The sequence below is a fragment of the Mesorhizobium sp. FG116 genome (assembly GCF_057809835.1).
Map to the genome: position 1 here is coordinate 170759 of NZ_JBMDKS010000001.1, position 223364 is coordinate 394122.

Annotated in this window: 215 protein-coding genes, 1 other RNA gene, 2 pseudogenes and 2 riboswitches (2 of these 220 running past the window's edge); of the genes and pseudogenes, 130 read left to right on the forward strand and 88 right to left on the reverse strand. The window is 62.2% G+C overall.

From position 1 onward, the window contains the following. Both thpR and ACODTY_RS00765 read right to left on the reverse strand, forming a co-directional pair. Positions 1–276, reverse strand: the 5' end (the start) of a protein-coding gene (gene thpR / locus ACODTY_RS00760; RefSeq protein ID WP_488992387.1) for an RNA 2',3'-cyclic phosphodiesterase. 321 nt of this gene lie to the left of the window's left edge; only the first 276 of its 597 coding nucleotides appear in the window; it begins with the start codon at positions 274–276; the stop codon falls past the left edge of the window. Between the two features lie 127 nt (positions 277–403). Then, positions 404–1048, reverse strand: a complete 645-nt coding sequence (locus ACODTY_RS00765; protein WP_488992388.1) for an arylesterase — start codon at positions 1046–1048, stop codon at positions 404–406. A gap of 63 nt (positions 1049–1111) precedes the next feature. Here ACODTY_RS00765 and ACODTY_RS00770 point away from each other — a divergent pair, with 63 nt between their 5' ends. The 4 genes from ACODTY_RS00770 (at position 1112) to ACODTY_RS00785 (ending at position 6045) form a co-directional block, all read left to right on the forward strand. Next, positions 1112–1807 (forward strand): ABC transporter ATP-binding protein, encoded by a 696-nt coding sequence (locus tag ACODTY_RS00770; RefSeq protein ID WP_488992389.1) that lies wholly within the window; start codon positions 1112–1114, stop codon positions 1805–1807. Next, positions 1807–4356, forward strand: coding sequence for an ABC transporter permease (locus ACODTY_RS00775; RefSeq protein WP_488992390.1), 2550 nt, complete (start codon positions 1807–1809; stop codon positions 4354–4356). The genes ACODTY_RS00770 and ACODTY_RS00775 overlap by 1 nt, the downstream gene beginning before the upstream one ends. A 232-nt stretch (positions 4357–4588) precedes the next feature. Further along, complete coding sequence (locus ACODTY_RS00780; RefSeq protein ID WP_488992391.1) at positions 4589–5368, forward strand: Bax inhibitor-1/YccA family protein; 780 nt, start codon at positions 4589–4591, stop codon at positions 5366–5368. A gap of 104 nt (positions 5369–5472) precedes the next feature. Continuing rightward, positions 5473–6045 (forward strand): GNAT family N-acetyltransferase, encoded by a 573-nt coding sequence (locus ACODTY_RS00785; protein ID WP_488992392.1) that lies wholly within the window; start codon positions 5473–5475, stop codon positions 6043–6045. Between the two features lie 84 nt (positions 6046–6129). Here the strand turns inward: ACODTY_RS00785 and ACODTY_RS00790 are convergent, their stop codons facing one another. From ACODTY_RS00790 to acnA, 3 genes are all read right to left on the reverse strand, one after another. Beyond that, positions 6130–6516 (reverse strand): DUF2794 domain-containing protein, encoded by a 387-nt coding sequence (locus ACODTY_RS00790; RefSeq protein ID WP_488992393.1) that lies wholly within the window; start codon positions 6514–6516, stop codon positions 6130–6132. A 353-nt stretch (positions 6517–6869) separates the two neighbouring features. Beyond that, positions 6870–7640 carry a DUF1223 domain-containing protein gene (locus ACODTY_RS00795; protein ID WP_488992394.1) on the reverse strand — a complete coding sequence of 257 codons (771 nt, stop codon included), beginning with the start codon at positions 7638–7640 and terminating at the stop codon, positions 6870–6872. Between the two features lie 171 nt (positions 7641–7811). Then, a complete protein-coding gene (acnA, locus tag ACODTY_RS00800) occupies positions 7812–10502 on the reverse strand; it encodes an aconitate hydratase AcnA (protein WP_488992395.1) in 2691 nt (896 codons plus the stop codon). Positions 10503–10789: 287 nt separating this feature from the next. On the opposite strand from acnA, the gene ccmA reads away from it, so the two are divergent. From ccmA to ACODTY_RS00820, 4 genes are all read left to right on the forward strand, one after another. Next, positions 10790–11401 (forward strand): heme ABC exporter ATP-binding protein CcmA, encoded by a 612-nt coding sequence (gene ccmA, locus ACODTY_RS00805; protein ID WP_488992396.1) that lies wholly within the window; start codon positions 10790–10792, stop codon positions 11399–11401. A 21-nt stretch (positions 11402–11422) separates the two neighbouring features. Next, positions 11423–12088: a heme exporter protein CcmB gene (ccmB, locus tag ACODTY_RS00810; protein WP_488992397.1), complete on the forward strand. Its 666-nt coding sequence runs from the start codon at positions 11423–11425 to the stop codon at positions 12086–12088. Between the two features lie 134 nt (positions 12089–12222). Continuing rightward, on the forward strand, positions 12223–12396 hold the full coding sequence (gene ccmD / locus ACODTY_RS00815) for a heme exporter protein CcmD (RefSeq protein ID WP_488992398.1): 174 nt from the start codon (positions 12223–12225) through the stop codon (positions 12394–12396). Next, positions 12393–12974, forward strand: a complete 582-nt coding sequence (locus ACODTY_RS00820; RefSeq protein WP_488992399.1) for a DsbE family thiol:disulfide interchange protein — start codon at positions 12393–12395, stop codon at positions 12972–12974. The genes ccmD and ACODTY_RS00820 overlap by 4 nt, the downstream gene beginning before the upstream one ends. A 10-nt stretch (positions 12975–12984) precedes the next feature. On the opposite strand, the gene ACODTY_RS00825 is transcribed toward ACODTY_RS00820, so the two are convergent. The 6 genes and pseudogenes from ACODTY_RS00825 to ACODTY_RS00850 all read right to left on the reverse strand — a co-directional run bounded on the left by ACODTY_RS00825 (position 12985) and on the right by ACODTY_RS00850 (position 18131). Next, positions 12985–13152: a DUF1127 domain-containing protein gene (locus ACODTY_RS00825; RefSeq protein WP_488992400.1), complete on the reverse strand. Its 168-nt coding sequence runs from the start codon at positions 13150–13152 to the stop codon at positions 12985–12987. Positions 13153–13308: 156 nt separating this feature from the next. After that, positions 13309–13968, reverse strand: a complete 660-nt coding sequence (locus ACODTY_RS00830; RefSeq protein ID WP_488992401.1) for a septation protein A — start codon at positions 13966–13968, stop codon at positions 13309–13311. 57 nt (positions 13969–14025) lie between these two features. Next, a pseudogene (gene ftsY, locus ACODTY_RS00835) lies at positions 14026–15102 on the reverse strand (signal recognition particle-docking protein FtsY); the annotation flags it as partial. A gap of 557 nt (positions 15103–15659) precedes the next feature. After that, positions 15660–16961: a tRNA (N(6)-L-threonylcarbamoyladenosine(37)-C(2))-methylthiotransferase MtaB gene (gene mtaB / locus ACODTY_RS00840; protein ID WP_488992402.1), complete on the reverse strand. Its 1302-nt coding sequence runs from the start codon at positions 16959–16961 to the stop codon at positions 15660–15662. Further along, positions 16961–17842, reverse strand: coding sequence for a diaminopimelate epimerase (dapF, locus tag ACODTY_RS00845; protein ID WP_488992628.1), 882 nt, complete (start codon positions 17840–17842; stop codon positions 16961–16963). Before dapF ends, mtaB begins: the two co-directional genes overlap by 1 nt. A 127-nt stretch (positions 17843–17969) precedes the next feature. Then, positions 17970–18131, reverse strand: a complete 162-nt coding sequence (locus tag ACODTY_RS00850; protein ID WP_488992403.1) for a DUF1328 domain-containing protein — start codon at positions 18129–18131, stop codon at positions 17970–17972. 223 nt (positions 18132–18354) lie between these two features. On the opposite strand from ACODTY_RS00850, the gene ACODTY_RS00855 reads away from it, so the two are divergent. The 9 genes from ACODTY_RS00855 (at position 18355) to lpdA (ending at position 29954) form a co-directional block, all read left to right on the forward strand. After that, positions 18355–18894 (forward strand): protease inhibitor Inh/omp19 family protein, encoded by a 540-nt coding sequence (locus tag ACODTY_RS00855; RefSeq protein ID WP_488992404.1) that lies wholly within the window; start codon positions 18355–18357, stop codon positions 18892–18894. A 31-nt stretch (positions 18895–18925) separates the two neighbouring features. Further along, the gene (gene zapE, locus ACODTY_RS00860) at positions 18926–20146 is read left to right on the forward strand and encodes a cell division protein ZapE (protein WP_488992405.1); all 1221 of its coding nucleotides are present in this window, start codon (positions 18926–18928) and stop codon (positions 20144–20146) included. Positions 20147–20405: 259 nt separating this feature from the next. After that, entirely contained in the window at positions 20406–21374 is a 969-nt protein-coding gene (gene mdh / locus ACODTY_RS00865; protein WP_488992406.1) for a malate dehydrogenase, read from the forward strand. A 15-nt stretch (positions 21375–21389) separates the two neighbouring features. Beyond that, a complete protein-coding gene (gene sucC, locus ACODTY_RS00870; protein WP_488992407.1) occupies positions 21390–22586 on the forward strand; it encodes an ADP-forming succinate--CoA ligase subunit beta in 1197 nt (398 codons plus the stop codon). A gap of 3 nt (positions 22587–22589) precedes the next feature. Continuing rightward, a complete protein-coding gene (gene sucD, locus ACODTY_RS00875) occupies positions 22590–23486 on the forward strand; it encodes a succinate--CoA ligase subunit alpha (RefSeq protein ID WP_488992408.1) in 897 nt (298 codons plus the stop codon). A gap of 139 nt (positions 23487–23625) precedes the next feature. Beyond that, on the forward strand, positions 23626–26619 hold the full coding sequence (locus tag ACODTY_RS00880) for a 2-oxoglutarate dehydrogenase E1 component (protein WP_488992409.1): 2994 nt from the start codon (positions 23626–23628) through the stop codon (positions 26617–26619). Between the two features lie 30 nt (positions 26620–26649). Next, complete coding sequence (odhB, locus tag ACODTY_RS00885; RefSeq protein WP_488992410.1) at positions 26650–27933, forward strand: 2-oxoglutarate dehydrogenase complex dihydrolipoyllysine-residue succinyltransferase; 1284 nt, start codon at positions 26650–26652, stop codon at positions 27931–27933. Positions 27934–27945: 12 nt separating this feature from the next. Next, positions 27946–28470, forward strand: coding sequence for a hypothetical protein (locus ACODTY_RS00890; RefSeq protein WP_488992411.1), 525 nt, complete (start codon positions 27946–27948; stop codon positions 28468–28470). 77 nt (positions 28471–28547) lie between these two features. After that, complete coding sequence (gene lpdA / locus ACODTY_RS00895) at positions 28548–29954, forward strand: dihydrolipoyl dehydrogenase (RefSeq protein ID WP_488992412.1); 1407 nt, start codon at positions 28548–28550, stop codon at positions 29952–29954. A gap of 577 nt (positions 29955–30531) precedes the next feature. On the opposite strand, the gene ACODTY_RS00900 is transcribed toward lpdA, so the two are convergent. Both ACODTY_RS00900 and ACODTY_RS00905 read right to left on the reverse strand, forming a co-directional pair. Beyond that, the gene (locus ACODTY_RS00900; protein ID WP_488992413.1) at positions 30532–30747 is read right to left on the reverse strand and encodes a hypothetical protein; all 216 of its coding nucleotides are present in this window, start codon (positions 30745–30747) and stop codon (positions 30532–30534) included. A gap of 321 nt (positions 30748–31068) precedes the next feature. Then, the gene (locus ACODTY_RS00905) at positions 31069–32010 is read right to left on the reverse strand and encodes a tyrosine recombinase XerC (protein WP_488992414.1); all 942 of its coding nucleotides are present in this window, start codon (positions 32008–32010) and stop codon (positions 31069–31071) included. Positions 32011–32165: 155 nt separating this feature from the next. On the opposite strand from ACODTY_RS00905, the gene rimM reads away from it, so the two are divergent. Both rimM and trmD read left to right on the forward strand, forming a co-directional pair. Further along, positions 32166–32786 (forward strand): ribosome maturation factor RimM, encoded by a 621-nt coding sequence (gene rimM / locus ACODTY_RS00910; RefSeq protein ID WP_488992415.1) that lies wholly within the window; start codon positions 32166–32168, stop codon positions 32784–32786. Continuing rightward, positions 32783–33469 (forward strand): tRNA (guanosine(37)-N1)-methyltransferase TrmD, encoded by a 687-nt coding sequence (trmD, locus tag ACODTY_RS00915; RefSeq protein ID WP_488992416.1) that lies wholly within the window; start codon positions 32783–32785, stop codon positions 33467–33469. Before rimM ends, trmD begins: the two co-directional genes overlap by 4 nt. Before the next feature lie 16 nt (positions 33470–33485). Here trmD and ACODTY_RS00920 read toward each other — a convergent pair whose 3' ends face one another. Next, positions 33486–34343, reverse strand: a complete 858-nt coding sequence (locus tag ACODTY_RS00920; RefSeq protein ID WP_488992417.1) for an RNA polymerase factor sigma-32 — start codon at positions 34341–34343, stop codon at positions 33486–33488. 290 nt (positions 34344–34633) lie between these two features. Here ACODTY_RS00920 and ACODTY_RS00925 point away from each other — a divergent pair, with 290 nt between their 5' ends. The 3 genes from ACODTY_RS00925 to ACODTY_RS00935 all read left to right on the forward strand — a co-directional run bounded on the left by ACODTY_RS00925 (position 34634) and on the right by ACODTY_RS00935 (position 36969). Further along, on the forward strand, positions 34634–35407 hold the full coding sequence (locus tag ACODTY_RS00925) for an amino acid ABC transporter substrate-binding protein (RefSeq protein ID WP_488992418.1): 774 nt from the start codon (positions 34634–34636) through the stop codon (positions 35405–35407). A 126-nt stretch (positions 35408–35533) separates the two neighbouring features. Next, positions 35534–36214 (forward strand): amino acid ABC transporter permease, encoded by a 681-nt coding sequence (locus ACODTY_RS00930; RefSeq protein WP_488992419.1) that lies wholly within the window; start codon positions 35534–35536, stop codon positions 36212–36214. Continuing rightward, complete coding sequence (locus tag ACODTY_RS00935; RefSeq protein ID WP_488992420.1) at positions 36211–36969, forward strand: amino acid ABC transporter ATP-binding protein; 759 nt, start codon at positions 36211–36213, stop codon at positions 36967–36969. The genes ACODTY_RS00930 and ACODTY_RS00935 overlap by 4 nt, the downstream gene beginning before the upstream one ends. 15 nt (positions 36970–36984) lie before the next feature. Here the strand turns inward: ACODTY_RS00935 and ACODTY_RS00940 are convergent, their stop codons facing one another. Continuing rightward, positions 36985–38403 (reverse strand): aminotransferase, encoded by a 1419-nt coding sequence (locus tag ACODTY_RS00940; protein ID WP_488992421.1) that lies wholly within the window; start codon positions 38401–38403, stop codon positions 36985–36987. A gap of 251 nt (positions 38404–38654) precedes the next feature. On the opposite strand from ACODTY_RS00940, the gene ACODTY_RS00945 reads away from it, so the two are divergent. From ACODTY_RS00945 to ACODTY_RS00955, 3 genes are read left to right on the forward strand one after another with little or no spacing between them, the layout of a single operon-like run. Further along, a complete protein-coding gene (locus ACODTY_RS00945; protein WP_488992422.1) occupies positions 38655–39572 on the forward strand; it encodes an ABC transporter permease in 918 nt (305 codons plus the stop codon). Then, positions 39569–40396 carry an ABC transporter permease gene (locus ACODTY_RS00950; RefSeq protein ID WP_488992423.1) on the forward strand — a complete coding sequence of 276 codons (828 nt, stop codon included), beginning with the start codon at positions 39569–39571 and terminating at the stop codon, positions 40394–40396. The genes ACODTY_RS00945 and ACODTY_RS00950 overlap by 4 nt, the downstream gene beginning before the upstream one ends. 22 nt (positions 40397–40418) lie before the next feature. Continuing rightward, a complete protein-coding gene (locus ACODTY_RS00955) occupies positions 40419–41492 on the forward strand; it encodes an ABC transporter ATP-binding protein (protein ID WP_488992629.1) in 1074 nt (357 codons plus the stop codon). Positions 41493–41554: 62 nt separating this feature from the next. Here the strand turns inward: ACODTY_RS00955 and ACODTY_RS00960 are convergent, their stop codons facing one another. From ACODTY_RS00960 to ACODTY_RS00970, 3 genes are read right to left on the reverse strand one after another with little or no spacing between them, the layout of a single operon-like run. After that, on the reverse strand, positions 41555–42631 hold the full coding sequence (locus ACODTY_RS00960) for an ABC transporter substrate-binding protein (protein WP_488992424.1): 1077 nt from the start codon (positions 42629–42631) through the stop codon (positions 41555–41557). Between the two features lie 21 nt (positions 42632–42652). Further along, positions 42653–43345 carry a transcriptional regulator BetI gene (gene betI / locus ACODTY_RS00965; RefSeq protein WP_488992425.1) on the reverse strand — a complete coding sequence of 231 codons (693 nt, stop codon included), beginning with the start codon at positions 43343–43345 and terminating at the stop codon, positions 42653–42655. 26 nt (positions 43346–43371) lie between these two features. After that, complete coding sequence (locus ACODTY_RS00970; RefSeq protein WP_488992426.1) at positions 43372–44172, reverse strand: methyltransferase domain-containing protein; 801 nt, start codon at positions 44170–44172, stop codon at positions 43372–43374. Positions 44173–44340: 168 nt separating this feature from the next. Here ACODTY_RS00970 and ACODTY_RS00975 point away from each other — a divergent pair, with 168 nt between their 5' ends. From ACODTY_RS00975 to ACODTY_RS00990, 4 genes are read left to right on the forward strand one after another with little or no spacing between them, the layout of a single operon-like run. Beyond that, a complete protein-coding gene (locus ACODTY_RS00975) occupies positions 44341–45960 on the forward strand; it encodes a phytoene desaturase family protein (RefSeq protein WP_488992427.1) in 1620 nt (539 codons plus the stop codon). Beyond that, a complete protein-coding gene (locus ACODTY_RS00980; protein ID WP_488992428.1) occupies positions 45947–47518 on the forward strand; it encodes a phytoene desaturase family protein in 1572 nt (523 codons plus the stop codon). The genes ACODTY_RS00975 and ACODTY_RS00980 overlap by 14 nt, the downstream gene beginning before the upstream one ends. Next, on the forward strand, positions 47518–48747 hold the full coding sequence (locus ACODTY_RS00985; protein ID WP_488992429.1) for an aminomethyl transferase family protein: 1230 nt from the start codon (positions 47518–47520) through the stop codon (positions 48745–48747). The genes ACODTY_RS00980 and ACODTY_RS00985 overlap by 1 nt, the downstream gene beginning before the upstream one ends. Position 48748: 1 nt before the next feature. Then, positions 48749–49009 carry a hypothetical protein gene (locus ACODTY_RS00990; RefSeq protein ID WP_488992430.1) on the forward strand — a complete coding sequence of 87 codons (261 nt, stop codon included), beginning with the start codon at positions 48749–48751 and terminating at the stop codon, positions 49007–49009. A gap of 2 nt (positions 49010–49011) precedes the next feature. Here the strand turns inward: ACODTY_RS00990 and ACODTY_RS00995 are convergent, their stop codons facing one another. Next, positions 49012–49908, reverse strand: coding sequence for a DMT family transporter (locus tag ACODTY_RS00995; RefSeq protein ID WP_488992431.1), 897 nt, complete (start codon positions 49906–49908; stop codon positions 49012–49014). Positions 49909–50109: 201 nt separating this feature from the next. Here ACODTY_RS00995 and ACODTY_RS01000 point away from each other — a divergent pair, with 201 nt between their 5' ends. The 3 genes from ACODTY_RS01000 to ACODTY_RS01010 all read left to right on the forward strand — a co-directional run bounded on the left by ACODTY_RS01000 (position 50110) and on the right by ACODTY_RS01010 (position 54113). After that, complete coding sequence (locus tag ACODTY_RS01000; RefSeq protein WP_488992432.1) at positions 50110–51408, forward strand: adenylosuccinate synthase; 1299 nt, start codon at positions 50110–50112, stop codon at positions 51406–51408. Positions 51409–51471: 63 nt separating this feature from the next. Further along, positions 51472–53001, forward strand: a complete 1530-nt coding sequence (locus ACODTY_RS01005) for a hypothetical protein (protein ID WP_488992433.1) — start codon at positions 51472–51474, stop codon at positions 52999–53001. A 173-nt stretch (positions 53002–53174) separates the two neighbouring features. Then, positions 53175–54113: a homocysteine S-methyltransferase family protein gene (locus tag ACODTY_RS01010; protein WP_488992434.1), complete on the forward strand. Its 939-nt coding sequence runs from the start codon at positions 53175–53177 to the stop codon at positions 54111–54113. A 109-nt stretch (positions 54114–54222) separates the two neighbouring features. On the opposite strand, the gene ACODTY_RS01015 is transcribed toward ACODTY_RS01010, so the two are convergent. Next, positions 54223–56043, reverse strand: coding sequence for an ABC-F family ATP-binding cassette domain-containing protein (locus ACODTY_RS01015; protein ID WP_488992435.1), 1821 nt, complete (start codon positions 56041–56043; stop codon positions 54223–54225). Between the two features lies 1 nt (position 56044). Further along, the gene (locus ACODTY_RS01020; RefSeq protein ID WP_488992436.1) at positions 56045–56689 is read right to left on the reverse strand and encodes a thiamine diphosphokinase; all 645 of its coding nucleotides are present in this window, start codon (positions 56687–56689) and stop codon (positions 56045–56047) included. 93 nt (positions 56690–56782) lie between these two features. Next, positions 56783–56893, forward strand: a riboswitch (TPP riboswitch). Between the two features lie 47 nt (positions 56894–56940). On the opposite strand from ACODTY_RS01020, the gene thiB reads away from it, so the two are divergent. The 4 genes from thiB to ACODTY_RS01040 all read left to right on the forward strand — a co-directional run bounded on the left by thiB (position 56941) and on the right by ACODTY_RS01040 (position 62017). Then, positions 56941–57939, forward strand: a complete 999-nt coding sequence (gene thiB, locus ACODTY_RS01025) for a thiamine ABC transporter substrate binding subunit (protein ID WP_488992437.1) — start codon at positions 56941–56943, stop codon at positions 57937–57939. A 76-nt stretch (positions 57940–58015) separates the two neighbouring features. Further along, positions 58016–59635 (forward strand): thiamine/thiamine pyrophosphate ABC transporter permease, encoded by a 1620-nt coding sequence (gene thiP / locus ACODTY_RS01030; protein WP_488992438.1) that lies wholly within the window; start codon positions 58016–58018, stop codon positions 59633–59635. Next, positions 59632–60393, forward strand: a complete 762-nt coding sequence (gene thiQ, locus ACODTY_RS01035; RefSeq protein ID WP_488992439.1) for a thiamine ABC transporter ATP-binding protein — start codon at positions 59632–59634, stop codon at positions 60391–60393. Before thiP ends, thiQ begins: the two co-directional genes overlap by 4 nt. A 157-nt stretch (positions 60394–60550) precedes the next feature. Next, positions 60551–62017 (forward strand): M48 family metalloprotease, encoded by a 1467-nt coding sequence (locus ACODTY_RS01040; RefSeq protein ID WP_488992630.1) that lies wholly within the window; start codon positions 60551–60553, stop codon positions 62015–62017. Positions 62018–62034: 17 nt separating this feature from the next. Here the strand turns inward: ACODTY_RS01040 and ACODTY_RS01045 are convergent, their stop codons facing one another. After that, positions 62035–62238 carry a YdcH family protein gene (locus ACODTY_RS01045; protein WP_056238157.1) on the reverse strand — a complete coding sequence of 68 codons (204 nt, stop codon included), beginning with the start codon at positions 62236–62238 and terminating at the stop codon, positions 62035–62037. Between the two features lie 318 nt (positions 62239–62556). Between ACODTY_RS01045 and ACODTY_RS01050 the strand changes: the two genes are divergently transcribed. From ACODTY_RS01050 to ACODTY_RS01060, 3 genes are all read left to right on the forward strand, one after another. Further along, positions 62557–62736 (forward strand): YdcH family protein, encoded by a 180-nt coding sequence (locus tag ACODTY_RS01050; RefSeq protein ID WP_488992440.1) that lies wholly within the window; start codon positions 62557–62559, stop codon positions 62734–62736. 335 nt (positions 62737–63071) lie between these two features. Further along, positions 63072–64328, forward strand: a complete 1257-nt coding sequence (gene ispG / locus ACODTY_RS01055; RefSeq protein WP_488992441.1) for a flavodoxin-dependent (E)-4-hydroxy-3-methylbut-2-enyl-diphosphate synthase — start codon at positions 63072–63074, stop codon at positions 64326–64328. Between the two features lie 3 nt (positions 64329–64331). Beyond that, a complete protein-coding gene (locus tag ACODTY_RS01060) occupies positions 64332–65192 on the forward strand; it encodes a transglycosylase SLT domain-containing protein (RefSeq protein WP_488992442.1) in 861 nt (286 codons plus the stop codon). 72 nt (positions 65193–65264) lie between these two features. Here the strand turns inward: ACODTY_RS01060 and ACODTY_RS01065 are convergent, their stop codons facing one another. Next, positions 65265–67601, reverse strand: coding sequence for a response regulator (locus ACODTY_RS01065; RefSeq protein WP_488992443.1), 2337 nt, complete (start codon positions 67599–67601; stop codon positions 65265–65267). A 101-nt stretch (positions 67602–67702) separates the two neighbouring features. Beyond that, positions 67703–68641, reverse strand: coding sequence for a polyprenyl synthetase family protein (locus ACODTY_RS01070; protein WP_488992444.1), 939 nt, complete (start codon positions 68639–68641; stop codon positions 67703–67705). An 85-nt stretch (positions 68642–68726) separates the two neighbouring features. Here ACODTY_RS01070 and ACODTY_RS01075 point away from each other — a divergent pair, with 85 nt between their 5' ends. The 3 genes from ACODTY_RS01075 (at position 68727) to ACODTY_RS01085 (ending at position 70522) form a co-directional block, all read left to right on the forward strand. After that, positions 68727–69500 (forward strand): biosynthetic peptidoglycan transglycosylase, encoded by a 774-nt coding sequence (locus ACODTY_RS01075; protein WP_488992445.1) that lies wholly within the window; start codon positions 68727–68729, stop codon positions 69498–69500. A gap of 230 nt (positions 69501–69730) precedes the next feature. Continuing rightward, positions 69731–69913 carry a 50S ribosomal protein L32 gene (gene rpmF / locus ACODTY_RS01080; RefSeq protein ID WP_008834724.1) on the forward strand — a complete coding sequence of 61 codons (183 nt, stop codon included), beginning with the start codon at positions 69731–69733 and terminating at the stop codon, positions 69911–69913. 201 nt (positions 69914–70114) lie between these two features. Then, positions 70115–70522, forward strand: coding sequence for a hypothetical protein (locus tag ACODTY_RS01085; protein ID WP_488992446.1), 408 nt, complete (start codon positions 70115–70117; stop codon positions 70520–70522). Between the two features lie 14 nt (positions 70523–70536). Here the strand turns inward: ACODTY_RS01085 and ACODTY_RS01090 are convergent, their stop codons facing one another. From ACODTY_RS01090 to ACODTY_RS01100, 3 genes are all read right to left on the reverse strand, one after another. After that, a complete protein-coding gene (locus ACODTY_RS01090) occupies positions 70537–70809 on the reverse strand; it encodes an ArsR/SmtB family transcription factor (RefSeq protein WP_056238180.1) in 273 nt (90 codons plus the stop codon). Between the two features lie 31 nt (positions 70810–70840). Continuing rightward, positions 70841–72088 (reverse strand): MFS transporter, encoded by a 1248-nt coding sequence (locus ACODTY_RS01095; RefSeq protein ID WP_488992447.1) that lies wholly within the window; start codon positions 72086–72088, stop codon positions 70841–70843. Positions 72089–72180: 92 nt separating this feature from the next. Then, on the reverse strand, positions 72181–72375 hold the full coding sequence (locus ACODTY_RS01100) for a DUF1192 domain-containing protein (RefSeq protein ID WP_488992448.1): 195 nt from the start codon (positions 72373–72375) through the stop codon (positions 72181–72183). Positions 72376–72532: 157 nt separating this feature from the next. On the opposite strand from ACODTY_RS01100, the gene ACODTY_RS01105 reads away from it, so the two are divergent. The 3 genes from ACODTY_RS01105 (at position 72533) to ACODTY_RS01115 (ending at position 74713) form a co-directional block, all read left to right on the forward strand. Then, entirely contained in the window at positions 72533–73513 is a 981-nt protein-coding gene (locus ACODTY_RS01105) for an NAD(P)H-quinone oxidoreductase (protein WP_488992631.1), read from the forward strand. Positions 73514–73662: 149 nt separating this feature from the next. Beyond that, entirely contained in the window at positions 73663–73803 is a 141-nt protein-coding gene (locus ACODTY_RS01110; RefSeq protein WP_082549530.1) for a DUF1127 domain-containing protein, read from the forward strand. A 217-nt stretch (positions 73804–74020) separates the two neighbouring features. Next, positions 74021–74713 carry a DUF1013 domain-containing protein gene (locus ACODTY_RS01115; protein ID WP_488992449.1) on the forward strand — a complete coding sequence of 231 codons (693 nt, stop codon included), beginning with the start codon at positions 74021–74023 and terminating at the stop codon, positions 74711–74713. 228 nt (positions 74714–74941) lie between these two features. On the opposite strand, the gene ACODTY_RS01120 is transcribed toward ACODTY_RS01115, so the two are convergent. Both ACODTY_RS01120 and phaR read right to left on the reverse strand, forming a co-directional pair. Then, on the reverse strand, positions 74942–76000 hold the full coding sequence (locus ACODTY_RS01120) for a dipeptidase (RefSeq protein WP_488992450.1): 1059 nt from the start codon (positions 75998–76000) through the stop codon (positions 74942–74944). 157 nt (positions 76001–76157) lie between these two features. Beyond that, positions 76158–76766, reverse strand: coding sequence for a polyhydroxyalkanoate synthesis repressor PhaR (gene phaR, locus ACODTY_RS01125; protein WP_488992451.1), 609 nt, complete (start codon positions 76764–76766; stop codon positions 76158–76160). Positions 76767–77051: 285 nt separating this feature from the next. Here phaR and ACODTY_RS01130 point away from each other — a divergent pair, with 285 nt between their 5' ends. The 3 genes and pseudogenes from ACODTY_RS01130 to ACODTY_RS01140 all read left to right on the forward strand — a co-directional run. Beyond that, positions 77052–78239, forward strand: a complete 1188-nt coding sequence (locus ACODTY_RS01130) for an acetyl-CoA C-acetyltransferase (RefSeq protein WP_488992452.1) — start codon at positions 77052–77054, stop codon at positions 78237–78239. Positions 78240–78356: 117 nt separating this feature from the next. Further along, positions 78357–79082 (forward strand): acetoacetyl-CoA reductase, encoded by a 726-nt coding sequence (gene phbB / locus ACODTY_RS01135; RefSeq protein WP_056238207.1) that lies wholly within the window; start codon positions 78357–78359, stop codon positions 79080–79082. A gap of 208 nt (positions 79083–79290) precedes the next feature. Further along, positions 79291–79557 (forward strand): annotated as a pseudogene (locus ACODTY_RS01140) (YMGG-like glycine zipper-containing protein); the annotation flags it as partial. Positions 79558–79720: 163 nt separating this feature from the next. Here ACODTY_RS01140 and rpsP read toward each other — a convergent pair. The 5 genes from rpsP to ACODTY_RS01165 all read right to left on the reverse strand — a co-directional run bounded on the left by rpsP (position 79721) and on the right by ACODTY_RS01165 (position 84034). Further along, a complete protein-coding gene (gene rpsP, locus ACODTY_RS01145) occupies positions 79721–80116 on the reverse strand; it encodes a 30S ribosomal protein S16 (protein ID WP_488992453.1) in 396 nt (131 codons plus the stop codon). A gap of 47 nt (positions 80117–80163) precedes the next feature. Further along, positions 80164–80493: a chorismate mutase gene (locus ACODTY_RS01150; protein ID WP_488992632.1), complete on the reverse strand. Its 330-nt coding sequence runs from the start codon at positions 80491–80493 to the stop codon at positions 80164–80166. Between the two features lie 7 nt (positions 80494–80500). Beyond that, entirely contained in the window at positions 80501–82081 is a 1581-nt protein-coding gene (gene ffh / locus ACODTY_RS01155) for a signal recognition particle protein (protein WP_488992454.1), read from the reverse strand. Between the two features lie 248 nt (positions 82082–82329). Beyond that, complete coding sequence (locus tag ACODTY_RS01160; RefSeq protein ID WP_488992455.1) at positions 82330–83313, reverse strand: CPBP family intramembrane glutamic endopeptidase; 984 nt, start codon at positions 83311–83313, stop codon at positions 82330–82332. Between the two features lie 121 nt (positions 83314–83434). Continuing rightward, entirely contained in the window at positions 83435–84034 is a 600-nt protein-coding gene (locus tag ACODTY_RS01165; protein ID WP_488992456.1) for a DUF1236 domain-containing protein, read from the reverse strand. A 251-nt stretch (positions 84035–84285) separates the two neighbouring features. On the opposite strand from ACODTY_RS01165, the gene ACODTY_RS01170 reads away from it, so the two are divergent. After that, positions 84286–85101 carry a lytic murein transglycosylase gene (locus ACODTY_RS01170; protein ID WP_488992457.1) on the forward strand — a complete coding sequence of 272 codons (816 nt, stop codon included), beginning with the start codon at positions 84286–84288 and terminating at the stop codon, positions 85099–85101. A gap of 25 nt (positions 85102–85126) precedes the next feature. On the opposite strand, the gene ACODTY_RS01175 is transcribed toward ACODTY_RS01170, so the two are convergent. The 5 genes from ACODTY_RS01175 to tlpA all read right to left on the reverse strand — a co-directional run bounded on the left by ACODTY_RS01175 (position 85127) and on the right by tlpA (position 90305). Next, the gene (locus tag ACODTY_RS01175; protein WP_488992458.1) at positions 85127–86182 is read right to left on the reverse strand and encodes a sn-glycerol-3-phosphate import ATP-binding protein UgpC; all 1056 of its coding nucleotides are present in this window, start codon (positions 86180–86182) and stop codon (positions 85127–85129) included. Between the two features lie 5 nt (positions 86183–86187). Continuing rightward, positions 86188–87036 carry a sn-glycerol-3-phosphate ABC transporter permease UgpE gene (gene ugpE / locus ACODTY_RS01180; RefSeq protein ID WP_488992459.1) on the reverse strand — a complete coding sequence of 283 codons (849 nt, stop codon included), beginning with the start codon at positions 87034–87036 and terminating at the stop codon, positions 86188–86190. A 9-nt stretch (positions 87037–87045) separates the two neighbouring features. Beyond that, entirely contained in the window at positions 87046–87930 is an 885-nt protein-coding gene (gene ugpA / locus ACODTY_RS01185; protein WP_488992460.1) for a sn-glycerol-3-phosphate ABC transporter permease UgpA, read from the reverse strand. 151 nt (positions 87931–88081) lie between these two features. Beyond that, positions 88082–89392 (reverse strand): sn-glycerol-3-phosphate ABC transporter substrate-binding protein UgpB, encoded by a 1311-nt coding sequence (gene ugpB / locus ACODTY_RS01190; RefSeq protein ID WP_488992461.1) that lies wholly within the window; start codon positions 89390–89392, stop codon positions 88082–88084. A gap of 232 nt (positions 89393–89624) precedes the next feature. Further along, positions 89625–90305 (reverse strand): thiol:disulfide interchange protein TlpA, encoded by a 681-nt coding sequence (tlpA, locus tag ACODTY_RS01195; RefSeq protein WP_488992462.1) that lies wholly within the window; start codon positions 90303–90305, stop codon positions 89625–89627. A 32-nt stretch (positions 90306–90337) separates the two neighbouring features. Here tlpA and argH point away from each other — a divergent pair, with 32 nt between their 5' ends. The 5 genes from argH to ACODTY_RS01220 all read left to right on the forward strand — a co-directional run bounded on the left by argH (position 90338) and on the right by ACODTY_RS01220 (position 96386). Further along, positions 90338–91738 (forward strand): argininosuccinate lyase, encoded by a 1401-nt coding sequence (argH, locus tag ACODTY_RS01200; protein ID WP_488992463.1) that lies wholly within the window; start codon positions 90338–90340, stop codon positions 91736–91738. Between the two features lie 67 nt (positions 91739–91805). After that, positions 91806–92012, forward strand: a complete 207-nt coding sequence (locus ACODTY_RS01205) for a hypothetical protein (protein WP_488992464.1) — start codon at positions 91806–91808, stop codon at positions 92010–92012. Positions 92013–92031: 19 nt separating this feature from the next. Continuing rightward, positions 92032–93297 carry a diaminopimelate decarboxylase gene (lysA, locus tag ACODTY_RS01210; RefSeq protein ID WP_488992465.1) on the forward strand — a complete coding sequence of 422 codons (1266 nt, stop codon included), beginning with the start codon at positions 92032–92034 and terminating at the stop codon, positions 93295–93297. Positions 93298–93399: 102 nt separating this feature from the next. Next, positions 93400–95976, forward strand: a complete 2577-nt coding sequence (locus ACODTY_RS01215; RefSeq protein WP_488992466.1) for a TIGR02302 family protein — start codon at positions 93400–93402, stop codon at positions 95974–95976. A 35-nt stretch (positions 95977–96011) separates the two neighbouring features. Then, on the forward strand, positions 96012–96386 hold the full coding sequence (locus ACODTY_RS01220) for a glyoxalase superfamily protein (protein ID WP_488992467.1): 375 nt from the start codon (positions 96012–96014) through the stop codon (positions 96384–96386). Here ACODTY_RS01220 and ACODTY_RS01225 read toward each other — a convergent pair. The 4 genes from ACODTY_RS01225 to ACODTY_RS01240 form a co-directional block, all read right to left on the reverse strand. Next, positions 96376–97233 (reverse strand): LysR family transcriptional regulator, encoded by an 858-nt coding sequence (locus ACODTY_RS01225; protein ID WP_488992633.1) that lies wholly within the window; start codon positions 97231–97233, stop codon positions 96376–96378. The two genes, ACODTY_RS01220 and ACODTY_RS01225, sit on opposite strands and share 11 nt — an antisense overlap. 198 nt (positions 97234–97431) lie before the next feature. Further along, positions 97432–97815: a response regulator gene (locus ACODTY_RS01230; protein WP_488992468.1), complete on the reverse strand. Its 384-nt coding sequence runs from the start codon at positions 97813–97815 to the stop codon at positions 97432–97434. A 65-nt stretch (positions 97816–97880) separates the two neighbouring features. Next, positions 97881–98423 carry a hypoxanthine phosphoribosyltransferase gene (gene hpt, locus ACODTY_RS01235; RefSeq protein WP_488992469.1) on the reverse strand — a complete coding sequence of 181 codons (543 nt, stop codon included), beginning with the start codon at positions 98421–98423 and terminating at the stop codon, positions 97881–97883. A gap of 27 nt (positions 98424–98450) precedes the next feature. Continuing rightward, entirely contained in the window at positions 98451–99107 is a 657-nt protein-coding gene (locus ACODTY_RS01240) for a hypothetical protein (RefSeq protein WP_488992470.1), read from the reverse strand. A 181-nt stretch (positions 99108–99288) separates the two neighbouring features. Between ACODTY_RS01240 and ftsE the strand changes: the two genes are divergently transcribed. The 4 genes from ftsE (at position 99289) to ACODTY_RS01260 (ending at position 102620) form a co-directional block, all read left to right on the forward strand. Next, complete coding sequence (gene ftsE, locus ACODTY_RS01245) at positions 99289–99948, forward strand: cell division ATP-binding protein FtsE (protein WP_056238266.1); 660 nt, start codon at positions 99289–99291, stop codon at positions 99946–99948. Further along, positions 99941–100933 (forward strand): cell division protein FtsX, encoded by a 993-nt coding sequence (locus ACODTY_RS01250; RefSeq protein ID WP_488992471.1) that lies wholly within the window; start codon positions 99941–99943, stop codon positions 100931–100933. The genes ftsE and ACODTY_RS01250 overlap by 8 nt, the downstream gene beginning before the upstream one ends. Positions 100934–101063: 130 nt before the next feature. Beyond that, entirely contained in the window at positions 101064–101744 is a 681-nt protein-coding gene (locus ACODTY_RS01255; RefSeq protein WP_488992472.1) for a YdcF family protein, read from the forward strand. A gap of 93 nt (positions 101745–101837) precedes the next feature. Further along, positions 101838–102620, forward strand: coding sequence for a lysophospholipid acyltransferase family protein (locus ACODTY_RS01260; protein ID WP_488992473.1), 783 nt, complete (start codon positions 101838–101840; stop codon positions 102618–102620). 53 nt (positions 102621–102673) lie between these two features. Here the strand turns inward: ACODTY_RS01260 and ACODTY_RS01265 are convergent, their stop codons facing one another. Both ACODTY_RS01265 and ACODTY_RS01270 read right to left on the reverse strand, forming a co-directional pair. Further along, positions 102674–103624 (reverse strand): aldo/keto reductase, encoded by a 951-nt coding sequence (locus tag ACODTY_RS01265; RefSeq protein ID WP_488992474.1) that lies wholly within the window; start codon positions 103622–103624, stop codon positions 102674–102676. 398 nt (positions 103625–104022) lie between these two features. After that, on the reverse strand, positions 104023–104544 hold the full coding sequence (locus tag ACODTY_RS01270; protein ID WP_488992475.1) for a gamma-glutamylcyclotransferase: 522 nt from the start codon (positions 104542–104544) through the stop codon (positions 104023–104025). A 98-nt stretch (positions 104545–104642) separates the two neighbouring features. Here ACODTY_RS01270 and ACODTY_RS01275 point away from each other — a divergent pair, with 98 nt between their 5' ends. Continuing rightward, positions 104643–105644 carry a DUF2125 domain-containing protein gene (locus tag ACODTY_RS01275; RefSeq protein WP_488992476.1) on the forward strand — a complete coding sequence of 334 codons (1002 nt, stop codon included), beginning with the start codon at positions 104643–104645 and terminating at the stop codon, positions 105642–105644. Between the two features lie 9 nt (positions 105645–105653). Here ACODTY_RS01275 and ACODTY_RS01280 read toward each other — a convergent pair whose 3' ends face one another. Together ACODTY_RS01280 and hisC are read right to left on the reverse strand one after the other, a co-directional pair. After that, positions 105654–106589: a prephenate/arogenate dehydrogenase family protein gene (locus ACODTY_RS01280; protein WP_488992477.1), complete on the reverse strand. Its 936-nt coding sequence runs from the start codon at positions 106587–106589 to the stop codon at positions 105654–105656. A 4-nt stretch (positions 106590–106593) separates the two neighbouring features. Beyond that, positions 106594–107703, reverse strand: a complete 1110-nt coding sequence (hisC, locus tag ACODTY_RS01285) for a histidinol-phosphate transaminase (protein WP_488992478.1) — start codon at positions 107701–107703, stop codon at positions 106594–106596. A gap of 134 nt (positions 107704–107837) precedes the next feature. Next, positions 107838–107916: riboswitch (SAM riboswitch) on the forward strand. A gap of 50 nt (positions 107917–107966) precedes the next feature. Here hisC and metA point away from each other — a divergent pair. Further along, positions 107967–108905: a homoserine O-acetyltransferase MetA gene (gene metA / locus ACODTY_RS01290; protein WP_488992479.1), complete on the forward strand. Its 939-nt coding sequence runs from the start codon at positions 107967–107969 to the stop codon at positions 108903–108905. A 1-nt stretch (position 108906) separates the two neighbouring features. Here metA and ACODTY_RS01295 read toward each other — a convergent pair whose 3' ends face one another. Then, a complete protein-coding gene (locus ACODTY_RS01295; RefSeq protein WP_488992480.1) occupies positions 108907–109659 on the reverse strand; it encodes a class I SAM-dependent methyltransferase in 753 nt (250 codons plus the stop codon). Between the two features lie 143 nt (positions 109660–109802). Between ACODTY_RS01295 and gloB the strand changes: the two genes are divergently transcribed. Both gloB and ACODTY_RS01305 read left to right on the forward strand, forming a co-directional pair. Continuing rightward, positions 109803–110570 carry a hydroxyacylglutathione hydrolase gene (gene gloB / locus ACODTY_RS01300; protein ID WP_488992481.1) on the forward strand — a complete coding sequence of 256 codons (768 nt, stop codon included), beginning with the start codon at positions 109803–109805 and terminating at the stop codon, positions 110568–110570. A gap of 16 nt (positions 110571–110586) precedes the next feature. Further along, a complete protein-coding gene (locus ACODTY_RS01305; RefSeq protein ID WP_488992482.1) occupies positions 110587–111003 on the forward strand; it encodes a cupin domain-containing protein in 417 nt (138 codons plus the stop codon). A 4-nt stretch (positions 111004–111007) separates the two neighbouring features. Here the strand turns inward: ACODTY_RS01305 and ACODTY_RS01310 are convergent, their stop codons facing one another. The 3 genes from ACODTY_RS01310 to ACODTY_RS01320 are packed head-to-tail and all read right to left on the reverse strand — an operon-like array spanning position 111008 to position 113388. Further along, positions 111008–111670 carry a lysoplasmalogenase family protein gene (locus ACODTY_RS01310; RefSeq protein WP_488992483.1) on the reverse strand — a complete coding sequence of 221 codons (663 nt, stop codon included), beginning with the start codon at positions 111668–111670 and terminating at the stop codon, positions 111008–111010. Continuing rightward, positions 111667–112557, reverse strand: coding sequence for an aromatic amino acid exporter YddG (yddG, locus tag ACODTY_RS01315; RefSeq protein WP_488992484.1), 891 nt, complete (start codon positions 112555–112557; stop codon positions 111667–111669). The genes ACODTY_RS01310 and yddG overlap by 4 nt, the downstream gene beginning before the upstream one ends. A 30-nt stretch (positions 112558–112587) precedes the next feature. Continuing rightward, positions 112588–113388, reverse strand: coding sequence for a DUF3108 domain-containing protein (locus ACODTY_RS01320; protein WP_488992485.1), 801 nt, complete (start codon positions 113386–113388; stop codon positions 112588–112590). A gap of 253 nt (positions 113389–113641) precedes the next feature. On the opposite strand from ACODTY_RS01320, the gene rpmB reads away from it, so the two are divergent. Both rpmB and ACODTY_RS01330 read left to right on the forward strand, forming a co-directional pair. Then, complete coding sequence (gene rpmB, locus ACODTY_RS01325) at positions 113642–113938, forward strand: 50S ribosomal protein L28 (RefSeq protein ID WP_056238316.1); 297 nt, start codon at positions 113642–113644, stop codon at positions 113936–113938. Positions 113939–114028: 90 nt separating this feature from the next. Next, complete coding sequence (locus ACODTY_RS01330; RefSeq protein ID WP_488992486.1) at positions 114029–114706, forward strand: queuosine precursor transporter; 678 nt, start codon at positions 114029–114031, stop codon at positions 114704–114706. 21 nt (positions 114707–114727) lie between these two features. Here ACODTY_RS01330 and ACODTY_RS01335 read toward each other — a convergent pair whose 3' ends face one another. Both ACODTY_RS01335 and ACODTY_RS01340 read right to left on the reverse strand, forming a co-directional pair. Then, positions 114728–115099, reverse strand: coding sequence for a VOC family protein (locus ACODTY_RS01335; protein WP_488992487.1), 372 nt, complete (start codon positions 115097–115099; stop codon positions 114728–114730). Between the two features lie 1051 nt (positions 115100–116150). Continuing rightward, a complete protein-coding gene (locus tag ACODTY_RS01340; RefSeq protein WP_488992488.1) occupies positions 116151–116990 on the reverse strand; it encodes an AAA family ATPase in 840 nt (279 codons plus the stop codon). A 170-nt stretch (positions 116991–117160) separates the two neighbouring features. Here ACODTY_RS01340 and ssrS point away from each other — a divergent pair. From ssrS to ACODTY_RS01355, 3 genes are all read left to right on the forward strand, one after another. Then, a non-coding RNA gene (gene ssrS / locus ACODTY_RS01345) (6S RNA) lies at positions 117161–117316 on the forward strand. Between the two features lie 163 nt (positions 117317–117479). Then, positions 117480–118055: a 5-formyltetrahydrofolate cyclo-ligase gene (locus ACODTY_RS01350; RefSeq protein WP_488992489.1), complete on the forward strand. Its 576-nt coding sequence runs from the start codon at positions 117480–117482 to the stop codon at positions 118053–118055. A 397-nt stretch (positions 118056–118452) separates the two neighbouring features. Continuing rightward, entirely contained in the window at positions 118453–119277 is an 825-nt protein-coding gene (locus ACODTY_RS01355) for a TIGR00282 family metallophosphoesterase (protein WP_488992490.1), read from the forward strand. Between the two features lie 157 nt (positions 119278–119434). Here the strand turns inward: ACODTY_RS01355 and ACODTY_RS01360 are convergent, their stop codons facing one another. Beyond that, the gene (locus ACODTY_RS01360; RefSeq protein ID WP_488992491.1) at positions 119435–120046 is read right to left on the reverse strand and encodes a tetratricopeptide repeat protein; all 612 of its coding nucleotides are present in this window, start codon (positions 120044–120046) and stop codon (positions 119435–119437) included. A gap of 150 nt (positions 120047–120196) precedes the next feature. On the opposite strand from ACODTY_RS01360, the gene ACODTY_RS01365 reads away from it, so the two are divergent. Next, positions 120197–120952: a TerC family protein gene (locus ACODTY_RS01365; RefSeq protein ID WP_488992492.1), complete on the forward strand. Its 756-nt coding sequence runs from the start codon at positions 120197–120199 to the stop codon at positions 120950–120952. A gap of 17 nt (positions 120953–120969) precedes the next feature. Here ACODTY_RS01365 and ACODTY_RS01370 read toward each other — a convergent pair whose 3' ends face one another. After that, positions 120970–121782, reverse strand: coding sequence for an MBL fold metallo-hydrolase (locus ACODTY_RS01370; protein WP_488992493.1), 813 nt, complete (start codon positions 121780–121782; stop codon positions 120970–120972). 260 nt (positions 121783–122042) lie between these two features. On the opposite strand from ACODTY_RS01370, the gene ACODTY_RS01375 reads away from it, so the two are divergent. Continuing rightward, on the forward strand, positions 122043–122792 hold the full coding sequence (locus ACODTY_RS01375; RefSeq protein WP_488992494.1) for a YebC/PmpR family DNA-binding transcriptional regulator: 750 nt from the start codon (positions 122043–122045) through the stop codon (positions 122790–122792). A 183-nt stretch (positions 122793–122975) separates the two neighbouring features. Then, positions 122976–123272, forward strand: a complete 297-nt coding sequence (locus ACODTY_RS01380; protein WP_488992495.1) for an Rdx family protein — start codon at positions 122976–122978, stop codon at positions 123270–123272. 196 nt (positions 123273–123468) lie between these two features. Here the strand turns inward: ACODTY_RS01380 and rpmE are convergent, their stop codons facing one another. Further along, a complete protein-coding gene (rpmE, locus tag ACODTY_RS01385; RefSeq protein WP_488992496.1) occupies positions 123469–123690 on the reverse strand; it encodes a 50S ribosomal protein L31 in 222 nt (73 codons plus the stop codon). Positions 123691–123893: 203 nt separating this feature from the next. On the opposite strand from rpmE, the gene ACODTY_RS01390 reads away from it, so the two are divergent. Further along, the gene (locus ACODTY_RS01390) at positions 123894–125705 is read left to right on the forward strand and encodes an ABC transporter transmembrane domain-containing protein (protein ID WP_488992497.1); all 1812 of its coding nucleotides are present in this window, start codon (positions 123894–123896) and stop codon (positions 125703–125705) included. Here ACODTY_RS01390 and ACODTY_RS01395 read toward each other — a convergent pair. Continuing rightward, the gene (locus ACODTY_RS01395; protein ID WP_488992498.1) at positions 125690–127177 is read right to left on the reverse strand and encodes a carboxypeptidase M32; all 1488 of its coding nucleotides are present in this window, start codon (positions 127175–127177) and stop codon (positions 125690–125692) included. The two genes, ACODTY_RS01390 and ACODTY_RS01395, sit on opposite strands and share 16 nt — an antisense overlap. A gap of 139 nt (positions 127178–127316) precedes the next feature. Between ACODTY_RS01395 and ACODTY_RS01400 the strand changes: the two genes are divergently transcribed. After that, positions 127317–127670, forward strand: coding sequence for a DUF1304 domain-containing protein (locus ACODTY_RS01400; RefSeq protein ID WP_488992499.1), 354 nt, complete (start codon positions 127317–127319; stop codon positions 127668–127670). A gap of 19 nt (positions 127671–127689) precedes the next feature. Here the strand turns inward: ACODTY_RS01400 and ACODTY_RS01405 are convergent, their stop codons facing one another. The 7 genes from ACODTY_RS01405 to ACODTY_RS01435 form a co-directional block, all read right to left on the reverse strand. Continuing rightward, on the reverse strand, positions 127690–128139 hold the full coding sequence (locus ACODTY_RS01405) for a hypothetical protein (protein ID WP_488992500.1): 450 nt from the start codon (positions 128137–128139) through the stop codon (positions 127690–127692). A 236-nt stretch (positions 128140–128375) separates the two neighbouring features. After that, complete coding sequence (locus ACODTY_RS01410) at positions 128376–129407, reverse strand: peptidoglycan -binding protein (RefSeq protein ID WP_488992501.1); 1032 nt, start codon at positions 129405–129407, stop codon at positions 128376–128378. Between the two features lie 161 nt (positions 129408–129568). Continuing rightward, a complete protein-coding gene (locus tag ACODTY_RS01415) occupies positions 129569–130591 on the reverse strand; it encodes a MotA/TolQ/ExbB proton channel family protein (RefSeq protein ID WP_488992502.1) in 1023 nt (340 codons plus the stop codon). A gap of 92 nt (positions 130592–130683) precedes the next feature. Further along, on the reverse strand, positions 130684–131487 hold the full coding sequence (locus ACODTY_RS01420; RefSeq protein WP_488992503.1) for an inositol monophosphatase family protein: 804 nt from the start codon (positions 131485–131487) through the stop codon (positions 130684–130686). 39 nt (positions 131488–131526) lie between these two features. Further along, positions 131527–132093 carry an elongation factor P gene (efp, locus tag ACODTY_RS01425; protein ID WP_488992504.1) on the reverse strand — a complete coding sequence of 189 codons (567 nt, stop codon included), beginning with the start codon at positions 132091–132093 and terminating at the stop codon, positions 131527–131529. A gap of 105 nt (positions 132094–132198) precedes the next feature. Further along, positions 132199–133347: a tetratricopeptide repeat protein gene (locus ACODTY_RS01430; protein ID WP_488992505.1), complete on the reverse strand. Its 1149-nt coding sequence runs from the start codon at positions 133345–133347 to the stop codon at positions 132199–132201. Continuing rightward, positions 133347–133994 carry a thiamine phosphate synthase gene (locus tag ACODTY_RS01435; RefSeq protein ID WP_488992506.1) on the reverse strand — a complete coding sequence of 216 codons (648 nt, stop codon included), beginning with the start codon at positions 133992–133994 and terminating at the stop codon, positions 133347–133349. Before ACODTY_RS01435 ends, ACODTY_RS01430 begins: the two co-directional genes overlap by 1 nt. A gap of 171 nt (positions 133995–134165) precedes the next feature. On the opposite strand from ACODTY_RS01435, the gene ACODTY_RS01440 reads away from it, so the two are divergent. From ACODTY_RS01440 to ruvB, 9 genes are all read left to right on the forward strand, one after another. Then, entirely contained in the window at positions 134166–134936 is a 771-nt protein-coding gene (locus ACODTY_RS01440) for a sulfite exporter TauE/SafE family protein (protein ID WP_488992507.1), read from the forward strand. 58 nt (positions 134937–134994) lie between these two features. Beyond that, on the forward strand, positions 134995–136635 hold the full coding sequence (locus ACODTY_RS01445; protein ID WP_488992508.1) for an acyl-CoA synthetase: 1641 nt from the start codon (positions 134995–134997) through the stop codon (positions 136633–136635). Positions 136636–136824: 189 nt separating this feature from the next. Next, positions 136825–137205, forward strand: a complete 381-nt coding sequence (locus ACODTY_RS01450; protein WP_056238388.1) for a hypothetical protein — start codon at positions 136825–136827, stop codon at positions 137203–137205. A gap of 377 nt (positions 137206–137582) precedes the next feature. Next, the gene (rcdA, locus tag ACODTY_RS01455) at positions 137583–138113 is read left to right on the forward strand and encodes a protease adaptor protein RcdA (protein ID WP_488992509.1); all 531 of its coding nucleotides are present in this window, start codon (positions 137583–137585) and stop codon (positions 138111–138113) included. A 108-nt stretch (positions 138114–138221) separates the two neighbouring features. Beyond that, the gene (gene ruvC / locus ACODTY_RS01460; protein WP_488992510.1) at positions 138222–138731 is read left to right on the forward strand and encodes a crossover junction endodeoxyribonuclease RuvC; all 510 of its coding nucleotides are present in this window, start codon (positions 138222–138224) and stop codon (positions 138729–138731) included. 174 nt (positions 138732–138905) lie between these two features. Then, entirely contained in the window at positions 138906–139157 is a 252-nt protein-coding gene (locus ACODTY_RS01465; protein WP_488992511.1) for an AbrB/MazE/SpoVT family DNA-binding domain-containing protein, read from the forward strand. 1 nt (position 139158) lies between these two features. Beyond that, the gene (locus ACODTY_RS01470) at positions 139159–139566 is read left to right on the forward strand and encodes a type II toxin-antitoxin system VapC family toxin (protein WP_488992512.1); all 408 of its coding nucleotides are present in this window, start codon (positions 139159–139161) and stop codon (positions 139564–139566) included. 10 nt (positions 139567–139576) lie between these two features. Beyond that, positions 139577–140197 carry a Holliday junction branch migration protein RuvA gene (ruvA, locus tag ACODTY_RS01475; protein ID WP_488992513.1) on the forward strand — a complete coding sequence of 207 codons (621 nt, stop codon included), beginning with the start codon at positions 139577–139579 and terminating at the stop codon, positions 140195–140197. 43 nt (positions 140198–140240) lie between these two features. Then, positions 140241–141278 carry a Holliday junction branch migration DNA helicase RuvB gene (ruvB, locus tag ACODTY_RS01480; RefSeq protein ID WP_488992514.1) on the forward strand — a complete coding sequence of 346 codons (1038 nt, stop codon included), beginning with the start codon at positions 140241–140243 and terminating at the stop codon, positions 141276–141278. 252 nt (positions 141279–141530) lie between these two features. Here the strand turns inward: ruvB and ACODTY_RS01485 are convergent, their stop codons facing one another. Continuing rightward, complete coding sequence (locus ACODTY_RS01485) at positions 141531–142784, reverse strand: glycoside hydrolase family 5 protein (protein ID WP_488992515.1); 1254 nt, start codon at positions 142782–142784, stop codon at positions 141531–141533. A 61-nt stretch (positions 142785–142845) separates the two neighbouring features. Between ACODTY_RS01485 and ybgC the strand changes: the two genes are divergently transcribed. The 14 genes from ybgC to serA all read left to right on the forward strand — a co-directional run bounded on the left by ybgC (position 142846) and on the right by serA (position 159487). Continuing rightward, a complete protein-coding gene (gene ybgC / locus ACODTY_RS01490) occupies positions 142846–143331 on the forward strand; it encodes a tol-pal system-associated acyl-CoA thioesterase (protein ID WP_488992516.1) in 486 nt (161 codons plus the stop codon). Positions 143332–143602: 271 nt separating this feature from the next. Continuing rightward, positions 143603–144313 (forward strand): protein TolQ, encoded by a 711-nt coding sequence (gene tolQ, locus ACODTY_RS01495; RefSeq protein WP_488992517.1) that lies wholly within the window; start codon positions 143603–143605, stop codon positions 144311–144313. A 9-nt stretch (positions 144314–144322) separates the two neighbouring features. Next, positions 144323–144772, forward strand: a complete 450-nt coding sequence (tolR, locus tag ACODTY_RS01500) for a protein TolR (RefSeq protein WP_488992518.1) — start codon at positions 144323–144325, stop codon at positions 144770–144772. 5 nt (positions 144773–144777) lie between these two features. Then, entirely contained in the window at positions 144778–145899 is a 1122-nt protein-coding gene (locus ACODTY_RS01505; RefSeq protein WP_488992519.1) for a cell envelope integrity TolA family protein, read from the forward strand. Between the two features lie 97 nt (positions 145900–145996). After that, on the forward strand, positions 145997–147286 hold the full coding sequence (gene tolB / locus ACODTY_RS01510; RefSeq protein ID WP_488992634.1) for a Tol-Pal system beta propeller repeat protein TolB: 1290 nt from the start codon (positions 145997–145999) through the stop codon (positions 147284–147286). 223 nt (positions 147287–147509) lie between these two features. After that, the gene (gene pal, locus ACODTY_RS01515; RefSeq protein ID WP_488992520.1) at positions 147510–148016 is read left to right on the forward strand and encodes a peptidoglycan-associated lipoprotein Pal; all 507 of its coding nucleotides are present in this window, start codon (positions 147510–147512) and stop codon (positions 148014–148016) included. 179 nt (positions 148017–148195) lie between these two features. After that, positions 148196–149284, forward strand: coding sequence for a tol-pal system protein YbgF (ybgF, locus tag ACODTY_RS01520; RefSeq protein WP_488992521.1), 1089 nt, complete (start codon positions 148196–148198; stop codon positions 149282–149284). A gap of 16 nt (positions 149285–149300) precedes the next feature. Beyond that, positions 149301–150683, forward strand: coding sequence for a tRNA lysidine(34) synthetase TilS (gene tilS / locus ACODTY_RS01525; protein WP_488992522.1), 1383 nt, complete (start codon positions 149301–149303; stop codon positions 150681–150683). Positions 150684–150799: 116 nt separating this feature from the next. Further along, on the forward strand, positions 150800–152737 hold the full coding sequence (gene ftsH / locus ACODTY_RS01530) for an ATP-dependent zinc metalloprotease FtsH (RefSeq protein WP_488992523.1): 1938 nt from the start codon (positions 150800–150802) through the stop codon (positions 152735–152737). A gap of 272 nt (positions 152738–153009) precedes the next feature. Then, positions 153010–154362: a phosphoglucosamine mutase gene (gene glmM / locus ACODTY_RS01535; RefSeq protein ID WP_488992524.1), complete on the forward strand. Its 1353-nt coding sequence runs from the start codon at positions 153010–153012 to the stop codon at positions 154360–154362. 211 nt (positions 154363–154573) lie between these two features. Then, on the forward strand, positions 154574–155425 hold the full coding sequence (locus ACODTY_RS01540) for an outer membrane protein (RefSeq protein ID WP_488992525.1): 852 nt from the start codon (positions 154574–154576) through the stop codon (positions 155423–155425). Between the two features lie 209 nt (positions 155426–155634). Further along, positions 155635–156384, forward strand: a complete 750-nt coding sequence (locus ACODTY_RS01545; protein WP_488992526.1) for an outer membrane protein — start codon at positions 155635–155637, stop codon at positions 156382–156384. A 207-nt stretch (positions 156385–156591) separates the two neighbouring features. Further along, the gene (locus tag ACODTY_RS01550; protein ID WP_488992527.1) at positions 156592–157767 is read left to right on the forward strand and encodes a phosphoserine transaminase; all 1176 of its coding nucleotides are present in this window, start codon (positions 156592–156594) and stop codon (positions 157765–157767) included. 124 nt (positions 157768–157891) lie between these two features. After that, positions 157892–159487 carry a phosphoglycerate dehydrogenase gene (serA, locus tag ACODTY_RS01555; protein ID WP_488992528.1) on the forward strand — a complete coding sequence of 532 codons (1596 nt, stop codon included), beginning with the start codon at positions 157892–157894 and terminating at the stop codon, positions 159485–159487. 31 nt (positions 159488–159518) lie between these two features. On the opposite strand, the gene kce is transcribed toward serA, so the two are convergent. The 7 genes from kce to ACODTY_RS01590 all read right to left on the reverse strand — a co-directional run bounded on the left by kce (position 159519) and on the right by ACODTY_RS01590 (position 163868). Further along, positions 159519–160463: a 3,5-dioxohexanoate:acetyl-CoA acetone transferase gene (kce, locus tag ACODTY_RS01560; protein ID WP_488992529.1), complete on the reverse strand. Its 945-nt coding sequence runs from the start codon at positions 160461–160463 to the stop codon at positions 159519–159521. A 99-nt stretch (positions 160464–160562) separates the two neighbouring features. Further along, positions 160563–161012, reverse strand: coding sequence for a DUF6691 family protein (locus tag ACODTY_RS01565; protein WP_488992530.1), 450 nt, complete (start codon positions 161010–161012; stop codon positions 160563–160565). Beyond that, positions 161012–161443, reverse strand: coding sequence for a YeeE/YedE family protein (locus ACODTY_RS01570; protein ID WP_488992635.1), 432 nt, complete (start codon positions 161441–161443; stop codon positions 161012–161014). The genes ACODTY_RS01565 and ACODTY_RS01570 overlap by 1 nt, the downstream gene beginning before the upstream one ends. 2 nt (positions 161444–161445) lie before the next feature. Next, entirely contained in the window at positions 161446–161661 is a 216-nt protein-coding gene (locus ACODTY_RS01575; protein ID WP_488992531.1) for a YgaP family membrane protein, read from the reverse strand. 24 nt (positions 161662–161685) lie between these two features. Beyond that, a complete protein-coding gene (locus ACODTY_RS01580; RefSeq protein WP_488992532.1) occupies positions 161686–162021 on the reverse strand; it encodes an ArsR/SmtB family transcription factor in 336 nt (111 codons plus the stop codon). Further along, positions 162018–162899 (reverse strand): MBL fold metallo-hydrolase, encoded by an 882-nt coding sequence (locus ACODTY_RS01585; protein WP_488992533.1) that lies wholly within the window; start codon positions 162897–162899, stop codon positions 162018–162020. Before ACODTY_RS01585 ends, ACODTY_RS01580 begins: the two co-directional genes overlap by 4 nt. A 120-nt stretch (positions 162900–163019) precedes the next feature. Next, on the reverse strand, positions 163020–163868 hold the full coding sequence (locus ACODTY_RS01590) for an alpha/beta hydrolase (protein ID WP_488992534.1): 849 nt from the start codon (positions 163866–163868) through the stop codon (positions 163020–163022). 196 nt (positions 163869–164064) lie between these two features. Between ACODTY_RS01590 and ACODTY_RS01595 the strand changes: the two genes are divergently transcribed. From ACODTY_RS01595 to ACODTY_RS01625, 7 genes are all read left to right on the forward strand, one after another. Next, positions 164065–165690, forward strand: coding sequence for an AMP-binding protein (locus ACODTY_RS01595; protein ID WP_488992535.1), 1626 nt, complete (start codon positions 164065–164067; stop codon positions 165688–165690). Then, complete coding sequence (gene kynA / locus ACODTY_RS01600) at positions 165687–166523, forward strand: tryptophan 2,3-dioxygenase (protein ID WP_488992536.1); 837 nt, start codon at positions 165687–165689, stop codon at positions 166521–166523. The genes ACODTY_RS01595 and kynA overlap by 4 nt, the downstream gene beginning before the upstream one ends. 39 nt (positions 166524–166562) lie before the next feature. Beyond that, on the forward strand, positions 166563–167699 hold the full coding sequence (locus ACODTY_RS01605) for an ABC transporter substrate-binding protein (RefSeq protein WP_488992537.1): 1137 nt from the start codon (positions 166563–166565) through the stop codon (positions 167697–167699). A gap of 139 nt (positions 167700–167838) precedes the next feature. Beyond that, a complete protein-coding gene (locus ACODTY_RS01610; protein ID WP_488992538.1) occupies positions 167839–168759 on the forward strand; it encodes a branched-chain amino acid ABC transporter permease in 921 nt (306 codons plus the stop codon). A gap of 5 nt (positions 168760–168764) precedes the next feature. Continuing rightward, a complete protein-coding gene (locus tag ACODTY_RS01615) occupies positions 168765–169736 on the forward strand; it encodes a branched-chain amino acid ABC transporter permease (RefSeq protein WP_488992636.1) in 972 nt (323 codons plus the stop codon). Further along, positions 169729–170478: an ABC transporter ATP-binding protein gene (locus tag ACODTY_RS01620; protein ID WP_488992539.1), complete on the forward strand. Its 750-nt coding sequence runs from the start codon at positions 169729–169731 to the stop codon at positions 170476–170478. Before ACODTY_RS01615 ends, ACODTY_RS01620 begins: the two co-directional genes overlap by 8 nt. Next, positions 170475–171161, forward strand: a complete 687-nt coding sequence (locus tag ACODTY_RS01625) for an ABC transporter ATP-binding protein (protein ID WP_488992540.1) — start codon at positions 170475–170477, stop codon at positions 171159–171161. The genes ACODTY_RS01620 and ACODTY_RS01625 overlap by 4 nt, the downstream gene beginning before the upstream one ends. Before the next feature lie 51 nt (positions 171162–171212). On the opposite strand, the gene kynU is transcribed toward ACODTY_RS01625, so the two are convergent. From kynU to ACODTY_RS01645, 4 genes are all read right to left on the reverse strand, one after another. Beyond that, complete coding sequence (gene kynU, locus ACODTY_RS01630; protein WP_488992541.1) at positions 171213–172460, reverse strand: kynureninase; 1248 nt, start codon at positions 172458–172460, stop codon at positions 171213–171215. 6 nt (positions 172461–172466) lie between these two features. Further along, entirely contained in the window at positions 172467–173390 is a 924-nt protein-coding gene (locus ACODTY_RS01635) for an ABC transporter permease (protein ID WP_488992542.1), read from the reverse strand. Between the two features lie 5 nt (positions 173391–173395). Then, positions 173396–174175: an ABC transporter ATP-binding protein gene (locus ACODTY_RS01640; RefSeq protein WP_488992543.1), complete on the reverse strand. Its 780-nt coding sequence runs from the start codon at positions 174173–174175 to the stop codon at positions 173396–173398. Positions 174176–174270: 95 nt separating this feature from the next. Beyond that, a complete protein-coding gene (locus ACODTY_RS01645) occupies positions 174271–175257 on the reverse strand; it encodes an ABC transporter substrate-binding protein (protein WP_488992544.1) in 987 nt (328 codons plus the stop codon). A 180-nt stretch (positions 175258–175437) separates the two neighbouring features. Here ACODTY_RS01645 and ACODTY_RS01650 point away from each other — a divergent pair, with 180 nt between their 5' ends. The 6 genes from ACODTY_RS01650 to ACODTY_RS01675 all read left to right on the forward strand — a co-directional run bounded on the left by ACODTY_RS01650 (position 175438) and on the right by ACODTY_RS01675 (position 181795). Next, positions 175438–176214 (forward strand): GntR family transcriptional regulator, encoded by a 777-nt coding sequence (locus tag ACODTY_RS01650; protein WP_488992545.1) that lies wholly within the window; start codon positions 175438–175440, stop codon positions 176212–176214. Next, the gene (locus ACODTY_RS01655; RefSeq protein ID WP_488992546.1) at positions 176211–177179 is read left to right on the forward strand and encodes a threonine ammonia-lyase; all 969 of its coding nucleotides are present in this window, start codon (positions 176211–176213) and stop codon (positions 177177–177179) included. The genes ACODTY_RS01650 and ACODTY_RS01655 overlap by 4 nt, the downstream gene beginning before the upstream one ends. Before the next feature lie 366 nt (positions 177180–177545). Continuing rightward, positions 177546–179090, forward strand: coding sequence for a phytoene desaturase family protein (locus ACODTY_RS01660; protein WP_488992547.1), 1545 nt, complete (start codon positions 177546–177548; stop codon positions 179088–179090). A 76-nt stretch (positions 179091–179166) separates the two neighbouring features. Further along, on the forward strand, positions 179167–180120 hold the full coding sequence (locus ACODTY_RS01665; protein ID WP_488992548.1) for an ABC transporter substrate-binding protein: 954 nt from the start codon (positions 179167–179169) through the stop codon (positions 180118–180120). Positions 180121–180123: 3 nt separating this feature from the next. Next, positions 180124–180957 (forward strand): ABC transporter ATP-binding protein, encoded by an 834-nt coding sequence (locus ACODTY_RS01670; RefSeq protein ID WP_488992549.1) that lies wholly within the window; start codon positions 180124–180126, stop codon positions 180955–180957. A gap of 13 nt (positions 180958–180970) precedes the next feature. Beyond that, a complete protein-coding gene (locus tag ACODTY_RS01675) occupies positions 180971–181795 on the forward strand; it encodes an ABC transporter permease (RefSeq protein WP_488992550.1) in 825 nt (274 codons plus the stop codon). A gap of 105 nt (positions 181796–181900) precedes the next feature. On the opposite strand, the gene ACODTY_RS01680 is transcribed toward ACODTY_RS01675, so the two are convergent. From ACODTY_RS01680 to ACODTY_RS01710, 7 genes are all read right to left on the reverse strand, one after another. After that, positions 181901–182500 (reverse strand): VOC family protein, encoded by a 600-nt coding sequence (locus ACODTY_RS01680; protein WP_488992551.1) that lies wholly within the window; start codon positions 182498–182500, stop codon positions 181901–181903. 66 nt (positions 182501–182566) lie between these two features. Further along, positions 182567–183418, reverse strand: a complete 852-nt coding sequence (locus tag ACODTY_RS01685; RefSeq protein ID WP_488992552.1) for an ATP-binding cassette domain-containing protein — start codon at positions 183416–183418, stop codon at positions 182567–182569. Continuing rightward, positions 183411–184307, reverse strand: a complete 897-nt coding sequence (locus tag ACODTY_RS01690; protein WP_488992553.1) for an ABC transporter ATP-binding protein — start codon at positions 184305–184307, stop codon at positions 183411–183413. The genes ACODTY_RS01685 and ACODTY_RS01690 overlap by 8 nt, the downstream gene beginning before the upstream one ends. After that, entirely contained in the window at positions 184304–185152 is an 849-nt protein-coding gene (locus ACODTY_RS01695) for an ABC transporter permease (RefSeq protein ID WP_488992554.1), read from the reverse strand. The genes ACODTY_RS01690 and ACODTY_RS01695 overlap by 4 nt, the downstream gene beginning before the upstream one ends. After that, positions 185145–186152 carry an ABC transporter permease gene (locus ACODTY_RS01700; protein WP_488992555.1) on the reverse strand — a complete coding sequence of 336 codons (1008 nt, stop codon included), beginning with the start codon at positions 186150–186152 and terminating at the stop codon, positions 185145–185147. The genes ACODTY_RS01695 and ACODTY_RS01700 overlap by 8 nt, the downstream gene beginning before the upstream one ends. Before the next feature lie 106 nt (positions 186153–186258). Beyond that, positions 186259–187797 (reverse strand): ABC transporter substrate-binding protein, encoded by a 1539-nt coding sequence (locus ACODTY_RS01705; RefSeq protein WP_488992556.1) that lies wholly within the window; start codon positions 187795–187797, stop codon positions 186259–186261. Positions 187798–187846: 49 nt separating this feature from the next. Then, complete coding sequence (locus ACODTY_RS01710; RefSeq protein WP_488992557.1) at positions 187847–189415, reverse strand: phytoene desaturase family protein; 1569 nt, start codon at positions 189413–189415, stop codon at positions 187847–187849. A gap of 143 nt (positions 189416–189558) precedes the next feature. On the opposite strand from ACODTY_RS01710, the gene ACODTY_RS01715 reads away from it, so the two are divergent. From ACODTY_RS01715 to pcaF, 14 genes are all read left to right on the forward strand, one after another. After that, a complete protein-coding gene (locus tag ACODTY_RS01715; RefSeq protein WP_488992558.1) occupies positions 189559–190350 on the forward strand; it encodes a cyclase family protein in 792 nt (263 codons plus the stop codon). Positions 190351–190367: 17 nt separating this feature from the next. Beyond that, positions 190368–191933 carry a phytoene desaturase family protein gene (locus ACODTY_RS01720; protein ID WP_488992559.1) on the forward strand — a complete coding sequence of 522 codons (1566 nt, stop codon included), beginning with the start codon at positions 190368–190370 and terminating at the stop codon, positions 191931–191933. After that, positions 191930–192415, forward strand: coding sequence for a MarR family winged helix-turn-helix transcriptional regulator (locus tag ACODTY_RS01725; protein ID WP_488992560.1), 486 nt, complete (start codon positions 191930–191932; stop codon positions 192413–192415). The genes ACODTY_RS01720 and ACODTY_RS01725 overlap by 4 nt, the downstream gene beginning before the upstream one ends. 31 nt (positions 192416–192446) lie before the next feature. After that, a complete protein-coding gene (locus tag ACODTY_RS01730) occupies positions 192447–194600 on the forward strand; it encodes a thiamine pyrophosphate-dependent enzyme (protein ID WP_488992561.1) in 2154 nt (717 codons plus the stop codon). Next, positions 194597–196171, forward strand: coding sequence for an indolepyruvate oxidoreductase subunit beta family protein (locus tag ACODTY_RS01735; RefSeq protein ID WP_488992562.1), 1575 nt, complete (start codon positions 194597–194599; stop codon positions 196169–196171). Before ACODTY_RS01730 ends, ACODTY_RS01735 begins: the two co-directional genes overlap by 4 nt. Before the next feature lie 282 nt (positions 196172–196453). Next, a complete protein-coding gene (locus tag ACODTY_RS01740) occupies positions 196454–196981 on the forward strand; it encodes a MarR family winged helix-turn-helix transcriptional regulator (protein WP_488992563.1) in 528 nt (175 codons plus the stop codon). A gap of 207 nt (positions 196982–197188) precedes the next feature. Continuing rightward, positions 197189–199513, forward strand: coding sequence for a bifunctional salicylyl-CoA 5-hydroxylase/oxidoreductase (locus ACODTY_RS01745; RefSeq protein WP_488992564.1), 2325 nt, complete (start codon positions 197189–197191; stop codon positions 199511–199513). After that, on the forward strand, positions 199510–200289 hold the full coding sequence (locus ACODTY_RS01750) for an SDR family NAD(P)-dependent oxidoreductase (protein WP_488992565.1): 780 nt from the start codon (positions 199510–199512) through the stop codon (positions 200287–200289). Before ACODTY_RS01745 ends, ACODTY_RS01750 begins: the two co-directional genes overlap by 4 nt. A gap of 4 nt (positions 200290–200293) precedes the next feature. Next, positions 200294–201136, forward strand: a complete 843-nt coding sequence (locus tag ACODTY_RS01755; protein ID WP_488992566.1) for an enoyl-CoA hydratase family protein — start codon at positions 200294–200296, stop codon at positions 201134–201136. A gap of 3 nt (positions 201137–201139) precedes the next feature. Continuing rightward, positions 201140–202327: an acyl-CoA dehydrogenase family protein gene (locus ACODTY_RS01760; protein ID WP_488992567.1), complete on the forward strand. Its 1188-nt coding sequence runs from the start codon at positions 201140–201142 to the stop codon at positions 202325–202327. A gap of 11 nt (positions 202328–202338) precedes the next feature. Continuing rightward, positions 202339–203526: an acyl-CoA dehydrogenase gene (locus ACODTY_RS01765; protein WP_488992568.1), complete on the forward strand. Its 1188-nt coding sequence runs from the start codon at positions 202339–202341 to the stop codon at positions 203524–203526. A gap of 11 nt (positions 203527–203537) precedes the next feature. Continuing rightward, complete coding sequence (locus tag ACODTY_RS01770) at positions 203538–203975, forward strand: RidA family protein (protein WP_488992569.1); 438 nt, start codon at positions 203538–203540, stop codon at positions 203973–203975. A 7-nt stretch (positions 203976–203982) separates the two neighbouring features. Beyond that, a complete protein-coding gene (locus tag ACODTY_RS01775; RefSeq protein WP_488992570.1) occupies positions 203983–205929 on the forward strand; it encodes a 3-hydroxyacyl-CoA dehydrogenase NAD-binding domain-containing protein in 1947 nt (648 codons plus the stop codon). Between the two features lie 2 nt (positions 205930–205931). Continuing rightward, a complete protein-coding gene (gene pcaF, locus ACODTY_RS01780) occupies positions 205932–207137 on the forward strand; it encodes a 3-oxoadipyl-CoA thiolase (RefSeq protein ID WP_488992571.1) in 1206 nt (401 codons plus the stop codon). 6 nt (positions 207138–207143) lie between these two features. On the opposite strand, the gene ACODTY_RS01785 is transcribed toward pcaF, so the two are convergent. The 5 genes from ACODTY_RS01785 to ACODTY_RS01805 form a co-directional block, all read right to left on the reverse strand. Next, complete coding sequence (locus ACODTY_RS01785; protein ID WP_488992572.1) at positions 207144–209597, reverse strand: GcvT family protein; 2454 nt, start codon at positions 209595–209597, stop codon at positions 207144–207146. After that, positions 209594–210499, reverse strand: a complete 906-nt coding sequence (locus ACODTY_RS01790) for a phosphotransferase (protein ID WP_488992573.1) — start codon at positions 210497–210499, stop codon at positions 209594–209596. The genes ACODTY_RS01785 and ACODTY_RS01790 overlap by 4 nt, the downstream gene beginning before the upstream one ends. Beyond that, positions 210496–212517, reverse strand: a complete 2022-nt coding sequence (locus ACODTY_RS01795; RefSeq protein ID WP_488992574.1) for an ABC transporter permease — start codon at positions 212515–212517, stop codon at positions 210496–210498. The genes ACODTY_RS01790 and ACODTY_RS01795 overlap by 4 nt, the downstream gene beginning before the upstream one ends. Before the next feature lie 6 nt (positions 212518–212523). Beyond that, positions 212524–213546: a quaternary amine ABC transporter ATP-binding protein gene (locus tag ACODTY_RS01800; RefSeq protein ID WP_488992575.1), complete on the reverse strand. Its 1023-nt coding sequence runs from the start codon at positions 213544–213546 to the stop codon at positions 212524–212526. 78 nt (positions 213547–213624) lie between these two features. Beyond that, on the reverse strand, positions 213625–214590 hold the full coding sequence (locus ACODTY_RS01805) for an ABC transporter substrate-binding protein (RefSeq protein WP_488992576.1): 966 nt from the start codon (positions 214588–214590) through the stop codon (positions 213625–213627). A 243-nt stretch (positions 214591–214833) separates the two neighbouring features. Here ACODTY_RS01805 and ACODTY_RS01810 point away from each other — a divergent pair, with 243 nt between their 5' ends. The 8 genes from ACODTY_RS01810 to ACODTY_RS01845 all read left to right on the forward strand — a co-directional run. Then, the gene (locus ACODTY_RS01810) at positions 214834–215628 is read left to right on the forward strand and encodes a DeoR/GlpR family DNA-binding transcription regulator (protein WP_488992577.1); all 795 of its coding nucleotides are present in this window, start codon (positions 214834–214836) and stop codon (positions 215626–215628) included. Positions 215629–215738: 110 nt separating this feature from the next. Beyond that, on the forward strand, positions 215739–216323 hold the full coding sequence (locus ACODTY_RS01815) for a cupin domain-containing protein (protein WP_488992578.1): 585 nt from the start codon (positions 215739–215741) through the stop codon (positions 216321–216323). A 153-nt stretch (positions 216324–216476) separates the two neighbouring features. After that, the gene (locus ACODTY_RS01820) at positions 216477–217688 is read left to right on the forward strand and encodes an acyl-CoA dehydrogenase (RefSeq protein ID WP_488992579.1); all 1212 of its coding nucleotides are present in this window, start codon (positions 216477–216479) and stop codon (positions 217686–217688) included. 63 nt (positions 217689–217751) lie between these two features. After that, complete coding sequence (locus ACODTY_RS01825; RefSeq protein ID WP_488992580.1) at positions 217752–219143, forward strand: aspartate aminotransferase family protein; 1392 nt, start codon at positions 217752–217754, stop codon at positions 219141–219143. A gap of 56 nt (positions 219144–219199) precedes the next feature. Then, positions 219200–220249 carry an ABC transporter substrate-binding protein gene (locus ACODTY_RS01830; protein WP_488992581.1) on the forward strand — a complete coding sequence of 350 codons (1050 nt, stop codon included), beginning with the start codon at positions 219200–219202 and terminating at the stop codon, positions 220247–220249. 178 nt (positions 220250–220427) lie between these two features. Then, entirely contained in the window at positions 220428–221495 is a 1068-nt protein-coding gene (locus ACODTY_RS01835; protein ID WP_488992582.1) for an ABC transporter ATP-binding protein, read from the forward strand. Continuing rightward, entirely contained in the window at positions 221492–222667 is a 1176-nt protein-coding gene (locus ACODTY_RS01840; RefSeq protein ID WP_488992583.1) for an ABC transporter permease, read from the forward strand. The genes ACODTY_RS01835 and ACODTY_RS01840 overlap by 4 nt, the downstream gene beginning before the upstream one ends. Continuing rightward, positions 222667–223364, forward strand: partial view of an ABC transporter permease gene (locus tag ACODTY_RS01845; protein ID WP_488992584.1) — the 5' portion only. The gene runs 97 nt beyond the window's last position; the window shows 698 of its 795 coding nt (coding positions 1–698); the start codon lies at positions 222667–222669; its stop codon lies beyond the right edge, outside the window. Before ACODTY_RS01840 ends, ACODTY_RS01845 begins: the two co-directional genes overlap by 1 nt.

Sequence of the window (223364 nt, forward strand, 5' to 3'; positions counted from 1 at the left end):
CGGAGAGGCGGTGACGCCTGCCCAGACTGCGTGCGGCTTCTTCTGGCCAAAGGCGCCGACACCCGATAGCGCCAACGTGAACGAGGGCCGCCGTACGCGGTCGAGTTCATTGGCGATGTCGTCGGCGACGTGGCCGGGTACGTCGCCGATGAAACGCAAGGTGATGTGGTAGTTTTCGACGTCTATCCAGCGTGCGCCGGGCAGACCTCCCCTGAGAAGCGAGAGAGAGAGGGCAGCGTCACGCGGAATTTCGAGGGCGGTGAAAAGACGTGGCATTGGCAGCCTCCTGTCCCCGAATCGAACTCTCTTGATCTAGCGAATCACCGATAGCAGGTCGGGGCAAGCGGTTTGTTGCCGGCGGGCGCGCCCACGGCTTACCCACACGGAAGCTGTGGCTATTGTGCTACTCGGTCGCCGGAAGCCCGGCGATGGCCTTTTCCATTGTCGGCAGGAAGCGCTCGACCATGCGCTCGACCCCCGCCGCGTTCGGATGCATGCCGTCTTCGAGCTGCATGGATTTGTCGCCGGCCACGCCATCGAGGAAGAACGGATAGAGCGTAGCGCCGTATTTCTCCGCCAGAGTGGGGTAGATCGCTCCGAATTGCTCGCCATAGGCGTGGCCGAGATTTGGGGCCGCGACCATGCCAGCCAACACCACCGGAATACCTCGCGTTTTCAGGCGCGAAAGCATGGCGTCGAGGTTCTGCTCGACCAGGGCAGGCTCGACACCGCGCAGCATGTCGTTGGCGCCGAGTTCGAGGATGACGAGCCTGGTTCCATCCGGAACCGACCAGTCGAGACGGGCGAGGCCGCCGCTGGTCGTGTCGCCGGAGACGCCTGCGTTGGCGACGGCGACATCATGGCCCCTGGCTTGAAGCGCGGCCTGCAACCTGTCGGTGAAACCTTCGCCGGGACCAAGGCCGAAGCCCGCCATCAGGCTGTCGCCGAAACCGACGACCTGCAACGGCTCGGCCCTGACGGAAGCTGCTGGCGCAATCGTGAATGCTGCGAGCGTGACAATCAGGGCAAGGATGTGTTTGAAAGCCATGCGGCAGGCCCCATATGACGAGGACAATTTCAGAATACTTTTCCCATATAGGATGAATCCGCTTTGACAGAAGCCGTCATCGAACTGAAAGACGTGTCGCTGACGCTTGGAGAGGGCGCTTCGTCGGTCCATGTGTTGAAGGGCGTCAGTCTCTCCATATCGGCGGGCGAGGCAACCGGCATCGTGGGCCCATCCGGTTCGGGCAAGTCGACGTTACTTATGGTTCTCGCCGGTTTGGAGCGGGTTGACCAAGGAACGATACGCATCGCCGGCGAGTTGCTGAACGACAAGACCGAAGATCAGATTGCGGCGTTTAGGGGCCGCAATATCGGCATCGTGTTTCAGTCGTTTCATCTGATCCCCAACATGACGGCGCTTGAGAACGTGGCCGTGCCGCTCGAACTTGCCGGGCATCCCGATCCCTTTGCGGTGGCGGAAAGGGAACTGGCGGCGGTGGGGCTGAGCGATCGCGTCACGCATTATCCGGGTGAACTATCCGGTGGTGAGCAGCAGCGCGTGGCCATTGCCCGGGCGTTGGCGCCGTCGCCGCCGATCCTGATCGCGGACGAGCCCACTGGCAATCTCGATCAGGCAACCGGCAAGCAAGTTGCCGATCTTCTCTTCACCAAGGCTGCCGAGCGCGGCATGACGCTGGTGCTGGTGACGCATGATCCCGCGTTGGCTGCACGTTGCGCGCGCCAGATCGCCATGCGCTCAGGCCGCATCGAACAGGCTCCCGCCGTCAAGGCGATTGCCTGATGACGCTGGCCAGAACGCTCGTCCTCGCCTTTCGGTTTTCCTTACGCGAGATGCGCGGCGGGCTGTCGGGCTTTGCCATATTCCTTGCCTGTATCGCGCTTGGCGTGGCGGCGATCGGGGGCGTCAATTCGGTTGCGCAATCGATTGCGGATGGCGTTGCCAACCAAGGTCAGCCGCTGCTGGGCGGCGATTTGCGCTTCCAGCTCAACCAGCGCGAGGCGAGCGCCGAGGAGCGTTCCTATCTCGAAGGATTGGGGACGTTGTCGCACAGCGCCAACATGCGCTCCATGGCGCGGCTGGAAGACGGTTCCGACCAGGCACTGGTCGAGGCCAAGGCGGTTGATGCCGCCTATCCGCTTTATGGGTCATTGGAGACGCAGCCCGCGCTTTCCAGAAGCGAGCTGTTTGACGAACGCTCGGGCGTGTTCGGAGCTGCCGCGCCGGAGCTTTTGTTCGAACGGCTTGGGCTGAAGCCCGGCGACAAGATCAGGCTGGGCGAAGCAACTTTTGAACTGCGCGCCGTTTTGACCACCGAGCCGGACGCCGTTTCGGACGGTTTCGGCTTTGCCCCCCGCCTGCTTGTCTCGATGGAAGGACTGAATGCTTCCGGCCTGATCCGGCCGGGCAGCCTGGTCGAGCATTCGTACAAGGTCAGGCTGCCTGCCGGAGCAGACGAAGCCGACGTCAAGAGACTGGGGGTCGAGGCGCGCGTGGCCTTTCCGCAGGCCGGCTGGTCGGTGCGCACGCGCACCAACGCCGCGCCGGGGCTGTCGTCGAACATCGAACGGTTCTCGCAGTTCCTGACGCTGGTTGGCCTGACGGCGCTGGTGGTTGGCGGGGTCGGCGTGGCCAATGCCGTGCGTGCCTATCTCGACGGCAAGCGCTCCGTTATCGCGACCTTCAAGAGCCTCGGCGCATCGGGCGGCTTTGTCTTCACCGTCTATCTGGTGCAGATCCTTGTGATTGCAGGGCTTGGCATTGTCGTCGGCCTTGTGCTTGGGGCGCTGATGCCGTTTGCTGCCAGCGCAGCGCTGCAATCGGTCATTCCGGTGCCGGCGCAGGCAAGCGTCTACCCCGGCGCGCTCGGTCTTGCCGCCGCTTTCGGCCTTCTGGTTACGCTGGCCTTTGCGCTTTTGCCGCTAGGGCGTGCGCGCGACGTGCCGGCGACTGCCCTTTTTCGTGAAATGGGATTTGCAAGCCAGGGCATGCCGCGCGCCATCTACGTGGTTGGTGCGCTTGTGATCGCGCTTGCGCTTGCAGGCCTTGCAATCTTCAGCGCGGATGATCGCCGTATTGGCTGGATTTTCGTCGGTGCGACGGTGATTTCCTTCCTCGTTTTGCGGATTGTCGGCTTGCTGGTGCAATGGCTGGCGCGGAAGGCGCCGCGCATCCGGTCGACGGTGCTGCGGCTTGCCGTCGGCAACATCCATCGTCCCGGTGCCTTAACGCCGTCAGTCGTGCTGTCGCTCGGCCTCGGGCTGACGCTTCTGGTGACGCTGGCGCTGATAGACGGCAATTTGCGCCGCCAGATTACCGGCAGCTTGCCGCAGATGGCTCCGAATTTCTTCTTCGTCGATATTCAGGCCAGCGATGTCGATGCGTTTTCCAAGCTGGTTGCCGCCGAGGCCCCAGATGGAGCTTTGGTGAAGGTGCCGATGCTGCGCGGCCGTATCATGGCGCTGAACGGCGTCGATGTGGCCAAGGCCAGTATTCCTGCTGCCGGGGCATGGGTGCTGCGCGGCGATCGCGGACTGACCTACGAGGCGAGCCTGCCAGCCAATTCCACGCTGAGCGAGGGGAAGTGGTGGCCGTCCGACTATTCCGGCGAGCCATTGGTGTCGTTTTCAGCGCAGGAAGCGCAGGAGCTTGGCCTCAAGCTGGGAGACACGGTGACGGTGAATGTGCTGGGCCGCAACATCAGCGCCCGGATCGCCAGCTTCCGGCAAGTGCAGTGGGAATCGATGGGCATCAATTTTGTCATGGTGTTTTCTCCCAACACCTTTGCCGGCGCGCCGCATAGCTGGCTGGCAACGCTGGCGGACAAGGAGGCGACCCCGGCGGAAGATGCGCGGGTGCTCAATGCCGTCACCCGCGCCTTTCCGGCGGTGACGACCGTGCGGGTCAAGGATGCCCTCGATGTAGTCAACCGGCTTATCGGAGAACTTGGCGTAGCGATCCGCGCTGCTGCCGCGGTCGCCCTGGTGTCGTCCGTGCTGGTGCTGGCCGGCGCCCTTGCCGCGGGCAACAGTGCCCGCCTCCACGATGCCGTGGTGCTGAAGACGCTTGGTGCGACGCGCTGGACGCTGATAGCAGCCTTTGCGTTGGAGTATATGCTGATCGGGCTTGCCACTGCTGTGTTCGCGCTTGCCGCAGGCGGGGTCGCGGCATGGTTCGTGGTGAGCGAGATCATGACGCTGCCTTCGCAATTTTCGCCAGAGGTCGCGCTGACGACGATCGTCCTTGCCCTGGTGCTTACGGTCGGGATCGGGCTTGCCGGAACATGGCGGGTGCTGGGGCACAAGGCCGCGCCGGTACTGCGCAACCTTTGATCTCGAGAGACCTTCGACCCTGAGAATTTCGTTAATTCTTGGTAATCTTTAGCCAAATTGCGCTCGAAATCTGCATTTTTATGCTTTCACGAAGCGTTGCCGGTGGTTACAGGCCTTGTTCTGGAGGGCAAGAACCCTCATATTTTGCCGTAGGCATGCTGGAGCCCCGCCAGCGGCGCCTGGGTTGGAAAGAACCCGACACCCGACGGGGCAGAAGCAACAGAGGAATTCCATGGCTGAACCCCTACGCAACTACCAGACGCGCACGGTTCCCTATGGCCGCACGGATGCGGCTATCGACGAGGGCCTGCGCGCATATATGATCCGCGTCTACAATCTGATGGGCATGGGCCTTTTGATCACCGGCCTTGCCGCCGTCGCCGCCATCATGATGGCGACGACCAATGATCCGTCGGCCGCCGTCGCCACGCTGCCGAGCGGCCAGATGCTGACCTCCTTCGGCTACGCGATCTTCGCTTCGCCGCTGAAATGGGTGGTCATTCTTGCCCCTCTCGCTGCCGTGTTCTTCCTGTCGTTCCGCGTTCAGTCGATGAGCGTTCCGGCCGCCCAGACCACTTTCTGGGTCTATGCCGGCCTCGTCGGCCTGTCGCTGTCGTCGATCTTCCTGATCTACACGACCGCTAGCGTGACGCAGACCTTCTTCGCAACGGCGGCCGCCTTCGGCGCACTGTCGCTCTATGGCTACACGACCAAGCGCGACCTGACCGCGATGGGCTCGTTCCTGATCATGGGCGTGTTCGGCCTGATCATCGCGATGGTCATCAACATCTTCCTGCAGTCGTCGGCTCTCTCGTTCGCCGTTTCGGCGATCGGCGTGCTGATCTTCGCCGGCCTGACCGCCTACGATACGCAGAAGATCAAGGAGATGTATTTCGAGGGTGACGACCAGGTCGTGGCCGGACGCAAGTCGATCATGGGTGCGCTTACCCTTTACCTCGACTTCATCAACCTGTTCATGTTCCTGCTGCAGTTCATGGGCGACCGCCGCTAAACACGGCTGGACCAGATAAATGCCAAGGGCGGCCCAACGGCCGCCCTTTTCATTTGCCGTGATGTTTGATGTAATAAAAGGCAGAAAATAAAACTGCCTATTTATTGAGCATTATGATGATACGGGAAGCAACGGAAGCGGATCTCGAACAGATCACAGAGATTTACTCGGATGCCGTTCTCAACGGCACTGCCAGCTACGAGCTTGAAGCGCCGTCACTTGCCGAAATGCGGGCTCGCCATGACACACTGCGCGCCGGCGGTTTCCCCTATCTGGTTGCAGTGGACGGATCCGGCAGCATTCTCGGCTATGCCTATGCCGGGCCATTCAGGACGCGGCCGGCCTATCGCTTCATCGTCGAGGATTCGGTCTATGTGGCGCCGGAAGCAAAGGGCCGAGGGGTCGGCGCGGAATTGATGCGCGCGTTGATCGAGGCGGCGCGGCAACTGGGCTTCCGGCAACTCGTCGCGGTGATCGGCGACGGCAGTGACGATAGCCCTTCCGTTCGCCTGCATGAGAAACTTGGCTTTCGCCATTGCGGCCGGCTGGAAGGCTCCGGCTACAAGCATGAACGCTGGCTGGATACGGTTTTCATGCAACTGGAACTGAATGGGGGCACTAGCCGCGCGCCGGATGCTGGTTCTTTGCCGGAGCGGAAATTCCGCCAGGAGGCTTGAGAGCCAGCCGGCTGCTCAAGATTTTTCCAGGCCAACATGTTGATTCGCTTGCGGAAAAGTGATGCAGAGGCCGGCCGCGCCGGTCTAGGCTTTCACCAGCCTGAGCGTGCTGTCGAAGACGCCGAGCACGCGCGCCAGTTCGTGGCCGCGCTTGAGGATGCGGCCGCCGGCGGCCACCACCGAGAATGCGCCTGGGCGCCTGGCCAGGCGCGGGTCCTTGACGATCTGGAACAACGGCACTTCGCTGGCGCGCCGAAACACCGAAAACACCGCGCGGTCGGACAAATGGTCGATTGCATAGTCGCGCCATTCGTTGGCGGCGACCATGCGACCGTAGAGCCTCAGGATCAGGTCAAGCTCGCGCCGGTCGAACGCGACCGGCATGTCGAGGCGCTCGCGGCGCGCCTCGTGAAGTGGGATCAATATTGCGGATGCGTCTGGGTCCCCCGTGCCTCCGCCGCCTTCGCTCATGCCTCAATCCTTCGAACAGGCTAGTGCCGATGTGAGAGGTTCGCGCTTTCATCGGCGAAATGCAAGGGCAAGGCGAGGGGCGGCAAGGTGTCGTGGCGCGCGCAGCCGTTGTCACGTTTATGAACGAGGTGTTGGAATTGGTGATGCGCCGCCACATTTTCGCCGTTTTTTATCCGCGCTAACGCCCCAATGTCCGACGAGTTTACCCATGTTGCCTGAGACGGTTCGGTCCGGCACTGGCTCGTAACCCCCAAGCCCCCCGCCCACGGGTCTGAGTCGGATCGAACCAACCTCGCCAAGAGCGAGGCAGCGGGCAGTTTTCCTCGCTTGATCGTCAGTTTGACCGGCCCGCTCTAACGGGCTTTTGGGCGCGTGACGAATGCTGCACCGATGATCGGGCCGGGCAGGCCGTCTTTTGCGACGGACTGGAGCAGAACGGCGCAGCCGCCCTTCTTGGCGACCTCGCTGGCGGGTAACTCGTAGCGCTGCGCCTTGCCGTGCCACATGCCGGCGGTCTGGATGCCTGAAACCGCGTTCCAGTAGGTCATCTTGCGGCCGCCATTCTCGCCCTTGCCGATCTCGATTGACTGCGGCGGGTCGAAATAGACGATCACGACATGGGCCATGGGCGCTTCGGAGGTGCTGGTAGCGGTGGCGTCGCCGGCCTCGATGACGATACCGTCGCCATCGCGCTTGACCTTGATGGCGACCTGCATGCCGTCGCCCGATTTCCGAAGTTTCGCCAACGTGCCGTCGACCGCCGTGCGGCTGGCGCCATTGACGTGGGTTCGGCCATTGATCACGGCTTGCGGCGTATAGACCGATCGGCCGCCGAATGCCCGCATGTAGTCATACTGGCGTTCGGTGTTTTCCTTGCGGCTCAACGTATCGCGCCAGCCGAGATAGTCCCAGTAGTCGACATGGTAGGCCAGCGCCACGATGTCGTCCTTGCCGGCGAGTTCGGTGAAAAACTGGTCGGCGGGCGGGCAGGAATTGCAACCCTGGCTGGTGAATAATTCCACCACGCCCAAAGGCTTCTCGATTTCCGCAGCGGACGAGGCTCCGGCACATGCCGACAATGCGAGCGCAAGGGCCGCCAGTCGCAATGGTTTTCCAGATGCCATGGCACTTCCGAATCCGCCGGCTTGCCCGACTTCTTTCTCGTTGGCGACCTGTTTGGCAGATGCCGCAGTCAACGGGAAGTCACGTTGCGGTGAAATTTGTGTGCCATAGGTAACAAAACCGCCGGGGTTTCCCCCGGCGGTTTTGGCTTTCCAGCAGCGATGCGGCGATCGTCAGGCGACGAGGTCGCGCAGCACGTATTGCAGGATGCCGCCGTTCTTGAAGTAGTCGAGTTCATCGAGGGTATCGATGCGGCACAGGACCGGGATGGACTTCACGGTGCCGTCGCCATAGGTCACTTTGGCAGCCATCTTCTGGCGCGGCTTGATGGTTTCAAGCCCGTCGATCTCGACGAGTTCGTCGCCCTTGAGGTTGAGCGAGGCCCATGATGTGCCTTCCTCGAAGACGAAGGGAATGACGCCCATGCCGACCAGGTTCGAGCGATGGATGCGCTCGAAGGACTGGGCGATGACGGCGCGTACGCCCAGCAGGTTGGTGCCCTTGGCAGCCCAATCGCGCGACGAGCCGTTGCCGTATTCGACGCCTGCGAAGATGACCAGCGGCACGCCTTCCTTCCGGTATTCCATGGCGGCGTCGTAGATCGACATCTCCTCCTTGGACGGATAGTGGATGGTGTAGCCGCCCTCGCGCCCGTTTTCGCCCAGCATGTGGTTGCGAATGCGGATGTTGGCGAAGGTGCCGCGCATCATCACTTCATGGTTGCCGCGACGGGTGCCGTACTGGTTGAAGTCGGCGACCGCCACGCCATTTTCGGTCAGGTACTTGCCGGCAGGCGAAGCAGCCTTGATCGAACCGGCCGGGGAGATGTGGTCGGTGGTGATCTTGTCGCCGAACAGGCCGAGCACGCGTGCTCCCTTGATGTCGCCGATCTTGCCGGTGCCGCTCTTCATGCCGACGAAGTATGGCGGGTTCTGCACATAGGTCGACTTGTTGTCCCAGGCGTAGGTCTGGCCTTCCGGAACCTTGACCTTCTGCCAGTTCTCGTCGCCCTTGAAGACGTCGGCATATTTGCGGGCGAAGAGTTCGCGCGTCACGTTCTTTTCGATGAACTCCTGGATTTCCGCCGAAGTCGGCCAGATCTCCTTGAGATAGACCGGCTTGCCGTCGCAGTCCTCGCCAAGCGGCTCGGTGGTCAGGTCAAGCGTCACGGTGCCGGCAAGTGCATGGGCGACGACCAGCGGCGGCGAGGCGAGATAGTTCGCCTGCACATCCGGCGAGACGCGGCCTTCGAAGTTGCGGTTGCCGGAGAGAACGGCTGCGGCGATCAGGCCCTTGTCGTTGATGGTCTTGGAAATCGGCGCCGGCAGCGGGCCGGAGTTGCCGATGCAGGTGGTGCAGCCGAAGCCGACCAGGTTGAAGCCGATCTGGTCCAGTTCCTTCTGCAGGCCGGACTTTTCCAGATATTCGGCGACGACCTGCGATCCGGGGGCGAGCGAGGTCTTGACCCACGGCTTCTGCTTGAGGCCGCGGCGGTTGGCGTTGCGCGCCAGCAGGCCGGCGCCGATCAGCACGCTCGGGTTGGAGGTGTTGGTGCAAGACGTGATCGCCGCAATCACCACGTCGCCGTGGCCGAGGTCATGCGAGGTGCCCTCGACTGCGTAGCGCTTGTGGATTTCGGCTGCCTTCTTGTACTCGGTATCCATCGCCTTGACGAAACCGGCGGGGATATCCTGCAGCGACTGCCGTCCTTCGGGACGCTTGGGACCTGCCATGGACGGCACCACATCGCCGAGATCGAGTTCGAGCGTGTCCGTGAAAACGGGGTCGGCGGAGCCGTCGTGGCGCCACATGCCCTGCGCCTTGGAGTAGGCCTCGACCAGCTCGATGCGGCTTTCGGCGCGGCCGGACATGTTGAGGTATCGCAGCGTTTCGCTATCGACCGGGAAGAAGCCGCAGGTTGCGCCGTATTCGGGGCCCATATTGCCGATGGTGGCGCGGTCGGCCAACGTCATGTTGGAGAGGCCGGGGCCGAAGAACTCGACGAACTTGCCGACGACGCCCTTCTTGCGCAGCATCTGGGTGACGGTGAGCACGAGGTCGGTGGCGGTGACGCCTTCCTTGACCTTGCCGGTGAGGCGGAAGCCGATCACTTCAGGCAAAAGCATCGACACCGGCTGGCCCAGCATCGCAGCCTCCGCCTCGATGCCGCCGACACCCCAGCCGAGAACGCCAAGACCGTTGATCATGGTGGTGTGGGAATCGGTGCCGACGCAGGTGTCGGGATAGGCGACGGTTTCGCCGTCGTCGGAATTGGTCCAGACGACCTGTCCGAGGTATTCGAGGTTGACCTGGTGGCAGATGCCGGTTCCTGGCGGCACGACGCGGAAGTTGCGGAATGCCTGCTGGCCCCATTTCAGGAACTTGTAGCGCTCCTCGTTGCGCTGGTACTCCAACTCGACGTTGCGCGAAAACGCCATCGGCGTGCCGAACTCGTCGACGATGACCGAATGGTCGATGACCAGATCCACCGGCACCAGCGGGTTGATTTTCTGCGGGTCACCGCCGAGCGCGGCGATGCCATCGCGCATCGCGGCCAGATCGACGACGGCTGGGACGCCGGTGAAGTCCTGCATCAGGACGCGCGCCGGGCGATAGGCGATCTCGACGCCGGCGGTGCCCTTGTCTGTCAGCCATCCGGCGACCGCCTGGATGCTCTCCTTGGTAACGGAACGGCCGTCTTCGTTACGCAGGAGATTTTCCAGCAGCACCTTCATGGAGTAGGGAAGCTGGGAGATGCCGGTCAGGCCGTTCTTTTCGGCCTCGACCAGATCATAGTAGACATATTCGGCGCCGCCGGCAGTCAGAGTGCGGCGGCAATTGAAACTATCGAGAGATTTGGACACGTGCGATCCCATCCTAAAGTCGGTTCAGCCTGAATGGGAACGGACTCCGATGGCATGCTCATCACGCGCAAAGGTGCGGGTACGGCCATTTCCGCTGTCCACCCCCAAGCGTCCGGGCCGTTAAAGGCGGCTCGCGCGCTGGTTCGGCGCAAATTGGGTTCCCGAGCCGACCGCTGGCTCGGTTGCCACGCATATAGAGAATTTTCTGGAATAGTTCTAGACACGGAATCGCCATTTTTGCCGCAGCCCAAAGCCGCAGCACTCAGACTTTGGACGGAGGGACACCCATGCGGCTGATCGCCGAAAATCTTGGCGGCGAGCGCGGCGGCGAGATCGTGTTTTCCGGCGTCGGTTTTGAACTCCATGCCGGGCAGGCGTTGATCGTCACCGGCGCAAACGGCTCCGGAAAATCGACGCTTTTGCGCATCGTGGCCGGGCTTTTGCCGGCAGCAGAAGGCAGCGTGCGTCTTGTGGATGCCGGCGAGGCTTATCCGTCGCCCGCGTCTGCCTGTCACTATCTCGGCCACCAGAATGCAATGAAGACGGCTCTGACCGTGACGGAGAATCTCGATTTCTGGCAGCGCTTCACGGGTGAGCCGCGCCTGCCCATTGCCGAGGCGCTCGATGTCGTGGGGCTCGGCGGCATCGGACATTTGCCATACGGCTATCTCTCGACCGGCCAGAAGCGCCGCATCTCGATCGCCAAGCTCCTGATCAACCATCGGCCGATCTGGCTGCTGGACGAGCCCACCGCCGGCCTCGACAAGGCGTCGGAGGAACGCTTTGCGGCGTTGATGACGGCGCATTGCGCCGCCAGCGGCATCGTGGTTGCGGCAACGCATTTGCCGCTCGGCATCGAGGCGCAGGAATTGCGCATGGGAGAAAGCGCACATGGCTGATCGCCTGGGAGGCAGACCGCAGTGCTAGCCCTGTTTACACGCGACCTGCGGCTTGGTGTGCGCGCCGGCGGCGGTGCGCTGACCGGCGTCATCTTCTTCCTGGCCGTCATCGCAACGATTCCGTTTGGCGTCGGGCCCGATCTCAACCTGCTCGCCCGCATCGGCCCTGCGATCTTGTGGATCGGGGCATTGCTGGCATCGCTACTTGGTCTCGACCGATTGTTCCAGGCCGACCGAGAGGACGGCTCGCTCGATCTGATGGTGCTTGCCGATGATCGCCACTTCCTCGGGCTGACGGTGCTGGTCAAATGTGCGGCGCATTGGGTTGGCTGCGTGCTGCCATTGGTGATTGCCGCGCCATTGCTCGGGCTGTTCATGAACATGGAGCCGCTGGCGATCGGCGCTACGGCGTTGACGCTGCTTGTCGGCACGCCTGCCATCACCTTTATCGGTGCTGCGGGGGCGGCCGTAGCGGTTGTCTTGCCGCGTGGCGGGCTGTTGATTTCGGTCCTGGTGCTGCCCTTGACCATACCCGTGCTGATCTTCGGCGTTTCGGCAAGCTATGGCGCTGTCGCGGAACCCGATCCGTTTCTCCAGCCTTTTCTCATCTTGAGCGCGCTGACGCTTTTCCTTGCCGTTATCGGACCGCTTGCGGCGGGTCTCGCCTTGCGCCATGGCAGCGATTGATCACGTTTGGTTCATGCCTAGCTCTGCGGCGTGGTGGCCAATTGCGTGGCCCTCAGGCGAAGGCTAAGGGTAGGCATGATGGCGCAAGATAGCGTGGTTCAAGCAGTTGCAAGACGTTCGGCGAGGATCAGCGCATGAGCACGCATGATCTCTATGTGGCCGCCGCTTACGCCGCTACGGTGATCGTGCTGGCTGGGCTGGTGGGCTGGATATTGCTTGACCGGCGAGCGCGCCAAAAGGAACTCTCCGAACTCGAGGCATCGGGCATTCGCCGCCGGTCGGACCGGACGGGAGCCGCCAAATCGTGAGCAGCGAAATAGAAAAGCCAGCCGGGCGCAGGTTCCTGCCGCTGCTGCCATTGCTGGTTTTTCTTGGGCTGGCGGGCCTGTTCCTGTCGCAATTGATGTCTGGCCGCGACATTTCGGAAGTCCCATCGGTGCTGATCGGACATGTCGCACCAAATACCGACCTTCCGCCCCTCGAGGGCAGCGGGCTTGCCGGGCTCAAATCCCAGGACTTCATTGGCAAGGTAACGCTGGTCAACGTCTTTGCGTCGTGGTGCGCGCCGTGCCGGGAGGAGCATCCCTTGCTGGTTGAACTGGCCAAGGATGAGCGTTTCGTGCTGGCGGGAATGAACTACAAGGACAAGGGCGAGAATGCGCTCAAGTTCCTTGCGGAACTTGGCAATCCCTACAAGGCGATAGGCGCCGACGAGAGCGGCCGCACCGGCATCGACTGGGGCGTTTATGGCGTGCCGGAAACCTTCGTCGTCGGCAAGGATGGCAAGATCGCCTACAAACATGTCGGTCCGCTGACGCCGGACTCGGTTCGGACCAAACTCATGCCGGAAGTCGAGAAGACGCTGGCCGCTCAAGCCTCTTCCTAAGGCTAGACGCCTAGCCGAAGAATTGCTGGCGGACCTGGTAGAGCATTTCCGAGCGGCTGGCGCGCATATCGGCAAGGTCGCGGTCGGTCAAGTTGTTGATCTCGTTGACGATCCGATTGTAGTCGTTGCGCCTGGCGATGCCGTTGCGGGCACGGGCGATGAGGTTGTCCAGGAACATGGTGTTCTCCATTGGCGCCTCGCAGGCGAGATGCGTTGTTCCTCCCCCAATTACGGAGTGTGACATGGTGATGCTGCGCTGCAAAAGCTAGATATTGCAGGGCAGCAATGCGCTGCATGCATACGGGCCGGCTTTGCGCCAAGGCCGTAGCCGGCGCTATTTCTTTTCTGTTTGCCCGTCGAGGGAATGGCGCATGATCAACGGCATCTGGCTTGCCGTGAACAGGATGGTTATCGGGATGTTTGCCCAAACCTTGAAGGCTATCCAGAAATCTGTCGAGAAGTTGCGCCACACAACTTCGTTGACGACAGCCATGACAAAGAAGAACACGCCCCAGCGGAAAGTGAGCTTGCGCCAACCTTCCGCATCCAGCCTGAAGGCTGAATCGAACACATAGCCCAGCAGCGATTTGCCGAAGAACAAGCCACCGAGCAGGATGCCGCCGAACAGGGCGTTGACGATGGTCGGCTTCATCTTGATGAAGACATCGTCTTGTAGGTAAAGCGTCAGCGTGCCGAAGATGAGAACGACGATGCCCGAAACCAGCGGCATGATCGGCAAGGTGCGGGTGAGCAGCCATGACACGATGAGCGCAAGCGCCGTCGCGATCATGAAAAGACCGGTGGCGATGAAGATCGGCCCCCCAAATTCCGTCAGAGCCGGGAATTTTTCGGCCAGCCAGGCCGCGCGAGCATTGGAGAAAAAGAACACCAGCAGCGGGCCCAGTTCCAACACGAACTTGAGCCCTGGATTGATAGCTTGCTTCTTCGCCTTTTTAGGGTCGGAAGGGTCGCTTTCGAGGATTGGGGCGTTCATGTTGGCTCGCTACCGATGGAAGTGATGGCTGGCGCCGAATGGGATGAAGGGGACGTTCTATCCTACGCCTGCGATCGCCTTGGCGAAATCGTTGGCTGAAAATGGTTCGAGATCGTCAACTTGTTCGCCGACGCCGATAAAGTAAACCGGCAGCTTGTGCTTGGCGGCAATGGCGACAAGGATGCCACCACGCGCGGTGCCGTCGAGCTTGGTCATGACGAGGCCGTTTACGCCGGCAATGTTGCGGAAGATCTCGACCTGGTTGAGCGCGTTCTGGCCGGTGGTGGCGTCGACTGTCTGCAAGACGGTGTGCGGTGCTTCCGGATCGAGTTTGCCGAGCACGCGCACGATCTTTTCCAGCTCGGCCATCAGTTCGGCCTTGTTCTGGAGCCGGCCCGCCGTGTCGATGATGAGTACGTCCGAGCCTGCCGCCTTGGCTTTTTCGAAGGCGTCATAGGCGAGGCCGGCGGCATCCGCGCCAAGCTTGGTGGCGATAACAGGGGAACCGGTGCGTTCGCCCCAGATCTTGAGCTGTTCGATGGCAGCGGCGCGGAAGGTGTCGCCGGCTGCGAGCATTACCGAGAGGCCGCCTTCGGTCAGCTTGGCGGCAAGCTTGCCGATGGTGGTGGTCTTGCCGGTGCCGTTGACGCCGACGACCAGCACGACATGCGGTTTGTGCGACAGGTCGAGTTCCAGCGGTTTGGCGACGGGCGCCAGGACCTTTTCCACTTCCGCCGCCATGACGGCACGGACTTCGGCGTCGGACACATCCTTGCCGTAGCGGCTGGCGGCAAGCGAATCGGTGACGCGCAGTGCCGTCTCGACGCCAAGATCGGCACGGATCAGCACGTCTTCCAGATCCTGAAGCGTTTCCTCGTCCAGCTTGCGCTTGGTGAACACGCCGGCGATGTTGCCGGAAAGCTCGCGCGACGAACGCGCCAGCCCATCCTTCATGCGCTGGAACCAGGAGAGTTTCGGCGCAGGCGCGGCGGGTGCTGCCGGCTCGGCCTTCTTCTCGACCGTCTTTGCGACGGTTACCTTGCCCTCTGGGACCTTGCCTTCGGGCTCGCGCGGTGGGGCAGGCGCCGGCGCGGCAGCCGTCCTAGCAGCGATACGCTCCGCCTCTGCGGCGCGTTCAGCCTCCGCTAGACGTTCGGCGTCGCGCTCGGCAGCGGCCAGTCGCTCCTGCTCGGCCTTTTCCGCGGCCTCTCGCGCAACCTGTGCAGCAGCTTCCTGCTCTGCGCGTTGGCGTGCGTCCTGTTCGGCGCGTTCTCGGCCAAGGCGTTCGTCCTCCGCGGCCCGGTGGGCCTGCGCCTCGCGTTCGGCAGCCTGCCTCTCTCGCTCGGCGTTTTCTTGGGCCAACTTGCGTTCGGTCTCGGCGGCAAGGCGCGCGGCCTCCTCTTCAGCAAGCCTTCTGGCATCCTCCTGCGCCAGCAGTTCGGCCTCCTCGACTTCGCGGCGGCGCTCCTCAAGCCATTCGGCCTCGATGCGATCGGCTTCGGCGAGCAACCTCGCCTTCTCCTCGGCTTCCCGCGCTGCCTGTTCTGCCGCCAGCCGCTCGGCATCCGCCGGATCGGTGACTGGTGCGCCAAGCGGCTGGCCGGCCTCATCGGCAGGCGTTTCCTCGACCTTCTTTGACCCGAAGGAGAATACTTTCTTGATGAAGCCGAAGGCCATGCGGTCTCTCTACTTCAGGCTGCGTGCGCGGCGCAGGGTGCAGCGACTAGCCGGGTGTCGTCATGGCCGGTAATGACCGCATCGATGATCTCGCCCGGCACGCCGGCGTCGATGGCCGTCAGGGTAAAGCCTTCGGTGCGGCCAAGGCCCTTGCGCTCGACAAGGATCGACTGGCTGCTGCCCTGCAGGCGTTCAAGGTGGCGGCGGTAGGCGGCTTCGCCGGCAGCACGCAGCCGCCCGGCGCGTTGCTTGACGACGTCGCGCCGCACCTGCGGCATGCGCGCGGCGGGCGTGCCTTCGCGCGGCGAGAACGGGAAGACGTGCAGCTGCGTGAGGCCGCATTCATCGACGATTTTCAGCGAATTCTCGAACATCTCGTCGGTTTCGGTCGGGAAGCCGGCGATGATGTCGGCACCGAAGACGATGTCGGGGCGCAGCTTGCGGACCTCGGCGCAGAAGCGGATGGAATCGTCGCGCAGATGCCGGCGCTTCATGCGCTTGAGGATCATGTCATCGCCCGATTGCAGGGAAAGGTGCAAATGCGGCATCAGCCGCTTTTCGGTGGCGATGGCTTCAAGCAGTTCTTCGTCGGCTTCGATGGAATCGATCGACGACAGACGTAGCCGCTTTACGTCCGGCACCTGGCGCAGGATCGTCCTGACCAAACGCCCAAGCTTGGGGCTGCCGGGAAGATCGGCGCCGAAGCTGGTCATGTCGACGCCTGACAGAACGACTTCAGCATAACCGTTGCCTGCCAACCGCTTGATTTGCTCGACAACCGCGCCCATCGGTACGGAGCGTGAATTGCCGCGCCCGTAGGGAATGATGCAGAAGGTGCAGCGGTGGTCGCAGCCGTTCTGCACCTGAACGAAGGCGCGCGCGCGCCCTTCGATGGCATCGACCATATGCGAGGCGGTTTCGCGAACGGAAAAGATGTCGTTGACGCGGGCCTTTTCGAAGTCGTTGACGCCGAAATCCGGCAATGCCCGATAGGAATGCGCCGAAAGTTTCTCCTCGTTGCCGAGGACAAGATCGACCTCGTCCATGGCGACGAAGTCCTGCGGACCGGTCTGAGCAGCGCAACCGGTGACGATGATGCGGGCATCCGGATGCTCGCGGCGCGCCTTGCGCACCGCCTGCTTGGCCTGGCGCACGGCCTCGCCTGTCACCGCGCAGGTGTTGAAGATGATCGCGCCGCCCGCCAGTTGGCCGAGCCCGGCCTTTTCGGCCTCACGGCGCATGACTTCGGATTCATAGGTGTTGAGCCGGCAACCGAAGGTGACGACCTCGATGCCTTTCGTCTCTTCAGCGCTCATCAGGCTGCGCTTTCCGTGTCGCGCTGCCATGCGCCCGTGGCCGGGTCGAACGTGCCGGAAAATTCCCATTCAGCGGCACCGGTCAAGACCACGTGGTCGTCCTCGCGCCATTCGACGTGAAGCTGGCCGCCCGGAGCGGTCAGATTTACGCTTCGCCCGGTGCGGCGGGTGCGTGCGGCGGCTACGGCTGCCGCGCAGGCGGCAGAGCCGCAAGCTCGGGTGAGGCCGGCGCCACGTTCCCACGTCCTGATCGTCAACGCATCAGGCCCGGTCACCTGGGCTATGGTGATATTGGCGCGCTCGGGAAACAGCGGATGGTTTTCCAGCATGGGGCCGAAACGGTCGAGTTCATAAGACCAGACGTCGTTGTCGACCCAGAAAATCGCATGCGGGTTGCCCATGGAAACGGCGGAGGGCGAATGCAGCACCGGCGCATCGATCGGCCCGACCTGCAGTTCGATCATGCGGGTGTCACGGAATTCCTCGGCCAGCGGAATATCCTGCCAGCCGAAACGGGGCGTTCCCATATCCACGGAAATCTGGCCGTCGGCATGTTCGATAGCGTTGAGGATGCCGGCCAGTGTCTCGAAAGTGAAAGCCTTGCGGCCTGTCTCGGCGGCCAGTGCCTGCACGACGCAACGGGTGCCGTTGCCGCATGCCTGCGCAGGCGTGCCGTCGGAGTTGAGGATGGCGATGTAGTAGTCGGTGCCGGGCGTCCGCGCTTCATGGATCGCCATGATCTGGTCGAACTTGGTTGCCGCATCGGCATCGAGCGCCAATGCGGCTGCCGCGCTTACGCTATCCGCACGGCCGCGCATGTCGGCGACGATGATCTCGTTGCCGATGCCGTTCATCTTGGCGAAGGGGGCTGCGCCTGCCATCGATCCGTTCGTTTCCGCCACGGCAATTCCCGGAAAAGTGACTGGCGGTTTTCCGTGTGGAACTGCGAAGTTCAAATGCTTGGCGCTATATGGCGGAAACGGGCGGCAATTACCAGTGCAACCGGCTTCAGGTAACGGCGAAAAGGCCCAACACCACCAACAGGAATATGACCAGCACGATGGCGATCAGGATGCGCGCGCCTGTCGCTGCCGCCCCGGCAAGTGCCGGCATGCCGAGCAGGCTCGCCGCTGCGGCGACGATTAGAAGAATGAGAATCCATTTGATCATGGCGAGCCTCCGACACGGCAAGATGCGTGCCGGGGAAATGCTTGCCGTGGCGTTGAGTTCCCTCTACCGGCGCGCGAACCGGCTCACTGCTGCAGATTTGCAACAAATCCGAATGCAAAACCCTATTTTAACCATATCCGGTTGAAATTCTGCCACCTTCACCATCTTGGTGGGGGTACCTATTTTTCGAACGGCGCCCATGAGAGGTCCCGTGGAGGTTGCGATGGCACATTTGAGAACCGGCCTGATTGCTGCATTCGGAGCCGTGTTGCTGGCGAGCGGATGCTCAAGCACACGTTTTTCCTCCATGGATTCGGCACAGCCCGAGCCGTTGCAGGCTTCGCCTTCGGGCACCGTTTCATCCAGTCAGTTGCCGCCTCCGGCAACGCCTGCGCCGACCGATCCTTCGCAATTCCCGGCGGCTCCACAGGGTACGCAAGTGGCTGCGCTGCCTACCGATGGAACCGCGCCCGCGGGTGCAGCGGACCTGACGGCCTCAAGTGTTGCCGGTGTCTGGACGGCCAATGTCGCCGGCCAAAGCTGCAAGGTCGCGACTCCGCAGACCAAGTTCGGACAGGGCTATCGCGCCGGACCTTTGCGCTGCCCGGCACCTGTCGATGGCGTGAAGTCGTGGAACGTAGCGGGCAAGCAGCTCACCCTCTACGATCAGGACGGTGGCACGCTCGCTCGCCTTTATTCCTCGGGAGCCGGCAAATTCGACGGCCAGACTTCCAATGGGCAAGCCATTTCGCTAACACGCTAAGCCATACGGGGCTTATTCGGCGAAGAGACAAATGCACCTGCGTGACGGCCTCCAGACCCACGCGACCGTCAGGCAGCGCTACGACCATCTGGTCGAAAGCGGGGCCGTGGCGCGCGACGCCGAACAGTTGCGAATTGTCGGGCGGCTGGACAAGCTGATCGATACCATTTCGACAAAACGGGTCGCGCAGAAGTCGAGCGCGCTCGGCTGGCTGTTCGGGCGCAAGCGCGAGGCGCGCGAACTGGTCAAGGGCTTGTACATCCATGGTGGCGTCGGGCGCGGCAAGACCATGCTGATGGACATGTTTTTCGAGCTCGTTCCGGTCAAGCGCAAGCGCCGTGCCCATTTCAACGATTTCATGGCCGATGTGCACGACCGTATCCAGAAGCACCGTCAGGCGCGCAAGGAGGGTACGGTCAAGGAAGACGATCCTATTCCGCCCGTGGCCCGCGCGCTGGCCGAGGAAGCCTGGGTCCTGTGCTTCGACGAGTTCACGGTTACCGACATTGCCGACGCCATGGTGCTGTCGCGCCTGTTTTCGGCGCTGTTTGCCGATGGCGTCGTCCTTGTCGCAACGTCCAATGTCGCGCCGGTTGATCTTTACCGTGATGGGCTGAACCGGCAGCTTTTCATGCCGTTCATCGGTATTCTGGAACGGCATACGGAGGTTCTGGCGCTGGACAGCGACAAGGACTACCGGTTGGAAAAGCTGAACAGCCTGCCGGTTTATGTGACCCCGGCCGATGCGGCCGCCGATGCGGCGCTTGATGCTGCGTGGTCGGCAATGACCGAAAATCGGCCCGAGAAGGCTGTCGAGATCAGGATCAAGGGCCGCACCGTGGAGGTGCCGCGCGCGGTGGAACGCGCCGCGCGTTTCTCGTTTGCAGAGCTATGCGATGCGCCGCTCGGCGCGCGCGACTATCTGGCGATTGCGGAACGCTTCGACACGATCTTCATCGATCATGTTCCCGTTCTCGATCAGACCAGGCGCAATCCCACCAAGCGCTTCATTCTCTTGATCGACACGCTCTACGATACGCACAAGCGGCTTGTGGTCAGCGCCGAGGATCGACCGGAGAAGCTTTACGCCGGAAGGGCGGGCGTGACGGAGGCATTCGAGTTCGATCGCACGGCTTCCAGGCTGATCGAAATGCAGAGCCGCGATTGGCTGGACGCATGGGCACAACGGCATGAGACGAATGAGGGCGACATTATCTATGGGAACGAAATGACAGCGCGAGCCATCTATTGATCGCGGATGCGAGCGCTGCTGGTCGCGGGCCCTGTTTCCGAGACGTCAAAAAACCTGTCCATTGGGAAAGTTGTTTGACGTTTACGTAACTCAAACCGTTTATAACCGATTGAAATTTCAGGCGTGGAAATAACCGTTTGAATTTTTTGTAGGCCGGGTCTATGGGGTGCGGCGAATTCTCGCGGGTTCACCGCACCCTACCGGCCTCACCTTCGACGCCGTCGTGGCGCCGTCACAGAAAAAGGGAATTGATCCTGACATGGCACGCAACAAGATAGCGCTCATCGGCTCGGGCATGATCGGCGGCACGCTCGCCCATCTGATCGGTCTCAAGGAACTCGGCGATGTCGTGTTGTTCGACATTGCCGAAGGCATTCCGCAGGGCAAGGGCCTGGATCTGGCGGAATCGTCGCCGGTCGATGGCTTCGACACGCGCTATGTCGGCGTCAACGACTATGCGGGTATCGAAGGCGCGGATGTGTGCATTGTCACCGCCGGTGTGCCGCGCAAGCCCGGCATGAGCCGCGACGACCTGTTGGGCATCAACCTCAAGGTCATGGAACAGGTTGGCGCGGGCATCAAGAAATACGCGCCCAAGGCCTTCGTCATCTGCATCACCAATCCGCTCGACGCGATGGTGTGGGCGCTGCAGAAGTTTTCCGGCCTGCCCAAGAGCCACGTCATCGGCATGGCCGGCGTGCTGGACTCCTCGCGTTTCCGCTATTTCCTGGCCGAAGAATTCAAGGTGTCGGTTGAAGACGTCAGCGCCATGACGCTTGGCGGCCACGGCGACGACATGGTGCCGATGACACGCTATTCCACCGTTGCCGGCATTCCCCTCCCCGACCTGGTGAAGATGGGCTGGACTTCCAAGGACAAGCTCGACGCCATCGTCGAGCGTACCCGCAAGGGTGGCGGCGAGATCGTCGGCCTGTTGAAGACGGGTTCGGCCTATTATGCGCCGGCGGCCTCGGCGGTCGCCATGGCCGAGGCCTATCTCAAGGACAAGAAGCGGGTCCTGCCCTGCGCCGCGCATCTCAATGGCCAGTATGGCGTCAAGGACACCTATGTCGGTGTGCCGGTGGTGATCGGCGCCGGTGGCGTCGAGCGCATCATCGAACTCGATTTCAGCAAGGCTGAGCAGAAGATGTTCGAGAAGTCCGTCAGTGCAGTGCAGGCGCTCACCGAGGCTTGCGTCAAGATCGCCCCGCAACTCGCCAAGAAGTGACCGGAGGCATATCGAATGAACATTCATGAGTATCAGGGCAAGCAGCTCCTGAAAGGCTTTGGTGCGCCGGTCGCCGAGGGCGTGCCGGTGTTCAAGGCAAATGAGGCGGAAGCCGCCGCGAAGGCGCTGCCGGGTCCGCTTTATGTGGTGAAGAGCCAGATCCACGCCGGCGGACGCGGCAAGGGCAAGTTCAAGGAACTGCCGGCGGATGCCAAGGGCGGTGTCCGCCTTGCCAAGTCGGTGGCCGAGGTGGTTGCCAACGTCAATGAGATGCTGGGTGCGACGCTTGTCACCAAGCAGACCGGCCCTGCCGGCAAGCAGGTCAACCGCCTCTATATCGAGGACGGCGCGGACATTGACCGCGAGCTATACCTGTCGCTGCTGGTCGACCGTTCGGTCGGTCGTGTTGCCTTCGTCGTTTCGACCGAAGGCGGCATGGATATCGAGACGGTGGCACACGACACGCCTGAAAAGATCGTCACCGCTGCAATCGACCCCGAAAAGGGCGTCACTGCCGATGACGTGAAGAAGCTCAACGCCGCGCTGAAGCTTGCCGGCGAAGCGGCGAAGGACGGCGAGACGCTGTTTCCCCTGCTCTACAAAGCCTTTGTCGAGAAGGACATGAGCCTGCTCGAGGTCAACCCGCTGATCGTGATGAAGAACGGCAGGCTGCGCGTGCTCGACGCCAAGGTGTCGTTCGACAACAATGCGCTGTTCCGTCACCCGGACGTGGTCGAGCTGCGCGACACGACCGAAGAGGACGAGAAGGAAATCGAGGCGTCGAAGTACGATCTCGCTTATGTCGCGCTCGACGGCAATATCGGCTGCATGGTCAATGGCGCCGGCCTTGCCATGGCGACGATGGACATTATCAAGCTTTACGGCGCTGAGCCTGCGAACTTCCTCGACGTCGGCGGCGGCGCTTCCAAGGAGAAGGTGACTGCGGCCTTCAAGATCATCACCAAGGACCCGGCCGTCAAAGGCATACTGGTCAACATCTTCGGCGGCATCATGAAGTGCGATGTCATCGCCGAAGGCGTGGTCGCGGCGGTGAAAGAGGTCGGCCTCAAGGTCCCGCTGGTGGTCAGGCTCGAAGGCACCAATGTCGAGCTTGGCAAGAAGATCATCCGCGAAAGCGGGCTCAATGTGACGTCAGCCGACGACCTCGACGATGCCGCGCAGAAGATCGTCAAGGCCGTGAAGGGGAACTGAGCCGTGTCCATTCTCATCAACAAAGACACCAAGGTTCTCGTCCAGGGCCTGACCGGCAAGACCGGCTCGTTCCATACGGAACAGGCGCTGGCCTATCACGGTACCAAGATGGTTGGCGGCATTCACCCGAAGAAGGGTGGCGAAAAGTGGGACGGCTCGGTGCCGTTGCCGATCTTCGCGACCGTTGCCGAAGGCAGGGAAAAGACCGGCGCGACAGCGTCCGTTGTCTATGTGCCGCCGGCAGGCGCCGCCGCCGCTATCATCGAGGCGATCGATGCTGAAATGCCGCTGATCGTCTGCATCACGGAAGGCATTCCGGTGATGGACATGGTCAAGGTCAAGGCCCGGCTCGACAAGTCGAAGTCGCGGCTGATCGGGCCGAATTGCCCGGGCATCGTCACGCCCGACGAATGCAAGATCGGCATCATGCCCGGTAACATCTTCCGCAAAGGATCGGTCGGCGTTGTTTCCCGCTCGGGAACGCTTACCTATGAGGCTGTTTTCCAGACCACCAACGCCGGCCTCGGCCAGACCACTGCGGTCGGCATCGGCGGCGATCCGGTCAAGGGTACGGAGTTTATCGACGTGCTGGAGATGTTCCTGGCCGACGAGGCGACCAAGTCGATCATCATGATCGGCGAGATCGGCGGTTCGGCGGAAGAAGACGCTGCCCAGTTCCTCAAGGACGAGGCCAAGCGCGGGCGCAAGAAGCCGATGGCAGGCTTCATCGCCGGTCGTACTGCGCCGGCAGGCCGCACAATGGGCCATGCGGGCGCCGTCATCTCCGGCGGCAAGGGCGGTGCGGAAGACAAGATCGCTGCGATGGAAGCTGCCGGCGTCAAGGTTTCGCCGTCGCCGGCACGACTGGGAACGACACTGGTCGAAGCGATCAAAGGCTGATTGACGCGCCGGGCGGTTTTCTGCCCGGCGCGTATTACCAGGAAGGGTGGACGTTTTACACGGCGGCGACGGCCGCAGGACACGAAGCGGCGGAGAGCCGCAAACGCAAGGAGACGAAGCCCGAGGCTTCGAGCGCGACATGGCGAGACAAGATCAAACCAACGACCAATTCTCCCTCACATCTTTCCTCTATGGCGGCAATGCCGACTATATCGAAGCCCTTTATGAGGCTTACGAAGACGATCCTGCCTCGGTCGATCCGCAATGGCAGGATTTCTTTGCTGCGCTGAAGGACGATGCTGCCGACGTCAGGAAGAACGCCCAAGGCGCTTCCTGGGCAAAGCCCTCATGGCCGCTTCAGGCCAACGGCGAACTGGTGTCGGCCCTCGACGGCAATTGGGGGCTGGTCGAGAAGGTCATTGAGAAGAAGATCAAGGACAAGGCGGTCCCCAACGGGGTCGCACTGTCGGATGCCGATGTCCATCAGGCGACGCGCGATTCCGTGCGCGCCATCATGATGATCCGCGCGTTCCGCATGCGCGGTCACCTTCATGCCAAGCTTGATCCGCTCGGCATTGCCGGGGAACTGGAAGACTACAACGAATTGTCGCCGCAGAATTATGGCTTCACCGAAGCCGATTTCGACCGGTCGATCTTCCTCGACAATGTGCTTGGGCTTGAGTTCGGCACGGTCCGGCAGATGCTGGAGATTCTTACCCGCACCTATTGCTCGACGCTTGGCGTCGAATTCATGCACATCTCGGACCCCGAGGAAAAGGCATGGATACAGGAGCGTATCGAGGGCGCCGACAAGGAAATCTCGTTCACGGCAGAAGGCAAGAAGGCGATCCTGCAAAAGCTGATCGAGGCCGAAGGGTTCGAACAGTTTATCGACGTGAAGTACAAGGGCACCAAGCGGTTCGGTCTCGACGGCGGTGAATCCCTGATCCCGGCGCTGGAGCAGATCGTGAAGCGCGGTGGCCAGCTCGGCATGAAGGAGATCGTGCTCGGCATGGCGCACCGCGGGCGTCTCAATGTGCTCAGCCAGGTCATGGCCAAGCCGCACCGGGCGATTTTTCACGAATTCAAGGGCGGCTCCTACGCTCCCGACGATGTCGAGGGGTCCGGGGACGTGAAGTACCATCTTGGCGCTTCGTCGGACCGCGAATTCGACGGCAACAAGGTGCACCTGTCGCTGACCGCCAATCCTTCGCACCTTGAGATCGTCGATCCGGTGGTGATGGGCAAGGCGCGTGCCAAGCAGGACCATCTCTACGGAAGGGCTCGCGAGGAGATCGTGCCGTTGGAGGAGCGCGCCAAGGTGCTGCCGCTGCTTCTGCATGGCGACGCGGCCTTTGCCGGCCAAGGCGTGATCGCCGAAATACTCGGCCTTTCCGGCTTGCGCGGCCATCGCGTCGCCGGAACGTTGCATTTCATCATCAACAACCAGATCGGCTTTACGACCAATCCGCGCTTCTCGCGTTCGTCGCCCTATCCGTCCGATGTTGCGAAGATGATCGAAGCGCCGATTTTCCACGTCAACGGCGATGATCCGGAGGCGGTTGTCCATGCCGCCAAGGTGGCGACGGAATTCCGCATGAAGTTCCACAAGCCAGTGGTGGTGGACATGTTCTGCTATCGCCGGTTCGGCCACAATGAGGGCGACGAGCCTGCGTTCACGCAGCCGATCATGTATCGCTCCATTCGCGCGCACAAGACAGCGGTGCAGCTCTATGCGGAACGCCTGATCGCCGAAGGCCAGATCACCCAGGCCGATTTCGACAAGATGAAGTCTGATTGGCGCGCACATCTGGAAGCCGAGTTTGAAGCCGGGCAGGCCTACAGGCCCAACAAGGCGGACTGGCTGGATGGTGCCTGGTCGGGCCTCAGGACTGCGGACAATCAGGACGAGCAGCGGCGCGGCAAGACCGCCGTGCCGGTGAAGGTGCTGAAGGAAATCGGCAAGAAGTTGACCGAAGTGCCGAAGGGTTTCGAAGCCCACCGGACAATCCAGCGCTTTCTCGAGAACCGTCGCAACGCGATAGAGACGGGCGAGGGCATCGACTGGGCGACGGCCGAGGCACTGGCTTTCGGCGCCATCCTTTTGGACGGCAATCCGGTGCGCCTGTCCGGGCAGGACAGCGAACGCGGCACCTTCTCGCAGCGGCATTCGGTGCTTTACGACCAGAAGGACGAGACCCGCTATATTCCGCTGAACAACCTCTCGGCGGCGCAGGCAGGCTACGAAGTCATCAATTCGATGCTGTCGGAAGAGGCGGTGCTTGGGTTCGAATATGGCTATTCGCTGGCCGCGCCAAAGGCGATCACCTTGTGGGAAGCCCAGTTCGGCGATTTCGCCAACGGCGCGCAAGTCGTATTCGACCAGTTCATCTCGTCTGGTGAGCGCAAATGGTTGCGCATGTCGGGCCTCGTCTGCCTGCTTCCGCACGGCTATGAAGGGCAAGGCCCGGAGCACTCTTCGGCTCGCCTTGAGCGCTTCCTGCAGCTTTGCGCCGAAGACAATATGCAGGTTGCCTATTGCTCGACGCCGGCGAACTATTTCCACATACTGCGCCGGCAGTTGAAGCGCGACTTCCGCAAGCCGCTGATCCTGATGACGCCGAAATCGCTTCTGCGCCACAAGCGCGCGGTTTCGACAATTGCGGAAATGTCGGGCGAGAGCGCCTTCCACCGGCTGTTGTGGGATGATGCGCAGTCGGCTGGTGCGGGCAGCGACTTGGTGCGGCTGGTCAAGGATTCCAAGATCCGCCGCGTCGTGCTTTGTACCGGCAAGGTCTATTACGATCTGCTGGAAGAACGCGAGAAGCGCGGCATCAACGACATCTACCTGCTGCGCGTGGAACAGCTTTATCCATTCCCGGCCAAGGCGCTGATCACCGAGCTGTCGCGGTTCCGCGGCGCGCAGATGGTCTGGTGCCAGGAAGAGCCGAAAAACATGGGTGCGTGGTCGTTCATCGACCCCTATCTGGAATGGGTGTTGGCGCATATCGACGCCAAGCATCAGCGGGTGCGGTACACTGGCCGCCCTGCTGCAGCGTCGCCTGCAACCGGCCTGATGTCTAAGCATCTGGCGCAACTTGCTGCCCTGCTCGAAGACGCGCTCGGCGAATAGACACTGGAAGAGAAAGAACGGACAGGCACAATGGCTACCGAAATCCGCGTTCCCACTCTCGGCGAATCCGTCAGCGAAGCGACGATCGGCAAATGGTTCAAGAAGGCGGGCGATGCAATTGCCGCCGACGAGCCGATTGTCGAGCTTGAGACCGACAAGGTGACGATCGAAGTACCGGCACCGGCTGCCGGGACCCTGACCGAGATTGCCGCAAATGAGGGCGACACGGTTGGTGTTGGTGCGCTGCTCGGCACCATCGGTGCCGGTGCGGGCAAGGCCGCGGCACCCCAGCCCAAGCAGGAAACGGCGGTGGCACAGGCTTCTGCGCCCACGGCAGCCTCGACCACGAAGGAGGCTGCGGCCCAGCAGGCAAAGATCGCAGGCGAATCTCCGATCGAACCGCGTGCGATGCCTCCGGCACCGGCTGCGGCCAAACTGCTGGCGGAAGCAAACCTTTCGGCCGATCAGATTTCTGGCTCCGGCAAGCGCGGCCAGGTGCTGAAGGGCGATGTTCTGGATGCCATCGCAAAGGGCGCGCCGTCACAGCCGGCAGAAGCGCCTCGTGCTCCCGCCGCTCCCGCTGCCGTTCGCGCACCCTCTTCGGCGGACGATGCGGCTCGCGAAGAGCGCGTTCGCATGACCAAGCTTCGCCAGACCATCGCACGGCGTCTCAAGGAAGCGCAGTCGAACGCGGCCATGCTGACCACCTTCAACGAGGTGGACATGAAGGGCGTGATGGACCTGCGCGCCAAGTACAAGGACGTGTTCGAGAAGAAGCACGGCGTGAAGCTCGGCTTCATGGGCTTCTTCACCAAGGCGGTGACGCATGCGCTGAAGGAAATTCCGGCGGTCAACGCGGAGATCGACGGCACCGACGTCATCTACAAGAACTACGCCCATATCGGCGTGGCTGTCGGCACCGACAAGGGGCTTGTCGTGCCGGTGGTGCGCGATGCGGACGCCATGTCGATTGCCGAGATCGAGAAAGAGGTCGGCAGGCTGGGACTTGCGGCGCGCGACGGCAAGCTCTCCGTCGCCGACATGCAGGGCGGCACCTTCACCATTTCCAACGGTGGCGTTTACGGTTCGCTGATGTCGACGCCGATCCTCAATGCGCCGCAGTCGGGCATCCTTGGCATGCACAAGATCCAGGACAGGCCGGTGGTGGTCGGCGGTCAGATCGTGATCCGGCCGATGATGTATCTGGCGCTGTCCTACGATCACCGCATCGTCGACGGCAAGGAGGCGGTAACCTTCTTGGTGCGGGTCAAGGAAAGCCTGGAAGATCCGGAGCGGCTGGTGCTGGACCTCTAAAGGATCGGCACCATGGCAGCAGGCAGCACTCGCTTGCGAAGAAATCCGGTTCTGTGGACCGCTTTGGTGTCGGCAACATTGTTTGCCGCGCCGATGGCTGCCAACGCCGCTTGCCCGATGGAACTTGCCGTCTATGGCGACCGCGACGATGCTGCATGGATCGATTTCAGGCCGACCGGCGAGTCGGCCGTGGTTACCAACAGTTTCAAGATGGTGCTCGACAAGGGCGTCGTCCTCGACGGCATCGTGATGTGGAGCGAAGGGGTCAAGCGCCCCTATGCCTCGCTCATGTACCAGTGCCCGGAAGGCGACGTGACCGGCCAAGAGATTGCGGCCTGTACGCTGTGGGAGGGCGTCGTCTACACGGCAGATGCCAGCGGCAAGGTTGATTTGATTCCGGCCGAAGGCAAGGCTGCCCCGCCGACGCTGATTTTCCCTGACCTTGCTCCGACGCTGCGCATGTCTGCGGCTTTCGGAGAAAACGGGTTTTCGAAGTTGCCTTGGGACGTTTTTGCATTGAAGGGTTGCCAGGAATAGGTGGCTCGCGGGTGGCGAAGCCGTTTCGCCCTGCATAGATCGAAGATGCCGGCAGGCCGGCAAGAAGGATTGAAATCATGGCTTATGATGTCGTCGTCGTCGGGTCCGGTCCGGGCGGATATGTTTGCGCCATCAAGGCTGCGCAACTCGGGCTGAAAGTCGCGGTGGTGGAAAAGCGCGAAACATTCGGCGGTACCTGCCTCAATATCGGCTGCATCCCGTCAAAGGCATTGCTGCACGCGTCTGAGATGTTCGCCGAAGCCAGCCATTCCTTCGATACGCTTGGCGTCGAGATTGCCGCGCCGAAGCTGAATTTGAAGAAGATGATGGCGCACAAGGATGCGACCGTGGCTGCCAATGTCAGCGGCGTCGCGTTCCTGTTCAAGAAGAACAAGATCGACACCTATCGCGGCACCGGCAAGGTCGTCGCAACTGGCAAGGTCTCTGTGACCGGCGAGGACGGTAAGGCGCAGGACATCGAAGCAAAGAACATCGTCATCGCCACCGGTTCCGACGTAGCGGGCATTCCGGGCGTCAAGGTCGATATCGACGAGAAGGTGATCGTGTCTTCCACCGGTGCATTGTTGCTGGACAAGGTGCCGGGCCATCTGGTGGTGGTCGGCGGTGGCGTTATCGGCCTCGAGCTCGGCTCGGTGTGGGCGCGCCTCGGCGCCAAGGTCACGGTGGTCGAATTTCTCGATACCATCCTCGGCGGCATGGACGGCGAAGTGTCGAAGCAGTTCCAGCGCATGCTCGGCAAGCAGGGCTTTGAATTCAAGCTCGGCGCAAAAGTGACAGCCGTAACCAAGGCCAAGAAGGGCGCGACGGTAACCTTCGAGCCGGTGAAAGGCGGTGTGGCGGAGACCGTCGAGGCGGATGCCGTGCTGATCGCCACCGGTCGTAAGCCTTACACGGATGGGCTGGGGCTCAAGGAAGCCGGCGTCGAGATGGACGAACGCGGTCGCGTCAAGACGGACGGGCATCTGCGGACGAACGTCGCCGGCATCTATGCCATTGGTGACGTGGTTGCCGGACCGATGCTCGCTCACAAGGCCGAGGACGAGGGCGTCGCGGTGGCCGAGATCATCGCCGGGCAGGCCGGACATGTGAACTACGACGTCATTCCGGGCGTCGTCTACACCAGCCCGGAGGTGGCTTCGGTTGGCAAGACCGAGGAAGAACTGAAGAAGGCCGGCATTGAATACAAGTCGGGCAAATTCCCGTTCACGGCCAATGGCCGTGCCCGGGCCATGCTGCACACCGACGGCTTCGTCAAGATATTGGCAGACAAGGCAACCGACCGCGTGCTTGGGGTCCATATTGTCGGCTTCGGGGCCGGCGAGATGATCCATGAGGCGGCGGTTCTGATGGAGTTCGGTGGTTCGTCGGAGGATCTCGCCCGCACCTGCCACGCGCATCCGACGATGTCTGAAGCGGTCAAGGAAGCAGCGCTAGCCACGTTCTTCAAGCCGATCCATATCTGACCGCTCGAAGCGAGTGGTCATATGAAAACGGCCCGCCGATCGGCGGGCCGTTTTGCGTTCATGGCCGATGTCAGTTGGCCGGTGCCGGAGCGGGCTCTGCCGGCGCTGGCGCCGGGGCCGGTTCCGCCGGGGCTGGCGCGGGTGCAGGTTCTGTCGCTGCGGGTTGCTCGGCAGGAGGTGAGGCCGGCTCACCCCGCACGAAGATATAGTACGCTGCGATAGCCAAGACGATGACGATCAACGAGATCAGCCACGTACTGCCGCCGCTGCGTGCTTCCATCGGCGGCGGATTGCTAACGCGCGGATCTGATGTTGAAAGTGGCGGTACAGGGTTTAACGGATCCGTAAGCCGTGGATCGTTCGGGTCCGGCTTGTTTGGGTCGGCCATACTGTCCTCCTGGATGAAATGGATCAGCCAATGCCCATTAACGCGCGAGTGGCGAATGGGTTTCATCGACCGTCACATATCGTCTCCGCACCTTGAACAGATGAGGAGTTCACGAGTGGAAAAGCAGCAACTGCGCTCCGCGTCGATCGCAGCTAACCGCGCTACGCGTCGGGGCAGACGCCCCGCTGCCTATTGCGCGGGCTGTGCCGGCGTTGACTGCGATGGCAAAGGCAAGACAGTCTGGTCATCGGGCACCGACATCGGGGGTGGCTGATCTTGCGAAATACTGGCGACAACGGCCGTCTTGTCTACGGCAGCGTTGTCGGCCGATTTCATGAAATCGCAAGCATGGGCCGCCGATGCGGAAAGGCCAAAGGATGCCGCCAGGATAAGTGCCTTTGTCATGCTCTTCTCCTTCCATTTCACTTGGACAGAGAAAGGCTAGCAGAATTCGCCAAGATGGCCCAATCACGCTTTTGCGTACGTGGCTGCCTTGGCTAACATCGATGGCTTTGGGGGATGCGCCCGCTAGGCGGCAAACATGAAAACGGCCAGGAACGACAGGAAGAACAGCACATTGACTGCGGCGAGCAGCTTCATGCCGAAAAGGGCGGTGCGGTCTGCTATGGCGAAGGCGCGTTTCATAGCGTGAAGCCTAAGGTCAAATCGCCGCCAAACCGTTAACGAATGCATCAAAATTGTCGGAATGCTGCAGAAACCATGCGTTCAGGCGCGCGGGTGCGCCGACTGGTAGATTTCCAGCAGGCGTGCCGTGTCCACCCCGGTGTATATCTGCGTGGTCGAAAGGCTGGCGTGGCCGAGCAACTCCTGGATGGTGCGCAGATCGCCGCCACGCCCCAACAAATGGGTGGCGAAGGAGTGGCGCAAGGCATGCGGCGTTGCCGTGTCAGGTAAGTTCAAGGCGGAGCGCAGCTTGACCATTTCGCGCTGGATGATGGCGGGGTTGAGCGGGCCGCCACGCGCGCCGCGAAACAAGGGGCCATCCGCGCCAAGATGGCAAGGGCAGAGCCTTCGATATTCCATGACTGCCTGTTGCGCGACCGGCAGCACCGGTACGAGCCTGGTCTTGCCACCCTTGCCGGTCACCCTCAGCACCGTTTCATTCAGGCTGGCGAGATCGCTGCCGGTGAGCGCGAGTGCTTCCGAGATGCGAAGCCCGGAGCCGTAGAGAAGCGTCAGTAGGGCGGCGTTGCGCGCAGCGATCCAGGGTTCGTCGGCAAGCTGTTCGCTGGCCGAAACCACCTTCCTGGCATCTGCTGCGGTCAATGGCTTCGGCAGCGACTTGGGTTGCTTCGGTGCGCGCAGGGCTGCGGCACCCGCCGCATTGACGAGGCCCTGTCGCTCCAGAAACCGCAGCAGCGAGCGGATCCCGGCAAGGCCGCGGCCCAAGGTGCGGGCGCCGGCACCGCCGTTCCTGCGCGCAGCCAAAAAGCCACGCAGGTCTGCCGGCCGAAGGTTCGCGATTTCGGCGATGCCCGGCGGTCCGCCGCAGTGGCCGGTGAGGAATTGCAGGAACTGACGGCTGTCACGCTCATAAGCTTCGACGGTGAGTTCGGACAGGCGGCGCTCGCCCGCCAGCATGGACAGCCAGCGCTGCCTGGCGTCCTGGAGGTCTGGCTTTGCCGAAATCAGGAACTGTTCCTGCATGATCGTTTCCATCTTTGTCTCGCCATCTTGCTGAAGCGAGGTTAGGAAGCGGTGAAGGATGCTTGTAATCGGATGTCTCAAACCATCGCCGGCAGAATGGTTCCATCTAGCCATGAAACGCTCTAGGACATGGCAAAGCCCGCAGGATTCAATCAATGTCGAAGCTCAACAATCCCGTCCAGATGGCCGTCATCGGTGCTGCGCATGGCATCAAGGGCGAGTTGCGCGTCAAGACCTTTACCGGTGCGCCGGAGGCACTTGGCGACTACGGGCTGCTGTCGGCTCGGGACGGCCGCACATTTGAAGTTGTCAGCATCAGGCCGGCAGGCAATGTCGCCGTGGTGCGCTTCAAGGGAATCGACGGGCGCACCGCAGCAGAAGCGCTGACCGGGACCGAACTTTTCGTCGATCGATCGGCGCTGCCTGAATCCGTCGAGGAAGATGAATTCTACCAGGCAGACCTGATCGGTCTTGCCGTGAAGGACGATACCGGCGCAACCATCGGCAAGGTGCTGGCGGTGCAGAATTTTGGCGGCGGCGACATTCTCGACTTGATGCTGGGTAGCCGCAAGGGCGTGCTCATTCCCTTTACCCAGGCAGCGGTTCCGGAAGTGTCGATTGCAGGTGGCTTCGTGCGCATCGATCCGATTGCAGCCGGGCTGGTCGAAGATGAGGATGGCGACGGCGAACCGGATATCGAGACGGCCCCGGGCCGCGATGGGTTCGATGCCAAGCGCCGCCCGCGTGGACCGAAGGATGCCGGAGGCAACCGGTGAGCTTTGCCGCATCGGTTCTCACGCTTTATCCGGAAATGTTTCCGGGCGCGCTCGGCGTCTCGCTTGCCGGCCGTGCGCTGGAAGCCGGTACATGGTCGCTTGAGACGGTGCAGATCCGCGATTTCGCCACCGATCGCCATCGGACGGTGGACGATACGCCGGCTGGTGGTGGTGCAGGCATGGTGATGCGCGCAGACGTGTTGGCCCGTGCCATCGATAGTGCGGCACCAAAAGACGATCCGCGCCCGCGCCTGCTGATGAGCCCGCGTGGCAAGCCGTTGACGCAGGCGAAGGTGCGAGACCTGGCGTCAGGTCCGGGCGTCGTCATCTTGTGCGGGCGCTTCGAAGGCGTCGACCAGCGCTTGATAGAGGCGCGCGATCTCGAGGAAGTCTCTATCGGCGATTATATTCTCTCAGGCGGCGAGCCGGCTGCGCTGGTGTTGCTGGATGCCATCGTGCGTCTTTTGCCGGGGGTTATGGGCAACGATCAGTCGGGCGAAGAAGAGAGCTTCGAAAACGGGCTTCTTGAACATCCGCACTATACGCGGCCTCAGGAATTCGAGGGGCGGCCCATCCCTGAGGTTCTTATCTCCGGCAATCACGCCAAGATTGCCAAATGGCGTCATGATCAGGCGGAAAGCCTGACGCGTGAACGCCGCCCGGACCTGCTCGATAAGGCTTGAAAAGTCGCAGGCCCGCTCAGGCGGCTAGGAATTCGGGGTTTTGTTTTACCAACGCAACCTTGAGCTTTTCCAGGGCGCGCACCTCGATCTGGCGGACCCGCTCCTTGGAGATGCCAAGCTTGCCGCCGAGTTCTTCCAAAGTAGCGCCCTCATCTTTCAGCCGACGCTCCTCGATAATTCGCAACTCGCGCGCATTCAGCGCCCTGAGTGCGGCCTTGAGCCACCCGGAGCGTCTCTCGACATCGATGGTCGTGGATGCGATTTCGTCAGGCCAAGGATCGTCGCACACCAGGAAATCCATTCGCTCCGTGGAGTCGGAATCGCCGACCAACGGGGCATTCAGCGACCTGTCGGGCGTGGACAGACGCGCATCCATCGTTGCGACGTCCGAGGTGGAAACGCCAAGCGCGGCCGATATTTCCTCATAGAGTGCCGTGCTGGACAGCATTTCGTTGCCGTTGGCCAACCGCGCCCTCAGTCGCCGCAAGTTGAAGAACAGGGATTTCTGCGAAGAACTGGTTCCACCGCGAACGATCGACCAGTTGCGTAGAACGTAGTCCTGCATCGAAGCCCTGATCCACCACGTGGCATAGGTGGAAAAACGCACCTCGCGTTCAGGCTCGAAGCGCGAGGCCGCTTCCAGAAGCCCGACATGACCTTCCTGGATAAGGTCGCTGGCCGGCAGGCCGTAGTGGCGAAACTTTGCGGCCATCGAAATAACCAGTCGCATATGCGCAACGGTTATCCGGTTCAGCGCATCCTGATCATGGTCCTTGCGCCAGCTCAGAGCCAGTTCCTGCTCTTCCTCGCGACCGAGATAGGGCGCCGCCATGGCAATGCGGATGAAGTCGCGCGACGTACTGTCCTGCATCATGGCGGTACTCCGACCTTGAACATCCTGCATGTGCCGGCGCTTAAGCGAAAGGCACTGTGTGACGGTCAGGAACGCTCGAGATCGGAAGTTGGTTCCGGACGATTCCGCGGTTCGAAGAGGCGCTTTCGGCGCGGATAACAAAGCGCGACACCGATCAGCATTTGATAGAAATTCATTCCTGAGCGACGGCTATTTTGGGATTTTCCTTCCTTATTTTATGCCTAAAGTTCTGCGAGATTGCCGGCATCTACAAAAAGCGCCCGTTGCGGGCTCAACAGGATCACAGAAAAATGAACTGGGTTAAATCGCTTATCGTCGCCGGCACGCTGCAGGCGCTGGCTGTCACTGTCGCCGCTGCAGGCGCCAATCTCGACCAGATCAAGGCGGACGGCGTCCTCAAGATCGGCACCGAGGGAACCTACGCCCCCTTCACCTACCACGATGCGTCCAATGCGCTCGTCGGCTTCGATGTCGAGATCGGCAAGGCAGTCGCGGACAAGCTTGGCGTCAAGGCCGAATTCCTCGAAGGCAAGTGGGATGGGCTGATAGCGGGCCTCGACGCCAACCGCTACGACGCGGTCATCAACCAGGTCGGCATCACCGAAGAGCGCAAGGCGAAGTACGATTTCTCGGAGCCCTACATTGCGTCGAAGGCGGTGCTGATCGTCAAGGGTGACAACACCGACATCAAGGGCTTCGCTGACCTCAAAGGCAAGAAGTCCGCCCAGTCGCTGACGTCGAATTTCGGCAAGCTGGCCGAGAAGAACGGTGCGGAACTTGTCGGCACGGACGGCTTCGACCAGTCGATCCAGCTGCTTTTGACCGGCCGCGCGGACGCGACCATCAATGACAGCCTGTCCTTCCTCGACTTCAAGAAGCACAAGCCCGATGCCGATGTGAAGATCGCGGCACAGGAAGAAAATGCCGACTATTCGGGCGTCATCGTGCGCAAGGGCGATCCCGAACTGGTCGCGGCGATCAACAAGGCCCTGGCCGATATCAAGGCCGACGGCACCTACCAGAAGATCGCCGACACCTATTTCGGCCAAGACGTTTCGAAGTAACAACCGGGCTGGCGATCCAGCCAAACTGACCGAGCGGCGGCCGCAAATATCGGCCGCCGCTTTCCGCTTGACGGGTCGGCGCGCTATCTTGCGCTCGACGCAAGCGACGATTTCCGGAGGTTTTCCGTGCCGCACTGGCTGCAATTGATGCTGGAATCGCTTGGCCCGCTGTTGTGGGCCGCGCTGGTTTTCACCACACCGCTGACGCTTCTCTCGTTCACATTCGGCTTGATCGTCGGTCTGGTCGTGGCGCTGATCCGCCTGTTCGGGCCTAGGCCGCTGGCTGCGGTGGTGCGCTTCTATGTCTGGATCTTTCGTGGCACGCCGCTTCTCGTCCAGCTCTTCCTGATCTTTTATGGCCTGCCGTCCGTCGGCATCCTGCTCGACGCCTTTCCGGCAGCCCTGATCGGGTTCACCCTCAACATCGGCGCCTACAGCTCCGAAATCATCCGTGCCGTGATCGGCTCGGTGCCAAAGGGCCAATGGGAAGCGGCCTATTCGATCGGCATGACGTGGAGCCAGGCCATGCGCCGGACCATCCTGCCGCAAGCAGGGCGCGTCGCGGTGCCGCCGCTTTCCAACACCTTCATCTCGCTGGTAAAAGACACTTCGCTTGCGGCTGCCATCACCGTGCCGGAGATGTTCCAGGCCGCGCAGCGCATCGTCGCCGTCACCTACGAGCCGCTGATCCTCTATGTCGAGGCGGCGCTGCTCTATCTTGCCATGAGTTCGGTGCTATCCGCCTTGCAGGCCCGATTGGAGACAAGGCTCAACCGCTATGGCGGTTTCCTGGAGGCGCGGGCATGATCGGCCTCACCGATATCGAAAAGCGCTTCGGCGACAATGTCGTGCTGAAGGGTGTGTCAGTCGCCATCGCTGAAAGTAGCGTTACCGCTTTGGTCGGCCCATCCGGCGGCGGCAAGAGCACGCTCTTGCGGTGCATCAACCTGCTCGAGATCCCAACCTCCGGCACGCTGCGCATCGGGGAAGAGACGCTTGCCTTCCAGCCCGGCGAGAAGGTCGCGTCCAAGGATATTCAGCGTCTGCGCCGCCAGACCGGCATGGTGTTCCAGAACTTCCAGCTTTTCCCGCATCGCACTGCGATCGAGAATGTCATGGAAGGACTGACGACTGTGCTTAAATGGCCGGTTGAGCGGGCTCGCGAGCGGGCCCTTGCCTTGCTTGATAAAGTCGGCATGGCACACAAAGTCGATGCCTGGCCGGCAACGCTTTCCGGAGGCCAACAGCAACGCGTGGCGATTGCCCGCGCCTTGGCCCCTTCGCCGAAGGTTTTGCTGTGCGATGAACCGACCTCGGCGCTTGACCCTGAGCTGGCGCAGGAAGTGGTCGACGTGCTCGGACAGCTTGCAAGCGAAGGTACGACCATGGTGATGGCCACGCACGACCTGCGCCTTGCTTCCAAGATCGCCAACGAAGTGGTGTTCCTGGAGGCTGGCGTCGTGGTGGAAAGCGGGCAGGCGACAAGACTGTTCGCCAATCCGCAGCGCGAACGTACCAGACGCTTTATCGCCACCTTGCGCCATGAACAGGGAGGTGGCTGAGCCGACTAAAACGGTTCAGCCCTGCCAGACGCCTTCCTTGCGCAGGTCGTCCATGGTGCGCGAAATGCCTTCGCGCAGGATCGCCACCATGTCGTCGATCTGCTCGCGGGTGATGGTCAACGGCGGCGACATCACGCACATGTTGATCAGCGGCCGCACCAGCAGGCCGAGTTCGTGGCAATGCGCGTCGATGCGCGCTCCGACATTCTTGTCGAGTTGCAGCGCATTCTTGCTTTCGCGGTCGGCCACGCATTCGACACAACCCATCAGACCGAGACCGCGCACTTCGCCCACCAGCGGCAACTCTTCCAGCGTCTTCAACTGAGCCTGAAAGTACGGTGCGATGCTTCGGGTATGAGCGAGAACGCTCTCCTCGAGGATATCGAGGTTCTTGAGCGCCACCGCACAGCCAATGGGATGACTGGTATAGGTAAGGCCATGGCCGAATAGCGCATCGGGATGGTTGGAGCGGCGCAAATCCTGAAGCAGGCGTTCGGAAATCACCACGCCGCCGAGCGGGAAATAGCCGGAGGTGACGCCCTTGGCAAAAGTTATCATGTCGGGGTCGAGGCCGAATACATCTCCCGAAGCAAAGACGTGGCCGAGACGGCCAAAGGCGGTTACCACCTCGTCCGAGACATAGAGGATGTCGTTGGCGCGGCAGATCTCGCGGATGCGTTGCAGATAGTTGTCTGGCGGTATGATGACGCCGCCTGAGGCCTGAACTGGTTCGCCGACGAAAGCGCCGATGCGTTCGGCTCCAACGCGCGCTACCGTCGCCCTGAATTCGTCCACGAGGAAATCGCTGAACGCATCCGTCGTCATGCCCTTTGGCCGGCGGAACGGGTCGGGCGACGTCAGCTTGACGACCAGTTCGTCGGCGCCGTCCATCCAGTCCCAGTCACGCGGCCGTCCATTCAGCGAGGCCGAAAGGTAGGTGGAACCATGATAGGCGCCGCCACGGCTGAGGATCAGCTTCTTTTCCGGTCGCCCGCGCACGTTGTTATAGAATTGCATGAAGCGTAGTGCCGTCTCCACCGCCGACGAGCCGCCGGTGGTGTAGAAGACATGATTGAGGTCACCGGGTGCGTGGGACGCGATGCGCTCTGCAAGCTCGGCCGATGGCGCGTTCATCGTGTACCATGGCGTGTTGTAGCAAAGCTGCATGGCCTGGTCGTACATCACGCGGGCCAGTTCTTCGCGGCGATGGCCGATATTGATGCACCACATGCCGGCGGGGCCGTCGATCAGCTTCTTGCCGGTGCTATCGGTGATGTAGATGCCATCGCCTTCGCCGATCAGGGCGCGGGCTTCCTCGCCAACGGAACCGGCATACGGCCAAGGCTGGACAAGGTGGCGTTTCGCCTGCTCGACGGCCTCCGGTTCTTCGCTGCCACCGGCCTGATCCATCGATAAGTCGCGTAATGCCGCCATTGCTGCCTCGCTTTCGGTCCCGCCCGGCTTACCGCCGGTTTGGGCCTTACCATCACTTCATTTTGAATGTCCGTTCAATCAATATGGCAGAAATAGCGCTTGATTTCAATCGTCGGATGCGCTCATGATTGGATGACAGCGGGCAAGCTCACGCAGAACGGGCGACCGCATGACCAATGGGATGGCAGCATGTCAGGCAAGTCTAGGCCGGCGACTGCATACGCACCCGAAGCCCTTTGCGGGGTTTTGCCGTGACGGCGGCTGTGGAAGACAGCCCAAGGCTCGGATCGAAACGAGCCCGCCGCGATGCTCTTCTGCAATCGGAAGCAGTTCAAGGTCTTGGGCTGATCAGCCCGACCTTTCTCTACGCGGTGGTTTTTCTGCTGGCGCCGATCATCGTCGTCATCGCGCATTCGTTCTGGACGCAGCATTACCTCACGATCGACCGCACCTTTACGCTGGAGAATTACCGCATTGCGCTGACGGAGCCGATCTACCGCGACCTGTTGTGGCGATCGCTCTACATCTCGCTGACGGTGAGCTTCCTGACTGTGGTGTTTGCCTATCCCATTGCCTACTTCATCTCGTTCCATGGCGGCCGCCACAAGGGTTTGTGGCTGTTCCTCATCACCATCCCGTTCTGGACCAGCTACCTGTTGCGCGTGATGGCCTGGAAGGTGATCCTTGGCTACAATGGCGTGCTCAATTCCGGCCTGATGGGGCTTGGCATCATCGATGAACCGTCGACGGCGCTGCTCTACAATTCGAGCGCCGTCATCATCACGCTGACCCATGCATGGGCGGCCTTCGCCATCCTGCCGATTTTCGTTTCGCTGGAAAAGGTCGATCGTACGCTGGTCGAGGCCGCGACCGACCTCGGCGACGGTCCGCTGCGCTCGTTCCTGCGTGTTACGCTGCCTCTTTCCATTCCTGGCGTGATCGCGGCATTGCTCATCGTCATGATCCCGACCGTCGGCGACTATGTGACGCCGAAGCTGGTCGGCGGCAAGGATGGGGTGATGATCGCCAATGCCATCCAGGTTCAATTCGGCAAGGCCGCCAACTGGCCGCTAGGTGCCGCGCTCTCGGTCACTACGATGGTCATCGTCACGATGATGGCGCTGGCCAGCGTCTTCATCATCCGCTCGGCAGCGAGGATGGCGCGATGAGCGGGTTGAAGCGCTTTCTACCCGGCCGGTCCTGGCTTGGCGCTTACGCAGCCATCTATGTCGGGTTCCTTTATCTGCCGGTAATTTTCCTACCGATCTTTTCCGTCAACACCGCGGCGACACCAAAATTTCCCCTCTCCGGCTATACGCTGAAATGGTACGAGCAGTTGCCGCACACGCCGGCATTGCTAGATGCTGCGTGGAACAGTCTCATCGTCGGCATTTCTGCCTCTGTCCTCGCCACTACACTCGGCATCCTCGCCGCGCGCGCCATAACCCGTTACCGGTTTCCGGGCCGCCGCTCGATCAACGGGCTGATCATGGCGCCGCTGGTGCTGCCGGAGATCATCGTCGCCATTTCGATGCTTCTGGTCATGCTGCAACTGGGCCTCAGCCTTTCGCTGTTCACCGTCGTGCTCGGCCATGTATTGATCTGCATTCCCTATTCGATGACGGTGCTGATTTCCGGTTTCGAAGGGTTCGACCGCAGTCTCGAGGAAGCTTCCGCCGACCTGGGTGAAAGCGCCTTTGGAACGTTTCGCCGCGTGACATTGCCGATGGTGATGCCCGCCATCATCTCCAGCCTGCTGGTTTCCTTCACCATCTCGCTGGACGAGTTCATCATCGCCTTCTTCCTCACTGGAACAGAGGCAACGCTGCCGATCTATATCTGGGGACAGTTGCGGTTTGCTGCCAAGCTGCCCGGCGTGCTGGCGCTTGGCACGCTGCTCCTTGTTCTGTCCTTTGTCATGTTGTCGATCGCCGAGATCCTGCGCCGCCGCGCCGCGCGCCGGACCAGCAATGAGGGAGGCCTTTATGCCTGAACGCCCCGTAGCCGATCGGCCCATGATCGAGATCACCAATGTCACCCGCAGCTATGGAGCCTTCAAGGCGCTGGACGACGCCAATCTCGTCATCAGGGAAGGCGAATTCTTCTCGCTGCTCGGACCCTCCGGTTGCGGCAAGACCACGTTGCTTCGCATGATCGCGGGCTTCGACAACCCGACCACCGGAACCATCGCCGTCGATGGGCAGGCGATGGAGGGCATCCCGGCCAACCGGCGGCCGACCAACATGGTGTTCCAGAGCTACGCCATCTTCCCGCACCTCAATGTCGAGCAGAACGTCGCCTATGGGCTGAAGCGGTTTAGGCTGGATTCCGCGGAGGAAAAGCGGCGGGTAGAGGAAGCCCTGGGGCAGGTTTCGCTGAACGGTCTCGGCAAGCGCGGCGCAACCGAGCTTTCCGGGGGCCAGCGGCAGCGCGTGGCTTTGGCGCGCGCCCTCGTTATGCGTCCGAAGGTGCTTTTGCTGGACGAGCCGCTGTCGGCGCTGGACAAGAAGCTGCGCGAGCAGATGCAGGTTGAATTGAGGCGATTGCAGCAGGCGGTGGGCATCACCTTCGTCTTGGTGACGCACGACCAGTACGAGGCGCTGGCGATGTCGGACCGTATCGCCGTGATGTTCGGTGGGCGTATTGCGCAAGTCGCGTCGCCGAAGGAAATCTACCAACGCCCGGTCAATCGTCAGGTAGCAGACTTCCTCGGCGGCATGAATTTCGTCAAGGCCGAAATCGTCGAAGAGCAGAACGCATCCTTGCTGGTCGACACGCTCGGCTTCGGCCGGATCAAGACCGACAAGCCCAAGGCTTTTGTTCGCAACGGGAGCGGCGCGACGCTCGGCATCCGGCCTGAACGGCTGCGTGTGCTCTGGGATGACTCGAGCGCGAAATTCGAAGTTTCCGGCAAAGTGGTGGAGCGCCACTATTTTGGCGAGATCACGCACCTGATCGTCGAGATACCCGGCCTTGAAAAGCCGCTGTCGGTAACTGAAACCAACGATTTCGGTGCTGACGATATTCCGGTCGGTTCGTCGATCCGCTTGGCTTACGATCCAGAGGCTTTGGTGGCGCTGGCCGATTGAAACCAGTTTGAAAATGCCGGCCGGCAGTACGCCGGCCGGCTGGCAGTTCTAGCAGCTACTTCTTAGTAGCCGGCCTTGATCTTCTCGAACTCAGCAATCATTTTCAGCTTGAGGTCGGACGGAACAGGCGACTGGAAAAGCGTCTTGTCGACGAATTTTCCGACGTCGTCGTAACCCTTTTCCTTCAGTACCTGGGGATCGACAGCTTCCATACCCTTGGCGTTCGCCTGGCCGTAGCCCCAATCGCCGACCAGCACCTTTGCCACTTCGGGATCGTTGATTGCGTTGAGGTAGTCATAGGCCTTGTCGGTGTTGCCGGGCGCATCCTTGAACATGACGTAGCCGCAAACCCAGGTCGAAATGCCCTCGTCGGTGTCCTTCTTCGACTTGATCGGCGCGCCGGCCGCTATCGACTGGACCGCGGCATCATTCCACGCCCAGGCAAGGTCGACTTCACCGCCGGACAGCGCCTGGACGATATCGGTTGTATCCGTCCAGTACAGCCGCACGTTCTTGTGCACTTTGCGCAGGAATTCGGACGCCTGCTTGAACTGGTCGTCGGTCATCGTGGTCCAGTCCTTGATGCCGAGGACAAGGCTGGCGAGTGCATAGGCGTCGTCGACATTGTCGCCGATCGAGACGCGGCCTTCAAATTTCGGATCGGCAAAGGCCTTCAGCGACTGGACGTCCTTTTCGTCGACCTTTTCGGTGTTGTAGGTCACCAGCGTGTTGCCCCAGTCCCACGGCATGAACCAGGCCTTGCCATCCGCTGTCGTGGCAAGATCCTTCATCGCCATGATGCCCGGGTTCAGGCTGTTCCAGTCGGTGATCTTCGAGGTATCGAGCGGCTGCAGAAGACCGGCCTCGCGCCATTTCACGACGCTTTGCGAGCAGGGATGGCCAAGATCGGCCTTGAAGCCTGAACGGATCTTCTCGAAGGCTTCGTCTTCATCGCCGAAGAAAGCGAATGTCGGCGAATCGCCATTCTTGTCGAGATATTTCTGATGGAAGGAAGGGTCCTCATATCCTGACCAGTCGAAGACAATAAGCTCGTTGTCTGCGGCTATCGCCAGTGCGGCAACCGAGGCGGCCAAAGAGCCCGCCAGAGCCAGCGTCAAACGTCGGGAAATCGTCTTCATCGTTCCATCCTCTGTTTGGTGTTATGCCGTTTTCCGGTCTGCCGCCTCCCGCGGATAGTGATCCGGAAATACCGAAGCCAGGAAATCATAGGCCGAGGTAAGCGCGGTTTCGCGCGTGACACCTTCTGCGCCGATCATCAGCCTGAGCCACAGTCCTTCGAGCAGGGCGCTCAAAGTGAGCGCTGTCGCCTCCACATCGTAGCTGTAGCCGGCCCGCTGCTTGAGGCTCGCGCAAAGCTCGACGATAATGCCCTGGTAAGTCTGGTCGCGCGCGCCGCTCAGGGCCTGGTATGTGGGCCTCGACTTGGCTTCGCCCCAGAAGGCGCACCACGCGGCGAGCTTGCGCTTGTTGCAGATGGCGCGGTCGAAATCAGCGGTAACGAGTGCCTGCAGGCGACGCGCCGGATCGTCACCAGCCTTGGTGAGCGCGGCGCGCCAGTGAGCGCCATATTCGTCGTACATATGCTGCAAGGTCGCGATCAGCAGTTTTTCCTTGCTCTCGAAATGGAAGTTGACGATGCCGCGCGACAGGCCAGCACCGTCGGCAACATCCGCCATTGTTGTATCGGAGTAACCGCGCTTGGCGAGTGAATCGATGGTGGCTTCGATCAGCTGAAGGCGGCGCACTTCCTTGGACGCTTTACGGCCGCGTCTTTCAGGTTCGGCTTTCGCTGCCGGGCTTTCCAGATCTTCTTCCACTGCCGCTGTCTTCATCGGATGAGCCGCTTCCATATTTCCGGCTATCCTGTCCTGCCGGGCTTTCGCCCTCGCAGATGAGTGGGACGGTGCTCGCCGCTGTCAAGCACTACCTGCATGGCTTCCCATGTCTTGATGTTCTTATCAACATAGGCAGCGCCGACAGCCGATGCCGCGCGCGCATAGAGGGGACCCTTCAATCGCGCCAGTTCGGTTCTGGCCACCTCGCGATACCAGGGGTTTCGATCGCGCGTCTCGATGTCGGTGAAGCCGGCCAGCCGCATCGCCTCCGAATAGCGCGCGGGCGAGGCCATGGCGAAGGATAGCCCTTCGGCGGCGATATAGGCCTTCATCTCGGGCGACGGTTCGCCGTCATGCGAGATCATCCAGTTCGACGCGGCAAACACACCGCCCGGCTTCAAGACCCGGAAAATGTCGGCAAACAGTGCGTCCTTGTCAGGCACGTGCAGCAAGGCATCCTTGGAAAAGACGATGTCGAACGAATTGTCGGCAAAGGGTAGACGGCCGGGTGCGGCCTGCACGAAGCTGGCGCGGTCGGACAGGTTGCGTTCGACACTGTGACGGCGAGCGGCTTCTATGACCGGCAACTCGACATCGAAGCCGGTAGCTGCGGAAAGGCCATGCGCTTCAAGGAGATGCAAGGTGACGCCGCCGGCGCCGCACCCCACATCGAGAAGCGTCTTGCTTTTGAGGTCCAGGCCATCAACGACCCGGTCGACTTCGTCCGGCCCGCCGGGGGACAGGTATCCTTCACCCCACAGAGCCTCCAGAAAGCGGATGGCGCTGTCGTCATATTCTGGTTCTGCCGTTGCCGTCTCGATCATCGGATCACAGATTTTCAAGTCCCTGAGACGAAAAGAAAGCTAGCGCATTCCCGGCAAAACGCAACCTCATTTGTTGAACATTCATTCAATATGGCTGGACAAAAATGGGGTGATCGTGGCAAATTTGGGTAAATCAGGGCCAGATCACGCGAGCAGAAGGTCGCTGGAATGAAGAGTTGGGACGCGATTATCATTGGGGGCGGCCATAACGGGCTGGTCAATGCCTGCTATCTGCGGCGCGCCGGCCTTGACGTCCTCGTGGTCGAAAAGAATGGCTGGGTGGGTGGGGCCGCTACCAGCCGGGAACTGACGCCCGGCTTTGCCTATTCAAACTGTTCCTATGTCTGCTCGCTGTTTCGCCCGGAGATCATGCGCGACCTGGAGCTGCCGCGCTTCGGCCTGCAGGTCATTTCCTATGAAGGCGGGGCGGTGCTGACCCGCGACGGCGACTATCTCGCCAATTATCGCGACCATGATGCGCACAGGCGCGAATTCGCCCGTTTCTCCAAGCGCGATGCCGAGGCCTATGACCGCTATGCCCGCGACGTGACGCGGCAGTGCCGCTTCATCCAGCCGTTGCTGATGCGCACGGCGCCAGATCCGACCAGTCTCAAGCCGCGTGACCTTGGCGAACTTGTCTATCTCGCTAGGAAGTTCGGCGAACTTTCCGCCGCAGAAATATCGCTGATGCTGCGTTTCTGGACGATGTCGATCTCGGATTTCCTCGATGAATATTTCGAGACCGATGTCATCAAGGCGAACTTCGCCATATCCGGCATCATCGGGACCGCGCTCGGGCCGATGTCTCCCGGCACCGCCTATGTGCTTCTGCATCACTACATGGGCGAGGTAGACGGTTCTGTCGGCGCCTGGGGTTATGCGCGTGGCGGCATGGGCGCCGTAACAAAGGCGCTGGCCGCTTCCTTTGAGGCTTCGGGCGGCACGATCAGGACGGGCGCAGAGGTCGAGCGCGTGCTGGTCAAGGGCGGCAAGGCAAAGGGCATCGTTCTTGCTGGCGGCGAGGAGATCTACGGCAAGCTTGTCGTCTCCAATGCGGACGTAAAGCGGACCTTCCTGAAACTGGTCGAGGACAAGGACCTGCCGGATGTCTTCCTGCGGCGGGTGCGCAACTTCAAGATCCGCGGCTCGTCGGGCAAGGTCAACATCGCGCTGGATTCGTTGCCGGAATTTCCGGCATTGCCCAAGAATTCACCCTGCTACCGCGGCGATCTTCATTTCACCGATACGGTCGAGCGCATGGAACGCGCATATGACGATTGGAAGGCCGGGCGGTGGTCCGCCGATCCATTCCTCGACATGATGATCCCGACCACGCTCGACCCGACCATGACTGCGCCGGGCAAGCACTTCATGAGCTGCTTTGTGCAGTACGCGCCGCCAAAGATAGAGGGGCGCGATTGGACCGACGCCGACCGCGACGGCTTTGCCGAATCGGTGATTTCGCAGATCGCCGACTACTCGCCCGGTTTCCGCGACCGCATCGTTCACATGGAGGTGCGCACGCCGCGCGAACTGGAAGCGGAGGTCGGGCTTACGGAGGGCAACATCTTCCAGGGCGAACTCACCTTCGACCAGTTGCTGTTCAACCGTCCGGTGCCGGGCTATGCGCAATACCGTTCGCCCATCGACGGGCTCTATATCTGCGGTTCGTCCACCCACCCCGGCGGCGGCGTGATGGGCGCACCCGGCCGTAACGCTGCTGCCGAAATTCTTCGCGATCTCGCCAAGCCCCGCCTTCACATGAGCCCGGCCCATGACATCATTTGATTGCATCGTCGTTGGCGGTGGCCACAACGGCCTGGTTGCGGCAGCACTGCTTGGAAAGAGCGGTCGCAAGGTGCTGGTGCTGGAGGCTGCGGCCGAGGTTGGGGGCGCTGCCCGCACGGAAGAGTTCGCACCCGGCTTCCGGACGTCCTCGCTTGCGCATGTCTTGAACCGGCTTCATCCGGACGTGGTCAAGGAACTGGACCTTGAACGGCATGGCCTGCGCCTGAAGCGGGCCGCCTTCATTCCCTCAGTCGCGCTTGTGAAGGAAGGCTCGCCGCTTATCCTGCAAGGGGCGTATGGCGAGAGCCTGACGGGTGCCAGCGTTACGGAACAAGCTGCATGGCGTGGGATGCGAGCCCAGTTGCTTCGCTATGCGGACATTCTGAAGCCATTTCTGTCGCGCCGCCCACCCGATCTCGGCGGCCTGTCTCTTGGCGAAACCGCGGCGCTTGGCCAGATGGCATTGGCCTTGAAGCGTCTCGGCAAGGAAGACATGCGCGACTTCCTGCGCGTGCTTCTGATGAACGTGGCGGATCTGCTTGACGAGCAACTGACGGATGACCGGCTGAAAGGCCTGCTTGCCTTCGATGCCGTGCTCGGAGCGCATCTCGGTCCGCGCTCGCCGACGTCGCTGCTCGGCTTGTACTATCGCCTTGCGGGTGAGATTGCGGGCGAAGCCGGGGCGCAGCTTTTGCCTGAAGGCGGCATGGGCGCGGTGGTATCGGCGATCGGAGCGGCGGCTGCCAAGGCTGGCGTGACGCTGCGCGCAGGTGCCCCGGTTGGGCGCATCCTTGTCGAGAACAGCCGTACAACCGGCGTTGTGCTCAAGACAGGCGAGGAGATAGGTGCCGCCACCGTCATCTCGGCGACGGACCCGGCAACGACCTTCCTCGATCTGGTTGGACCGCGTGACCTCGACACCGGTTTCGTGCGCAAGGTGAGCAACATCCGCATGAAGGGCGATACGGCCAAGCTCCATCTCGCGCTTGACGCGCCGCCTGCCTTCGCAGGTCTGGATGCAGCCGGACACAAGGGCCGCCTTGTCATCGCGCCTTCCACGAACCATGTCGAACGCGCCTTCAATCCATCGAAGTATGGCGAGTTTTCGCCTGAACCGGTCATGGAGATCACCTTGCCGTCGCTTTCCGATGCGTCGCTTGCACCCGATGGCGCGTGCGTGCTTTCGGCGGTCGTCCAGTACGCGCCCTATGCGCTGAAGGAGGGTTGGCAGACCGGCAGGGCGAAGTTCCAGGCTGCTATCATGGCGCAGCTTGAGGCCTATGCTCCGGGTATCGGCAAGACGGTACGCGATGCCGAGCTTCTTACGCCGGCTGATATCGAAGCCCGGTATCACATGCGCGGTGGCCATTGGCATCATGGTGAGTTGCAGGCCGACCAGATGCTGGTTTCGCGGCCGGTCGCTGGCTGGTCGGGCTACGATACGCCGATCGCAGGCCTTTATCTTGCCTCTGCCGGTTCTCACCCCGGTGGCGGTGTCTCCGGGGCGCCGGGGCTGAATGCCGCCCGGCGGATATTGCAGAGGCGGAAGGAGGCGTGATGGATACGGTAGCTGACAAGGTTGCGCTTCGCCGCGCTGCGCAGGGCCAATTCAGCACCTGGCGGATCGATACGCCGTTCCAGCCAAGGCTTGCGGAACTGTCGAGGACCGACGACTGGTATAGCTGGGCAGGGTACCGGGCACCGCATTCGCTTTGGGATGAGGAGCTCGAATACTTCGCCATCCGCAGTCAGGCGGCGATGTTCGATATTTCGCCGATGACCAAATACCGGGTCGAGGGACCGGACGCCGAAGCGTTCCTCAACCGCTTGACGTTGCGCGACGTGTCGAAGCTGAAGCCGGGCAGGGTGCACTACACCGCATGGTGCGACGACGAAGGTTTTGTCCTGGACGACGGGACGCTGTTTCGCCTCTCCGCGGACAGGTTCCGCCTGTGTTGTCAGGAACGCCATCTGCCCTGGTTGCTCGACAGCGCGGTTGGATTTGAGGTTTCGGTCGACGAGGAGACGGAGCAGGTTGCAGGTCTGGCGCTGCAAGGACCGACATCCTTTGCCGTGCTTCGCGAGGCAGGTTTTGCCGGCGTCGAAAAGCTTAAGGTTTTCGATCTTGCCGAATTCGATCACGAAGGCGGCAAGGTGGTGATTTCGCGCACAGGATTTACCGGTGATCTCGGCTATGAGCTGTTCGTTGATAGGGATTTGGCGCTCAGCCTGTGGGATCGGCTGTTCAAGGCCGGGGAGCTTCGTGGTATCCGCGCCATTGGCTATACGGCACTGAACAGGGCCCGAACCGAAGCCGGGCTGATTGTCGCCAACGCCGATTTCGTGACCTCCGAGCACGCCATTCGCGCCAATCGGCTGCGCATGCCTGACGAAATAGGCCTTGGCTTCATGGTCGATGCGACAAAGGGCCATTTCAACGGCCGTCGGGCTATCCTCGAGGCGAGGGCGCGGGGCAAGTTGCGGCATGTGCTTGTCGGGCTGGAGATCGAGGGCAACGTGCCGGCCGAGCATGCCATCGTCTACCACAAGAAGCACAAGGAGGTTGGGCTCGTCAGTGCCGCGCTATGGTCGCCCATGGCCAAGAAAAACATCGCGCTGGCATCGCTCGAAAGACCTTTCGGGGATACGATAACCGACGATCTCTGGGTCGAAATCTACGCCATGCGCGAATTGCAGTATCAGAAGCTGATGAAGCGGGCGAAGGTCGTGCAGCGGCCCTTCATCAAGCTTGACCGTCGCACCGCCAACCCTCCGGCGGATTTTTGACATGGGCGACGAAGCCGGCAAGCCTCCGGATGATGAAGCAGATGAGCAGTGGGCGCTGGTCAACACCCCGCTTGGCGAGCCATGGTCGGGCCGCTCGCGCTATGCTGCGGCGATGTATTTTTTCAAGCGCGGTGAAATGGATGCGGAGACGCTTGAGGTCTACCGCATTTGCTCAAGGCTCGATGCGGAAGATCCGCTGCCGATCGTGCGCGACCGTGGTGCCGGCAAAGCCTGGCTGAAGCGCATGGGATTCGGCGCCTAGTTTCAAGTCAGAGCTGCGAACTTGCGGCCGCTATGTTCGGCGATCAGCACGCCGCCAAGCACCAGAACCAATGCTACCGCGTGGTAGAATTGAAATGCTTCGCCGAGAAGCAGGACCGCCAGCAGCGCGCCCCATAGCGGCAGGAAGTTGATGAACAGGCCGGCACGGTTGGCGCCGATCAGTTCGACGCCGCGAATGTACGTGGCTTGTGCGATCAGGGACGGAAACAGGACCACATAGGCGATGATTGCCCAGCCTTTGGCGTCGGGAAGGATCGTGGCGCCAATGGCAGCTTCGGCCGCCACGAAGGGCACCGAGCTCAGCGAAGCGCCAACGCATAGACCGACCATCAGCGTTATCCAGTGTACCTGTGGCTTGCGGCGCAAGACGACGGTGTAGATGCCCTGGGTGGTGATCGCGACAAGCATCAGTGCGTCGCCGAAGTTCATTTCAAGGTGAATGAGGCGCTCGACCTCGCCATGCGTGGCCGCAACGATGACGCCGAAGAAGGAAAGGGCGAAGCCGACTATCTGACCTTTTGTCGTTCGGGTCCTGAACAGAAGGAAGGACGTGACGAACACGACCAGCGGAATGCCGCCCTGTTCGATGCTGACATTGGTTGCGGAGGTGTAGAGCAATGCGCAGTACATCGCGACGCTGAACAGGGTGAAACCCAGCGTGCCGGCAATAAGAAGAAACCAGGAGCGATTGCGGATCACGACCCAGTCTGCAACGAGATGACGCCAGCCCACGAATGCCAGCAGAATGACCGTGAAGCTCCAGCGCGCCGCGGTCAGGATCATGGGCGAGACGTGCCCAACTGCCATCTTGCCGGCAACTGCATTCCCTGCCCAAAACAGCGTGGTCAAAAGCAGGAGAAAATAGGCATTTCGAAACATGGCAACATTCGGCATTTCACATTGATGCCGGGCCTAATGTCACTTGCTGGACAAGTAAATGATGCGAAGGGCGAAAATTGTTGTGTTCGGGATGCTTGCGAGCGGCAAAGAATGGTCGCATCGGCGTTTGCTTGACGTTATAGAGGCCTGTCATTTTGCGGGTCCTCTGTTCTGCTCGACCCGAACTGAAGGGAAGAAAATATGGCCAATGTGGTGGTCGTCGGCTCTCAGTGGGGCGACGAAGGCAAGGGCAAGATCGTCGACTGGCTGTCGGAGCGCGCCGATGTCGTGGTTCGTTTCCAGGGTGGCCACAATGCCGGCCATACGCTGGTTGTCGACGGCAATGTCTACAAGCTCTCGCTCTTGCCATCGGGCGTAGTGCGCAAGGGCAAGCTGTCGATCATCGGCAACGGCGTCGTCTTCGACCCGCATGCCTTCGTGGCCGAGGTGTCCAAACTCAAGGCCCAAGGCGTGGAGGTTGTGCCCGAGCGCCTGAAAATAGCCGAAAACACCGCGCTTATCCTCTCCCTGCACCGCGAGTTGGACGGATTTCGTGAAGATGCCGCGTCCAATTCCGGAACGAAGATTGGTACGACCCGGCGCGGTATCGGCCCTGCCTACGAGGACAAGGTTGGCCGCCGCGCGATCAGGGTGATGGATTTGGCGGATTTGGACACGCTTCCCGCGAAGGTCGACAGACTGTTGACGCACCACAATGCCTTGCGGCGCGGCCTCGGCCACGGCGAAGTGGCGCATGACGTGATCCTGCAGGAGCTTACCTCCGTCGCTGGAGAGATCCTGCCTTACATGGATCGGGTCTGGAAGATACTCGACGATCGCCGCCGCGGCGGCGAGCGCATCCTGTTCGAGGGAGCGCAAGGTACGCTGCTCGACATCGATCATGGCACCTATCCGTTCGTAACCTCATCCAATACGGTTGCCGGGCAAGCCTCGGCCGGTTCCGGCGTCGGACCTGGGGCGCTGAGCTATGTGTTGGGCATTACCAAGGCTTATACGACCAGAGTTGGCGAAGGGCCTTTTCCGACCGAGCAGAAGAACGAGATCGGGGAGTTCCTCGGCACCAAGGGGCACGAGTTCGGAGTGGTCACGGGGCGCAAGCGGCGCTGCGGCTGGTTCGATGCGGTGCTGGTGCGCCAGGCGGTTGCCGTCAACGGCATCAAGGGCATTGCACTGACCAAGCTGGACGTGCTCGACGGACTGCCCGAGATCAAGGTTTGTACCGGCTATATGCTGGACGGCGAATTGATCGACTACCTGCCTGCGAGCCAAGGCGCGCAGGCCCGGGTCGAGCCGGTGTACGAAACGCTCGAGGGCTGGCAGGAAACCACGGCTGGGGCCAGAAGCTGGGCGGATTTGCCGGCGCAGGCGGTCAAGTATGTGCGCCACATCGAGGAATTGATCGGCGCGCCGGTAGCGCTGCTTTCAACCAGCCCGGAGCGGGATGACACGATACTTGTGACCGATCCGTTTCAAGACTAACTATCCCGATCCGCCGACCAAGGACCCGATTGGGCGGCTGGCAAATAACAGGTCAACTGAAGCATGGCAGATTTCGTTGCGGTTCTGAAGAAGACGATCGACGGTCTCGGCGAAACCACGCCGCAGATGCGCGCGAAGGTCTATGACAAGGCGCGCTCGACAGTTGCGGCCAAGCTGGCGGCGATCCAGCCTGCACCACCTGCTGCGGTGGCCGAGCGTCAGAAGCGTGCACTTGAAGATGCCATTGCCACGGTGGAGAGCGGCTATGCGGCGCCTGTCGCCGCAGAGGTGGACCCGCTGGCCGAACTCGACGACATCTTCTCTTCGATCGACAAGAACAAGAACCAGTCCACTCACGTGCGGCCAACTGCCAAGGCCGAAACCTCGTCGCCCAATCTCGAAGCCAAGCCGGACCCCTCGTGGCGCAATGCGGACCAGGCGGTATGGACCGAGCCTGCGCCGCCCGAGTTCGCGCCCGCCGAAGGTGGGCCGGTCTATCCGGCAGGAGATGAGTTCGAAAGGGAGGCGGGCTGGCGTGGCGATGTATTTGCCAATGTCGATGAACCGGACAGCAAGCGCAGCTACAAGGGCTTGATCGCTGCGGCTATTGCCGCGCTGGTGGTCGCCGGCGGCGCTTATGGCGTTTGGCTGAACAAGGATGCCTTCCAGGGCATGTTCGCGTCCACCGACGAGCCGAAGCCGGTTGTGGTCAAGCCGGTGAAGGTCGCGCCGACTGCTGGCACTGAAACCGCCGCTACCGAGCCTGCCGCTGCGCCGGCACCGGCCGCAGCCCCGGCAAGCGGGGCCGACAGTGGCGACACGGCGAAGTTTACACAGCGCCTGATGCCGGATGGCAACGAGACCGATCCCGGACCGGCTGCCGGTGAAAGTGGTGTGGGTGAAGGCACCTCCGTCGTTGCTTTGACCACGCCTCCACCGGCCGTGGCGCCTACGCCCGCGCCCGCTGACAACACCGCAACGGCACCTGCCGCCAGCGAACAGACGCCGCCCGCTGCGCCCGAAACGCAGGCTGCGGTGCCGGTTGGGCAAAAGGCAATTTTCTATGAGGAGCGTACCAGCGTTGCGCAAGGTTCCGCGGAACCCGGCAACATCGTCTGGTCGCTGGTCCAGGAATCGCCTGGAGGCGATGCGCCGCCTGAGCCCGCAATCCGGGGCGAGGCCACCATTCCGGGCAAGGATGTGCAGCTACGCCTGACCATCCGCCGCAATGCTGATCAGACGTTGCCGGCCAGCCATATCGTGGAGATGATCTTCCTGACGCCTGATGGTTTCGAAGGCGGCGGCATCGAGAACGTGTTGCGTATCGCCTTGAAGACGGCGGAGCAGGATGCAGGCAGCCCGTTGATAGGTATTCCGGCCAAGATCGCCGACGGCTATTTCCTCGTCGCACTCAATGATACCGCAGCCGACGAAAACGCGAATATGACGCTGCTGCGGAACCAGGAATGGATTGACGTTCCGGTGATCTACAAGTCGGGACGCCGGGCACTGTTGACGATGGAAAAAGGCATTCCGGGCGACAAGGTGTTCGACGAAGCGCTGAAGGCTTGGCAGGCCAAATCGGCGGGTTGAAGCCGGCTCGCAGCATGCGCTGTGGCAGTTGCAACAGCATATGCTAATATCGCCCGGCGAACCGGGAGATTCACGAGTGGGGTTTCCTGTTCGCGTCTCGCTGTCTCGCATCGGCCGGTTTGAAATTTCCCCTGCTGCTGGTTCGATGCCTTTGAGCTGTCGGAGCACACTGCATGTGGGCCGCAAAGGTCGATCCAAGGGAATTGGGTGAAACCGTTCTGCTGATGGACGGCGGATTGGAGACCTCGCTGATTTTTCTCGACGGTGTCGAATTGCCAGGCTTTGCGGCATTCCCGTTGCTTGACGATGCATCCGGCCTGGCGCGGCTCGATGACTATTTCCGACAATATCTGGATATCGCCGAACGAAACGGCGTGGGCTTCGTACTGGATACGCCGACATGGCGAGCCAATCTCGATTGGGGTGAGAAGCTTGGCTATCCGCGCGAGGCGCTCGCGAGTATCAACGGCCGTGCCGTCGCAAACGCGCGGGCGCTCGCTGAACCCTATGTGGCGCGGGGCATGGCGGTTCTGGTGAACGGCGTCATTGGCCCCCGCGGCGATGGTTACCGTCCCGACGCGCTGATGACGATTTGCCAGGCGGAGGACTATCACCGCGATCAGGTCTCGGCCTTTCGTGCCGCAGGAGCCGACATGGTAAGCGCGGTCACCATGAACTACACCAACGAAGCTGTCGGCGTCGCCTGCGCGGCGATGAGCGTTGGCTTGCCTTCGGTAATTTCATTCACCGTCGAAACCGATGGCCGTCTTCCCTCGGGGGAGAGCCTGCAGGAGGCGATCGAACTGGTCGATGACGAGACCGACGGTGCGCCGGCCTATTTCATGATCAACTGCGCTCACCCGAGCCATTTCGAAGAGGTTCTGGGAGATAGCGCGCGCTGGATGAAACGCATTCGCGGGGTGCGGGCGAACGCCTCGACAAAGAGCCATGCGGAACTCGATGAGGCAACGGAGCTCGACCCCGGCGATCCGGCCGATCTTGGCCGTCGTTACCGTGCCATGCGCGACCGCTACAAACATATTTCTGTTCTGGGTGGCTGCTGCGGCACGGATTGCCGCCATATCAATGCAATCTGCGAGGCTTGCCTATAGGGATCCAAAGCAGCGGGCGTTCTGAGGAACGCACATCTCGCTGCTCAGGCTCAGTTCCTTTAGCCGCATTTGTGCAACATCAGACGATTCCTTCTGACTGCAAAATGCTCTAGCCTTCCAGTTCCTCGCGCAGCATTTCCAGCTCCAGCCATTCCTCCTCAAGGGCGGTAAGCGTGGCACGCTCCTTGTCGAGTGCGGCGATGGTCTTCTGGAAGCCCTTGGGGTCGCGTTCATAGAAGGCTGGATCGGCAATATTGTTTTCAAGTGTCGCGATCGATGACGAAACGGCCGCCATCTTCGTTGGCAGGTTCTCCAGCGCGAATTTCTGCTTGAACGATAGTTTGGTAGCAGGTGACTTGACTGTCGCCGGTGGGATTTTCTCGCCAGGGGGCGCGTCTTCGACGGCAGTGCGTGCGCGTAGTTTTCGGTCATCAAGCCTTGTGCCGCCCCGCTGCGCCAGCATGTCGGAATAGCCGCCGGCATATTCGATCCAGCGGCCGTTGCCTTCAGGGGCGATGGTGCTCGTTACTGTGCGGTCGAGGAAGTCGCGGTCGTGGCTGACCAGAATGACCGTGCCGGCGAAACCGGCGACCAGTTCCTGCAGCAACTCCAGTGTTTCCATGTCAAGGTCGTTGGTCGGTTCGTCGAGTACCAGCAGATTGGCCGGGCGGGCGAGAACGCGCGCCAACAGCAGCCTTGCCCGCTCCCCGCCGGAGAGTTCACGCACGGGAGTACGCGCCTGCTCCGGCTTGAAGAGAAAGTCTTTCATGTAGGAAACGACGTGGCGCTGTTCGCCGTTGATGACGAGGTTCTCGCCGCGACCGTCGGTCAGATAGTGGGTCAGCGTCTCATTCGGCTCGACCGCCTCGCGCTTCTGGTCAAGCGTGGCGATCTCGAGATTGACGCCGAGGCGGATGGTGCCGGTATCCGGTGCGAGTTCCCCGGTCAGCATTTTCAATAGCGTCGTCTTGCCCGCACCGTTGGGGCCGACGAGGCCGATGCGATCGCCTCTCTGGATACGGGTGGAGAAATCCTTGACGATGATGAGGTCGCCGAAGCTCTTGCCGATTCCCTTGGCTTCGACGACCAGCTTGCCGGATTCGGCCGCGTCGCTTGCCACCATGGTCGCGGTGCCCTCGGCACCCTTGTGGCCGCGAAAGCGCTGCCGCATGGTCTGGAGTTCGCCCAGCCTGCGCATGTTGCGCTTGCGGCGTGCGGTGACGCCGTAGCGCAGCCAATGCTCCTCGCGAACGATCTGGCGGCCAAGCTTGTGCTGCTCGCGCTCTTCTTCCTCCAGAACCTTGTCGCGCCATTCCTCGAAATGGCCAAAGCCCCTGTCCAGCCGGCGGGTCTGGCCGCGATCCAGCCAGACGGTGGCGCGGGAAACGCGTTCGAGGAAGCGGCGGTCGTGCGAGATGACGATCAAGGCCGAAGATGTGCGGGCAAGCTCGTCTTCCAGCCATTCGATGACTTGCAGGTCGAGGTGGTTGGTCGGTTCGTCGAGCAGGAGGATGTCGGGTTCCGGGGCCATGACGCGGGCAAGAGCCGCGCGGCGGGCTTCTCCGCCCGAAAGCTCGTCGGGTCTTTCGTCTCCGCTCAACCCAAGATGCTCCATCAGGTAGGTAGCGCGATGTGGATCGTCGGCGGGAGCAAGGCCCGCCTCGACATAGGCGCGCACGCTGGCGAAACCGTCCATATCCGGCACCTGGGGCAAGTAGCGGATCGTTGCCGAAGGCTGGCGGAATACTTCGCCGTCCTGCGCTTCGATCAGCCCGGCTGCGATCTTCAAGAGCGTGGACTTGCCGGAGCCGTTGCGGCCGACCAGGGCTATCTTGTCGCCTGCGGTGACGGTCAGCTCTGCCCCGTCGAGCAACGGCGTGCCGCCAAAGGTCAGCTTAATGCCAGTGAGATTGAGGAGCGGCGGGGCCATGTCAGGTTCCGGAAATCGGGAAAGGATGGGCAACGAGCAGTGCCCGACCGCTGGCGAGTTCGATACGCAATTTTCCGGCGACCACGTTGGAGATCGTAAGCGACGAGCCGAACGGCACCTTGACGTTCCGGAGCGGCCAGCTGGCGCCTTCGACCGTCAGCCCGTCCAGATCGGAAAAGCCGAGGATCGAGAACATGGTGCCTTCGGCATAGTCGAAATGCATCGACCGGTTGAGCAGTGGCACACCTTCCTGTGCGCCGCTGGTCAACAAGACCGAGACGCCGCCTTGCGCGAGGCGCACAGCCAGCGCCAAGTGCAGGAATGCATGGTCGGCACGCAGTCCGCCGAAGGCACCGGCAAGGATCAACTCGCTGGCACCTTTCTCTCTCGCAATGTCGATTGCCAACTCACCGTCGGTCTTGTCTTTTTCAGCGGGAAACTTCTGCTTCGGCACTGACCGCAGACGGTGCGGAAGGTCGTCAGGCACCGAATCGAAATCCCCGACCCAAAGCTCCGGCGTCAGTTCGAGCAACTCGGCATGCCGGATACCCGAATCGGCGGCGATGACGCGCGTTCCCGCGACCTGATCATCGAGCACTGGAGTTCGGACGAGGTCGCCGCCCAGCAGGATGGTGAATTTGCTCATGGGCGAGGCCCTTAGCAGCCCCCATTGCAGAACGGAAGTCCGACGCCGGCAAGCTCACTCTTGCAAGGCCGATCTTCCGGGACTATGTGTCGAAACGCTCTAACGGGGTGCCGGACGCGTCATGCGGACCGGCTGAGAGGCAAATGCCAACCCGCTGAACCTGATCCGGTTTGTACCGGCGGAGGGATTAGATGCTTTCGGGAACTCCCGGCGCCTCAATTCCCTTGTTTGTTTGAATGAAGGAGGCGCCGATGCGCACAGTGCTTTTATCTTTTCTCACAGCCACCACGCTTGGCCTGATTGTTCCTGCTTCGGCCAAGGACAAGCTGACGGTATACACCTATGAAAGCTTCACCGCGGAATGGGGCCCCGGCCCGCAGGTGAAGAAGAATTTCGAAGCCGAATGCGGCTGCGAAATTGATTTCGTTTCGGTCGCCGATGGCGTTGCTCTTCTCAACCGCGTCAAGCTGGAGGGGGCAGCGACCAAGGCCGACGTGGTTCTTGGACTCGACACCAATCTCACTGCCGAGGCCAAGGCCACGGGGTTGTTTGCGCCGCATGGCGTCGCTGGCGAAACCAACGTACCTGGCGGCTGGAGCGACGATACCTTTGTGCCTTACGACTATGGCTATTTCGCTGTCATCTACGACACCGAAAAACTGAAGACCCCGCCGAAGAGCTTGAAGGAACTGGTGGAAGGCGATCCCGAGCAGAAGATCGCCATTCAGGATCCACGCACATCGACGCCCGGCCTGGGCCTGCTTTTGTGGGTCAAGTCGGTCTATGGCGACAAGGCGGGCGAGGCTTGGGCCAAGCTCAAGGGCCGCGTGCTGACGGTGACGCCGGGCTGGAGCGAAGCCTATGGCCTGTTCACCAAGGGTGAAGCGCCGATGGTGCTGTCCTACACCACTTCGCCCGCTTACCACATGGTCGCCGAAAGCAGTGAACGCTATCAGGCGGCGGCGTTCGATGAGGGTCACTATCTGCAGATCGAGGTCGCCGGTATCACGACCAGCGGTGCCAAGAATCTGCTGTCGGAAAAGTTCATGGCCTTCATGACAGGCCCCGGTTTCCAGGACGTCATTCCCGAGACGAACTGGATGTTCCCGGCGGGCAAGACCGACAAGCCGCTCAACCCGGCTTTCGACAGACTGGTGAAGCCAACCAAGACCTTGCTTTTCAGCCCCGAAGAAGTGGCCCAGAACCGCAAGGCTTGGGTCGATGAGTGGCTTGGCGTGATGAGCAAATAGGGTTGGCAATCCTGCGCGAACACCTCTCCTCGCAAGCCGGGGAGAGGTGTTTCAGGACACTGGATATTCGGTACCGATGCGCCTGACCCGTAGATCAGACCCTCGCATAGCGGCCGGCGTCGTGGCGCTTGCCGCCATCGCGCTGCTCATCGGCGGTGCGTTTGTCGGGCTGGTTGCCGAAGGAGCGCGCGACCTGTCGGGCGCTTATGCAGCCATTGACGGCTACCTCTTGCGTGTTGCGCGTTTCACGCTGTGGCAAGCGATCCTGTCAACTTTGCTTTCCGTGTTGCCGGCGCTGTTTGTTGCCCGCGCATTGGCGCGACATCCACGCTTTTTCGGCCGCGACCTGGTCCTGCAGCTTTTCGCGGTGCCGCTGGCGTTGCCGGCAATCGTTGCCGCGCTTGGCCTTCTGGCGCTTTACGGGCGCGCCGGCTTTTTCGCCGATTTCCTCGGTGGTCTGGGCGGTGGCATATGGCCCGGCATCTATGGCCTGTCGGGAATTCTCGTGGCGCATGTGTTCTTCAATCTGCCCCTTGCGACACGGCTTTTTCTGGAAGCTTTGCAGACCGTACCCGCCGATCAATGGCGGCTGGCAAGCCAACTCGGCATGAGCGCGCGCCCTGCTTTTCGGCTGATCGAATGGCCGGTGCTGCGGCAGGCGTTGCCTGGTATCGCCGGGCTTGTCTTCATGCTCTGCATCACCTCTTTCACCATAGTTCTGACGCTTGGGGGAGGGCCACGGGCGACCACGCTCGAAGTGGCCATCTACCAGGCGCTGCGTTTCGATTTCGATCCCATCCGCGCCGTGGCGCTGACCCTGCTACAGATCGCATTGACGCTTGCCGTCGTGCTTGTGCTTACCCGTCTTGGCGCAAACACCGTTGGCGATGCAAACCTGTCAGTCACGCCCCGCCGCTATCTTTCGGTCACAAAAGGCGAGGCAGCCTTCAATGCAGTACTGATTGCGCTTTCTCTCTTGTTTGTCGCCGGGCCGATGGCGGCGACGGTTGCGGCAGGTGTTGAGGCCGATCTTTGGCGACTGGTCACGGAAAGTGCGGTGCGCAGCGCAGCGCTGACCAGTCTTGTGCTTGCCTTCATGTCTGCCGTTCTGTCTGCAGCATTGTCGCTTGCCTTGATCATGGCGCGCCGCGCATTGGCGGCGAAGCGTGTAGGGCAAGGCAATACGATACTTGAATACGCAACCGACACCGGTGCAGGTTTCGTGCTGGTCGTCCCGCCGATCGTCACAGGTGCGGGCTGGTTTATCCTGTTGCGCCATGCTGGAGACGTTTTCGCATTGGCGCCGGTGATGGTCGTGACCGTGAACGCGGTGATGGCGATGCCGTTTGCGATCCGCGCGCTGCGTCCTGCCTATGATGCCGCCAGCGAACGCCACGAGCGGTTATGCGCGTTGCTTGGCATTTCCGGCTGGAACCGCCTGAGGCTGATCGACTGGCCGCCGCTGCGGCGACCTTTGGCGACAGCCTTCGCCTTTGCCATGGCGCTGTCGTTGGGCGACCTTGGCGTGATTGCACTGTTCGGCAGCGACTCCGTGCAGACGCTGCCCTATCTTCTGCTGTCGCGGATGGGCAGTTACCGGACCGAGGACGCGGCCGGTCTGGCGCTGATCCTAGGTGTTGTCTGTCTTGCACTTATGTTTGTTGCAGCTCGTTTCGGAAAGGATGCTTCCGCATGAGTGACGGGAGGCAGCCGGGTGTAGCCGTAAAGTTGGGAGGTGTGGCGTTCAGCTATGGCGAAGCCAACTTCGATTTCGACGTGGCATTTGCGCCGGGAGAGATTTCCGCGGTGATGGGACCAAGCGGGTCGGGTAAGTCAACCTTGCTCAATCTCGTCGCCGGCTTCGAAACTCCTCAAGCCGGCAATGTGATGATCGGCAGTAAGGACGTGACATTGGATGAGCCTGCAAGCCGACCTGTTTCGATGGTGTTTCAAGAAAACAATCTGTTCGCGCACCTTTCGGTTGAAGACAATGTGGGATTGGGATGCTCGCCTTCGCTGAAGCTGAGCCCGTCCGACCGCGATGCAATTGGCGAGGCATTGGCGCGGACCGGGCTTGATGGCAAGCAGCGACGCTTGCCGCGCGAATTGTCCGGCGGCGAACGCCAAAGGGTAGCACTTGCACGGGTGTTAGTGCGCGATCGCCCCGTGTTGTTGCTTGACGAGCCTTTCGCATCGCTTGGACCGGCGTTGCGCGACGACATGCTGGACCTTGTGGCTGATCTGCAGGCCGAGCGACGCATGACGGTGTTGTTCGTGACCCATCAGCCGGAAGACGCCCGGCGGATAGCCAAGAACATGGTTTTTGTCGAAAATGGAACTGTCGCGGCGGTGGGACCAGCCGGGCATTTCTTCAGCAAGGATGGACCGGAGGCGTTCAGGCGCTATATCGGCTTCGAGAGTGAATCACATGATGTTGCCCGGAAGCGGACATAATTTACGGCCAAAGCGGCATCGGCAGTCGGGGCTTGTTCTTGCTATGCAAGGTTGAGTGTGGCTAGGTCCGCGCAAGGATGGTTGGATAGCCCCTGATTTGCCTATTGGAACGGGAAAGGACGCCGATCTGTCGACCGGCCTTCATCATTTCAGCAAATTGACGCTGCCACGCACGCTCGTGCTGGCGAGCGTGGCATTTGTGTTGGCCGCCTGCCAGGCGATTACGCCGCCGGATGTGCAGGAATCGGCATTCCGCCCTTCCGACAAGCCGGTCACGGTCGACAATGTCACCGCCAACAACAAGCTGGCGGAGCTTGCGCGCGCCCAGCATCCGCGCATTCTGGCCACTTACGGCGGGGAGTATTCCGATCCCAAGCTCGAACGCATGGTCGCCAAGGTCATCGGCAGCCTGACCACGGTTTCGGCCAACCCGACGCAGAATTACCGCATCACCATCCTCAACTCGCCGAACGTGAACGCCTTCGCGTTGCCGGGTGGCTATCTCTACATCACTCGCGGCCTGCTTGCGCTGGCCAACGATTCGTCAGAACTTGCGGCTGTCGTTGCGCACGAAATGGGTCACGTCACCGCCAATCATGGGTTGCAACGCCAGCAACTCGAGGCGGAAGAGGGCTTGGCCACCAAGGTGGTTTCCGATGTGCTGGGCGATAGCCCAACCGCTAAAGTGGCGCTGATACGGGGCAAGCTCAGGCTGGCTCAGTTTTCGCGCAATCAGGAACTTGAGGCCGACGCAATCGGCATCAAATCGGTGGGCGAGGCCGGCTATGATCCTTATGCTGCCAGCCGCTTCCTGCAGTCGATGTCCACCTACACCGATTTTCGCTCGGTCAGCGGTGCAACGGATGCCAGCCTCGATTTTCTGGCGACGCATCCAAATACGCCGCAGCGTATAGAACTGGCTCTGCGCCATGCGCGCCAGTTCGGCCCGCCCGGTGTTGGCACCCGCGACAGGGACAGCTTTCTCGCTGGCATAGACGGCCTGCTTTACGGCGACACGCCGGAAGAGGGTTATGTGCGGGGCAACACCTTCCTGCACCCGGGCCTCGGCGTCTCGTTCTCGGTGCCCGACGGCTTCATCATCGACAATTCGGCGACGGCGGTTACCGCCACGGGGCCGGGCGACATGGCGGTGCGCTTCGATGGCGTGTCGGTGGGCAAGGATCGTTCGCTGACGGACTATATCCGTAGCGGTTGGGTTGCAGGCCTCGATGACGCCAGCGTGCGCCAGGAGACCATCAATGGCAACGAGGCGGCCATCGCAAGCGCAAGCGCCGAAGGTTGGCGTTTTGACGTCACCGTGATCCGAGCAGGCGGGCAGGTCTACCGGCTGCTTACCGCAGCACCGGCAGCCAGCACGTCGCTCGACAGCGTTGCCCGGTCTGTCGGCGGCAGCTTCCGTATCCTGTCTCCGGCCGAGAAGGCAGCGCTGAAGCCGCTTCGTATCCGCATCGTTACGGTGAAGCCGGGCCAGACGATGGGAACGCTGTCCGCCCAGATGGTGGGCGTGGACCGCAAGCTGGACCTTTTCAGGGTGCTTAACGCGCTTGCACCTGGAGCCACCGTTTCCGCCGGCGACAAGGTCAAGATCATCACCGACAAATAGCCGGCGGCCCTGCGTTTTCAGGCGATGATGTCGGGAATGATGCGGTCTTCCAGCGACCTTAGCCGGTCCTTCAGGGCAAGCTTCTTTTTCTTCATGCGCTGGATCTGCAAAGGATCGCAGCCGGTTTCGAGCATTGCGTTGATGGCAGCGTCGAAGTCGGCATGATCCTGCTTCAAGCGCGCGAATTCTAGGCGGATATCGGCCTGTTCCTGTTCGGACATTATTTACCGTCTGCACTATTGCGGCGCCCACAGTGCGCCTTGGGTGGGAACCCTGATGGGCGAAAACAATGGCTCGTCGCCACTGACGCCATGCAGTTATCACATTTCAGCCTGTGGTGGAATGCGACGCTCTTATTCCGAAACCGAAATTCGTTCACGGCACTTGTTCCAAAAGTGACGAATGTGAAATTCCCCACATGAGTCCATTCGACATCCGCTTCGGTTGATGGCAGACTGTCATCGTGCCGTCACAGTGTGAACCTGCGGTGGACGTTGCGGCGGCCGCATTCGAGGAAACCATGAAAGGGAGAACCAATCATGTCTCTTGCGTCCCATCTTGACGAATTGCATAGGAAACACGGCGACATCGAGCGTGAGATTGACAATGCCATGCTGCATCCGTCGGTCGACGATCTCGAAATAGCCGCCCTTAAGCGACGCAAGCTGGCCATCAAGGACGAGATTGAGAAACTGAAGAGCCAACCCACCACCCATTAAGGCTGCTTCGAAAATACAATCGCAAATCAGTGGTTCTATTGTCTCGGCGGCTGCATGCCGCCGGGGAACGCTGTTTGGTTGAAGCGATTTAATACTGCAGTTTGGCGAACGACTCCGCTAATGCGGCTTGCCCATCGGACATGTGCGTTTGATCCGGATGCAATCGCCGCATTGACAAGTCGAACGCTCTCCTCCACCTCATGAGATGATTTCGCACGCCCGCCAAAAGGATTTCACATTCTTCACGGCATGGTATGCACGTTTGATGCAGTGGGGCGCCCTGACGTATCCGGCCGGATGCGCGACGTCTCGGGAAGGTTCTAGAGGCGGCCGGCATGACCGGGTATTATTCCTCACCATTTGAGCGCCGTGCTTCGGTCGGCGTCGATGTCGGCGGCGTAATGGTCGGCGGAACCGCACCCGTCGTCGTCCAGTCGATGACCAATACCGATACCGCGGATATCGACCAAACGGTTGCTCAGGTGGCGGCGCTGCACCGCGCCGGCTCCGAGATCGTTCGCATTACCGTCGATCGGGACGAGAGTGCAGCCGCTGTGCCGTTTATCCGCGACCGGCTGGCGCGGCTTGGCGTCAACGTGCCTCTGGTGGGGGATTTCCATTATATCGGGCACAAGCTGCTTGCCGACCATCCGGCCTGCGCCGAGGCGCTGGCGAAGTATCGCATCAATCCCGGCAATGTCGGCTTCAAGGACAAGAAGGACAAGCAGTTCGCCGCAATCGTCGAGATGGCGATCCGTCACGACAAGCCGGTGCGCATCGGCGTCAATTGGGGCTCTCTCGACCAGGAACTTCTGACCAGGCTGATGGACGAGAACCAGTCCAATGGTTCGCGGCTTACCGCGCAAGAAGTGACGCGCGAGGCAATCGTGCAATCGGCGATCTTGTCGGCCGAACTTGCCGAAGAGATCGGGCTCGGCCGCGACAAGATCATCCTGTCGGCCAAGGTCAGCGGCGTACAGGACCTGATTGCCGTCTACACCGAACTTGCGACGCGCTCCAACCATGCCTTGCACCTGGGCCTTACCGAGGCTGGAATGGGCTCGAAAGGGATCGTCGCCTCATCGGCCGCGATGGGCATACTGCTCCAGCAGGGCATTGGCGACACAATCCGCATCTCGCTGACGCCGGAACCAGGCGGCGATCGCACTCGCGAAGTGCAGGTTTCGCAGGAACTCCTGCAAACGATGGGGTTTCGTCAGTTCGTGCCGATCGTGGCGGCCTGCCCCGGTTGCGGACGCACGACATCCACGGTTTTTCAGGAACTGGCGCAGTCGATCCAAGACGATCTGCGCAAAAACATGCCGGTGTGGCGAACCAAGTATCCGGGCGTCGAGCAGCTCAAGGTTGCGGTGATGGGCTGTATCGTCAACGGTCCCGGCGAATCCAAGCACGCAGATATCGGTATTTCCTTGCCGGGTACGGGCGAGATGCCGACTGCGCCGGTATTTATCGACGGCAGGAAGGCCGCAACGTTGCGCGGACCAAACATCGCTTCCGATTTCGAAAAGATGGTTGCCGACTACATCGAACAGCGCTTCGGCGACAGTAGCAGAGCCAAGGCTGCGGAATAGCCGATGCGGGCGCGGGACGCGGCTCGGCTCATTGCAATCCCGATTGTTCTGCTTGTTGCCGGCGGAGCGACTCAAGCTGATCCACCAAAGCCGGCCAAGGAACGGCTTCTCGGCCGCGTATGTGAACTGATCGAGGTTCATGCGGAGCGCGCCGGTTTGCCCAAGGAGTTTTTCGCCCGGCTGATCTGGAAAGAGAGCCGTTTTGATCCTGGTGCCGTCAGTCCGGTCGGTGCCGAGGGCATCGCGCAGTTCATGCCCGGAACGGCCAAGATGCGCGGCCTTGCCGATTCTTTCGATATCGAGCAGGCCATTCCGGCTTCGGCCAGATATCTCGGCGAGCTGAAAACAAGTTTCGGCAATCTTGGTCTTGCGGCAGCGGCCTACAATGCCGGCGAGAATCGCGTATCGCGCTGGCTGCAATCGGGTGGTTTCTTGCCGTTGGAGACAGAGGACTACGTGCTCGACATCATGGGCGAGCCAGCTGACAGCTTCACCGACAAGACGCACGCCGGTTCGATTGCGCCACTGGATGAGAAATACAACTTCGCTGTTGCCTGCCGCAGGCTGCCCGCAATCATGTCGACGACGATTGCAATGGCAAGCGTGCATGTGAAGCCCTGGGGTGTGCAGGTCGCCGGTACTTTCCAGCGTAGTGCGGCAATCCGGCAATGGCAGCGGCTGAAAGCGCGGTTTCCGGCCGTGCTTGGCTTGCATGACCCGGTTGTAAGCCGGGTCCGGTCGCCACTTGGCTCAAGGGGTATCTATGCGGTGCGGATCGGTGCCGAAAGCCGAGGCGAGGCCAACGCAATTTGCCGGGACCTGAATAGTGTTGGCGGCGCCTGTGTTGTGGTCAGAAACCGTTAGGCTCGGTTTCAAAACGCCAGGGATGGGCGCACCGGTTGGCAGGTCGCGCCGATCTCTCGGGGCTTCCGATTTTCAGGCGATCTTCGCGGCTATGGTTTCGCTCAACCAACTGCCGATCTTGGTGCCAAGACGATCCGGAGAGATTGGTTTTGGCAAATAGTCGTCCATGCCTGAATCGAGGCACTTGTCGCGGTCGCCTTTCAAAGCATGGGCGGTGACGCCGATGATCGGAATATGCTCGCCCTTGCCTGTTTCATAGGCGCGGATAGCCCGTGTCGCCTCGTAACCGTTCATTTCCGGCATGGAGACGTCCATAAGGATCAGCTTGGGCTTTAAGGCGCGGTGCATTTCGACCGCCGTGCGGCCGTTGCCAGCGATACGGTAGCTGAGGCCCAATCCGTTGAGAATCTGGCCGAAAACCAGCTGATTTACCTCATTATCCTCGGCGATGAGGATGTCGATCGAGGTGTTGGTGGTAGTCGTCGCCTCCGCTGCGGTAGTCGTCGTGGAAGCAGGGTGGCGCAGGATCGTCGGGGCCGGGCGAACCGCTTGCGGGACCGATGCCGGTTCTCGCACGAATTGCGCCGTGCCGACCTGCGTGCGCGCCTTCTGGATGACGGATATGACGGTGCCGAGCAGGATCGCCGAGCGCGCCGGCTTGGTGAGGTGGGCGGCGATGCCGAAATCGATGACCAGCTTGCCGAAGTCGACCTGGTCGACGGAGGTCAGAAGGACGACCGGAATGCCGGCGAGACGGCTGTCCGCAGCGATCGCCTTGGCGACGTCGGCCCCGCTCATGCCGGGCATCTGGTAATCGAGGATGATGCAGTCGACCGAAGCGCCGAGCTGGAAGGCACGGTCGAGGAAGGCGAGGCCAACCGCACCGCTTTCAGCCGCCGCGCAATCGAAACGCCAGCTCTTGAGCTGTTCCAGCAGGATCTCGCGATTGACGGGGTTGTCGTCGATGACAAGCACGCGCGCGCCGGTGACGTCGCCGGGTATGATTTCGTCGCGCGGCTGTGCTTCATGCACCGGCAGCGGCACGGTAAACCAGAAGATCGAGCCGCGACCGATCTCGCTTTCCACGCCGATCTTGCCGCCCATCAGGTCGACAAGCCGTGCGCCGATGGCGAGACCGAGGCCAGTGCCTTCGTGGCGGCGGGTCGAGGATGAATCCACCTGCGCGAACTTCTCGAACACGCTTTGCAGCTTGTCGGCCGGGATACCGATGCCGGTGTCTTCGACGCCGACCTTCAAATGCACGGTGCCGTTCGAGATCTCACCGGAGACGTCGATCAGGACATGGCCTTTTTCAGTGAACTTGATGGCATTGCCGAGCAGGTTGGTGACGATCTGACGGAAACGCCCGGCATCGCCGACGACGAAGGCCGGCAGACGCGGATCGACGCGCACGATCAGTTCGAGGTTCTTTTCGGCTACCCGTGCCGAAACCAGCGTGGCAACGTCCTCGACAGCTTCCGTCAGCCGGAAGGGTGCCGGATCAAGTGTCAACTGGCCGGCGTTGATCTTCGAAAAGTCGAGGATGTCGTTGATGATGGTGAGCAACGCGTTGCCGGATTTGACGATCACGTCGGTGAACGTCTTCTGGCGCGGCGTAAGATCGGTCTTGGCCAGGAGTTCGGCCATGCCAAGCACGCCGTTCATCGGAGTGCGGATTTCGTGGCTCATATTGGCCAGGAATTCGGACTTTGCACGGTCCGCTGCCTCGGCCTTGAACAAGGAGGCTGAAGTCTCGGCGAACGCGCGGCGGATCGCCTTTTCCATCGGGCGGAATATCCAGAAGGCGACGGCAGCAAGCGCCGCGGCAAGCAGGAAGGTTCCCCACAGAAGCAGGCGGTCGGCGCGGGCATCGGCAAGCCGACGCTCGCTGTCGACGGCGTTACGTGCGCGAACCAGCATCGGCTGAGCGAACAGGTCGTTTTGGTTGCGGATTTCCCGATAGCTCCAGTCGTCGATCGACTTTGCTTCGGCCATCAGGTTGAGGTTGCGCACCATGTCGCGCGCCGACCACAAAAGATATCCGTTGATCGACGCCGACTTCAATTCGTCCACGGTGCGCGATGTCAGACGTGGCATGATGTCGGCAACTTCACCGGTAAGCGCCTCCATGCCCTGGGTGAGCTTTTGCGCATGGCCGTATGCGGCGGTAGCGAGCTCGTCGCGGGTGTCGGGACGCCACGCGGCAACTGCCGTTTCGGCGAAGCTCGCGGCATTGTTGAGATCGCGCGAAAAGGCGACGAACTGAGCGCTCAGCGTATCGACCTGATGGCGATATGAATTGGCATAGTTAAGCGTGGCAATGACGCCGCCGACGGACAATGCGAGAATCAGCAGGCCGGACAGGTAACGAATCCGGATTGACCGGAAGAAGGACATATACTCCGGCATGCGTAACCCCCAACACATACGCGCAATTGTAACGCCGGGGATCACACTGCATTAACATTAAGAATTCGTTGGTATTGCGGACCTTTACGCCCCGAGAGGGCCTATCTGTTGCGATTGGCGACGAATGTCGCGGCGGCTTTCAGCATCGCAGCCTGCTCGCCATAGGGTTCGAGCAGCGAATGTGCCTGTTCGACAAGGCCGTTCAACTGCCGGCGTGCCCAGTCGGCGCCGTGAAGCGCCGCTAGCGTGGCCTTGCCGGCCGCGGCATCCTTGCCGGTGGCCTTGCCGATCTGGCTGGCATCCGCCGTCATGTCGAGAAGGTCGTCGGCAAGCTGGAAGGCGAGCCCTATGGCGGAGCCGAATTCGGCTAGCCGTTCCCGGTCGGTCGCGGAGGCGTTGGCAAGGATTGGACCGGCCTCGCAGGCGAAGCGGATAAGGGCCCCGGTTTTCATTGCTTGCAGGCGGATGATGCCGGATTCGTCGGGGGAGGCATGCTCCGCCGCGAGGTCCAGCATCTGGCCACCGGTCATGCCGCCAAGGCCTGCTGCGCGCGCAAGACCCCTGACGAGGGCAAGGCGGGTCGCGGCGTTTATGGGCTGTTTGCCGCTGCGTGAAGGTTCATTGGCAAGGATATCGAAGGCAAGCGTGAGCAGGCTGTCGCCGGCAAGGATGGCAGTGGCTTCATCAAAGGCCTTGTGGACGGTCGGCTGACCACGCCGCAGATCGTCGTCGTCCATCGCCGGCAAATCGTCATGGATCAGGGAATAGCAATGAATGCATTCCAGCGCTGCAGCCACGTCGAGCGCTGCATCGGTTTCATCGTCCGGGGCAAACAGTGCGGCACTTTCCATGACCAGGAACGGGCGCAGCCTTTTGCCGCCATTGAGCACGCCGTGGCGCATGGCTGCCAGCAGGCGCTCCGGCCTTGCAATCTCGCCTGAAAGCGGGCGATCGTCGAGAAGACGCCGCAACTTTGCTTCTACGGCGCTTGCTTGCTCGGATAGCCGGGTTTCAAAGGCAATTTCGGCGTCTGTACTCATGGCGGCGAGCGGTAGCCGACACTCAGACATTGCGCAAGCAGTCTGGCGTCGTTATGCCGAAAGGCGATTGGCAGGGGCAAGGCAGGTGTCGGAACCGATCATCGAGCAAGAGACTGAGGGACTGGTTCACGGAACCGAGGGACATCTCATGTCGCGAGCAAAAAGGGGCGGTTTGACCCTTCTGCGCAAAGGCCGGCTGCGTGCCGTGTTGAAAGGCGTGGCAGCCCTTGCGCTGGTTCCCGTGGTTTTGACCTTCCTCTATCTGCCGTCCTTCGTGCATCCGGTTTCGACATTCATGTTGAAGGATTTGGCGACATTTTCCGGCTACGACCGTCAATGGGTCAGCATCGATGATGTTGCCCCGGTGCTCGCCCACTCCGTCATCATGTCGGAAGATGGCCAGTTCTGCTCGCATTACGGTATCGATCTGGGCGAACTGAAAGGGGTGGTGACCGACGCCATGGCGGGGGAGGCAACGCGTGGCGCATCGACCATCACCATGCAGACGGTGAAGAACCTCTATCTCTGGCAACGGCCGCTCACCACCTTGCGCAAGGTGGTGGAGCTGCCCCTGGCGGTCTATTTCGACCTTGTCGTGCCGAAACGGCGGATCATGGAAATCTACCTCAACATTGCCGAGTGGGGGCCGGGCATCTATGGCGTGGAGGCTGCGGCACGGCATCATTTCGGCATTTCCGCCAGCAAACTTTCACGTCGGCAAGCGGCGCTGCTTGCCGTGACCCTACCCAACCCGGCCGTCCGTAATCCCGGCAAGCCCGGCCGCGGGTTGAGGCAACTGGCAAGCATTATCGAGCGCAGGGCTGCGAAGGCCGGTGGCTATGTCGGTTGTCTCGACTAGGCGAGCTTGTCTTGACCGAATGTATGAAAGGTGAGCTTGGAACGCTTATCTCGGCCAGAATCGCTCAATAGTCCGAACGCTTAGGCGGATCGACGCAAAAAATCTCGCCATAGTGCTGGTCAAAGCGCCGTAGGCCGTGTATAGGCACGCCACTTTCTTCTAGAATTCGGCCCGCACGGCCCTTTCACGAGGGCATGGCGGGCTTTTGAACAGTTAAGTGGAGCATATCCATGGCCGTACCGAAACGAAAAACCTCTCCCTCGAAGCGCGGCATGCGCCGTTCGGCCGATGCGCTCAAGGCACCGACCTATGTCGAGGACAAGAATTCCGGCGAAATGCGCCGTCCGCACCATATCGATCTGAAGACCGGTATGTATCGCGGTCGCCAGGTGCTGACGCCCAAGGAAAGCTGAGTTCAGCTCTAGCCCTCGCAATGCATTGAGGCCGCCTTCGGGTGGCCTTTTGCTTTTCGGATATGTGCAACGCTCAAAATCCGACTGCGCATCTTCCGGGGCTTGACGGGCAAGGTGACCTGCATTCTACAACTGCAGGAGGTGTGGCGTTCGCGCCAGCCGCACCGAAATCGGCCTTGGTGCCTTGCCCGGAGAGATGTCATGCTGGCCAGCCTTCCGCTGCTGATCGTGCCCTTCATTATCTACAATCTGGGCCTTGCCGGGTTTTTCGGCTCCGGCGTCAATGGCGATCCATGGGCCGCCGAGATTTTTTCCATCGGCATGATGTCCGGCGGGGTCTTTTCCATGACGCTGGGCGACCTCATGGTCGTCATCGGGCTGATCTTCTTCTTTATCGAAATCCTGAAATCGACCCGCACCAGCAACGCCTCGGTGATCGATCACCTGTTGTCGACTTTTGTGTTCGTAGCTTTCCTGGTGGAGTTCCTGCTGGTCAGGGGCGCAGCGCACTCAGTGTTCTTCACGCTGATGATCATTACGCTGATCGACGTTCTGGCTGGATTCTCGGTGTCGATACGCGCGGCGGGACGCGACGTGAACCTGAACTGACAGCTTCTCGGATTTCAGGACGGCTGCGCGTCCCAGAACTGGTCGAGCCAGATGTTCAGCTTGAGGAAGCCCGAATTGGTGACCGTATAGACGCGCCGCGTACCGTCCGCCCTTGCGCTGACAAGACCGGCGTCGAGCAGGACCTTGAGGTGCTGGGATACTGCCGGACGTGAGACAGGCAGTCCGGCAGCCAGTTCATTGACGGTTTTCGGCCCCCGCCGAAGTTCTTCGAGCAGATGGCGCCGGTTTGGATCGGCGATAGCCGTGAACGCATCAATCAGCATCATGGCCTAGTTGTGCTGTAAAGTTGTCTAAATCTCAACCATCGGTTTCATTTTTTGTCCGCGGATCGAGCCGCAACGATTCCGGCGTTATCGAGCGTTCCACCGGCAAGGTCTTGAAAGCGTCGCGATCTTCAATCGGAACCGGCGCGCGACGCTTGATGCGCAACATGGTGTAGCCGGCAAGGCAGATGTGCGCGAGCGCGGTTGCAAGAAACAGGCTTTCAGGACGCATCCATTCCATCAGTGCTGCAGCTACCAGCGGGCCTATGATGGTGCCGAAGCCGTAGAGCAGCAAAAGTCCGCCCGAAACCTTGACGAAATCTTCCGCTCTGGCGTGGTCGTTGGCATGCGCCACCGCGATCGAATAAAGCGTATAGGCGAAGGCACCATAGGCCGCCGTGGCAGGCAGCACGAAGAGGCCGGAGCGCGGTTGCACCACGAAGACGATCAAGCCGAACAATGCCGCGCCAAACGCAGCGCCCGCCAGCACATAGCGCCGGTCCGTGCGGTCCGACAGCCTGCCTGCGGGAAGCTGCATGACCGCCCCGGCGACGACGACAAGGCTCATCATCAAGGCGATCTGCGCCGTCGAGATGCCGACGCGCGCGCCGTAGACCGCGCCCAGCGTGCCCCAGGCACCGTTGGCGATGCCGATCAAAAGGCAGGCGATCGCCGCGACCGGCGAGTTGGCATAAAGCCCTTTCAGGTCGAGTTTCACATCCTGCAATGGCTGCGGGGTGGACTGGGTCGAGACGGCTGTCGGGATGAGCGACAGGCAAAAGAAGATGCCGGTAATCATGAACAGCGAGGCGGACTGCACGTCGCCGGCAGCGACGATCATCTGGCCGCCCATGATGGAGGCGTAGGTGACCATCATATAAAGGCCGAAGACGGTGCCACGGTTTTCGTTGGTGGCCTTTTCGTTCAGCCAGCTCTCGATGATCATGAACGCGCCGGCCATGACGAAGCCGGTAAAGGCGCGCAGCGCAATCCAGGCATATTCGTCGATGATGAGCCCCGTGAGCAGGGCGATGATGGCGCCGGAGGCTGCAAACGTGCCGAAGGCCCGCACATGACCCGCGCGCCGAACGATGCGCGGGGCGAAATAGCAGCCGGTGACGAAGCCGGTTGCCCAGGCCGTTCCCATAAGGCCCAGTGAAGCGGTTGAAAACCCTTCCATCTGGCCACGCAATGGCAACAACAGGCCATGCAAGCCGGATGCCGCCAGCAAAAAGGCGGTGCCGCGCAAGAGAGACAGGATCGGTCTGTAGGTTGCAAACATCTACACTGTCCGGCGGAGGAATCGAATCTGGCGGAGTTTTCCTAGAACAGTTTGTTTCAGGCTTTTAAGGGGCAGATGCCGCTGTTCGCGACCTAGCCTCGTCGGAAAAGCGCTTCTGCCGCGGATTTGGTCGAGCCCTTGGCCTGCAGTTCGGCTTCGATGCGTTCGATCTCGGCACGCAGCATATCTATGCGTTCCTTAAGTTCTCCGACCGACAGCAGCGCCAGATCCTGGCCAATCTCATGCGGCTGAGGCTTTTTCCTGGGCTCATCGTCGAAGATCGCCATGGTTGCTCCCCGATAATCGGTTGGTAGCCTGAATCAGGCGGTTTGCCTCACTCGTCAGTCAGCATACATAGGGCAGGGGCTGCGATGCAAACAGCCGGCACCTGCCGCAAAAGAGGAGACGGGAAAAATGGCGAAGGAACACAGGATTCCCGAGAAGATGACGGCGGTTGCCATTTCGGAGCCGGGTGGTCCGTTGGTGCTGAAAACGGAAAAGCGCGATGTTCCCCAGCCGGGGTCGGGAGAGATCCTGATCCGGGTCCATGCCGCCGGCGTCAATCGGCCCGACATATTGCAGCGCAAAGGAGCCTATCCGGCTCCTGCCGGGGCATCCGACCTGCCCGGGCTGGAAGTGGCGGGCGATGTCGCGGCGCTTGGCGAAGGCGCGCAACGCTGGCGCATCGGCGATCAGGTCTGTGCGCTGACGCCGGGCGGCGGCTATGCGGAATATGTGGTGGTGCATGCCAGCCACGCGCTGCCGCTGCCGGCAGGCTTCACCTATACCGAAGCCGCAGCGGTTCCTGAGACCTATTTCACCGTTTGGCACAATGTGTTCGAGCGTGGCGCGCTGAAGGCGGGCGAGACGCTGCTGGTTCATGGTGGATCGTCGGGTATCGGTACGACGGCGATCCAGCTTGCCTCGGCGTTCGGTGCGCGCGTCATTGCAACCGCCGGCTCTAAGGAAAAATGCGATACCTGCCTCAAGCTCGGCGCTGATCGGGCGGTAAACTATCGCGAGGAAGATTTCGTGCAGGCGGTCAAGGAGGCGACCGATGGCACGGGCGCCAATGTCATCCTCGACATGGTCGGCGGCGACTATGTCGGCAGGAATTATTCGGCGGCCGCCGTCGAAGGCCGCATTGTCCAGATCGCCACCCAAGCAGGAGCTATCGCCAGCGCGGACTTTTCCAAGCTGATGGTCAAGCGACTGGTGCATACCGGCTCGACGCTGCGGCCGCGTAGCGTCGAGTTCAAGGGCGCGGTGGCGGCTGCGCTCGAGGTGCAGGTTTGGCCGTTGCTTGCCGTGCGCAAGGTCGCGCCGTTGATGGATATGATCTTTCCGCTCAAGGAAGCCTGGCGGGCGCACGAGCGCATGGAAGAAGGGGACCTCATCGGCAAGATCGTGCTCGACGTCGGCTAAGGCGGATCAGGCTCGCCTGGTTCTTTACCGGTCGTTCATGTTGCAATGCAGCAAATGCATCCCCGCTATGCAAAAGCGTCTGTTCAATGTTCGCGCGTGAAAGCCTATATCAGCGTCATCGAATTCAACCGAACTTGCTGGAGGCAAACATGAACCTGATCCGCTCTTACAAGAACTGGCGCCGCTACTCGGAAACCGTCCGTGAGCTGAACCGTCTCAACACCCGCGAACTCAACGATCTCGGCATCAACCGCGCCGACATCGCCAAGGTCGCCCGCGCCGCTCTCTAAGCGACGTTGGACTGAAAGCAGAACCGACGTCTGGCGCAACCATCGCGCCTCCGGTTCCGAGCCCGCTGGACCCCGTCCGGCGGGTTTTGTTTTTGGCGGCTGGAAATTCTTGCTCCAAACGGCGAACACGGCTATACAGACCTCGATTTTCCCATTTTGGTGGCTCTAGAAACCACCGCCCGCGCGGGAACGCGGGCGAACGAGAAGGGTTTTTTCGATGGCAAATACGCTTCTGATGCCGAAGGCGACCGCGGTTTGGCTGGTTGACAATACGGCGCTGTCATTCGACCAGATTGCGCAGTTCTGCGGATTGCATCCGCTTGAGGTCAAGGCGATTGCCGATGGCGAGTCGGCGCAAGGCATCAAGGGCATGGACCCTGTGATGACCGGCCAGTTGACGCGCGAAGAGATCGCGCGCGCCGAAAGGGACCAGAACCACCGGCTCAAACTGTCCGAGCCAAAGGTGCGGGTGCCGGAATCGAAGCGCAAGGGCCCGCGCTATACGCCGCTGTCCAAGCGCCAGGACCGGCCCAACGCCATTTTGTGGCTGGTTCGCAACCATCCGGAACTCAAGGACGCCCAGATATCGCGCCTGGTCGGCACCACCAAGTCGACCATCGAGCAGATCCGCGAGCGCAAGCACTGGAATGCCGCCAACCTCGTGCCGATGGATCCAGTGACGCTCGGCCTGACCTCGCAGATCGACCTCGACATCGAAGTGCAGCGCGCCTCGCGCGGTCGCGAACAGGCGCAGCCTGCGGGCGACACATTGTTGCCGGCGTCCTTGACCGAGCGGCTGACGCCCGAAGTCGAAAAGCCGAAGGATGAGGATGCTGAACTCGACGCCAACGCCGTGTTCGCCAAGCTCTCTGCGTTGAAGTCGACCGACCAGGATCAGGACGACGAATGAACTGACGTACCGGCTGCCGGCCCGCTCATGCGGGTCGGACCGGCCCTTGGTCAGAAGTAAGCTCTATCTCATTTTTGGCTGCATTTCCGGGCAGAACCGCTTCACACATTTGCCGGAAATGCTCCTAAAGCGTTTTGCGATCTTTCAGATTCGCTTAACACGCTTTAGCTCCTTGATTTTATGCATGTCTTTATCCGGAAACCGGCTCCCACTTTTGGGAGACATGCATTAGGCTCCCAGCGTTCGTTCGATCACGTTGACCCAGTTCTTCCAGGCAATTTTTTCGATCAGTTCGCGGCCGTAGCCGTGCTGCTCGAACGCGGCGATCAGCTTCGGCAATCCGGCAACGTCGCCGATCGGAGCCGGGATCATGGCGCCGTCGAAATCGGAACCCAGCCCGACGCCATCCTCTCCCAGCGCTTCCAGCAAGGCATCGACATGGCGAACCATGATTTCGAGTCCCGTATCTGAATTCATCCTGCCGTCTTCACGCAAAAAGCCGGTGGCATAATTCAGCCCGACCATGCCTTTGGTTTCGCGGATGGCGCCGAGCTGCCAGTCAATCAGGTTGCGTGCGTGCGGGCAAACGGAATGGGCGTTGGAATGGGTGGCAACCAGTGGTGCATCGCTTAACGCTGCCACATCGCGAAAGCCCTTTTCGTTGAGATGAGACAGGTCGATCATGACCTTGAGCTTGTTGCAGGCTTTGACCAGCGCCTTGCCGGCGTCGGTCAGGCCGGGGCCAATATCCGGCGACGACGGAAAGCGGAACGGAACGCCATGGCCGAAAGCGTTGGGGCGGCTCCAGACGATACCCAGCGAGCGCAGGCCGGCGGAATAAAGCACGTCAAGCATGGCAAGATCGGTGTCGATCGCTTCGGCGCCTTCGATGTGAAAAACCGCGGCAACCGAGCCTTTTGCCATGGCCGCCCGGATATCGGCAGCGCTGCGACAGACGGTCAACGCGCCGGCACGTTCCAGCCGGAACAGGATAGACGCCATGCCAAGGGTCGAAGTCCTGGCCTCCTCCATGGAAAGCTGGGGAGCCATCGGTTCGTTGGACCCCGACCCGGCTGCCTGGCGTTTTGCTTTTTCGACGGGTGGCGGGAAAATGGCAAACATACCCCCCGCGAAGCCGCCTTTCCTGGCTCGGGGCAGATCAATGTGCCAATCGGCGGGGCTGCCCTCGATGAACAGCTTTTCCTTGCCGGCATCCTGCGTGACGTAGAGCTTGAGCAGCGTATCGTTATGGCCGTCGAAAACCGGAACAAGGGTTTGGTCTGTCATGGGACACCATTTGGAATGATTGAACGCGGGCGCCGGGAATCGCTGTTGTCGGTCCGTGGGACGTCCTGTTTAGGCAAGAACCACGCTCACCGTAAATGCCAGCGTGAACGCCACGGCACTGCCCTCGTGCGATAGCGGACTTGGGGGGCGAGCCGCGCTAGGATAGGGTGTCCAGCTTGCGCTGCATGGCAGCAATCTGTTCCTTGAGGTCCTGAAGATCATCGCCCTTTTCGGCCGGCTCCTTGCGGGCCGGCGCTGGTTCGGGCGCAGGCGTGGGGGAGGCGCCTGCGGCGGGGAACGGCGTGAACATGCGCATGGCGTTCTGGAACATCTCCATATTGCGCCGCGTCTGTTCCTCGATTGCCTTCATCGGCGTCATCTTCATGACGTCTATCGGCGATTTGCCGATGGCACCCTTCATCTGCTCGCGAAAACGCTCCTGTTCCTTGGAAAAGGCCAGCATCGACTGCTCGAGAAAAGAGGGCACGATCATCTGCATCTGGTCGCCGTAGAAGGCGATTAATTGACGAAGGAAGGATATGGGCAGCATGTTCTGTCCATCCTTGTTTTCCAGCTCGAAAATGATCTGGGTCAAGACCGGGTGGGTTATGTCGTCGCCGGTCTTGGCGTCCTGGACAGTGAACTCCTCGCCCTTCTTGACCATTTCGGCCAAGTCTTCGAGCGTGACATAAGTACTCGTGCCAGTGTTGTAGAGGCGGCGGTTGGCGTATTTCTTGATTACCACCGGTTCGTCTTTCGCGGCCATCGGCATCCTCCCGTCAAGCCCCCGGTATGCTTGGTAAGCGTCCGGTTACGATTTAGCCCTTTCCTCAGGATATGCGCAAAACACGCGCAATTCCAAGTGGTTTGTGCAGTGCGGAAGGAACGCGGCCGCTTTCGGCGCTGCAAAATGCTGCGCAGCATGAGCGTGCCCGCTCTTGGCAAGAAGTCGAAGTCATAGATTTCCGGTTTGACTCGGGTTCTGGAAAGGGCAACAAAAGTCGCCACAACCTTATCGGGAACTTGTTTTCCGCAGAGTCTGGAGAAGAAAATGTCCGCTTCCAACGCCATCGTTGTCGCCAGTGCCGCACGTACGCCGGTCGGCTCGTTTAACGGGGCTTTTGCCAACACGCCGGCGCACGAGCTGGGTGCCGCCGCGATCAAGGAAGCGTTGGGCCGGGCTGGCGTCGACGCCAAGGAGGTCGATGAGGTTATTCTCGGACAGATCCTGACGGCCGGCCAGGGCCAGAATCCGGCCCGCCAGGCAGCGATGGCAGCCGGCATTCCGCAGGAGGCGACGGCATGGGGCCTCAACCAGCTTTGCGGTTCCGGCCTGCGTACCATCGCCATCGGCATGCAGCAGATTGCGCAGGGCGATGCCAAGGTGATCGTTGCCGGCGGTCAGGAATCGATGTCGATGGCCCCGCATGCCCAGCATCTGCGCGGCGGCACCAAGATGGGCGACCTGAAACTGATCGACACGATGATCAAGGACGGCTTGACGGACGCATTTTACGGCTACCACATGGGCAATACCGCCGAGAACGTTGCCCGCCAGTGGCAGTTGACCCGCGACGACCAAGACAAATTTGCGGTCGCATCACAAAACAAGGCCGAAGCCGCGCAGAAGGCCGGCAAGTTCAAGGACGAGATCGTTCCGTTCACGGTCAAGACCCGCAAGGGCGACATTGTCGTCGATCAGGACGAGTATATCCGCCACGGTGCGACGCTCGACGGGATGACCAAGCTGAAGCCGGCCTTCGACAAGGAAGGTACTGTAACGGCCGGCAACGCATCCGGCATCAATGATGGTGCGGCGGCCGTCGTGTTGATGACCGAGGCCGAGGCGGTGCGGCGCGGGATCACCCCGTTGGTGCGCATCGTTTCCTGGGCGACGGCAGGCGTCGATCCGCAGATCATGGGCACGGGCCCCATCCCTTCATCGCGCAGGGCGCTGCAGAAGGCCGGCTGGTCGGTTGGCGATCTCGACCTGGTAGAGGCGAACGAAGCCTTTGCCGCACAGGCCTGCGCCGTCAACAAGGACATGGGCTGGGATCCGGCGATCGTCAACGTCAATGGCGGCGCCATCGCCATCGGCCATCCGGTCGGCGCATCAGGTGCGCGTATCTTCAACACGCTGGTGTTTGAGATGAAGCGCCGTGGCGCGAAGAAGGGCCTCGCCACGCTGTGCATCGGCGGCGGCATGGGCGTTGCCATGTGCGTTGAGGCCATGAACTAGGCTGCTGCCGCGGCGGGCAGCGGCCACGGCAAGAATACAAGACTGAACTCAAGAACAGTCTGAATTGCCGCTGCTCCGGGCACTAGCTTCTCTGTCATTCATTGGAGGAGGACTGGAATGAGCAAAGTGGCAATCGTGACCGGCGGCTCGCGCGGCATAGGGGCGGCGATATCGATCGGCCTGAAGAATGCCGGCTATCAGGTTGCGGCCAACTATGCCGGCAATGATGAAGCCGCGCAAAAGTTCAAGGCCGAGACGGGCATTCCGGTCTATAAGTGGTCGGTCGCCGACTACGATGCCTGCGCTGCCGGTATCAAGCAGGTCGAGGCCGATCTCGGGCCGGTGAGCGTTTTGGTCAACAACGCCGGCATCACCCGGGACGCAATGTTCCACAAGATGACGCCCCAGCAATGGAACGAGGTTATCGGCACCAATCTCAGCGGCGTATTCAACATGACGCACCCGCTGTGGAGTGGCATGCGCGACCGCAAGTTTGGCCGCATCGTCACGATTTCATCGATCAACGGACAGAAGGGGCAGGCCGGACAGGTGAATTATTCTGCCTCGAAGGCCGGCGATATCGGCTTCACCAAAGCTCTGGCGCAGGAAGGCGCACGTGCCGGCATTACCGTCAACGTCATCTGCCCGGGCTATATTGCGACAGACATGGTCAAGGCCATCGATGAAAAGGTGCTCAACGAGCGCATCATTCCGCAAATTCCCGTCGGTCGCCTGGGCGAGCCTGAGGAAATTGCCCGCTGCGTCGTTTTCCTGGCCTCCGAGGAAGCCGGCTTCATCACGGGTTCGACGATTTCGGCCAATGGCGGCCAGTACTTCGCCTGATCCGCGTCCTTTCGCGTAATGAAGGCCCGGGAAACCGGGCCTTTTTTGTGAAGCTACAGCACCGCAGATGTCGGTCTGGCGAAGAGACCGAACCCTTGTCCACCAACTCACGTCTGTCTTCGATCTGCCTTGTTCGGATCGAATCCTCGTTTCATCCGTTATCGGCGTGGCGGCGAGGATTTGTGTTCCGCTTGCGAGAGGTAGGACGATGAAGAAGTTGGTTGTGTTGATGGCGTTGCTTTTGCCGCTCGGTGCCTGTTCCCAGACAGAGCAGGGTGCAGCAATTGGCGGCTTGGGCGGCGCGGCGATTGGCAGTGCGGTCGCTTCACCCGGTAACCGGGCTGAGGGCGCACTTGTCGGTGGCGCAGTCGGTGCGGTCGCTGGCGCTCTTATCGGCTCGGCAAATGAGCCCAACAGATGCCGGTACCGCGATGGCTATGGCCGCGTCTACATTGCGGCGTGCCCTCGCAGCTATGATGACGGGTATTACGCGCGCCGCTACGAAGATCGCCGCTATCCGCGTCGCTACTACAATCGTTACGACCCGTACTACTGAGCGATGGTCTCAGTTTGATATTGCAATAAAAAAGCTGCGCCGGTTTGAAGACCGGTGCAGCTTTTCTTGCTGAAAGTCGGGCTTATTCAGTCGCAGCAGCTTCAGCCGGTGCGGCTGCAGCAGCGGCCGCGGCTGCCGCTGCATCCTGCTGTGCCTTCTGCAGCAGGGCATTGCGTTCCTGCGCCTTCTTGCCCGGAAGCGCCTTGGTCGGGTTGCTGCGTGCCTCGCGGGTGGCGAGACCGGCTTCGCTCAGGAAGCGGGCGACGCGGTCGGTCGGCAGCGCGCCGTTGCCCAGCCAATGCTTGACGCGGTCGGCATCGATCTTGACGCGTTCGCCGTCCTTGGGCAGCAGCGGGTTCCAGGCGCCAACCGCTTCGATGAAGCGGCCATCGCGCGGCGAACGCACGTCGGCAACGACGATGTGGTAGTAGGGGCGCTTCTTCGAGCCCGCGCGGGCCAGTCTGATCTTCAGTGCCATGTTTTTCTCCTAAAAGCTCTGATTCTGGTGGTGGTTACGGCTGTTGCTCAACCGGATTTGGACGCGCCGCCATTCGCGGCAGCGATATTTTCGTGATGGCGGATAACCTCACGGATGACGAAGTTGAGAAATTTTTCCGCGAAATCGGGGTCGAGGTGGGCATCGTTGGCGAGCCGGCGCAGCCGCTCGATCTGCTGCGACTCGCGCGCGGGGTCGGCAGGCGGCAGCCCATGCGTCGCCTTCAATACTCCGACGGCCTTGGTGCAACGGAAACGTTCGGCCAGCATGTGAATGAGGGCCGCGTCGATGTTGTCGATCGAGGCGCGGTAGTCCGCGAGGGTCTTTTTCGCTTCCGCGATATCTTGTTCTTCGTTCATCGCGTCCTCACTTCTTCTTGCCGAGGCCCGGCAGTCCGCCGCCAAGACCCGGGAGCTTCATGCCGCCCGGCAGGCCTGGAAGCCCGCCGCCGCCCAGACCCGGCAGTCCGCCGGGCAGGCCTTTGCCTAGTCCAGCCGCTTCGGCCTGCTTCTTGAGCGCCTCAAGCTGCTTGGGATCCATCTTCGACAGGTCCGGCATGCCGCCGCCCATCATGCCGCCAAGGCCGCCCATGCCCATCTTCGAGGCGAGGCCGCCCATCAGGCCGCGCATCATGCCGCCGCCCTTACCCTTGCCGCCCATCGCCTTCATCATGTCGGCCATGCCGCGATGCATCTTCAAGAGCTTGTTGATCTCGGCCGCATCCGTTCCCGAGCCTGCGGCGATGCGCTTCTTGCGGGAATGCTTCAGGATGTCGGGATTGGCGCGCTCGGCCCGGGTCATCGACGAAATGATGGCAAGCTGACGCCCGAACATCTTGTCGTCGAGGCCGGCTGCCGCCATCTGGTCCTTCATCTTGCTCATGCCGGGCATCATGCCCATGATGCCGCCCATGCCGCCCATTTTCGACATCTGCTGCAATTGTGAGGCAAGGTCGTTGAGGTCGAACTTGCCCGACTGCATCTTCTTGGCCATCGCAGCCGCTTGTTCGGCGTCGATGTTTTCTGCGGCCTTCTCAACGAGCGAGACGATGTCGCCCATGCCGAGGATTCGGTCGGCGATGCGCTTTGGATAGAATTCCTCAAGCGCGTCCATCTTTTCACCGGTGCCGATCAACTTGATCGGCTTGCCGGTGACGGCGCGCATGGAAAGAGCCGCGCCGCCGCGACCGTCGCCATCCATGCGGGTCAGGACAAGGCCGGTGATGCCGACGCGTTCGTCGAAGCTCTTGGCAAGGTTGACCGCGTCCTGGCCGGTCAGTGAATCCGCAACCAGCAGGATTTCATGCGGCGCGGACATCTTCTTGATGTCCGCCATCTCGACCATCAGCGGCTCGTCGATATGGGTGCGGCCGGCGGTGTCGAGGATGACGACGTCGTGGCCGCCGAGCTTGGCGGCCTGGACGGCGCGCTTGGCGATGTCGACCGGCGTCTGGCCGGCAATGATCGGCAGTGTCGCTACGCTCACCTGTTCGCCCAACTGGCGCAACTGCTCCTGCGCGGCCGGGCGGCGCGTGTCGAGCGAGGCCATCAGAACCTTCTTGTTCTGGCGGTCCGTCAGACGCTTGGCAATCTTGGCAGAAGTAGTGGTCTTGCCCGAACCCTGCAGGCCGACCATCATGACGACGACCGGAGCCGGCGCGTTCAGATCGATGGCGACGCCCTCGGCGCCGAGCATCTCGACCAGTTCGTCGTGAACGATCTTGACGACCATCTGGCCGGGCTTGATCGACTTCAGGACTTCGGCGCCGACGGCCTTTTCCCGCACTTTGTCGGTAAACGAACGCACCACTTCCAGCGCGACGTCGGCTTCCAGCAAGGCGCGACGCACCTCGCGCAGCGCGGCCGAAACATCGGCCTCCGACAGCGCGCCGCGGCCGGTCAGGCCGTTCAGGATCGAGCCAAGGCGTTCCTGTAGCGATTCAAACATGCGTTTCCCTTTTCCCTGCCAACCCGATGATGGCCGAGAGGTAGTGCTTTTGCGGCAATCCTCCAAGCAAAGCCGTTGGGCATGGCCCAAAACCAGAAAGCACCCGGGGGCGCACAGCGCTGCCGGATGTTGGCCTCCGGGATCGATTTTACAGCTCTAGGCCAATATGGCCACGGCGTCCCGGTCAGCTTCGCGAAAGTGAACTTGTCGCGGAATTGCGGCGTGTAGACAGGAAAATGGTGCGAGAGTCAAGCTTGCGCCAATTGTTGGGCATGGCCGATGTCCTGCGCATTGTCGGGCCTGACCTTGAGGAAAGACCGTGGATGCACGAGCAAGAGCAAGGTCAGCGCGCTTGCGGCAATGCCAATTGCGGTGACGAGCAACGCATCGGTCGAATCCCATCCCGGCCCTTCCAGGGGAGCCGCCGTGAACAAGGCGAAAGCGTTGTAACTTTCCTGATGCGAGATCAGCAAAAAGCCGAACAGGTTGTTGCCGAGGTGGGCGCCGAACGCTGCACCGAGATTGCCGGTGACATAGACCAGGATCATCAGCACGATTGCGAAAGCACCGATAGCGCCGAGGCCGGCCAGGTTCATCGTTGGGCTTGTGGTCGGGCTCCAGTGAAGCGACGTAAACATGATGAGCGGGATGACGCCCCAGATTATCGGGCTGCGAAACAGCTTAGCCAGTCCGCGTGGCAGATAGCCCCGAAAAAGCAGTTCTTCCGACGATGTCTGGATAAACGTGAGAATGACGATCGGAACAAGGAAGAGCATCCATGAGCCGATGGAGATAGAGCCGCGCGCAATTTCGGGGCGCAGCAGATAGAGCAGGATCTCGGATACGAGCGAGGTGATGACAACCGCGACCAGGCCCTTGATGAATGCATCGCGGGAAATGCGGCGGCTGTTGCCGAACAAGGCGCCGATGCGCTCGCGGTGAATCCAGCGCATGACGATCCAGACGCCAATCCATATGCCGGCAAAGGACATCAGGGCGGTGAGAATGCCGGCTGGCGAACCCATGAAGGACGTCATGACGGTCGAATTCACGGCCTCGCCGGAATTGGCCAACTGCATAGCGTGAAAATAGGCGCCGGCCGAAACGGTAATCAGCGTCGCGCCCGTCCATGCGATCACGACGATGACCGACCCCAGGATGAGGCGCAGGAGCGTGGTCTTGTCGTTTGGCGAGTGCCGATACTGTTCGAAAGCCTGCGGATCGATCTGCACGCGTCCCCCTGACTTCTGCTGTCGGATGAATGACTAGCGCATGCGCCGCCAAAGTTGAATTCACTTCGGCGGCGCATTTGATGACAGGGTAAACGGTCCAGAGTGTGAACCGGGGCGTGAATTACCGGACCACGTAGACGATGCGGCGGGTCGCCGGGTCGATCAAGGCGGGTTGGCCGTTTATGTAGACGTAGCGGTAGTCGTAGTCGGGTATCTCCCCGAGCACGACATCGTCCGGCAATGAGGAGCCCGTCACGACTTCGCCGTCGAGATAGACAGGCTCCATCGAGTGCTCCGTTACATAGGTGCGCACGGCCTGTGGCGGCGCGTCGATCACTTCGACCGGCTCGCCCGGAACAATCGCGGACGTGTAGGTTGACGGATATTGGCCGACGTCGGCTGGCGGCGGTGCGACAGCGATGCCGGCATCGGCCGGCCTTTGGGTGACGATGACGCGGGTGCCGGCGAATTCAGCGGTTACATAGTCGGAATAGACCCATCCTTGTCCGCCTGCTTCGGCAATCGTGCACCATTTTGAGTTTTCGAGGCACCCTGTCAGCGTTGCCGGTTGCCCGGCCTTGAGCACGCCCGTGACCGGATACTGGGGACCGGGACCGGCGCGGACATTAAGGTCGGTCACTGCGGAAACCGAGGTGTCGGCGAGTGCTGCTCCTGAAAGCAGGGCAAGGGCGCCGGCAATCGGCAGCAAGAGCGGTTTCATATCTTCTCTCCGTTTTGAACTATCCCTCAGTGGGGCCAAACGGAGGTGGCAAGCATTAGTTCCGGCTAATCCAGCTTGGCGCATCTCACGAATTGTTAAGTGCTGCAGTGCGCGGGCTGCCACATTTAGAGCGTGTTCGTGAGACACAGAGCCGCCTTCGCGACGGGGGCGGGGCCAAAGAGCGATGACAAACACGAGTTTCGCTGGCAAATTCGCGTCCAGGATGTGATTCCGGCAATCAGGAGATGAATATGGCAGGTCTTGCCAAGGGCAGATTTTTTGTTGCTGCGGCGCTGGGGGCGCTGGTCATGACCACCGCGGCTCATGCCGCAGGCAAATGCGGCAATGATGGCAGCGGCTTCGGGGCCTGGGTCGAAGACTACAAGGCCGACGCGCAGGCGCGCGGCATCGATACCGGCCCTATGAAAGGCGTCAAATACGATACCGGGGTCATCAGGATAGATCGCAGCCAGCACAAGGCGTTCAAGGGCACGGTCGAGCAGTTCCTCGCCCGCCGCGCGCCTGCATCCTATGTCAGCAAGGCCAAGGGCTATATGAAATCCCAGGCAGGCCTGCTGCGGAAGATTGAGGCGAAGTTCGGAGTTCAGCCTGAAGTGCTGCTGGCGATCTGGGGCATGGAGACGGGCTTCGGCGCCAATTCCGGCAACAAGAGCGTGTTCGGTCCGTTGGCTACGCTGGCCTATGACTGCCGCCGCTCCGAGTTCTTCACCAACGAACTGGATTCGGCGCTCGAGATTGCCCAGAAGGGCTATATTTCAGCCGCCCAGATGCGGGGAGCCGGCTTCGGCGAACTCGGCCAGACGCAGTTTCTCCCCTCGAAATATCTGCAATATGCCGTCGATTTCGACGGCGACGGCCGCCGCGACCTGATCCATTCGCGCGCCGACGTGCTGGCCTCGACTGCCAATTTCCTCCGCGGCCATGGCTGGAGCGCAGGTGGCGGCTACGGTCCGGGCGAGGCCAACTATGGCGTCTGGAACGACTGGAACCGTGCAACGATCTACCAGAAGGCGCTGGCCGAGTTCGCGCGACGCATCGCAAACTAGAGCGTCGGGATAGGGGATGCGGGTTTCAGACCCGCTTTCCTGCCGCGTCGAACCAGTGAATCTTATCCAGGCTTGCCGTTATGCTGAGTTTGTCGCCGGGCTTTGCCGTGGCGCGACCTGAGACGCGCACCAGAACCCGGTCACCGGCCGCTGCACAATGCAGGAAGCTCTCGGCGCCCACAGGCTCCACCGCTTCGACAACCGCAGGCAAGACCAGAGCCCGTTTCCCTTCGACCTGTCCGACAATGGCATCTTCGGGACGGAAACCAAGTGTTGCGGCCGTGGCCGGGGGCTCGACACCGAGGGTAACGCCTTCCGCCAAGCGCGCGTGATCACCCTCGCGCTTCAAAGCCATCAGGTTCATGGGTGGCGCGCCGATAAAGGATGCCACGAAAGTCGAGGCAGGCTTTTCGTAGATGTCGAGCGGTGCACCCGTCTGCTCCACGAGGCCTGCGTTCATGACCACGAGTATGTCGGCAAGCGTCATCGCCTCGAGCTGGTCGTGGGTGACGTAGACGGACGTCACGCCCAGATTGCGCTGCAGGTTCTTGATTTCGACCCGCATTTGTCCGCGCAGCTTGGCATCGAGATTGCTCAGCGGCTCGTCGAACAAAAATACTTTCGGGTTTCGGACGATGGCGCGACCCATGGCGACGCGCTGGCGCTGGCCGCCTGAAAGTTCGCGCGGACGCCGTTCCAGCAAATGGGCAAGTTCTAGCACCTTGGCCGTCGAGCGGACACGGCTGTCGATTTCCGCTTTTGGCGTGCCGCGGTTGCGCAGACCGTAAGCCATGTTGTCGTAGACGTTCATGTGCGGATAGAGCGCGTAGTTCTGGAACACCATGGCGATGTCGCGGTCGGTCGGGCTGATCGCATTGACCACCTTGCCATCGATGGAGACGGTGCCGGACGAGATGGCTTCCAGCCCGGCAATCATGCGCAGCAAGGTGGATTTGCCGCAGCCGGAGGGGCCGACGAGGACGCACAATTGCTTGTCCGGAATGGCGATCGAGACGCCCTTCACGGCTTCGACGCCACCTGCGTAGACCTTTTTGACATCCTTCAGATCGACAGTTGCCATTGGGCCTACTTCTCCGACTCGACAAGTCCGCGAACGAACCACCGCTGCATGGCCACCACGACGAGGATTGGCGGCACGATGGCGAGCATGGCCGTGACCATGACGAGGTGCCATTGCGTGTCTGCATCGGCGAACGACACCATTTTGCGCAGCGCGATGACGATGGTGTTCATGTCGTTGTGGTTGGTGACCAGAAGCGGCCACAGATACTGGGTCCATCCGTAGATGAACAGGATGACGAAAAGGGCCGCGATGTTGGTGCGCGACAGCGGCAGCAGGATATCGAAGAAGAAACGCCACGGGCCCGCACCGTCGACGCGCGCCGCCTCGACCAGTTCACCCGGGATGGTCATGAAGAATTGCCGGAACAACAATGTCGCCGTGGCCGAAGCGATCAGAGGGACGATAAGCCCGGCATAGGTGTCGATGAGGTCGAGATCGACCATCACCTTGTAGGTGGGCAAGATGCGGACTTCGACCGGCAGCATGAGCGTAATGAAGATCAGCCAGAAGAACACCATCCTGAGCGGAAAGCGGAAAAAGACGATGGCGTAGGCCGAGAGGATCGAGATGCAGATCTTGCCGATGGCGATGCCGAGCGCCATCACCAGCGTGTTGAACAGCAACACGTCGACGCCAACACCGCCGATGCGGTTGACGCCTCCCAGCAGGGCTTCCGAGTAGTTGTTCCAGAACTCACCGCCGGGCAGGAGCGGCAGAGGAGGGCGCAGGATGGTCTGCAGCGTGTGGGTGGACGCGACGAAGGTGTAGTAGATCGGGAACGCGACAATCAGGATGCCGACAAGCAGGACCGCATGGGCAATATAGGTGCGGAAGCGGGAAGAGCCGATCATCGTGCGGCCTCATCCATAGTGCACCTTCCTTTCCACGTAGCGGAACTGGATGGCGGTGAGTGCAATGACGATGACCATGAGGATCACCGATTGGGCAGCAGAATCGCCGAGGATCAGATTGACGAAGCCGTCATTGTAGACCTTGTAGACCAGTGTTTCCGTAGCCTTGCCGGGCCCACCGCCGGTCACCGCGTGGATGATGCCGAACGTGTCGAAGAAGGCGTAGGTGGTGTTGATGACCAGCAGGAAGAACGTCGTCGGCGCAAGCAGCGGGAAGACGATTGTCCAGAAGCGCTTGGTCTCGCCGGCTCCGTCGATTGCCGCCGCCTCGATCAGGCTCTTGGGGATGGCTTGCAGCCCGGCGACGAAGAACAGGAAATTGTAGCTGATCTGCTTCCACGCCGCGGCGGTGACCACTAGCATCATGGCGTCGGTGCCATCCAGCAACGGGTCCCAGGCGATGCCAGCCTTGCGCAACAGCACGGCGAGCGTGCCGATGGAGGGGTTGAAGAGGAACAGGAACAGCATGCCGGCGATAGCGGGTGCGACCGCATAAGGCCAGATCATCAAGGTGCGGTAGAGGCCTTTGCCGCGAACCACCCGTTCCGCCATCACAGCAAGCAAAAGCGCGACGCTCATGGCGACGAGCGCAGTCGCAAGCGAGAAAACCGCCGTGACCTTGATCGAGTTGACGTAAGCGGGGTCGGCGAGAACTTTCTCGAAATTCGCGAACCAGACGAACTTCGATTTCAGGCCGAACGGATCTTCCTTCAGCATCGACTGGTAGAGCGCCTGGCCCGCCGGCCAGTAGAAGAACACGAGCGTGATGGCGAGTTGCGGCGCCACCAAGAGGTAGGGCAGGACCTTGTTGGGGAAGACGACACGGGGGGTCATGCGCAACCTGCCGTTTCGATAGGCGAGATGCCGGCGTTGTCTTCGCCCCTTGAACAGTAAGCGAGCGTGAACCCCGGCTCTCTCTTTTGCAAGCGAGAGCCGGGGAATGTGCGAACCGGAAGGGTTTTCACCTCAGGCACGATCAATGAGATCAGTTGCCCATGGCGTCCTTGATTGCCGCATTGCCGCGCTGGACCACGTTGTCGAGCGCCTGCTGCGCGGTCTGCTGGCCAGCCAGCATCTTCTCATATTCCTCGTTCATGATGTCGCGGACCTGCGGCAGGTTCGGCAGGCGGACACCCTTGGAGTTTTCCGTCGGGGCCTTGCCCATCATCTGCAGGATCGGCGTCTCCCGGCCGGGATTCTTGTCATAGAAGCCGGATGCCTTGGTGGCCTCGTAGGCGGCCAGCGTGACCGGCAGATAGCCGGACTTCTGGTGCAGATACTCCTGCACTTCCGTCTTCGACAGGTAGGTGAAGAATGCCGCTACGCCCTTATACTGCTCGTCAGACTTGCCGCCGAAGACCCAAAGGCTGGCGCCGCCCGGTGTGGTGTTTTGCGGTGCTCCCGGTGCGTCGCTGTCATAGGGAAGCTGGCCGATGCCGTAGTTCATGCCGGACTTGACGATGTCGCCGAGGCCGCCGGAGGATTCCGTGAAGATGCCGCATTCACCGGCAAGGAAGATCTGCTTTGCCTCCGATGTGCGACCGCCATATTTGAAGGTGCCATCCTTGGCGAGATCGGCGAGCGCCTGGAAGTGATTGACGTAGAGCGGTGCGTTGACTTTCAACTCGACCTCGCCGCCGGCCAGACCGTTTTCACCGGTTGCCCAGGAAATGTTGTTCCAGGCGGCGAAATTTTCAGTGTGAATCCAGGTCAGCCAGGTGGAGGTGTAACCGCAAGGGGCGGCACCGCTGGCCTTGATCTTCTTGGCCGCGTCCCACACCTCGTTCCAGGTCTTGGGCGGGTTGTTCACGTCGAGGCCGGCTTTCTGGAAGATGTCCTTGTTGTAGTAGAGGATCGGCGAGGACGAATTGTAAGGGAATGACAGCATGGTGCCGTCCGGCTTGGAATAGTAGCCGACGATGCCCGGCAGGTACTGGCTCTTGTCGAATTTGAGGCCTGCGCCTTCGAGCACTTCAGCCACCGGCTTGATCGCGCCCTCGGCAGCCATCATCACGCCGGTGCCAACGTCGAACACCTGCATGATGTCGGGGGACTGACCGGCGCGGAATGCGGCGATGCCGGCGTTCAGCGTTTCTGGATAGGTGCCCTTGAACACCGGAACGATCTCGTAGTCGCTCTGGCTGGCATTGAAATCCTTGGAAATCTTGTCGACGACCTCGGCATTGGCGCCGGTCATTGCGTGCCACCAGCTTATCTGGGTGGCAGCGAAGGCCGATGTCGTTGAAAACAAGGTCAATGTAGCGGCGACACCGGCCGCAAAGCCGTGGAATCTCATCTCTCTCTCCCGGTTTGTCATTGGCGAAACAGGTTCGCCGGGGGAGTATCGGTGCATTGTGACAGTAGCACAATAGTTTTGTTACGCGCTCATGAACCTTCAATCCAATTGCGAATTGCTTTCGTTTATGAGGGGATTCAAATATGCCCAGTCCAGATTCGGTGGAAACCGCACAACACAAGCATCCGCCGCCCGTCTGGACTTCGGTGCAGCTTTGCGTTTGTTGAAGTTGCTAGGGCTTGAGTGCCGTTTCGATCAAATTTTTGGCATCGGCGCCCGACCATTCGGCCGGGCCGTTCATGTGGGCGACAAGGCAGCCGTCGCCGTCGATCAGCATGGTTACCGGAAGGCCGAGCGCAAGGCCGCGCTCCTTGGCGTCGTTGAACAGCGCCAGTGAATGGTCGCTGTAGTAGTTCAGCGTCTCGACGCCGATTTCCTTGAGGAAGGCTTTCGGCTTGGTGTCGTCGCCGGTATCGACATTGACGGCGACCACTTCAAACCCGTCGCCGCCCAGTTCCTTTTGCAGCGTATCGAGTCCCGGCATTTCGGCGCGGCATGGCGCGCACCATGTTGCCCACAGATTGAGAAGTACTGTCTTGCCGGTGTGGCCGGCAATGCCGAATGGCTTGCCGTCGGGCCCATTGAAGGCAAGCGCCTTCAGCGATTGCGGCGGATCGGCAGGCATCAAAGCGGCGACCTCGCCCGTGGCGGCTGCGGCAATTGTCTTGGCGCGTTCGGTTTTTACAGCGCAAACGGTGTCGTCGCCCTGCTGGACCGCCGCCTCGATTGGCGCTGTGTTGTTGCCAGCAAGCCCGCCGCTGACATATACCGCGACCGCGCCGGTTATTGCTCCTGCGACGAGAGCCGCAAGAATCAGGCGCGTGGTGGGAAAGAGTTTTCTGCCGTCTGCCATTTTCAAACTGCTCCGGGACACGGGTTATAGCAATGAGCGACAAGAAGGCCAGCAACCAGATGTGGGGCGGACGATTTGCCTCGGGCCCTGCGGCGATCATGGAGGCGATCAACGCTTCCATCGGCTTCGACCGCAAGCTCTATGCGCAGGATATTCGCGGCTCCATCGCCCACAGCGAGATGCTGGCCAAAACGGGCATCATTTCGACGGCGGACCAGGAAAAGATCGTCGACGGCCTGAACACGATCCTGAAAGAGATTGAAGCCGGCAAGTTCGAATTCTCGACCCGGCTGGAAGACATCCACATGAATGTCGAGGCACGCCTGGCGGAGCTGATCGGCCCGGCTGCCGGTCGGTTGCACACCGCGCGGTCACGCAACGACCAGGTTGCCGTCGATTTCCGGCTGTGGGTGAAGGACGAGTTTCATCGGGTTGCCGAGGCGCTGAAGGGGCTGATGGCAGCATTCGTGGATCGTGCCGAGCAACATGCGGCAACGATCATGCCGGGCTTCACTCATTTGCAGACCGCGCAGCCGGTGACCTTCGGCCATCATTGCCTCGCCTATGTGGAGATGTTTGCACGCGACCTTTCGAGAGTTCGCGACGCAATCGACCGCATGGATGAAAGCCCGCTGGGCGCGGCGGCACTTGCCGGTACGGGGTTTCCGATCGACCGTCATATGACGGCCAAGGCGCTTGGCTTCCGCGAGCCGACGCGCAACTCGCTGGATAGCGTCTCGGACCGCGACTATGCACTGGAATTCCTGTCGGTCGCGTCGATTGCGGCCACGCATCTTTCCAGGCTGGCCGAAGAAATCGTCATCTGGTCGACGCCGCAATTCGGCTTCGTGCGCCTGTCCGACAGCTATTCGACGGGCTCGTCGATCATGCCGCAGAAGAAGAACCCGGATGCGGCCGAGTTGGTGCGCGCCAAGACGGGCCGTGTGAACGGTCATCTGATCGGCCTGTTGACGGTGATGAAGGGCCTGCCGCTGACCTATTCCAAGGACATGCAGGAAGACAAGGAAGCCGTCTTCGACGCGGCGGAGACGCTCGACCTGATGCTTGCGGCCATGACCGGCATGGTGCGCGACCTTACTGTCAATGAAGCCGCCATGAAGAAGGCTGCCGGCTCCGGCTATGCAACCGCGACCGATCTTGCCGACTGGCTCGTGCGCAGTCTCGGGCTGCCGTTCCGCGAGGCACACCATGTCACCGGCCGTGCCGTGGCGCTGGCCGAGCAGAAAAAGGTCGGCCTCGAGAAGCTCTCGCTTGAAGAATTACAGACGATCCATTCGGGCATAACTGGCGACATTTTCTCGGTGCTGTCGGTGCAGAATTCGGTCAAAAGCCGGGAGAGCTTCGGGGGCACCGCGCCTGCACAGGTGCGCCGGCAGGTGCGGTACTGGAAAAAGCGCCTTGCCAAGGCATGATGCCGGGGTGCAATGCGTGCAAAACTTGGCTAAAAGCTTCGTACGAAAAGTACAGACGGGTGAACCTATGACTGCGGGCAGGATTCTGGTTACGCTTACGCTTCTGACGGCAATGGCCACGGTTGCCGCGTGCGGGCGCAAGTCTGGCCTCGATACACCCTACGAAGCTGCAGTTCAGGCGCGCAAGGACGCCCAGAAGGCCAAGGAGCCGGTGCCGCCGGAGCCGGCCAAACCGGAAACGGACAAGCCGTTCATCCTCGACTCGTTGATTTGATCTTTCCGGACATATCCTCTTGAACCATTTCGATTATCGCGACGGCATGCTCCATGCCGAGGACGTGGCGATCCCCGAGATCGCAGCGCAGGTCGGCACGCCCTTCTATTGCTATTCGACCGCAACGCTGACTCGGCATTTCAAGGTGTTTTCGCAAGCGTTTGCCGGACTTGACGCGCTCGTCTGCTACGCCATGAAGGCGAACTCCAACCAGGCGGTGCTGAAGACGCTGGCCAAGCTCGGCGCCGGTGCCGATGTGGTATCTGAGGGCGAGTTACGCCGGGCATTGGCAGCGGGCATTCCGGCGGGCAAGATCCTGTTCTCAGGCGTCGGCAAGACGGCGCAGGAGATGGATTTTGCGCTTCACGCCGGCATCCTTTGCTTCAATGTCGAATCGGAGCCGGAACTAGAGCTGCTTTCCGCACGGGCAACGGCGCTCGGCAAGACTGCCCCGGTTTCGCTCCGCATCAATCCGGATGTGGACGCCAAGACGCACAGGAAGATTTCCACCGGCAAGGCAGAGAACAAGTTCGGCATCCCGTGGCAGCGGGCGCGTGAAGTTTATGCGCGCGCATCCAGATTGCCCGGGTTGAAGGTGAAGGGCATCGATACGCATATCGGCAGCCAGATCACGGAACTGCAGCCGTTCGACGACGCATTCGGGCTGCTGGTCGAACTGATCGGCACATTGCGGGCTGACGGGCACGACATCAGCCATGTCGATCTCGGCGGCGGCCTCGGCATTCCGTACCGCTTCGACAATGATCCGCCGCCTTTACCGGACGCCTATGCGGCCATCGTGCGCAAGCAGGTTACGGCGCTCGGCATCAAGGTAATGTTCGAGCCCGGCCGGCTGATCGTCGGCAATGCCGGCATCCTGGTGTCGCAGGTGATCTTCGTGAAGGAAGGCGACGCCAAGAACTTCCTCATCGTTGATGCTGCGATGAACGACCTGATCCGGCCGACGCTCTACGATGCCTTCCACGATATCCGTCCGGTGATGCAGCCGGCGGTCAATGCGCCGCGCATGAAGGTCGATGTGGTCGGGCAGGTCTGTGAGACCGGAGATTTCCTCGGGCTTGACCGTGATCTCCCGCAATTCAAGGTTGGCGACCTGATCGCTGTCGGCACTGCCGGAGCCTATGGCGCCGTGCAGGCCGGCACCTACAATACGCGCCTTCTGGTGCCTGAGGTATTGGTTGACGGCGATCGGTTCGCGGTGGTCAGGAAACGCCAGACCTTTGACGAATTGATAGGGCTCGATTCCATCCCTGAATGGCTTTGAGCGGGCGTTCACGTTTTCGGGAAGCTGCCTCGCCTTTGCCGTGTTTGCTGCTATTGTTTGGGAAGTGAGGCCAAGCCATAGCGGCCGGGCCCGGAAAGGCCGATGACAGAGCGACCTACCGCAAGCACAAGTAGCAAGCTGCCGAAAGGGTTGGCGCTAAGCCGCGCGGCCACGCGGCTTGCCATGATTGTCGAGCGCGGATGGCCGCTCGTCCTGCCGCTTGTCATCCTCGTCAGCCTTTTTGCGAGCGTGTCGTGGTTCGGCCTGTTCGGACGGCTGCCTGATCTGCCGCGCTTTATCGTGTTGGCGGTCTTTGGCGTCCTCGCCTTGATAACGCTCTACCCGTGGCGTCGTTTCCGACTGCCTTCTGCTGCCGAGGTCGATCGGCGCATTGAGAGCGCCAACAAGCTGCTGCACAGTCCGGTTCTGGCCCAGACCGACCGCCCGAGCGGAAACCCGACGGGTTTTGCCCAGGCACTGTGGCAAGAGCACCAGAAGCGAATGGCAGCAAAGCTCGGGCGGCTGGGTGCCGACCTGCCTTCCGCGCGTGTCTCTGATCGCGACCCGTGGGGCCTGCGCGCCTTGGCCGTTCTTGTGCTGGCTATTGCATTCGCTTTCTCCTTCGGTCCGCTGGGCGGAAGCCTGAGTGATGGCTTCAAGTCGCGAGCGAGCGCGGAAGCCATTCCGCCACGTATCGATGCATGGGTGACGCCGCCTGCGTATACCGGCAAGGCACCGGTATTCCTGACTGCTGATGCCAATCAGTCAACGGCCACCTTTACCGTTCCGCAAAACAGCGACCTGTCGCTGCGCGTGACCGGTGGGTCGGGCACCGAGACGCTGCTCTATCAACCTGCGGATGGCGAGGCGCTCAGTATCGAGCCTTCGGCAGGCCAAGCTGGCGCGACCGAGGCAAATCAGTCGTCCGGTTCTTCGGTCATGCAGTTTGCCAGCAAGCTGGTCGGCGACGGTCGATTGGTGCTCAAATCCGGCGAGCAGGAAATCGGGCAGTGGGCGTTTACGGTGACGCCCGACAAGCCGCCATCGATACGATTTGCCAGCGAACCGAAAAGGGCAGCCAACGGCGCGCTCGAACTGCAATACCAGATCGATGACGACTATGGCGCTGCCTCGGCAAAGAGCGAGTTTGAGCTGGCAGAAGCGCCGGCGCCCGGCGCGCGTCCACTCTATGGTGCGCCGGAGATGCCGTTGTCGCTTCCAAGGCGCGGATCGAAGGCGAATGCGGCCAAGACCACCAAGGATTTGACGGAACATGTCTGGGCGGGCGCACAGATCAAGCTGACACTCTCGGCAACGGACGGGGCTGACCAGATTGGCCGCAGCGCGACCAAGACAATGGTGATGCCGGAGCGCAGCTTTACCAACCCCCTTGCCCGCGCCGTGATCGAGCAGCGCCGCCTGCTTGGCCTTGATGCCAACGCCAAGGCACATGTGCTCGACCTCATGGATGCAATCACGCTGCGCCCCGAAGATACGTTCGACAACATGGCCCACTACCTGGCCATCATGAGCGCGCGCACCCGGCTCAAGATGGCAGGCAGCGACGACCAGCTTCGCGAGGTTGTGTCCTATCTTTGGGACGTTGCTCTCGGCATCGAGGAAGGGGATCTTTCTGCTGCCGAAAAGCGCATGAGGCAGGCGCAGCAAGCCCTGCAGGACGCGTTGAAGAACGGCGCCAGCGATGAGGAAATCGAAAAGCTGATGCAGGAACTGCGTCAGGCGATGAACGAGTTCCTGCGCGAGTTTGCCGAACGCAATCAGCAGAACCAGAATTCGGCGCAGATGCCGCAGAACAGTCAGGAACTGCGCCAAAGCGACCTCGACCGGATGATGGATCAGATCGAAAACCTGGCCAAATCCGGCAATCGCGACAGGGCGCAGGAATTGCTGTCGCAGTTGCAGGACATGATGAATAACCTGCAGGCAGGCCGACAAGGGCAGCAAGGCCAGCAGAACAGCGAGCTTCGTCAGCAAATGGACAAGCTCGGCGAGATCATGCGGCGCCAGCAGGAGATGATGAACGAGACCTTTCGCATGGACCAGATGCAGCGTGGCGATAACGGCGACGGGCAGATGGGCGAAGGCGAGCAGGAACAGCAACAGGGCCAAGGCCAGCAGGGCGAAGGCCAACAAGGGCAAGGCCAAGGTCGCCCGATGACGCCTGAGGAATTCGCGGAGGCCCTGAAGCAACTTCAGGAAGGGCAAGGGAAGCTGCAGGGCGACCTGCAGCAACTCGGCAAGGACCTGGAAGGCATGGGTATGGAACCCAACCAGGGCTTCGGCCAGGCAGGTCGTTCGATGGGCGATGCGCAACAGTCGCTCGGTCAGGGCGAAGGCGAGCGTGCGGTTGGCCATCAGGGGCGCGCGCTTGAAGCCTTGCGCCAGGGCGCCAAGGAGATGATGCAGCAATTGCAGGCAATGCAGGGCGATCAGGGCGGCAGCGAGCAGGGCGGACGCCAGCAGAATGCGGACCGCGACCCGCTTGGGCGTCCGCGCGCCACGCAAGGCCCAGATTTCGGCGATTCGGTGAAAGTCCCCGACGAGATCGATGTTCAGCGGGCGCGCCAGATTCTTGAAGCGATCCGCAAACGTCTTGGCAATGCGCTGTCGCCCGATGTGGAACGCAGCTACCTTGAGCGGTTGCTGGATCTCAAATGACCATCTTGCATTGCCAGCCATCCAAGTGAGCAGAGATGGCCAAGCTCGGTAGCGTCACGCCAATCCTGCGCATGTTCGACATCGTCAAGGCGCGAGAGTTTTATCTTGATTTCCTTGGCTTCCAGATCGAGTTCGAGCATCGTTTCGCGGAGAAAGCACCGCTTTACATGGGCATCGTTCGCGACGGTTGTGTCCTGCACTTGAGCGAACATCACGGTGACGGCAGTCCCGGTGCTGCGGCACGCATCGAGGTCAAGGACGTCGACGGGCTGCATCAGGAACTGATCGGCAGACGCTATGCTTATGCGAGGCCTGGCCTCGAGCACACACCTTGGAATACCAAGGAAGTCACGGTGACCGATCCCTTCGGCAATCGCCTGACCTTCTTCGAGGCAGTATCTAACGGTTGATGAAGGCTTCCCGGATGGCTTCTTCCATGCCGTCGATAGCCTCGCCGCGCGCCAAGGCATTGCGGCGAAGCACGACATTGGAGGAATCGACGTCGCCAAAACCGTCTGCTGCGGTCAGGGTGCGGCAGCCTTCCGGAATGTTGCTGCGGGAGATGGGTGCGATCGCCAAGCCTGATGTCACGGCCAGCTTGAGGCCGCCATTGGTGTCGCTGGTGTAGGCGATGCGGTAGGCAAGGCCGTTGCGCTCCAGCGACTTGATCGCGAAGTCACGGCACCAGCCTTCCCGGTTGTAGAGAGCGATCGGCACCGGTTGCTGTTCGTGGACCTTGTGGGAGGCAGACGTCACCCACACGGTCGGGTCATGCATGAGAACCTCACCGCCGGAAAAGTCCTGCCATTCGAAAACGACGGCCAAGTCCAGATGGCCGTCGGCGAGCGCCTGCTTCTGCGACCAGGAATGGGCGTAGCGAACCGTAACTTCGACCTTGGGGTGACGCTTGGCGAAGGCGCTGAGGGCGCGCGACAGGATCGAATGTCCATACTCTTCCGGAATGCCGATGCGTACCGGGCCGCCAAGGGGCGGTGCGCCCATCGCTGCGGCGGTTTCGTCGAGCAATGCGATGATGCGCCGGGCATTGCCGATGAGTTCGTCCCCGTGACGGCTTAGCGCCACTCCTCGCGAGCTGCGCTCGAAAAGCGAATGGCCGATCAGGCCTTCAAGCTTCTTGATCTGCATGGAGATGGCCGATTGCGTTCGTCCGGCGTGCTCTGCCGCCTTGGTAAAGTTGCCGGTTTCGACTACGGCTACAAAGGTTCGCAAGAGGTCGCTGTCGAGGGAAGGTCGCATGACGCCATAAGAAAATTTGATTGCCATCATAATTTCAATTCGTTTGCATCATGTCAAACGAAGGAAGATAGTTCTCGCACCCATTGGATATGCGGCCTTTGACGGCTGCGGACCAATAATTTGAGTCCTCACTCGCACCCGCATCCTGACAAAGGCTGCGGGTTCTTTTTCACCTGAAGAAGATGGCTGTCGTGAAGGTCAGGCGGCGGTCTTGACCGGGCAAGAGAGCGCCGCGTCAACCCGGCTGCGGATTTCCGCCAGCGTGAACGGCTTTTGCACGACGTCCAGAATGATGCCGTTCAATTCTTCCGCCCGCTCGCGCTGTTCGGCATAGCCGGTCATCAGCATGATTTTCATCGTTGGGAAACGGCCTGCTGCCGCTTTGGCCATTTCAATGCCGTCCATTTCCGGCATGCGGATATCCGAGACCACAAGATCGTAGCAGCCTCGTGCGGCGTCGATGAACTCCAGGCCCTGGGCACCGTCAGCGGCAACATCGATCTGGTGGCCGGCGCGCTCGAGCGCGCGGCTAACGAACATACGTACGGACTCGTCGTCCTCGACAATCAGAAGCTTGGCCATGGCGCCGATATTTGGCGATCAAACGTTGACGTTTGCTGAATTTGCCGAGCCTGATTTTACGGTGATCAGGCGTCGCCCCGCACGATGCCGACAAATGGCAACTCGCGGAAGGCGTGTGCGACGTCCATGCCGTAGCCGACGACGAAATAATCCGGGCAATCGAAGCCGACATAGTCGGCGTTCAAGGTCGTCTGGCGGCGCATGCGCTTGTCCAGAAGAACGGCGATGGAACAGCTTTTGGCGCCACGCGACATCATCAGTTCGCGCGTGAACTTCAGCGTCTTACCCGATTCCAATATGTCGTCGATCAAAAGTACATCGCGGCCCGCAACTTCATTGTCGATATCGCGCAATACACGGACTTCGCCGCTGGTCGTACCGGCGCCGTAGCTCGAGATGAAGATGAATTCGACTTCCGGAGACAGGCCGACATCATGCATGGCGCGGATCAGGTCGGCGGCGAAGACGAAGGAGCCCTTCAGAACGGAAACGACCAGCAGGTCGTGATATTCCTTGCCGGCGATTTCCTTGGCGAGTTCAAGATTGCGGCGGGCAATGGCCGATGCCGAAAACAGAACCTCGATCTCCTTGCCGCGCACGACTGGCATTCATTTTACTCCGGGAAATGACTTCGCTTATCCGGCGAAGGTGACCGATACGGTCTTAACACCGTTTCTAGGCACCTCTACGCGGCTGGAAAAGGCAAATCTTTCGCCCGGAGTCAGCGCCCGCTCGGATGTCCCCAACCTGTAGCGGGTGATACTGCCGTCATTGCCCGTAACGCTGATCTCAAGAGGCGGAAGTGGTGCCGCCGAAGTGCCGTTGTTGCCGGCTTCGCCATCCACGAAGAGTACTGGCCGCTCGCCAGATGCATCGACGCGCGAGGTGAAGGCAGAAATGACCAACGCCGACGAAGGGGCGTCGTGCGCTGCAAAAACCGTAGTGCTGACCAGCGCGTGACCGCCCGCGATCCAGAACGCTGCCGCCGCAAGACCCGTGCCAACCATCCAGAAGGCCGGCCCGCCGCGTTGTGCGAACAGACCTGCCGGCCCGGAATCCGTCCTGCGCAACATGTCCATGCCACCGATAGATGGCTGTGTGCTGATTGGTGCGCTTTGCAAAGGCTCCGTGTGTTCGACGGGTGAGTAACGGGGCAGGGTGACAAAGTCCGCATCGACAATGTCGCCTGATACCGGCGACTCCAGCCGGATAGCGGACCCTGCATCGGACCTGCCCTGTGGGCCGGCCATGATTTCGCCGGAAACCGGTCGTGCATTTAGCTGGTCAGCCATGCTGGCCCCTGTTCGCCTTCTGTTTCTTTCTGGTAAGCAAAATTGGTTAACGCTTCACCACTCACGCCGTTTTGACAGTCCAGAAAGTGCCAGTATTTAATCATTGGTTAACCATGCCGGATAATGGTCCTTCCCAGAAGAAGGGCACCTATTCGCCGTTTCAACCTTCAGGTCGTTTAACGTGATCCGCTTTGAAAATGTCGGTCTGCGCTATGGCATGGGTCCGGAGATCCTCCGTGACATCTCCTTGCACATCCCGCCTCGCTCGTTTCAATTCCTGAGCGGGCCGTCTGGTGCAGGCAAGACGACGCTGCTGCGCCTGCTGTTTATGTCGCTCAAGCCGACGCGCGGTCTCATAACCATGTTTGGGAAGGACCGGACCCGGATTTCGCGGACGGAACTGCCGCTCTTGCGCCGGCGCATAGGTGTCGTATTCCAGGATTTCCGCTTGCTCGACCACATGACAACCTATGAGAATGTCGCGCTGCCGCTGCGCGTCAGGGGACGTGAGGAATCCAGTTACCGCACCGACGTGGTGGAACTGCTGAAATGGGTCGGGCTTGGCGAGCGCATGCATGTTTTGCCGCCGGTGCTGTCAGGCGGTGAAAAGCAGCGCACGGCCATCGCGCGCGCCCTTATCGAACAGCCGGAAATCCTGCTGGCGGACGAGCCGACAGGCAATGTCGATCCGCAGCTTGCCCGCCGCCTTTTGCGGTTGTTCATCGAGTTGAACAGGCTCGGCACCGCGGTCGTCATCGCCACGCACGACCTTGCCTTGATGGAACAGGTCGATGCCCGCCGGCTGATTTTGACCAACGGGAGGCTGGACGTCTATGACTGATCAGTTCGACAGTCAGCATGACGATGCGGACATCCTGCAACAGGCAGCACCGCGCGAGCGCGCGTTGCGAAAGACTGCTCCGATCGTGCCGGCACAGAATGTGGTTGGCCGGGCGCTTATTGTCGTCATCGCCATCATGACATTCTTGTCCTGTGTCACCTTCGGCGCGGTGACCCTGGTGCGCGATACGGCCTCGGTCTGGGAAAACCAGATCTCGACGGAAGCCACGATCCAGATCAAGCCTGCCGACGGTCTCGACATGGAGGCCGCACTTGCCACGGCTGCCGGCATCGCCAGCGAATTTCCAGGAGTGAAGGCGACCCGGATCGTCGACCGCACGGCGACCGCGCGCCTGCTTGAACCCTGGCTTGGCTCCGGTCTCGACATCGACCAGCTGCCGGTGCCGCGTCTCATCGTGGTGACCATAGACGAGACCAATCCGCCCGATTTCGACGCGATCCGCGCGGCATTCGCGCCCAAGCTGCCGACGGCCTCGCTCGACGATCATCGTACTTGGGTCAACCGGCTGGTGGCGATGGCGCATACGACGGTGACCATCGGCGTCGCGATACTGGCGCTGATGCTGTCGGCGACCGTCATGACGGTGGTATTTGCTACCCGTGGCGCGATGGCCGGAAACGGCCACATCATCGAAGTGCTGCATTTCGTCGGCGCAGAGGCGCGATTCATCGCCCGCCAATTCCACAAGCAGTTCCTTCTGACCGGCATGAAGGGGGCTGCGATAGGCGGCGTTGCGGCAGTCGTCGTCTTCATCGTCTTTTCGTGGTGGTCCTCGCGCAATATGGCGACCCCGGAAGGCGACCAAGCCGCTGCTTTGTTTGGCAATTTCGCCATAGGTCTGGCGGGATACCTGGGGGTCGTCATGGTAGTCGTCGTCATCGGCGCGCTGACTGCTGCCACTTCACATGCGACGGTAATTTCCTATCTCAGTGAGATCGATGATCGGCAGAGCGACATTGCGTGAGATGCAAACGCAATTCGATCACGGACAAAGACGGTTCGTAATACAATGTGCTACGCCCGTTTATCCAACAATGTAAATCACGGTTTACCATGACATGATGGATGGGAAGGAATTGAACGGAACGGTGGATATGGCAGCAGCGCCCAGTGTGGCGATGCGCGCGCCCCATCGCGTCTGGTCCGTTCTGCGCATTTGCGCCTTCCTGATCATTGGCGTCGCCACGCTGTTTGTCGGGGGTTTCGGCTGGTTTTCCAACCATGTCAGCCGTCTTTCAACGCCTGCCGATCCGCAAAAGGCGGATGCCATCATCGTTTTGACGGGTGGCCAGTCGCGCCTCGATGCAGCGATGGAGCTGCTCGAATCCGGCAAGGGCGAGCGACTTTTGATCAGCGGCGTGCATCCGGCCGCCAGCCGGCGGCAGTTGCAACTGGCAACGGGCGGCGACACCAAACTGTTTTCCTGCTGCGTCGACATCGATCGCGCGGCGCTGGACACAATCGGCAATGCAGAAGAAAGCGCCAAGTGGGTCGAACGCCATGCCTATGGCAGCGTTATCCTCGTGACCAACAACTACCACATGCCGCGCAGCCTCTTGGAAATGAGCCGGCTGTTGCACAATGCCCGGCTTGAGCCTTACCCGGTTGTCAACTCAAAGCTCGATGACGGTAGCTGGCTGACCAAGCCGCAGGCGCTGCGCGTGCTGTTCACCGAATACAACAAGTACCTGCTGGCGCTGGTGCGCGGCGTGGTTCCTATGCGGGCCACGCATGAAGGTGTCTCGCTCGCTGAAGCGTCGGTAATCGAGAACTGACAAAAGCGCAGCGGCGACTGCCTCCACCCGTTTCCATTTTCCGTTGTCATGGTGTAACCAAGCGCGACCTTCGTCCTCGGGCTGTTCCTGCAAATGCTCTATATCCGTTCGCTGGCATTCAACTTCGTCTTCTATGTCAGCCTGATCGTCCAGATGATCTTCTGGGCGCCCTTTTACTTCCTGTCGTCGCGCCGCCTGGCTTGGTTCGTGCCGAAATTCTGGTCGCGCTCGAGCCTGTGGCTCTATGAGAAGATGGCGTTGACGAAGAGCGAGATCAGCGGACAGGAGAACTTGCCCGAAGGCTCGTTCATCCTCGCGCCCAAACATCAATCCTTCTGGGACGCGATTGCCTTTTTCCCCTTTCTCAAGGACCCGCTCTACATCCTCAAGCGGGAGCTGACGTGGATTCCGTTTTTCGGCTGGTATGTGCTGAAGATGCGGATGATCCCTGTCCACCGTGGCAGCCGGTCGAGGGCCTTGAAGGCCGTCGTGGCGGCTACGAAGGCGGAAATGGCGCGCAATCCGCGCCAGCTCATTATCTACCCGGAAGGCACGCGTCGTGCGCCTGGCGACGAGCCAAACTACAAATGGGGTATCGTCGAGCTTTATTCCGAGCTCGGCATTCCGGTGGTTCCGGTCGCTCACATGGCCGGTCTCTACTGGCCGCGCCGCAAGTTCCTGCGCTTTCCCGGCACGGTCAAGGCGCGGTTCCTTAAGCCGATCCCGGCCGGTCTCGGCAAGGAAGAATTCATGCAGCGGCTGATCTCGGAAACGGAAGCGGCCTGCGACCAGATATTGATCGATGCTGCGCAGGCACCGAACCCGCCGCCGCTGCCGCCGACTGCCGTCAAGCGGCTTAAGGAACTGGGCGTATAGAGCGTTTCATGGTTCTATCTAACGATGACACGCTCTAGCCATCACGCTGAGGTTCAAGGCGCGCTTGCCGTGTCGAGCTGATCCATATCCGCGCCGGTCAGTTGCAGTGAAACGGCCTTGATCAGGCTATCCACCTGCTTGACCGATGTTGCACTGGCAATCGGCGCGGTGATGCCGGGGCGGGCCATGATCCATGCGAGTGCAACCTCGGCCTGGGTGGCGGCATGGCGATGCGCGACACTATCCAGCGCGGCCAGTATGCGCAGGCCGCGTTTGTTCAGATAAGAACGGATACTGCCGCCGCGCGCGCTTTTGCCAAGGTCGGCTTCGCTGCGGTATTTGCCGCTCAGGAACCCTTTCGCCAGCCCGTAGTAGCTGATGACGCCGATCTGGTTGGCCATGCAAAGGTCGCGCAGGGGACCGTCAAGATCGCTGCGGTCATAGAGATTGTAGGCAGGCTGCAGCACCTCATAGCGTGGCAGGCCATGATGGCTGGCAGTATCCAGAGCCGCTTTCAGTTGCCCGGCATCCAGATTGCAGGCGCCGGCAAAGCGTATCTTGCCTTTCTCGATCAGGCGCTGGTAGGCGCCCAGCGTTTCGGCGTAGGGCACGGTCGGATCTGCCCAATGCGAAAGGTAGAGGTCGATCGCATCGGTTTGCAGCCGCTTTAGCGAAGCTTCGACTGCGCGCTCGATATAGACCGGGGAAAGATCGATACGGCCCTGTCCCATATCGGAGCCGACCTTGGTGACAAGAACAATCCGGGCGCGGTTGCCGCGCTTTTTCATCCATTTGCCAATGATGGTTTCCGATTCGCCGCCACTGTTTCCCGGTACCCAGCGCGAGTAGGAATCAGCCGTATCGACGGCATTCAGTCCTGCGTCGAAGAAGCGGTCCAGCAGATCGAAGGACGTCTTTTCGTCGGCGGTCCAGCCGAACACATTGCCGCCGAAAACCAGCGGAGCGATTTCAAGGTCGGTGCGACCGAGGCGGCGCTTTTGCAATGTCCAGTCTCCACGAATCAAAGCTGCGCTCAGCGGCATGAAGAATCAGCGCCGAACGAAGCAGTAGCTAGGTCGTGAACTCATAAATATGATCGAAATGGTGTGAGGCCATCTGTTCGGATACGCGGAAAAAGAGCGAAGGAAATGTCATTCATTTTCAAGCTCTTTTGACAAAGTAGCCGGGCAGATGGACCACATCCGAAGGACGCCGGAACGGCTGCAAGCTGCCGCGTCGAACCGCTCGGCCGATGGTCCGCATCGACCTTCGCGCTTCTCCTCGCATCTTTTTGCCGTTCCAGGCGCCATTTCGATCATATTTATGAGTCCACGACCTAATACAGCCTAAGGATTGGATTGGCAGGGTCAAACCTCGTTCCGGGATTTGACGCGGAACGCCTTCACGAATGCGCGACCTGTTTTGCCACGCCTTCGAGCCAATGGTCGCGAATGCCGAGCTTATGCAAGTGTTCGACGGTACTGGCCAGATATTCCTCGTTGCGTCCGGATTGGCCGACAGCGCCTTGCACCACGGTTGCAGCCTCGGTTTCGCTCAATGCGCCCGCATATTGCTCGTGGGCGCGGTCTGCCACATAGGCCACCGCTTCTACCGTTTCCCCGGTCTCGAGCCGCGCCGTTAGCGTCTTTTCCAGATAGACGCTTGTCACCTGCTCGCGCTCGCGCAGGTAGCCGATAACATCTTCGCGCGCCGCTCCATCGACCTTGAATGCCACGCCGACGCAGGAACCGCCCCGGTCCAGCCCAAGCACCAACCCTGGCCGCTCGCGCGTTCCGCGATGGACGAAGGAATAGACGCAAAGCGAACGCCGGTAGCCGAACAACCGGGCGCGGCGCGTTTCCAGATGCGCAAAACCGGGTCGCCAGATCAGTGAGCCGTAGCCAAAAACCCAAAAATCGCCCATATCGCCAAGCCAAGTTGGAAGGCGCGCGGCAGTGGCCGTGAGCCGGTCAGAAAGCGTCGGGACATCCGGCGCACCCACGGGTTAGCGAGAGCGGCAGCATGACGTCAAGTGAGCAAGTGGTATCAAAGCGGCGGCGCAGGCTGCTGCCGTGGCTCCTCGTTCTGCTGGTGCTGCTGTTCGGCCTCTACAGTGGCGGATGGTTTTATCTTGCCGACAAGATCAGGGGTGAATTCGGACAGACGATTGCGGAGTTGAGTGCGAGAGGCATCGAGGCCGATTGCGCGAACTTCCGCGTCAGCGGCTATCCGCTGCGGCTCGCTATCGATTGCGACGGCATGGCCTACGAGGACGATGCCGGCAATATTGCCGCCTCCGCTGGAGCGTTGGCCGCCGTGACCAGTCTCGCCCGACCGCTGGTGGCTGACGCCACTCTTCGCGGGCCGCTGCGCACCGTTGCGCCCGGCATGCCGCCGCTGTGGCTGGACTGGGACAACCTCAACGCCAGCGCAAAGCTGTTCTGGCCGCTGCCGCGAAAGGTTTCGCTGGCGGCGGATGGCTTCTCAGGACAGACGGACCCGTCTGACGAAAGCGACCCCGTGCAGTTGTTCAGCGCGACCAAGGCGCAAGTGGATCTGGAACCCAATGGCCAAGATATCGCCTATACGGGCCGGTTCGAGGATCTGGAGATTCCCCCCGAGGCGCTCAATGGACGCACGGTTCCGCCGCTTGACGGGACCGGTGCGGTTACGCTGAAGAACGGTGTTGCCCTTGTGCGGTCCCGCCCGAAGAGCTTGCGCGGGCAAGCGATAGAGATCGCCAATCTCGAACTGTCATCGGGCGAGGCGCATATCTCGGTCTCCGGCCCTGCGGCGGTCGATGCCGATGGCCTGGTCGATGCCGATCTGGTCATCAAGCTGCGCAATCCGCAAGCTGTGGCTGCAATCCTCGCCACCGCCATTCCCGAACAGGCCGGTAAGATCAATCAGGGTTTCGCCGCGCTTGCCATGCTCGGCAGCGAACCATCGCTGCCGCTCAAGGTGGTCAAGGGCAAAGCCGTGCTGGGCTTCATCCCGCTCGGCAATATCAAGCCGATCGACTGATCCCGAACGTCAGGCTTTCGCCGGATGTTCGACCGCCTGACGGCCGAAGTCGGGGGCATCGATGTCCTGTCCCGCTTCGATGATCGACCGGCGCACGGCGCGCGTGCGGGTGAACAGGTCGAAAAGCTTGTCACCGTCGCCCCAACGGATCGCCCGTTGCAGGGATGCAAGGTCTTCCGAGAAGCGCGCGAGCATTTCGAGGATCGCATCCTTGTTGTGCAGGCAGACGTCGCGCCACATGGTTGGATCGGAGGCGGCAAGACGCGTGAAGTCGCGGAAGCCGGACGCCGAATATTTGATCACTTCCGACTTGGTGACGGTTTCCAGATCATCCGCCGTGCCGACGATATTGTAGGCGATGATGTGCGGCAGGTGCGAGACGATGGCCAGCGTCATGTCGTGGTGGTTCGGGTCCATCGTGTCGATGTTGGCGCCACAGCGACGCCAGAAGTCCGACAGCTTCTCAAGCGCCGCAGGATCGGTATCGGGCAGCGGCGTGAAGATGCACCAACGGTTGTGGAACAGGTCGGCAAAGCCGGCGTCAGGTCCGGACTTTTCCGTGCCCGCCAGCGGATGGCCTGGAATGAAGTGCACGCCTTGGGGAATGTGCGGCTGCATCTGGGCGATGACGGAAGCCTTGGTCGAGCCGACGTCGGTAACGATGGCACCCTTCTTCAGCGCCGGCGCGATTTCCTTGGCCACTTGCTCCGAGGCGCCGACGGGCACCGAGACGATCACCAGATCGGCGTCGCGCACGGCATCAGCGGCATCGGTGGTGTAATTGTCGCCGAGGCCGAGTTGCTCGGCGCGGTTCAACGTTATGGCGCTGCGGGTGGAGATGGCGATATGGCTGGCAAGGTTTTCGCGACGGATGACGCGCGCCAATGACGAGCCGATCAGGCCGATGCCGATCAGCGCGATCTTTTCAAACATGGGTTTGGGCATAGATCTATCTTTTCAGGAATTCGGTGAGTGCGGCGACTACGCCGCGATTGGCCTCTTCGGTTCCGACCGTCATCCGCAGCGCGTTGGGAAAACCGTAGCCGGCAACGCGCCGCAGAATATAGCCGCGGGCCGTCAGATAGGCGTCTGCCTCCGCCGCCGAATGGGAAGCCTCGTTCGGGAAATGGACCAGGAGGAAATTGCCGACGCTGGGCGTTACGCGCAGGCCAAGGCTGGTGAACTGCTCGGTGAGCCACGGCAGCCAGGTTTCATTGTGGGCGATGGCGCGCTCGACATGGGCGCGGTCGCGCACCGCCGCCGTCCCGGCAGCGATCGCGGTTGCCGTGACATTGAAGGGATCGCGCACGCGCTCGACCGCATCGACGATATGAGCCGGAGCGTACATCCAGCCTATGCGGGCGCCGCCAAGGCCGTAAACCTTGGAGAAGGTGCGGGTCATGACCACGTTTTCGGCACCGGCAACCAGTTCGACGCCGGCTTCATAGTCGTTGCGGCGCACGAACTCGGCATAGGCGGCATCGAGGATAAGCAGCACGTTTTTGGGCAGGGCCGCATGGAGGCGACGCACCTCGTCGAACGGCACATAGGTGCCGGTCGGATTGTTGGGGTTGGCGAGGAAAACCATCTTGGTACGGGGCGTGACGGCGGCGAGGATCGCATCGACATCGACGCGCTCGTCCTTTTCCTTGGCGATGACGTATGACGCGCCGGCGGCCAGGATGCAGATCTTGTAGGCGAGGAAGCCGTGCTCGGTGTAGATCGCCTCGTCGCCCGGCTGGAGGTAGATGCGCGCCAACAATGTCAGCGCTTCATCCGAGCCGTTGAAGCAGACGATGTTTGTGGCATTCAGCCCATGCACCTCGGCAATGGCTTCGCGCAGCTTCAGCGATGATCCGTCAGGATAAAACTCCAGCATGCCGGCGACTTCACGTGCAGCCTCGACCGCCTTGAGGGAGGGCCCGAGGGGATTTTCGTTCGACGACAGCTTGTGCAGCTTCACGCCTGCGGGTGCCGCGCTCTTGCCCGGCACATAGGCCTCGATGTCCAGGATCCCGGAGCGGGGTTGCGGACGTGCTTGATCCTGCGCAGTGGTCATCGTGCCAATTCCATAGGGGACGGAAGGTCTGAAAAGATGGAGCCGAAATACAAGCCGCGACGGGCAATGTCGAGGGCCAAGCGCTGGCCCAGCCCCCGGAACCGTTGACGATTTGCACGGCCAGGACTAGATAGGGGCTGTTCCGTGGTGATTTGGCCGGTCGGCTTGCAGCCACGTTAAAGAAGTCGCTAAACAGGCCGAGGATGACAAGTCCATTCAGACCTGCTGCGGTTTCGTCGCCGTTTCTGTTTGGAGTTCGTCCAATGCCGATCAAGATCCCCGATCAGCTCCCTGCACGCGAAGTTCTCGTTCGCGAAGGCGTCTCCGTGATGGACGAGCGCACTGCGATGCGGCAGGACATCCGTCCATTGCAGATCGGCTTGCTCAATCTCATGCCAAACAAGATCCGCACCGAGACCCAGTTTGCGCGCCTGATGGGGGCGACGCCGCTTCAGGTGGAGCTGACGCTGGTGCGCATCGGCAACCACAAGGCGCGGAATACGTCTGAGGAGCATCTGATCTCGTTCTACCAGACCTGGGAGCAGGTCCGGCACCGCAAGTTCGACGGCTTCATCATCACCGGCGCGCCGATTGAATTGCTGCCGTTCGAAGAGGTCACCTACTGGAAGGAACTGGAGCGCATCCTCGACTGGACGGTGACCAATGTTCACTCTTCCTTCTTCATCTGCTGGGGGGCGATGGCCGCCGCCTGGCATTTCCATCGCATTCCGAAATACACGCTTGAGAACAAGGCCTTCGGCGTGTTCCGGCATCGCAATAATGCGCCTGCATCGCCGTATCTCGCCGGTTTCTCGGACGACTTCGCCATTCCGGTGTCTCGTTGGACGGAGGTGCGCAAGGCAGACATTTCTGAAGGCTCCGGCCTCGATGTCCTGATGGAGTCGGATGTGACTGGTCCCAGCCTGCTCGCCGGCGATGTCGGCAACCGGCTCTATATGTTCAACCACATCGAGTACGACTCCACGTCGCTTAAGGAAGAGTATGATCGCGATGTCGCCGCCGGCGTCGAGATCAAGGTGCCGCACGGCTATTATCCGGACGATGATCCGGCGCGACCGCCGCTCAACCGCTGGCGCTCACATGCGCACCTGCTGTTCGGCAACTGGATCAACCGGGTCTATCAGACGACGTCATATGAACTCGAAAATGTCGGCCAGGGTTCGAAAATCGAAGGATCGTGAGTCAGCTGCCGTCAAAACGCATTCCGAGACCGGTCACGCCCTGGGGAGATAGCGACGGCACGAAGACGCGGCGCGAAGTGCGCTGGGCAATTGGAACACCCTGGTAGAGCCGTTTTTGCGCTTCCACGACTATGACGCCCGAAAAGATCGGCCAGAGCTTGCGCCCGACACTTTCCATGACGTTGTGGAAGCGCATCATGAGCCTTCGCCTTGAAGGCGGAAAGAACAGGGCGTCCGACCATGCTGCCGGAGTGAAGTTGGTTTCCCTGAGCAACTCGGCAAGCTGGGAACGTGAATAGGGCCTGCCGGTGCCGAAAGGCGTGTGTTCGAAGCGTGCCCATACGCCGCGGCGGTTTGGCACCACGATCACGACCCGTCCAGCCGGGGAAAGCACGCGCCAGATCTCGTTCAGTGTTTCGCGCGGATTTTCCGCGTGTTCCAGCGAGTGGACCATGAGCATGCGATCGATCGAGGCATCGACAAGCGGCAGTTCCTCGTCGAACACCAATGCTGTGGCCGTAGGGGCGTTCGGAGGCCACACGACCGCACCCTGCGTGGCGGGCATGAAAGCGAACACGCGCTCGGCATCGGTTCCGAACCGTTCAAGCCAAGGCAAGGCATAGCCAAGGCCGACGAGCCGCTCGTTCGGTACATTTGCCCAGATCGATGAAAGCGCCATCGTGATCGAGCGCTCGGCAAGGCGACCAAGCGGCGAGGCGTAGAAGGAACGCAGGTCGACAATGTCGGTATGCATGGAAAACCGTATCATGATCCCAAGTCGGATTGGGGACGGTAGCGGCGATGCGGCGTGAGTTCAACCAAGCCCACCCAATCGAGGGGGTGACATAACCGGACGCGCACCCTATGTCTGCGGCGACATCGACAGGAGAAATCAAAATGGCCATCGAGATCGAACAGTTCATGTGCCGCGAGGACAATTTTGGTGTCCTGTTGCGCGACCGGGATAGTGGCGAGGCCGCTCTTATCGATGCGCCTGAGGAAGCTCCCATCCTTGAGGCGATAAAGCGCACCGGCTGGCAGCCGACGACCCTTTTCATCACCCATCATCACATCGACCATGTCGAAGCCAACCTTGCCTTGAAGGAACGCTTCAAGCTGCGGATTGTCGGACCGGAGGCGGAGAAGGCGAAGATCCCCGGTATCGACGACACGGTCGAGGGCGGCTCGGTCATTCCGTTCGGCGGCGAGAAGATCGAGGTGATCTTTACGCCGGGCCATACGGCGGGCCACATCACCTATCACCTGCCCAAGGCAAAGCAGCTTTTCGCAGCCGACACGCTGTTTGCCCTCGGTTGCGGCAGGCTGCTCGAATGCCCGCCGCCGGTCATGTTCGAATCGCTGAAGAAGCTTGCTGCGCTTCCTGCCGATACGGCTGTCTATTGCGGCCATGAATATACGCTTTCCAATGCCCGTTTTGCACTGACGATCGATCCCGGCAATACCGCCCTGCAGGCGCGGGCCAGGAAGATCGAGGCGCTGAGGGCGGAAGGGAAAGCCACGCTGCCGACTACGATCGGCGAGGAACTGGCGACAAACCCATTCCTGCGCTGGGCCGATCCGGCAATCCGCAAGAACCTCGGCATGGAAAATGCGGCGGATGTCGAGGTGTTCGCGGAGATCCGCAAGCGCAAGGATAATTTCTGAGCGAGGTCGGCTTGCGATGACGCCCGCCGAAATCATTGCCGCGCTCGGCATGAGGCCGCATCCGGAAGGCGGCTGGTATGTCGAGACATTTCGCGATGCGCCGAACGGCGGGAGGGGTCATTCGACCGCGATCTATTTTCTTCTCGAGAGCGGCCAGTCTTCGGCCTGGCATCGCGTCAAGGACGCCGCCGAGGTCTGGCATTTCTACGCCGGGGCGGCGCTTCTGGTATCGATGTGCGCCGACGGCGGCAAAGTCAGCGAGCATCGGCTGGGTACAGACATCCTTGCCGGCGAACGGCCGCAATTGCTGGTGCCGGCGGGTTGGTGGCAGACTGCGCGAAGCACGGGGGATTGGACCTTGGTCGGTTGCACAGTCGCGCCTGGATTCGACTTTGCCCAGTTCGAGATGGCCGAACCGGGCTGGAAGCCGTAAGCGATCAGAGCACCGCGCCAAGCGCTATTGCGAGATGGCCGACATAGCGTAGTGCCCATACTGCGTACGGCCACAATGCGTGTCGAGGCGAAGGCTCCGGAGCCGGGAGCCTCGCCGCAAGGCTGGCGGCGCCTGACCCCAGCAACAACAAGGTGCCGGCTATGATCGTTGGCGTGGTCATCAAGGCCGAGAACGCCATGACCAGCAGTGCGAGTGCATAGGCCAGGACGGGCAGACGCAGACGGCGGCCCATGCGCGTCCATGACCACATGAGGACCGCAAAGGTGAGGGCTGTCATGACGGCAGCGAGCGCCGGTCGCCAGGGCTCCGATGTCAGAAGACCAAATGCGCCATAGGTAAAAAACAGCAGGCCGAAGGCGAGGAAGGCACCGACGGCCGCCGTGAAACCGGCAACGGACATTCTGGCGTTGGGTTGCGAGGAAAACGCGTCGGATGCCGCGCTCAGCGCAAGCGCTCCGGCAAGCAGCAGCGGTGCGTCCTGTTCGAAAGCGAGCACGGCGAGCAGGCCGATGGCTAATGTCTTGATGGCCGAACGGCGCAGCGACGGCGGCATGGAAAGGCTGAAGGCATAGCCTATGGCCGCCAGCACCGAGAAGACGACAGTGGCGTTGGCAAATGTTTCGATGCCGCCGGAAAACGGCATCATGCTTTTACGCTCGCAGTGGCGGTTCGCTTTGCAAACAGCAGTGACTTTGCCGCCAGCACTGCGCCGCCGGTGATGAGCAGGCAGGCGGCGAGAATGCGCAGGCTGGGCTCGGCAAAGCCGGCAACGATCAACACCAGCGTCGACAGAAGCGGGGCTGCGTAACTGGCCGCGCCCAGCACCTGGATATTGCCACGCTTCACGCCGATGTCCCAGGCATAGAAGGCAGCGCCGACCGGCATCAGACCGAGGCCGAGCACCGCCAGCCATTGGCCGGCATTTGCCGGGAGCACGGTCTGTTCAAGCGCGAAGTGGCAGGCCAGCGAAAGGATCGCGGTTGCCGCGCAAAACCACGTAACGATTGTTGTGGGGACCGAGGGAAAGCGGCGCGACAAAAGCGAGTAGGATGACCATAACACGGCGCAGACGGCGGCCATGGCATAGCCGAAGGCATAGCGCGCATCGAAGGCAAGACCTGCACCCTTGGTGACGATCAGGAAGGTTCCGGCAAGGCCGAGCAGGGCGCCGACGATGTGGTTCCAGGCCAGCTTTTCGCCGGGCATCAGGGCGGAGCCCAGCACGATCAGCAGCGGCCACATATAGGCGATCAGGCTTGCCTCGACAGCCGGGGCGTTGCGCAGCGCGGTGAAGTAGAAAAAGTGATAGCCGAACAGGCCGGCGATGCCGATGACCCAGACCTGCAACGGTATTTTCACGGACGTGGCCGGCTTCGGCATTATGAGACGGGCGACAAGGCCGACAAAGGTGCCGATGGTGAAGGTGATTGCCGAGAGCAGGAACGGCGGCACCTGGCCGGAGGCGTCGGTCAAAAGCGCCAGCAGCGCCCACATGGCAACCGCCGAAAAGCCTATCAGTGTCGCCCGCCCCATGGTTTCGTCCCGGCGGCGCGCATCTCGCGCCTAGTTGGTTGTTTCGAAGCGGCGCGCGCGGACGGTGATGGTGCCGATTTCCGTTCCGACGGTCGCGTGGATCGGGGCATATACTCCAGTTTGGCCAAGCGGCGCAAACGTCACCATGATGCGGCTGCGGTTCTTCAGATAGTCCAGAGCGCGCTTGCCCTGGCGGTAACCGGAAACGGGCTGGAAACCCATGCGGCAGGTGATGGTTGGTCCCTCGTAGCCCTCGACCGAAATTTTGTCCTTTTTCACGAAGCTCAATTTCAGGTCGGCGCGCAACTCGCCGTCATACATTTTCACCGTGCGGCCGCAGACTTGATCGAGGCTTGGTGCGCGCACGACCGTTGCCGTGATCGGATCAAGGGCGCTCTTGAGATCGGCGGCGTCCAGTGCGACCCAGTCCTTGCCGCGCTTCTTCGGAGCAGGCACGACCTTGGTGGAGGCAACCGTGCCGTTGGCGAAGCGGATATCGACCAGCGAGGCCTTCCTGCCGGACGTGTAATCGGCGCGAAAGCTGCGCGGCTGGAGGCCATCCTCGGCTAGACTTCCCGAGGCAACGATGGTGCCCTTGGTATCGTCAAATATTTGGGCGAGCCCCGCGCTGGCGACCGAGCCGTCAATCCTGTAGGCAGCACCGTCATAGCGGCTCTGGAAGGCGGCGCGGGCAAGCGGCAGGCCGAGGAAGGAGACCGTGTATTCGCCGCGGAACGATTGCGGGGCGGCGGCCGAGCCGGGGCCGGGCAAGGCGGTGACGAGGGTGGCAAGGCAAAGGGCTGCCGAGCAAAGCGCTATGGGGCGAAACATTCTTGCGAATTCACCTTCATGCTGATCGTACCGGATCGCTCCGGACGTTCGATGTCCCTAGGCCCTTGCATATAGGCCGGATTCCGGCCTTTGTGTGAAGCTGCCGCGTTGCGCCGGGGCAAGCTTGCGCTTGACGCCTCGTCCAAATGACACTATGGAACGCCAACTTTTCCATGAGGCCGCTTGCTGCAAACCGCGCGCTATAGGGCGTGGGCAGCGAGATTTGGCCGGACCGAGAACCTGAAGGTGCATTATGTCCCGCGCTTGCGAACTTACCGGCAAAGCCGTCCTGACCGGCAATAACGTCAGCCACGCCAACAACAAGACCCGTCGCCGCTTCCTGCCCAATCTGGTCAATGTCACGCTGATCTCGGAAGCGCTGAACCAGAATGTGCGCCTGCGCATCTCCGCCAACGCGCTGCGTTCGGTCGAGCATCGCGGTGGCCTCGACGCTTTCCTCGCCAAGGCTGACACGGCTGAGCTTTCGCAGCGCGCGCGCCTGCTGAAGAAGCAGATCGCCAAGAAGCTCGCCGAACAGCCGGCAGCCTAAGCAGACTTCCAAGGCGGGGGACGACCGCCTCCCACGGAACATCGTCTTCTCGGCCGATGTTCCACTGGTTCCATAACCCAGGATAAAAAAATGAGTTTCCTTGCTCGTTACCTGCCCTTCGTGGCGGCCATGGCGCTTGTCGTGGTGGCGTCCAACATCCTCGTGCAGTTTCCGCTGCAAGGCGAGGTCGCCGGCCTTGCGCTCGCCGATGTGCTGACCTGGGGCGCGTTCACCTATCCGTTTTCTTTCCTGATCACCGACCTTGCCAACCGCCGCTACGGACCGGCGGTGGCGCGGCGCATCGTTTTGGTCGGCTTCATGACGGCGGTGATCTGTTCGATCGTCATCCCGCCCTTGCTGTTCAAGCTCGGCCTGATCGAGTTCGATACGGCGGTGGCACGTCTGGCGCGCATCGCCTGCGCTTCGGGCGCGGCATTTCTTTCGGCGCAACTGCTCGACGTCACCGTTTTCAACTGGCTGCGCCGGCAAAGCTGGTGGCGCGCGCCGATCTTCGGCACGCTGGCCGGCTCCATCGTCGATACGGCGGTGTTTTTCTCGGTCGCCTTTGCCGCCGCCTTCGCCTTTCTCGGTCCCGATGACGGCTTTGCCCTAGAGGCGGCACCGTTGATGGGCGTATTTTCGGCCGAAGCGGCACGCTGGGTGTCGTGGGCGCTCGGCGACCTCACGGTCAAGCTTGCCATTGCCGTGTTCGCACTGATCCCCTACCGGCTGATCGCCGCGCGCTGGAGCCAGCCGGCGGTAGCGTGACGTTTCGGGCCGGGCAGCAGGCTACATGTTGTTCAAGTGCAGGATGTTGCCGTCCGGGTCCTTGAACCACACCATTTTCATGTCGCCGCTGACGTGAATGTCGCCCTTCAGCTCCATCCCCTCATAGTGCTCGAAGCCGACGCCTCTGGCCGTCAAGGTTGCGGTGATGGTGTCGATTTCGTCGCCGACACCCCAGACCACTGCGTTGGCCTTGTTGGTGCCCGCGAAATCGGAGCGATAGACGACAAGGAATGTTGCGCCGGTACGCAGGACGATCACGTCGCCCATGCTATCGTCTTCCACTTCGAGGCCCAGCGTATCGACATAGAAGCTGCGCGCCCTGGCGATGTCGCTGACGGCGACGATGGCCGATGATGGCTTGTCCTTGAGCATGGCATTTCCCTTCCTGATTGGCCTCTGTCCTGAACGCGGCGGTGCGGCCGCGGTTGCCTGGTCCGTGCATAGGACGGTTTGGCGTGGGCCGATCCGACAAGTGGATGCGTGCTTGTTCATTGCCACGCCCCGCTTTTGTCGGGGCGTTTCTTGATCGCTTCGCACTGCCGCCCAGAATACTTCAGCAAAGTCACGGAATGGATCCCGGACAGCATCGCCTTCGCTTTGCTCGGCTCGCTTCCGGGATGACGGCTGAGAGATTATCTCGCGTCATCCCGGAATTCGCTTTCGAGCGAAGCGAGAAAGGAATGTCCGGGATCCATTCCCGAGCGGTGGCCGGTTACACTTATTCATCGCCACGCCCGCTTTCGCGTCTGAGGTTCTTTGCCCCGCCCTTAAGCTCACTCGCTACGCTCGTCGCTGGCGGGGGCCCCGAGGAATGGCCAGACGGCTGGCCAAGGTTCGTGCATTACCGTTGCCACGCCCGGCTAAAGCCGTCTGGCCATTGTCAAAGAACTGACCTCGCTTAAGAGGTCGGGAGGACGGGCGGCCGTTCGGTCGCTCGTTTAGTAGTTTAGTGCGGCCTTGCGGCCGCCCGTCCGGTGGTCTTGCCTTACCGGGGGCAGCATTTGCGCCGAAGGCCCCGATCAAGGCCCGGACTTGGGGGCTCATCACCCAGCCGCACACCGTCATGCGACCAATCCGGCACCGACGCCCTTCCCTGATACCCGGTGCGCACCAGGTCTCCCGCAAGGGCGATGGGGCGGATTATGGGGGAGATGGAGAGGGGGTGGATAAGTGGGGTGAAAGTTTTTTCGGGAAGTGAGCGAGATCAGTGGGTTGGGTTAACGTCAGCCTCTAACCGATCCACATTCTGAGATGCTTGAGCCCTGCCGCGCCGTCACGGAATGGATCCCGGACATTCCTTTCTCGCTCCGCTCGAAAGTGAATTCCGGGATGACGAAGCGGAGAGGTTGCACCTCCTTGCGGAGATGATGAAGCAGAGGGGTGGCGCTCCGGCGGGATGCCGCACAGGCAGGCCGCTGAGACCCTATCCGTTGCGGCGGGCCATGAAGGCGAGGCGCTCGAACAGGTGCACGTCCTGCTCGTTCTTCAGCAGCGCGCCGTGCAGGCGCGGCAGCGCGCTCTTGGCATCGCCGCGCAGGTCGGCGGGATCGATGTCGTCGGCAACCAGCAGCCTGATCCAGTCGAGCGCCTCCGATGTGGAAGGCTTCTTCTTCAGGCCGGGCACGTCGCGGATTTCGTAGAACTGGGTCAGCGCCGCGCGCACCAGCGCCTGCTTGATGCCGGGATAGTGGACCTCGACGATACGGTGCAGCGTGTCGGCATCGGGGAAGCGGATATAGTGGAAGAAGCAGCGGCGCAGGAAGGCGTCGGGCAGCTCCTTTTCGTTGTTGGAGGTGATGATGACGATGGGGCGCACATCGGCGCGGATGGTTTCGCCGGTCTCGTAGACGAAGAACTCCATCTTATCGAGTTCCTGCAACAGGTCGTTGGGGAACTCGATGTCGGCCTTATCGATCTCGTCGATGAGCAGCACCACTTTCCTGCCCGCCGCGAAGGCATCCCAAAGCTTTCCGCGCTTGATGTAGTTCTTGATGTCGTTGAAGCGCTCGTCGCCGAGCTGGCTGTCGCGCAGGCGCGAAACGGCGTCGTATTCGTAAAGGCCCTGCTGGGCGCGGGTGGTGGACTTGACGTGCCATTCCAGAAGGTCGAGGCCGAGCGCTGCGGCCACCTGCTTGGCGAGCTCGGTCTTGCCGGTGCCGGGCTCGCCCTTGACCAGCAGCGGCCGCTCAAGTGCAATCGCGGCATTGACCGCAACCATCAGATCCTTGTCGGCGACATAGGCCGCAGTGCCTTCGAAACGCATTTTCTTGTCCCTGATTTTTGCGACGAACCGTAGAAAGATGGTTCTGGACACGCAAGCAAAACCGTTGCGACACAAGCGCCATTTGGAAAGCGCCTGTGCGGGCGCGGCTTGAGGGCTGTTCCTGCTTGCCGGCGCTGGTGTTGGCGCGCGCTTCCACCTATATTGGTGGCGACGGTCTGCGCTTCGCGACAGGAGAGACATTTCCCCGGGGCCTTATTGATCCCTAGGGAGCTGTCCCTGGCCGGGCCCGTGGGCTCGGACATATGGCGCCCACCTACTTTGTAGGTTCCCGGGATCAACTTCTCCATCGGTCGTGTGGATCGTCGCTCTGCCATCTGTTCGGGGCGGATTTCGCCATCCGGCGGCCATTTCTTTCCCCGCAATAATGTTGATTTCCCCTCGTGCAGGGCGCGGCTTTTGACCTCGCCTCCTCCCCTTGACCTCAGCGCCAAGTTGCGATTTTTCTCCGTTTCAGGGGAAGGGAGCGGCATGACCTCACTGAAAGAGCAAAAGCAGAGCGTGCGGCAGGAAGCGCTCGGGCGGCGCGATGCGCTGGACCCTTTGTGGCGCATCGAGATTTCGCTGCGCATTGCCGAAGTGGGCGAGCCGGCGATCAGCTTCGGGCCGGGCACCGTGATCGCGGGTTTCCTGCCGATCCGTTCGGAAATCGACCTTCGGCCGCTGATGTTTGCGCTGGGCGAAAAAGGCGCGCGGCTTTGCCTGCCGGTGGTGCTGGACAAGGAGACCATCGTGTTTCGCGAACTGGTGCGCGGCACGCCGATGGTTTCGACCGGCTTCGGCACGACCGGGCCGGGACCCGATGCGAAGGTGTTCGATCCCGACATCATCCTGTTGCCGCTGGCTGCCTTCGATCTACGCGGCCACAGGCTTGGCTATGGCGCGGGACATTATGACCGGGCGATTGCGCGCATGCACGAGCGTGGGCTGAAGCCCCGGCTCATCGGCACGGCGTTTAACTGCCAGCAGGTGAAGCGCGTGCCGGACGAGCCGCACGACGTGATCCTGCCGGAGATCTTGACCGAGAGCGGGCTGCGGCGGTTTTAGTTTCAGGTGAGGGCGGCCTGCGAAAGGCGTTTTTCTGCGCTTCCGGTGCTCATGTACCTGAATGTACATTCCGCTCCGGTTCTCGAATGCTAAAGCGTGGCGCGATCTTTCAGATTCGCTTCACACGCTTTAGCTCCTTTGATTATGCATGTCTTTATCCCGAAACCGGCATCCACTTTCGGGAGACATGCACTACCATTCTCGGCTCGCCCTGACCTGAAACAAGAGCGGCACCGCATGGCTGAGTTCAGCCCACGAAAGTCGAATGGCTTTGACGGCGCGAACGTGCGGTGATTTACAGACCGGGCGGCGTGGCATGCTTAATGTGCCGCCGAAGATTTCAGCGATGCGTGACCTTCCCTAGAATGTCATGCGGCATTTTGGGGATTGGGTCTGCGTGAGACTGCTTTTTCTTGGTGACATGGTGGGCAAGACCGGGCGCACGGCGGTGCAGGAGCAATTGCCCGGACTGATTTCCGAACTCAAGCTGGATTTCGTCATCGTCAACGGCGAGAACGCGGCCGGCGGTTTCGGCATCACCGAGGAGATTTTCCAGGCGACGATCGCCGCCGGCGCCGATGTCGTGACCACCGGAAACCACGTCTGGGACAACCGCGATGCGCTGAATTTCGCGCCGCGCGAAGACAGGTTCCTGAGGCCCGCCAATTTCCCGAAAGGGACGCCCGGCAGGGGGTCTGGCGTTTATCTGGCCAAGAACGGCGCGCGCGTGATGGTGGCCAACATCATGGGCCGGGTGTTCATGCACCCCGAACTCGACGATCCGTTCCAGGCGGGCGAGCGCGAACTTGCCGCCTGCCCGCTCGGCGAACAGGCCGATGCGGTGGTGATCGATTTCCATGCCGAGGCGACCAGCGAGAAGATGTGTTTCGCGCATTTCGTCGATGGGCGGGCGAGCTTCGTCGTCGGCACCCATACCCACCAGCCGACCGCCGACCATCACATCCTCAACGGCGGCACGGCCTATATTTCGGATGCCGGCATGTGCGGCGACTATGATTCCTCGCTCGGCATGGACAAGGAGGAACCGCTCAACCGCTTCCTGTCCAAGGTGCCGAAGGGCCGCTTCGAAGCAGCGAGCGGGCCGGCGACGCTGTGCGGCGTCGGCGTCGAGATTTCCGACCGCACCGGCCTTGCCGAAAAGATCGCGCCGTTCCGGCGCGGGCCGCGGCTGGAGGAAACGGTGCCTTCCTTCTGGAAATAGGGAGGTTCAGGTGAGGGCGGCCTGCGAACGGCAGCCTTCCGCGCTCGCCGAGTGCTCACGTACCTGAATGTACGCTACGCTCCGGTTCTCGTACGCTACCGTTCTCGGCTCACCCTGACCTGAATCTCAGCACACCCTAGCAGCGCGCAACGGTGCGCTACAAATCCTGTTCGGTGCCCTTGATTGGCGGGCGCTCGGCGTTCGGGTCGGGCGGCAGCATCGTGCGCTCCTTCAGCCAGGGATGGATTCTGACCGCCTCGATCAGCGCGGCGTTGGCTGCCTCCGTGCGACCGCGGCGCGAAAGCACATGGAACAGGCCGGACAGCGCGCCGAAATGCTTCGGCTCCAGCTCCAGCGCGCGCAGGATGTCCTGCTCCGCGCCTTCGTCGTTTTCGCGCAGGAAGCGAATGAAGGCGCGCTGGTTCCACGCCTCGGCATAGTCGGGAGCCTGCTCGACGGCGCGGTCGAGCAGGGCCTCGGCAGCGGTGAGATCGAAGGACTGGCGGCGCTCCATCGCCTGATCGACCAGTTTGCGGACCTCCGGGCTTGGCGCAAGGTCGAGCCAGAAACGCCAGATCTCGTCTTCCAGCGCGCGCCCTTCAGCCTCTGTCGTGGCGGCGGCGAGATGCTGGAAAAGCCGTTCGCGCAGTTCGGCCTTTTGGTCCGGCAACGGTTGCACGGTCTCGGGCTGGCTTGTGGCAGCAAAGGCATTCGGCAGCGGCGGCAGCGTTGCCGCGAGCAGCACAGCGAGGACGATTGTCCGTTTCATGAAGCCATCATATCTTTTGCAGCACGGGCGGAAATGCACCATTGGTCGCGGATTCGACGGTGTTTGAGAAAAAATGTGGGGTGACATTGACGACAGGGTAGGCCGTACCTACCTCTGCACGACATTTTCAGACGGAGAGATTGCGAGCGCATGCTGGAGTTCCTTGCCCCCCATTTTGCGTTCATCCATGATCCTACCGCCTGGGTTGCCCTGTTAACGCTCGTCGTGCTCGAAGTCGTCCTGGGCATCGACAATCTTATCTTCATCTCGATCCTGACCAACAAGCTGCCGCCCGAGCACCGGGTGATGGCGCGGCGGCTCGGCATAGGTGCTGCGCTGATCATGCGGCTGCTGCTGCTGGCGACGATCTCCTTCATCGTGAAGCTGACAGCGCCGATCTTCACAGCCTTCGGCCATGGTTTCTCATGGCGCGACCTTATCCTGATCGCCGGCGGCCTTTTCCTGGTGTGGAAGGCGACCAAGGAAATCCACCACACGGTCGATCCGGTGGACCACAAGGACGAAATCGTCTCCAAGACCATCCAGGTGTCGCTGGTGGGCGCGATATTCCAGATATTGCTCCTCGACCTGGTGTTTTCCATCGACTCCATCATCACGGCTGTCGGCATGACCGACGAGATCGCCATCATGTACATCGCCGTCATCGTGGCGGTGACGGTGATGCTTCTGGCGGTCAATCCGCTATCGGCCTTCATCGAGAAGAACCCGACCATCGTCATGCTGGCGCTGGGCTTCCTGTTGATGATCGGCATGACGCTGATCGCCGACGGCTTCGGCTACCATGTGCCGAAGGGCTACATCTACGCGGCCATGGGCTTCTCGGCGCTGGTCGAGGGGCTGAACATGCTGGCGCGTCGCCGAAAGACCAAGGGCAGCGGACACTAGGGTTACCCGCTGACCGCTTAGACGCCTTGCAGGACGATGATGGTCGGGCGCTGCGGCAGGCTGCGCAGGGAAATGTCGAGCGTGCGGCTGTCGCGGAATTCGACGGCGAAGCCCGGACCCATCCTGCCGGTGAATTCCGTGATCCCGGTGGCATGGCGGTGCATGGGCAGGATCACCGACGAATAGAGCCTGCTTGCAATCTCGCTCATGGCGTCGAGCGATAGCGTCATGCCGCCATCTATAGGCACCATGACGACGTCGAGGCGGCCGATGGCGGCGTAGTGGGCGGCTTCGAGCCGGTGATGCAAATGGCCGAGATGGCCGATGCACAGGCCCGCCACCTCGAAGATGAAGATCGAATTGCCGTCGCGCTCCATGCCGCCGTCGAAGCCGCGTATGTCGGTCGGCACGTTGCGGATATAGATGTCGTCGATGGTGAGCGCGTGCTTGGCCGGGCCGCCAGCCGGGTTCCAGCCGCGCAGCACATGGGCGATGCCGGCATCGGGCAGGTCGGTGAAATGGGTGCGGTGCGCCTTGTTCATGGTGACGACGTCGGGCAGCGGATTTGAGCCGTAGACGCCGCTGTAGTCGGTGGCGACGCGCACGCCGGCAGGCGTTTCGATGACATAGGTCGAGTGGCCGGCATAGGTAATCGACACCTCGCCTTCGGCCTGTGTTTGCGCAGGCGTGAAATTCGCGTAAGTGACGCCCGGCAGCGCGTTGGCGATGGCCAGGCAGCGCGATGGCGGCGGGCTTTCCTGCGCCGATGCCGGCAGCGACATGGCGGCAAGCGACAGGAAGAAGGCGGCGAGCAGGCGCAGGAACGGCATATCGGCCTCCAGGCATACGGGCAGGCCGACTATGAATGACGCCGGGCGGACGCCCGAGTCACGTTTTCGCGAGCGACGGGGTGCGTGCGGCTGGACGAATTGAGCCGATTTCTCTATAAGCCCGCCATTCCGAGCATCGGCCCCCGTCGGCGAAATCCGGCTTTTCGGGCATCCGATGCCAACTCAACAGTCAGATCCGTTTTCTGGCGTCCGGTGGGCGCGGCGCGATCTGATCGCCGCGAACAGACGACAGGGGTCACATGGCCGGCCATTCACAGTTCAAGAACATCATGCACCGCAAGGGCCGCCAGGATGCGGTCCGCTCGAAAATGTTTTCCAAGCTGGCGCGCGAAATCACCGTCGCTGCCAAGCTCGGCGTACCCGACCCGGCCATGAACCCGCGCCTCAGGCTTGCAGTGCAGGCGGCCAAGGCCGAGTCGATGCCCAAGGACAACATCCAGCGCGCCATCAACAAGGCGTCCGGCGGCGACACGGAGAACTACGAGGAAGTGCGCTACGAGGGCTATGGCCCCGGCGGCGTGGCGCTGATCGTGGAAGCGCTGACCGACAACCGCAACCGTTCGGCCTCCAACGTGCGCGCAGCCTTCACCAAGGCAGGCGGCGCGCTCGGCGAAACCGGCTCGGTGTCGTTCATGTGGGACCGCGCCGGCGAAATCTATTATCCGGCCTCGGCAGGCGACGCCGACAAGGTGATGGAAGCGGCGATCGATGCAGGCGCCGACGATGTGGAAACCGATGAGGAAGGCCACACCATCTATTGCGCCTTCGAGAGCCTGAACGATGTTTCAAAGGCTCTGGAAGCAGCGCTCGGCGAAGCGGAAACGGCCAAGGTGATCTGGAAGCCGCAGAACAACGTGCCGGTGGACGAGGAACGCGCGCAATCGCTGATGAAGCTGGTGGCGACGCTCGAAGACGACGACGACGTGCAGAACGTCTACGCCAACTTCGAGGTGGATGAAGCGACATTGGCCAAGCTCAGCGCCGCCTGAATATCCGGGCGATATCCGGGTGATGGCGGACTGCGAATAGCAGGCTTCTGCGCTTCCGGTGCTCACGTACCTAATGTACGCTCCGCTCCGGTTCTCGAATCCTGCCATTCTCGCCTCGCCCTGACCCGGATCTGACCCTATTCTGCTCCGACTGTTCAGGCTCGTTCAGTTTTCAGGATTTCCGTGGCTACAACCGAGCGTCCAATCATCCGCATCACCTACTGCACCCAGTGCCAGTGGCTGTTGCGCGCCGGCTGGATGGCGCAGGAACTGCTGTCCACATTCGGCACCGAACTTGGCGAAGTGGTGCTGGTGCCCGGCACCGGCGGCGTGTTTTCCATCACCTGCAATGACGAGCTGATATGGGAACGAAAGCGCGACGGCGGCTTTCCCGAAGCCGCCAAGCTCAAGCAACTGGTGCGCGACGTGATCGATCCGGGCCGCGATCTCGGCCATGCGGACCGCAAGACGCCTTCCTAAAAGGTCTGGGCTTACCGGATCAGGAGGGACTGCCGGAGTGTTATCCTGCCCTGCCACGGAATGGATCCCGGCTCGCGGTCGCTGTCGCTCCCTTGGCCGGGATGACGTCGATGGTTTTGCTGAACCCGGCGATCCGGCACAAACAAAAAAAACCCGCCTCGAAGGCGGGTTTTTCTTTACCGGCTTTTCGCCGGTATCAGAGACCGAAGCCCTCGAAGCGCTTCTTGAACTTGGACAGACGGCCGCCGCGATCCAGCAGCGTCTGCTGGCCGCCGGTCCAGGCCGGGTGCGTGGTCGGGTCGATGTCGAGGTTCATCGTGTCGCCTTCCTTGCCCCAGGTCGAGCGCGTGTTGTACTCGGTGCCGTCGGTCATGACGATCTTGATGGTGTGGTAGTCGGGATGGATATCGGCCTTCATCGCACTTTTCCTGATCTGGTGGCGCAGCAGCGACCGGATGGCCTGCGTCGAAGCGCCTCTTTCTAAAACTCGAAGCCGCAGCTATTCAAAAGCCGCGGCCTCTAAAACGGTCGGCGTGCCTATACATCAACCGAAATTGAATCACAAGGTCGAGTAAAAGGCATATTGATGTCCTGTAACGGGCTTGGACAGGGAAACAGCACATGGCGCGAACAGAAAGCGCAGACGAGCGCAGCCGCTCTCTGAAGCCGCTGCGGCGCCTTTTCCCCTATATCGGCCGTTATCGCAAGCTGGTGATCGGGGCGATGATCTCGCTGGTGCTGGCTGCGGTGACGACGCTTGCCGTGCCGCTGGCCGTGCGGCGCATGATCGACCACGGGTTTTCCGGCGCCGATTCGACCTTCATTTCAGAATATTTTTCGATGCTCGTGCTGATGGCGGCATTGCTGGCCTTGGCTTCGGCCGGCCGCTACTATTTCGTCATCACGCTGGGCGAGCGCGTTGTCTCGGATATCCGCCGCGACGTGTTCTCGCACGTTACCACGCTGTCGCCGGCATTCTTCGACCAGGTGCAGTCTGGCGAAATCGTCTCGCGGCTGGCAGCCGATACGACCCAGATAAAATCCGCGGTCGGTGCGACGGCATCCGTTGCGCTCCGCAATGTCATCCTCGGCCTCGGCGCGCTGGCGATGATGGTGGTGACCAGCCCGAAGCTGTCCGGCCTCGTCATCGCTGCCATTCCCCTGATCGTGCTACCGCTGGTCGGCTTTGGCCGCTCGGTGCGGCGCAAGTCGCGTATTGCGCAGGATACGCTGGCGCACGCCACCGCCTATGCCAGCGAGCAGATTGGCGCGGTGCGCACCTTGCAGGCGTTCACCAATGAAGGGCTGGTGACGGGAAGGTTCGGCGCTGCGGTCGAAAGCGCGTTTGCAGCGGCGCGCTCATCGGTGCTGGCGCGGGCGTTTTTGACCTTCGTTGCGATCTTCACGATCTTCGCCTCTGTGGTGGCTGTCCTGTGGTTCGGTTCGCGCGACGTGCTGTCAGGCGTATTGTCGCCCGGCACGCTCGGCCAGTTCCTGCTTTATGCGGTGTTTGCCGCCGGGGCGCTCGGCGCACTGTCGGAAGTGTGGGGCGAGCTTTCGCAGGCGGCGGGCGCAGCAGAGCGTTTGACCGAGCTTCTGGACGAGGAGCCGCATGTCGAGGCGCCGGCAAACCCGAAGCCGCTGCCGACGGTGGCGCAAGGGACGATCAGCTTCGACAAGGTTTCCTTCTCCTATCCGGCGCGGCCGGACCGGGCTGCCGTGCACGAGTTGGATTTTTCGGTGAAGCCGGGCGAGACGGTTGCGATCGTCGGCCCTTCGGGTGCCGGCAAGAGCACGATCTTTTCGCTGATCCTGCGCTTTTACGATCCCGAGACGGGCTCGGTCAGGGTCGACGGTATTGATGTGCGCGATGCCGATCCAATACAGCTTCGCCAGCGCATGGCGATCGTGCCGCAGGACGTGACGATCTTTGCCGCCAGCGTGCGCGACAACATCGCCTTCGGCAGGCCGGGTGCATCGGATGCGGATATAGTGGCAGCGGCGAAAGCGGCGCTTGCCGACGAGTTCATCCTCAAGCTGGATAGGGGCTACGAAACCGAGGTGGGCGAACGCGGCGTGATGCTGTCGGGCGGCCAGCGGCAACGCATCGCCATTGCCCGCGCCATCCTGCGCGACGCGCCGATCCTCCTGCTCGACGAGGCCACCTCGGCGCTCGATGCGACTAGCGAGACGCTGGTGCAGGAAGCGCTTGAACACCTGATGCGGGGACGCACGACGCTGGTCATCGCGCACCGGCTGGCGACCGTGCTGAAGGCCGACCGCATTCTGGTGGTGGACGATGGCCGTATCGTCGAGGAAGGCACGCATTCCAGCCTCGTCGCCAAGGGCGGGCTTTATGCGCGGCTGGCCCGTCTGCAGTTCGACGCCGGGGCCGGAGCGTTCTCGGACCGCAAGATTCAGGCGGTTCCGTAACGCTGTTCGAGATGGTCGATGAAGTGGCGGGCTTCGAGCGCTTCGCCGGTGGCGCGTTCAAGCAGGCCGGGCGTCGACCAGCGCGAACCCTGTGACCAGATGCGCTCGCGCCGCCATTCGTTGACGCTCGAGAAATCGCCCTTGGCGATGTCGTCGTTTGTCTGGGGACGGTCGCGCAACAGCGCAGCCCATTGCTGCGCCGCCATCATCGCGCCCAGCGTATAGGACGGGAAATAGCCGAAGGCTCCGCCTGGCCAATGGACGTCCTGCATCGGGCCGTCGGCCGGACTGTCGATGGTGGAGAGGCCGAGATAGTCGCGCATGCCGGCATCCCAGGCTTCCGGCAGGTCGGCGACGTCGAGGCGGCCTGAAACGAGATCCTGCTCCAGTTCGTAGCGCAAGATGACGTGGAGCGGATAGGTGACCTCGTCGGCATCGACGCGGATCAGGCCGCGCTCGACATGGAGGATATGCGGCAGGATGTCGTCCATCGACCAGTCTTCGCCGAGATGCTTTTCGACGATAGGCAGCGCCCAGCGCCAGAAGGCGGGGTTGCGGCCGAGCTGCTTTTCCACGAACAGGCTCTGGCTTTCATGGATGGCCATGCCGCGCGCCTTGCCGAGCGGCCAGTGCGCCCAGGCCTGCGGCAGGTTCTGCTCGTAAAGCGCGTGGCCGGTCTCGTGCAGCACGCCCATCATCGCCGAAAGGAATTCGTCGGTCCTGTAGCGGGTGGTGATGCGCACGTCGCTCGGCACGCCGCCGCAGAAGGGATGATGTGACACAGACAGGCTGCCGTGGGTGAGATCGAAGCCGACGGCGGCCATCATGGCAAGGCCAAGCTCGCGCTGCCTGTCGATTGCGTAGGTGCCGGAGAGCGGCTTCAATGGCCGCTTGGCCAGCCGCTCTTGCTGTGCGGCCAAAGCCTTCGGCACGAACCCCTTCAGGAAGGTTTTCAATTCGGCAAAGACGGGCGTGATGCCGGCTGTGCGATTGCCGGGATCATATTGCTCCATCAGCGCGTCATACGGATCGAGGCCGAGCGCATCGGCGCGCATGGCAGCTTCCTCGCGCACCAGCGCGACGATGCCTTCCAGCGCCGGCTGGAACGAGGACCAGTCGCCCTTGGCGCGCAGGTCGCGCCACAATTGTTCTGAACGCATGCGCGCCGCCGTCTGGCGCTCGACGAATTCGGCCGGCAGGCAGGTGAGGTTGGTGTAGTGGCGTTCGAACTCACCAAGCGCTGCCTTTTGCTCGTCGTTCAGGCTTTCGCTCTTGGCGGCGTCGATCCAGTTGGCAATTTCGGGTGCCGCCGCCTGGCGATGGTACATGCCGGCAAGGGCGGCCATCGCTTCAGCGCGCTTTTCGCCGCCGCCGACGGCCATGTGGGTGGCCTCGTCGGCGCCGAGGATGGCTAGCGCGTGTTCGAGCGCTTCGAGCTTGTGGCCGAGGTCGTCGAGTTTGGCGAAGGACATGGTGCGATTCCGTCAATCTGATAGAGCGAAGAGACCCCGGCGCGGCGCGATTGGCAAGCCCCGAAAGCTTCCGCGGGCGCAGGCTTGCAATGGCCGGGCGGGCCGTGTTGAGATGAGCGAAGATTGAGGGAGAGACGCCATGCTTGGCAATATCGTGGTCGGACTGGTCGCTCTCATCCACCTCTACATCGTCTATCTGGAAATGGCGGCATGGGACACGCCGCGTGGCCACAAGGCGTTCAAACTGACGCCGGACTTCGCCAAGGCGTCGAAGGTGCTCGCGGCCAACCAGGGGCTCTACAACGGCTTCCTCGTCGCCGGGCTGATATGGGGGCTTTATCTTGGCACGGCGGGCTTTCAGGTAAAGGTGTTTTTCCTTTTGTGCGTGGCGATCGCCGGGCTCTACGGCGCGGCGACCGCATCGAGAAAAATCCTTTTCATACAGACCGTGCCGGCCGTGCTTGGCCTCGCCCTGTTGTGGGCCGGCTGGTAGCGGCAACGGTCAATCAGCGTCAGCCGTTCGGATAGGCCATGCCGCCGTCATGGTCGTTCATCGAAAAGCCGCTTCCGGTGTCGGTGAGGAGCGCCTGATCGAGATTGTCGATCTGGCCGATCAACTTGCGATATTGCGGATTGGGCACGCGGCCGTGGTCGGCGCGGGCAACGCGTTCAGCCGATGCGCCGATGGTCGAAGCCTCTACTTGCAGGCTGCGGGCGGTGGCGGGCGTGATCCGTTTCTCCTGCCGGGCGTCCGCAATGCCCTGGTCGATGCCTTGCAGGTCGTTGAGGATGTTGGTGAGGCGTGCGCCGTGAGCGGTGGGCGTCATCTGCTCGTCCAGCCTGGTGGTGTGGTCGTCGTTGCCGGCAGGCGATGCGCCATGGCCGGCGGCATAGGCGGCTGCAAGAGGTGTTGCCGCCAGAATTGAGGCAAGTGCGATTGTGGGTATCAGGAAAGAGCGCATCTTTGCGTCTCCTTTTTGAAGCAAGGCCTGGATAGCCATTGCTGCATGGACCGTCCGGTCCCGTCGGGTCGCGGTGTTGGGGGCACCGCCGGCGGTTCCCGGTCCGAGGCCAAGCTAGGAGCGGCGGGCGGCAAAGTGTAATTACAAAAAGATAATTATGGGCGGCCTTGCCGGCCTTATTTGAGACCCTAAACCGAATCTCGGCATGCTCTTTTCGCCAACCGGACGCCGCCCCGTCAGCGTTCGGTCAGCTTGAGCTCGATGCGGCGGTTCCTGGTGCGGGCCTCGTCGGTGTCGGCCTCGTCGAGCGGCTGGAACTCGCCGAAGCCGGCGGCGACAAGCCGGTTGGCGGGCACGCCGTTGGCGATGAGCAGCTTCACCACCGAGGTGGCGCGCGCGCTGGAAAGCTCCCAATTGTCCTTGTAGCGCCCGGTGCCGGACAAGGGCTTGGTGTCGGTATGGCCATCGACGCGCAGCACCCAGTTGATCTCGGGCGGGATTTCCTTCTGCAATTCGATGATGGCGTCGGCGAGCTTCTTCATCTCGACCTGGCCGGCATCGTTGATCTGGTCGGAGCCGGTCGGGAACAGCACTTCCGACTGGAAGACGAAGCGGTCGCCGACGATGCGGATATTTTCGCGGTCGGCGAGGATTTCGCGCAGTCGCCCGAAGAAGTCGGAGCGGTAGCGGTTCAGTTCCTGAACGCGCTGGGCGAGCGCGACGTTGAGGCGACGGCCGAGGTCGGCGATCTTGGTGTTGGATTCGCGGTCGCGCTGTTCGGAGACGTCGAGCGCCTGTTCAAGCGCCGCGATCTGCTTCCTCAACGCGGAAATCTGCTGGTTGAGCAATTCGACCTGCGACAGCGCGCGCTGGCTGATCTGGCGCTGGCTGTCGAGCTCGCCGGTAAGCTGGTCGGCGCGGGCATTGGCGGCGGTATCGGCGCCTGCGCCTTGCGAAAGCAGCTGTTCGAGCCGGCTCTTTTCTGCTTCTGCGGCGGACAGCGACGCCTGCAGGTTGGCCAGTGCGTCCTGCGCATCCTGGGTGTTGCCCTTTTCGAGCGCCAGCAACTGGGTGAGTTCGTTGATCTGCGAATTCAGCCGGTTGAGGACTTCGTCCTTGCCGGAAATCTCACGGCTCAAGAGGAACTGCGCCAGCACGAAGACCGAGAGCAGGAACATGATGGCAAGCAGGAGCGTCGACAGGGCGTCGACGAAGCCCGGCCAGTAATCGATGTGGCGGTCGCTGCGACGCCCGCGAGCCAAGGCCATCAGACCATGCTCCCGCCAGTTTGGACCATGCTACCGGCCCGGTTCGTGTCAAATCCTTCGGGCTTCGGCTCGGCCGTACTACCGGTACGACCTTCACCGAACCCCTCGACCTTGCCGCGAACCAACTCCGGCAAAATGGCCCAACCCGACAGCAGCATGGTCTAGTTGACCCCTTGCTTCTTCAGGGCGTCGGCGATCTTGTCCAGCGTTTCACGCATGGCGCGCTGCTCATCCGACTGGGCCTCGACCCAATCGCGCATGATCTGCTGCTCGGAGCGCATGTTCTTGACCAGGCCGGAAATGCCGTCGGCGAGGTTGGCCATGGCCGTTGCCACGCGCGGATTTGAACCACCGGTTTCCTGCATCGAGCGCAGGCGCTCAGAAAGCGCGCGGATTTCGTCGGAGGTTTCCGCCTTCAAGCCTTCGGGAACGGCGATGTCCGACGACAGGTCGGTGACCGAGGAGAGCCAGTTTTCAAGCTCGGTATAGAAGCGGTTCTGGGCACGGCCGGACTGCAGGTCGAGGAAGCCCAGCACCAGCGAGCCGGACAGGCCGAACAGCGATGACGAAAAGGCGGTGCCCATGCCGGACAGCGGCGCGGCAAGCCCCTGCTTCAAGGCTTCGAGAACCGAAGCGGAATCGCCGGTGCCGGGGTCGAGCGACTGGATGGTCTCACCGATGGAGCCGATGGTGTGGAGCAGGCCCCAGAAGGTGCCGAGCAGGCCGAGGAAGATCAGGAGCCCGACGAGATAGCGCGAGGTATCGCGGCTTTCGTCGAGACGGGTCGCGATCGAATCCAGCATGGTGCGCATGGAGCTGGTGGAAAAGGCCATCGAGGCCGAGCGGCCGAGCATCGCCTTCATCGGCGCCAGCAGCACCGGCTCGGTCGTTTCGGACCCGGCGCGGAAGGAGTTGACCCAGCGCACTTCGCGAAACAGGCGGCCCACCTGGGCGAACGCCAGCAGGATGCCGACGATGAGAACGCCAAGGATCAGGCCGTTGAGGCCGGGATTGGTGACGAAGGCGGCCTGGATCTGGCGCGTGAGGATAATGGCGATGAAGCCGACAATGGCCAGGAAGATGACCATGGTCAGCAGGAAGACCTGGGGGCTGGACAGCTTGTGCGGGTCGTAGTTCAGCACGTCCGAGCTTCCGCCAATTCCAAACGATCTTAGAAAAGACATGCGTGTTCCATCCGATTCCGCCGCGTCAGGACTCTAAACGGAATTCCGGCAAAATTGAAAGTGGTGCTTGCAGACGTTGAAAGCGCTCGCCGCTATGAACGCGGCGCAAGCGGCTTCTTGAGCGTCTTGAGAAGCGTGCGGTGGATTGCTTCGTTGCCGGCCACGACGGTTCCGTCGTCAAGCATGGCCTGCCCGCCATCCATGTCGGAGACGAAGCCGCCTGCTTCGCGCACCATCAACAGGCCGGCGGCGATGTCCCATGCCGAAAGATTGGCTTCCCAGAAGCCGTCCATGCGGCCGGCGGCGACATAGGCAAGGTCGAGGGCTGCCGAACCCATGCGGCGAATGCCCGCGACCTCGGCCATGACGTTGCGCAGCTCGATGAGGAAGTTGCCGTGATGGCCGCGGCCAAGATGGGGCACGCCGCAGCCGATGACGGCGTCGGTGAGCTTGTTGCGGGCCGCGACGCGCAAGCGGCGGTCATTGACGTAAGCGCCGCCGCCGCGCTCGGCGGTGTAAAGCTCGTCCAGGGCGGGATTGTAGATGACGCCGGCGACGATCTGGCCCTGGCGCTCCAGCGCGATGGAGATCGAGAACATCGGAATGCCGTGCAGGAAGTTGGTGGTGCCGTCGAGCGGATCGACGATCCAGCGATGCTGGTCGTCGTCGCCTGCGACCGCGCCGCGCTCTTCCATCAGGAAGCCATATCCGGGACGCGCCTTCGACAGTTCGGCGAAGATGATGTCCTCGGCCTTGCGGTCGGCCTGGCTGACGTAGTCGCCGGGGCCTTTCAGCGAAACCTGGAGGTTCTGCACCTCGCCGAAATCGCGCGAAAGCGAGCGGCCGGCTTTCATTGCGGCCTGGACCATGACGTTGAGGATCGCCGAGCGCGCCATTTCAGGAAAGTCTCCGGTTCTGTCTTGCGCTGCGCGAAACTAGTCGGCGCGGCGCAGGTAGGTGATCTCGTTGGTATCGACGAGGATGCGCTCGCCTGCCGCGATAAACGGCGGCACCAACACGCGGATGCCGTTTTCGAGCACGGCGGGCTTGTAGGACGAGGCCGCCGTCTGGCCCTTCACGACCGGATCGGCCTCGGTGATGGTGAGCACGACCTGATCGGGCAGGGACACGCCGATCGGCCTTTCGCCGTAGAGGCGCACCGTCACCATCATGCCGTCCTGCAGGAAGGCGGCGCGTTCGCCGACGAAATCCTTCTGCAGCTCGAGCTGTTCGTAGCTTTCGGTGTCCATGAAGACAAGCGCGTCGCCCTGCTCGTAGAGGAAGGAGAAATCCTTGTATTCGAGATCGACCTGCTCGACGGTTTCCGCCGAACGGAAACGCTCGTTGAGCTTGGTGCCGTTGATGAGGTTTTTCAGTTCGACCTGGTTGTAGGCGCCGCCCTTGCCGGGCTTTACCGTATTGGTCTTGACCGCCACCCACAGTCCGCCATCGTGTTCGACGACGCTGCCGGGGCGAATTTCGCTGCCGCTGATCTTGGCCATGATTTATCTGGGTCCGAAGTGGGGTGATCGCCGAAAGCGGCGATTTCGGCGCTTCCAAGACCACACTTCACCGAAAGAGGCAAGAGATGCGGCCCCGATGCACGGTCAGGGCAGGCGGTTTGCGCGTTGCAGGGCCTTTTTGGTTTCGTCGTCGGTCAAGCCGTGCATGAAGTCTTCCATCTCGGAATCGATCAGGCCGGCGCGGCGGGCGACAATGTACCATGCCCCGGCGAGGATGGCGTCCGGCTCGGTGCCGATGCCGCCCATATAGAGCTTGGCCAGACGGTTCTGGGCGGCAACGTTGCCGCCATTGGCGGCAGCCAGCATCCAGCCGAAGCCGGCCTTCAGGTCGCGCTTGCCGCCGCGCCCCTCGATCAGCCATTCACCGAGGTCGAGCTGGGCGGTGTCGTAGTTCTGGCGCGCGGCTCTCGCAAGGAACAGCAACGCCTGCGCGTCGTCCTTTTTCCGGCCGCCGGCACCGTTGGCGTAAATCTGCGACATCGCATATTGGGCGTCGGCAACGCCGGCATCGGCGGCGCGCTCGTAATAGGAGACGGCCCGCGCCAAGCCGGCATCGCCGGAATCTTCCTTGACCAGCAACTGGGCGAAATTGAACTGCGCCAGCGGATTTCCAGCCTCGGCAGCAGCCTGCATCAGCGCGTAGGCCTGCTTTTCGTCCTTCGTCACGAAGCGGCCGTCAAGCAGCATCAAGGCATATTGAAACTGCGCTTCCGGAATGCCGCGCTCGGCTGCGGCGGAGTACCATTTTGCCGCTTCGGCTGCGTTGACCGGCACGCCGAGACCGCGCGACAGGATTTCGGCGAGAAGGGTCTGCGCCGCCGGATCGCCGTTTTGGGCGCGCGGCAAAGCGAGGTTGTAGGCGGTCTTGTAGAGGCCGCGCTGATAAGCGCCGTAGGCTTCATCCGCCGGGCGTGCGCCGAAGCGGGCGGGGTCGAGGCCGTCAGCCGAGGGCAAAGGGCCGGGCGATACGGTCGTAGCGGGCTGCGGCAGGTTCGGCATGGCCGGCTTGTCGCTCTTTGCGGCGGGAGCCGGGGTTTGCGCCGCCGGAGTTTTTTTCGCTGGGGCCTCGGTTGCTGGAGCCTGAGTGGTGGGAGACTGCGTTGCAGGAGCCTGCGCCGCCGGGGCTTCCGGCGCGGGAGTTGACGCTGTCGTGGCGGGAACGGTTTCGGCGGCCGCACTTGCGAGGCAGGCGCAGACCAAAACCGAAGCCAGTGCCAAGCGACGCGCCATCATCAGTCCTCGAAGCGTGGGGCGGTTTCGTCGAGCAGCGCATTTGCCTTGGCAATAGCTGCGCGCGCATCGACGCCATCGGCAAAGACTGCGGCGGACAGCGCAACGAATTCTGCGCCGGTCTGAGCGACCTGTTCGACCGAAGCGACGTCATTGCCGCCGAGAACGATGCACGGCACGGCGATCATTTCCGCCCACCAGGCGCCGAGCGCCAGGTTGCGCTTGTGCGGCTCTGGCGTGGTGTCGAAGCCGAAGCGGCCGAAGAACATGTAGTCGGGCCGTTCTTCGCCGAGATCGAGCGCGTCGTCGCGGGTTTTGACGCCGCCGGTGCCGACCATCATCCTGTCTTGCAGGCGCTCGATGGCGTCGGCGAGGTCGGGCCTCGAGCCTTCGATGTGGATACCGTCGGCGTGGACGCGGCCGGCGATGCGGCTGTCGCCGGCAATGATGGCGGCGGCACCCGCCTTCTGGGCGAGCGGGACGAGTTTTTCGGCCATTGCCTGGAAGGCGGCTTCGTCCATCTCGCCTTGCGGCAGGATGAGCGAGGCGACGTCGCCGCCCTGCAAGGCTTCGGCGAGGCGGTCGGCCTTGAGGGCGGGCGGTGCGATCAGCACGATGCGGCAGCGATTGGGTGGCGTATCTGGGTTCATGGCAGTCGGTTCCGGCAATCGCCTATGCGGGGCGAAGTTGGTTGCATTGCGGCATAGAGCAAAGCGTCGTTGTTGAACAGGCGCATGGCCGGCGGGGGGCGCAAGTTTTGCGGTCGCGACGGGCCGGAATTTCGGCTAATGATTGCGTCCGACCTCAAACACAATCGCCCAATGACGGACCTTCTGCTCGATCCATGGTTCTACGCCACGGCCATTCCGGCCGTGCTTCTGGTCGGCCTGTCGAAGGGCGGCTTTGGCGGCGCGGTCGGCTTCGTCGGCGTGCCTTTGATGGCGCTGACCATGCCGCCGGTGCAGGCCGCCGCAATCCTGTTGCCGATCCTGTGCCTGATGGACGTTGCCGCGGTTTGGACGTGGCGGGGCGTCTATGACCGCAGGATGCTGATCGACATGTTGCCGGGCTCGATCGCCGGCATCGGCCTTGGCTGGCTGACAGCCGCGCTGGTGACGCAGGACATGGTGCGGCTGATCGTTGGGGCCGTCGCCATCGTCTTCGTGCTGCGCTGGCTTTATCTTTTGCTGCGGCACGGGGCCGACCATGCCGCCCAGCCGAACCGCATCGCCGCCGCCTTCTGGGGCGCGGTGGCCGGCTTCACCAGTTTCGTCGCCCATGTCGGCGGGCCGCCGTTCCAGGTCTATGCGCTGCCGATCCGGCTCGACCCGAAAGTGCTGTCGGGGACTTCTACGCTGTTTTTCGCGATCACCAATGCCATCAAGCTGGTGCCCTATTTCGCGCTCGGCCAGTTCGACACCACCAATTTGACAGCCTCGCTGGCGCTGGCGCCATTGGCTCCGCTGGCGACGCTTGCCGGGGCCTTTCTGGTGCGGCGCATGAAGCCGGAAGTGTTTTATCCCTTCACCTACGCCACGGTGGGACTGGTGGCGCTCAAGCTGTTGTGGGACGGGCTTGTTGATCTAATGTAGAAATGACGCAGGCCGTCTCGTGTGCTTAGAGCAGCGACTACCAGTTGGGGAGAATGGGATGGGAAGTTCCTTCGAGCGCGACCTCGACAAGAATCCGGCCAACTATCAGAACCTGACGCCGCTGACCTATCTCGAGCGGGCGGCGAAGGTGTTTCCCGCGCATATCGCCATCATCCACGGCAGCCAGCGCATCAGCTACCGCGATTTCTGGCGGCGCTCGCTCAAGCTTGCCTCGGCGCTGGCCGGGGAAGGCATCGGCAAGGGCGATACGGTGACGGTGATGCTGTCCAACACGCCGGCAATGCTGGAGGCGCATTTCGGCGTGCCGATGGTGAAGGCGGTGCTGCATTGCCTGAACACGCGGCTCGATGCGGCGATCATCGCCTTCCAACTCGACCATGCCGAGACGAAGGTTTTGATCGTCGACCGCGAGTTTTCCGGCGTGGTGAAGGAGGCGCTGGGGCTCGCCAAGGTCAAGCCGCTGGTCATCGACTATGACGATCCGGACTATCCGGCCGATGCGCCTTATCCGAAGGGCGCGCGGATCGGCAGCCGCGACTATGAAGAATTCGTGGCTGCGGGCGACGAGGATTTCGCCTGGTCGATGCCGGACGACGAATGGGACGCGATTTCGCTGAACTACACCTCCGGCACCACAGGCAACCCGAAGGGCGTCGTCTACCATCATCGCGGTGCCGCGCTGATGGCCTACACCAACACCATCCATGCCGGCATGGGCAAGCATTGCGTCTATCTGTGGACGCTGCCGATGTTCCACTGCAACGGCTGGTGCTTTCCGTGGACGCTGGCCGTGCAGGCTGGCACGCATGTGTGCCTGCGCTGGGTGCGGGCAAAACAGATGTATGCGGCAATCGCCGACCATGGCGTCACGCATCTGTGCGGTGCGCCGATCGTGATGTCGCTTTTGATCAATGCGCCGGAAGAGGACAAGCGCACGTTTGCGCAAACCGTGTCGTTCAACACGGCGGCCGCCCCGCCGCCGGAAGCGGTGCTTTCGGGCATGGCCGATGCCGGGTTCGAGGTCACCCATCTCTACGGGTTGACCGAGACCTATGGTCCGGCGGTGGTCAATGAATGGCACGAGGAGTGGGACGGGCTGGACAAGGGCGCGCGCACGGCGATGAAGGCGCGGCAGGGTGTGCGCTACGCGGCGCTGGAAGATCTGTCGGTGATCGATCCCGAGACGATGCAGGCGACGCCGGCCGATGGTACGACCATCGGCGAGGTGATGTTCCGCGGCAATATCGTCATGAAGGGCTATCTGAAGAACCGGGCGGCCAGCGATGAGGCATTTTTCGGCGGCTGGTTCCATTCCGGCGACCTCGGCGTCATGCATCCCGACGGCTACATCCAGATCAAGGACCGCTCGAAGGACATTATCATCTCGGGCGGCGAGAACATTTCCTCGATCGAGGTCGAGGATGTACTCTACAAGTATGCTGCCGTTGCCGCCTGCGGCGTGGTGGGCCGCGCCGACGACAAATGGGGCGAGGTGCCGGTGGCCTATGTCGAGCTGAAGCCGGGCAGGACGGCAAGCGAGGCCGACATCATCGAGCACTGCCGCAGCCTCCTGGCGCGCTTCAAGGTACCGAAGGCGATCATCTTCGCCGAGATTCCCAAGACCTCGACCGGCAAGATCCAGAAGTTCCGCCTGCGCGAGATGACGAAAGCCGGCTGAGTTTCCGCTTCGTTTACGTTGCGGAAATCACGGATTTTAGCTATCGTACATGTACGTGGGAGGGACGGAGCTTGCAGCAGCCTTGAGCAAAGGCGTGGTCTGCAAGCAGGGTTTCATCAATTCAAAACAATCGTTTCGCGCATCCGTCACCCATTCCCGCGGGGGAAAAGGCAATCGGGAGCAACTGTCATGCAAGGCGTATCACGCAATTTCTTTACACTGGCCATCATCTACGCGCTGTGCGGGATGGCGATCGGGCTTTCCATGTCGATCAGCCAGGACCATTCGCAAATGCCGACGCACGCGCACACCATGGTGGCGGGCTGGCTGATGTCGGCGGTCTTCGCGTTCTTCTACCACCTGTTTCCGGCGGTGGCGGCCAAGACGCTGGCCACCATTCATTTCTGGCTGACGGCGGTGAGCGGCATCCTGCTTCTCGTCGGTCTGTTCATTTTGCTTGGCGGCCATGAGAGCATCGAACCGCTGGTGGCGATCGCCTCGATGGGCTTCTACGCGGCGATGTTCCTGTTTGCCTTCATCGCGCTGCCGGCGCTGTGGGGCCGCAACTGACAGCAAGCGCAGGCGGAGCCGGAGACCAAAATCACCGGCATTTCAAACAAAAAATCTCGGTATCGTTAAGGCATCATTAAGCTTTACGGATGTTTACTATACCCATCCAGTTATCTGGATTCTTACCGAGTGGTTGGAGCCACTTTGTTTGACGCCTCCCTGTTAAACTCCTGAGAGCCGCCTCATCCGCGGCTCTTTTTTTGCCCTTTTTTCGGGGCGCTGACCTTGCCGCAAGGGTCAGCCTGTTCATATTAACCTTTTGTTAAACATGTGCTTGCCTTGGACGAAGACGCGGCGCATTTTCAAATTGTATAGCGGGGTGAGCGCGGCGGCGGCCATTTTTAGAGTCGGCCTGCTGCAGCGGACAGGGTGTACCGATGAACGAACTTTCGAAGGAAAGCATGAACACCGTGAAGCTGGCCGAGCGCCGGGTTTTCTCGCAATCCTTCCGTCCGCTCTACAATGAAGGCATGGGGCTGGTCGAAGAGGCTGCCGAGTATCTGGACGGCAAGGGCCGGGCCGAAGCCAAGAAACTTTCGCGCATAGCCGCGACGCTTTATGCGGCGGAATCGATGCGGCTGACGACGAGGCTAATGCAGATCGCCTCGTGGCTTTTGCTGCAACGCGCGGCAAATTCCGGCGAAATGACACGCGACCAGGTGGCTTCGGAGAAATCCAAGGTGCGCCTCGACACGGTTTCGGCGCATGAGGATGCCGCCGGCTGGAACGAATTGCCGGAAGACTTCGTCGATCTGGTTAAGCGCTCGCTGCGCCTGCAATCGCTGGTGCGGCGCATGGACGAAGAAATCTACGGCGGCGGCATCGCCAAGCTGCCGGTGGAAGGCCGGCGCGGCAATCCGGTTTCCGACCAGATTTCGCTCCTCAACCACGCCTTCGCGCGCGGCTGACGCCGCAAGGCCCATTCGGGCAAAAGCCGCCTCCGCTTTTCCCAAGCTTTGTTTCCGGTTTGTTCACAAATCGCTGGCAAGTCTGCCGGTGGCAGATAGAGTGGGCAAATGGCGGACGCGATTCGTATCATCGGCATTGATCCGGGGCTGAGACGCACCGGCTGGGGCATCGTCGAGAGCCTCGGCAATTCGCTGCATTTCGTGGCGGCGGGAACCGTGCGCTCGGACGAAAAACTCTCCCTGGCCTCGCGGCTTTGCCAGTTGCATGACGGGCTTTCGCAGGTGGTGCATTCGGCGATGCCGCACGAGGCGGCTGTGGAGCAGACCTTCGTCAACAAGGACGCGACGGCGACGCTAAAGCTTGGGCAGGCGCGCGGCATCGCCATGCTGGTGCCGGCGCAGGCCGGGCTGCCGGTGGCCGAATATGCGCCGAACGCGGTCAAGAAGACGGTCATCGGCGTCGGCCATGGCGACAAGAAGCAGATCCATATGATGGTCAAGGTGCTGTTGCCCAAGGCGGTCTTCGATTCGGAAGATGCCGCCGACGCGCTGGCGATTGCCATTTGCCACGCCCACCACCGGCAGAGTATGGCCTACCGGATGGCGCTGGCCGGGTAGAACCGGCGTCGATTGCACGCATCGGCACTTGATGTTCTTGACATGTTCCGTCAGTTGGAATATGTAGGAATAAGTTGTCCTACGGTGTGTTGCGACCTCTCAGATTCGTCCGGCGCGCTTTAGCTGTTTGATTTTATGCACGCACTTTCTGGAGACGTGCATTGGGAGTTGGCCATGCGCGTTTCCGAGAAGGGTCAGATCACCATTCCCAAATATTTGCGCGACCTTGCCGGCATCCGACCGAACGGAGATGTGTCGATACATCTGGAGGGTGGAAGGCTGGTGATTGAATCTGCGGAAAGGTCCGAGACCGCTGCCAACAAGGCAAGGCTTGAACGATTTCTTGTGGCGCTGAGGAAGCTGGAGAAAACAGGCGATCCGACAATCAGCGCAGAAGACGTGATGCGCGCCACGCGGGACCGGTAATATGCCGGTTCTGGTCGACACCAACGTCTTGATCGACATAGCCTATGACGATCCGGAATGGAGGGACTGGTCGCAAGGGCAGCTCGAGCAACATGCGGGCGAACTGGTGATCAATCCGATCATCTTCGCCGAATTCAGCTATCGCTACCGGGACATGGAAACCGTCGAGGCGGCTCTGGATCCGGACGAATTTGTGCGTGAACATCTGCCATGGGAAGCGGCCTTCGCCGCGGGGCAGGCTTTTCACCTCTATCGCTTGCGCGGAGGCGGGCGCGAGCAGGTTCTGCCGGATTTCCTCATCGGCGCACATGCGGCCGTGCGCGGTTATCCGATCGTGACACGCGATCCAGCCAGCTATCGTACCTATTTCCCGACCGTCGACGTGATCGCTCCCGATACCCACCCATGAAAGTTACACCATGATCGGCAAGCTCAAGGGGACGCTGGACGAGATCGACGAGGATCATTGCATCGTCGATGTCCACGGCGTCGGCTACGTCGCCTTCTGTTCGGCGCGAACGCTTGCCGCGCTGCCGGGGCCGGGCGAGGCCATCGTGCTGTTCATCGAGACCTATGTGCGCGAGGACATGATCCGCCTCTATGGCTTCCAGTCGGCGCTGGAGCGCGAGTGGTTCCGCCTCCTGATGAACAATGTGCAGGGCGTCGGGGCCAAGGTGGCGCTGGCGATCCTGTCCACGCTGGCACCTGCCGATCTCGCCAATGCGATTGCGCTGCGCGACATCGCCATGGTGAGCCGCGCGCCGGGCGTCGGCAAGAAGGTGGCCGAGCGCATCGTCACCGAGCTCAAGAACAAGGCACCGGCCTATGCCGGCTCCGCTTCCGGCACCATCGGTTTGAAACAGGAACTTGGCGAAGGGGTCGCTCCGGCTCCGATTGCGGATGCCGTGTCGGCGCTGGTCAATCTCGGCTACTCGCGCGACACCGCCGCCAATGCGGTTGCTGCGGCCATGAAGGCTGCCGGCGACGATGCCGATTCGGCCAAGCTGATCCGCCTCGGGCTGAAGGAACTGGCGCGGTGAGGCCTTGCTTGCCCCTAAGCGACAGGCGTGGCAGGACAGGTAAATGAGCCTTTCACCCCGTCTCATCACACCCGAAAAGCGCGGCGAGGACGCCGAGCAGACCTTGCGCCCGCAGGTTCTGGACGAGTTTGTCGGGCAGGCGGCGGCGCGCGCCAATCTCAAAGTGTTCATCGAGGCGGCCAAGGGGCGCGGCGAGGCGCTCGACCATGTGCTGTTCGTGGGACCACCGGGCCTCGGCAAGACGACGCTGGCGCAGATCATGGCACGCGAAATGGGCGTCAATTTCCGTTCGACTTCGGGGCCAGTGATTGCCAAGGCGGGCGATCTCGCGGCGCTTCTGACCAATCTCGAAGACCGCGACGTTCTGTTCATCGACGAAATCCACCGGCTGAACCCGGCGGTGGAGGAAATCCTCTATCCGGCGATGGAGGATTTCCAGCTCGACCTGATCATCGGCGAGGGGCCGGCTGCGCGGTCGGTGAAGATCGACCTCGCCCGCTTCACGCTTGTGGCGGCGACGACGCGGCTTGGCCTGCTCACCAATCCGCTGCGCGACCGCTTCGGCATTCCGGTGCGGCTCAATTTCTACACCGTCGAGGAGCTGGAACTGATCGTGCGGCGCGGCGCGCGCATCCTCGGCATGCCGCTCGGCGATGACGGCGCGGTGGAAATCGCCAGGCGCGCACGCGGCACGCCGCGCATTGCCGGACGCCTTTTGCGGCGGGTGCGCGATTTCGCGGCTGTGGCCGGAGACGGCCATGTCGATCGCAGGATTGCCGACGAGGCGCTGTCGAGGCTTGAGGTCGATGGGCTTGGCCTCGATGCGCTCGACCGACGGTATCTGTCGATGATCGCCAATAATTTCGGCGGCGGGCCGGTTGGCGTCGAGACCATCGCGGCGGGGCTTTCGGAGCCGCGCGATGCCATCGAGGACATCATTGAGCCGTATCTGATCCAGCAGGGGTTCATCCAGCGCACGCCGCGCGGCCGCGTGCTGACTGCCAATGCGTGGCGGCATCTGGGGCTCGATGCGCCGGCCGACCTCGCCCAGCAGCAGATCAGCCTGTTCCAGGAAGAGTGAAGTGGCTGCCATCCGCTAGCGGTGGCCATCGCGTATGGGGTTTACCCCCACCCCTAACCCCTCCCCGCAAGGGGGAGGGGGACTTTGTTGTTGCCGCTCCGGATCAATTCAATGGTGATTGGCTCAGGACGGACTGCGACGGGATTCCCCTCCCCCTTGCGGGGAGGGGTTAGGGGTGGGGGTAAGGACCGAGCCTACCTCAATTTTCAAAGTTGCGCCTTGGAGAACGGCGTACGCTGGAAAGCGGTGAGTTTATTTCGCCAGCTTTCTCACCATCTCCAGCACGTCCGGTTCGGCCTTCTTGCCTTCGAAAGCTTCGACGACACCGAAGGCGCCGCCATATCCCCATAGCGACCACGAGAAGCCGTGCGCTTCGGCGCGGGCGATCATGTCGCGGGCGTAAGCGGCGCGGTACCTGGCGGGCATGACATGGAGGTTGCCGTATTCCTGCCTGATCATGCCGAATTCCCCAAGCGTGATATTTTTCGGCTTGACGCCGTTGGCCTTGGCCCATGCCTCGGCCTTGCTGAACGGCGCGTCCAGGACATTGAGCAGCTTTTCGTCGCTATCGACCAGGGCAACCTGTTCGTCGAGATAGGCGAGCAGGCCGTTGCGGCGGGTCCACGGGGCTTCCGCCTTGATGCGGGCGCGGATGATGTCGAGCGTGGCATCGAGATCGGCGCGCGGCACGGCGGTCAAAGGGTAGGGCAGGCCGGTGACATAGGGAATGAAATCGCCGGCCCATGTCGCGCCCTGATGGGTGAGCAGGAACGGATCGTAGGAGTGAAACGTCCAGATGACGTTGTCGTCAGCGATGGCCGACGGATCGACTTTGGACAGAGCCTCGGCGCTGGCGTAGCAGCCGCCGGAAAGCACGAGCGTAAGCTTGGTCGCCGAGGCGCGCGCCGCCGCATAGAGGCGCTGCAGCCGGTCCGGCCAGGAATGGCTGTTGTCCGCATCGCAATCCACCACCGGCTCGTTCATCGGCTCGAAGGCAATCCTGGACGGATCTTCGCCGGCGAGCGCGGCCGCCATCTTTCGCACGAACTCGACATAGGCGTCGAACAAGGCGGGGTCGGCCATGACCTCGCCCATGCCCACGCGGCGGTTGCTGCCGGCTGGAATGAGATGCAGGTCGACCACGACCTTGAGGCCGGCGCGGTTCACCATGCGCGCCGATTCCAGCACGCTCGCGTAAAGATCGTCGCGCAACGCAACGGTCTTGGCGGACAGGAAGGGGGCCGGATCGACCGGCATGCGCAGAAAATCGAAGCCGGAGGCTTTCAGGGCTTCAAGATCGGCATCGGCGAGGAACTTGCGCCATTCGGGATAGGGCAGGATCGCGTCGCGGTCGGCCCATTTGTCTTCGCCGGGCCATGTCGTCCAGATATCGAGGTTGAGGCCGCGTTTCATGGTGAAGGTTGCAGCGTTGGCGGGCAGCGCAAGCGCCGCGAGCAGCAACAGAACTGCCCCCAAGCCCTTGATCATCACGCCCAACGGTGCCATCGCATCTCAGTCCGAAATCGCGAAGGACATCTGCCTTGGCGGGCATGAAAAGGAAAGCGCAATGGGCATTCATGGTGAATCGGGGGAAGACCTGACAGCCGGCATTTCCGGGGCGCTGACGCCGTTCGGCCACCGGCTGATGGCGCGCGTCTACTATGCCGACACCGATTTTTCCGGCGTTGTCTACCATGCCCGCTATCTCGAATTCTTCGAGCGCGGCCGTTCCGATTTCCTGCGGCTGGCGGGTGTCCACCATACCGAGCTTGCCGACGGCAAACATGGCGAGAAGATCGTCTGGGTGGTGCGGCGCATGGAGATCGATTTCCACGCGCCTGCCCGCATCGACGATATTCTGACCGTGGAAACGCGCACGCTGGAGGTATCTGGCGCGCGCATTTTCATGGCGCAGCAGTTGAAGCGCGGCGGGGATGTGCTAGTGGAAGCCAAGGTCGAGGCCGCGATCATCGGCGAAAATGGCCGGCCGCGCCGCTTTCCGAAGGAATGGATCGTGGCATTCATGCCGAAAGGCGGCGCTGAAGCCGGCTGACCGTGACCCCGAAGCGGCGAAGGCGTAGCGCAAATGCGCGATTGCATTCAGCGCCTTGGCCCTAACTCATCCTTAACCATAACGGTTCATGAACGGATTGATGAGAATTAACGGGAATCGTGCGCCTTCGTTTCACCAAGATTTGCCCTGAAAAGGCCGCTATCAGCGCTATTTGGGGCATTTCCGGCAGGTTCGCGCGTACGGGCCACAAGGGGTAATGCGCCGTGGGCTAGCAGAGAGCCACGCCCGGGAAGTTTTAAGGAACGTTAGGATGGAAAATATCGCTCTCGCCGAACCGGCAGCGCAACTGTCGATCTGGGCTCTGTTCATGCAGGCCAACTGGGTGGTCAAGCTTGTCATGATCGGCCTGCTCGGCGCCTCGATCTGGACCTGGGCCATCGTGGTCGACAAGGTGATCTCGTACAGCCGCATGAAACTGGCGCTCAACCGCTTCGAGCAGATTTTCTGGTCGGGGCAGTCGCTGGAGGAGCTTTACCGCACGCTGGCCGACCGCAAGACCTCGGGCATGAGCTCGATCTTCGTCGCCGCAATGCGCGAATGGAAGAAGAGCTTCGAGAAGGGCGCGAAGTCGCCGCTCGGCCTGCAGACCCGCATCGACAAGGCGATGGACCTTGCGCTGACGCGCGAGATGGAACGGCTGGAAGGCCGGCTGGGCTTCCTCGCCACCATTGGCTCGGCAGCCCCGTTCATCGGCCTGTTCGGCACCGTCGTCGGCATCATGACCTCGTTCCAGGCGATCGCTGGTTCGAAGTCGACCAGCCTCGCGGTTGTCGCACCCGGTATCGCGGAAGCGCTGCTCGCCACGGCAATCGGCCTGCTCGCGGCCATTCCGGCCGTTATCGCCTACAACAAGCTGTCATCGGATGCCGGCAAGCTGGCGGCGCGCATGGAGGGCTTCTCGGATGAGTTCTCCGCCATACTGTCGCGCCAAATCGATGAAAAAGTCGCCAAGGCAGCCTGAGGTTCGATCATGGGAATGTCAGTAGGTACGGGCGGTGGAGCCAGAGGCGGGCGCGGCAGGCGCGGCCGCCGCAACACGCTGATGTCGGAAATCAACGTGACGCCGTTTGTCGACGTCATGCTGGTGCTGCTCATCATTTTCATGGTGGCGGCGCCGCTGTTGACGGTGGGCGTGCCGATCGACCTGCCGGAGACGCAGGCCAAGCCGATGAATTCGGACACGCAGCCGATCACCGTCTCGGTCAACGAGACCGGCCAGATCTACCTGCAGGAAACGGAAATCCCGCTCGAAGAGGTGGTGCCGAAGCTCGAGGCGATTTCCAAGACAGGCTATGAGGAACGCATCTATGTGCGCGGCGACAAGACCGCCGACTACGGCACGGTGATGAAGGTCATGGCCCGCATCTCGGCCGCCGGCTACAAGAACCTCGGCCTCGTCACGCTTCAGGAACAGGAATAGCAATCTTGAAGGTCGGCCTCACGACATCGGTGGTCATGCATGCGGCGGTGCTCGTTGTCGGGCTGTTTTCGCTGTCGGCGCCGGCTGCCTTCGAGGTAACCGACGTCGAGGCGCTGCCTGTCGATATCGTGCCGCTCGAGGAAATCACCCAGATCCAGCAGGGTGACAAGAAGGCGACGATGAAGGAGAAGGCGGCGCCAGTGCCGACCAAGCGTCCGGATATCGTCGCGGACGCCCAGGATGTCGGCGAAAACAGCGTTGACACCAAGAAGCCGATCACGCCGGAAGCAAAGCCGAAGCCGGTCGATACCGCTGCCGCAACCCCGCCCGCGCCTGAGCCGAAGGAACAGCCCAAGCCGGAAGAGGTACAAAAGCCCAAGGAAGAGCCGAAGCCGGTTCCCGCCACCGATGTGACGCCGGTGCCGCAGCCCAAGCAAGAGGTGAAGCCCGACCCGGTCAAGGAGCCTGATCCGCCGCAGCAGCCGACCGAAGAAAAGACGGCTGCCGTGAAGCCGGATGCCGTTGCCGAGGCGATTGCCGCCGAACAGAAGCCGACCGAGGCCGCGCAACTGCCGGATTCCGCGCCGGTTCCCGAGATGAAGCCGCGGCCGAAGCCGGCTGAGGCCGAAACCGCCAAGGCGCCGGACCGCAAGGATTCGGAAAAGCCGGTCAAGGAAGCGGCATCGAAGCCGAAGTCGGAAGACAAGGAATTCAACGCCGACGAAGTGGCTGCGCTGCTCAACAAGCAAAAGCCGTCCGGCGGCGGCGCAAAGCGCTCGACCCAGGAAGCGTCGCTTGGCGGCGACAAGTCGACCGGCGGCAACCGGCTGTCGCAAAACGAGATGGACGCGCTGCGCCAGAAGCTTGGCGGCTGCTGGAGCATTCCGGCCGGCGTGGACGACGCGGCGATGCTCAAGGTTTCGGTGCGTTTCCATCTCGACCCCTCCGGCGTGCTGGAAGGCAGGCCGGAGATCATCGCGGGCGGCGCTGCGTCGGGCCCGGGCAGAACCGCAGCGGAATCCGCGGTCCGGGCGGTGCAGAAATGCGCGCCCTTCAACCTTCCGTCCGACAAGTACGATAGCTGGTCGGAAGTCGTGGTGAATTTCGATCCGAGCGACATGTTCTAGGTGGATTCAGAAGGCTGAATCCCAAGCCATCAACCAATACGCCTGGACAGGACAGAACGAGGCTGAATTTATGAAGAAACTCTTGAAAACGCTGATCATGGCTGCCGCGCTCGCCGGCGGCATCGGCGGATTTGCCGTCGTCCCCGCGAACGCGCTGGTGGAAATCGACGTCAACAAGGGCACGATCGAGCCGTTGCCGATCGCGATCACCGATTTCCTCGCCGGCGATGCGCTGGGCGCGGAGATTTCCGGCATCGTGACCGCCGATCTCAAGCGTTCAGGCCTGTTTGCGCCGATCGACAAGGGCGCGTTCATCGAAAAGATCTCCAATCCCGATGTCGCGCCGCGCTTCGATGACTGGAAGGTCATCAACGCCCAGGCGCTGGTAACGGGCCGCGTCAGCAAGGAAGCCGACGGCCGCGTGCGGGCGGAATACCGGTTGTGGGACACCTTCGCCGGCCAGCAGCTTTCCGGCGAGCAGTTCTTCGCCAACGATACCAACACCCGCCGCGTCGCCCACATCATTGCCGATGCCATCTATGAGCGGTTGACCGGCGAAAAGGGCTATTTCGATACGCGCGTCGTCTATATCGACGAGTCGGGCGCTAAGAATGCGCGCAAGAAGCGGCTCGCCATCATGGACCAGGATGGCGCCAACGCGCGCTTCCTCTCCGACGGCAAGTCGATCGTCTTGACGCCGCGCTTCTCGCCGAACCGGCAGGAAATCACCTACATGTCGTATGAAAGCGGCCAGCCGAAGGTTTATCTGCTGCAGATCGAGACCGGGCAGCGTGAACTGGTCGGCAACTTCCCCGGCATGACGTTTGCGCCGCGCTTTTCGCCCGATGGCCAGAAGGTCATCATGAGCCTGCTGCGCGACGACGGCAATTCCAACATCTTCGCCATGGACCTGAGAAGCCGCAACACCACGCGACTGACCAATTCGACCGCCATCGACACCTCGCCGTCCTATTCTCCGGACGGCAGCCAGGTCGTGTTCACATCTGATCGCGGCGGTCGTGCGCAGATTTACCTTATGGGCGCGGACGGTTCCGGCCAGAACCGCATTTCCTTCGGCGACGGCGTCTATTCGACGCCGGTCTGGTCGCCGCGCGGCGACCTCATCGCCTTCACCAAGCAATCCGGCGGCGAGTTCCAGATCGGCGTCATGCGCACGGACGGCTCGGGCGAGCGCATCCTGTCGTCCGGCTTCCAGCAGGAAGGCCCGACCTGGGCTCCGAACGGGCGCGTGCTGATGTTCTTCCGCGATTCACCCGGCGGTGGTGGCCCGAAGCTTTTTTCCATCGACCTGACTGGTCGCAACGAGCAGCCGATCCCGACGGCGAACTACGGCTCCGACCCGGCCTGGTCGCCGCTGCTGGAATAATCGCCGGCTAGATGGTTTATCCCGAAAAGGGGGCGCAATGCCCCTTTTTCAAGGCTTTGTCGCCTTTTGGCCGCATTTGGCCCTACAGCGGGAAGCAAGTGCTTGAAAAGGGCCGCGGACGGCGGCTGAAACTGAATTTTAACCGTGTTTCTTGAACGCCGGTTAACCCAAACGTGGTTACTGGCAGATCAACGAAATCACTCGAATGCGAAGGAGAGGCGGCATGCGCCGTATCGCAAAACTTGCAGCAAATCCGGTCATGATCGCACTGGTCGCCTCGCTGGCGATCGCAGGCTGTGCTTCGAAGAAATCGCCGAACAACGCAGGCGACCTCGGCCTTGGCGGCGCGGGCGCAGCGACGCCGGGTTCGGCACAGGACTTCACCGTCAATATCGGCGACCGCATCTTCTTCGACACCGATTCCACCTCCATCCGCGCCGACGCCCAGCAGACGCTGGCCCGCCAGGCACAGTGGCTGAACAAGTACTCGCAATATTCGATCGTGGTCGAAGGCCACGCAGATGAGCGCGGAACGCGCGAATACAACCTGGCGCTCGGCGCACGCCGCGCTGCCGCCACCCGCGATTACCTGGCTGGACAGGGCGTCAATGCCGGCCGCATCAAGACGATTTCCTACGGCAAGGAACGTCCGGTCGCGGTTTGCGACGACATCTCCTGCTGGTCGCAGAACCGCCGCGCGGTCACCACGCTGGGTGGCGCCGGTTCCTGATCGGCATAAATGCAACAGAATTTACCGGAAAGGCGGCCTTTGGGCCGCCTTTTTCGTTTCGTGAAGGTCGAAACAAAATTTGGCCGAAGTCTCGCGTCCTGTTAGAAGCGGGTCCCGCCTGCCCTTCAATGCTTGGACAGGCGTTCGATTGGGGTTTTTACCATCACGGCGAGAGGCTTATGCATTTAAGAACAATCCTGAGCGGCACACTGGCGGCGTTGCTCTTTTCCGGGGCGGCAGCCCTGGCGAGCGGCACTGCAACTTCGGCGCCTGCCAATAGCGGTTTCCATCTGCCCAGCATCGGTTTGCCGGGCGTGTTCGGCAACAAGGGTTCGAACAACCAGACGGAAAGCAATGTGCAGCTTGCCCAGTCGGCCGGCACGGCCGGGCTGGAAGAGCAGATCCGCGCCCTGACGGGCCGGGTCGAGGAGCTCAACTTCCAGATCCTGCAGATGCAGGAGCAGATCCGCAAGCAGCAGGAAGACAATGAGTTCCGTCTGCAGCAGCTTGAGGGCTCGGGCGGCGCTGCACCTGCCACCCAGAAGAAGTCCGATGCTGGCGAGGCGACCGATGGTTCGGTTGCCGGGGCCGCCACGGAAGAGCCTTCAACCTCCGGCGACCTCGCCGGGGGATCGTCCGTCGAGGATGTCATCATCGATTCGGGAACCGGCGATCCCGGCCAGGTCATTCCCGGCACAGGCACTGGCGCGCCGCCCAAGACCTTCGGCACCATCACCGTCGACAAGAACGGCAATGTGATCGATGCCGGCAGCAACACGCAATCGACGACCGCTACCGGGGACAGTTCCTCGCTTAACAGCCCTTCCGTGAACACGCAGGCGGGCACCAGCGGCGGTTCGATCGTGGCTGCGCTGCCGCAGACGGACAACGCCGACGAGCTTTACCGTAATTCCTACCAGTTTATCCTGTCTGGCGACTACGGCACCGCCGAGCAAGGGTTCCGCGACTACATCACGCGTTTCCCGAAGGACGCCAAGTCGGCGGATGCGCATTACTGGCTGGGTGAATCGCTGCTTGGACAGCAGAAGTACCGCGATGCGGCCGAGATTTTCCTCGCCGCGAGCAAGGACTACCCGAAGGCCAAGAAGGCTCCCGACATGATGCTGAAGCTCGGCGTCTCGCTGGTCGGCCTCAACCAGCGTGATGTTGCCTGCGCCACCTTCGGCGAGATCGGCAAACGCTACCCCAACGCTTCCGGCACGCTCAAGGAGCGCGTGAAACAGGAGCGGGCGCTCGCGTCCTGCTGATGCCGGGGCAAGTGCAATGCATGTTGCCCTAGCGGCTTCAGCGGAAGCCGAGACCTCCTTCTTTTCCAATATCGATTTTTCCAGCGGCGCGATTGCAGCCGTCTCCGGCGGCAGCGACTCCACTGCCCTGCTCATTCTTCTCAAAGACCATCTCGAACGCTTTGCACCCGCCGCCAGACTTGTCGCGGTGACGGTCGATCATGCGTTGCGGCCTGCGTCGGCGGGTGAAGCTCTTGCCGTGAAAGCGCTTTGCGGGCGTCTCGGCATCGCCCATCGCACCATGGTCTGGACCGGCGAAAAGCCCGACACGGGCATTCCGGCTGCGGCGCGCGAGGCGCGCTACCGGTTGCTGGCCGAGGCAGCCCGCGCCGAAGGCATCGGCATGGTTTTGACCGGCCATACCGCCGACGACCAGGCCGAGACGGTGGCGATGCGCCGTGAGCGCAGCTCAGCCGATGACGATCGCGGCCTTGCCGGCATGGCGCCTGCAACCCTTTACAAGGGCGCTGTCTGGATCGTGCGCCCGCTGCTCGGTGCAAGGCGCGAGATGCTGCGCGAAGTGCTGCGACAACGCGACGTGCGCTGGATCGACGATCCGACCAATACCGATCTTGCCTATGAGCGCCCGCGCGTGCGAGCTGCCATCGGCGATGGCGGCGAAGATTTTGCAGCGGCGCTTGATCTGGCGGCAGGTGCTGCGCTGCGGCGCATCGAGCTTGGCGAAAAGGCGACCCGCCTGATCGGTTCGTTGGCGAGCCAGCCGGTGCGGGGGCTCGTCAGGCTCGACCCGGAATTTGCCAGCGCGGAGAAACACGGCGCGGTCTATGCGCTGCGCATCATGTTGGCCAGCGTCGGCGGGGTGCCATTCCTGCCCGACGAGGAGCGCACGGCGGCCATGTTCGACCGGCTGAGCAGCGGAAAGCTTCGCGCCACATTGTCGCGGGTGACGGTGGACGCGCGGCGCAGCGGCATTTTTCTCCATCGGGAGGCGCGCGGCCTGCCGGAACCGCAATCTGCGGCGCAAGACATGGTGTGGGACGGCCGGCGGCTGATCACTTTCAACAACGACTGCAATGGCTTGGTGATCGCTGCCGCAGGCCCGGCCTGTGCTGCCAAGCTTGCCGAACAGGCCGGCGATGCCGTGCCGAAAAGCGTTGCGCGGGCAGCGCTTTCCGCTGAACCAGCGCTGTGGCGAGATGCCGAATGCCTTGGTTTTGCGGGAAATACGGGGCCTGTCGCAACCTTTGCGGCCAGCGCCGTCGTCGCGCCCTGGGCGCGCTTCCTGCCCTCGTTCGACCTGAGGGCTGCGCGTGCCATGTCCGATCTGCTCGGCGCGCCCGAGGTGCCGCAATCACCATTAAGTGACGCGCGCAACGATAGACCATGGTCGAAGACTTAACCGAGCCGCGCGGTTGCGCTTGGCAAGGGCATGTGGGCTGCCTATGTTAGGCATAAGCTGAGGCTAAAGCTTCTTTCAACACGCGCGGCAAACGCTCGCCGCCAACGGGACAATCGATGAATCCGAACTATCGCAACCTTGCGCTGTGGGCGATCATAGCCGTCCTGCTTATCGCTCTCTTCAATCTGTTCCAGACGCCGCAGACGCGCGGGGCTTCGACGGATGTTCCCTATTCGCAGTTCCTGCTGGACGTGAATTCGGGCCGGGTGAAGTCGGTGACGATTGCCGGCGACCGCATCAGCGGCAACTACACCGACAGCGCAGCCGGCTTCCAGACCTATTCGCCGGGCGACCCGTCGCTGGTTTCCAGGCTTGAGAGCAAGAACGTCACCATCAATGCGCGCCCTGAGACCGATGGTTCCAACACGCTGTTCGGCTATCTGATCTCGTGGCTGCCGATGATCCTGATCCTTGGCGTGTGGATATTCTTCATGCGCCAGATGCAGTCCGGTTCCGGTCGCGCCATGGGCTTCGGCAAGTCCAAGGCCAAGCTTTTGACCGAGGCGCATGGGCGCATAACCTTCCAGGACGTCGCCGGCGTGGATGAAGCGAAGGAAGACCTCGAGGAAATCGTGGAGTTCCTGCGCGATCCGCAGAAGTTCCAGCGCCTCGGCGGCAAGATTCCGCGCGGCGTATTGCTGGTCGGCCCTCCCGGCACCGGCAAGACCTTGCTCGCCCGCTCGGTCGCGGGTGAGGCCAACGTGCCGTTCTTCACCATTTCCGGTTCCGACTTTGTCGAGATGTTCGTCGGCGTTGGCGCAAGCCGTGTCCGCGACATGTTCGACCAGGCCAAGAAGAATGCGCCCTGTATCATCTTCATCGACGAAATCGACGCGGTCGGCCGCCATCGCGGTGCCGGTCTCGGCGGCGGCAACGACGAGCGCGAGCAGACCCTGAACCAATTGCTGGTCGAAATGGACGGCTTTGAATCGAATGAGTCGATCATCCTCATCGCCGCAACCAACCGGCCCGACGTGCTCGATCCCGCGCTGTTGCGCCCGGGCCGCTTCGACCGCCAGGTCGTGGTGCCGAACCCGGACATCGTCGGCCGCGAGAAGATCCTCAAGGTTCACGTCCGCAATGTGCCGCTCGCTCCGAATGTCGATCTGAAGACGGTCGCACGCGGCACGCCGGGCTTCTCCGGCGCCGATCTGATGAACCTCGTCAATGAGGCGGCGCTGATGGCGGCGCGGCGCAACAAGCGCCTTGTCACCATGGCCGAGTTCGAGGACGCCAAGGACAAGATCATGATGGGCGCCGAGCGGCGTTCGTCGGCGATGACGCAGGCGGAGAAGGAACTCACCGCCTACCACGAGTCCGGCCATGCCATCCTCGCGCTCAACGTGCCGTCGGCAGATCCGCTGCACAAGGCGACGATCATTCCGCGCGGCCGTGCGCTCGGCATGGTCATGCAGTTGCCGGAAGGCGACCGCTACTCGATGAGCTACAAGTACATGATCTCTCGCCTGGCGATCATGATGGGCGGCCGCGTTGCCGAGGAATTCAAGTTCGGCAAGGAAAACATCACCTCCGGTGCGTCGTCAGACATCGAGCAGGCGACCAAGCTGGCGCGCGCGATGGTGACGCGCTGGGGCTTCTCGGACAAGCTCGGCCATGTCGCTTATGGTGACAATCAGGAGGAAGTGTTCCTCGGCCATTCGGTTGCCCGCCAGCAGAACATCTCGGAAGAGACGGCGCAGATCATCGATGGCGAAGTGCGCCGGCTGATCGACGAAGCTTATTCGACCGCCAAGACCGTTCTGACCAAGAAGAAGAAGGACTGGGTGGCGCTTGCCGAAGGTCTGCTCGAATACGAGACGCTGTCCGGTGACGAGATCAAGGAACTGCTTGCCGGCAACAAGCCTTCGCGCGACCTCGGCGACGATACGCCGACCAGCCGCGGCTCGGCGGTGCCGAAGGCCGGTGGGGCAGCGCGCGGCAAGAAGAAGGGCTCGGAGCCCGAAGGCGGCATGGAGCCCCAGCCGCAAGGCTGAGCCATGTTCGATCAGACAGAAAACGCCGTGGCATTTGCTGCGGCGTTTTTTGGTTTAGAGCGTCCAGTCAAGGTGTGAGCGACGTGCGCTTCTGGTCTGCTACGGGCTGATGAAAGTGCGGAAATTTCGAAAATCCACCGCCAAAGTCCGGGAAATTTACGCCAAACGAACGATTTTCTAAGGAATCGTAACCTTAGATCACACAATGTGATAATCGATTTTTTGACGGCTATGGCATTAGATGCTGCTGTCGAAACCGCCAGGGAAAACAATTGATGGGACGTTATTTCGGTACCGACGGGATCCGGGGGCGGGCCAACAAGTTTCCAATGACAGCCGAAATCGCCATGCGCGTCGGCATGGCGGCGGGCCTTTCGTTTCATCGCGGCAGCCACCGTCACCGCGTCGTGCTGGGCAAGGATACGCGCCTTTCAGGCTATATGATCGAAAACGCGCTGGTGGCCGGACTGTGCGCCGCCGGCATGGACGTGTTCCTGCTCGGCCCCATTCCGACGCCTGCGGTTGCCATGCTGGTGCGCTCGCTGCGCGCCGACATCGGCGTGATGATCTCGGCCTCGCACAACCCCTATCACGACAACGGCATCAAGCTGTTCGGCCCTGACGGCTACAAGCTGTCAGACGAGATCGAGGAACGCATCGAGGCGATGCTCGATGAGGACATCGAGATGGCGCTGGCCGATTCCGACGGGCTTGGCCGGGCCAAGCGCGTCGATGGCGTGCACGACCGCTATATCGAGTTCGCCAAGCGCACGCTGCCGCGCTCGATGTCGCTGTCGGGCCTCAGGATCGTGGTCGACTGCGCAAATGGCGCTGCCTACAAGGTTGCGCCGGCTGCGCTTTGGGAACTCGGCGCGGAAGTCGTCGCCATCAACGATGATCCGAACGGCTTCAACATCAACAAGGAATGCGGCTCGACCCATCCGCTCGGCCTGCAGAAGAAGGTGCATGAGGTGCGTGCCGACATCGGCATCGCGCTCGACGGCGACGCCGACCGCGTCGTCATCGTCGATGAGAATGGCGAGATCGTCGATGGCGACCAGATTATGGCGCTGATTGCCGAATCCTGGCTGCAGAATGGACGCCTTGCCGGCGGCGGTGTGGTCTCGACGATCATGTCCAATCTCGGCCTCGAGCGCTTCCTCGAAGGGATCAAGCTGCAACTGCACCGCACCAAGGTTGGCGACCGTTATGTGGTCGAGCATATGCGCGCGCACGGCCTGAATGTCGGCGGTGAACAGTCCGGCCATATCGTGCTGTCCGATTTCTCCACCACCGGCGACGGGCTGGTTTCGGCGCTGCAGGTGCTGGCCTGCATCAAGCGGCAGAACAAGCCGGTCAGCGAAATCTCGAAGAAGTTCGAGCCGGTGCCGCAGCTTTTGAAGAATGTGCGGGTTTCCGGCGGCGCGCCGCTTGAGGACAAGCAGGTCAAGCAGGCGATCGACGAAGCGCGCGACAGGCTGGGCAAATCCGGCCGGCTCGTTATCCGTCCTTCCGGCACCGAGCCGCTGATCCGCGTGATGGCGGAAGGCGACGATCAGAAGCTGGTCGAGACGGTGGTGGACGATCTGGTCACGGTGATTTCACAGGCCAGAAACGCGGCCTGACCCCGCAGGAATTTCACTTTCCAAACGGCCCGCTTCGGCGGGCCTTTTTCATGGGCATGGAGAGCGCACGGTCCGGGCCGAAACCGCAATCGCAAAGATTCTTGGTTAATTATCAAGGTTAAACGGCCCTTAACCTTTGCAATTCATTATCCACGTCGAACTCAATCAGTTTCGGGCAGGTTGTGGGTCCCGACATTCAGGGGTGACGAGGATGTTCAGTTTCGCAAAGAAGGCGATGTTGGCTGCGGTTGCGATCGGTTTTGCCGGTCCGGTGTTTGCAGCGGACATCATGGAGCCGGTGGTAGAGCAGGCGCCGCCTGTCGTCTATCAGGAGGCTGCTGACTATGGCGGCTGGTACATTCGTGGCGATATCGACTATCACTGGTCGAAGTTCCGGGGTGCTGACTACATCGTCTACGGGCCACCGCCCGGCACCAACTCCTTCACGGAAGGCAGCCTCAAGAGCGCCTTTTCAGCTGGAGCCGGCGTCGGTTACCAGATCAACGAGCATCTGCGCACCGACGTGACGCTGGACTGGCTGGCCAAGTCCAAGTTCCGCGGCGCGACTGTGGGCGATTGCGGCGGCACGCCTTGCTCGTCCGTTGACACCACGGCCTATTCGGGGTGGCTGCTGCTCGCCAACGCCTATGTCGATCTCGGCACCTGGCACAAGGTTACGCCTTACATCGGCGGCGGCATCGGCGGCGCGCATGTGAAGTGGGACACGCTCAACAACCAGATTTGTACCGATCCGACCGACCCCACCACCTGCACCGTGACCGAGCATGGCGGCGGCAAGGGCTGGCGGTTCGCCTACTCGCTGTCAGCCGGTGCATCCTACTGCCTGACACGCAATCTCGACGTGGATGTCGGCTATCGCTTCAGCCATATCAATGGCGGCCGGATGTTCGAGCTTGATGCTGGCGGCGGTGCCGGCCCGGGCTTTGACCGGGGCCTCAATGTGCATGAAGTGCGCGGCGGCCTACGCTACTCCTTCAACGGAAACAGCAAGTGCGACGAACCACAGGTCGCCTACGAACCGGAGCCGGTCTACACCAAGTAACGTTCTTCTCAAGCCAAGTCGAAACACCGCCCGGCCCAGCGCCGGGCGGTTTTCATTTGCGTGCTGGAAATGATTTCCGAACTGCTGAAATTCATTTCGTAACTTCCTGTTATCCTTAACCGCCACTTAACCTGTATGGTTAACAATACCCTTGAAACGGCGGCTGGGCATTTCCGATTCTACCAGCGCCAACCTCGGGAGCTGGTGACATGAAGCTGAAATCTCGCATTGCGCTGGCATTGGCCGCAACGGTCGCGCTACCCTTCACGGCGGTGCTGGCGGCTGACTACGATCCTCCGATCTATGTCGATCAGGCGCCTGAATATACGCCGGTCGAGATCGGCTCGGGCTGGTATCTGCGCGGCGATGTCGCGTATCTTGCCAATGACAGCTACAGCAATGTCGACTTCGGTTCGCCAACCGTCGGTTACTCCGAACGCGAAAAGCCGATATTTGCCAGCGTCGGCTTCGGCTACCATTTCAACGACTATCTGCGCAGCGACATCAACTTCGGCGTCATGCCGGGCAATGAGGTCACGGCTTCGGAAGTCAATCCGGGCGTCGATATCGCAACGTCCCGTGTTGAAAACAGCGCCCGCACGGCAATCGTCAACGCCTATGTCGATCTCGGCACCTATGTCGGCTTAACGCCTTACATCGGTGCCGGTATCGGCCTCATGCAAAGCAAACGTGATGCAAGCCTGGCTTACACCGACCTCGTGACACCGGCCAACAGCACCAACATAACTGACAGCAAGACCCAGTATTCGTTGGCCTACACGCTTAACGCCGGCCTCGCCTATCAACTGTCGAAGAACGTCGTCGTCGATCTCGGCTACCAGTTCATGTCGGCCCCGGACGCCGAATATGCGCGCCTCGACAGTGCTTCGGCCTATTCGATCCAGAAGGGCGTCGACAACCACCAGATCAAGGTCGGCCTGCGTTACGACCTCTGGTAAATATCAGGCCAAGTTCGATCTGAAGCGGCGGGCCTTGGCTCGCCGTTTTCGTTGTTGCCTACTCTCATGGGGCAATTCGTGATGCTTTGGTAGTATCCCGGAAACGACAAAAACTTTTCTCTTGACGCCCGGCAAGTTGAGGCATATCGCCGTCCGTGGGCCACTCCTCCCCAACGAGGAGCTTACTATCTGGAAGGATAGACCACGATGACGACTTTCCCCAAGCCGGACGTGCGTCCGGCAAATCCCAATTTTTCTTCTGGTCCTTGCGCGAAACGCCCCGGCTGGTCGGTCGAGGCGCTGAACGATGCCGTGCTTGGCCGTTCGCACCGCGCCAAGATCGGCAAGGCCAAGCTCGAACAGGCGATCGATCTGACGCGCGAGGTGCTCGAAGTGCCTTCGACGCATCGCATCGGCATCGTGCCGGCATCGGACACCGGTGCTGTCGAGATGGCGCTGTGGTCGCTGCTCGGCGAACGCGGCGTCGACATGGTCGCCTGGGAATCCTTCGGTTCGGGCTGGATCACCGACGTGGTCAAGCAGTTGAAGCTTGGCGACGTGCGCCGCATCGAGGCGCCCTATGGCGTGCTGCCTGACCTGAAGCAGATCGATTTCGACCGCGACGTTGTCTTCACCTGGAACGGCACCACGTCCGGCGTGCGCGTGCCCAACGCCGATTTCATCCCGGCAGACCGCAAGGGGCTGACCATTTGCGACGCCACTTCGGCGGCGTTTGCGCAGAACCTCGATTTCTCCAAGCTCGATGTGGTGACTTTCTCCTGGCAAAAAGTGCTGGGTGGCGAGGGCGCGCACGGCATGCTGATCCTCAGCCCGCGCGCCGTCGAGCGTCTGGAAAGCTACAAGCCGGCATGGCCGCTGCCGAAGATTTTCCGCCTGACCTCGAACGGCAAGCTGATAGAAGGCATCTTCAAGGGCGAGACGATCAACACGCCGTCGATGCTGTGCGTCGAGGACTATCTCGACACGCTTGGCTGGGCCAAGGCCATTGGCGGGCTTACGGCGCTGAGGGCGCGCGTCGATGCCAATGCAGCCGCAATCGAGCGCTTCGTGGCGGACTCGCCGTGGCTTGGCCATCTGGCCGTCGATCCGGCGACGCGGTCGAATACCTCCGTTTGCCTGTCGATCGTCGATCCGGCGGTTGCGGCACTCGACGCTGATGGCCAGGCCGCTTTCGCCAAGGGGCTGGTGTCGTTGCTGGACAAGGAAGGCGTGGCCTATGACATCGGCCATTATCGCGATGCGCCTGCCGGCCTGCGCATCTGGTGCGGCGCGACGGTCGAAACCGCCGATGTCGAGGCGCTGATGCCGTGGCTGGACTGGGCTTTTGCCCAGCAGAAGACCGGCCTCAAGGCTGCCGCCTGACGAACAGGGCCTGAAAAGGCCAGGGTGGGGGCCGCTGCCTCCCAAGCCCCCCACCCATTCCACCTTTCACCGAACTTTGCGCTGCGCCTTTGATGAAGGCAGCGCCGACATGAGGACCAAGCCAATGCCCCGCGTTCTTGTTTCCGACAAGCTTTCCCCCACCGCCGTGCAGATCTTCAAGGATCGCGGCGTCGACGTCGACTATTTGCCCGAGGTCGGCAAGGACAAGGAGAAGCTGCTTGAGATCATCGGCCAGTATGACGGCCTCGCCATTCGCTCGGCCACCAAGGTCACCGAAAAGCTGCTCGGTGCGGCGACCAACCTGAAGGTGGTCGGCCGCGCCGGCATCGGCGTCGACAATGTCGATATCCCCGCTGCCTCGCGCCGAGGCATCATCGTCATGAACACGCCCTTCGGCAATTCGATCACCACCGCAGAGCACGCCGTTGCGCTGATGTTCGCGCTTGCCCGCCAGCTGCCCGAGGCCAATGCCTCGACGCAGGCCGGCAAGTGGGAGAAGAACCGCTTCATGGGCGTCGAGATCACCGGCAAGACGCTTGGCGTCATCGGTTGCGGCAATATCGGCTCCATCGTGGCGACGCGCGGCGTCGGCCTCAAGATGCACGTCGTTGCCTTCGATCCGTTCCTGTCCGACAGCCGGGCCGAAGAGCTTGGCGTGGACAAGGTGGAACTGGACGAACTGTTCGCCCGCTCCGATTTCATCACGCTGCACACGCCGATGACGGACAAGACGCGCGGCATCATCAATGCCGAAGCGATCGCGAAGATGAAGGACGGCGTGCGCATCATCAATTGCGCGCGCGGCGGGCTGATCGTCGAGGCCGATCTCGTGGCGGCGCTGAACAGCGGCAAGGTGGCGGGCGCCGGCATCGACGTGTTCGAGGTGGAGCCGGCAACGGAAAGCCCGCTGTTCGGCCTGGAAAATGTCGTCTGCACGCCGCATCTGGGTGCCTCTACCGAAGAGGCGCAGGAAAACGTGGCGCTGCAGGTGGCCGAGCAGATGTCGGATTACCTGATCAAGGGTGCGGTTTCCAACGCCATCAACATGCCGGCGATTACGCCCGAAGAAGCGCCGCGGCTGAAGCCGTTCGTCAAGCTGGCGGAAGTGCTGGGCGCGTTTGTCGGGCAGGTCACGGAAGACCCGATCAAGGAAGTAGAGATCTTGTTCGACGGACAGACGGCGACGATGAATACGCGCGCGCTGATCAGCGCCACGCTTGCCGGCCTGATCCGGCCGCAGGTCTCCGACGTCAACATGGTGTCCGCGCCGATCATGGTGAAGGAGCGCGGCATCATCGTAGCCGAAGTGAAGCGCGACAAGTCCGGTGTGTTCGACGGCTACATCAAGCTGACGGTGAAGACCGAGCACAGGACGCGCGCCATTGCCGGCACCTGCTTCTCGGACGGCAAGCCGCGCTTCATCCAGATCAAGGGCATCAACCTCGATGCCGAGGTCGGCCAGCACATGCTCTATACGACCAATGCCGATGCGCCGGGCATCATCGGCCTGCTCGGCACGTTGTGCGGCAAGAACGGCGTCAACATCGCCAACTTCCAGCTTGGCCGCAACCGTCCGGGCGGCGACGCCATCGCCCTGCTCTACCTGGATGCGCCGTTCCCCGAGAAGGTGCTGGCGGAATTGCGTGAAAATACGGCGATCGATTCAGCCAAGCCGCTGCAGTTCGACGTGGCGGGCTGAGGCAAGCATGCAGGCCTGGTTGCGGTGGCCGTCAGAAAGCCACCGCATCGCCGCCCTTGAGGTCGAGCAGCGCACGGGCTTCGTCGGGCGTTGCGACCTCGAGGCCCATGTTCTCGATGATGAGCCGGGCCTTCTCGACCTGCTCGGCATTCGAGCGGGCGAGCTTGCCGGGACCTGCCCATAGCGAATCCTCCAGCCCGACGCGGACGTGGCCGCCGAGCGCGACGGACATCGAGGCAACCGGCAGCTGGTTGCGTCCCGCACCAAGCACCGACCACTGGAAGTCCGAGCCGAACAGCCGGGTCGCGGTGCGGTGCATGTGGGCGACGTCTTCGTAGTGCGCGCTAATGCCACCCAGTATGCCGAACACGCTCTGGACGAAGAAGGGCGGCTTGACGATGCCGAGTTCGGCGAAATGGGCCAGCGTGTAGAGATGGCCGATGTCGTAACACTCGAATTCGAAGCGGGTGCCGTTGTCGGCGCAGGTCTTCAAGATGTACTCGATGTCGGCGAAGGTGTTCTTGAAGACGCGGTCCTTCGAACCTTCGAGATAGGGCCGCTCCCAGTCATGCTTGAACTCGGTGAAGCGGTTCAGCATCGGGTGGAGGCCGAAATTCATCGAACCCATGTTGAGCGAGGCAACCTCCGGCTTGAAGATCTTGGCTGGTTTGAGGCGGTCGTCGATGGTCATCGTTGCGGCACCGCCGGTGGTGATGTTGACGACGCAGTTCGAGCGCTGCTTGATGACCGACAGGAAGGGCGAGAAAAGGTCCGGGTTCTGGTCGGGTCGGCCGTCCACCGGATTGCGCGCATGAAGGTGGATGATGGCGGCGCCTGCTTCCGCCGCGCCGACCGCCGCATCGGCGATCTCGCTCGCCGTTACCGGCAGATGCGGCGACATCGACGGCGTATGGATCGAGCCGGTCACGGCACAGGTGATTATGACCTTGCGGTTGCTCTTGGCCGGTGCGTTCATCCCTGTTCCCCGTTCTGATCCGATGGTTGGCGCACTATAGCCGGATCAAGCGCGAGCGGTATGGCTCAGCACAGCGGCGCGGACGGTACCACGCGATGGTTAGCCGTTGGTGGTGGCGTCAATTGAGGCCGAAGCCTGCCGCACGTTGCCGGCGATGCGAGCAAGGGCGATGCCAACAACCATCGCCGCGATGAAGATCAGCGCCGAAGGCTCGGCCAGACCGAGCGCGGGGATTGAACCGCCGGGGCAAAAGCCGGTGATGCCCCAGCCGATGCCGAAAGTGGCCGCACCACCCAGCAAGGGCAGGTCGAGTTTGCTTTTCGAGGGCAGATGGAAGCTGGTGTCAAAGGTCGGATTGGGGCGCTTGAGCACCAATCGGTAGCCGACGAAGGTCACCAAAAGCGCGCCGCCCATGACGAAGGCGAGCGACGGGTCAAAGGTGCCGGCGAAATCGAAGAAGTTCTGCACCTTGGCCGGGTTGATCATGCCGGAGATGGCGATGCCGGTGCCGAAGATTGCGCCGATGAGCAGGGCGGCGAGATTGCGCATCACGCGAACCCTCCGAGCACGTGGCGGACGACGAATACCGTCACCGCGGTCGAGGCCATGAAGACGCAAGTTGCCGCAATCGAGCGCCGCGACAGGCGGGCGATGCCGCACACGCCGTGGCCGGACGGACAGCCCGCGCCGAAATGCACGCCGACGCCGACGATGAGCCCGCCGATGACGAGCCAAGGTGTCGGCACATCGCTCCGGAACGGGATGGCGAAGCCGCCAAGACCTACGATGAGGGCCGGCGCCGCGACCGCGCCGGCGAGGAACGCCAATCGCCAGTTCCAGTCAGGTACAGTGGGCGGTATGAGGCCGGAGAGGATGCCGGTCATGCCGGCGATGCGGCCATGCAGCGCCATCAACAGGACAGCGGCAAGGCCGATCAGCGTTCCGCCGAAGAACGAGGCTACCGGCGTGAACTCGGTCATCATCAGTCTTTCTTCGCTGTGGACATGTTGAGGATGCGATAGGCGGGGCAGAAACGAACGACGCCGGTGAAGATCAGCACCAAGCCGGCAATGACCGAAATCCAGACCCATACCGGGTTGTTGAACAGCGCCCAGTTGGTGACGAACGGGACGACGAGAAGCAGAAGGCCGAGGATGACACGCACGATGCGGTCAGGCGTACCGACATTGAAGCTCATGGCAGTCTCCTTGAGTTTGTGTTGTCAGGGGCGTTGGCAAAACAGTGCGTGCATGGTGCCGATAAACGTCTCGATGCGCGGGTCGGCCAATGTGTAGAACACCTGCTTGCCCTCCTTGCGGCCCGCGATCAGGCCTGCTTCGCGCAGTTCGGCAAGCTGTTGCGACAGGCCGGGCTGGCGGATGCCGAGCAGGTCTTCCAGTTCGCGCACCGAGCGTTCGCCATCGGCCAACGCGCAGCAGACCAGCAGGCGGTCGGGGTTGGACAGTTTCTTGAGGAAGGCCGATGCCTCCTCGACATTCGACTTGAGGTCGGCTGCCTCGCAGGAAAGCCGTTCGGCTCTGACGATGACCGGGTTCATCCCCACGGCGCTCCTTTCAAAAGGTCGAGCGGTATCTTCAGATAGCGCGTACCGTTGGCTTCCGGTTCGGGCAAGCGCCCGCCATTGGTGTTGATCTGCAGCGAATGCAGGATCAGCTTCGGCATCGGCAAGGTCTTGTCACGCCCTTCGCGCAGCGCGACGAATTCCGCCTCGGTCTTCACTTTCGACATATGCGAGTTCTTCGCCTTCTGTTCGGCCACGGTCGATTCCCACAAGGGTTCGCGGCCGCCGGGCTGATAGTCGTGGCCGGTGAAGATACGGGTGTCGTCGGGCAAGGCGAGGATCGCCTGGATCGAGCTCCACAGCGCCCTGGCGCTGCCGCCTGGAAAATCGGCGCGGGCGGTGCCGCTGTCGGGCATGAACAGCGTGTCGTGGACGAAGGCGGCGTCGCCGACGACATAGGTGATCGAGGCCAGCGTGTGACCGGGCGAGTGCATGACGCGGGCGTCGATATCGCCGACCCTGAAGGTGTCGCCGTCAGCGAACAGGTGGTCCCATTGCGAACCGTTGGCGGGGAAATCCGGCCAGTTGTAAAAACCCTTCCAGAGTTTTTGCACGTCCTTGATCTTCTCGCCGATGGCCGTCGGCGCGCCGGTCTTTCGCTTGAGATAGGGGGCAGCCGAGAAATGGTCGGCGTGCGGATGGGTGTCGAGTATCCACTCGACCGTGTAGCCCTTGGCGTCGACGAATTCGAGCAGACGGTCGGCATTGGTCGATGCGGTCTGTCCGGACTTTTCATCGAAATCATAAACCGGATCGATGATGGCGCATTTCTTTTGCGCCGCGTCGGCAACGACATATTGCACCGACCATGTTCTCGGATCGAAGAATGCCGTGACTTCGGGCTTTACTGCCATGATGCCGTCCCCCTCATTCGCAATTTTCAATTACGTATTATCGATTGCAAAAAAATGCAATTGAAAAAATGAAAGCGAGCTTGAATGGGAAACTGGGCCGGATGGCTGCGTCTTTGACTGCTATTCTGCCAGCAGGCAGCGGGTCAGGGCATGGGCCGGATCGGCAAGGCCGTCGATAACGCTGAAATGGTGCCGGTCGGGCTCGACCAACGTGGCCGTCTCGGCTTCGAGCCCAGTCCAGATGTTGGCCAGAAGTGCGTTCTGGCGCACAAATTCCGCCCGTTCGGCACCACCCACCCAGCAGGTGAGGCGGATGCCTTCAATCGGCCGCAACAGGACCGGGCTTTCGGCAAGCGCCTCGGCTTCGTCGATGCGCAAGGTCTCGTTCATGGCGGTGCGCATGAGCGGCCTGAGATCATGTACGCCGGAGATGGAGATGACGTGGCGGAGCCGGGCGCGGACATCGCCTGCAAGTGGCGAGGTGGCGGAGGCCATGCGGCTGACCAGATGGCCGCCGGCGGAATGACCGGTCAGCATGACCGGGCCTTCAACCATCGCGGCGGCCGCGGTGATCGCCGCGCCGATCTCCTTGACGATGCCGCTGATGCGGTTGTCGGGGCAAAGCGTGTAGGAGGGCATCGCAACGGCATATCCATGCGCCAGCGGGCCGGCGGCGAGGTTCGACCAGTAGCTCTTGTCCAGCGCCATCCAGTAGCCGCCGTGGACGAAAACGACGAGGCCCTTCGCCGTGCCCTGCGGCAGGAACAGGTCGAAGCGGTTGCGTTCCTTTTCGCCGTAAGCGAGGTCGAGCTTGGCCTTGTCCGCCCCCAGGCTTTCCCTGAAGCTGCGGGCAGGCTCCACCCAGGCGGCGGGCCAGCGCTCGCCGCCGGCAATATGCGCGCCGTTGGTATAGGCGTCGCTCCAGTTTTCGATGCGGCGGGTAAGCACGGGCGTCCTCCAGGCAGTCATTTTGCTCCTGACCCTAGCTGCGATGCTGCCGGGTGCGAAGTCAATATCGGTTCCCAAGAAACTTTAGGCTTGAAATAATTTCCGGCAAATGTCATGCTTTTCCGGTCGACAGATGCCATGCGAGACGGCCCGCCTTTTACAAGGCCTGGTTGCCGGGAGGCCGCGTGGCGTCTGCCGCAGGGAGGAAATCACTGCCATGCTTGGGCCTACGGCGCATATCGATACGTTCACGCGCGACAACCTTCCGCCGGCCGACCAATGGCCGGCCTTCCTGCTCGATGGCTTCCAATATCCAGACCACCTCAACGCGGCTGTCGAACTGACCGACCGCATGGTCGACAAGGGTTTCGGCGACCACACCGCGCTGATCGGCAACGGCCGCCGGCGCACCTATAAGGAACTGTCCGACTGGACGAACCGGCTGGCGCACGCGCTGGTCGAGGACTACGGGGTCAAGCCCGGCAACCGCATCCTGATCCGCTCCGCCAACAACCCGGCCATGGTGGCGTGCTGGTTGGCGGCGACCAAGGCGGGCGCCGTCGTGGTCAACACCATGCCGATGCTGCGCGCCGGCGAACTGGCCAAGATCGTCGACAAGGCCGAAATCGGGCTGGCGCTGTGCGACACCCGCCTGATGGACGAGATGGTGGCCTGCGCCAAGGACAGCGCCTTCCTGACCAAGGTGATCGGCTTCGACGGTACCGCCAATCACGATGCCGAACTGGACCGTATCGCGCTCTCCAAATCCGTTCGCTTCGAAGCTGTCAAAACCGGGCGCGACGACGTCGCCTTGCTTGGCTTCACCTCGGGCACAACGGGGGTGCCCAAGGCGACGATGCATTTTCATCGCGACCTGCTCATCATCGCCGACGGCTATGCCAGGGAAGTTCTCGGCGTGACGCCCGACGACGTGTTCGTCGGTTCGCCGCCGCTTGCCTTCACCTTCGGCCTTGGCGGGCTTGCGATCTTCCCGCTGCGTTTCGGCGCCACCGCGACGCTTCTGGAAAACGCCTCGCCGCCCAACATGATCGAGATCATCGAAACCTATAAGGCGACGATCAGCTTCACCGCTCCGACCGCCTACCGGGCGATGATGAAGGCGATGGACGAGGGTGCCGACCTGTCGTCGCTGCGCGTCGCGGTTTCGGCCGGCGAGACCTTGCCAGGGCCGGTATTCGAGGAATGGGTGGCGAAGACCGGCAAGCCGATCCTCGACGGCATCGGTGCGACCGAGATGCTGCACATCTTCATTTCCAACCGCTTCGAGGACATGAAGCCGGCTTCGACCGGCAAAGCTGTCAGCGGCTATGAGGCGCGCATTGTCGATGAAGACATGAACGAAGTACCGCGCGGCACCGTGGGCCGGCTCGCCGTGCGCGGGCCGACCGGCTGCCGCTACATGGCCGATGACCGCCAGCGCAACTATGTCCGCGACGGCTGGAACCTGACCGGCGATTCCTTCGTGCAGGACGAGGACGGCTTCTTCCATTTTGCCGCCCGCTCCGACGATATGATCGTCAGCGCCGGCTACAACATTGCCGGACCGGAGGTTGAGGCGGCGCTTCTTGCCCATGACGAAGTGGCCGAATGCGCGGTGATCGGCGCGCCGGACACCGACCGGGGCGAGATCGTCGAGGCCTATGTCGTGCTGGTCAAGGGCGTGGCCGGTGACGCGACCACGGTCAAGCGGCTGCAGGATCACGTCAAGGCGACGATTGCGCCTTACAAATACCCGCGCTCGGTCAGGTTCGTGGAAGCGCTGCCGAAGACGCAGACCGGCAAGATCCAGCGCTTCCGGCTGAGAACGGAGCGCCCACAATGAGCGAAGCCTACGATCCATCCGGCGAAGGCGCGCAGATGTCGTTCAAGGGACGCATGTCCTACAGCGACTATCTGCATCTGGAAAAAGTGCTCGACGCGCAGGAGCCGCTTTCGACCGCGCATGACGAGATGCTGTTCATCATCCAGCACCAGACCTCCGAATTGTGGATGAAGCTTGCCCTGCACGAACTGCGCTCGGCGATTGCCTGCGTGCGGGCCGACGACGTTCAGCCCTGCTTCAAGATGCTGTCGCGCGTGGCGCGTATCCTCGAACAGCTCAACAACGCCTGGGACGTGCTGCGCACGATGACGCCCAGCGAATACACGGAGTTTCGCAGCTCACTCGGGCAGTCCTCCGGCTTCCAATCGTGGCAATACCGGGCGATCGAGTTCCTTGCCGGCAACCGCAACCTTGCCATGCTGGGTCCGCACAAGCACCGTCCCGACCTGCTCGAAAAGCTGGAGGCAATCCTTGCAGAGCCGTCGCTCTACGATGAGGCGATCCTGCTGCTGGGCCGCAACGGTTTCGACATTGGCACGGATGGCAAGCGGACCGACTGGCGCGAAACACGCCCCGAAAGCGAGGAAGTGCTTGCGGCATGGCAGGCGATCTATCGTGAGCCGCACCGCTACTGGGTGCTTTACGAACTGGCCGAGAAGCTTGTCGATTTCGAAGACTATTTCCGCCGCTGGCGTTTCAACCATGTCACCACGGTCGAGCGCATCATCGGCCTCAAGCGCGGCACCGGCGGCACGGGAGGCGTTTCCTATCTTAAAAAGATGCTGGAGGTTGAACTGTTTCCGGAACTCTGGAAAGTTCGCACCAGGCTCTGACGTAAAGCCCAAAAACGACCACCCTAGGAGGAGAACAGTATGCGTGGAATTCTGGCGGCCAGCCTGCTTGGCCTTTCATTGACGGTATCGGGATTGGCCCAGGCCGAGCCGGTGAAGATCGGCGTGATCACCACGCTGTCTGGCGGCGGCGCTGGCCTTGGCGTCGATATGCGCGATGCCTTCACGCTGGCGATGAAGCAGTCCGGCAACAAGGACGTGGAACTCGTCGTGGAAGACGATGCCCAGAAGCCTGAACTGGCCGTGCAGATCGCGGAAAAGATGATCCAGAGCGACAAGGTCGACCTGATGACCGGCATCATCTGGTCGAACCTCGCCATGGCCGTCGTGCCGAACACTGTCGCGCAGGACGTGATCTATCTTTCGCCGAACGCAGGTCCTTCGGCGCTGGCCGGGGCCAACTGCAACAAGAACTATTTCAACGTCGCCTACCAGAACGACAATTTCCATGAGGCGATGGGCCAGTATGCCAACAAGGACTACAAGAAGACCTTCATCCTTGCGCCCAACTATCCGGCCGGCAAGGATTCGCTGACCGGCTTCAAGCGCTACTACAAGGGCGAACTGGCCGGCGAGCTCTATACGCAGGTCGGCCAGACCGACTATGCGGCCGAAATCGCACAGATCCGCGCTTCGGGTGCGGATTCGGTGTTCTTCTTCCTGCCCGGCGGCATGGGCATCGCCTTCATGAAGCAGTACGCCCAGTCGGGCGTCGGCATTCCGGTGCTGGGGCCAAGCTTCTCGTTCAGCCAGGACGTGTTGCCGGCGATCGGTGACGCCGCGCTCGGCGTCAAGAACTCGGCAAGCTGGTCGAAGGATCTCGATAACGAGGCCAACAAGGCCTTCGTGGAAGCCTTCCAGAAGGAATACAACCGCCTGCCTTCGATCTATGCGGCGCAGAGCTGGGATACCGCGAACCTGATCCTGTCGGCGCTTTCCAAGGCGAGCGTGAAGGACAAGGACGCCTTCCGCGCGGCGCTCAAGGCTGCCGACTTCAAGTCGGTGCGCGGCGAGTTCTCCTTCAACACCAACAACCATCCGATCCAGAACATCTATGTTCGCGAAGTGGTGAAGGAAGGCGATGTCCTGACCAACAAGATCATCGCGACCGCCTTTGAAAAGCACGGCGACGCCTACGCCGAACAGTGCAAGATGTAAGATCGACTGCTGCCCTCTCTCCGTTTTCGGGGGGAGGGCGCTTCGCAAATCTCGATGCGTCCCGCACCGCCGTATCCTTTGCACGGGATATCGGACCGTACGCGTCGATTGACCCCGCACCCAGCCATCGAAGGCCCTTGTGACCGCCGCCCTCATCATCGAACAGCTTCTGAACGGCTTGCAGCTCGGCGTCATGCTGTTTTTGATCGCGGCCGGCTTGACGCTGATCTTCGGCGTCATGGGCTTCATCAACCTTGCCCACGGCTCGCTCTACATGATCGGCGCTTTCGCCTGCGCGGCAATCGCGGCGGCGACCGGCTCGTTCTGGATCGGCCTTGCCGCAAGCCTTGTCGCCGCTGCCGCCGCGGGCGCGCTGATGGAGGTTACGATCGTTCGCCGGCTCTATGAGCGCGACCATCTCGACCAGGTGCTGGCGACGTTCGCGCTGATCCTCATCCTGTCGGAAGGCACGCGCTGGCTGTTCGGCTCGTTTCCGCTCTATCTCGACATTCCGCCGCTGCTGCAGGGCGCGGTGCCGCTGCCGGGCGGCGGCCAATACCAGCTCTACCGGCTGGCGATCATCGGCGTCGGCATCCTCGTCGCCGTCGGCCTCTATCTGCTGATTTCGCGCACGCGGCTCGGCATGCGCATCCGCGCCGGCGAGACCGACCGCGAGATGATAGCGGCGCTCGGCGTCGATATCCGCACGCTCTATACGGTGGTGTTTGCACTGGGCGCCGCGCTTGCCGGCCTGGCAGGCGCCATGGTCGGCGCGCTGCAATCGGTGCAGGTCGGCATGGGCGAGCCGGCGCTGATCCTTGCCTTCGTCGTCATCGTCATAGGCGGCATCGGCACGATCAAGGGCGCGCTTGTCGGCGCGATCCTTGTCGGGCTGGTCGATACGATGGGCCGTTTCCTCTTGCCCAAGCTGGTGGCGCTCGCGCTGCCCGCCTCGCAGGCCACCATGGTCGGGGCAGCGCTTGCCTCGATGCTGATCTATATCGTCATGGCGCTGATCCTGGCCTTCAAGCCGCGCGGCCTTTTCGCGGGGCAAGGCTGATGGCGGTGTCGCGCGAAACCATCGCCAACGGCGTGCTGGCGCTTTTGTTGCTCGTGGTGCCCTTGCTGGCAGCAGCGTCGGGCGAAACCTTCTACATCACGCTCGCCACCCGCATCGTCATTCTCGCGCTGGCAGCGCTTGGCCTCAACATCGCGCTCGGCCTCGGCGGGCTGGTGTCGTTCGGCCACGCCGCCTTCTTCGGCCTCGGCGGCTACGTCGCCGGCATCCTTGCAACGCACGCCTTCAATGGCGAGACGGTGCTGTTCGGCCTGCCGGCCACAACCTCGATGCCGGTGATCTGGCTGGTGGCGGTCCTGCTGTGCGGACTGGTTGCGCTGCCTATTGGAGCCATCAGCCTACGCACCTCCGGCGTCTATTTCATCATGATCACGCTCGCCTTCGCGCAGATGATCTACTACTTCGCCGTGTCGTGGCCCGACTATGGCGGCGAAGACGGGCTGTCGCTTTACGTGCGCAACACCTTTCCCGGCGTGAACACGGCGCAGCCATTACCCTATTTCCTCGTCTGCCTCGGCGTGCTGGCGGCGGCGGTGTGCCTGTTCTGGCTGTTACGCGGTTCGCGCTTCGGCGCAGCACTTGAGGCGGCACGGCAAAACACCACCCGCCTCTCCGCCGTCGGCATCGCGCCGTTTAGGATCAAGCTTGTCGCCTTCGTCATCTCCGCGATGGTGACCGGCCTTGCCGGGGCGCTGTTTGCCGACCTCAACCGCTTCGTCAGCCCGTCCATGCTGTCGTGGCAGATGTCGGGTGAACTGATCGTGCTGATCATTCTTGGCGGCAAGGGCCGGTTGTTCGGCCCGATTGCGGGCGCGATGGTCTATGTGCTGTTCGAATATGCGCTCGGCGGCATCACAGAACGATGGCAATTCTTCCTCGGCCTGGTGCTTCTCGGCGTCGTTCTGTTCGCGCGCGGCGGTCTGCTCGGCCTTGTGGCGGGGAGGGCGCGGCATGGCTGAAGCGATCCTCCAACTCACCGATCTCCGCAAGAATTTCGGCGCGCTGAAGGCGACCGATGGCGTCAGCCTCGATCTGCGCGCCGGCGAAATCCACGCGCTGATCGGCCCGAACGGGGCCGGCAAAAGCACACTGATCCACCAGATTTCCGGTTCCTTGACGCCGGACGGCGGTTCGATCCGTTTCCTCGGACAGGACATGGCCGGCCTCGACATGGCGGCGCGGGCGCGGCGCGGTCTTGGCCGCAGCTTCCAGATTTCATCGCTGGCGCCTGAGTTCACCGCGTTGCGCAATGTCATGCTGGCGGTGCAGGCACGGCAGGGCTCGAGCTTCCGCTTCCTGCGGCCGGTCGTGAGCGACAAGAGCCTGACCGAACCGGCGATGGCGATGCTGGAACGGGTGGGGCTGGAAAACAGGGCGAGTGTGCCGGCTGCCGAACTGTCGCATGGCGAACGCCGCCAGCTTGAAGTCGCGATCGCGCTGGCGCTTGGCCCGAAGGCCTTCCTGCTTGACGAGCCGATGGCGGGGCTTGGCCCCGACGGGTCGAAGCGGCTGACCGCTTTCCTCGACGCGCTTCGCCATGAAGCGCCGATCCTGCTGGTCGAACATGACATGGATGCCGTGTTCGCGCTGGCCGACCGCATCTCGGTGCTGGTCTATGGCCGGGTCATCGCCACCGGCACGGTCGACGAAATCCGCGCCAATCCGGAAGTGCGCCGCGCCTATCTGGGAGACACGGCATGAGCCTGTTGTCCCTCAAAGGCGTCGAGTCGTTCTACGGCGCTTCACAGGCGCTGTTCGGCGTCGACCTGTCGGTCGAGGACGGCGAGGTGGTGGCGCTCATGGGCCGCAACGGCATGGGCAAGACGACCACGATCAGCTCGATCCTCGGCATGGTCAAGCCGCGCGGCGGCTCGATCAATTTTGCCGGCCAGGAAATTGCCGGCCAGCAGCCGCATCGCATCGCCCAGCAAGGGCTCGGGCTGGTGCCGGAAGGCCGTCGCTGCTTCCCGAACCTGACGGTCGAGGAAAACCTTTTGGTCGCAGCGCGCGGCAGCGATTGGACGCTGGCGCGGGTGACGGAGCTTTTCCCTCGCCTCGGCGAACGGCTTGGCCAGTATGCCAACACGCTTTCGGGTGGCGAACAGCAGATGCTTGCCATCGGCCGCGCGCTGATGACCAATCCGCGCCTGCTGATCCTCGACGAGGCGACCGAAGGGCTGGCTCCGGTTATAAGGCACGACATCTGGGCTGCGCTGCGCAAGCTCAAGGCTGCGGGCCAGTCGATCCTTGTCGTCGACAAGACACTTTCGGAGCTCTTGCCGGTGGCCGATCGCTGCTTCGTGCTGGAAAAGGGCGTCACCGTATTCGAGGGCAAGCCCGAAGCGCTGACGCCGGAACTTCAGGACCGTTATCTCGGGGTGTGAAGCGCTATTGCGCTGCGCTCCCGCTCCGCTCCCCGCAGGGGGCGGGGAATTTCAGGTAACCGCCGACCTGACGGCAAAGCGCGGGTCTTTCCACGCACCGCTTGCGAAGATGTCCGCGAGGATTTCAACCGCATCCCACACATCGCGGTAGCTGGTGTAGAGCGGCGTGAAGCCGAAACGCATGATGGAGGGCGCGCGGAAATCGCCGATGACGCCGCGCTCGATCAGCGCCTGCATCACCTCATAGGCGTTGGCATGCGAGAAGGAGACCTGGCTGCCGCGAGCTTTGCCGTCGCGCGGGGTTTCCAGCACCACGCCGTGCTGGCCGCACCGTGCTTCGACCAGTTCGATGAACAGGTCGGTCAGCGCAATACTCTTTTGGCGCAGGGCCTGCATGTCGACGTCATCCCAGATGTCGAGCGCTCCCTTCAATGCCCTGAGCGACAGCATCGGCTGGGTGCCGCACTGGAAGCGGCGGATGCCTTCGCCGCCGGCGAAGCTATGTTCCATGGCAAAGGGGCGGGCATGGGCCCACCACCCGCTGAGCGGCTGCACGATGCCGGCATGGTGCTTGTGCGCGGCGTAGATGAAGGCCGGCGAACCCGGACCGCCGTTCAGATATTTGTAGGTGCAGCCGACGGCAAAGTCGGCCTTGGCGCCGTCGAGATCGACCGGCAAAGCGCCCGCGCTGTGGCACAGGTCCCAGATCACAAGCGCGCCGGCGGTATGGATTTTGCGGGTCAGTGCCGCCATGTCGCGCAACGCGCCGGTCTTGTAGTTGACCTCATTGACCAGCACGACCGCCGTCCTGTCGTCGATCAGGTCTTCGATGCTTGCCGCGTCAACGCCTTCCAGCTTGAGCAAGGTACCCGGACGGGTCGAGGCGACACCTTCGGCCATATAGAGGTCGGTCGGGAAACTGCCGCTTTCGGCGGCGATGACATTGCGGTCCGGGCGAAGCGCAAGCGCTGCGTGCAGCGCCTTGTAGATGTTGATCGAGGTGGTGTCGGCCACCACGGTCTGGCCCTTCGCCGCGCCGACCAGCCGGCCGATACGGTCGCCGAGTTCCAGCGGCAGGTTGAACCAGCCGGCGGTGTTCCAGCTTCGGATCAGGCCGTTGGCCCATTCCTCCTTCGCCGCCTTTTCCAGTTCGGCAAAGACGGCCGGCGACGCCGGCCCGAGCGAATTGCCGTCGAGATAGACGACGCCCTCGGGCAGGAGGAAACGGCTGCGGAAACCGCGCAGCGGGTCGGCTGCATCCATGTTTTCGATGGCTGCGAGGTCTTTGGACATGATCATCAGTGCCTATTCGCGGAACGTTTCCTTGGCGGCGGCGGGTCCGCGGCTGAGCTTCAGGCTGGGCAGGGCCAGCATGGTCAGCACGAACAGGCCGGTGGCAAGCTTGAGGTCGGGCGGCGGCATGCCGGCGGCAAGGCAGAGCGAGACGAGTTGGTAGTAGACGATCGCGCCGACGAAAGGCGCAGCCAGTTGGCGCAGCACCGTCTGCTTGCCGGTGATGGCTTCGCCGATCATCAGGGCGGCAAGGCCGTTGATGAGGATGCCGAGACCCATGTTGACGTCGGCAAAGCCCTGGCTCTGCACCATCAGCGCGCCGCTGCCGGCCGAGAATGCGCCGGCAAGCCCGATGCCGCCGATGGTGGCGGCCCAGACGTTAATGCCTTGGGCTTCAGCCATGTCCGGGTTCGAGCCCACGGCACGAACGGCGGTGCCCTTTTCGGTCTTGAAGAAGAAATAGAGCAGGGCCAGCACCAGCAGGCTGATCAGGCCGGCGACGACGATCTTGCTGGGCGGGAAGCCGGGTTGCATGCCGGGCACCCAGTCGAACACGGTCGGGTTGCCGAACACCGACAGGTTGGACCGGCCCATGATGCGCAGGTTGACGCTGTAGAGCATCGTCATGATGAGGATGCCGGCAAGCAGCGAATGGATGCGGAAGCGCAGATGGATGAAGGCAGTGCAGCAGCCGGCGAGGAAACCGGCCAGCAGCGCCACCGCAATGCCAATCAGCGGCGAAGCGCCGGCTGCCAGAAGCACGCCGCAGACGCAGCCGCCCAGCGGAAACGCGCCCTCGCTGGTCAGGTCCGGGAAGCTCAGCATGCGGAACGGGATCATGATGCCGAGCACCACGAAGCTCAGGATAAGGCTCTGCGCCAGCGTGACCGGGATCAGCGCAACGAAGCTTGCAAGCGTTGTTTCGAAGAAGCCCATTGTGGTCAGCTCGCCAGAAGCATGCGGTCGGTCTTGACCGAGAAGTGGCCGATCAGGTCGGTCACGGTGACGTTTGCCTTTTCCTCGCCGGCGATCTCGAGACGCATCTTGCCAGCGTCCAGCATGATGACGCGGTCGCCGAAATCGACCGCATGCTGCATGTTGTGCGTGACCATCAAAGTGGTCAGCTTGAGCGCCTCGACGGTGCGGATGGTCGCCTGCATGACGATGTCGGCAGTGCGCGGGTCGAGTGCGGCGGTATGCTCGTCGAGCAAAAGCAGTTCGGGCGAGCCGCCAACCGCCATGATCAGCGAGAGCGATTGGCGCTGGCCGCCGGACAGCAATTCCACCTTGGTGTTGAGGCGGTTTTCCAGGCCCAGGCCAAGCACCGCCAGCCGTTCCTTGTAGGAAGCCAGTCGGGTGGCGTTCAGTCCGGGCCGCAAGGTGCGCTTGCTGGCGCGCAGTTCGGCAAGCAGCATGTTTTCGGCCACCGTCATGGAGGCCGCCGTTCCGCGCATCGGGTCCTGGAAAACACGGGCGAGGCGTGCCGCACGCTTGTGGACCGGCATTGGCGTCACGTCGTCGCCGTTGATCAGCACCTTGCCGGAATCAAGCACCAGCGAGCCGGATATGGCGTTGAGCATGCTCGACTTGCCGGCGCCGTTGGAGCCGATGACGACGCCGAATTCGCCGGTCTTGAGTGAGAGGTTAAGGCCATCGAGCGCGATCTTCTCGTCCGCCTGACCCTTGTAGAAGACCTTGCGGGCCGACTGGATTTCCAGCATCCGCCTTCTCCACCGTTGTCGCAGCTTTGTGCAATTGCCTTTTTATGAAAAAGGCGGCGCATTGAACGCCGCCTCTTCAAACCGATCCTCGCGGCTTAGTCCGCGAAGCAGTTGCAGTTGTCGAAGGATGCCGGGATTTCGATGCCGAAATCCTTCGCGACCTTCTTCGAGATCAGCGGCGAATGGTCTTCATAAGCCGGCTTCGACGGAGCAAGCGTCTTGGGATCGGCGCCCTTGAGGATCTGGGCCGCGATCTTGCCGGCGTTCTCGCCAACCTGCTCGTAGTTGACGGCGAAGCTCGCCGGAACGACGCCGTTGCGGACCGCGCCGTCATCGGAGTTGACGATCGGGATGCCAGCCTGGCGCGCCGCTGCCGAAACGGCCGCGATGGCCGGCTGCAACAGGTTGGAGGCGGGCGTGTAGATCACGTCGGCCTTGCCGGCCAGGGAAGCGATGCGCTGCTGGATGTCGTTGACGTTGTCGACGCCCACGGGAACAACCTCGAAGCCGGCCGCAGGTGCAAGCGACTTGATGTTGTCGAGCAGGGCGACGTCGTTGGCTTCGCCCGGATTGTAGGGCACGCCGAGACGCTTGGCATTGGGCAAAAGCTCATGGGTGAACTTCAGCACCGCCGACATGTCCTGCAGGTCGCTGGAGCCGGTGATGCCGTCGCCGCCTTCAGTCCACGACAGAACCAGCTTGGCCGCGACCGGATCGGTGACGGCGGTGAAGACGATCGGAATGCCGGAGCCGGCGAGCGCCTTCTGCGCAATCTGCGAGACCGGCGTGGTGACGGTGTAGATCAGCTTCGGCTGTTCGGCCTGCAGCTTGGCGATCATCTGCGGCACAAGCGAAGCATCGAAATTGGTGTGGCTTTCCGAGTAGACGACATCGGTGCCCTCGACGAAGCCGTTTTCGGCCAGCGCCTTCTTGAAGCCGGCGATCGAGGCATTCAACTGCGGATGCTCGCCGAAATTTGCGATGCCGATCTTGATCGGGTCGGCGGCGGCGGTTGCAACGCTGGCGATGAAAGCGCCCGCAAGAACAATTCCAGACAGCCAGCCGGATTTCAGCATGTTCATAAGTATCCTCCCAAACGACAAGGTACGGCTCTCCAAGCCGCCTCTGGCAAAGATCATAACTGCTTCCGGCGGCTTGTCAAACGCATATATATACACTCGGCAATTTCGCCATATCATATATAATTTGGCAGATCGGTCGTTTCATATATAATCGGTTTATTGGAAATCGTGGGTGCGGCCATGCAGGACGAAGGCTCGGCGAGCAAGACGGAAGCAGCCTACCGGCTGTTGCGCCGCGACATCCTCGCAACCCGGCTGAAGCCGGGCGCACCGCTGAAACTTGGCGCGCTGCACGAAGCCTATGGGCTTGGCTGGACGCCCTTGCGCGAAGCGCTGTCGCGGCTCGAAGCGGAGAAGCTGGTCACGGCGATCAGCAATCGCGGCTTTGCCGTTGCGCCCGTTTCGCAAAAGGAACTGGAAGACCTCGCCCGCGCCCGCATGGTGGTGGAACTGCCGCTCCTCATCGAGTCCATCGGCAACGGCGATGCCGACTGGGAGTCCGCTGTCGTGACCAGCCACTACCGGCTGTCGCGCTGCAAGATCGCGCCGGACGATCCGTCCGATGCGGCCGTCGATGAATGGGACGAAAAGCACACCGCCTTCCATGCGGCGTTGATCAGCGCGGCGAAGTCGAGCTGGCTTTTGCGCTTTCAGTCGACCATTTCCGACCAGTTGCGGCGGCACCACCGTTTTCTTGGTCTGGCGCCTACGCTGAAGGCGGCGGCAGGCCAGCAGGACGGCTACGAAAAGGCCATGGCCGCGCTGCGCGAGGCGATGGCGATCGAGCATCACACCGCCTTGATGGAAGCCGCGCTCGACCGCGATATCGAACGCGCCAAGGCGCTGATGATCGAGCACATCGGCTATACGCTGCACGTCTACATCCACACCGAAGACCAGAATCCGGCACAGAAGACCATAGCCAGCAAGGGCGTCAGGAGAGCAGGGGCGGCATGAGCGGCCCTCATCGCCCTTCGCTTGGAGAAATCGAAGCGGCGCGCGCCCGCATCGGTGCGTATCTTCCGCGTACGCCTTTGGTGCCGCTTGCGCTCGACCTGCCGGACAGGCGCATCTTCCTCAAGCTGGAAACCTTCTCGCCAATCGGTGCTTTCAAGCTGAGGCCGGCACTCAACGCACTGCTGTCGCGCGACAGGCAGGCGCTCGCCAACGGAGTTGCGACGGCTAGCTCCGGCAACATGGCCTATGGCATGGCGTGGGCGGCAAAAGCGCTTGGCGTGCCGATGGCGGCCTATATGTATTCCGGCGCGCCTCAGACCAAGATCGACGGCGTGCGCCGTCTCGGCGGCGACGTGCGCTTCATCTCGATGGAGACATGGTGGCGCTACATCATTGACGCCGAGCGGCCCGACCTTGCCGAACTCATGATCAATCCGGTGACCGATCAGGCCGTGCTCGACGGCAACGGCTCGATCGGCATGGAAATCTTGGAAGACCTGCCTGACGTGGACGTGGTGCTGACGCCCTACGGCGGCGGCAGCATGACGACTGGCGTGGCGAGCGCGGTGAAGGCGCTGAAGCCGGCAGCGAAAGTCCTCGCCGTCGAGGACGAGAATGCCGCGCCGGTGACGGCGGCATTGGCTGCGGGCAGGATCGTCGAGATCGAAACCAGGCCTTCCTTCATCAAGAGCATCGGCGGGCCTTCGCTCTTGCCGCAGATCTGGCCGGTCGTCAGCGAATTGATCGACGGGGCGGTGACGGTCAGTCTCGACCAGGTCACGGATGCCATGCGCCTGTTGTTTGCCAAGGCCAAGGTCGTGGCCGAAGGTGCGGGCGCTGCGTCGCTGGCTGCGGCGCTTTCATCCGACCGCGCCAGGGGCAACGTGGTGTGCATCGTTTCCGGTGGCAACATCGATGCCGAGGCATACCGGACCGTTCTGGCCGGCGGCATCCCCAATCCCTGAAACCCGCCTGAACCGCCCGGCTTTACTCGGCATCTCTGGACGGGAAATGTGTATTCATTTTCACATATCCGGCCAGCATGTCATCCAGCTTCGTCGTCGCGAAAGCCGGCGCGCAAGGCTGGACTGTTGTGAAGTGCACAAACTCGACTGTGCCTGCGGACACACCGGCCACAAGGGTTAGCGGTTAATTTCCCCGATTTGCCGTCTTTAGTCGTGCGCACGCCGCGACGGGCATCAAGAGACACTTGACACTTGAAGCTTAAAATGATGTGTTTGCATGTAATACATGCGAATTCACCCCTTCGTATGTCAATGGCTCACTCGCAAAGCGATGAGTTGCAAAAGAATGTGGGTGGAGGCGGCCTGATGCAGGGATACGCTGAAGAGTTTGACGTTATCGTCGTTGGCTCAGGAATATCGGGCGGCCTTTCTGCGGCGGCGTATCTGCAAAAATCCGGCTGCTCCGTGGCTGTCATCGAAAGAGACAAAAGCGGAGCGCCTTTTTCCAGCTTTTATGAACGGTTCCCCGGTGTGCGGTTCGACGTTGCGCCGGTGAACTTCTCGGTGATGTCGCCGGCAATTGCCGATCTCGATCTGGCAAAGCACGGCTATCGTTTCAGCCGCTCCGAGGTGTTGTATTCGACACTCGACGGCGCCGGCCGATCGGTGACCTTCTACGCCAACCCGAACAGGATGAAGGAAGAGCTTGAGCGGTATTCGCCAGCCGATGCTTCGACCTTCCGGGATTTGCTCATCGGGCTGGATGGCGTGGCTCGCGAGGTTCTGTCGCTGGCCTTCTTCACGCCGACGCCGGACAAGGCGCGCGCGGTTGCGCTGACAGCAGGCGTCGTCGGCATAAGCCCGTCCGAGCTTGAAAGCATGGACGCGCCGACTCTGGTGGAGCGCCTGTTCGAATCCGATGTTGTTCGCATAGCCACCACGGCGCTGCCCGCGATCAATTTGTTCGGCGACCTGACGGTGCCGGGACAAGGCGCGCTTGCATGGCTTTGGACGTTCCTGATGCGCACATGCAATCTACCCAGCGATGGGGCGAGCCTCGCCCAAGCCGTCGAGAGGGCGTTTCTCGCGCATGGCGGAACCCTGCACAAGGCAACCACGGCGCTTCGCCTGATACGCGGCGAGGATGGCAGGTGCAGCAGCGTGGAAGTCGAGTGCAACGGCGTTCGCCGCGTGCTGCACGCCCGACATGGCGTCATCAGCGATCTTGGCGCCGACCTTACGTCCGAGTTGCTTCAGTACGAGTTGCGGCCCGACTGGAAATCTGCCGGGCGCACCGTCTTTACCGCCGACGTCGTTCTCGACCGGCCTCTGGCGTGGCCGTCAGAAGGGTTTCGTCGGTCGCCCCGCGTCTATCTTTTGTGGGACAGTTGGCCGGACTGCGTGCGCTGGCTGCGCGCGGCTGCGCAAGACCGGGAAGAGGTCTTCCTCGGCCATATCGAACTCACCCAGTTCTCGGTCCTCTATGGCTGCGGTGCCGATGGAAGTGCCGCGTTGCGCGTGCGTTTCGGTACCGGTCCGTTTGTCGATGCCAACTGGGAGGGGCGGCGGGCCGGTTATGAGCAGGCGGTGCGCGAGCGGATCAAGGCGCTGGACGCCGATGCCGTCATCCGGTCGATCGAACTGACGACGCCCGGCGACTACTGGCGCTGGAACCCAGCCGCGCGGTTCGGAAATCCGGTCGGGGGTGATTTTGTCGAAGGGCAGTGGCTGGGTCAGCGCCTGCCCTACAAGACGGAGATCCCGGGGCTTTATCTTTCGAACTCGGTTTGGCCGACATCGCTTTCGTGGATGGCGCCGGGCTGCAACGCAGCCAAGGTCGTTGCCGCCGATTTGGGTATTACGCTGCCGGCGTGGTGGTCGGCTCCGCCGCTTCCGCCATTTCCAAGCTGATCGCGCTCCTATGGTGATGGGTGTCGATGGGAACAAAAACAACAACGTTCAACAAACCGTCAAAAAGGGGGAACCTATGAAAAACAAACGGTTGATTGGCCTTACCGCAGCTTTCGCTTCGTGCCTGCTGGGCTTCGCGCCGGCAAACGCGGCCGGAACTGACGCGCCCATAACGGTTGCCGTGGGTGTCGACCCGGCATTCACGCCGTTTTTCGTGGCGGATGCGCAAGGCATGTTCGCGAAACACGGCCTGACTGTGCAGATCCAGCAATATGCCAATGGCGGCGAAGCGGCCGATGCGCTTGTCGCGCAAAGTGCCGATGTCGCCGGCGTTCCCGATTTCAACCTGCTCATCCGCGCACCGCGTGCGGACCTCGACGCCATCGGCGTCTATGTCGAGGATGTCGGCAATTACGTGAAGGTCGTGGCCCGCAACGAGGTGGCGAGCCCGAAGGACGTCAAGCGCATCGGCATTGTTCCGGGCACGTTCAGCCAATATGCCGCCGCCCGGTTCATGCAGGCATATAATCTCGATCCGGCATCGACGGAACTGGTCAATGCCGGGCCGCCTGAAATGCCGCAACTGCTGCAAAGCAGCGCCATGGATGCCTTCATTTTGTGGGAGCCGTGGCCGACGCGCGCAGCCCAGCAGGGCGGCAAGGTGCTGATGCCGATCAGCGAGTTCGGCCTGTCATACGTCCTTACCGTCTCGACCCGCCATGACTGGCTGCAAGAGCATCCCGATCAGGCCAAGGCGTTCATGCAGGCAATGTCCGACGCGACGACCTTCGTGAAGGAACACCCGGCAGAGGCTGCGGCAATCACCAAGAAGGCGGCCCAGACGCCGGAAGCCTTGACGGAACTGGCGGTGAAGCAGCTGCAGTTCGGCACGCGCGAAATCAGCGACCAGGATCGCGATCATTTCGAAAAAATGCTCGATTTCCTGACGGAGAAGAAGATTCTCGAAACCCGTCCGTCCCTGGACGACCTGATCGTGCATGGGTACGCGCCTGCTGCTTCGGGCCAGTAGCCGATGAGCGCCTTACAGGCTGTCACCGCTTCAGGCAGCGCTGCCGGGCATAGCATCGAGTTCCGGAACGTATCCATCCGGTTCAACTCGTTCGATGCCGTGTCCGGCGTCTCGCTTCGCATCCAGCCGGGTGAGTTCGTGTGCCTGATCGGGCCGAGCGGCTGCGGCAAGTCCACGCTGTTGAGCGCCGCCGCCGGCTTCCTGGGCGGGCGCGGCGATGCGCCGGGCGCGGTTGAAGGCGAGGTGCTCGTCAACGGAGAGCGCGTGCGCGGACCGGATATTTCGCGCGGCGTCGTGTTCCAGTCGAGCGAGGCGCTTTTTCCTTGGCGCACGGTGCGCGAGAACGTGGCCTTCGGGCCACGTATCCGCGGCATACGCGGCGGGGAACTCAGAGACCTGATCGACTACTACATCGCCCTTGTCGGCCTCGACCACGCCGCCGATCGATTTCCGTCGCAACTGTCGGGCGGGATGCGCCAGCGCGTCCAGCTGGCGCGCGTCCTCGCCAACCAGCCAAGGGTGATCCTGATGGACGAGCCGCTTGGCGCACTGGATGCGCAGACCCGCTCGGTGATGCAGCGCGAGATCGAGCGCCTCTGGCAGGAGACGCGGTGCACGATGGTGTTCGTCACGCACGACCTCGACGAGGCCATCAAGCTCGGCGACCGCGTCGTCACCATGACCGCCGGCCCGGCCGCCGGCATCAAGTCCGTCTACGACATCAATCTTGAGCGGCCGCGCGATGAAACGACACCTGCCGCAATCGAGCTTCACCGGACGCTGCGGGACGACGTGGCCGAGGAAGTCCTGAAGACGCTCAGAAGCCAACGTCGCTGAGAGGCGTGAACCGATGACCATGGAAGTCAACCGAACCTACCCGGCCAGCGGACCAAAGGCCTGGTACCAGAGATGGTGGGCTGTCCAGCCTGTCAGGTCCACCGTGATTTTCGCGCTGTCGCTCGCCATCGGGCTGGTGGTCTGGCAGCTCATCAGCATCAAGTACGGCGTCTACTTCTTTCCCTCGCCATCCGAGACATGGATTGCGTTCAAGGAATTGGCGGAAGACGGCAGCCTTGCCACGTCAACCATCGATTCCGCCCGCCGCATTCTTGTCGGCTGGGGCCTCGGGCTGGTTGTCGGCATTCCGATCGGGCTGGTGATGGGGCGGTTCGGCTTCGTTCGGCAGCTTCTCGACCCCTACATCGAGTTCTTTCGCTTCGTTCCGCCGATTTCATTCGTCACGCTGGCGATCATCTGGTTCGGCGTGGGCGAAGCCTCGAAGGTCGTGCTCATCTTCTACACAAGCGTGTTCATCGTCACCATCAGCACCATTGCAGGCGTACTGGCAGTCGATCCGCTCAAGGTCCGCGCCGCCGCCTCGCTGGGTGCAGGGCCGCTGCGCACGATGTTCCTCGTCATTATTCCGGCCAGCATACCCGAGATCGTGACAGGCGCGCGGCTCGCCATGGGCAATTCCTTCTTGACCATCGTTTCGGCTGAGATCGTCGCGGCTCAGCATGGCCTTGGCGCGCTGATCTGGAAGTCGCGCAATTACGGCCGAACGGAATGGGTGTTCGTCGGCATCATCACCTTGGGAATTCTCGGTTTCCTGTTCGACAGGATCATCAGGGTGGCGGTGCGCCGCGGCCTTGCGCGCTACGTCAACCACGGCTGACGTCCTACCCGTTTGTGGGCAGCCAAGGTTCGGTCCCGGATCGTCGGGAGGCCGGCCGCTGGTTGCTCCCAACGGCCGGCTCCGATCTTCACTTTGCCCCGGTATTTACTTGGCAGGATCCTTGGGGCTCCAAAGCACCGTCTTGGCGTCTTTTTCATAGGCCATGCCGTTCGGATAGCTGATCGCTTCCAGTTGCAGGCCCCACGGCGCCTGGAAATAGAGGATGGTCTGACCGGCGGCAGGCCCTTCGTTAACGGGGATCGGACCCATGCGGGTCTTGACGCCCTTGCCGTCGAGGTAGGTTTTCGCCGCCGCGACGTCGTCGACGTAAAGCGCGATGTGGAAGCCGCCGATGTCGCTGTTCTTCGGCGTAGCGTCCTTCTGGTCCGGTGCGGTGTATTTGAACAGTTCGATGTTCGAACCGCTGCCGCAACGGACCATGGTGATCTCTTCGATGACCGCCTTCGGATCGACGCCAAGCACGTCCTGCATGAACGTGCCCTTGTCGTCGGCGAACGGTCCAAACGACATCGCCTTTTCGCAACCCACGACATTGGTGAAGAAGTCGAGCGCCTGCTGCATGTCGGGAACGGTGATGCCCGTGTGGTCGTGGCCACGCATGCCGGGAATGGAATCCGCCAGTGCGACGTTTGCGCCGCCGGCAATGGCGGCCGCAAGAACAGTGTTTCGAATAAGGTTTCTCATCCCAGTCATCCTCCCGCGGGGCGTGATTTGAGACAGGCCGGGCCCCGCCTTCCGGCCAACTATTTCTCAGGCGCCCGAAGGCGCTTGAATTTCCCTTTCCTCCACCGGCGTCGAAGCCAGCCAGTCGGGGTCGATCTCGGGCAGCGGAATGGCCGCGATGAGTTCACGCGTGTAGGGGTGCTGCGGTGCCGCAAACAGCGTGTCGGTCGGGCCTGCCTCGACGATCTCGCCCATGCGCATGACGATCACCTGCTTGCACAGGCGGCGCACGACCGAGAGGTCGTGGCTGATGAAGGCGACGGTCAATTCCATTTCGTCCGCCAAGCGCTCGAGCAGCGTCAGGATTTGCGCCTGCGTCGACACGTCGAGGCCGGACACGATCTCGTCCGCAAGAACGAATTTCGGCGACAGAGCGAGCGCCCGCGCGATGCCCACGCGCTGGCGCTGACCGCCGGACAGTTCATGGCGGTAGCGGGTGGCGAAGGCCGGCGGCAGACCGACCCGCTCCAGCGCCTCGGCAACGCGTGCGCCGACATTGGAAAGGCCGTTGTGCTTCAACGGCGCCGCGATGATCGCGCCAATCGTCCGGCGCGGATTGAGCGAGGACATCGGGTCCTGAAAGATCATCTGCAAATCGTGGCGGAGCGGCGCCAGCCCCTGTTCGCCAAGATGGGTGATGTCGTTGCCGTCGAAGGTAATGGTGCCGTCCGTCGGCTCGATCAGCCGCACCAGCGACCGGCCAAGCGTCGATTTGCCGGAGCCGGATTCGCCGACGATGCCGGTGACCGAGCGGCGCGGCAGGTCGAAGTCGAGCCCTTTCAGGATCTCCACCAGCGTCGCGCGGCCAAAAGGCGGCTTGCGCGTCATGTCGGGCAGCGCAACCTTCAGCCCGCGCACCTTGAACAGCGGCTCAGTCATGGCCGGAACCCTTGGTGTTGGGCTTCCAGTTGCGGTCGGCGGTCGCGATCTCCGCGGACAGTCCGGCGAGCACGGCTTCGTCCACCGGGCGCAGCGATGCCATCGGATCGGTATAGCGCGGGGTCGCGGCCATCAGAGCGCGCGTGTAAGGGTGCTGCGGCGCGGCGAACAGCGCGGCCGTGTCGGCCTGCTCCACGACCTTGCCGGCATAAAGCACTGTCACCTTCTGGCTGATCTTGGCGACCACGCCGAGGTCATGGGTCACGAACAGGATCGCCGTCCCGTGTTCGCGTTGCAGCTCGACGATCAGCCGCAATATCTGCTTCTGCACGGTGACATCGAGCGCGGTCGTCGGCTCGTCGGCAACGATCAGGCGCGGCTCGGCGGCAAACGCTGCGGCAATCAGCACGCGCTGGCGCATGCCTCCCGACAGCTCATGCGGATAGCAGCGAAGCACGCGCTCCGGTTCGCGGATGCGCACATCGTCGAGCAGCTTGCGGATACGCTGGTCAGCTTTGGTGCTGTCCCAGCCGAGGATTTTCACCAGCCGGTCCGTCATCTGCGGGCCGATGCGCCGCGACGGGTTGAGCGCGGTCAGCGGGTCCTGCGGGATCAGCGCGGTGCGCGCGCCGATCAGCGCCCGGCTGGCGCGCGGTGCAAGCTTGCCCAGCTCCGTCCCTTCGAGCGCGATGCGACCCTCGACGATGCGGATGCTCGGCGGCAAAACGCCAAGCACCGCCTTGCCGATCATGCTCTTGCCGGCACCGCTTTCGCCGACCAGCGCGCGGACTTCGCCCGGCTCCACGGTGAGCGACACCGAGCGCAGCACGCGCACGCCATTGGCAAGGGTGGCGCTGAGGCCTTCGATCTCAAGGCAGGGCGCGCTCATCGCAGCACCGGGTCGAAACGCGTCTTCAGTCCTTCGCCGAACTGGCTGAAGGACAAAACGGTCAGGATCAGCATGATCAGCGGGAATACCAGCACCCACCAGGCTTGGTGGATCGACAACCGACCCTCGGCAATCATGCCGCCCCAGGTGGGATCGTCGGTGGAGATCGAAAGGTTGACGAAGGACAGGATCGCCTCGACGATCACGGCGATGCCCATCTCCAGCGACAGCAATGCGATGATCGTCGGCAGCACATTGGGCAACACTTCGCGCAGCATGATGTCGAGGCGGCCGAAGCCGGCGATGCGGGCGTTCTCGACATAGTCCATCCGCGCCTGGCTCATCGCCTCGGCGCGCACCACGCGGCAGAAGCGGGTCCAGTCGATGACGGCGATGGCGATGATGACGGAGCTTAAGCCGGTGCCCAGCACTGCAACCAGCAGGATGGCGAACAGCACGGGCGGAAAGGCCATCCAGATATCGACGATGCGTGAAACGATGCGGTCGGCCCATCCGCCGAAATAGCCGGCAACCAGCCCGAGTGCGGACCCGACCAGGCAGGCGGCTATTGCGGCTGCGAAGGCGACGGCGAAGGCGATGCGGCCGCCATAGATCAGGCGCGACAGCAGATCACGGCCAAGGCTGTCGGTGCCCAGCCAATAGCCGGGCTCGGCGCCCGTCACCCAGAACGGCGGCAGGCGCTCCAGCATCAGGTCCTGCGCCAGCGGGTCGTGCGGTGCGACCAGTGGGGCGAAGATCGCGGCCAGCAGAATTACAAGCAGCCAGCCTCCGGCCAGCCAGAGGCGCGGGTTGGTCCGCCGTGGCAGCGCGCGCGCCTCAACCATGGCGAAGCCTCGGGTTGAGCAAGGCATAAGCCATATCCACCACCAGATTGATCACCACGAACAAAAGCGCGAACACCAGAACAATGCCCTGGATCAGGGGCAGGTCGCGGTTGACGACAGCATCGATGGCCATGTTGCCAAGCCCCTCGTAGGAAAACAGCCGTTCGACGATGACCGTGCCGCCGATGAGAAAGGTGAACTGGACGCCGACAAGGGTCAGCGTCGGCAGCGCCGCGTTCTTCAGCCCTTCGCGCAGGATCACCTGCGTCTCGGAAAATCCCTTCACGCGGGCAAGCACCATGTAGTCGAGCGTCAAAAGCTCCTTCAGCGATTGCTTCAACAGTTGCGCGATGATGGCGGCCAGCGGCAGGGCCAACGCCAGCGCCGGCATGAACATGTGGCCGAGCAGGTTCGCCGTCAGGTCGAAGCGCAGCCGGACGATGCTCTCGAACAGATAGAAATTGGTGGTGAAGGGCAGATCGAGTTGCGGCGAGACGCGGCCCGATATTTCGAACACCGGCATAAGCACGCCGAACAGCAGGATCAGCACCAGCCCCCACAGGAAATCCGGGATGGATAGGGCGACGCCGTTGGCGACGTCGATGCCGGCCTCCACCGCCGTGCCGCGCTCGCGTGCGCCGAGCACGGCCAGAGGCAGGCCGACGGCGAGCGCGATGAGCAGCGCGAAGATGGACAGTTCCAGCGTGGCCGGCAGGCGGCCGAGCACCAGGCCCAGCACATTCTGGCGAAGCGAGATCGATGTGCCGAAGTCGCCATGGACGACGCCGGTCAGCCAGATGACGAATTGTTCGACCAGCGACTTATCGAGCCCGTAAAGCGCGCGCAGCCGGTCGACGTCGGCCTGGCTTGCGCCGGGCGGCAGCATCATCGATATGGGGTCGCCGGGCGCGACGCGGATCACCACGAAAACGACGACCGCCACCCCAAACAGGGTCGCGATCATGGTCAGGAGGCGCGTCAATGTGCGTTGCAGGATCATTCAGGCAATAGACCTGGCTATGCGGCTGGGCGGCGGCGAAAATGGATGACGAAAATGGCGCGCGCTGCCCGGTCGCACAGGGGCAGCGCGCGTTTCTGCTGTGCCGTCAGGCTGGCGTCATCAGCGCCGGCAACAATGCGCCGGATTTGTGCTGCACCACGTTGACGCCCTTGGCGTGCACGATCGGCTGGGCATATTGCAGCAGCGGCAGCACATAGGCGTTGTCGGCAACCAGCTTGGAGACGGCCTTCCAGCCGGCGATGCGCTTGGCTTCGTCGGCCTCGCCCCATAGCGGGTTGATGGCGTCGATCACGTCCTTGCTGTCCCAAACCGAGTGCGGGCTCGGCCCATACATGGCAAAGCCGGTCGAGGTGGTAGGGTCGCCGACGGCGTCGCCCCAGTTGTAGAATGCGGCCGGCGCCAGCTTGTCGGCGGCGCGCAGTTCGTAGTGCTTGGCGATCTCGTAGACCTCGATGGTCGCTTCGATGCCCACCTTGCGCCACATGCCGACGATCGCCTGGATCATCTCGTAGTCCTTGGGCTTGAAGCCCTTGGTGGTCTGGATGGTGAACTTGACCGGCTTGTCCGTGGAGTAGCCCGATGCGGCGAGCAGTTCCTTGGCCTTTTCGGGGTTGTATTCAACCTTGATGGACGGATCGTAGGCTGCGTATTCCGGTGTCTCCAGCGTATCGATCGGCAGTCCGTAGCCGCGCAGCAGGCGGTCGACCAGAAGCTTCTTGTCGACCGACATGACGGCGGCGTGGCGCACGTTTGGATCGAGCATGACGTCGATGTCGTTGAAGAAGATCATGCCGATGTCGGACACCGTCTCGCAGGAGCCCGCCATGCCGTCCTTGGCGATCAGCCGGTCATACTCCTCGTAAGGAATTTCCAGCGTCACCTGCGAGCTGCCGGATTCGATTTCGGCAACACGGCTTGCCGCGTCGGTGACGAACTTGATGGTGACGTTCTCGAAGGCAGGCTTGCCGCCCCACCAGTTCGGATTGGCCTTGAGGCGCAGGAAGGCATTCTGCTCGAACTTTTCGACCATGTAGGGGCCGGTGCCGATCGGGGCTTTCTCGAAGCCCTCGGCACCCACCTTCTCGTAATAGGCCTTCGGGAGCACGTAGCCGGTGAGGAAGGACATCCACTTGAAGATCGTCGGCTCGAATTCCAGCACGTCGGCCGTCACGCGGTTGCCTTCCGCCTTGATGTTGCCGATCTTGGCCCAGACGAACTGAATCGGGTTGCCGGTCTCGGCCTTGCCGGCGCGCTCCAGCGACCAGGCGATGTCCTCGGCGGTGAAGGGGCTGCCGTCATGCCACGTCACGCCGTCGCGCACGGTCATGTGGATCTGCTTCTTGTCGTCGCTCCAGCCCCATTCGGTCAAAAGGCCGGGCGCGAAGGAGAGGTCGGGCTTTTGCAGGATGAACTGGTCGAACACCGACTGGTAAAGGCCCTGGATGGTCGGGTTGACGGCCGAAGGTCCGGTCGTCGGGTCCCACGAAGGCAGGTTGACGTTGTAGGCAATGGTGAGTTCGCCCTTGTCTTGGGCAAAGAGCTTGCTGGGCAAGGAAAGGCTGGCGGCGGCTACGCCGGCGCCGGCCAGTTTCAAGAGCGTTCGTCTGTCGGTTTTCGTACTCATCGCTAGTTCCCCTTGGTTATTGTCGAGAGAAAATCGAAATGGATGGCAGTCATCCTCCGGCGAGCTGCCGGGCGAGCATGTAACCGGACCCCGCGCCGACGCCGGCGCCCGGCCATGTGGCCGCGCCCGCAAGGTGAAAGTTGCGTACGGGCGTGTTCCAGTCGGCGGCGCCTGTTACCGGCCGGAAAAGGAAGTTCTGCGCCAGGTGATGGCTGCCGCAGATCTGGTCGCCGCCAACCAGGTTGGCGTTGCCGCGCTCGAGGTCGAGCGGGCTCATGACCGTGCGTTCGATGATGGAAGCCGACAGGCCGGGCGCGTAGCGTTCGATGAGGGCAATGACCCTGTCGGCATAGGCTTCGCGCACCGTTTCCCAGTCGCGCGCATCGATCAGGCCGGCAGCATCGCCCTTGATCTCGGCCGGCACGACGCGGGCCTGCAGCCACAATATGTGTTTTCCGGCCGGCGCGCGGCTGGGGTCGATAGCGGTCGGCTGGCCGACGACAACGACCGGTTCCACCGGCAGCAGCCCGGCCTTCGCCTCCTGGTAGGCCTTTGCCATCACGTCGAGCGACGGCGCGACGTGCACATAGGCGAAGCGCCTGAGTTCGGGTGCGGTCCAGTCCGGCAAGTGGTTTACCGCCAGATGGATCATCATCGTGCCCGGAGCATGGCGGAAGTCGCGTATCCTCTTGTCGAAGCCGGCATCGCCGAAGCCCTGCGGCAAGAGCCCGGCCAGTGCGCGCGGTGCTACCGTGGCGATGACGGCGCGTCGCGCCTCGATGTTACGCCCGTCGGCCAGCACCACGCCCGTTGCCCGGCCGCCTTCGGTCAGCACGCGCTCGACGCTGGCGTTGCATTCCACCTTGCCGCCGTTCGCCTCGACCATGGCGACCAGCGCCTTGATCATCGTATCCGCGCCGCCCTTGCCCAGCACCATGCCGAAGCTCTGGTTGGCCATGCCTTCGAGATAGGGGAAGACGGCGCCGCCGGCGATGTCGGGGGCGAAATCGAGATGCATGCCCCACGCCCCGAGCAGGGCCTTGACCTCGTCGCTCTCGAACGTCTCGTCCAGCCAGGCGCGCGGCGAGGAAAGCAGGAAGCGGCCGAGTTCAAGCGTGCCGGAGAGCCCCGCCTTGCGCAGCAGCGAAAAGAAGATACGTGCAAGTGCACGCTTTTTCATGGGGCTGCCGAGGATGGAGAAGATGAGTTCGGCACGACCCGGAAACGCCTTGACCAGGTTCTCCCATGTCCGTGCATCTTGCTCGGAGAAAGCCCGGATGCGGGACACCGTGGTGGCGAGGTCGGTCGATACGCCGACCCAGCGCCCATCTTGGAAAACCGAGGCGAAACAATCCTGCACCGGTGCGAATTCCAGCCCGTGCTGCGCCAGTTCCGGCCCATAAGCCCTGTTAAACGCTGAGCCCGCGAACAGGCTGAGGTTCATGGCGGCAAGGTCATGGCGAAAGCCCGGTGCGGTCAATTCCAGCGTCTTGACGGCGCCGCCCGGACGGTCGGCTGTTTCGAACAAGCCAACCTTCCAGCCGCGCTTGGCGAGATGCGCAGCGCTGGCTAGCGCGTTGTGTCCCGCGCCAATGAAAACAGCATCGTATTGGGCCATGGAATTAGTTCATCCTTAAAATGATATTTGCATATGCATCTAAACTCGTCTAGCCTGATCTTGGAGGAAAACCGCAGGAGACGGACGCCGCCGAAAGGCCGGTCAAGAATCCGCGGGGTGCGCAAAACAGGAGGAAAAAGTCCATGACCGCAGCAAGCACGCTCGCCAGCCTGGCCGAGCTTTTGGCGAGTGGGAAAGTCGAGGTCGTCGATCTGTCGGCACCGCTCGGACCGGACACGCCACTGTTGAAGCTGCCGCCGGAACTGGCCAAGGATACGCCAAAGATCGAGATCCACTCGATCTCGGAATATGACAAGGACGGACCGTTCTGGGCCTGGAACTGGCTGAAGATCGGCGAGCATTCCGGCACGCATTTCGACGCGCCGCACCACTGGATCACCGGCAAGGACTATTCCGACGGCTATACCGATACGATCAGGCCCGGCAATTTCGTAGCGCCCGTCAACGTCATCGACTGCTCGAAGGAATCGGCAGCTGACAACGACTTCCTGCTCACGGCAGACGGCGTGAAGGCTTGGGAAGCCAAGCACGGCGCGATCGGCAAGGGCGAATGGGTCGTCATGCGCACCGACTGGGACAAGCGCAACGGTTCCGAAGAAGCGTTCCTGAACGCCGACGCCAACGGCCCGCATTCGCCGGGTCCGACGGTTGACTGCATCGAATACATCATTTCGCGCGGCGCAATCGGCTGGGGCACCCAGTGCATCGGCACCGATGCGGGCGCGGCGGGAGGCATGACGCCGCCCTTCCCGGCTCACAACCTGATGCACAAGGCCAACCGCTACGGCCTCGCCAGCCTGTGCCACCTCGACAAGTTGCCGGCCAAAGGCGCGATCCTGATCGCGGCGCCGCTGAAGATCGTTCACGGCACCGGCAGTCCGATCCGCGCGCTGGCGCTGGTGCCACGGGCCTGACGCAGGGGCCGGGGAAAGTGGCCCGCGATCACGTCATCATCGGCAGCGGCATCAACGGGCTGGTCGCGGCAGCAATGCTGTCGCGGCAGGGTGCGTCGGTTCTGCTTTTGGAGCGCGAGGAGCGTCTCGGCGGCTGCATGATGAGCAGCGAGGCGACGCTCCCCGGCTTCACACATGACGTGATGGCAGCCACTTTCGTGCTGTTCCTCACTGGCCCGGCTCACGCCGAGCTCGGTCAGGACCTGGCGCGGCACGGGCTGGAATTCTGTCACACGCCGCATCCGACTGCGGCGTTGCGGCCGGACGGCTCCAGCGTCGTCCTGAGCACGGATCGCGCGGCCAATGTGGCGACGTTCAACGCACTTGCAGCCGGCGACGGCGACCGGCACGCTGCGGATGTCGGCTCGATCGAGGCCAATGCGCAACTGTTGTTCGGCTTGCTCGGCGGGCAATTGTGGAGCTTCGCCACGGCCAAGCTTCTGGCGCGCGAAGCGTGGCGGCGCGGCCTGCGCGGCCTCGCCGAGTATTTCGGAGCAGCACTTGCGCCGGCGCGCGGCTGGCTGGAAACCGGCTACGCGTCGCCGCAAATCCAGGCGCTCTACGCACCATGGACGCTGCATTGCGGCCTTTCGCCCGAAGACACCTATTCCGCCCAGATGGGCAAGGTCGTCGCCTTTGCGCTGGAAGCGGCGGGTGCGCCCATCGTCAAGGGCGGAGCCGGCAAGGCCGTCGCCGCCTTCCGCGCGCTGATCGAGGAGAATGGCGGCGAGGTCAGAACGGGCGCCGATGTCGAACGCATCGTGGTTCGCGGCGGCAGGGCGGTGGGTGTGAGGCTCGCCGCCGGGCAGGAAATCGAGGCAGCGAAGTCGGTTATCGCCTCGGTTGCGCCCAGCCAGCTTTACGGACGTCTTCTCGGCAGCGACGCGCCGGCTCAGGCCCGCGAGGCAACGCGCGTTTACCGCCATGGCCGTGGCGACTTCCAGCTCCACTACGCCCTCGACCGTGCGCCGCGCTGGCGCACGAGCGGGCTGGAACAGGTGGCGCTCATCCATTTGACCGACGGCATCGACGCCGTTTCCAAATCGCACAACGAGGCAACACGCGGCATGCTGCCTGAAACGCCGACCTTATGCGTCGGCCAGCCGGCGGCGCTCGATCCCTCGCGCTGCCCGGAAGGCAAGGCTATTTTGTGGATACAGGTGCCGGACGCGCCGCGCGCCATCAAGGGCGATGCTGCCGGCAAGATCGCCACCCAGGGCACGTGGGATGAAGCGACGCGCGAGGCCTTCGCGGACCGCATCGAGGCAATCCTTGCCAATCATATCGAAGGGTTCCGCGACACCGTTCTCGCGCGGCGCGCCTATTCACCGGTCGATCTCGAAGCGATGAACGTCAATCTCGTCTGCGGCGACCCTTATGGCGGCGCTTGCACCATCGACCAGTTCTTCGTATGGCGTCCGTTCCCCGGTTCCGTCAATTACCGCACCGCGGTGCAATCTCTCTATCACATCGGGGCCTCCACCCATCCGGGTCCGGGCCTTGGTGGCGGGTCGGGCTTCCTCGTTTCCAAGGAGCTTCGATGAACGACCATACGATCGTAGGAGATCAGGCTGAAGGTCCTCGCCTCGGCGAGATCGGATTGCAGCAGTTCGCGCCCTACCTGATGAACCGCATCATGGGGCGCTACAACGCTTCGCTGCGAGCGGATCTGGCCAAGCTTGGCCTGACCACGCCGAAGATGCGCGCGCTTGCCGTGCTCTCCGTCATCGAAGGACCGACGATTTCGCAGCTTTCCGTCTACGCCGTGGCCGAGCAGTCGACGCTTAGCCGGGCGCTGGATTCGCTCGAGGCCGACGGGCTCGTGCGCCGCATTGCCGACCCAAGCGACAATCGCGCCACCCGCGTTTCCATCACGGAGGCCGGACGATCTGCTTTCGAGCAGCTTTGGCCAACGATGCGCCACAGCTACGCGCGCATGTTCAAAGGTATCGACGCTGCGGAGCGGACCGCCTTCGTGGCGACGCTTCAGAAGATGCTCCGCAACATCCGCAAGCATGATTTCTGAAGCGCAGGCATGTATCTGAGGAGATGACCCAATGGCCGAGAGATCATTCGCCAAAGAGGTGAAGAAGCTCAAGCTCGGCGCTGGCGAGGAGTTCACCGGCGAAGGCATCCTCGCCATTACCAAGGCCCTGTTGCAATGCGGCGTCGGCTATGTCGGCGGCTATCAGGGCGCACCGATCAGCCATCTCATGGACGTTCTGGCCGACGCGCAGGAAATCCTCGGCGAACTCGGCGTGCATTTCGAGGCGAGCGCGTCCGAGGCAACCGCCACCGCGATGCTGGCTGCCTCCGTGCACTATCCGATCCGCGGTGCCGCAACCTTCAAGTCCACCGTCGGCACCAATGTCGCGTCCGATGCGCTGGCCAATCTTGCTTCCGGCGGCGTCACCGGCGGCGCGCTCATCATCGTTGGCGAGGACTATGGCGAAGGCTCCTCCATCATGCAGGAGCGCAGCCACGCCTTCGCCATGAAGAGCCAGGTGTGGCTGCTCGATCCGCGGCCGAACCTGCCCTCCATCGTTGCCGCCGTCGAGCATGGCTTCGAACTGTCGGAGGCGTCGAACACGCCGGTCATGCTGCAAGTGCGCATCCGCTGCTGCCATGTGCATGGCTCGTTCGTCGCCAAGGACAACAAGCGCCCGGCGATGACGGTGGCGGAAGCGCTGGACAATCCGCGGCGCGACACGCAGCGCATCGTCTTGCCGCCGGCTTCTTTCCTGCATGAGAAGGAGAAGATCTCCAAGCGGCTGCCGGCAGCGATCGACTACATCAAGCGCCACAAGCTCAACGAGACGTTCGGCGGCTCCGGCAAGGTCGGCATCGTCATGCAGGGCGGCATGTATAACGGCGTCATCCGCGCCTTGCAGCGGCTCGGCCTTGCCGACGCCTATGGCGACACTGAAGTGCCGCTGCATGTGCTCAACGTCACCTATCCGCTGGTCGAAGACGAACTGGTCGGCTTTTGCGCCGACAAGGATGTGGTGCTTGTCATCGAAGAAGGCCAGCCCGACTATTTGGAGCAGGCGCTGGGGGCCATGCTCTACAAGGCGGCCGCCACCGTCCGGCTTGAAGGCAAGGGCGTGTTGCCGATGGCCGGCGAATATACCGGCCAGGTCATGCTGGACGGCATCGGCGCGTTCCTGCGCAGGCATGCCGGCGATATGCTTGCGCCGGAAGTCCGCGCTCCGAACTTACCCGCTCCGCCGCTTTACGACGATCTCGCCAGGACCGTTCCGGCGCGTCCGCCCGGCTTTTGCGTCGGCTGCCCCGAGCGGCCGATCTTCGCCGCCACCAAGCTGGTCGAGCAGGAACTGGGCAATCACCACATCGCCTCTGACATCGGCTGCCACCTGTTCTCGATCATGCCGCCCTTCGAACTGGGCGCCACGACGATGGGATACGGCCTTGGCCCGGCTTCGGCGTCAGCGTTCAATTCGCCCGACGCCAAGCGCCGTTCGATCTCCTTCGTCGGCGACGGCGGCTTCTGGCACAACGGCCTGACCTCATCGATCGGCAACGCCGTCTTCAACAAGAACGACGGTGTCATCGTGGTGGTGGACAACTATTACTCCGCTGCCACCGGCGGCCAGGATATCCTGTCGTCGCGCGCGACCAACCGCACCAAATCGACCAAGCATCCAATCACCGAAGCCATCAAGGGCATGGGCGTGAAATGGGTGCGCCACATCGAGCGTACATACGATGTCGGTGCGATGCGCAGCGCGCTGAAGGAGGCGCTGACCACCGACGAGAAGGGGCCGAAGGTGATCGTCGCCTCTTCCGAGTGCATGCTGAACCGCCAGCGCCGCGAAGCACCGCTGAAGGCGAAGGCTGCGGCGGAAGGCAAGCGCATGGTAAGGACCAAGTTCGGCGTCGACGAGGATGTATGCACCGGCGACCACGCCTGCATGCGGCTTTCCGGCTGTCCGTCGCTGACGGTCAAGCATCTCGACGATCCGCTGCGTGACGACCCGGTGGCGTCGATCGATGAAAGCTGCGTCGGCTGCGGCAATTGCGGCGAGGTCGCGGACGCCGCTGTGCTTTGCCCCTCGTTCTACCAGGCCGACGTGGTGTCCAACCCGACCGGCTGGGACCGCTTCCGCTTCAACCTGCGTCAAAGCGTGATCGCGACCCTGCAGAGTTGGCGCGAGCGTGGCCGGCCTGTCTTCGGGGAGCAGGCGGCATGAAACTCGGACTACCGGAAGGGCCCGATTCCACCGGCGGCATCATCAAGATCTGCATTCTGGCCGTTGGCGGGCAGGGCGGCGGCGTGCTGTCCGGCTGGGTGACGGACGTGGCGCAGCGCTCCGGCTGGCACGTGCAGTCGACTTCGGTTGCGGGTGTGGCGCAGCGCACAGGCGCCACCATCTACTACATCGAGATGATGCCGCGCGATCCGGCGCGGCCCAACGATTTCCCGGTCCTGTCGCTCAGCCCGTCTCCGGGCGACGTGGACATTTTGATCGCCGCCGAGCTTGCCGAGGCTGGACGCGCGGTGCTGCGCGGCTTCGTGACGCCGGAGCGCACGGCGCTGATCGTTTCCAATCATCGCATGCTCGCGGTATCGGAAAAGATCGTGCCGGGTGACGGCCGCGCCGATTCCGAAACCGTGATCCGCCGTGCCGGCGAGGCAGCGCGCCGCATTGTCCATTTCGACATGGAAACGCTGGCCCGGCAGGCCGGCAGCGTCATCTCCGCCAGCCTTTTCGGTGCGCTTGCCGGCTCCGGTGAACTGCCGTTCCCGCGCGAGGCGTTCGAAGCCACCGTCAGTTCCGGCGGCAAGGGCGCACGCGCCAGCCTTGCGGCCTTCGCGCTCGCCTACGACCGGGCTGCCGGCGTTCCCGCCGCGGCAACTACGGATGTCGTCGAGGAGGCCAAGGGAGACCACGGCACCGTCATTCCGCCGCGTTTTGCGCAAGCCTGGCAGGCACTGCTGTACCGTGCTGCCGCCCTGCCTCAGCCGGTGCGAGACATGGCCGACCCCGGCCTGCGCAAGGTGGTCGATTTCCTCGATCTCGCCTATGGCGAGGAATATCTGTCGCAAGTCGAGCGCATAGCTGCCGCCGACACCGAAGCCGAGGGCTTCGCCTTTTCGCGCGAGGCGGCGAAGTACATCGCCAATGCCATGGTCTATGACGACATCATACGTGTCGCCGACCTGAAAACCCGTTCGGCGCGCGGTGATCGCGTCCGCCGCGAGGTGCATCTCGGCGACAGCCAGACGCTTGCCACGACCGAGTATTTCCATCCGCGTATGGAGGAACTCTGCGGCGTGCTGCCGGCCGGTCTTGGCGCGGCCATCGAAGCGCGGCCGAAGCTGATGAAGACGCTGAACCGCTTTGTCGATCGGGGCCGGCGCATCCGTACCGACACCATCCACGGATTCGGCATGTTGTGGGTCATCGGCGGCCTGCGCCGTTTCCGCCGCAGCCTGCTGCGCCACAAGGTCGAGGCCGCGCATATGCGCGACTGGCTGGCGCTGGCGGAATCCGAGCGGGCAAGCAACTACGCGCTGGGCGTCGAAGTCTTGAAATGCCGCCGGCTGATCAAGGGGTATTCGGACACGCATGCTCGCGGCCACTCCAAGTTCGACCGTGTGCTCGCCTGTCTCCAGTTGCTCAAGGGTCGCGCCGACGCCGCCGAGTGGCTGCGCCGCCTGCGCGAAGCGGCCTTGGCCGATGCCGAAGGCGTCATGCTGGATGGGGCGATCAAGACGGTACGCTCCTTTGCAGAAGCTCCGGCCGCCAATGCCAGCTGAACAATCGGAAGGCCCGTTTCCTATGCGCTTCCGAGCAGCTCTCGCCCTGTCCAAGGCATGCTTTTTATGCTTAAAATATATTCGCGCCGGATACGGCGTTTTGGACCGGGTGTGGAATGGCGTACCAGGCCGGGTCGGGCCGTTGGTCGGGCATCTGCGGCATCACGTCATGGTGACGATTGTGCCCGGTAAACTATCCGCTTTCGACAAGGTTTGTCGTGGCGCTACCGAATACGCAAGCAACGTCCAGCGGTTTCGACTGCGCGAAGGTTGAGGGATTTCATGAATTCGGAAAGCAGCACAAGCGGCGTGTCACCCGATTGGGTTGATGGTGAAACCAAGGTCGAGGAAGCGCCGCACGACCATGGCGACGAAACCCGGCTGTGGCTTCGCCTTTTGACCTGCACGACGCTGGTCGAAACCGAGGTGCGCCGGCGTCTGCGCGAAGAGTTCGACTTCACGCTGCCGCGCTTCGACCTGCTCGCCCAGCTTGAGCGGGCAGAAGACGGCATGGTGCTCGGCGAGGTCTCCAAGCGCATGATGGTATCGCCCGGCAACCTGACCGCCCTTGTGGAACGCTTGGCGGAGAGCGGCTATGTCAGCCGCACTGTTTCGCCGAAGGACAGGCGCGTCCAGATCATCGCTCTGACCGAGGCCGGCCGCGCCGCTTTCAGGAACATGGCCGACCGCCATGGCGAGTGGATCGGCGATATGTTCAAGCAATTGTCCGCTCGTGACGGTGCCGCGCTGATGAAGGAACTCGGCAAGTTGAAGAACTCGATCCGGGCCACGCTTACCAACCCGCAATAGCAGCCTTCGCCGGAGCCTTGGTGCGGTTGCCGGATTCATCTGTTTCCATCGTTGCCGCCCTCTCGTCCAATGCTCTTGGGTGGCGACATTCGTTCCGTAAAAAAACTTTAAGCTTGAAGTTTTTTTCGATTGAGGCCATTCTGATTTCAAGGGATGAGGCGCGCTTGGCGAGATGCCTTGAATGCGCCGTACCCCAGGAGGTCTAACATGCGCATTGTCTGCATCGGGGGCGGTCCGGCCGGTCTCTATTTTGCCCTGCTGATGAAGAAGCAGCATCCCTCCCACCACGTCACGGTGGTCGAACGCAACCGGGCGTTCGACACCTTCGGCTGGGGCGTGGTGTTCTCCGACCAGACCATGCAGTCGATGCGCCAATGGGACCCGGCGACCGCCGCGACGATCGAGGATGCGTTCAACCACTGGGACGACATCGAGCTGGTGTTCAAGGGCCGCAAGATACGCACCACCGGCCACGGCTTCGTCGGCATCGGCCGCAAGAAGATGCTCAACATCCTGCAGGAACGCTGCATCGAACTTGGCGTCGAGATGGTGTTCGAGCATGAGGCAACCGGCGACGAGGAATTCGCCGATGCCGATCTGGTCATCGCCGCCGACGGCGTGAATTCCCGCATCCGCGCCAAATATATCGACATCTTCAAGCCCGACATGGTGATGCGGCCGAACCGCTATGTGTGGCTCGGCACCCACAAGCGTTTCGACGCCTTCACCTTCGATTTCCGCAAGACCGAGCACGGCTGGTTCCAGGCGCACATCTATCGCTTCGATGCTGACACCTCGACCTTCATCGTCGAGACGACGGAGGACGTGTTCAACGCGCACGGCCTTGGCGAGATGAGCCAGGACGAGTCGATTGCGTTTTGTGAGAAGCTGTTTGCCGAGACGCTCGACGGCCACAAGCTTTTGAGCAATGCGCGCCATTTGCGCGGCTCGGCATGGCTGAATTTCGGGCGTCTCATTTGCGAGCGCTGGAGCCACTTCAACGGCAACAGCCATGTTGTGCTGATGGGTGACAGCGCGCATACCGCGCATTTCGCCATCGGCTCCGGCACCAAGCTTGCCATTGACGATGCAATAGAACTCACCCGGCAATTCGATGTTCTGGGTCACGACGCCGGCAAGATCCCGGCTGTTCTTGCCGCCTATGAGGAGGTGCGCCGCGTCGATGTCGCGCGCATCCAGAACGCCGCGCGCAACGCGATGGAATGGTTCGAGGTGGTCGGCAAGCGCTATGCCGACACGCTGGAGCCGGAACAGTTCATGTATTCCATGCTGACGCGCTCGCAGCGCATCAGCCATGAGAACCTTCGCCTGCGCGACAAGGCGTGGCTGGAAAACTACGAGCGCTGGTTTGCCGAGCGCGCGGGTATCGATCCGGCGCCGAACGGCGCGGTGCCGCCACCCATGTTCACGCCCTATACGGTGAGGAACCTAACGCTGCACAACCGCATCGTGGTCTCGCCGATGGCAATGTATTCGGCCAAGGACGGCCTGCCGGACGATTTCCATCTCGTCCATATCGGCGCGCGCGCCATGGGCGGCGCGGCATTGATCTTCCCGGAGATGACCTGCGTGTCGCCGGATGCGCGCATCACGCCCGGCTGCCTCGGCCTGTGGAACGACGAGCAGGCGGAAGGCTTCAAGCGCATGGTCGATTTCGTCCATCGCGAGACGCCGGCCAAGATCGGCATCCAGCTCGGCCATGCCGGCCGCAAGGGCGCGACCAAGGTGGCGTGGGAAGGCACCGACCAGCCGGTCGAGCAGGGCGGTTGGCCGTTGATTTCAGCGTCGGCCATTCCCTATCTCGACAACTCGGACATGCCGCGGGAAATGACCCGCGAGGATATGGACCGCGTCATCGCAGATTTCGTTTCGGCAACGCAACGATCTGCTGAAATCGGCTTCGATATTCTCGAACTCCATGCTGCGCACGGCTATCTTCTGTCCTCGTTCCTGTCGCCGCTGACCAATTTGCGAACGGACGAATATGGCGGCAGCCATGAGAACCGCGCGCGCTTCCCGCTGGAAGTGTTCCGCGCCATCCGCGCCGCCTGGCCGGCGGAAAAGCCGATGTCGGTGCGTATCTCCACCACCGACTGGCACGAGGGCGGCAACACGCCGGACGATGCCGCGATCTTTGCGCAGATGTTCAAGGACGCTGGCGCCGACATGATCGACTGTTCGTCCGGGCAGGTGGTCAATGACGACCATCCGGTCTATGGCCGCCTGTGGCAAACGCCGATGTCGGACAAGATCCGCAACGAGATCGATGTGGCGACCATCGCGGTCGGCGCCATCTCCGAAGCCGACCATGCCAATTCGATCATCGCTGCAGGGCGCGCCGATCTCTGCGCCGTGGCGCGGCCGCAATTGGCGGACCCGTCTTTCGTGCTGCACGAAGCGGCGAAGATCGGCTATGGCGGCCTCGCCTGGCCCAAACAGTACCGTACCTCCCGCGCTCAGTATGAGACCAATCTGGCCCGCGCGGCCGCCGAAGCAGCGGGCAAGCGATGAGCGGGGCCCGGCACGCTTTCGTCACCGGAGCCGGCACCGGCATTGGCCGGGCCATAGCGCTGGCGCTGGCGGCGAAGGGCTTTGCCGTCTCGCTTGCCGGACGGCGCGCCGCGCCGCTGCAAGAGGTGGCGGCGGAGATTGAAGCAGCCGGCGATAAGGGCTTCGTCGTGGATGGCTTCGACGTGACCGATGCAAGTGCAATCGAACAGGGTGTTGCCCGCGCCGTTCAGAAATTCGGCGACGTGTCGGTGCTGGTCAATTCTGCCGGGGAAGCCCCTTCCGCTGCGTTCGAAAAGACCAGCCTCGATGTCTGGAACCACGTTGTCTCGCTCAACCTGACCGGCACTTTCCAGGTTACACAAGCTTTGCTGCCGTCGATCCGCCGCGCCGGCAAAGGCCGTATCGTCAATATCGCCAGCACGGCAGGGCTGACCGGCTATCCATATGTTTCCGCCTATTGCGCGGCCAAGCATGGCGTCGTCGGGCTGACGCGATCGCTGGCGCTCGAATTGTCGCGGTCTGACATCACCGTCAATGCGGTGTGTCCCGGCTTCACCGACACGCCTTTGTTGGATAGCGCCGTGGCAACGATCACCGGCAAGACCGGACGCACGGCGGACGAAGCCCGCGCAAGTCTGGCGCGGGCCAATCCGCAAGGGCGGCTGGTGACGCCGCAGGAAGTGGCCGACACGGTGTTGTGGCTGGTGGGCGAGGGCGCAAGCGCCATCACCGGGCAGGCCATCGCCGTTGCCGGCGGCGAAGTCATGGGAGGCTGAGACGATGACCAATGCGATGCAGGCCAAGCGCCGCCCGTTCAAGGGCCACAAGGCCAGCCATTTCCTGTTCGAGACAGATGAGGATGGCCGCGTTGCCACCATCACGCTCAACCGCCCAGAGAAGAAGAACCCGCTGACCTTCGATTCCTACGAGGAACTGACCGACCTGTTTCGCTCGCTACAGCGGGCGAGCGACGTGCGCGCCGTGGTGCTGACCGGTGCGGCCGACAATTTCTCCTCCGGCGGCGACGTGTTCGAAATCATCGAACCGCTGACCACCATGAAGATGCCGGACCTCATCGCCTTCACGCGCATGACCGGCGACCTCGTGCGCCAGATCAGGGCTTGTCCGCAGCCGATTATCGCCGCCGTCGACGGCATCTGCGCCGGGGCCGGCGCGATCCTCGCCATGGCTTCCGACTATCGTATCGCTACGCCTGAGGTGAAGACCGCCTTCCTGTTCACGCGCGTCGGCCTTGCAGGCGCGGACATGGGTGCCTGCGGTATCCTTCCGCGCATCATCGGCCAGGGCCGCGCCGCTGAACTTCTGTTCACCGGACGGGTGATGACGGCGGCTGAAGGCCATGCCTGGGGGTTCTACAATTCCCTTGCCGAGCGCGGCGCGCTGCTTGGCGAAGCGCAGAAGTTTGCCCGCGGCCTCGCCGACGGGCCTTGGTTCGCCCATTCGATGACCAAGAAGATGCTCGACCAGGAATGGGGCATGGGCATCGAGGAACTGATCGAATCGGAAGCGCAGGCGCAGGCGATCTGCATGGCCACCGGCGATTTCCGCCGCGCCTTCGAGGCCTTCGCCGCCAAGGCCAAGCCCGCCTTCAAGGGAGACTGAGTGATGGAAGCCGACACTTCGCTCCAGCCTGCTCGCGATCATCTCGACTGGCCGTTTTATGGCGAGGAGCACCGTGCGCTGGCAGCGCAGGCCGATGCCTTCATAGCCGGCAAAGGACTTGGCGTTATCGACCATCATGACGCCGATGCTGCCTGCAAGGGGCTGGTCGCAAAACTCGGCGCGGCTGGCTTCCTACGCCATTGCGTGCCGCAAGCCTATGGCGGCGTCTCGCCGGCCATCGACAGCCGCGCACTTTGCGTCATGCGCGAGACGCTGGCCTATGCCGACGGGCTGGCCGATTTCGCCTTCGCCATGCAAGGCCTTGGCACGGGCGCGATCAGCCTGTCCGGCACGGATGCGGTCAAGCAGGCGGTGCTGCCGAAGGTCGCCAAGGGCGAGCTGATTTCGGCCTTCGCCTTGACCGAACCCGATGCCGGTTCCGACGTCGCCGCCATGGCCTGCGCCGCGCGCCGCGACGGCGACGCCTATGTGCTCGATGGCGAGAAGGTCTTCATCTCCAACGGCGGCATCGCTGACGTCTACACGGTCTTTGCCCGCACCGGCGAAGCACCCGGAACGCGCGGCATTTCAGCCTTCGTCGTCTTTGCCGACACGCCCGGCTTCTCCATCGTCGAGCGTATAGAAACCATCGCGCCGCATCCGCTGGCGCGCATCCGTTTCGACAATTGCCGCATCCCGGCGACCCAGCTTCTTGGCTCGCCCGGCGAAGGCTTCAAGATCGCCATGCGCACGCTCGATATCTTCCGGCCCTCGGTGGCGGCGGCGGCGCTCGGCTTCGCCCGCCGTGCGCTCGATGAGGCACTTGCCCATGCCAAGGCGCGCAAGATGTTCGGCGCGACGCTGGCCGACCTGCCGACGGCGCAAAGCACGCTCGGCGAAATGGCGACGGCCATCGATGCCGCGGCACTTCTGGTTGCCCGCACGGCTTGGCGGCGCGACGTGCAGAAGCTGCCGGCCACGCGCGAAGCGGCAATGGCCAAGCTGACGGCGACGGAAAACGCGCAATGGGTCATCGATCAGGCGTTGCAGATGTTCGGCGGCCGCGGCGTGCGCGTCGGCGAGATCGTCGAGCGGCTCTATCGTGAAATCCGTGCGTTGCGCATCTATGAGGGCGCGACCGAAGTGCAGAAACTCATCATCGGCCGCGAGCTGATGAAAACCGCGAAGTAAGGAAAATCCGTATGCACGGCTCGAAGGCCCTTTTCGACTGGCAGGACCCGTTCAACCTCGACGCGCAGCTCAGCGAGGACGAGCGCATGGTGCAGGCAACCGCGCGCGCCTATGCGCAGGACAGGCTGTTGCCGCGCGTGCAGGAAGCGTTCCGCCATGAAAAGACCGATCCGTCCATCTTCGCCGAGATGGGCGAGCTCGGCCTGCTTGGACCGACTGTGTCGGAAGACTATGGCGGAGCCGGCCTCAACTATGTGTCCTACGGCCTGATCGCGCGCGAGATCGAGCGCATCGACAGCGGCTATCGCTCGATGATGAGCGTGCAGTCGTCGCTGGTTATCCTGCCGATCTACACGTTCGGCAGCGAGGACCAGAAGCGTAAGTATCTGCCCGGCCTCATCGCCGGCACCAGGATCGGCTGCTTCGGCCTGACCGAACCGGACCACGGCTCCGATCCCGGCTCGATGGCGACGCGCGCCCGCAAGGCCGAAGGCGGCTACCTGTTGTCCGGTTCCAAGACCTGGATTTCGAATTCGCCGATTGCCGATGTCTTCGTGGTCTGGGCCAAGACCGAGGATGGCGTTATCCGCGGCTTCATCCTGGAAAAGGGCTGGAAGGGCCTGTCGGCTCCGGCCATCCACGGCAAGGTCGGCTTGCGCGCTTCGATCACCGGGCAGATCGTCATGGACAGCGTGTTCGTGCCGGCCGAAAACATGCTGCCCGATGTCAGCGGCCTCAAGGGCCCGTTCACCTGCCTCAACTCGGCCCGCTTCGGCATCGCCTGGGGCGCGCTCGGCGCTGCCGAATCCTGTTTCGACACGGCGCGGCAATATGTGCTCGACCGCAAGCAGTTCGGCCGGCCGCTGGCCGCCAACCAGCTCATCCAGAAGAAGCTTGCCGACATGCTGACCGACATTTCGCTCGGCCTGCAAGGCTGCCTGCGGCTTGGCCGGATGAAGGACGAGGGCAATCCGCCGGTTGAACTCACCTCGATCCTGAAGCGCAATTCCTGCGGCAAAGCGCTCGAGATCGCCCGCACCGCGCGCGACATGCTGGGCGGCAACGGCATTTCGGACGAATTCCCGGTGGCGCGCCATCTCGTCAATCTCGAAGTGGTCAACACCTATGAGGGCACGCACGACGTGCACGCGCTCATCCTCGGCCGCGCCATTACCGGCATCGCCGCTTTCTCGAATTGAACGGAATTGCCATGAGTGTCACCAAACTCTCCCAGCATCCCTCGCCGGCAACGCCGCATCGCGTGTTGCAGCCGGAAGGCTGGGCCAAGCCAATCGGCTACTCCAACGGCATCGAGGCGCGTGGGCGCACGCTTTTCGTCGGTGGCCAGATCGGCTGGAACAGCCAGTGCAAGTTCGAGGTGCATGACCTGCCCGGCCAGATCCGGCAGACTCTCGAAAACGTGCTGGCAATCCTGCACGAAGGCGGTGCTGGCCCCGAACACATCACCACGATGACCTGGTACGTCACCGACCGCAAAGCCTATTCGTCATCGCTGAAGGAAATCGGGGCAGCGTGGAAAGCCACGATGGGGCGCAACTTCCCGGCCATGGCCGTGGTCGAGGTTTCCGGACTTGTCGAGGACGAGGCGCTGGTTGAAATCCAGGCGACAGCCGTGGTTCCGGATTGAAACACCCATGAGCGTCACCTTCACCCGCGACGGTACCATCGGCGTCATCATGATCGACAATCCGCCGGTCAATGCCGCCTCTCATGCCGTACGCGCCGGGCTGATGGCGGCGCTTGCCGAGGCGAATGCCGATCCGGCGGTGGAGGCGATCGTGCTTGCCTGCGCCGGCAGGACCTTCGTTGCGGGGGCGGATGTCAAGGAATTCGGCCAGCCGCCGCGCGAACCGCTGCTGCCTGAAGTGGTCAACGCCATCGAGGCCTCGCCAAAACCGGTGGTTGCGGCGGTGCATGGCACGGCACTTGGCGGCGGCTTCGAGCTTGCGCTTGGCGCGCATGCCCGCATCGCCTCCACTGACGCGCAGTTCGGCCTGCCCGAGGTCAAGCTTGGCATCGTCCCCGGCGCCGGCGGCACGCAGCGGCTTCCGCGCCTCGTTGGCGTGGCGGCTGCGATGGAGATCGCGGCAAGCGGACGCCGTGTCGGTGCAGCCGAAGCTGTGAAGCTCGGTGCCGTCGATCGCACCGCAAAAGGCGATCTGATCGAAGATGCGAAGACCTTCGCGCGCGAATTGATCGGCGCGCCCTTGCGCCGTACGGGCGAACTTGCCGTGCCCGCCTTCGACGCCGATGCAGCGCAAAAGCAGATCGCGGCTATCGAGAAAAAAGCACGCGGGCAAGTGTCTCCGGGCCGGGCTGCGCGCATGGTCCTGCGCGCCGGCAGCGTTTCTCTACAGGAAGGTTTGGCGCAGGAGCGCGCCGCTTTCAGGGAGCTTGTCAGTTCGGATCAATCGGTGGCGCTGCGTTACGTTTTTGCCGCCGAGCGCCATGCGGCCAAGGTTGCGGGCATCGAAGGCGTCGAGCCCCGTCCGGTGCGCACCGTTGGCGTGGTCGGCGCGGGGCTTATGGGCGCAGGCATTGCCGTATCGTTCGCAGACGCCGGCTTTTCCGTGGTCATGGTCGAGCGCGATATGGCGGCGCTTGAAGCCGGTCAGGCCCGCATCCGCGACATTTACCAGCGTGTGGTCAAATCCGGCCGCATCAGCGAAACGGCAATGAACGAGCGGCTGTCGCGCCTGTCCTGTTTCGACGAGCGCAAGGCGCTTGCCGATTGCGATCTGGTCATCGAAGCGGTGTTCGACGATCTGCAGGTGAAGCAGGAACTGTTCGCCTCGCTCTCCGGCATCGTTCGCCCCGATGCCATCCTTGCCACCAACACCAGCTATCTCGATCCGGACGTGATCGCAGAGCTCGTGCAAGGGCCTGAACGCCTGATCGGCCTGCACTTCTTTTCGCCGGCAAATGTCATGCGGCTGGTCGAGGTCGTGCGCACGGCGAAGATCGCGCCAGACGTGCTGGCGACCGGGCTTGCCGTCGTCAAGAAGCTCGGCAAGCTCGGCATCGTCAGCGGCGTTTGCGAAGGCTTCATCGGCAACCGCATCTTCACCGCCTATCGCCGCGAATGCGATTTCATGCTGGAGGATGGCGCGCTGCCGCAGGACATCGACGCAGCACTGGAAGGCTACGGCTTCCCGATGGGCCCCTATGCGGTCAACGATATGGCTGGCCTCGATATTTCCTGGGCACGGCGCAAGCGCAATGCCGCGACCCGCGATCCTTCCGAACGCTATGTCGTCATTGCCGACCGGCTGTGCGAGGCCGGCCGCTTCGGCCGCAAGAGCGGCAAGGGCTACTACAGCTATGAAAGCGGCGAAAAGGCCGTTGACCCTGAAGTCACGGCGCTGATCGAAGCGGCGTCGCGCGACGCCGGCATCGAACGGCGGCCCTTTTCTTCGTCCGAAATCGTCGAGCGGGTGATGGCTGCAATCGCCGCGGAAGGCCGCAAGATACTGGCCGAAGGCATCGCCTTGCGCGGCTCGGACATCGACCTCGTGTTGATCAACGGCTACGGCTACCCCGCCTGGCGCGGGGGGCCGATGTTCCAGGCCGGAGTGGAGTGAGCATGGACAGGGCTGCCTATCTCGTCGCCGGGCTTCGTACCCCCATCGGTCGTTATGGCGGTGCTTTGTCCTCTGTGCGCACCGACGACCTCGCCGCGCACCCGATCAAGGCGTTGCTCGCCCGCTTGCCGACCCTGCCACCAGAGGCGGTCGAGGAAGTGGTTCTGGGCTGCGCCAACCAGGCCGGCGAGGACAACCGCAATGTCGCGCGGATGGCGACACTTCTGGCCGGCCTGCCGGAAAGCGTCGCCGCCACCACCGTCAACCGCCTGTGCGGCTCCGGCCTCGATGCGGTCGGTTATGCCGCGCGCGCGGTGCGTCTCGGTGAAGCCGATCTGGTCATTGCCGGTGGCGTTGAATCGATGTCGCGCGCGCCCTTCGTCATGCCGAAAAGCCAGACGGCGTTTTCGCGCGCCGCTGAAATCCACGACACCACCATCGGCTGGCGCTTCGTCAACAAGGTCATCGAAAACCAGTACGGCATCGACTCGATGCCGGAGACCGCCGAAAACGTCGCGGCGGAGTTTGCCATTGCGCGCGCCGACCAGGATGCGTTCGCGCTGCGCAGCCAGCAGCGGGCGATTGCCGCGCAGGCAAACGGCCGGCTGGCGAAAGAAATCGCGCCAATCGACGTGCCGGCAGGCAAGGGCAGCTTTGTGACCGTGGACAAGGACGAGCATCCGCGTGCGACCTCGCTCGAAAAGCTTGCATCTTTGCCCACACCCTTCCGCAAGGGCGGCAGCGTCACCGCAGGCAATGCGTCAGGCGTCAACGATGGTGCGGCGGCGCTGCTCATCGCCTCGCAAACCGCCGTCGAGCGCTACGGGCTGACGCCGCTGGCGCGGATCTCAGGCATGGCGACGGCAGGCGTTCCCCCACGCATCATGGGCATCGGCCCGGTGCCCGCCGTGCAGAAGCTTCTCGGCAGGCATCAGCTTGCCATTGGCGATATCGACCTCATCGAATTGAACGAAGCCTTCGCCGCGCAATCGCTCGCTTGCTTGCGGCAACTCGGCCTGCCTGACGATGCAGCGCATGTGAACCCGAACGGCGGCGCCATCGCGCTCGGCCATCCGCTCGGCATGTCGGGCGCAAGGCTTGCCCTGACCGCTGCCATCGAGCTTGCCGAACGCAAGGCAAAGCGCGTGGTGGCAACGCTTTGCATCGGCGTCGGTCAGGGCATCGCGCTGCTTCTCGAAGCGCCCTGACCGTTCCTAGGCCTTCACCTTTTCGCCGGCCGCATCGTAGAGCGGTTCCATGTGCAGCCGCGCCGGAACCTTCTCGGTCGCAACGACGAGCTCGTAATTGCCCGAGTTGAGGAAATCGTCCGACACGCCGCCTTCGTTGCGGACATAGCCGTAGCCGATATTCTTCTCCACCGTGTAGCCATAGCCGCCGCTGGTCAGGTAGCCGACCGGCTGCCCGTCGCGCAGGATCGTTTCGCGCCCGACCAGCACGATATCCCGATCCGCCACCGTGAAGCCGGCAAAGCGCTTCTTCGGCACCGCGCCGTTCACTGCCTGCAAGGCGCGTCGGCCGAGAAAATCGGTGTTCTTCTTCAGCTTCACCGCCCAGCCGAGACCGGCTTCAATTGGCGTGTCGTTGGGCGTGATATCGGAACCCCAGGCGCGGTAGCCTTTTTCCAGCCGCAGCGATTCCAGCGCGCGATAGCCGACCGGGCGGATGTCGTGCTCTTTGCCCGCAGCCATCAGCGCGTCGAACACCTCGCCGGTAGCGCCAATCGGCACATGCAGTTCCCAGCCGAGTTCGCCGACATAGGTCACGCGCAGCGCCCGCACCTTGTGCCCGGCAATGTCGATCTCGCGGAAGTGGCCGAACGGGAAGGCGGCATTGGAGACATCCGCCTTCGTCACCTTGGCCAGCACGTCGCGGGCCTTCGGCCCCATCAGCGACAGAGTGCCGAAATCCTCGGTCACGTCCTTGATATCAATCTTGGCATCCTTGGCGATGTGGTCCTTGATCCACGACAGGTCGTGCGTGCGGAAGCCGGTGCCGGTGACGATGTAGAATTTCTCGTCGGCCAGCCGCGCCACCGTCAAATCGGCCTCGATGCCGCCGCGCGTGTTGAGCAGCTGCGTGTAGGTCAGCCGCCCGGCGGGCTTGTCGACACTATTTGCGCAGATCCAGTCCAGCGCCTTCAGCGCATCCGGCCCGGTGAGTTCGTACTTGGCGAAGGACGACTGGTCGAAGATGCCAACCGCATCGCGCACATGGCGGTGTTCCTCGCCAACCGGGCCGAACCAGTTCTGGCGGCCCATCGAATAGATGTCCTTGGCTTCGGTCCCCTTCGGCGCAAACCAGTTCGGCCGTTCCCAGCCAAGCTTGGAGCCGAACACCGCATTGTGCGCCTTCAGCCGCTCATAGAGCGGCGAGACGATGCGCGGCCGTCCGCTCTCATATTCCTCGTGCGGAAAGCCGATGGTGTAGTGCTTGCCGTACGCTTCCAGCGTGCGGTCGCACACCCACTTGCGGTCGCGGTGCATCTCGGAAAAACGGCGGATATCGACGACCCAGAGATCGAGCGGCGCTTCTCCGTCCACCACCCATTGCGCCAGCACCCAACCCGCGCCGCCGCCGGACGCGATGCCGAAGGCGTTGAAGCCAGCACCGACGAACATGTTGGAACATTCCGGCGCGGAACCGAGGATGAAATTGCCGTCCGGCGTGAAGCTTTCCGGCCCGTTGATCATCTGCTTGACGCCGACATTGGCCAGCGCCGGAACGCGCTCGACCGCCTGCGTCATGTGCTGCTCGAAATGGTCGTAGTCGTCGTCGAACAGGCGGAACTCCCATTCGTTCGGCACGTCGCCGCCGGCAAGCCCGGTCTCCCAGGCCTGCGGGTTCGGCTCGTAGCCGCCCATCACCAGCCCGCCGACCTCCTCCTTGAAATAGGTGCGGCGGTCGGGGTCGCGGATGGTCGGCGCATCGGTCGCCAGCCCGTCGATCTTCTCGGTGATGATGTACTGGTGCTTGACCGGCTGCAGCGGAACGCTGATGCCGGCCATGGCTCCCACCTGCCGCGCCCACTGGCCGGCGCAGTTCACCACCTTGTCGCAGGCGATGTCGCCCTTGTCGGTCTTCACCGCGGTGATGCGGCCATCCTTCATGTCGAAGCCTGTCACGCGCACGCCCTCGTGCAGCTTCGCGCCATGCATGCGCGCGCCCTTGGCGAGCGATTGCGTGATGTCGGACGGGCTTGCCTGCCCGTCGGTCGGCAGCCAGCTTGCGCCAACGAGGTCGCTCGTTTCCATCAGCGGCCACATGCGCTTGACCTCGTCCGGCGACAGAAGATGCATGTCCATGCCGAAGCTCTTCGCGGTCGTCGCCAGCCGCTTGAACTCGATCCAGCGGTCGGCATTGGTGGCGAGGCGCAGGCACCCGGTCATCTTCCAGCCGGTCGCCAGCCCCGTCTCGGCTTCGAGCCCCTTGTATAGCTCGACCGAATATTTCAGCACGCGGGTGATCGAGGCGGACGAGCGCAGCTGGCCGACGAGGCCGGCTGCGTGCCAGGTCGAGCCCGACGTGATGCGGCCCTGTTCCAGAAGCACCACGTTTGCCTTGTGGTCGCGGGCGAGGTGATAGGCCGTCGAACAGCCGATGATGCCGCCGCCGATGACAACGATTTCGGCATGGGTTGGCAAGGTCATGATGGGGACTTTCCGTATCTGGTTCGATAGCTATCGAGCGCGGCTTCAAGCCGGCCAAGGTTCTCCGCCGTATAGGCGGTGTAGTCGACGCCCGGCGCGTCGAGATGAAGTTCGGAGACCATGCTCCACATCGCCTCGCGCAACAGCGAGGCGCATTGCATGGCGGCGTGCGAGCGCAGCAGCGCGGCATCCGGCACATGGCCGAAATAGGCCGCCAGCAACGCGGCGGATTCCTGTTCCGACATGCCGGCGTTCGAGGCCGCGCCGGCAAGGTCGAACATCGCGGTATTGAAGCCGGCATATTCGAAATCGATCAGCCACAGCCGCTTGCCGTCATCCATGAAGTTTGCCGGCAACAGGTCGTTGTGGCCGAACACGATCGGCAGCGGCGCCTGCGCCCGTTCCAGCTCGTCGGCAAGGTCGAGATAGGCCGGCAGCTTGCCGGTGAAGCGGCTTTTGCCGACCTCCAGCGTGCGCGCATAGTCGCGGATGACGTGGAAGACCCAGAACATGAAGCCCGGTCCTGTCACATGGCGCGGCATCCGCTCGTGGAAGGCGCGCACCAAAGGCGCGATGCGGGCAGTGTTTTGGCGCACGTCGTCCGCGCCATAGGTATGTGCCTCGATGAAGGCGCACACCACGATGCCGTTTTGCGCATACTCGACGCGCGGCCCGAAGCCCGCTTCGTGCGCGGCGCGCGCGGTCATCAGTTCGCGTTCGCGCAGCACGTGATGGAACAGATAGTCGCGGCCGAGCCTCGCGACATGCCTGCCGCTTGCGTCGGTGACGAGAAAATTCTCGTTGCTCAGCCCGCCGTCCAGCGGCGAAATCTCAACCGCCCCGTTCCAGAAGGGCAGGGCGCGGATGCGATCCTGTGCGCTGATCTTTGCCACGTCCGTCATGCCAGGCCGAGCCTCTGCTTGATGCGGGCAGCGCCGGCCGAAATCAGCCGGTCGGCGATGATGGCGATGAAGGCCACGGCCAATCCGGCGACGATGCCGCGCCCCGTGTCGGCCTTGGTCAGCGCTATATAGACCTCCTGCCCAAGGTCGCGGGTGCCGACCAGCGCCGTGATGACCAGCATCGACAGCGCGAACATGATGGTCTGGTTCAGGCCCAGCATGATCTCCGGCAGCGCCAGCTTCAGCTTGATCTTGGTCAGCAATTGCCACGGCGTGCAGCCCATTGCCTGTCCGGCCTCGATCAGGCGCGGATCGACCTTTTGCAGCCCGAGCACGGTGTAGCGGATGGCAGGCGCCACCGCATAGGCGACGATGGCGATCAGCGCGGTGAAATCACCGACGCGAAACAGCATCACCGCCGGCATCAGGTAGACGAACGACGGCAGCGTCTGCAGCGTGTCGATAACCACCTGCACCCATTTCCACAGCCGTGCGCGTTCGGCAGCGGCAATGCCGATCGGAATACCGATCAGCGAGGCGAAGATGACGGAAATGCCGCACAGATAGACGGTGATCGTCGCCTTTTCCCACTGGCCGGTCGCGGCGATGAAGAAGGCGAGAGCGCCGACCAGTGCCGCAAGCTTCGCCCCGCCTAGCCGCCAGCCGGCAAAGGCCAGGAACAGCGTGACGCCAAGCCACGGCAAGCCGCCGAGTAGCCGCTTCAACGGCACCAGCACGTTGAGCAGCACGAGGTTCTTCAGCCCCTCCAGCGTGTCGAAGAAATTGACGTTGATCCAGCGCACGACCTCGTCGAAGAAGCCGCCGGTCGAGACCTCGAGGCTTTCGGGATAATGCTGCAGCGCCGGCACCGCCAGCCCGACAACAGCGGTCACGATGACGATCGCCAGCGCGGCAAAAGTATAGGGGTGGCGTTGCAGGAAATTTCCGGCCTGCGCCGCTGAACCTTCGCTGCCTGCCTTGATGGCATAGGCTTGCGACAGCCGATCGAGCGCCACCGCCAGCGCGACGATTGCCATGCCGGCTTCCAGCCCCGCACCGATGTCGAGGCGGCGAAGTGCGGCCAGCACATCGAAGCCGAGGCCGCCCGCGCCGATCATCGAGGCGATGATGACCATGTTGAGCGACAGCATGATCACCTGGTTGACGCCAACCATCAGGCTGTCCTTGGCCGAGGGCACCAGCACGCGCCACGTCATTTGCCTTCGCGTGCAGCCGATCATCTTGCCGAGTTCGAGGATTTCCGACGGCACCGAGCGCAGTGCCAGAATGGTGATGCGCGTCATCGGCGGCATGGCGTAGATCAGCGTCGCCACAACGGCCGCGGTCGGCCCGAAGCCGAACATGAACAGGATCGGCACCAGATAGGCAAAGACGGGTATCGTCTGCATCAGGTCGAGCAGCGGCGTCAGCGCGCGCTCGAAGCGCGGATAGCGATAGGCGAGAATGCCGAGCAAAAGGCCGCCTACGACGCCGAGCGGCACCGCAACCAGAATGGAGGCCAGCGTCACCATGGCGCTGTTCCATTGGCCGAACACGGCAAGGAAACCAAAGCAGATGCCAACGAGCAGCGCCAGCCTGCGCCCGCCGGCGTGGTAGCCCATCAGCGTAACGATGGCGATAACGGCAGCCCATGACAGAGGCGGCAGGATTTCGACCGCGCCCGATCCCTGTCCCGACAAAAAGCCGGTGGAAAGCAGGCTCAAGGCAAGCTGGTAGGGAAGATCGATCAGGCGGGCGATGAAGCGGGTCAGGTCGGTGAAGGTGAACAGGCCGAAACTCGCGCTGTCGAGCAGCCATTTCATCGCGTTGCTAATCCAGCGCTGCGCCGGCACCTGCCATGCGCGCGGATAGTCGAACGCCCATTTGGCCAGCGGTTGGCCGTATTGCCAGAAAAGCACAAACGCCGCCCCGGCTATCAGCCACGGCCACGACAGCGCGCCACCGTCAAGCCGTGGGGCAATCGGGCGGTGCGTGCTGTCGGCGGTGGGCGTGCTCATGATGCGCTACCCCCGCATCATCAGGGCGACGACATCGGCGCGTTCGAGCACGCCGACGGTCGCACCACCGGCATCGACAACGCTCAGCAGTTCCGTCTTGTCGCCGAACAAGGGTGCCGCCTCGGCAATCGTCGCGCCTTTCGAAATCGACGCCCCGTTCGCCGCCTTGCCCTTGGCCGGCTTCATGGCGCTTGCCACCTTCACCACCTTGGCTTTCGGCACGTTGCGGGTGAATTCGGCGACATAGGCCGTCGCCGGGTTCAGCACGATGTCCTCGGGCGAGCCGATCTGGACCACCGCGCCGTCCTTCATGATGGCGATGCGGTCGGCGAGCCGGATGGCCTCGTCGAAGTCGTGGGTGATGAAGACGATGGTCTTCTTCAGCACCGATTGCAGGCGCATGAATTCGTCCTGCATCTCGCGCCGGATCAGCGGATCGAGTGCGGAGAAAGGCTCGTCCAGGAACCACAGTTCCGGCTCGACCGCCAGCGAACGGGCGATGCCGACGCGCTGCTGCTGCCCGCCGGAAAGTTCGCGCGGGAAGAAATGCTCCTTGTCGGCCAAGCCCACCAGCTCGATCATCTTGCGGGCGCGCTCCTCGCGCGTCGCGCGGTCCACGCCCTGCACTTCGAGCGGGAAGGCGACATTCGCCAGCACCGTCAGGTGCGGCAGCAGCGCGAAATTCTGGAACACCATGCCCATCTGGTGGCGGCGGATCTCGATCATGCGCCGGTCGTCTGCCTCGAGCAGGTTCTCGCCGTTGAACAGGATTTCGCCAGCCGTCGGTTCGACAAGGCGAGAGAGGCAGCGCACCAGCGTCGATTTGCCGGAGCCCGACAGGCCCATGATGACGAAAATCTCGCCGGCGCGGACATCGAGGTTCACACCCCGCACCGCGCCGACGAGACCCCGCGCGCCCAACTCTTTCAGCCCTGCATTGCCGCCCGTTTCCTGCAGGAATTCCTTTGCCCCGGCGCCGAACACCTTCCAGACATCGCGGCAGACAAGTTTCGGTTGCGCTTCGGCCATCGGTCTTCCGGCGTGTCGGTCGAAAAGGGTTGGTTGCCCGCCGCTAGCCAAAGCCGCGGCGGGCTATCCGGATCAGTGCTACTTCTTGATCCACTCGGACCAGCGCGCCTCGTTTGCGCCCATCCATTCGGCCACCACGTCCTCGACCTTCTTGCCGTCGAGATCTACCTTGGTGATCATCTGGCCCATTTCGTCATTGTCGATGGTGAAGGCCTTGATCGCCTTGTAGGCGTCGGGCCACTTGTCCTTCACGCCGGCCCAGCCGACCTTCCAGATTTCACCGAAGGGCTTGCCGCAGTCATAGGCCATGTCGGGGTTCGAGCCCCAGGCCGGGTCGGTGTAGCATTCCTTGGTGTATTCGGGGAATTCGACCCATTCGCCCTTGTATTTGGCTGTCGCCCAGTGTGGCGCATAAATCCACAACAGGATCGGCGCCTGGCGCTGGTAGGCGCTTTCAAGCTCGGCAAAAAGTGCGGCGTCGGTGCCGGCGTGGATGACTTCGAACGGCAGATCGAGCGCCTCGACGCGTTCGTCGTCAAAGCCGCCCCACGTCACCGGTCCGCCAAGGTAGCGGCCCTTCGGCGCGGTTTCGGCAGTCGAGAACGCCTCGGCGCACTTCTCGTCCTTCAGCGCTTCCCAATTGGGCAGGCCGGGGCATTTCTCCTTCATGTATTCGGGGAACCACCACTCTTCCTTGGCCTTCATGCCGGTCGGGCCGAAATTCTCCACCTTGCCGGTGGCTGTTGCCGCGTCCATGGCGTCGCGGCCAGTGGTTTCCCACATTTCCATCGCGACATGCAGGTCGCCGCTTTCGAGGCCGGCAAACTGGGCCAGGTAATCGGCCTGGACATATTCGACATTGTCGCCGGCCTTCTTCAGCACCTCGCCCATGATCTGGGTGGTGATGAGCTGGCCGGTCCAGTCATGCAGCGTCAATTTGATCGGGTCGGTCGAGTCCTGCGCCATCACCGGCGTCATGGACAGGCTTGCGCCAAGGGCAAGTGCCCCGAGCGCGGTCGTGGTCATGCGAATGCGCGAAAACATGTCGAGCCTCCTGCTCACCCTCTGAACTTTGTCGTTGGTGTGCCTCAGGTCGTTGCCATCTCCCGCAGCAAGCGCCTCAGGTTCGTCACTTCGCCAGTGTCACGCGGCATGCGCCGGCTTGTCAACGTGGTTTTGTGGTTTTTTGTGTTGATTTGCCTGATCTATGTGGCAATCGCTTGCATGTCTTTGTCAGATTGCCATAAAAACAGTCACGTTGATGATTGTTCGAGCGCCGGACCTGCGATGATCCATTCCAAGCGTCATGGTGAAATCCTGCGCCTTCTGGGCGATGAGGGGACGGTGACCATCGCCAGCCTGGCCGAACGGCTGGGCGTCTCGCTCGAAACCGTGCGCCGCGACGTCAAGCCGCTCACCGACGACGGCATCGTGGTCAAGATGCACGGCGCCATCGGCCTGCCGGCGATGACCGCCGAAGCGCCCTTCGAGCGGCGCATGCGCGAAAACGCGGAAGCCAAGCGCACCATCGCCCGCATGGTGGCTGCGACCATCCGCGACGGCGAATCCATCATGCTCGACACCGGCACGACGACCAGCTTCCTCGCCCGCGAACTGCTCGGTCACAGGCGGTTGACGGTGGTCACCAACTCCTCCGACATCGCGCGCACGCTGGCCACGGTCAACGGCAACAAGGTCTATATGGCCGGCGGCGAATTGCGCAGCGATTCAGGCGCCGCCTTCGGCATCTCGGCGATCGAATTCGTCAGCCGCTTCAGCGTCACCCATGCCATCATCTCTGCAGGCGCCATCGACGCTTTTGCTGGCGTCATGGACTATGACCTCGCCGAAGCCGAGTTCGCCCGCATGGTGTTGTCGCGCGGGCAGCGGTCCATGGTCATCACCGACAACAGCAAATTCGGCCGCCAGGGCCTCGTCCAGGTCTGCGGTCTTTCGGGTTTTGCCGAACTTGCCACCAACCAGGCACCGCCGCGCGACATTGCAGACGCGCTTGGCGCGGCCGGCGTCCGCCTTGTCGTGGCCGAAGCCGAACCGGCTGGAGCCGGCAGCCGCGCAGGCTGAACGGCGGTCGGCATCTCGCGCTGTACAATCGACTTTCGCCTCTTCCCTTGCGGCAAAGTGTCAGATATTTTGCGCAAGATTGAACAAGTCTTCGCGAGCCCGGCAACCGCATGGCAGAGAATTTCGACGTTGGCGCGCGCCTCAAGGCGTTGAGGGTGGGAGCAGAGCTTTCGCAGCGCGAGCTTGCCGCCCGGGCCAATGTCCCGCATGCGCAGATCTCGATCATCGAGAAGAACAAGTCGAGCCCGTCGATTGCCACGCTGCGCAAGATCCTCGGCGGTCTCGACGTCTCCATGTCCGACTTCTTCGAGGACGACCAGCGCAAGAAATTCGGCCCGTTCTTCGGTGTTGACGACCTCAAGGACCTGACCTCGCGCGTTACCGCGCGCGCCATAGACAATGGCGAAGGCCGGCTGACGCTGCGCCAGGTCGGCGATGCGCGCGCCTACAACCTGCAAATCCTGCACGAAGTCTACGAGCCCGGCGCCGACACCGGCGAAGCCATGCTCGAGCACTTCTCGACCGAGGGCGGATATGTCGTCGAGGGCGAGCTGGAACTGACGGTGGGCGACGAGGTGCGGGTGCTGAAGGCGGGTGAATCCTACCTGTTCGACAGCCGCGTGCCGCACCGTTTCCGCAACGCGTCCGCCGGCATCACCATCGTCATCTCGGCCTGCACGCCGCCTTACCTTTAGCGAAAATTCGCTCAATATATTGAGCGGTATGTTGCGCAGAATTTTGAACGATGCTAACACCCATGGCAGGGATATGATGACGACAGGAGGAGCCGGCCCGTATGGGCTAGGCTTTGTCCGATATCCCTTGCGGCAGCTCAGGAGGCGACTGCATTGACCGCTCAGCACGGCAAGACATCTTCACATACGGCAGCCTTCGTCTGGGACGATCCCTTCCTGTTCGAGCAGCAGCTCACGGAAGACGAGCGCATGGTGCGCGATGCGGCCGCGGCCTTTGCCGCCGACAAGCTCGCGCCCCGCATCGAAGACGCCTACATGGAGGAAAAGACCGATCCGGCCATCTTCCGCGAGATGGGTGACGCCGGCCTGCTCGGCATCACCATTCCGGAAGAATATGGCGGGCTCGGCGCCGGCTACGTCACTTACGGCCTCGTCGCGCGTGAAGTCGAGCGAGTCGACAGCGGCTACCGCTCGATGATGAGCGTGCAGTCCTCGCTCGTCATGTATCCGATCCATGCCTACGGCTCGGAGGAGCAGCGCAGGAAGTACCTGCCCAAGCTCGCTTCGGGCGAATGGATCGGCTGCTTCGGCCTGACCGAGCCGGATGCCGGCTCCGATCCCGGCGGCATGAAGACGCGCGCCGAAAAGACCGCGTCGGGCTACCGCCTCAACGGATCCAAGATGTGGATTTCCAACGCGCCCATCGCCGACGTCTTTGTCGTCTGGGCAAAGTCTGCGGCGCATGACAACCAGATCCGCGGCTTCGTGCTCGACAAGGGCATGAAGGGCCTGTCAGCACCGAAGATCGGCGGCAAGCTGTCGCTGCGCGCCTCGATCACCGGCGAGATCGTGCTTGAAAATGTCGAGGTCGGCGAAGACGCGCTGTTGCCAAACGTTTCCGGCCTCAAGGGCCCGTTTGGCTGTTTGAACCGCGCCCGCTTCGGCATTTCCTGGGGCGTCATGGGTGCGGCGGAAGATTGCTGGCACCGCGCGCGCCAATACGGTCTCGACCGCAAGCAGTTCGGCAAGCCGCTCGCCGCCACGCAGCTCTACCAGAAGAAGCTTGCCGACATGCAGACCGAGATTGCGCTTGGCCTGCAGGGCAGCTTGCGCGTCGGCCGCCTCATGGACGAGGGCAAGATGGCACCGGAAATGATCTCCATCGTCAAGCGCAACAATTGCGGCAAGGCGCTCGACATCGCCCGCCAGGCCCGCGACATGCATGGCGGCAACGGCATCCAGATCGGCTACCATGTCATGCGCCACGCGCAGAACCTGGAAACCGTCAACACCTATGAAGGCGCGCACGATGTGCACGCGCTGATCCTCGGACGCGCCCAGACGGGCATCCAGGCGTTCTTCTGACAACCACTCCCGATGCCGGCCACACCCACCTTGGCCGGCCAACTGACTGACTGGAAACGCACCATGACCCCCAAGCCCAATTCGATCGAAGCGCGCGACATCGCCTACCATCTCCATGGCTACACCAATGGCCGCAAGCACCAGCAGGTTGGCCCGCTGGTCATCGAAAGCGGCGAGGGCGTCTATGTCACCGACGTTCACGGCAAGCGCTATATCGAGGGCATGGCCGGGCTATGGAGCGTGGCGCTCGGCTTCGGCGAAAAGCGCCTTGTCGACGCCGCCACCCGCCAGATGGCGAAGCTGCCCTTCTACCACACCTTCACGCACAAATCGCACGGCCCGGTCGTGGAGCTTGCCGAGAAGCTGGTGACGATGGCGCCCGCGCCGATGAGCAAGGCCTTCTTCACCAACTCAGGCTCCGAAGCCAACGACACGGCGATGAAGCTGATCTGGTATCGCTCCAACGCGCTCGGCCAGCCTGAGCGCAAGAAGATCATCAGCCGCAAGCGCGCCTATCACGGTGTCACCATCGCTTCCGGCAGCCTCACTGGCCTGCCCAACAACCACCGCTCCTTCGACCTGCCGATCCAGGGCATCCTGCACACCGCAAGCCCGCATCACTGGCGCGACGCGCAGCCGGGCGAAAGCGAAGAGGCTTTCGCCACGCGCCTTGCCGGCGAGCTCGAGGCGCTGATCCTGGCTGAAGGTCCCGAAACAATCGCCGCTTTCTTCGGCGAGCCGGTCATGGGCGCCGGCGGCGTCGTCGTGCCGCCGCGCACCTACTGGGCCAAGATCCAGGCGGTGCTGAAGAAGTACGACATCCTGTTCCTGGCCGACGAAGTCATCTGCGGCTTTGGTCGCACCGGCAACATGTTCGGCTGCCAGACCTACGACCTGAAGCCGGACATGATCGTGCTCTCCAAGCAGCTGTCGTCGTCCTATCTTCCGATCTCGGCCTTCCTCGCCAATGACCGCGTCCTCGACCCGATCCTCGACGAAAGCGAGCGCATCGGCACGCTCGGCCACGGCTTCACCGCAGGCGGCCATCCGGTGCCGGCGGCGGTCGCGCTTGAAACCATCAAGATCATAGAGGAGCGCAACCTGGTCGGCCACGCCGCCGAAATGGGCGAGCTTCTGCTTGAAGGCCTGCGCAAGCTCGAAGGCCACCCGCTGGTCGGCGAAGTGCGCGGCGTCGGCCTGATCGCGGCAATGGAACTGGTGACCGACAAGGCCACCAAGTCGGCGCTTGAAGCACCCGGCGTTCTGGGCGGCATCTTCAATGCCGAACTGCAGGAGCAGGGCATCATCTGCCGCAACATGGGCGATGCGATTGCGCTCTGCCCGCCGCTGGTCATCCAGCCGAACGAGGTTCGCTCGATCCTCGACAAATTCGCCAGTGCCCTTGACACGGTTTCGCGCAAGATTTTCGATGGTGCGACCGAGAAAGTGGCCTGACGTCAGTCATCCGGCAGGGCCGGATTCTCGCAAACATAGATAAAGGGGAAGCGAAAATGCGCAAACGGGTAGGAATTCTGGCAATGGGCGGTCTTTTGGCCGTTGGCCTCGGCATGGCGATGCCGGCTTCGGCCCGCGACCTGACCGTGGTGTCATGGGGCGGCAATTATCAGGACGCGCAGCGGGAAATCTATTTCAAGCCGTTTGCCGAAAAGTCCGGCAAGCCGCTGCTCGACGAAGCCTGGGATGGCGGCATCGGCGTGCTGCAGGCCAAGGTCAAGGCCGGCAACCCGAACTGGGATGCGGTGCAGGTCGAGGTCGAGGAACTGGCGCTTGGCTGTGCCGACGGTCTCTATGAAAAGATCGACTGGAGCAAGATTCCCGACAAGGACAAGTTCATTCCGTCCGCGGTAAACGAATGCGGCGTCGGTGCGATCGTCTGGTCTACCGCGATTGCCTATGACACCGACAAGATCGCCGATGGCCCGAAGTCATGGGCGGATTTCTGGGACGTGCAGAAATTCCCCGGCAAGCGCTCGCTGCGCAAAGGCCCGAAATACACGCTGGAATTCGCGCTGATGGCCGATGGCGTCACGCCGGCCGAGGTCTACAAGGTGCTCTCCACGCCTGAGGGCGTCGATCGCGCTTTCAAGAAGCTCGACGAGCTGAAGGCGAACATCGTGTGGTGGGAAAGCGGCGCGCAGCCGCTGCAGCTTCTCGCTTCCGGCGAAGTGGCGATGGCATCGGCCTACAACGGTCGCATCACCGGCATCAACCGCACCGAGAACCGCCATTTCAAGGTGGTGTGGCCGGGCTCGATCTACGCCGTCGATAGCTGGGTCATCCTGAAGGATGCCGAGAACAAGGACGCGGCGATGGATTTCATCGCTTTCGCCAGCCAGCCTGAGAACCAGGCCAAGCTGCCGCAGCATGTCGCCTACGGTCTGCCCAACATGAACGCGGCGTCACAGGTTCCGGCGGACCTGCAGGCCGATCTGCCGACCGATCCGGCCAATATGGAACAGGCTGTTTCGCTCGACGTCGATTTCTGGATCGACAATTCGGAAGCCTTGACCCAGCGCTTCAACGCCTGGCTCGCGCAGTAAGCGGGTAGGCCCGGACGTCCAAGGACGTTCGCCTGTGACAGAAGGTGCGGGATTTTTTTGATCCCGCACTTTCGTTTCCCGATCCGGAACCGTCTGTACAGAGAATGTGCATGATCCAAGAAGGGAGCGCAGTTCCGGCAATGTTTCGGCGTAAACCCCAGATGTGATGTGAGAGCCCTTGGTTCAGTCCAACATCCGCTTTGAACAGGTCAACAAGTCGTTCGGCACGCTGCGTGTCGTCGATGATCTCAACCTCGTCATCGAGCAGGGCGAATTCGTCAGCCTGCTTGGGCCCTCCGGCTCGGGCAAGACGACCATCCTGATGATGCTGGCGGGCTTCGAAGCCCCGACCAGCGGCATCATTTCGCTCGGTTCGCAACGCATCGACCAGTTGCCGCCGCACAAGCGCAACATGGGCGTCGTGTTCCAGAACTATGCGCTGTTCCCGCATATGGACGTGGCTTCCAACGTCGCCTTCCCGCTGGAAATGCGCGGCACCCCGAAAGCGGAAATCGGCGAGCGCGTGACGCGTGCGCTCGACATGGTGCAGCTTGGCGCGCTCAAGGACCGCCGGCCGTCGCAATTGTCGGGCGGCCAGCAGCAGCGCGTCGCGCTGGCGCGTGCGCTGGTGTTCGAGCCGTCCGTGGTTTTGATGGACGAGCCGCTCGGCGCGCTCGACAAGCAGTTGCGCGAGCAGATGCAGCTCGACATCCGCGCCCTGCACCGCAGGCTCGGCCTGACCATCGTCTTCGTCACGCATGACCAGTCGGAAGCGCTCACCATGTCCGACCGCATCGCCGTGTTCAATCGCGGCAAGATCGAGCAGATCGGCAGTCCGCGCGAAATCTACGACCAGCCGCATTCGCGTTTCGTGGCGCAGTTCATCGGTGAGACCAATCTGGTCGAGGGCACGCTTGCCGAAAACGGCAAGTCAGGTGCAACCGTGGCCTTGCCCGGCGGCGGCCAGATCCGGGTGCAGCCGTCGGGCGCGCAGTTGGCCAGCCAGAAGATACTGGTTTCCGTGCGGCCCGAGCGCATCCGCCTCGACACCGGCAACAAGGCTGACAACAGCTATTCGGCGACCATCACCGATGCCGTCTATCATGGCGATCACCTGCGCATCCAACTCGACGACGATGCCTTCGGCTTCATCGTCAAGGCTGACCGCAAGCAGGCCGAATTGGCGCCGGGCGACCGCGTTACCGTCTCGTTCTCGGCTTCCGATTGCTGGATGCTGCCGGCATGAGCGAGGCAGCGGCCCGCACCCGGCTCGGCGCGTTGGCGCTTGTCGCGCCGCTGGTCCTGTTTCTTGCGCTGTTCTTTGCCTGGCCGCTCGTCTCCATGCTGAAGGAATCGGTGTCCGATCCCGTCGGCTCGCGCGCCTTTCCGCTCACCGCCGAAGCCGCCGCCGGATGGGACCGCCAGTCGGAGCCGCCGGATGCGCTCAAGCAGGCCTTCGTGGAAGATTTGCGCAACATCGACGACCAGCAATTGCTGGGCGATGCCGTGCGCCGGCTGAACAGCGCGCAGAACGGCTTCCGGACATTGATGGGCAAGACCGTGCGCGCAGCACAGGAACAGAGCGGTCCGCTCGATCTGGCGGCCATCGATGCCAAGTGGACCGATGTGCGCTTCTGGCGCGCGGTGGTGGATTCCACCAACCCCTATACCGACCGCAACCTGCTTGCAGCGCTCGACTACCAGCGCGACGCCACTGGCAAGGTAGTGGCGCTTCCGGCGGATGCCTCGGCCAACACGGCCATCCTGTTGCGCACCTTGTGGATCGGCGCGGTGGTCACCGTCGCCTGTGCCCTGATCGGCCTGCCCTACGCCATGCTGGCAGCATCGGTCACCGGCTGGAAGCGGCAACTGCTGCTGGGTGCCGTGCTGCTTCCGTTGTGGACCTCATTGCTGGTTCGCACGGCAGCCTGGTTCATCCTGCTGCAGGAAAAGGGCCTCATCAACGACATGCTGATCAGCCTTGGCCTCATCAACGGCCCGCTGCCGCTGATCTTCAACCGCCTTGGCGTTGTCATCGCCATGACGCATGTGCTGCTGCCCTTCATGGTGCTGCCGATCTATTCGGTGCTGCTTGCCATTCCAAAGAACCTGATGCCGGCTGCTGCCTCGCTCGGCGCGCCGCCGTGGCGGGCATTCCTGCGTGTGCTTTTGCCGCTCAGCCTGCGCGGCGTGGTGTCCGGTTCGCTGCTCGTCTTCATGACGGCCATCGGCTACTACATCACGCCGGCCCTGATCGGCGGAGCACAGGACCAGATGATCTCGTCGGTCATCGCCTTCTACGCCATCGGCTCGGCCAACTGGGGCATGGCCGGCGCGCTCGGCGCAATCCTGCTTGTGGCGACGCTGGCGCTCTACGCCGTCTACGGCCGCCTGTCCTCGGATCGCGGGAGCCTGTGATGCGGCCGAGCGATGTCGCCCGATTGGTGTTTGGCGTGCTGGCGGTGGTGTTCCTGATCGCGCCGCTGATCGCCATCCTGCCGCTCGCCTTCACCTCCAGCGTGTTCCTGACCTATCCGATCCCGGACTATTCGATGCGCTGGTTCCGCGAATTGTTCGTGGCCGATGTCTGGCGGCTTTCGATCGTAAACAGCCTGATCGTCGGCACCGGCACGACGATCCTCGCCGGTGTCCTTGGAACCATGGCGGCACTTGGTCTGCGCAACAGCGGCCTCGTCCTGCCCGGCCTGTTCCGCACCGCCTTCCTGTTGCCGATGGTGGTGCCGGCGGTTGTACTCGGTGTCGGCATGCAGGTGTTCTTCGTCCAGATCGGCTTTGCCAACACCTATGCCGGCGTCATCTGCGCCCACACCGTGGTCGCCGTTCCGTTCGTGGTGGTTTCCGTTTCGGCGTCGCTCGCCGGCATCGACCGTCGCGTTGAACGCGCTGCGCTCAGCCTCGGCGCTTCGCCGTTCACCGTCTTTCGAAGGGTGACCTTTCCGCTCGCTCTGCCGGGTATCCTGTCGGGTGCGGTGTTTGCCTTCGCCACCTCGCTCGACGAAGTCGTGCTGACGCTGTTCGTCGCCGGTCCAAACCAGCGCACCTTGGCACGTCAGATGTTTTCCACCATCCGCGAGAACATCAGCCCGGCTATTGC

Bases quoted from the DNA above. Each gene is read 5' to 3' on its own strand.
- ACODTY_RS00765 (WP_488992388.1), bottom strand. From the start codon at position 1,048: ATGGCTTTCAAACACATCCTTGCCCTGATTGTCACGCTCGCAGCATTC.
- ACODTY_RS00775 (WP_488992390.1), top strand. From the start codon at position 1,807: ATGACGCTGGCCAGAACGCTCGTCCTCGCCTTTCGGTTTTCCTTACGC.
- ACODTY_RS00780 (WP_488992391.1), top strand. From the start codon at position 4,589: ATGGCTGAACCCCTACGCAACTACCAGACGCGCACGGTTCCCTATGGC.
- ACODTY_RS00790 (WP_488992393.1), bottom strand. From the start codon at position 6,516: ATGAGCGAAGGCGGCGGAGGCACGGGGGACCCAGACGCATCCGCAATA.
- ACODTY_RS00795 (WP_488992394.1), bottom strand. From the start codon at position 7,640: ATGGCATCTGGAAAACCATTGCGACTGGCGGCCCTTGCGCTCGCATTG.
- ccmA (WP_488992396.1), top strand. From the start codon at position 10,790: ATGCGGCTGATCGCCGAAAATCTTGGCGGCGAGCGCGGCGGCGAGATC.
- ccmD (WP_488992398.1), top strand. From the start codon at position 12,223: ATGAGCACGCATGATCTCTATGTGGCCGCCGCTTACGCCGCTACGGTG.
- ACODTY_RS00825 (WP_488992400.1), bottom strand. From the start codon at position 13,152: ATGTTCCTGGACAACCTCATCGCCCGTGCCCGCAACGGCATCGCCAGG.
- ACODTY_RS00830 (WP_488992401.1), bottom strand. From the start codon at position 13,968: ATGAACGCCCCAATCCTCGAAAGCGACCCTTCCGACCCTAAAAAGGCG.
- mtaB (WP_488992402.1), bottom strand. From the start codon at position 16,961: ATGAGCGCTGAAGAGACGAAAGGCATCGAGGTCGTCACCTTCGGTTGC.
- dapF (WP_488992628.1), bottom strand. From the start codon at position 17,842: ATGGCAGGCGCAGCCCCCTTCGCCAAGATGAACGGCATCGGCAACGAG.
- ACODTY_RS00850 (WP_488992403.1), bottom strand. From the start codon at position 18,131: ATGATCAAATGGATTCTCATTCTTCTAATCGTCGCCGCAGCGGCGAGC.
- ACODTY_RS00855 (WP_488992404.1), top strand. From the start codon at position 18,355: ATGGCACATTTGAGAACCGGCCTGATTGCTGCATTCGGAGCCGTGTTG.
- zapE (WP_488992405.1), top strand. From the start codon at position 18,926: ATGCACCTGCGTGACGGCCTCCAGACCCACGCGACCGTCAGGCAGCGC.
- mdh (WP_488992406.1), top strand. From the start codon at position 20,406: ATGGCACGCAACAAGATAGCGCTCATCGGCTCGGGCATGATCGGCGGC.
- sucC (WP_488992407.1), top strand. From the start codon at position 21,390: ATGAACATTCATGAGTATCAGGGCAAGCAGCTCCTGAAAGGCTTTGGT.
- ACODTY_RS00880 (WP_488992409.1), top strand. From the start codon at position 23,626: ATGGCGAGACAAGATCAAACCAACGACCAATTCTCCCTCACATCTTTC.
- odhB (WP_488992410.1), top strand. From the start codon at position 26,650: ATGGCTACCGAAATCCGCGTTCCCACTCTCGGCGAATCCGTCAGCGAA.
- ACODTY_RS00890 (WP_488992411.1), top strand. From the start codon at position 27,946: ATGGCAGCAGGCAGCACTCGCTTGCGAAGAAATCCGGTTCTGTGGACC.
- lpdA (WP_488992412.1), top strand. From the start codon at position 28,548: ATGGCTTATGATGTCGTCGTCGTCGGGTCCGGTCCGGGCGGATATGTT.
- ACODTY_RS00900 (WP_488992413.1), bottom strand. From the start codon at position 30,747: ATGACAAAGGCACTTATCCTGGCGGCATCCTTTGGCCTTTCCGCATCG.
- ACODTY_RS00905 (WP_488992414.1), bottom strand. From the start codon at position 32,010: ATGCAGGAACAGTTCCTGATTTCGGCAAAGCCAGACCTCCAGGACGCC.
- rimM (WP_488992415.1), top strand. From the start codon at position 32,166: ATGTCGAAGCTCAACAATCCCGTCCAGATGGCCGTCATCGGTGCTGCG.
- ACODTY_RS00920 (WP_488992417.1), bottom strand. From the start codon at position 34,343: ATGATGCAGGACAGTACGTCGCGCGACTTCATCCGCATTGCCATGGCG.
- ACODTY_RS00925 (WP_488992418.1), top strand. From the start codon at position 34,634: ATGAACTGGGTTAAATCGCTTATCGTCGCCGGCACGCTGCAGGCGCTG.
- ACODTY_RS00935 (WP_488992420.1), top strand. From the start codon at position 36,211: ATGATCGGCCTCACCGATATCGAAAAGCGCTTCGGCGACAATGTCGTG.
- ACODTY_RS00940 (WP_488992421.1), bottom strand. From the start codon at position 38,403: ATGGCGGCATTACGCGACTTATCGATGGATCAGGCCGGTGGCAGCGAA.
- ACODTY_RS00950 (WP_488992423.1), top strand. From the start codon at position 39,569: ATGAGCGGGTTGAAGCGCTTTCTACCCGGCCGGTCCTGGCTTGGCGCT.
- ACODTY_RS00955 (WP_488992629.1), top strand. From the start codon at position 40,419: ATGATCGAGATCACCAATGTCACCCGCAGCTATGGAGCCTTCAAGGCG.
- ACODTY_RS00960 (WP_488992424.1), bottom strand. From the start codon at position 42,631: ATGAAGACGATTTCCCGACGTTTGACGCTGGCTCTGGCGGGCTCTTTG.
- betI (WP_488992425.1), bottom strand. From the start codon at position 43,345: ATGAAGACAGCGGCAGTGGAAGAAGATCTGGAAAGCCCGGCAGCGAAA.
- ACODTY_RS00970 (WP_488992426.1), bottom strand. From the start codon at position 44,172: ATGATCGAGACGGCAACGGCAGAACCAGAATATGACGACAGCGCCATC.
- ACODTY_RS00975 (WP_488992427.1), top strand. From the start codon at position 44,341: ATGAAGAGTTGGGACGCGATTATCATTGGGGGCGGCCATAACGGGCTG.
- ACODTY_RS00980 (WP_488992428.1), top strand. From the start codon at position 45,947: ATGACATCATTTGATTGCATCGTCGTTGGCGGTGGCCACAACGGCCTG.
- ACODTY_RS00985 (WP_488992429.1), top strand. From the start codon at position 47,518: ATGGATACGGTAGCTGACAAGGTTGCGCTTCGCCGCGCTGCGCAGGGC.
- ACODTY_RS00990 (WP_488992430.1), top strand. From the start codon at position 48,749: ATGGGCGACGAAGCCGGCAAGCCTCCGGATGATGAAGCAGATGAGCAG.
- ACODTY_RS00995 (WP_488992431.1), bottom strand. From the start codon at position 49,908: ATGTTTCGAAATGCCTATTTTCTCCTGCTTTTGACCACGCTGTTTTGG.
- ACODTY_RS01000 (WP_488992432.1), top strand. From the start codon at position 50,110: ATGGCCAATGTGGTGGTCGTCGGCTCTCAGTGGGGCGACGAAGGCAAG.
- ACODTY_RS01005 (WP_488992433.1), top strand. From the start codon at position 51,472: ATGGCAGATTTCGTTGCGGTTCTGAAGAAGACGATCGACGGTCTCGGC.
- ACODTY_RS01010 (WP_488992434.1), top strand. From the start codon at position 53,175: ATGTGGGCCGCAAAGGTCGATCCAAGGGAATTGGGTGAAACCGTTCTG.
- ACODTY_RS01015 (WP_488992435.1), bottom strand. From the start codon at position 56,043: ATGGCCCCGCCGCTCCTCAATCTCACTGGCATTAAGCTGACCTTTGGC.
- ACODTY_RS01020 (WP_488992436.1), bottom strand. From the start codon at position 56,689: ATGAGCAAATTCACCATCCTGCTGGGCGGCGACCTCGTCCGAACTCCA.
- thiB (WP_488992437.1), top strand. From the start codon at position 56,941: ATGCGCACAGTGCTTTTATCTTTTCTCACAGCCACCACGCTTGGCCTG.
- thiP (WP_488992438.1), top strand. From the start codon at position 58,016: ATGCGCCTGACCCGTAGATCAGACCCTCGCATAGCGGCCGGCGTCGTG.
- thiQ (WP_488992439.1), top strand. From the start codon at position 59,632: ATGAGTGACGGGAGGCAGCCGGGTGTAGCCGTAAAGTTGGGAGGTGTG.
- ACODTY_RS01045 (WP_056238157.1), bottom strand. From the start codon at position 62,238: ATGTCCGAACAGGAACAGGCCGATATCCGCCTAGAATTCGCGCGCTTG.
- ACODTY_RS01050 (WP_488992440.1), top strand. From the start codon at position 62,557: ATGTCTCTTGCGTCCCATCTTGACGAATTGCATAGGAAACACGGCGAC.
- ispG (WP_488992441.1), top strand. From the start codon at position 63,072: ATGACCGGGTATTATTCCTCACCATTTGAGCGCCGTGCTTCGGTCGGC.
- ACODTY_RS01060 (WP_488992442.1), top strand. From the start codon at position 64,332: ATGCGGGCGCGGGACGCGGCTCGGCTCATTGCAATCCCGATTGTTCTG.
- ACODTY_RS01065 (WP_488992443.1), bottom strand. From the start codon at position 67,601: ATGCCGGAGTATATGTCCTTCTTCCGGTCAATCCGGATTCGTTACCTG.
- ACODTY_RS01070 (WP_488992444.1), bottom strand. From the start codon at position 68,641: ATGAGTACAGACGCCGAAATTGCCTTTGAAACCCGGCTATCCGAGCAA.
- rpmF (WP_008834724.1), top strand. From the start codon at position 69,731: ATGGCCGTACCGAAACGAAAAACCTCTCCCTCGAAGCGCGGCATGCGC.
- ACODTY_RS01085 (WP_488992446.1), top strand. From the start codon at position 70,115: ATGCTGGCCAGCCTTCCGCTGCTGATCGTGCCCTTCATTATCTACAAT.
- ACODTY_RS01090 (WP_056238180.1), bottom strand. From the start codon at position 70,809: ATGATGCTGATTGATGCGTTCACGGCTATCGCCGATCCAAACCGGCGC.
- ACODTY_RS01095 (WP_488992447.1), bottom strand. From the start codon at position 72,088: ATGTTTGCAACCTACAGACCGATCCTGTCTCTCTTGCGCGGCACCGCC.
- ACODTY_RS01100 (WP_488992448.1), bottom strand. From the start codon at position 72,375: ATGGCGATCTTCGACGATGAGCCCAGGAAAAAGCCTCAGCCGCATGAG.
- ACODTY_RS01105 (WP_488992631.1), top strand. From the start codon at position 72,533: ATGACGGCGGTTGCCATTTCGGAGCCGGGTGGTCCGTTGGTGCTGAAA.
- ACODTY_RS01110 (WP_082549530.1), top strand. From the start codon at position 73,663: ATGAACCTGATCCGCTCTTACAAGAACTGGCGCCGCTACTCGGAAACC.
- ACODTY_RS01115 (WP_488992449.1), top strand. From the start codon at position 74,021: ATGGCAAATACGCTTCTGATGCCGAAGGCGACCGCGGTTTGGCTGGTT.
- ACODTY_RS01120 (WP_488992450.1), bottom strand. From the start codon at position 76,000: ATGACAGACCAAACCCTTGTTCCGGTTTTCGACGGCCATAACGATACG.
- phaR (WP_488992451.1), bottom strand. From the start codon at position 76,766: ATGGCCGCGAAAGACGAACCGGTGGTAATCAAGAAATACGCCAACCGC.
- ACODTY_RS01130 (WP_488992452.1), top strand. From the start codon at position 77,052: ATGTCCGCTTCCAACGCCATCGTTGTCGCCAGTGCCGCACGTACGCCG.
- phbB (WP_056238207.1), top strand. From the start codon at position 78,357: ATGAGCAAAGTGGCAATCGTGACCGGCGGCTCGCGCGGCATAGGGGCG.
- rpsP (WP_488992453.1), bottom strand. From the start codon at position 80,116: ATGGCACTGAAGATCAGACTGGCCCGCGCGGGCTCGAAGAAGCGCCCC.
- ACODTY_RS01150 (WP_488992632.1), bottom strand. From the start codon at position 80,493: ATGAACGAAGAACAAGATATCGCGGAAGCGAAAAAGACCCTCGCGGAC.
- ffh (WP_488992454.1), bottom strand. From the start codon at position 82,081: ATGTTTGAATCGCTACAGGAACGCCTTGGCTCGATCCTGAACGGCCTG.
- ACODTY_RS01165 (WP_488992456.1), bottom strand. From the start codon at position 84,034: ATGAAACCGCTCTTGCTGCCGATTGCCGGCGCCCTTGCCCTGCTTTCA.
- ACODTY_RS01170 (WP_488992457.1), top strand. From the start codon at position 84,286: ATGGCAGGTCTTGCCAAGGGCAGATTTTTTGTTGCTGCGGCGCTGGGG.
- ACODTY_RS01175 (WP_488992458.1), bottom strand. From the start codon at position 86,182: ATGGCAACTGTCGATCTGAAGGATGTCAAAAAGGTCTACGCAGGTGGC.
- ugpE (WP_488992459.1), bottom strand. From the start codon at position 87,036: ATGATCGGCTCTTCCCGCTTCCGCACCTATATTGCCCATGCGGTCCTG.
- ugpA (WP_488992460.1), bottom strand. From the start codon at position 87,930: ATGACCCCCCGTGTCGTCTTCCCCAACAAGGTCCTGCCCTACCTCTTG.
- ugpB (WP_488992461.1), bottom strand. From the start codon at position 89,392: ATGAGATTCCACGGCTTTGCGGCCGGTGTCGCCGCTACATTGACCTTG.
- tlpA (WP_488992462.1), bottom strand. From the start codon at position 90,305: ATGGCAGACGGCAGAAAACTCTTTCCCACCACGCGCCTGATTCTTGCG.
- argH (WP_488992463.1), top strand. From the start codon at position 90,338: ATGAGCGACAAGAAGGCCAGCAACCAGATGTGGGGCGGACGATTTGCC.
- ACODTY_RS01205 (WP_488992464.1), top strand. From the start codon at position 91,806: ATGACTGCGGGCAGGATTCTGGTTACGCTTACGCTTCTGACGGCAATG.
- ACODTY_RS01215 (WP_488992466.1), top strand. From the start codon at position 93,400: ATGACAGAGCGACCTACCGCAAGCACAAGTAGCAAGCTGCCGAAAGGG.
- ACODTY_RS01220 (WP_488992467.1), top strand. From the start codon at position 96,012: ATGGCCAAGCTCGGTAGCGTCACGCCAATCCTGCGCATGTTCGACATC.
- ACODTY_RS01225 (WP_488992633.1), bottom strand. From the start codon at position 97,233: ATGCGACCTTCCCTCGACAGCGACCTCTTGCGAACCTTTGTAGCCGTA.
- ACODTY_RS01230 (WP_488992468.1), bottom strand. From the start codon at position 97,815: ATGGCCAAGCTTCTGATTGTCGAGGACGACGAGTCCGTACGTATGTTC.
- hpt (WP_488992469.1), bottom strand. From the start codon at position 98,423: ATGCCAGTCGTGCGCGGCAAGGAGATCGAGGTTCTGTTTTCGGCATCG.
- ACODTY_RS01240 (WP_488992470.1), bottom strand. From the start codon at position 99,107: ATGGCTGACCAGCTAAATGCACGACCGGTTTCCGGCGAAATCATGGCC.
- ACODTY_RS01250 (WP_488992471.1), top strand. From the start codon at position 99,941: ATGACTGATCAGTTCGACAGTCAGCATGACGATGCGGACATCCTGCAA.
- ACODTY_RS01255 (WP_488992472.1), top strand. From the start codon at position 101,064: ATGGCAGCAGCGCCCAGTGTGGCGATGCGCGCGCCCCATCGCGTCTGG.
- ACODTY_RS01260 (WP_488992473.1), top strand. From the start codon at position 101,838: ATGCTCTATATCCGTTCGCTGGCATTCAACTTCGTCTTCTATGTCAGC.
- ACODTY_RS01270 (WP_488992475.1), bottom strand. From the start codon at position 104,544: ATGGGCGATTTTTGGGTTTTTGGCTACGGCTCACTGATCTGGCGACCC.
- ACODTY_RS01275 (WP_488992476.1), top strand. From the start codon at position 104,643: ATGACGTCAAGTGAGCAAGTGGTATCAAAGCGGCGGCGCAGGCTGCTG.
- ACODTY_RS01280 (WP_488992477.1), bottom strand. From the start codon at position 106,589: ATGCCCAAACCCATGTTTGAAAAGATCGCGCTGATCGGCATCGGCCTG.
- hisC (WP_488992478.1), bottom strand. From the start codon at position 107,703: ATGACCACTGCGCAGGATCAAGCACGTCCGCAACCCCGCTCCGGGATC.
- metA (WP_488992479.1), top strand. From the start codon at position 107,967: ATGCCGATCAAGATCCCCGATCAGCTCCCTGCACGCGAAGTTCTCGTT.
- ACODTY_RS01295 (WP_488992480.1), bottom strand. From the start codon at position 109,659: ATGCATACCGACATTGTCGACCTGCGTTCCTTCTACGCCTCGCCGCTT.
- gloB (WP_488992481.1), top strand. From the start codon at position 109,803: ATGGCCATCGAGATCGAACAGTTCATGTGCCGCGAGGACAATTTTGGT.
- ACODTY_RS01305 (WP_488992482.1), top strand. From the start codon at position 110,587: ATGACGCCCGCCGAAATCATTGCCGCGCTCGGCATGAGGCCGCATCCG.
- ACODTY_RS01310 (WP_488992483.1), bottom strand. From the start codon at position 111,670: ATGATGCCGTTTTCCGGCGGCATCGAAACATTTGCCAACGCCACTGTC.
- yddG (WP_488992484.1), bottom strand. From the start codon at position 112,557: ATGGGGCGGGCGACACTGATAGGCTTTTCGGCGGTTGCCATGTGGGCG.
- ACODTY_RS01320 (WP_488992485.1), bottom strand. From the start codon at position 113,388: ATGTTTCGCCCCATAGCGCTTTGCTCGGCAGCCCTTTGCCTTGCCACC.
- rpmB (WP_056238316.1), top strand. From the start codon at position 113,642: ATGTCCCGCGCTTGCGAACTTACCGGCAAAGCCGTCCTGACCGGCAAT.
- ACODTY_RS01330 (WP_488992486.1), top strand. From the start codon at position 114,029: ATGAGTTTCCTTGCTCGTTACCTGCCCTTCGTGGCGGCCATGGCGCTT.
- ACODTY_RS01335 (WP_488992487.1), bottom strand. From the start codon at position 115,099: ATGCTCAAGGACAAGCCATCATCGGCCATCGTCGCCGTCAGCGACATC.
- ACODTY_RS01340 (WP_488992488.1), bottom strand. From the start codon at position 116,990: ATGCGTTTCGAAGGCACTGCGGCCTATGTCGCCGACAAGGATCTGATG.
- ACODTY_RS01350 (WP_488992489.1), top strand. From the start codon at position 117,480: ATGACCTCACTGAAAGAGCAAAAGCAGAGCGTGCGGCAGGAAGCGCTC.
- ACODTY_RS01360 (WP_488992491.1), bottom strand. From the start codon at position 120,046: ATGAAACGGACAATCGTCCTCGCTGTGCTGCTCGCGGCAACGCTGCCG.
- ACODTY_RS01365 (WP_488992492.1), top strand. From the start codon at position 120,197: ATGCTGGAGTTCCTTGCCCCCCATTTTGCGTTCATCCATGATCCTACC.
- ACODTY_RS01370 (WP_488992493.1), bottom strand. From the start codon at position 121,782: ATGCCGTTCCTGCGCCTGCTCGCCGCCTTCTTCCTGTCGCTTGCCGCC.
- ACODTY_RS01375 (WP_488992494.1), top strand. From the start codon at position 122,043: ATGGCCGGCCATTCACAGTTCAAGAACATCATGCACCGCAAGGGCCGC.
- rpmE (WP_488992496.1), bottom strand. From the start codon at position 123,690: ATGAAGGCCGATATCCATCCCGACTACCACACCATCAAGATCGTCATG.
- ACODTY_RS01390 (WP_488992497.1), top strand. From the start codon at position 123,894: ATGGCGCGAACAGAAAGCGCAGACGAGCGCAGCCGCTCTCTGAAGCCG.
- ACODTY_RS01395 (WP_488992498.1), bottom strand. From the start codon at position 127,177: ATGTCCTTCGCCAAACTCGACGACCTCGGCCACAAGCTCGAAGCGCTC.
- ACODTY_RS01400 (WP_488992499.1), top strand. From the start codon at position 127,317: ATGCTTGGCAATATCGTGGTCGGACTGGTCGCTCTCATCCACCTCTAC.
- ACODTY_RS01405 (WP_488992500.1), bottom strand. From the start codon at position 128,139: ATGCGCTCTTTCCTGATACCCACAATCGCACTTGCCTCAATTCTGGCG.
- ACODTY_RS01410 (WP_488992501.1), bottom strand. From the start codon at position 129,407: ATGGCCTTGGCTCGCGGGCGTCGCAGCGACCGCCACATCGATTACTGG.
- ACODTY_RS01415 (WP_488992502.1), bottom strand. From the start codon at position 130,591: ATGTCTTTTCTAAGATCGTTTGGAATTGGCGGAAGCTCGGACGTGCTG.
- ACODTY_RS01420 (WP_488992503.1), bottom strand. From the start codon at position 131,487: ATGGCGCGCTCGGCGATCCTCAACGTCATGGTCCAGGCCGCAATGAAA.
- efp (WP_488992504.1), bottom strand. From the start codon at position 132,093: ATGGCCAAGATCAGCGGCAGCGAAATTCGCCCCGGCAGCGTCGTCGAA.
- ACODTY_RS01430 (WP_488992505.1), bottom strand. From the start codon at position 133,347: ATGATGGCGCGTCGCTTGGCACTGGCTTCGGTTTTGGTCTGCGCCTGC.
- ACODTY_RS01435 (WP_488992506.1), bottom strand. From the start codon at position 133,994: ATGAACCCAGATACGCCACCCAATCGCTGCCGCATCGTGCTGATCGCA.
- ACODTY_RS01440 (WP_488992507.1), top strand. From the start codon at position 134,166: ATGACGGACCTTCTGCTCGATCCATGGTTCTACGCCACGGCCATTCCG.
- ACODTY_RS01445 (WP_488992508.1), top strand. From the start codon at position 134,995: ATGGGAAGTTCCTTCGAGCGCGACCTCGACAAGAATCCGGCCAACTAT.
- ACODTY_RS01450 (WP_056238388.1), top strand. From the start codon at position 136,825: ATGCAAGGCGTATCACGCAATTTCTTTACACTGGCCATCATCTACGCG.
- rcdA (WP_488992509.1), top strand. From the start codon at position 137,583: ATGAACGAACTTTCGAAGGAAAGCATGAACACCGTGAAGCTGGCCGAG.
- ruvC (WP_488992510.1), top strand. From the start codon at position 138,222: ATGGCGGACGCGATTCGTATCATCGGCATTGATCCGGGGCTGAGACGC.
- ACODTY_RS01465 (WP_488992511.1), top strand. From the start codon at position 138,906: ATGCGCGTTTCCGAGAAGGGTCAGATCACCATTCCCAAATATTTGCGC.
- ACODTY_RS01470 (WP_488992512.1), top strand. From the start codon at position 139,159: ATGCCGGTTCTGGTCGACACCAACGTCTTGATCGACATAGCCTATGAC.
- ruvA (WP_488992513.1), top strand. From the start codon at position 139,577: ATGATCGGCAAGCTCAAGGGGACGCTGGACGAGATCGACGAGGATCAT.
- ruvB (WP_488992514.1), top strand. From the start codon at position 140,241: ATGAGCCTTTCACCCCGTCTCATCACACCCGAAAAGCGCGGCGAGGAC.
- ACODTY_RS01485 (WP_488992515.1), bottom strand. From the start codon at position 142,784: ATGGCACCGTTGGGCGTGATGATCAAGGGCTTGGGGGCAGTTCTGTTG.
- ybgC (WP_488992516.1), top strand. From the start codon at position 142,846: ATGGGCATTCATGGTGAATCGGGGGAAGACCTGACAGCCGGCATTTCC.
- tolQ (WP_488992517.1), top strand. From the start codon at position 143,603: ATGGAAAATATCGCTCTCGCCGAACCGGCAGCGCAACTGTCGATCTGG.
- tolR (WP_488992518.1), top strand. From the start codon at position 144,323: ATGGGAATGTCAGTAGGTACGGGCGGTGGAGCCAGAGGCGGGCGCGGC.
- tolB (WP_488992634.1), top strand. From the start codon at position 145,997: ATGGCTGCCGCGCTCGCCGGCGGCATCGGCGGATTTGCCGTCGTCCCC.
- pal (WP_488992520.1), top strand. From the start codon at position 147,510: ATGCGCCGTATCGCAAAACTTGCAGCAAATCCGGTCATGATCGCACTG.
- ybgF (WP_488992521.1), top strand. From the start codon at position 148,196: ATGCATTTAAGAACAATCCTGAGCGGCACACTGGCGGCGTTGCTCTTT.
- tilS (WP_488992522.1), top strand. From the start codon at position 149,301: ATGCATGTTGCCCTAGCGGCTTCAGCGGAAGCCGAGACCTCCTTCTTT.
- ftsH (WP_488992523.1), top strand. From the start codon at position 150,800: ATGAATCCGAACTATCGCAACCTTGCGCTGTGGGCGATCATAGCCGTC.
- ACODTY_RS01540 (WP_488992525.1), top strand. From the start codon at position 154,574: ATGTTCAGTTTCGCAAAGAAGGCGATGTTGGCTGCGGTTGCGATCGGT.
- ACODTY_RS01545 (WP_488992526.1), top strand. From the start codon at position 155,635: ATGAAGCTGAAATCTCGCATTGCGCTGGCATTGGCCGCAACGGTCGCG.
- ACODTY_RS01550 (WP_488992527.1), top strand. From the start codon at position 156,592: ATGACGACTTTCCCCAAGCCGGACGTGCGTCCGGCAAATCCCAATTTT.
- serA (WP_488992528.1), top strand. From the start codon at position 157,892: ATGCCCCGCGTTCTTGTTTCCGACAAGCTTTCCCCCACCGCCGTGCAG.
- kce (WP_488992529.1), bottom strand. From the start codon at position 160,463: ATGAACGCACCGGCCAAGAGCAACCGCAAGGTCATAATCACCTGTGCC.
- ACODTY_RS01565 (WP_488992530.1), bottom strand. From the start codon at position 161,012: ATGCGCAATCTCGCCGCCCTGCTCATCGGCGCAATCTTCGGCACCGGC.
- ACODTY_RS01570 (WP_488992635.1), bottom strand. From the start codon at position 161,443: ATGACCGAGTTCACGCCGGTAGCCTCGTTCTTCGGCGGAACGCTGATC.
- ACODTY_RS01575 (WP_488992531.1), bottom strand. From the start codon at position 161,661: ATGAGCTTCAATGTCGGTACGCCTGACCGCATCGTGCGTGTCATCCTC.
- ACODTY_RS01580 (WP_488992532.1), bottom strand. From the start codon at position 162,021: ATGAACCCGGTCATCGTCAGAGCCGAACGGCTTTCCTGCGAGGCAGCC.
- ACODTY_RS01585 (WP_488992533.1), bottom strand. From the start codon at position 162,899: ATGGCAGTAAAGCCCGAAGTCACGGCATTCTTCGATCCGAGAACATGG.
- ACODTY_RS01590 (WP_488992534.1), bottom strand. From the start codon at position 163,868: ATGACTGCCTGGAGGACGCCCGTGCTTACCCGCCGCATCGAAAACTGG.
- ACODTY_RS01595 (WP_488992535.1), top strand. From the start codon at position 164,065: ATGCTTGGGCCTACGGCGCATATCGATACGTTCACGCGCGACAACCTT.
- kynA (WP_488992536.1), top strand. From the start codon at position 165,687: ATGAGCGAAGCCTACGATCCATCCGGCGAAGGCGCGCAGATGTCGTTC.
- ACODTY_RS01605 (WP_488992537.1), top strand. From the start codon at position 166,563: ATGCGTGGAATTCTGGCGGCCAGCCTGCTTGGCCTTTCATTGACGGTA.
- ACODTY_RS01620 (WP_488992539.1), top strand. From the start codon at position 169,729: ATGGCTGAAGCGATCCTCCAACTCACCGATCTCCGCAAGAATTTCGGC.
- ACODTY_RS01625 (WP_488992540.1), top strand. From the start codon at position 170,475: ATGAGCCTGTTGTCCCTCAAAGGCGTCGAGTCGTTCTACGGCGCTTCA.
- kynU (WP_488992541.1), bottom strand. From the start codon at position 172,460: ATGATCATGTCCAAAGACCTCGCAGCCATCGAAAACATGGATGCAGCC.
- ACODTY_RS01635 (WP_488992542.1), bottom strand. From the start codon at position 173,390: ATGGGCTTCTTCGAAACAACGCTTGCAAGCTTCGTTGCGCTGATCCCG.
- ACODTY_RS01640 (WP_488992543.1), bottom strand. From the start codon at position 174,175: ATGCTGGAAATCCAGTCGGCCCGCAAGGTCTTCTACAAGGGTCAGGCG.
- ACODTY_RS01645 (WP_488992544.1), bottom strand. From the start codon at position 175,257: ATGAACATGCTGAAATCCGGCTGGCTGTCTGGAATTGTTCTTGCGGGC.
- ACODTY_RS01650 (WP_488992545.1), top strand. From the start codon at position 175,438: ATGCAGGACGAAGGCTCGGCGAGCAAGACGGAAGCAGCCTACCGGCTG.
- ACODTY_RS01655 (WP_488992546.1), top strand. From the start codon at position 176,211: ATGAGCGGCCCTCATCGCCCTTCGCTTGGAGAAATCGAAGCGGCGCGC.
- ACODTY_RS01660 (WP_488992547.1), top strand. From the start codon at position 177,546: ATGCAGGGATACGCTGAAGAGTTTGACGTTATCGTCGTTGGCTCAGGA.
- ACODTY_RS01665 (WP_488992548.1), top strand. From the start codon at position 179,167: ATGAAAAACAAACGGTTGATTGGCCTTACCGCAGCTTTCGCTTCGTGC.
- ACODTY_RS01670 (WP_488992549.1), top strand. From the start codon at position 180,124: ATGAGCGCCTTACAGGCTGTCACCGCTTCAGGCAGCGCTGCCGGGCAT.
- ACODTY_RS01675 (WP_488992550.1), top strand. From the start codon at position 180,971: ATGACCATGGAAGTCAACCGAACCTACCCGGCCAGCGGACCAAAGGCC.
- ACODTY_RS01680 (WP_488992551.1), bottom strand. From the start codon at position 182,500: ATGAGAAACCTTATTCGAAACACTGTTCTTGCGGCCGCCATTGCCGGC.
- ACODTY_RS01685 (WP_488992552.1), bottom strand. From the start codon at position 183,418: ATGACTGAGCCGCTGTTCAAGGTGCGCGGGCTGAAGGTTGCGCTGCCC.
- ACODTY_RS01690 (WP_488992553.1), bottom strand. From the start codon at position 184,307: ATGAGCGCGCCCTGCCTTGAGATCGAAGGCCTCAGCGCCACCCTTGCC.
- ACODTY_RS01695 (WP_488992554.1), bottom strand. From the start codon at position 185,152: ATGGTTGAGGCGCGCGCGCTGCCACGGCGGACCAACCCGCGCCTCTGG.
- ACODTY_RS01700 (WP_488992555.1), bottom strand. From the start codon at position 186,152: ATGATCCTGCAACGCACATTGACGCGCCTCCTGACCATGATCGCGACC.
- ACODTY_RS01705 (WP_488992556.1), bottom strand. From the start codon at position 187,797: ATGAGTACGAAAACCGACAGACGAACGCTCTTGAAACTGGCCGGCGCC.
- ACODTY_RS01710 (WP_488992557.1), bottom strand. From the start codon at position 189,415: ATGGCCCAATACGATGCTGTTTTCATTGGCGCGGGACACAACGCGCTA.
- ACODTY_RS01715 (WP_488992558.1), top strand. From the start codon at position 189,559: ATGACCGCAGCAAGCACGCTCGCCAGCCTGGCCGAGCTTTTGGCGAGT.
- ACODTY_RS01725 (WP_488992560.1), top strand. From the start codon at position 191,930: ATGAACGACCATACGATCGTAGGAGATCAGGCTGAAGGTCCTCGCCTC.
- ACODTY_RS01730 (WP_488992561.1), top strand. From the start codon at position 192,447: ATGGCCGAGAGATCATTCGCCAAAGAGGTGAAGAAGCTCAAGCTCGGC.
- ACODTY_RS01735 (WP_488992562.1), top strand. From the start codon at position 194,597: ATGAAACTCGGACTACCGGAAGGGCCCGATTCCACCGGCGGCATCATC.
- ACODTY_RS01740 (WP_488992563.1), top strand. From the start codon at position 196,454: ATGAATTCGGAAAGCAGCACAAGCGGCGTGTCACCCGATTGGGTTGAT.
- ACODTY_RS01745 (WP_488992564.1), top strand. From the start codon at position 197,189: ATGCGCATTGTCTGCATCGGGGGCGGTCCGGCCGGTCTCTATTTTGCC.
- ACODTY_RS01750 (WP_488992565.1), top strand. From the start codon at position 199,510: ATGAGCGGGGCCCGGCACGCTTTCGTCACCGGAGCCGGCACCGGCATT.
- ACODTY_RS01755 (WP_488992566.1), top strand. From the start codon at position 200,294: ATGACCAATGCGATGCAGGCCAAGCGCCGCCCGTTCAAGGGCCACAAG.
- ACODTY_RS01760 (WP_488992567.1), top strand. From the start codon at position 201,140: ATGGAAGCCGACACTTCGCTCCAGCCTGCTCGCGATCATCTCGACTGG.
- ACODTY_RS01765 (WP_488992568.1), top strand. From the start codon at position 202,339: ATGCACGGCTCGAAGGCCCTTTTCGACTGGCAGGACCCGTTCAACCTC.
- ACODTY_RS01770 (WP_488992569.1), top strand. From the start codon at position 203,538: ATGAGTGTCACCAAACTCTCCCAGCATCCCTCGCCGGCAACGCCGCAT.
- ACODTY_RS01775 (WP_488992570.1), top strand. From the start codon at position 203,983: ATGAGCGTCACCTTCACCCGCGACGGTACCATCGGCGTCATCATGATC.
- pcaF (WP_488992571.1), top strand. From the start codon at position 205,932: ATGGACAGGGCTGCCTATCTCGTCGCCGGGCTTCGTACCCCCATCGGT.
- ACODTY_RS01785 (WP_488992572.1), bottom strand. From the start codon at position 209,597: ATGACCTTGCCAACCCATGCCGAAATCGTTGTCATCGGCGGCGGCATC.
- ACODTY_RS01790 (WP_488992573.1), bottom strand. From the start codon at position 210,499: ATGACGGACGTGGCAAAGATCAGCGCACAGGATCGCATCCGCGCCCTG.
- ACODTY_RS01795 (WP_488992574.1), bottom strand. From the start codon at position 212,517: ATGAGCACGCCCACCGCCGACAGCACGCACCGCCCGATTGCCCCACGG.
- ACODTY_RS01800 (WP_488992575.1), bottom strand. From the start codon at position 213,546: ATGGCCGAAGCGCAACCGAAACTTGTCTGCCGCGATGTCTGGAAGGTG.
- ACODTY_RS01805 (WP_488992576.1), bottom strand. From the start codon at position 214,590: ATGTTTTCGCGCATTCGCATGACCACGACCGCGCTCGGGGCACTTGCC.
- ACODTY_RS01810 (WP_488992577.1), top strand. From the start codon at position 214,834: ATGATCCATTCCAAGCGTCATGGTGAAATCCTGCGCCTTCTGGGCGAT.
- ACODTY_RS01815 (WP_488992578.1), top strand. From the start codon at position 215,739: ATGGCAGAGAATTTCGACGTTGGCGCGCGCCTCAAGGCGTTGAGGGTG.
- ACODTY_RS01825 (WP_488992580.1), top strand. From the start codon at position 217,752: ATGACCCCCAAGCCCAATTCGATCGAAGCGCGCGACATCGCCTACCAT.
- ACODTY_RS01830 (WP_488992581.1), top strand. From the start codon at position 219,200: ATGCGCAAACGGGTAGGAATTCTGGCAATGGGCGGTCTTTTGGCCGTT.
- ACODTY_RS01840 (WP_488992583.1), top strand. From the start codon at position 221,492: ATGAGCGAGGCAGCGGCCCGCACCCGGCTCGGCGCGTTGGCGCTTGTC.